The sequence below is a fragment of the Antarcticibacterium flavum genome (assembly GCF_006159205.1).
In the GTDB taxonomy this organism is placed as follows: domain Bacteria; phylum Bacteroidota; class Bacteroidia; order Flavobacteriales; family Flavobacteriaceae; genus Gillisia; species Gillisia flava.
Genome location: NZ_CP040812.1, coordinates 749,726 through 980,411, shown reverse-complemented (window position 1 = coordinate 980,411; position 230,686 = coordinate 749,726). Strand labels below are relative to the sequence as shown.

The window sequence follows — 230,686 nt, the reverse complement described above, 5'->3', positions numbered from 1 at the left end:
GCACAGGCGCATCTCAATATGGGCGATGATTATGAATTCTACCAGGCGGCAGTCCTTGGCGGGCGTACAGGTTTAAGGGGCTACAGGTTACAAAGATTTACGGGTAAAAGTGCTTTCGCAGCAGGAGGTGATCTAAGGTATAGCTTTGACCAGTTCAAGACTTCATTTTTACCGTTTCAAATCGGAATTTTTGGCGGATATGACATAGGAAGGGTGTGGGCAAGAAATGAGGACAGCAACCGCTGGCACGACAGCTACGGCGGCGGATTCTGGGTAAACAGTGCCGAAGCCATAAGCGGAACTTTCAGCCTCTTCAAAAGCGATGAAGGCTACCGCTTTGCTTTTGGCTTTGGGCTGAGTTTCTAGAAATAATTAATTTATTATAAAAAAGCTCTTTATTCTGAAAAGAATAGGGAGCTTTTTTTTGTGCTGAAGGATTTAGCCACGAATGCACGAATGTTTTTCTTGGGGCTGTACTGAAGGAATGCGGAAAAAAATCCAAGTACCAAATCATTGTTGTCCGGGTAAAGAGTCTAGATCGCTCTGCTTCTAGAATCTAGAGCCTAGACTAAAATCGTAATGACTGAAAAAGAGCCACTTAAACTCTACTGCAATTCTTGAATATCTTCTAAACTTTTTTAGATTCAAAACCACCCCCATGTTGAGGTTGATATGACCTCAGACTATACATAGCAAGGCTAAACGGAAATTCAGATTATTTTAATCGGACAACAATGGCACCAAATTCCAAATTATAAACAAGCTCAAAAAAGAAAAACTCGAAACACCAGACGGAGAACAGTAAGCAGAAAACCTTCACCTTGATGTCATTCTAAGACTCGAGATAAAAAAGATTTATCTAGCGTGAGGTGATGACGTATGAATATCATCAATGCATATAATATTCTTCTTTGCAGAATTTCTCCCGGCCTACGAAAGCTTATCGTAAAATTTGAAATGAGAGGGGCGTTAAGAATTTTAGGCTGTTTGAGCGAAACGACTTATTCTCGCAAGATTTTATATTCCCGCGAGTTCCTAAAATTTAGCCACCGAATGATAAATTTAGATAAGCTTTCGTAAGCCTAGACTTTTTTGTTTCTTTTTTGGGCGATGCAAAAAAGAAAAGGCGGTCCTATGAAATGGGAATAAACTACCCTGAATAATATTAGAAATACAGAATACGTCAATGGTAACTTGTTTCAGGATCTAATGGGCTTGGGTAATGCTCATCTCTCGAACCGGTGATTCGTCCCTCGAACCACGACTCAAGACTTCCATCTATTCTCTTTTCACTCGTCCTGATTCTTGTTTCTTTTTTAGCCACGAATGCACTAATGTTATTTTAGGTTTTTTCTTTCACCCCAAATTTTCAATTTCTCTGATAAAAATCGATCTCCTAATTTTTTTAACCACAGAGGAACACGGAGTCCAACACGGAGTTAAAGGAGTTCCTCTCTAAAAATTCCAAGCACCAAATTCCAAATTCCAAAAATTTACAACGAACTGGCTCAAATGGTAAAAAGAAAATATTCGTGCTTAGTGGCTAAAAAATCAAAATCCAAACCGCAAATTCTCAAAATTTAGGTCCTTGATTAGTAAATAATTGAAGAATCAATGAATCAGATAAATGTTGTAATTTTAGTAAGTTCAACTCCGTGAAACTCCTTTTTCAACTCATTTTAAACTCCGTGGTTAGACAAAAAATTAGTCTCGAAAAAAGAGAATCAGGCTCGTATTTATAATACCAACCAACAAACCCCATATTTTAAGAGGAAAACCCACTAAAGACTAAAGACTAACGACTAACGACTTATTTCCAACACCAAACACCAATCGCCGTAGGCTCTAACGACTAAAGACTAAAGACTAACGACTTTTTTCCAACACCCAGCACCAAACACCAAACACCAAACAACAAACCCCAAATAAGTTTACTCCTCAGCCTCCGGTTTATTAATAGACAACTTATTAGTAAAATCGATAGTTCGTATTGGGAATGGGATGTTGATATCATTTTGATCAAAGGCTTTCTTAAGCGCAATGATAGCCTTATTTTTCGCTACCAGGATATCTTTGCGTTTGGTAACATCTGCCCAAAACCGGACTACGAAATTAATAGAACTATCTGCAAACTCATTATACATGAATTCAACCTCTTCATTCCCTCTTTGTGGAAAAAGTTCCTCCATAGTTTTAATGGTAAGGCTTTGTACAAATTCCAGATCTGAATTATAGGCTACACCGCAATCTAGCATAACTCTGGAGCGCACGGTTCGGGAGTAATTTTTGAAAGGTTCGTCGATGATCTTTCCGTTAGGGATCACCACATAATTATTATCTGCTTCCTGTATGACGATACTTCTAAGGTTAATTTCGCGAACTATCCCCGCATATCCGTTAGTCTCAATCCAGTCCCCAATTTGAAGCTCCGGAAGAAAACTTAAGATGACTCCTGAAAAAGTATTGTTTAAGGTTCCCTGTAATGCAAGACCAATGGCAAGACCTACCACCCCGGCCCCTGCCAGGATTGAGGTAAGTACGGTGCTAAGGTTGAGTAGCCCAAGAGCAACAACAAATCCTATAATAATTATAATTACCTTCAGAACTTTGACGGTGATCTCTCTTATGGAATCCTGTCTAACCCGCAGCCTAAGAAGCCTGTCAAAGATCTTTCCAGCGTATTTGGCAATTACTGTAAATATAAAGAAAACCAGAACAGCCAGGAGAAAATTAGGCAGGCCAAGGATCATTGAATCCAGCCATGCTGCCAATTTATCCCAAATGCCGTTTATAGATTCATTAAAATTGAAGTCTTTCAAAAATTTTCTGTTAGTTTAAGTTTAGCTCTTTGCAGGTTTGTGGTTTTCGCTGGTCTTCATTTTCCACGCGTCAAGCATCCAGCTGGTTTTTTCAAGTTCTCTAATGTAAGCACCAATAAGATCAATGGTACCTTCATCTCCACCTTTTTCGGCAACTTCCACCACTTTTCTCATTTGGTTGAGAATTGTTCCGTGGTCCTCCAGGAGAGTTTTGATCATTTTGGAATCTGTAAGGTCACTTGAGGATTCCTTTAGATTAGAAGCTTTTAAATAATCTGTAAGGTTGCTGGTTGGCTGGAACCTAAGTGTTAGGATCCTTTCCGCGATCTCATCAACTTTTATTTTAGCATCGTCGTACAACTCTTCAAACTTTTCGTGAAGGTCAAAGAAATTTTTTCCTATTACGTTCCAGTGAAAGTTTCGAAGTTTTTGATAATATAAATGGTAGTCGGCCAGTAGTATATTTAATTCCTTTACTGTGTTGCCGGTTTTTTTTTCGTCAAGTCCTAAATAACTCATATAGTTTTTATTTATAGATTTTTAAATTTCAATACAAAAATAATATAGTTGGCTGCTAATACCAACTTCTGCTGCTGTTTTAGTACAATTTTAACGGCTTGATTTAATCTGTAGGTCTTCGGCTTTTGAGGTCCAGCTTGTCCATCATTTCTTTAGAAACCTGTCCGCTGGAAATTCCGTATCCATCAACCAGCACCCCTTTTTTATTATTTTCTGTAGTAATTGCATAAAGTATGGCATTATCATCGGGGTTTGAAGCCCCTTCAAATCTTAATACCTTATCTACTTTAAATTCGTGTATTTGATAAGTTTCTTTTTCGCTTTTGATCTCGATCTTGTCATCCAGAAGGTTGAAGTCATATTCATAACCCTCCTCCAGTTTCAGCTTATTTATGGCCTGCGATAATGTTCCGTAATCTTTCATTTCTCGTGTTTATTGTTCAATTGATTAAGGTACTTTCAAAAGCACTGATTTCCAAGATCTGCAGCGGGTTTAGTATAAGTTTAACGCGGGTTTACTCCTCCTCATTCCGGTTGGATCTTCCAAAGAAACCAAAGGGGATTGCGAGGAAGATAAACAGGTACCACCCGGTCACAATTCCAATGATTGTGATGGCTGCAGCGACTATGTAGAACCAGTAGGGTTTTAGGAAGTTCATAGGATTCAGATTACAATTTTTTAAAGGGTTTGAGATACTTTAGGTATGGCTGTAGTTTCTCATACCTGGATTTTATCCGGTGAAGATCTTTTAAGCTGTTTTCATATTTAAGAGTAGTTCCATATCCAGGTCTCTGGATTGCCTCTTCTTTATTCTTATCAAAAATATTCTTCATAAAGGCTACAAGTTTTTCCTTCTGAAGTTGGGGAGGAATGGTGTTTCCTCTATATGCCGGCTCCTGAAGGATCTTTCTGTAAAGCTCCTCGTTTTGGTCCACCTCTTTCACCCTTTCCACGACCTCCTCAAAATTTTTGAAATCATGACAATTGATTAAAGAGTCGGGATTGAAATCTTTTGTCACTTCAGGATTACCCCAATAAATAGGGATAGTGCCGGTAATATAAGCGTGTAGTAATTTTTCTGTTGTATAACCGGGGGAGGAGGTGTTTTCAAAAGCGATTGTAAACTTGCAACGAGACTGGAAATCCAGTTTGGTGTACATCCAGTCTTCAGCAAACCGTTCCCCCACTTCCATAGAGATGTTGTTTAAATGCCTTCCGGGGGAGGAAACTGCTTTATACTGATTGAGTAAGTGGAAAAATCTGTCCCGGGCAGGATCGGCCTGGGAATTGGCATAAATAAAATTACAGAAGTAGTCTTTTTTAGCTGAAGCTGCTGTTTTCTTCCCGTCAGTTTTCAGCAACTGTAAAAATTGGTCTTCTAGAAAGGCAAAATTCGGATATCTGAAATATCTTTCCCCAAAATCCATGTGATCAAAACCAATCGCGTAATCGCACAGGTTGAAATCGGGTCTCAGGTTTTCGCCTGTGTAGTAGATGCGCACACAATCATAGTTGAGGTAATCATTTCCGTAGCAGGAATAGATCAAAAAATCCGGATCATCAGGAGATAGAACCAGATTGTACATGGAGGATAGCAGGCTGGAGAAATAATTTTCTTCAGGATCAAAGCTATCGTAAAAATCAGAAAACCAAAGTTTTATTGTCTTCATTTATTAATGAGATTTTTTAATGGCCTTTTCAGATCCTTCAGAAAAATAAAAGGAACAGGAGCCTGTCTCTTAAAATATTCCAAGCGAACCCGCCTGTACAATTCAAATTTGATACTTTTGTTCCGAAGTATAAAGACAAAGTAAAAAATATTTTAAGAAGTGCAGGTTATCCAGAGATATCCTCCTCGATAGATCAAACATTATAAAATGAGTAGAAAAGTTTTAATTACAGGTGGGGCTGGTTTTATTGGTTCCCATGTGGTGCGGTTATTTGTAAATAAATATCCGGAGTACGAGATATTTAATCTTGATTCCCTCACCTATGCCGGGAATTTGGAGAATCTCAGGGATATTGAGGAGGCTGCAAACTATAGCTTTCTTAAAGCCGATATCAATGATGCTGCCGGAATGAACTCTCTGTTCGAAAAACACCATTTTGACAGTGTGATCCACCTGGCTGCCGAATCTCATGTGGACAGGTCCATTAAAGATGCGCTGGCTTTTGTGCGCACCAATATCATAGGAACTGTAAATCTTCTTAATGCTGCCCTGGCTATCTGGAAAGAAGATTACAGCAATAAAATGTTCTATCACATAAGTACAGATGAAGTATATGGAACCCTTGGAGAAACAGGTTTGTTTACAGAGGCCACTGCCTATGATCCAAACTCACCTTATTCTGCTTCCAAAGCGGGATCAGATCATTTTGTGAGGGCTTATGGCGAAACTTACGGACTTCCTTATATAATTTCCAATTGCTCCAATAATTATGGTCCTAATCAGTTTCCGGAGAAACTCATTCCCTTATTCATAAATAACATCATTGAAGAGAAACCCCTGCCGGTTTACGGGGACGGGAAATATACCCGGGATTGGCTTTACGTTATTGATCACGCAACGGCGATAGATCTGGCCATTCATAAAGGAAAAAATAAAGAGACCTATAATATTGGAGGCTTCAATGAATGGCAGAATATTGATCTGGTTGAAACCCTTTGCAAATTGATGGATCAAAAGCTGGAGCGGGAAGAAGGAAGTTCAGCAAAACTCATCACCTTCATTCAGGACCGTCCCGGCCATGATAAAAGATATGCTATTGATGCTTCAAAGATCAATAAGGAGTTAGGCTGGGAACCCTCTGTAACTTTTGAAGAAGGGCTGGAGAAGACCATAGACTGGTATCTAAATAATGGAACCTGGTTGAAGAATGTTACCAGTGGAGCGTACCGGGAATATTATGAGGAGCAGTATCAAAAATAGATCACGCGGATTTTAGCGGATTGGCACGGATAATCAAGATTCCACGGATTTTAGCGGATTACACGGATTACATAGAAAGAAACTCTGCGGATTAAGAGAAGTTCATGAAGACTCTTAGAAAGCGATAGTGCTAAAAGAGTGAAAAAGACTTGATGGTGGCCTCGACCTTGATTATTAATTAAATAATTAGCTAACTTTACAAGCGAACAATAACTATGGAATTTCTTAAAATCCGTAAAATTTCCTTATTCATTAGACTTTTCAATAAATGTCCTTAAGAAGAAGAGCTAAAAAAGGATTTGTATGGACCTTTGCCCAGCAGTTTGGAAATCAGGTGATAGGTTTTACGATTTCCCTAATTCTCGCCAGGATCTTGTTACCCGAGGAATTTGGATTGATTGGAATGATCGCGATTTTTGTTGCTATTGGAAATACGCTTTTAAACGCAGGCCTTACCCAATCTTTAATTAGAAGTGAAGAACTGGAGGAGGCAGATTATTCTACTGTTTTTTATTTTAATTTAGTTTCAGCTACTGCAGTTTATATTCTTGTTTATGTGCTCGCGCCTCTTATTGCCTCCTTTTATGAGCAGCCAATTCTTACAGATATTGTAAGGTTATATTGCCTTTCCTTTATTTTTTCGGCCTTTGCCGCGGTACAGTTGGCAAGACTTACGAAAAGGATGGATTTTAAAACCCAAACGCTGGTTGCCTTGCCTGCCACTATCACAGGTGGTGCTGTGGGTATAATTATGGCTTATTCCGGTTATGGAGTGTGGAGTCTGGTGTGGAGCAGCCTTATCACTTCTTTTCTTAGCTCGGTTCAATTGTGGTTTTATTCTAAATGGAAACCCGGTTTTATTTTCAGCAGAGAGAAATTTAAAGTGCATTTTAATTTTGGGTATAAGCTAACCCTGTCCGGATTACTCAATAGGATCTTTGATAACATTTTTATAATCGTGATAGGAAAATATTTTTCAGCAGCACAAGTAGGTTTTTATACAAGGGCAGAAACTACCAAACAGCTGCCGCTTTCCAATATTTTTAATTCTCTTGACAGGATCACTTATCCCATGTTTGCTGAGATACAGAATGATGATGTAAGACTTAAGAGAGTTTATAAGCAGCTATTACAAATGGTCCTGTTTGTTGTAGCCCCGCTGCTAATTTTTTTAGCTGTACTTGGAGAGCCTGCATTCCGGTTCCTGTTTACAGAAAAATGGTTGCCTGCAGTACCTTATTTTCAGATCCTTTGTGTTACCGGCATCCTCTATCCCCTTCACGCATATAACTTAAGTATCCTTAATGTCAAAGGCAGGAGTGATCTTTTCTTAAAGCTTGAGGTCCTGAAAAAAGTGGTAATTGTTTTGACAATATTAGTAACCATCCCATTCGGTATTCTTGCCCTTTTATACGGCCAGGTTTTTATTTCCCTGGTGTCATTTTTTATCAATTCTCATTATACCTCCAGGTTTATAAAATATCCTGCATGGCATCAATTAAAAGATGTTCTTCCTGTAATACTTCTGGCACTGGCTGCAGGAGCTGTAATATATGCTGTGGATAGAATTGGAATAAATGATCAACCTGATATACTTAGGATAATTATTGGAGGGTTAAGTGGAATAATCGTTTATTTGGGAATAGCTTATCTTTTGAAACTCCGAAGTCTTTTTGAACTGTCTAATTTAATATTTAAAAAATGATCCCCGTTACCAGGACTTTTTTGCCTCCTATTGAAGAATATCATAAATATCTCTATCGTATTTGGAGCAGTAATCAAATTGCAAATGGGGGAGAGTTGTGGAAAGAGTTGAAGGAGAGGATCCAGGAATATCTAAGATCGAACGATCTTATTTTAACCGCTAACGGAACCCTGCCACTCCAAATTGCATTAAAAAATTTGGCAGCCAACGGGGAAGTGATTACCACTCCTTTTAGTTATGTGGCATCCACTGCTGCCATTGTATGGGAAAATTGCATTCCTGTTTTTGTTGATATACATCCTGAATATCTTACTATTGATGAAACTAAAATAGAAGCTGCAATTACAAAGCGAACAACAGCAATTTTAGCCACTCACGTCTTTGGTAATTCGTGTAATGTGGAAGCCATTGAAACTATCGCTCAAAAATATGGGTTAAAGGTGATCTATGATGCAGCGCATTGTTTTGGAGTGAATTATAATGGGCAGTCGATTTTTACTTGGGGAGATGTAAGTACCTGTAGTTTTCACGCTACAAAAATCTTCCATACGGGTGAAGGAGGAGCTATGTTCTGTAGAGATGCGAAATTATATCAAAAATTATTTCAAAGTCATAATTTTGGCCATGAAGGTCCGCTGAATTTTCAGGGGGTGGGGATTAATGCAAAAATGAATGAATTACAGGCAGGAATGGGACTGGCTGTTTTGCCTTATGTAGAGGAGAATATAAAGAAACGGAAGAAAGTCATTGAGCAGTATGAGGGACAATTGAATTTCTCAAAGCTGAAAAGATTACGATTAAGAGAAGGAACAGAATGGAATTATAGTTATTATCCGGTAATTTTTGAAAATGAAGAAACCCTTATAAAGGTGCAGCAGACTCTAAATAAGAAGGAAATTTTTCCAAGGAGGTACTTTTACCCTTCTTTAAATACTCTGAAATACGTGAGCTATGAAGAAATGCCGGTATCAGAACGTATTGCGGAAACCATAATGTGTTTGCCATTGGCTCATAATATGGATAGAACAGAAACTGATTTAATAATTGAAGAAGTAAATAGGATATTGAACTAACAGATTTTAGATCATTCACTTTATAATATCTAACCCAAATTGAATATTTTCAGTTTTAGACCTACTACTTTTCAGCGTAATTCCTTCATTGCTGCACTGTTATTCCTGGCTATACTTTATAGCTTTTCAGGAATTTTTTTTGGCCTGGATTTTACCGATAGCTTTTATCACCTTAATCAGGCGATTCAGCCCGCAAATGGAATTTATTTATATCCGTTCTTGCTAAGTTCTGTGATTTTGAAAGAAATTATTGAGCTTGCCGGTCCGGAGATAATATATCTACGAGTTGTAAATTGGATTTTGTTGTTTGGCACTATGCTACTTCCGTTTGCCTTTTTAAAAGTGAAGCAGGAGAGGTGGATGATCTTTTTTTATTTCGCACTTGCTTTAATTCTCTATACGCCCTTTAATGCCAATATTCTGGGTTATGATACTCTAAGTATCTTTATAAATACATTGCTTTTTTCCCTTACAGCCTTGTATTTAAGAACCGGCAGAATGTATTTGATACCCGTTCTTTCTTTTATTTGTGCAGCTGCAGTCCTCATAAGGTTACCAAACATCCTGGGGATTCCGCTTGTTTTCTTGTTTCTATTAGTAATTGAGAGATTAAAACTGGGGAAATTGAATGTAAAAGTGCTTGTTTTCCCCGGGCTTTTTCTCGGTTTGTCTATGCTGGTAATGACCGCCGGCTATTCCATTTATTATAAAACCTGGGAACAGTTTATACAGGCAACCTCAAATTCAAATTCTCATGACCTCCTTCTTTTGTTCTCGAACTATTTTAGAGATGGTCTCAAATTAATCGGATTCGTGTTTCTAATAGTGTTCGGATTTTTTGTCTACAGGAAATTACCCTCTCACCGCGTCGTTTTATTAAAAGATGCAGGTCTATTTCTCTTCCTGGTTGTTTGCTTACTGTTTTTTGTAGGCTATTCGAAATTCTCCGTGAACTATGCTTTGTTCCTGGTTGCACTTGCAATTTCTTTTGTATTAATTCAGGTGTGGGAAGGAAGGGGCGAAAGAATATCTGCCCGTAAATTGATTTTGATTTTATTTCTGTTCTTCTTGTTTATCAATCCATTGGGCTCCAACACCGGTTTGTTGAAGGCGTACTCCTTACTTCTGCTATTTCCTTTTGTTTTAAGTATTTCCGCAGTAAAGGAAAAAAAGTACTGGCTTATTTTAGCTGCAGTTTTAATCCCTTTTTCAGTTGTGACCAAAGTCTTTGGAGTATATGAAGATAAAAATCTAATGGACCTGGAGGAAGAAGTAAAATTGGAGAAACTTTCTCCAATACATACGAATAGTGAACGGGCAAATTTTCTTAAAGAAACAGATGCTGCAGTGCAAAATTTAACCGCTCAGGGAATAGAAGTTTTCTTCTATGGAGATAAAGCCCATATCTTTCATTATCTGTATCCCAAAACATATCTTGATCTCAGTTCATTTTTCCAGCCGGTTGATGATCTTGTATTTTTCGATGAAATTGAAAAAGTCCTGCAGGGAAAGGAGTCGGTCGCTGTTTTTGTTGTAAATTCCTATCCTGAAAATTCACCGTCTCCTTTGAGTTTATTTGAACTGGCGATGATAAAAAATGGATTTGAAAAAGTAGAGGACGAATCCATAAGGTATTATTTTAGAATAGCAAAGAGTGAAAATTAATTCAAGAATTCTGCGTAATCCGCTAAAATCCGCGTAATCCAAAAAACCATGAAAGGAATTATTCTTGCCGGTGGCTCCGGCACCAGGCTTTATCCAATAACACAGGGCATTTCCAAACAACTTTTGGCTGTGTACGATAAACCAATGATCTATTATCCCTTATCTGTACTCATGTTGGCGGGAATAAGAGAGGTTCTAATAATTTCCACCCCGGAAGATCTTCCTAATTTTGAAAAATTGCTGGGAGATGGAAAGCAGCTGGGAATGCGGTTTTTCTATAAAGAGCAACCATCCCCTGAAGGCCTGGCACAGGCTTTCATTATAGGCGAAGATTTTATAGGAGATGAAGATGTATGTTTGATCCTGGGTGATAATATTTTTTATGGTCAGGGATTTGGTCAATTATTGCAAAAGGCGGTTAGTAAAACCTTAGAAGAAAGTAAGGCTACCATTTTTGGTTATTATGTGAAGGAACCTACCCGTTATGGAGTTGTGGATTTTGATGATAACGGAAAGGTCTTAAGCATTGAAGAAAAACCGGTTACACCTAAAAGTAATTTTGCGGTCACCGGCTTGTATTTTTATCCTAATTCTGTAGTACAAATTGCAAAACAAATAAAACCCAGTGAAAGGGGGGAATTGGAAATTACCTCTGTAAACCAGGAATATTTACAGCGCGGAATTCTTAATGTGGAGCTACTGGGCAGGGGGTATGCCTGGCTGGATACCGGTACACACGACTCGATGCTGGAAGCATCCAATTTTATACAGACAATTGAAAAAAGGCAGGGGCTTAAGATTGCCTGCCTGGAGGAGATCGCCTATCGAAAAGGCTATATAGCAAAGGAGGAGTTGCGGAAGTTAGCCGATTTTTACAGCAAGAATGAATATGGTGATTACATAATTCGCTTAGCAAAATAGCTTCTCTTTTTAAAAAAATTTCATTTTAACCTATATTTGTGAAATAGAATAATATTTAACTTTTCCGATTAATCTTCCATGCTTTTTAATTCCCTGGATTTCGCAGTTTTTTTACCTATAGTATTTTTTCTCTATTGGTTTGTTTTTAATAAAAGTTTAAAGTGGCAGAACCTTCTGGTAGCTGGGGCTAGCTATTTGTTTTATGGCTGGTGGGATTGGCGATTTCTTTCCCTTATTCTGTTTAGTACATTAGTTGATTACTTTGTTGGAGTACAGTTGGGTAAAACTGAAAAGCATTCAACAAGAAAATTTTTATTATGGCTCAGTATTTTGGTTAATCTAGGCTTTTTGGCCTTTTTTAAATACTATAATTTCTTTCTGGATAATTTTAAATCGGCTTTTAGTATTGCAGGGTATGAATTGAACGCCAATTCTTTAAATATTATTCTTCCTGTTGGAATTAGTTTTTACACTTTTCAAACATTAAGCTATACAATAGATGTTTATAAGAATCGAATGGAACCAGCTAAAGATTTTATTTCTTTTGCAGCATTTGTAAGTTTTTTTCCTCAGTTAGTGGCCGGTCCAATTGAAAGAGCGACTAATTTATTACCTCAATTTTACAAGAATAGAAAATTTGAATATAGTCAAGGGGTAGATGGTGTGCGCCAGATATTATGGGGATTGTTTAAAAAGGTTGTAATTGCCGACAACTGTGCCATTTATGCTAATTATATTTTTGAAAATTCAGATACGATGTCTGGAAGTACCCTGGTACTTGGGGCATTGTTTTTCACTTTCCAAATATACGGTGATTTTTCCGGTTATTCTGATATTGCTATAGGTACTGCACGATTGTTTGGTTTTAAATTAATGCAAAACTTTGCTTTTCCGTATTTCTCAAGAGATATAGCAGAGTTTTGGAGACGCTGGCATATTTCGTTATCAACCTGGTTTCGAGACTATTTATATATACCTTTAGGTGGTAGTAGGGGAGGTTTAAGTATGAAGGTTAGAAACACTTTTATCATATTTATTGTAAGTGGTTTTTGGCATGGGGCAAACTGGACCTTTATTATTTGGGGTGCTCTTAATGCTATTTATTTTTTACCATTATTATTATCCAATCGGAATAGGCAAAATATCGATGTTGTTGCAGCAAATTCTTATCTTCCTTCTTTTAAAGAAATACGGCAAATAGGTCTAACTTTTAGTTTAACCGTTATCGCATGGGTTTTTTTTAGGGCAGAAAATGTGGGACACGCACTTAGATATTTGGGAGGCATGATTGATTCTTCAGTTTTTTCCTTACCGCAAATAATGTCTAAACGTATTTTCATCCTCATTCCGTTTTTCTTTTTAATTGAATGGTTTGGTAGAAAAGGAGAATATGGATTACAGCTTATAGGAATTCAATGGCCAAAACCCCTGAAAGCTGGATTATACTACACAGTTTTTGTAGTAATATTTCTATTTGCAGAAAAATCAGCCGAGTTCATATATTTTCAATTTTAAAAATGAAAAAATTTATTACTAATTCCGCGATGTTTTTAGTTTGTGCAGTAATAACAATTATAATTGTGTTTTGGCAGGCTGATGGAAAGACAGATCCTTTTTATTTGCGTTTTACCACACATAAACAAAGTTCTTTAATTCTGGGAACATCAAGGGCAGCACAGGGAATATTACCTGACGATATGAACAAAAAATTGAATAGAAATGATATTTACAATTATTCATTTACCTTAGCGCACAGTCCTTATGGTCCAACTTATTTAAAAGGTATTAAGGATAAATTAGATACAGAAACTAGGAATGGAATATTTGTTATTACTGTTGATCCTTGGAGTATTGCCAGCAGAACAAATACACAAAATGATTCCTTAAATTTAAGAGAAGATGATTTTAGTTTAGGTAATGTAACCTTCAAAAATTATCATCCTAATTTTGAATATTTAATTAAAAGTTATGATGCGCCTTTTCTCAATATATTACGAGCAGATTCTAATGAAATGATTTTACATAAAAATGGATGGCTTGAAGTAAATGTCGACATGGATTCAACAAATGTGGCTACAAGGTCATTTGAAAAAATGAGGAGCTATAAAAATGATTACCTCCCACATTATTATGTTTCCGAATATCGATATAATTATTTGAGTAAAACAATTTCATACCTTAAAAAACACGGTGATGTATATCTGGTGCGATTACCTGTTAGCCCTGAAATGTTCGAAATTGAAAATATCCTGCTTTCCGATTTTGATAACCAGATCAAAAATTTATCCAGAAAACATAGAATTCCCTTTTATAATATGACTAAAATGAATGAGGAGTTCCAATATACTGATGGTAACCACCTTTATAAAGAATCAGGAGGTGAGGTTTCAATACTTATTGCAGAGTTTATATTAAAATCTAAACATTAATATATTTATTACTGGAGATTTGAAAATCTATAAACTAGGATATAAGGATATTTACGAAATATTGTATTTTCTTTTTATGAATGTTTTGAATTATTTGTAAATGAATTATAGAATTGAATAATCGTTTGTTTACCAGTGCGACACGTTTTGGCGTTAAAGGTACTTAGCTTTATGATATAAAAGTAAAGCTATGAGAATTTTAGAATTTATGGATAAGTTTTCTGATGAACAAAGTTGCAAAGAGTATTTCAGGTATGTTAGGATGAAAGAAGGGGTGATCTGCAAAAAGTGTGGTTGTAAGAACCATTACTGGTTAAAGGCCAAATGGCAATTCCAGTGCTCAAGATGTTGTTTCAGAACAACCTTAAGAAGTGGAACAGTTATGGAGAATTCCCGTCTTCCATTTCGCACTTGGTTCCTTGTGATGCTTTTTATGACCAGTACCAAAGAAGGAATGTCCGCAAGTGAGCTACAGCGCCAGTTAGGCCACAAAAGGTATATGACCATCTGGTCGATAATGCACCGATTACGTGGTGTGATGGGCAAGCGAGATGATTTATATCAGCTTACCGACATGGTTGAGTTTGATGAGGGATATTTTGAAAAACAGGTGCCTGAACAAACCAGGGAGAAGCTAAAACGGGGTCGGGGCAGCCAACGTCAAATTAATGTTGCCGTGATGGCAGAGTCCACACCTCTTGAAAATATTGAATCAGGTAAATTATCAAGCCATTGCAAGTTCTTTAAAATGAAAGTCCTGGAAAGCCACAAGGCTTCGGAAGTGGAATCTTTAATAAAAGGTTCATTGGATCCAAATACTGTTGTGCTGTCCGATAAAAGTACGAGCTATTTTAAATTTGAGGATTATGTGGAGGCGCACATAACCACAAAATCAAACAAGAAAACCACGGTTGAAATCCTGAAATGGGTACATATAGCCATTAGCAATGCAAAAAGGAACTTCTTAGGCATCCATCATAGAATTAATGGGGAATATATGCAAAGCTATCTGGATGAATTCGTCTATAAGCTTAACAGAAGGCACTTCAAATCAATTTTTGAGAGACTGGTGGTAGCAAGTGTTTATCCTTACTGGCAAACAACCGAGTAATCGTTTTATAGAATCTTATATGGAAATTAAAAAAAGCGGAATTCATAAGGAATAATTAAATTTTATAATAAGAAATTAGGAAATTCAATGGAAAGCCAAACCAGATAATTTACTATATTCTTTTTTTACATTTTCTTTAAGACTCTTAAAGAAGTCACTTCTTTAAGAAGTACTATCTTTGCCGACTGTATTTGTAAATTATTTCTGAATGGTTCAAGAACAATTTTTTAAATTAAGTTCTTCAAAAATATTAGTTACCGGAGGAGCCGGGTTTATTGGCTCTAATCTTTGTGAAAAGCTCCTTGATCTCGGAGCGATTGTAGTTTGTCTGGACAATTTTTCCACCGGGCACAAACATAATCTCAATGCAATTATTGAAGATCCTAATTTCTCCTTAATAGAGGGGGATATAAGGGATATAGATGTTTGCCGAAGGGCAAGTGAGGGTGTAGATTATATTCTTCACGAGGCAGCGCTGGGATCGGTTCCGCGATCATTGAAAGATCCTGTAACCACCAACGAAGTGAATGTATCAGGATTTTTAAATATGCTTGTGGCTGCACGCGATGCGGGGGTTAAAAGGTTTGTATATGCCGCCAGTTCTTCCACTTATGGAGATTCCAAAGGATTGCCAAAAGTAGAAGATGTTATTGGAAAACCATTATCTCCTTATGCTATTACAAAATATGTAAATGAGTTGTACGCAGATATTTTCAAGGATGCCTATGATCTGGATACAATCGGTCTGCGATATTTTAATGTTTTTGGACGCAAGCAGGATCCCAATGGCGCTTATGCAGCAGTAATACCCAAATTTGTGATCCAGCTTATGAATCATGAATCTCCAGTCATAAATGGGGATGGAACTTATTCCCGGGATTTTACTTATATAGATAATGTGATCCAGATGAATCTTCTGGCGCTTACAACTGAAAATAAGGAAGCTGTAAATCAGGTTTATAATACCGCAGTTGGGGACAGGACCAACTTATTGGAGCTTACCACTCTGTTAAAGAAAAATTTGTCGAAATATGATCCTGAAATAGCTAATGTGGAGATAAAACATGGTCCTAACAGGCCGGGCGATATTCCTCATTCTCTTGCATCAGTTGATAAGGCAAAGGAGTTGTTAAGGTATGATCCTCAATATAAGATAGAAGATGGATTAAAAAAGGCGGTTGATTGGTATTGGGAAAATTTGAAGTGACGAAGTGAAGAAGTGATGTAGTGAAATGTAATCATTGCATTTCCAATACCTTTAATTATAGATGGAAGGGGATTGCAACATCACAGCGTTACTTGGTCACAACGTCACCATATTAGAAATAAACTAAAAAAATGAAAAACATTAAAATAGCAGTCATAGGCTTAGGTTACGTAGGCCTCCCATTAGCAAGACTCTTTGCTACGAAATATCCTGTCGTTGGATTTGATATTAATCAATCCCGGGTTAAAGAATTAATGACGGGACATGATTCTACATTGGAGGTAGAAGATGATATTCTAAAGTCAGCTTTAGTTGAAAAGGAAACCCTGCAAAATGAGAATGGCCTTTTTTGTTCTGCAGAATTGGAAGATATAAAAGATTGTAATTACTATATTATTACTGTACCTACACCAGTTGACAAAAACAATCGTCCAGATCTTACTCCGCTTTATAAATCCAGCGAAAGTGTTGGGAAAGTTTTAAAGAAAGATGATATAGTGATATACGAATCTACTGTATATCCCGGAGTTACTGAAGATGAATGTGTGCCCGTACTGGAAAGGGTAAGCGGACTTAAATTCAACGAAGACTTTTTTGTAGGTTATTCCCCTGAACGGATCAACCCGGGTGATAAAGAGCATACAGTAGAAAAGATTCTTAAGGTTACTGCCGGTTCAACACCTGAGATTGGAAAAAAGGTAGATGCTTTATATGCGGAAGTTATAACCGCAGGTACCCATTTGGCACCTACAATTAAAGTAGCTGAAGCAGCAAAAGTGATAGAGAATTCTCAGCGTGACATAAACATTGCTTTTGTAAACGAACTTGCAAAGATTTTCAACATGATGGGAATAGATACCCAGGATGTTTTGGAAGCCGCAGGCACAAAATGGAATTTCCTTCCCTTCAAACCTGGACTTGTAGGAGGCCATTGTATTGGAGTTGATCCTTATTATTTAGCGCAAAAAGCTCAGGAACTGGGATATCATCCTGAAATCATCCTCGCCGGGAGAAGAATGAATGACTCTATGGGGCAATATGTAGCTTCCGAAGTTGTTAAGCTAATGTTGAAGAATGACCAGAAGGTAAAAGGGGCTAATATTTTGGTAATGGGAATCACTTTCAAGGAAAACTGCCCGGATGTACGAAATACCAAAGTAGTAGATGTGATCAAGAACCTTGAAGAATACGGGACAAAAGTTACGATATATGATCCTCTTGCTAATCCAGTGGAGGTACGCCATGAATATGGCTTAACTACTACTAAATCACTCCCTTCAGATCAATTTGATGCCGTGGTACTAGCTGTAGCCCATAAAGAATTCCTTGAAATGGATTTCAATTTACTTAAAAATGGCAATACGGTAGTGTATGATGTCAAGGGCGTTTTAGGAGATAGATGCGATAAAAAACTATAATTATTTAGTTGAGATTAAAGATTGTTGAAAATCCGTGGAATCCGCTAAAATCCGCGAAATCAAAATAAAACATGAAAATAAAAAACATTTGTTGCATAGGTGCTGGTTACGTTGGAGGACCCACCATGGCTGTTATAGCTCAAAAATGTCCTGATATTGATATTACAGTAGTTGATATTAATGAAAATCGAATTGCTGCATGGAATGATGAGGATGTGGAGAATATTCCAATATATGAGCCGGGGCTTTCTGATATTGTTAAGGAGGCCAGGGGAAGAAATTTATTTTTTTCTACAGATGTTGATGCTGCTATAGATAAGGCCGATATGATCTTTATTTCTGTAAATACTCCCACGAAGACTTATGGAATAGGAAAAGGAATGGCGGCAGATCTTAAGTATATCGAGCTCTGTGCCCGTCAGATCGCCAGGGTGGCGAAAGATGATAAGATCGTGATAGAAAAATCTACTTTACCTGTGAGAACTGCTGCAGCTTTAAAAAATATATTGGACAATACCGGGAACGGAGTTAAATATCAAATACTGTCCAATCCGGAATTTCTGGCGGAAGGTACCGCAGTGCAGGATCTTTTAAATCCTGACAGGGTGCTTATTGGAGGTGATATAGATACAGAAAAAGGACAGGAAGCAGTGAATGCTCTGGTGGATATTTATGCTACCTGGATCCCACAGGAGAATATTTTGACAACGAATGTTTGGTCTTCAGAATTATCCAAATTAACCGCTAATGCCTTCCTTGCTCAACGGGTTTCCAGCATTAATGCAATGTCAGAACTTTGTGAGGTGACCGGAGCAGATGTTGGGGAAGTTTCAAGAGCTGTGGGAAAAGATTCAAGGATTGGACCTAAATTTTTACAAGCCTCAGTAGGCTTTGGTGGTTCTTGTTTTCAAAAAGATATTTTGAACCTGGTTTACATTTCTAAAACCTTTGGTTTAAATGAAGTGGCAGACTACTGGGAGCAGGTGATTATTATGAACGATCATCAAAAAAGGAGGTTTGCAGAGAAAATAGTTAAAACATTATATAATACTGTTGCCGGAAAGAAAATTGCCATTCTGGGATGGGCATTTAAAAAGGATACCAACGACACCCGGGAATCTGCAGCTATTTATGTTACAGATTATCTATTGAATGAGCAGGCAGATATTGTGGTATATGATCCTAAAGTAAATAAAGAGCAAGTTTTTGCAGATCTTGAGTACTTAGGAACCCATAGCAGTGAGGAAATTCGAGAAAGAGTCCAAGTTTTAACCTCGGCAATGGATGCTACCAGGGAGGCCCATGCTGTAGCTGTGTTGACAGAATGGGATGAATTTCAAGAATTGAACTGGCAAAAGATATATGATAGTATGCTTAAGCCGGCTTTCTTGTTTGATGGGAGAAGATTACTTGAAGGAAAGTCAAAAAGAAAAATTGGTTTCGAATATTACAGTATTGGCAGTTAATATGAAAATTTTAGTTACAGGAGCAGCAGGTTTCATTGGCTTTCATTTATCAAGGTTTTTAGCTGAAGAAGGACATGAAGTCATTGGTCTGGATAATATCAACAACTATTACAGCCAACAACTCAAATTTGATCGTTTGAAAGAGTTGGGAATAAATGCCAATGCAGCTGAGAAATATAATGAAATTTGTAAAAGCGGAAAATATACCACTTTAAGCTTCATTAGGCTAAATTTGGAAGATAGAGTAAACCTGCCTAAAGTCTTTGAAAATTTTCAGTTTGACAAAGTAATAAATTTGGCAGCACAGGCAGGGGTCCGTTATAGTATTGAGAACCCACAGGCATATATCGATAGTAATTTAGTTGGCTTTGCCAACCTTTTGGAATGTTGTAGACACTCTAAGATCAAACATCTCATTTATGCGAGTAGTTCCAGTGTGTATGGCCAAAATAAAAAGGTTCCTTTTTCTGAAGATGATAATGTAGATCATCCCATTAGTTTATACGCTGCCACAAAAAAGAGCAATGAGTTGATGGCTTATACATATAGTCATTTATATAATATTAAAACCACAGGTTTAAGATTCTTTACAGTTTACGGACCTTGGGGAAGACCTGATATGGCGATGTTTTTATTTACTGATGCGATTTTAAATAAGCGACCCATTAAAGTTTTTAATGAAGGAAATCTCGAAAGAGATTTTACCTACATTGATGATATAGTAAACGGTGTGAATCAAATTGTTCTGGGGCCTGAGCTATTGACAGACCATGATATATACAATATTGGAAATAGTGAACCAGTCAAATTACTGGATTTTATAAAGGAAATAGAAAATCACTTAGGAACTACTGCCATTAAACAAATGCTACCAATGCAACAAGGAGATGTAAATAGAACCTGGGCAGATGTTAGTGGATTAAAGATGGATTATAATTACTCCCCTTCCACTTCCATTACTGAGGGTATTAAAAAGTTTATTGACTGGTATAAGGCATATTATGTCCTGCTTAACTAAAAGAAAATAAAAAATGAATATTCTTGACTTAATTGGAAGGAAGGAAGAACTTTTTTTCACAGATATTAAAAAAAATGAAACAGAGTTAACAGATACTATTGCAAAATCTTCTTTTCTCGTACTGGGTGGCGCAGGATCTATTGGTCAGGCAGTAACCAAAGAGATTTTTAAAAGAAATCCAAAAAAACTGCACGTGGTCGATATTAGTGAAAATAATATGGTAGAATTGGTCAGGGATATACGAAGTTCTTTTGGCTATATAGATGGAGATTTTAAAACTTTTGCTCTGGATATAGGTTCTGTAGAATATGATGCTTTTATAAAAGCTGATGGTAAGTATAATTATGTTTTGAACCTTTCGGCTTTAAAGCACGTGCGCAGTGAAAAGGATCCTTTTACCTTAATGCGCATGATCGATGTCAATATCTTTAATACAGATAAAACTATTAAACAAAGTATACAGAACAGGTCCAAGAAATATTTCTGCGTTTCTACAGATAAAGCTGCTAATCCCGTTAATATGATGGGAGCTTCAAAGAGAATTATGGAAATGTTTTTGATGAGAAGAAGTCAGGATATAAGAATCTCTACTGCTCGTTTTGCTAATGTTGCTTTTTCCGATGGTTCTTTATTGCATGGTTTTAACCAACGAATTCAGAAAAAACAGCCTATCGTGGCTCCTAATGATGTGAAAAGATATTTTGTAACCCCACAGGAGAGTGGGGAACTGTGTCTTATGTCCACCATCTTCGGTGAAAACAGGGATATTTTCTTTCCTAAACTAAGTGAAAAGCTTCATTTGATTTCATTTGCTGATGTTGCCGTAAAATACCTGCAGCAACTAGGATACGAACCTTATCTCTGCGAAACTGAAGAGGAAGCCCGGAAACTTGTAAAAACATTGCCGAACCAAAAAAAATGGCCTTGTCTTTTTACTGGCAGCGATACTACGGGCGAAAAAGATTTTGAAGAATTCTATACAGAACGGGAGGAACTGGATATAGAGCGTTTTCACAATTTAGGAGTTATAAAAAATAAACTAAAAATTGAGGAGGAGAAACTACAACTCTTTGAAAGAGAGATCGTGGAAATGAGAACTTCTCTTGCCTGGAATAAAGACATGATTGTAGATCTTTTCTTTAAAATGATCCCCGATTTCGGACATAAAGAAACCGGTAAATATTTAGATTCCAAAATGTAATGAGTTATATCAAAGAAACTATATCATTTGTTCAGGAAACTTTTAAATCAAAGGACTTTATTCCTCTGCACGAACCAAATTTCTCGGGAAAGGAAAAGGAGTATGTGCTTGATACAATTAACAGCACCTTTGTTTCCTCTGTAGGAGCGTATGTTAACCGTTTCGAAAAAATGATCCAGTCACGCACCCAAACTTCCAGGGGTATAGCGGTTGTTAATGGTACAGCAGGATTACAAGTCGCGCTGCAACTTGTTGGGGTTAAGAGAGAAGATGAAGTTATAACCCAGGCGCTGACTTTTATCGCAACGGCAAATGCTATTGCTTACAATGGTGCATTTCCTGTTTTTCTTGATGTTGATCGTGACACTATGGGCCTGTCTCCTGGAGCCGTAAAGGCCTTTTTAGAGGAATATGGGGAGATAAGGGAGGGTTTTTGTTATAATAAAAATACCGGAAGAAAAATATCAGCTTGCCTTCCAATGCATACCTTTGGATTTCCTGTAAGAATAGAAGAATTAATTAATATCTGTGATGCCTGGCATATACCGGTTGTGGAAGATGCCGCTGAATCCCTGGGAAGTGAATATAAAGGGAAAGCAACTGGAGGTTTTGGTAAACTCGGCGTTTTCTCCTTTAATGGTAATAAAATCATTACAAGTGGGGGTGGGGGAGCTATTGTGACAAATGATGAGACCTTAGGGTCAAGAGGGAAACATCTTACTACGACAGCTAAGCAGACGCACACCTATGAATATATTCATGATGAAATAGGATACAATTACAGGATGCCTAACTTAAATGCTGCTTTGGCTTGTGCTCAACTGGAAAATCTGGATATTCTGCTAGAAAAGAAAAGAACGCTTGCTAAGAGTTATAGGAAATTCTTTAATGAAAAAAGTGTACAGTTTCGGGACGAACTTCCTGATACCCGTGCTAATTACTGGTTAATGTGTGTAGAACTGGATAATAAAAAAGAAAGAGATTTATTTTTGGCTAAAACCAATGAAGCGAAGGTTATGACTAGACCAATTTGGCAGTTAATGTTTCGGCTCTCAATGTATAAATCCTGTTACCGCGACAATCAGGTAAATGCTCAATACCTGGAAGAACGAATTGTAAATATACCTAGTTCGGTAAAAAGTAATATTTAAATGGCTAAATTAAGAATAGGTTACTTTGCTGATGGACCCTGGTCTCATTTAGCTTTTGAAAAGATTATTAACGATCCCAATTTAGAAGTCGTCTTTATTGTCCCGCGATCAGATACAATGGATAAAACCTTAAACAATTATGCTGAGAAATACTCCATCGATTATTTTCTCTGTGCAAATGTTAATTCAGAAAGTTCAATTAAAAAAATCAAATCCTATGATTGTGATTTATTGGTTTCAATGAGCTTTAATCAAATTTTTAGACAAGAAATAATAGATTTGACTCCAGGCAAAATTATTAATTGCCATGCGGGTAAGCTCCCTTTCTTTAGAGGAAGGAATGTATTAAATTGGGCACTGATAAATGATGAAAAAGAATTTGGGATAACTGTTCATTATGTGGATGCCGGTATAGATACTGGGGATATTATTTTACAACGAACTTTTCCAATAAGCGACACAGATAATTATAATTCCCTGCTTCAAATTGCCTATAAAGAATGCGCAAATATTCTTTACGATTCCCTTCAAATGTTTGTTGAGAATAAAGTAAAAAGGATTCCGCAGAAAAATATTCATTCAGTGGGTATGTATTGTGGAAGAAGAGGCAAGGGAGATGAAATAGTGGATTGGAACGATACTTCGAGAAATGTTTTCAATTTTATAAGGTCTATCTCAGATCCTGGCCCACAAGCCCAATGCTTCTATGAAGGAGAAATGATTAAAATAAACAAAGCAATGTATATCGAAGAAGCTCCGTATTATTTGGGTAAACCCGGCCAAATTCTTTCTAAAACTAAGGATGGGTTTTTAGTTAAAACAAAGGACTCATTTATTGAAATAATGGAAATTAATTCTAAGCTTAAGGTGGGAAATGTACTGAAATCCAAGCAAGTTTGACATTTTTTAAATCCAAGGCGGGAGAATAAAATTTTTTCAACTTTGACATTCCCAAAGATTAAAATATTAAGGTTAGACTATAACAAATTATGATGACGTCTGGAAATTTTAAACCATCAACATGACTGACAAAACCAAATTAGAAAAAATAAAAATAACCCCATCTGCTAGTCTACAGGAAGCCCTGAAACAAATGGATAGGGAAGATGGAAAATTATTAATTGTTATTGAAGAAAATACTTTTAAATCTTTAATTAGCATAGGGGATATTCAGCGTGCAATCTTAAAGGGTAAATCTTTAGACACCTCTATTTCAGAGATTCTGCGGCCTGAAATCAAAGTCGCACGTCCAGAAGATGATTATGCTAAGATTATAAAATTGATGAAAGAATATCGGATGGAATTTATCCCTGTGATAACTGCGAAAAATAAAATTTCTGAAATTTATTTTTGGGAAGATGTAGTGGATGGGAAAGAACATATTCCTAATAAAAAGTTGAGTTTTCCTGTAGTAATTATGGCTGGAGGTAAAGGCACCAGGTTACGTCCCATAACGAATATTATTCCAAAGCCTCTTATTCCTATAGGCGAAAAGCCAATCGTTGAATGGATTATAGACTCTTTCCATAAAGTCGGGGTTCAAAATTTTTATTTAACGGTCAACTATAAGCAAGAGATGATAAGAAGTTACTTTGATAATTTGTTCGGAATTAATTATAAGGTGCAATATTTTGAAGAAAATAAGCCTTTAGGCACAGCCGGTAGTCTGCACCTTTTAAAGGAAGAATTAAAAGAAACTTTTTTTGTAACTAATTGCGATATTTTGATTAAGGATGATTACACAGAAATGTTGAACTATCATCAAAAAAACGGAAACGAACTTACCGCAGTTAGTGCAGTTAAGCATTTCGCAATACCCTATGGCACAATGGAATTTGGAGAGAACGGGATTCTTCATCAACTTAAAGAAAAGCCAGAATTCAATTTTTTTATTAATGCAGGAATGTATATTCTGGAACCCCATCTCTTAAATGAAATTCCGGAAAATGAATTTTTTCACATTACCACATTGATGGAGAAAATTATGGCCAGAAATGGAAAGGTAGGTGTTTTTCCCGTTAGCGAGGGATCCTGGATGGATATTGGGCAATGGGATGAATATAATAAAACTGCTAAACGATTAGGTTATACCGGTATAAATTAAAACTTTTCAGAATATGTTATTTTGTTGCTATTGGAGGAAAAATTATAATTCACACTACTGAATTTAGCCTTGAGCATTTATAAAATAATTTTGTACCTAAAAATACATAATAAATTCACTTGCTGATTAAAAATAATCTTTACCCGAAATACACTAGGAGCATAAAAAATATTGTTCAAAAATTTTCGTCTTGTGGATACATACATTTTTGATATAAAAGGTTTTAAGTATTTATGGAAAAGGATTTAAACACAAGGGTAAAGAAGGGAATTTCGTGGAATATTAGTAACAAAATTGTTTCTCAGTTAATTTTTGTTTGGTTTGGAATTTATTTAGCAAGACTTCTGGGACCAGAAGTTTACGGTTTAGTTGGAATGGTTACAATTTTTTCTGGTCTTGCCAGTATCTTAGTAGATTTTGGTTTTTCTTCCTCAATTATTTATTTTCAGGATTTAAATAAAAAGGATCTCTCTTCCGTGTTTTGGCTTAATTTAGCCTTATCAATACTAATTTATTTAATTTTTTATTTTTGTGCGCCTTTTTTAGCAGATTTTTATAATGAACCTAAGGTCACATTTCTTACTCGCCTATTATCTCTCAATTTCATTATATATGCTTTTTCAGCGCTACAAAATGCTTTATTTACCAAAAAAATTGATTTTAAAAAGGTAATAATTTCATCCTGGATTGCGGTAATTATAAGTTATTTAGTTGCATTTTTAATGGCATATAATAATTATGGGGTTTATAGCCTTGTAGCGCAAATCATAATTCATTCCTTTATAAACACAGGCCTATTGTGGGTGTTTAGTAACTGGCGACCAAGTTTCTATTTTAGTTTTAAAAGTATCAATCCCATATTTAAATATGGGATTAATATAGCAGGTACTAATTTACTTTCATACTTAACAAGAAATACTGATAATCTATTAATTGGTAAATTCTTGGGGGACGCTTCTCTTGGAATTTATACTCGCAGCTATAGTCTAATGATGTTGCCAATAACTAATATATCACAGGTTTTTACCAAAGTACTGTTCCCGGCCTTTTCAGAAATGCAAACAGATCTAGAAGGATTAAGAAAGTACTATCTTAAAACTGTAAAGCTTATAGCATTAGTAGTTTTTCCACTAATGTTTGGTTTGTCTTCTATCGCTGAAGAATTTGTGCTTCTCTTATTAGGAGATGCTTGGTTCCAAGCTGTTCCTGTAATTAGATTATTAGCTATTTTAGGAGCCTTTCAGGCAATTCTGGCTTTAAATGGAACAATCTATAATTCGACTGGAAATGCCAATAAAGGTTTTAAGGTGACTTTAATTCTAAACGTAATTTTAATTGTTGGGTGGTCTATTGGCTTATTCTTGTATGACTTAATGGGTTTAGTATACAGTTATGTAATAATAGGCACATTAGGTACATTGCCAATCCTTTATAATGCATTGAAACAGATTCAATTATCTCTTGTAGAAATATATCACACGATAAAATATCCTGTTTTTGGTGGAATATTAATACTTTTAATTAATAATTCAATCGATTATTTCTTTGACTTTAAGCTTACCGTACGACTTTTTTTTAAAATACCTTTGAGTATTTTTACTTATATTCTCATCTTATATCTGTACCAAAAAAGCCTTTTAATACTATTATTGAGTCAAATAAAAAATAGGTTATGAAAAAACTAATTAAAACCATTTTAAAATATAATAGAAAACCTGTTAAGAAAGAAGACCCTTTATACATTATAGGAAATAATAAGCATCATAATTCACTTGTGGATACTTTGATTCCTCAACTAGTCGAAATTGGTGATAATTTCATTTCTGCTCCAGGGTCTATTATTTTAGCACATGATGCAAGTTTATTCTCCCACTCAGGAAAATATCGATGCCAAAAAACGGTAATTGGGAATAATGTATTTGTAGGAGCTAATGCTGTAATCTTGCCGGGTGTAAATATTGGAGATGGAGCAATAATTGGCGCAGGAGCTGTTGTTTCGAAAGATGTTGCCTCAATGGTTGTGGTTGCGGGCAATCCTGCTAAATTCATTTGTACCGTCAATGAATATTTGAAAAAGTGTGAATTGAAAGGAATTCTCTACGAACCCCCTAAGGCTTTTTTTAAAGTTAATAAAGGAGAGAAAATCTCTAAAATAGATATTTCTGAATTTCAAAAAAAAATATTGAATAACTTTTTTAAAACCGATGAGAAGTAAAGAAATATGAAAATAGCTATTTTAGGCATTGCGCAATTTAATTTTTTAAATAACCTATATGGTTATGTCGGAAAAAATAGGAACGATTTGCAATTTAACGCCATAGTAGAAAAAAAACAAGGTGGCTTATTTTCCGAAAAAAACGAAATTATTCACGAAGTTATTGTAAAAGGGGAAAAAAGTTTGAAAAATTACTCCTTCATACTTCATCAGTTTTTATGGAAATGTCTAATCGTTAATTTTCTTACTTTTGGAATGAGGAATGTTCTTAATTTATTTCAGTTATTTGCAATAAAGAAAAATATTGTCTCTCAGATCCAAGATGAATATGATGTTTTTCATTTTCATTTTATAACCTGGCAGCATGTTTTGCCAGCTTATTTTCTTCCAGGGAATAAAAAAATTATTTTCTCTTTCTGGGGTTCAGATCTTTTAAGGCGGTCGAATTATTTAAACACTTTTATTGTAAAGGAACTTTTAAGAAAAGCCCATTCAATTACTGTTCAATCAATAGACCTGCGAGAAATCTTATTGGCAAAATATGGACGGGAATTTATAGATAAAGTAGTTGTTGTAAAATTTATTTCTGATAAGCAAATTTATGACAGAATGAATATACGACTGGCGTCTTCGATATCTACCACAAAAAAAATTGCACCAACAAATGAAAAAATGAATGTTGTGATTGGACACAATTCAAAGGAGGAAAATAATCATATTAAGATTGTGGAACAATTAATCTCACTACCTCAAAAAATTCTTAATAACTCACGATTTATATTTCCTTTTTCCTATGGCAGAAATAATATTCAAGAGCAGGAAGCTTATAAAAATTCAATTATTGAATTATTAAAGCCTTTTAAAATTGATTTTACTTTTATTGAGAAATATCTGGAATGGGAGGAGGTAGTGGATCTCCGGCTCAATACAGATATATTTATTCATCTACCAATTACAGATGCTCTAAGTGGGACTTTAACTGAGGCATTATATGGTGGAGCCAAAGTTATTACAGGAAGTTGGTTACCTTATGGTCCCTTTAGAAGAAGTGGTTTAAAATACCATGAAGTAGAATCATTTAATGATCTTCCTCAAAAATTTCTAGAAGTATTTTCAAGTGAAGAGGAAATTAGTGTTCATAATAGGAAGAGTATAAATCTTGATTTTTTAGATGATTCCAATTTTAGTAAATGGCTTAAACTATATTAATGTTAAATTCACCGACAATTTCGATAATTACTCCAACATATAACAGAGCCCATCTGTTGCCTCGAATGCTCGATAGTATTATAAACCAAAATTATGCGAATTGGGAGCTTGTCATTGCCGACGATGGATCAAAAGATAATACTGAGGAAGTTGTCCTTAATTATAAAGATTCCCGAATAAGGTATTTTAAATCTGATAACCGGGGAGCAACAGTACAACGTAATTTTGGTGTTTCTAAAGCAACGGGTGATTATATAATTTTTTTAGATAGTGATGATTGGGTAGAAAAAGATTGGCTTGAAAAATTAACTTCTAATTTAATTCCTGAAAATAATAATGTTATAGTGACCTGTGGGTGGAGAAAAGTGAATCAAAATTTTAATGAAATTGAAAAAGGTTACCCTGAGAATTTGGGGCCAATGTTTAATAATTTAAAGTTGAATTTTTTATCAGGTACTTTATTATATCCTAAAAAATATTTTATAGAAATTGGGGGTTATGATGAAGAATTACCTTCTGGTCATCATACTGAAATATTAATAAGACTACTCTACTTAATAAAAAAATATAAAACTCAAATTAAGATCATTGAACATCCTTTAGTTAATATATATATTCACAGTGGATTAAGAATTAGACACAATTTCGATGGAATTTACCAGGGAAGTAAGCTAATTTTAAATAAACATTTGGGATTATTTGAAAAACACCCGGACAAACATTTTGACTATTTATCTATAATTGCCGTTTGTGCTTATAGAACTGGCCGAACAGAAGAAAGCAGAAAATATTCCAAAAAGGCAATTACAATAAAACCATTTTATTATTTATCCTATGTGAGATATTTAATTGCGAATACACCTTTACTTGGAAACAAAGTTTGGGGAAAAAAAAGATGAATTTGAAGGTTCTATATATAATTGATACATTAAATGTAGCAGGTGCTGAACAAAGTTTAGCCGAAATTACTACTCATTTTAAACATACTGAGGCGATCTTTGTGCATATTTATCCTGGCGAAACGCTTAAACCCTATTTATTAAGTAAGGGTGTAAAAGTTTATTCTTTAAATATTGGTGAAAAATATGGTTTTAAAGATGCTATGAAACAATTGAAAACTATCTATGACCATGAAGCCCCGGATCTCATTCATTCTACTTTATATAGGTCTGATATGATTGCTCGAAAAATGAAAAAGTTTTTTCCACATATCCCATTGGTAGGAAGCTTCGTTAATAATTCCTATACTGCGATAAGATATAAGAATAAAAGTTTCTTCATGAAGCTAAAACTGTGGTTGGCTTTTAAACAAGATTATTATTCAGCAAGAAAGGTGGATTTTTTTATTTCAAATTCAGAAACTATAAAAGAAGAGGAAGGAAATGCTTTACATATCCCTCCTTCTAAGATAACCGTAATTTATCGTGGCAGGGATGCTCAAAGATTTGAAAAAATAACTGCTAATGATTCTATTAATTTGAAGGAGGAGTTAGGTCTTGCTGGAAAAAAAATCTTATTGAATGTAAGTAGGTTAATTGAGAGAAAAGGACAATTAGACATAATAAAAGTTATGCCGGAAATTCTTCGAAAATTTCCAAATGCTATTTTATTAATTGCGGGGGAGGGAAGTTTCCGGGCTACTATTGAAAAGGAAATTTTACATCTTAATTTGAACGAAAAAGTTATTCTCTTAGGAAAGTGTACCTATATACCTGAATTGTTAAGTATTGCCGATGTTTTTATTTATCCCTCTTATGCTGAGGGTTTGCCTGGAGCGTTAATTGAAGCTATGATGTCTGGTTGTATTATCGCAAATTCAGATATAGGTGAGAATATAGAATGTGTAGGTATGAATACTTCTTTAACCTTTCCTGTGGGAAATTTAGAAAAATTAAAACTAGTTATTTTAAATGCTTTAAATCACCCAGATAATTTTAGAAAACTTCGGGTGCAAGCTAAGAAAACCGCGATTGAAAAATTCTCTATTGAGAACATCGCATCAAAATACGAATCGACTTATATGGAATTTTTAAAAAAGTAAAAAACGACCATACATACACCACTCAAATTTTTAACAATATTCAGGTTTTATCAGGATCTGTTGATATCTAGCAATGAAAATCCTACACCTTATACAAAAAGTTCAAAATCGTGGCGCAGAGACGTTTGCCTGTCAATTAGCAACGCATCAAAAAGCCTATGGACATGAGATTTTGGTGGTCTCTATATATCAAGGAGATGCAGATTTGCCATGGAAAGAGAATATAATTTCGCTTAACGCATCAGAAAAAAAAAGATTTTTAGATTTTTCCGCCTGGAAAAGACTTGCAAAAATAGTTTCCTCTTTTCAACCTCATATTATCCAAGCAAATTCGGGGGACACCTTAAAATATGTTGTATTATCAAAAATTACTTTTCGATGGAAGGGGTTAATTATATTTAGAAATGCTAGTGAGGTTGGAAGGTACTTGAGATCTCCGCTTCAAAAAAAACTTAATGAAGTCTTTTACAAAAAGGTCGCTTTTGTAATTTCTGTGTCCAGGGTATCGGAAAAAGATATTCTAAAAAATTTTCCTTTTTTAAAGGGGAAAACGGCTGTTTTGCCGGTGGGCTTGGAAAATAATTATATAATAAATAAAAAAGATCTGTTACCTGGTAACAAAAAGCATATTCTACACATAGGAGGATTTACATTCGAAAAGAATCATTTTACTCTTTTAAAAATTTTTAAAGAAATAAGAAATAAAAACCCGGAGGTACATCTTCATTTAGTGGGGGATGGACCTTTGAAAAAGGAAATTCTGAAAAAAATTCACGAACAGGAATTAGAAAAATATATAACATTATATGGATTTGTTAATGATCCTCTTTCGTTTATTGAAGCTGCGGATATTCTTGTCTTACCAAGTTTAATCGAAGGCTTGCCCGGAGTTCTTCTTGAGGCGATGTTGTGCAATACTCCTGTAGTAGCTTTTAATGTGGGAGGAGTTTCAGAGATTGTAAACGACACAACTGGAAGTCTAGTTGAAAAGAATAATGAAGTTGAATTTATCAATGCCGTATTGGAGATTCTTGGACAGGAGAAATCAAAAAATGATAGGATAAAAAAAGCGAGAGAAATGGTGACTAAAGAATATATGAATGAAAAAATAGCCTCTTCATTCCTGACCGCCTACGAGGAGCTTTTGTGAACAATTTTCAAATAAATCTTTCTCTTTTGTTAAATTGTTTCCATGCTGTTCTTGAATTTTTTAATTTTCCAGAAAGTGATCGAAGAAGTTAATAACTTCTGTCCCCCCACCTAATTAAATCTATTTAATGCTCTTATAAGGAGCTTAAGGAGGGACCTATGAAAATAATACACGTTATTCAACGCCCACAATTGCGTGGTGCAGAAATCTTTGCTTGTCAGCTTTCAAATCATCTTTTAGAAAAAGGTCATGAGGTGTGGATGGTGGCTTTATATCCAGGAGACGCGAGCCTTCCGTTTAAAGGTTCAATCATAGAGTTGAACCGGCCAATTAAAAAAAGGTTTTATGACATTAAGGGTTGGAAAAGATTTAGTACACTCTTAAAAAAAATTCAACCAGATCTTATTCAAGCTAATGCAGGGGACACTCTTAAGTTTACAGCAAGTGCAAAGTTTATTTTCAACTTTGAACCACCTATAATATTTAGAAATGCAAATAAATCCGGCCTATTCATAAACTCTTTCTTTAAAAGAAAATTAAATCAATTTTATTTATCTAAGGTGTCAAAAGTTATCTCTGTCTCTAAGGAGTGCGAGGAAGATTTCATTGTAACTTATAATTATCCCCCTGAAAAAATAACAACAGTGGAAATAGGTATTGAAAAAAACATAATGGGCTCTCTTTCTAATGAGATCAAGACCCTGTTTGTTAAAAAACAAATTCTTTTACACATTGGTAGTTTTGTTCCTGAAAAAAACCACCTGGGTCTATTGCGTATTTTTTCGGAGGTAAATAAGAAATTACCCCAAACTCATCTTTTATTAATAGGTAAGGGAATACTGGAAGATAAAATTCGACAGGAAATTAAAAATTTTGACCTAGGAGAAAGAGTTACCTTATTAGGATATAGAACTGATGTGTTGGATATTATAGTTAATTCCAAGGCATTTTTGCTGCCCAGCATCATAGAAGGACTGCCAGGGGTACTATTGGAATCAATGTATTGTAAAACTCCGGTAATTGCTTATGACGTAGGGGGAATTCCGGGAATTGTGAATTCTTCTACCGGAAGCCTTATCCCAGTGGGGGATGAAATGTCTTTTGCAAAAGCCGTAATTAGGGCAGTTGAGTATCCTGATAAAGTACAAATCCAAGTGGCTTATAAAATTGTTAGGAAAAAGTTTATGAATATAAAAATTTCAAAGCGCTTTGTAAGAGCTTACAAAGAAGTATATACATAGAGAGGCTAATAATACTTAAAATCCTCAAAAAATGTTGTCTCCTTTGGCATTTAGGGTAACTTTGTGGATTAAAAAGCCCGCATGAAGCAAATCAGAATTCTGCATATAATTAAATCTCTTGGACGGGGTGGAGCAGAGATGCTACTCCCTGAAACCCTGAAGCTTCATGATCAGGAAAAATTTGAGTTTCATTATATCTATTTTCTTCCCTGGAAAGACCAGATGGTAAAAGCCATTCTAGATGCGGGCGGTATGGTGAAATGTCTGGAAGCAAAAGATAATATTCGCTTGATTGCGCAATACAAAAAAATCATAAACTATTGTAAATTAAATCATATAGACCTTATTCATTGCCATTTACCCTGGGCTGGATTTGTTGGTAGATTGGTTCATAAAAAAACCGGGGTTCCTGTGATCTATACTGAACATAATATGCAGGAGCGGTACCACTTTGCTACTAAATCTTTAAATAAATTCAGTTTCAATTCCCAGAACCTGGCTCTTGGGGTTTCTGAAGATGTAACTATTTCGATTAGAAAAAATATTGAACCGAATGTTCGGGTTAAGACCCTTTTGAATGGTGTAAATACAAAGGCTTTTAAAAGATCTAATAATTCAGAAATTAGAAAAAACTTTAACATCCCAGAGAATGGAATCGTTATAGGGAATGTCGCAGTTTTCAGATTTCAAAAACGCCTCATTGAGTGGTTGAGAGTTATAAAGAAGTTGCGAGAAACTAATTCCAATATATATGGCATTATAGTTGGCGCAGGTCCTTTGGAAGAGGAGGTTAAAAAGGAGTGGCAGGATCTGCATCTTCAGGAGATTGTGTTTTTTCCGGGGTTGAAAACAGATGTCAAGCCTTATTTTGACGCTATGGATATATTTATGATGAGCTCTTCTTTTGAAGGGTTACCAATAGCGCTGCTTGAGGCAATGAGTATGGAATGTGCAGTTGTGTCTACTGACGCTGGAGGAATAAAAGAAGTAATTAGGGAAGGAAAAGACGGCCTGACCTGCCCGGTTGATGAGTGGCAGGAACTGTCATCAAAAGTTCAGATCCTATTAGATGATCCAGATAAGCTTGAAGAATATAAAAAAGCGGCGAGAAAACGTGTCCAGGAGGCTTTTAGTATGAAAAGAATGGTGATGGAACTGGAAGAATGTTATATTGAGGTATTGAATAAAAGCAAAACAAGGAACTAACGAATAAGCGGTTCCGAATTAACGGATTAAACAAACACTATTTAACCATTGAATCCATGCAAATTAGAGAAGCCAAGCAAAATGATATACCTCAAATTCTGGAGGTTTTAAAAGCTAGTTTGGGCGAAACATCTTCTAAAAAGACGGAAGAAATTTGGCGTTATAAGCATATTGAAAATCCATTTGGGGAGTCCCTTGTTCTGGTTGCTGTGGAAGCGGGGATCATCATTGGAGTGCGCGCTTTTATGAGGTGGAAATGGCAAAAAGGTGATGAAATTTTCTCGACCTTCAGGGCAGTGGATACTGCAACACATCCGGATTATCAGGGAAAAGGTATTTTTAAAAAATTGACTTTGAAGGCCCTTGAGATAGGAAAAGAGCGGGGTGATCATTTTGTTTTTAACACTCCTAATGCTCAAAGCAAACCGGGATATCTCAAAATGGGTTGGGAAGAGGTGGAGAAGCTTAAAATAACAATTAGACCTCTGAATTTTTTTGGAGCCAACCAGGGTTACAGGTTTCAAAATAAAGAGGAGGTGGAGAGTTGTGTAAAACTATTAGCTCAACAGAATAAACAGAACTCCCAAAAAAAAACCTTATTTACACCTAAAAACATTGAATATCTTAATTGGCGGTATTTTATTAACCCAATTCAAAAATATAGTATAATTGCAAATGAAGATTTTTTTATTGCTGGCTATTCAAAGGATAGAGGCCGGATTAAAGAGTTTCGGATTGTGGAAGCAATGTATGATGATATAGGGGAAAAAAATATTAAAAAGGCCATTTTAGAACTTTCGGACCAATCGGGGGCTCATTTTTTAAGTATCTCGCCCAATGCAGATATTTCTTTCAAAATAGGAGTTACGCGGAATTTCGGTCCGGTTTTGACGTTCAAAGCAATTAACTATACGGAGGATAATCTGCCTAATATAAAGCTATGGAATTATAGCTTGGGCGATATGGAACTGTTTTAATCATGATTGGGGCCCTGGTTCTCATACTGCTGCTTTTTTTAATCAATCAAATCCTCTTTAACGGGTTTGAAAAAAAGCATAAGTTCTTTTCTAAAAAATTAATGAATTGGTTATTTTTTTACCATTTAGTATTTTTTGGTGTTTATTATACCTATGCACTTTATAATGCATCAGATTCAAAAATGTATTATGAAAGACCACAACTTTTAGATAGTTGGGGAGAATATTTTGGTACAAGTACAACTTTTATAGATTTTATTTCATGGCCGTTTATCAATTTTTTTGGTTTCAGTTATGAAATGATGATGGTTTTATTTTCCTGGTTTGGCTATTTAGGATTTTTATATGCCTATCTTTTTTTTAGAGAGAATATCTCTGTTAAGGTTAAAGTATTTAAATTAGACTTTCTAGTTCTTATTCTATTTTTACCTAATATGCATTTTTGGACTGCCTCTCTAGGCAAAGGGGCCCCTATTTTTATGGGTTTGATGATGTTTGCGTATGCTATTAAAGATCCCAAAAATCGATGGGGAGCATTGATCCTAAGCTCTTTTATAACATATTATATTCGACCTCATGTTTTTTTATTTGTGGCGGCAGGTGCGGTACTTGGTTATATGACAGGCCGGGAAAAGATTGCCCTTTGGAAAAAAATGGTAATTTATATAGGAATGGTTGGCAGTCTACTGTTGGTACAGGATACCATTCTGGGTATGGCCGGTTTAAACGAAAGTGAAAATCTGGTTGAAGGATTCGAACAGTTCTCAGAAGATAGAGGTGGAGAGTTAGCGAAATCAGGTTCAGGAGTAGATATGGCCAATTATCCGATGGTAATTAAATTGTTCACATTCTGGTTCCGTCCACTTTTTTTTGACGCTCCAGGTTTATTGGGTTTAATTGTTTCTTTTGAGAACCTAATATATTTACTGTTATTTTTTAAAATTATTAAAAAAGATTTTATTAGTTTTTTAAGGAAATCCCCAGTTAGTGTGAAAATGAGTATAACCGTTTTCTTGCTTGCCTCTATTGCCATGTCCTTTGTTATGTCAAATTTGGGAATTATAATGAGACAGAAGTCGATGGTAATGTACTTTTTGTTTTTTGTTATTTTTTATTATATGGCTCAAAAACGATATGACAGGATTTTGAAAATAAAAAAAATAAGGAGTTTAAGGTTGAAACATTTCGAAAAGCACAATGTTTAAATTTTCTTGTGATAAATTATCCAGGAAAAAAAGTAAATTATAAAACATGAATAATGGGGTTCTAGTTATATCTTTAGATTTTGAACTTTTGTGGGGAATATTCGATAAGGTTTCTTACGAGGAAAAAATTGACTATTTTACTGAAACTCGAAAAGTTATTCCGAAGATACTTCATCTTTTTCAGCAATTTAATATTCACTGTACCTGGGCTACTGTGGGAATGCTTTTCAATGAAAATTGGGATGAATGGAGTGAGAACATTCCAGAAGTAGTACCAAACTATCAAAATATGAACTTCTCTGCCTATAATTATGGAAAAAAGATTCGTTCAAAAGTGACAGAACCTCTTTGTTTCGCTCCTGATTTAATTAAAATGATTGCACAAGCACCCGGTCAGGAAATAGGAACTCATACCTATTCCCACTATTATTGTCTGGAACCCGGGCAGGATCTACCTGCTTTTAAAGCCGACCTTCAAACGTCCATAAAACTTGCTAAAAAATTTGATATTGAGTTAGAATCACTTGTTTTTCCCCGAAATCAAATCAACCTAGATTATCTTGAGATATGTTCCCTTGATGGAATTAATAATGTGCGTTCCAATCCAACGGTTTGGTATTGGGAGAACACCCAAACAGATAGTCTGGCACAGAAAATTTTTAGGACAGGGGACGCCTACCTGGGGAAGAAAGACAAGACTTATCAGCCGTCGGAAGTAAGTTTACTAGATAAACAACTAACTTCACAAAAGGCAAGTAGATTATTAAGGCCGTTTTCTGATAAAAGAGTTCTCAATTATTTAAAAATGAAAAGAATCTTGGGGGAAATAACACATGCCGCCGAAAAAAATGAGATTTATCATCTATGGTGGCATCCTCACAATTTTGGGGTTAACCCGGTAAACAATCTTAAAGATCTTGAGATTATTCTAGGACATTTTGACAATTGTCGAAGGACAAAAGGAATGCAATCTTTAAATATGGCCGAAGTTGGATCTAAAGCTTTAAAAAAAATTGGATAATTTAATTTCTATAATAATTCCTACCTATAACAGGGCCTATTGCTTGCCAGCTGCAATAGATAGTGTGTCGGAGCAAAAGGGTGTCCGTTGGGAATTAATTATCATTGATGACGGCTCCACCGATGCCACCCGTTCAATACTTGATTCTTATAAGGATGTAGCTCAAATTAGACACTATTATCAAGAACATAGAGGTGTATCTGCCGCACGAAACCATGGTGTATTTAGAGCTAAGGGAGATTATTTAATTTTTCTGGATTCTGATGACAGCTTCCAACCGGGACTACTAAAATGTTTAAGGGAGGAAGAATATTGGAAATTTGACCTCATCTGTTGGGAGGTTTTAAAAAAGGTAGATGGTAAATCTTCCCACTGGAAACCTGTTGGTCTGGAAAAAATATATAATAATATTACTGCCAGTTTTTTAGCCGGAAGTGCTTGTTATAAAAAGAAAATTTTTGAAGAGGCAGGAGGATTTGATCCTTCAATAAACTTTGGAGAAAATTATGAATTGGGAATACGCATTTCGCAACTAAAAGATCTTAAGGTCCATATTATTTCTCGTCTATTCCTTATTTATAATATAAATACCAAATTACGTGAGAGTAACTCCGTCCAAAATAAATTGCTATCTATAGAGAATTTATTGGTAAAACATAAGGAATTGTATCTCTTTGATCCGCTTTCACATGCAAGGTTGGTTTATCAAATTGGTTTACTAAAACAACAAAGTGGTAAAAGTAGTGAGGCCATGAGATTATATATTCAGGCTTACAAAATAAAACCTGATTATCTGAAACCTTTATTACGATATGTACTGCTAAAAGGAAAAAAGGTGCTTGCTTTCTAGAAAAATAATTTCAACTATTAAGTCTTTTTTTAAGTATCACGCGGAAAAGTTTTCTGAAACTCAGTTGGAAAAGGTAGTGCAAAAATAACATCTTTCTATGGTTTCGTCTAGCAGTCCTAAAGAATAAATTTAATTTTCTGTTTTTTTGTTTTTTATAATAGGCTGAGAGATGACTATATGTATTAATTTTGGTGTATAATTTATTCTCTTTTTTTCTTCCAGTCCAGGCCCCACCCCTATGCCTTCGATAAATACTGGGTTGGATTTCCGCCTGGAACTTAGCATCTCCATAATGCCCAAGCAGAGAAAGAAAAAAACTATCCACATTGATAACTCTCATTATTTCCGCAGGCACCTCAGACATTATATTTCGAAAAAAAATCGTGGATAATAAAGGATGAAAAATTAAAAGTTTTAATTTTTCTGAGGGAACATCGTGAAGAACCTGATCAAGTCCATTAGCATTATTTGCTGAAAACTCATCTGTTTCTTTAAAGGCATGAAAGGCAAGCACGAAGTTTGGATCCTTCTCCAGAAACCCCACCTGCTGCTCCAGCTTCAAAGGATCTGTCCATTTATCATCTCCTTCACAAAACGCTATATACTTACCCCTGGCGGAGAAAAAATTATAAAACGCATTGAAATTGGAAGTTGGTTCACCCATAACCTTAATTTGGTTCTCCCGGTGATGGAGGAAAAGTCTTATCCTTTCAGGATGCTTTTTTGCATACTCTAAACAAATATCTCGGGTTCCATCAATTGAGCCATCATCTCCCACAAGTATTTCAAAATCAAAAGTGGTCTCCTGCATTAAAATGCTGTCCAGACACTCTTTTATAAAATCCTTCTGCTGGTAGGTTTGTACCAGAACACTTACCACCGGTTCTTCTGGAGGAGAATACGAGATTTCCTCCACCTCTTTTTTCTGATATCTCTCTTTAAACTCCCGGAAGTCCATCTATATTTCTAGTTGAGATAGTTGTTACTTATATCATCAAAACTCACTTCTCTTTTTTTAAAAGTGGGGGAGGAATATACCTCCCCTTCTCCTGTAGAGCTTTTAATGGAAACTCCCATACCTATTATATTTTTGGCTCCTATTTCCAGGTTTTGTAGTATAACCGCATTAAGCCCTATAAAAGTATATTTTCCAACAATTACATTACCGCCTATAGTGGGCCCGCTTAAGAGTACGTGATCACTTACCTGTGTATGATGACCTAGTCTGGCTCCAAATAAGATGCAGTTTGCTCCTATTGTAACGAAAGGCTGGATTACAGAGCCTTCCCCTATAAAGCAGTTGTCACCTGTTTTCATATTCGGCCAGGTAGATGCCCTGGAGGAGATATAAGTGGCTAATTTGATCCCTTTTTCCTTTGCAGCGGTGTAGATTCGCTCCCGCACCACATTATTTCCTACTGCTATGAACAGGTAATAATCCTCCTGAAGCAGCAAATCCTCAATTTTTTCAAAGATTCTGGTACCTGAATTTTGATCTTTATTTTTTTGAAAATATTCATTTTCTATACAATAACCTTCAACTTCATATTCGCTGTCATTCTCGAAGACATAGGCAGCATATTCTGCGAGCCTGCCTACACCGTATATGAAAAGCCTTTTTTTATCCATAGATTCTAAGTTTCAAACAAATATAATTTATTTGTCCCAGCTGTTGTAGTATGTTGCTTCAAATAGGTTTTACATTTTTCAGAAAAACTCCTAATAATGCTTTTTAGGCCAAATTTTTATTTTCTCCTGGTGCAGCTGGAAAGAAATCCTGGCGGTTTCTCCTACATTTTCCTCCAAAGGAAAATATAAATTCGTGCCTGCAGGATAGTTTTTATACCTCTAAACGAGTATTATATCCTTATAACGAATAACTTCTATAGCAGAAAATTTTTCGAAAAAACCTTCTTAAATTTAATATAACAACCTAAACAATAGATGATTATGAAGAAGGTCTTATTTTTTCCGCTTATAGCGATGCTTCTTATTGGCTGCTCTGTAGATAATGAGGAGCTGGATTTTGAACCACAACAAATTCTCGAAAAGAATGCTGTATTTGAAGTTGAGGGATGTGAAACACAAAGCCTTGACTTTAATGATTCAGGGGAAATTTACATCACCAATGATGACACTAACCTGTATATCACTATTTCCGCTCAGCCAGGGAACAGTCTCTCTAAAGCCAGGTTACAGCTTGGAAACACCCTGCAGGATTTTCCTTTGGTAGGGCAGGGCAATCTCCCTCCGGGTCAAATGGAGCATCAGGAAGACTTTTCTCCGGGAGTAGATTCCCATACTTTTATTTTCCCCTTGAGTAGTTATGAGGAGTGCTTCTATATTGCCGCAAATGCGATTTTTTCAAATGGTACCAACAGTTCTTCCTTATGGGCAGGGGACCTGCAGGGGCCTAAAGGAAATTGGTCCTATTTTGAATATTGTGTGCAAAGCTGTGACCCGGCCTGCGAAGGAGTGAGCGCCGGCAGTAATAATTCCACTACAATTACTGAATCCCAGGCGGCAGCCATTCCCAGCTGGGATGAGGTACGTAAAATGTATGTGAGCCTTCTTGACCCGGGAGTTCCTACAAACGGGACCTTTGATCCCTCTATCTGGAATATGATCTACGACTGGCAGGAAAGACGAACAGGAGAGTTTACCCTGAAGTATACTATCACTGTAGGGGATTGTACAGATTCCGTTTTCCTGACTGTTAACGTGGTCCCGGATCCGGAATAAATTTTAATTATCAAACAGCACCAAAAGTCTCTTTTGGTGCTGTTTTATTTTTGTTTCCTACATCAACTCAATTTGTAGGAATGGACCTACCCTTAATTACAGCCGATTATTACCTGTTCTTTAAGACTTTCCAACATTTTGGTTAAAATTTTAGTAAAGTAAATCCTACTAAAATTTTAGCATTTCTTCCAAATAAATTCACAATATCCTAAAAATCGTGCATTTCATCGAGTATCCATAGCCTATATCGAAAGGCTCTTTTTTGCCCTTATCTAAGTATTATTTTTACTCTGTAAACCAATAAAACCATGATTATGAAGAAGTTTTTACTACTGCCAATTTTTGGCTTATTTTTTATTTCGTGTTCCGTAGATCCTATAGAAACTGAGATTCAGCAAAGTCAGCTGCTGGAAATGAATGCGGTTTCAGATGGGGAAGAACCAGGATGCGCAGGTGCTGATGGCACCATGACTATTACTTACTCTGAAGCCGCAGCAATTGAAAGCTGGGATGAAGTAAGAAAATTGTATTTAAGCCTTTTGGAAGAAGGAGTTTATAGAGGTGGGGAATTTGATCCTACTATCTGGGACCTTATCAATAAATTTAATGACCCGGAAGAAGGTGGATTAGGGGATTATACTACCTGGTATACCATCGACAATGGGGAATGCATGGATACCGTCATGCTTACAGTAACTGTAGTGGCCGATCAAAGTGCACCTACCTGTGATAATTTCACTGCAGGAGAGGATAATTCTATGATTATTACTCAATCTGAGGCTGAAGCCATTGAGAGCTGGGATGAAGTTAGAAAACTTTATTTGAGCCTGCTTGAAGAGGGAGTAATTAGAAATGGAGACTTTGATCCATCTATCTGGGACCTTATCAATAAATATAATGATGAGGAAGTAGGTGGTCCCGGGGATTATACAACCGAGTATACTGTAACCAACGGAGAGTGCACAGACTCTGTGATGCTTACAATAACCGTGGTGGCCGATGAGCAATCTGAACCGGTTTGTGACGGGGTAGATGCCGGTGCAGATAATTCCAGGACTATAACTTATTCTGAAGCTGCAGCTATAGAGAGCTGGGATGAGGTAAGAAAGCTTTACTTAAGCCTTCTTGAACCGGGAATTGCAAGAAACGGAAATTTCGATCCTTCTATCTGGGACCTTATCAACCGTTTCAATGATGCAGAAAATGGTGGCCCGGGAGATTATCCGACTACCTATATCTTAACAAATGGGGAATGTACAGATACTGTTACTTTGACCATTACCGTAGTACCAGACGAGGAATAGAATTATTAACCATTCTATAATTATCTAAACTGCCCAATTTGGGCAGTTTTTTTATACATAAATTTCAGATCGAATTTTTTAACCACAGAGTTAAGGGGAGTTTAGCACGGAGTTATACGCGGAGTCAGAAATAAATAAATTCCCAGGTACCAAACCCCAACCAACAAACATCAACGGAGCACCCCCCTTTTCCCACCCCCTTTAGGGAGGGGCAAAGCGGGAAAAGAGATATTAGTTCAGAGCTTAAAAGTGGTCGGCAATTTTAATTAGAAGATTTATTCTGTTATCCGTTTTGTTCATTTTACAAGTGAAAAAAATCTCAGTCACGCAGTGCCCACCCCGCCCTTCGGGCACCCCTCCGAAGGAGGGGAATTCTTTTCCGCGCAATCCTTTTAACTCCGTGCAACTCCCATTTTTAACTCCTTTTAAACTCTGTTTGTGCCGTGAAGTTAAAGACGGCTGAAGTTCTTTAACATGCTGTAATAAAGATGATACAACTCTTAGTCATAAGAACGAAGTATCGGCAACGCTGTTCAGGCGGGGTTGCCAAACCACCCTGTGCTGCAAAAGCCGTAAGGCCGCTGTGGTGAACGTTCAGGGAAAAGGTGGAACAAATCCATCAGGTAGGGATATAAGAGATGAATGCAAATGAATCGCTGATGAAGTAACGAAATTGGTAGTTGTGTGGCAAAATCGCATTTTACAGAGGATGCAGAGACAAGCATAGCGGAAACCTGGTTTACTGGCTGTGTGCCCACCGTTATACAGGCGACATGACTTATATCCGGGCTTTATTACGGAACTCGGGATCTCCGTTTCAGGGAAACTGCGAAGAGCAGGGAAACGGAAGTCGGACCGAACCATAGTAGTGATGATGTCCTGTGAAAGCAGGAAGGAGCGAAGGGTTCGGGTTATTCAGATGAATGTTCACTACTACAACCTATAAAAAGGGATGATTAACAAATGAACGTACACGTAAAGAAAACAGTACCAATTGAGTTTTCACAGGTGGTAAAAGCTTACCGCAAGGTGAAAAAAGGAGGCAAAGCCGTTGGGATAGACAACCAGAGCTGGGTTGAGTTTGATAAGCAGACTGAGCGCAATCTCTACGTTATCTGGAACCGTCTTGCCTCTGGCAGTTACCACCCTCAGGCTGTCCGGGAGGTAGAAATACCAAAGAAGGATGGCAAGGTGCGCAAATTAGGAATTCCAACCCTGCGGGACAGAATAGCCCAACAGGTGTTAAAGGAGTATATGGAAAAGAGGGTAGATCATCTTTTTCATAACAACTCATATGGTTACAGGCCACTAAAGAGTGCACACGATGCCGTAGAACAAGTCAGGCAGAACTGTTTTAAGCAAGACTGGGTGATAGATATGGACATCAGTAAGTTCTTTGATGAGATGGATCACGAGTTGGTGCTAAAAGCGATCCAACATGTTATGGACGAAAAATGGGTGAAATTGTATGTAGAGAGATGGCTAAGGATGCCCATCCAGAAGAAGGATGGCACCTTACAGCAAAAAGAAGGAAAAGGCACGCCTCAAGGAGGTGTGATAAGCCCTTTGCTTGCCAACCTATACCTACACTTCTCCCTTGATATGTGGCTCGGTAAACATTTTCCTCAAGTAAGCTTTGTTAGGTATGCAGATGACATTATCATCCATTGCAACAACAAGGAAGAAGCGGAAATGGTACTGGAGGCAGTCAAACAAAGACTGACTGAAGTAAAGCTACAGGTCAATGAGTCCAAAACACGTATCGCTTACTGTAAAGATTACAAGCGGAAGGAAAAACACGAGACGGTCAAATTTGAGTTTTTAGGCTTTAGCTATCAGCCAAGGGCGAGAATAGGAAAGTTTGATGGCTCAAAATATACAGCCTTCACAGCTGAAATCAGTCAATCCAATCAGAAGAGGATCAGGGACGCTATTAGAGAAAATAAGTTATGGAATAACACAACGTTAGAAATAACGGACATCGCTAAGAGTCTTAATATGAAACTTAGAGGCTGGATAAATTATTACAGTAAATACAGCCAAAGAACCCTAAGACGCACATTGTTTAAGGTAGATATGCGCGTGATCAAGTGGTTGAAAAACAAATACAAGATCAACAGTCGAAAGTCTATCTTTAAACTCAAACAGATAAAACAGGCAAATCCCAGCCTGTTCTATCATTGGAAAAATGGTTAGTGTTAATTTATAAAGAATAACACGAGCCGTATGACAGGAGACTGTCACGTACGGTTCTGTGAGAGGCTTGGGGGTGAAACTCCCCTTTGCCTACTCGGCGTTTAAACTGCGATTACCCTCGAAAAAAAGATTAATCTCGCAAGAACACCAAACACCAACCCCTAAACACCAAACAACAAGCTCCAAACAACAATATCAAAGCTTAAACTCAAGCAGCAAACCGAAAACAGTAAACGGTAAACGGTAAACGGTAAACCCAAAACGGTAAACCGATAACGGTAAACGGAAAACGGCAAACCTTTAAACTCCACACTTATGTAGAAAATCCCCAATTTCTTACTGTTTTGGTATTCACTATAAACTTCTTTAGTTTAATTCCAAATGCACAAAAATTGAGTAATCTCCTTGCTTACAGGGTTTTGAGGACGTGTGCAGGTTTCTTTCGAAAAGTTGCAAAAAACGGCCCCCCATTTGCAATGTGCAAGACAGAACAAAAACTATGGAGACACCAATAAATTTTGCTGAGATCATTCAGGCTATTTTTATAGTGCCATTCTTATATGTAATTACCATATACATCTTTAAAAAGCTCAAGGAGCGACACTCGTTTTTTGATATTAAATTGATGAAGGGCCTTTTCTTTTATCATCTTGCATTTGGAGGGGCTTATTATATTTATGCCCTTTTCAACAGATCCGATTCGCGGCGCTATTTTTCAGTTCCTCAAAAAGAAGGAAAACAATGGTTGGATTTCCTGGGAACGGAAACCACTTTTATAGATTTCATTTCCTATCCGTTTATCAATGGGCTGGGATTTAGCTATGAAATGATGATGCTGTTGTTTACATGGATAGGTTTCCTGGGGTTTGTTTATGCCTATATCTTTTTTAAAGAAAATATCCCGTTAAAAGTAAAAGTTTTCAAGAAACTGGACCTTCTCACTTTGATCCTGTTCCTTCCCAATATGCATTTTTGGACAGCCTCCCTTGGCAAAGGGGCTTTGATCTTTCTTGGGCTGATGCTTTTTGCCTATACAATTAAAAAGCCTCAGGAAAGAATTATTGGACTACTTTTAGGATCTTTGTTGGTTTTTGCTATTAGGCCACATATTTTCCTGTTGCTGGCTTTTGGCGCTGTGATTGGATTTCTAACAGGGTCTGGTTCCATATCGATAAAAACAAGGCTTTCAGTCTGCCTGGTAATACTTGCAGGGTTATTCCTCGTGCAGGATAAGATCCTTGCGGTAGTGGATCTTAACGGTTCTGAGAATCTTATAGCCGATTTTAAGGAATTTACTTCTACAAGAGCAGATTCTCTTGACAATGCAGCTTCAGGAGTGCAAATGGCAAACTATAGTCTGCCGGAAAAGGTCTTTACCTTCTGGTTCCGCCCCCTGTTTTTTGATGCTCCGGGAATTCTGGGTGTGATCGTTTCCATTGAGAATCTCATCTATCTCTTATTATTCCTAAAACTTTTCAGAAGAAATTTCGTGAGTTTTATCAAAAGAGCTCCTGTTAATGTGAAGATGAGCCTGGTGGTATTTATAACAACCTCATTTGCTATGACTTTCGTAATGTCAAATTTAGGGATCATTATTCGGCAAAAATCAATGATAATGTATTTCCTGTTCTTCGTGATCTATCATTTCCTTGCCATAGAAAAACCTGCTGTAAATTCAATGAAGCTGGAAACTGTGAAGCCTTTTAATGGAAAACTACGTTCCGCTGCATAGCGGAAGGTAGAATAATAAAGACATTTCTGGGCCAACAAAAAATAAAGTTTAATTTTGCAGGGATCACCTTAAAATCTATATGCAGAAACTAATTAGGATCACCACCATCCCCCTTTCCCTGGAAAAATTACTGGAAGGTCAGCTAACTTACATGAGCGAATTCTATGAGGTTACCGCGGTTGCTGCAGAGAAGGAGCGATTGGAAAAATATGGCAGGGAAAACGGGGTAAAAACATTCTGGGTAGAAATGACCAGGGCCATCACTCCTGCAAAGGATATGAAGGCGGTCTGGAAGCTTTACAAATTCTTTAAAAAGGAGAAACCTCTAATCGTACATACTCATACTCCCAAGGCCGGGATCACAGGGATGCTGGCAGCGAAAATGGCAGGAGTGCCCATAAGGCTACATACTGTTGCAGGACTTCCGCTTTTAGAAACTACAGGAACAAAAAGAAAGATCCTCGATGCGGTGGAAAAACTCACCTATAAGCTCGCTACCCGCATCTATCCAAATTCAGCTGGCCTAAAGGAAATTATTCTTGCTGAAGGTTATACCCGCGAAGAGAAGCTCAAAATTTTAGGAAGAGGAAGTTCCAACGGAATTGACACTGCATATTTTAATCCTGAAAGTTATCCATCGGGGCAGAATGTTGATTTCAAAACTAAAACAGGTATACCTCAGGAGGATCTTGTTTTTATATTTATAGGGAGACTCGTTTCAGAAAAAGGAATAAATGAGCTGGTGGCAGCTTTTAAAAAACTGCAATTGGCACATTCCAATATTAGTCTGTTACTGGTTGGCCCCCTGGAAGAGGACCTGGATCCCCTGAAACCGGCAACCCTGGAGGAGATCGAGAAAAATCCAAAGATATTTACCACAGGCTATCAACAGGATGTTCGTCCTTATCTTGCAATTTCAAATGTGCTTGCTTTTCCAAGTTACCGGGAAGGTTTTCCAAATGTGGTCATGCAGGCAGGGGCGATGGGGTTACCCGCAATAGTGAGTGACATTAATGGTTGTAATGAAATTATTAAACAGGACAAAAATGGGATCATCATACCTGTTAAAGATCAGGAAGCACTTTATTACGCGATGAAATCCCTGATAAATGATGAAATTCGGCGTAAAAGCCTCTCTGCAGGGGCAAGGGATGAGATCTGTTCAAAATATGATCGAAAGGAGTTCTGGAAAATATTGAAAGAGGAATACGAATTACTGGAAGTGAGCGTGAAAAAGACATAGAAGATTAAGAAAACTTAAGACAGAGTTTTGTAATTTCGCGGCTTGTTTGAATGCAGGGGAATTATCGCTTCCAAAAGCAAAGATGGATGTATAGAAAGTTTTTTAAACCTTTAATTGATTTTTTAATTGCCTTACTAGGTTTAGTAATTCTAAGCCCCTTATTAATACTTGTTAGCCTGTTACTGTCCCTGGCAAATAAAGGAAATCCTTTCTTTTTTCAGAAACGGCCCGGGAAGGATGAAAGAATATTCCAGATAGTGAAATTCCGCACCATGACCAACGAGAAGGATAAAAACGGAAATTTATTGCCGGATGAGGACCGTCTCACAGGCATAGGGAAAATGGTGAGAAAAACTTCTATTGATGAGATCCCACAGTTGATCAATGTGTTAAAGGGGGATATGAGCCTGATAGGACCCAGGCCTTTATTACCTCAATACCTACATCTTTATAACGAAAGGCAGAAGAAAAGGCACGATGTGAGGCCCGGCATCACAGGATGGGCGCAGGTGAATGGTCGTAATGCCATAAGCTGGAAACAAAAACTTGAATATGATGCCTGGTATGTAGAGAATGTTTCAGCAGGATTGGATTTAAAAATCCTCATCAAAACAATAAAAAAGGTAATTTTATCTGAGGATATCAATACAGCAAATATGGCAACCACAGAACCTTTTAACGGCAATAACTAAAGATTATGAATCTATATGGAGCCAGTGGTCACGCGAAAGTGATCATCGATATAATAAGGTCGCTTTCCCTGGAGGTAGATCATATAATTGATGATGATCCACAGGTGAAAAATTTTAATAACCTGGAGGTAACCCATAAGCTTACTGAAAATATTTCCAATGGAGAAACAATAATTTCTATTGGGAATAATGAAATAAGGAAAAAAATATCAGAGAAATTTGCCGGAGCCATTCATCCCGCCATCGCCCATCCATCTGCCGTAATATCACCTTCAGCAAAACTAATGCAGGGCACTGTGGTGATGGCAAATGCCGCGGTCAATGCAGCGGCTGTGATTGGAGAGCATTGTATTATTAATACGGGTGCCACGGTGGAACACGATTGTAAATTGGGTAATTTTGTACATATCTCTCCCAACGCTGCCCTTGCAGGGGACGTAGAAGTGGGAGAGGGGTCTCATATAGGAATTGGAGCAGTGGTGATCCAGGGGATAAAAATTGGAAAATGGGTGACAGTGGGGGCAGGAGCAGTAGTGATAAATGATATCCCCGATGGGGTTGTGGCAGTAGGAAACCCTGCTCAGGTTATTAAAGAAAAAACTAAATAGATATGCAAAAGAGCAAGATTTGGCTCTCATCTCCACATATGGGAGGGACTGAAATGAAATATATCCAGGATGCTTTTGACAAAAACTGGATCGCCCCCCTGGGACCAAATGTGGCCGGATTTGAAGAGGATATAAAAAATTACCTTTTTCCAAGCTCCTCCCCTGAAGGAGGAGGCCGGGAGGGGGTTGCCGCACTAAGTTCAGGGACTGCCGCGCTTCACCTTGCTCTAATACTGGCGGGTGTAAAAGCCGGTGATGAGGTGATATGCCAGAGCATGACCTTTGCAGCATCTGCAAATCCTATTGTGTATTTAGGGGCTACTCCTGTATTTATAGACAGCGAGGAAGAAACCCTGAATCTATGTCCGCTCCAACTTGAAAAGGCAATTAAGGAAAGACAGGCAAAAGGAAAAAATGTGAAAGCCATCATTGCTGTACATTTATACGGAATGCCATATAAGGTGGAGGAGATACACAGGGTGGCAGCCAAATATAACATCCCGGTAATAGAGGATAGTGCCGAAGCTTTGGGAAGTTCCTACAAGGGCCGGAAATGTGGAACTTTTGGAGAATACGGGATCCTGTCCTTTAATGGGAATAAGATCATTACCACTTCTGGCGGAGGTGCGCTTGTCACAAGGAATGAAGAAAAGAAACAGAAGGCAATTTTTCTTGCTACTCAGGCAAGGGATGAAGCCCCGCATTATCAGCACAGCGAGATTGGTTACAACTACAGGTTGAGTAATATTTCCGCAGGTATTGGCCGGGGGCAAATGGAAGTTCTGGATAAACACGTATCTTTCCGCAGGGATATGAATGCGTTTTACAGGGACCTATTTGCTGATGTTCCCGGTGTAAAAGTAATGCAGGAACCTAATAATGATTATTTTAGCAATCACTGGTTAAGTGTGCTGCTTATTGATAAGGAGAAGACTGGCGGGATAAGGCGGGAGGATTTGAGACTTGCTTTTGAAGAAGAAAATATTGAGAGCAGGCCGCTTTGGAAACCTATGCATATGCAGCCGGTTTTTGCCAATGCTCCGTATTTCGGGAATGGTGTTTGTGAAAAAGCATTTGCTGAAGGACTTTGTCTCCCCTCCGGATCCAATTTGACCGATGAGGACAGGGAAAGAATAGCCGCAGTTATTAATAAATGTTTTAAAAAGCAGCTGACGTAATAAAATTTTTATGGCGAACAGATTTAAGAATGCCTTAAAATTCAGTTTAAACAGGGAAGATAGTTCTTTGGACCTCAGGAATATCAAATACCTCCCACGATGGGCGGTACTTCTTATTGATATTTCCCTGGTGCTCATTTCTTCTATTCTCACTGTTTTGATTATCGTAGATCTTACCCCAAATTATTACACAATACTGGATTTTCCCGCCAAGATCCTTATAGGGGTATTGGTACACGTTTTTTACTTTTTTATCTTTAAAACATATGCTGGAATCATTAGGTATTCCTCCAATATAGATGCTTTAAAACTTCTATTGGCCACCACCTGTGCTTTTCTTACTCTTATTCTTATTAATTATGTCACCTTCTTCATCATTGGAGAAAAGATTTACCTTATTGGGGGATTATTAATTAATCTGTGGATCGCATTTTCTTTGTTATTCATGTTCAGGCTGGGTGTAAAGCAGGTATATGAATTCTTCAAGCTAGCCCATAAGAATGAGGTATTGGTACGGGCTGTAATTCTGGGGGCAGATGCCAACGCGATCTCCATTGCCGGAGCTTTGGACATTGAGCATCCAAAGCGTTTTAAAATAGTAGGATTTCTAACCAAGAAAAAGCACCATAAAAGCATTAGGATCCTTGATAAACCTGTGATCAATTATAAGGATACCCTGCATAAGCAGGTAAAGGCACTTAATGCTTCAGCCATTATTCTTTCTGAAAATGATTTCACTTCTGAAGAGAAATTTGCAATTGTAGAAAACTGTCTGGAAAATGATATAAAGGTGTATAACGCTCCCATAGTTTCTTATTATGAGGATGAAGAAAAGCCTATTGCGCAGCAGGTAAAGACACTTCAAATTGAAGACCTTCTGGAAAGAGAACCCATTAAGCTGGACAAAGAGAATAAGGCGGCACAATTAACTGGTAAAACTATTTTAGTAACCGGGGCTGCCGGATCCATTGGTAGTGAGATCGTGAGACAGGTTGCCTATTATAATCCCAAGAAATTACTTCTCCTGGACCAGGCAGAAACCCCGTTACACAATTTACAACTCGAGGTGGAGTCAAAATTTCCGGGGTTGAATTATAAAGCTATTATTTGTGATGTGGGAAACCAGCGACGATTGGAACTCATGTTCCAGAACCAGAATGTGGACGTGGTGTACCATGCAGCAGCATATAAGCATGTTCCTTTAATGGAAGGAAATCCACACGAGGCGGTATTTGTAAATATAAATGGTACAAAGAATCTTGCAGACCTTGCTGTAAAATACAATGTGGGCCATTTCGTTATGGTTTCTACAGATAAAGCTGTGAACCCAAGTAATGTAATGGGAGCCTCGAAAAGAGCTGCAGAGCTTTATGTGCAGTCCCTGTTCCATCAGCAAAGTTTGATCAAAGATAATCCTACTAAATTCATAACGACCCGCTTTGGAAATGTTTTAGGTTCCAATGGCTCTGTAGTCCCCTTATTCAGAAAACAGATTGAAAAGGGTGGACCTATTACCATTACCCACCCAGATATTATTCGTTATTTTATGACCATCCCGGAGGCTTGTCAGCTTGTACTGGAAGCAGGTACTATGGGAAAAGGAGGGGAGATTTTTGTTTTTGATATGGGAGAGCCGGTAAAGATCATGGACCTTGCAATTAAGATGATCAAGTTGGCAGGTTATATTCCCAACAAGCACATTAAAATTAAGATCACCGGTTTAAGACCCGGTGAAAAATTATATGAAGAACTGCTAACCAAGGAAAGCAAAACCCTACCCACCCATCATAAAAAAATTATGATTGGAGTAGATAAGATGAGGGATTATGAGGAGGTGAATCAAAAGATCACCACTATCATAAAATCGGCCAATAAATTGAAAAATGACATAGTAGTGGCCGAACTAAAAAATCTCATCCCTGAATTTATAAGTAATAATTCGACCTATGAAAAGCTGGACAAAATAAGTGAGAATGCAGAGTAACACTTTCTTAGAAATTACAGGAATAGCCAAAAAGGATTCTTTTAAAGCCTTAATCAAATCCCCCTACCGAATGACATTTAAATATTTCATTATAGTTTTCAGCATATTTTTACTAACGAGTTGTTCTACCAGGAAGGAAATTGTGTACTTCCAGGGTGCAGAGCAATTGGATGGCACGCAAAATCTTATGGAATTTGAACCTGTCTTTGAAGTAAATGATATTATTTATGTAAGAGTGACATCTATGAATGAGGTCGTTGCAGCTCCGTTCCAAATGCAAACCGGCGGCCAGGCCGGGGGAGGTGGTGGCGGTGGAATGCAACGTAATCCTTCTTTAATGGGATATATGGTAGATGTAAATGGAAACATACAATTCCCGGTATTGGGAGAAATAGAAGTTGCAGGAAAAAGCAGGAGCGAACTGGAAGCATATCTAACTAAAGAGATTAGGAGATATGTAACAGATGCCGTAGTAGCAGTGAGGTTATTAAATTTTAGAGTAATAGTACTCGGGGAATCGGGGGCTACTACCGTCGTTCCTGTAGAGAATGAAAGGATTAGTATACCGGAGTTAATTGCATCTGTAGGAGATATTACTTATAACGGAATAAGGGATAAGATCATGATTATAAGAGAAGTCGACGGAGTTAGATCTGTGGGATATGTGGATATGACAAGTGCTGATGTTTTTAATAACCCTTATTATTATTTAAAACAAAACGATATTGTTTACGTTGAACCAACCCTTAGACAGGTGAAATCTGCCGGTTGGATTACGAATTGGCAGGGATTGGTATCTATTGCAACTACCGCATTAAGTTTAATAATATTATTTACCAGATAAGCCTGATGGAAGAATTAAACGATTTTAATGAGGAGAAGGAATCAAATTTTGACCTGAAGGCAGAGATCTTCAAGTACCTCGCTTACTGGCATTGGATCCTGCTTGGTTTCTTAGTGGGAGGACTGCTGGCTTATCTATATAACAGGTATACAATCCCAAAATATTACACTCAGTCTACCATACAAATCATGAAAGACGGGGAGAATAATGTAATGAGTGCATTACCCTCAGGGGCGGGGCTTCCTTTCTCTCTTTGCAAAATGACGGATTGGAAAATCATATAGAAAAATTGCGATCAAAAAGTCTTCTCGAGAGCGTAGTTGATGAACTTGACCACAATATTTCTTATTTCATAGAGGGAAATGTGATCACTGTTGAAGCTTATGAAAGTAGCCCTGTCAGAATTCAATTTATTACCTCAGATTCCCTGGTTAATAAAGCTTCAGCCAACCTGAAAATAACTCCGCTTTCAGATACCGAATTCCGACTTGAAGAAGAGTCTAAAGCTTACAGCCGTACTCACAAGATAGGGGAGGTGATTAATTTCGAAGGCTCCCAATTCACAATTTTACCAAAAGCAGGTGGGCAGGAAGGTAGTTTTAAAACCACCAATACCGTAAACATTCGCTTAATGCCGGTACGAGATGTGGCAAATGATTATTTAAACAGGCTTGTTATCCAGAAGAAAGGTCAGGCACAGGATATGCTTGCAATTTCTATGGTGCATCCAACAATAGAAAGAACCGAAGATTTTCTCAATAAGTTGATGGAACGCTTCAATGAGGAGGAGGTTAATAATAAAAGAGAGGTTGCTGAAAATACTACCAGATTTATCCAGGAAAGACTGGAAATGATCACTACGGAACTTGATTCTGTTGAAGGTGGTATTGCTGATTTCAAGCGGGAGAACCGTATGATGGATGTTAGTAGCACAGCCGGAATGTACCAGTCGCAATATACTACTGCAGAACAGGAAATTTTTAACCTGGAGACCCAGTTGGCGCTTATTGGTTCAATAGAAGAACTTTTACGTACCCAGGAAAATTACCAATTATTACCAGAAGCCGGAGTTACTGAGGGTGGCATCTCAGGTCTAACAACTTCCTATAACTCACTGGTTCTGGAACGTAACCTTTACCTTCGTAGCTCAACTGAAGAAAATCCGGTGGTACAGGCGATCAGTGATCAATTAGATTCGCTAAAGGCCAATTTATTTGAAAGCATCCAAAGCACCCGCAGATCTCTAAATGTACAGTTAGGAGAGTTAAACCAGCGTGAAAATAGGGCCCAGGGACAGTTCAGCAATTTTCCGGGACTTGAAAAAGGAATGCGCAGCATTGAAAGGCAGCAGCAAATTAAAGAGCAGTTATATTTATTCCTTTTACAAAGGCGGGAAGAGGCTGCTATTAGCTTTGCAGCCACGGCTTCTGTGGCTCGTATTGTAGATCCTGCATATACCCACCCTTCACCGGTGGACCCCAAGCCCTGGCTAATACTTGTGGGTGGTTTTATAATAGGTCTAATTTTACCTATTGTGATCCTTTTTGTGAAATTTATGCTCGATTCCAAGGTTCACCATAAAGGGGATCTTGCGCCGCTCATAAAAACTATTCCTTTTTTAGGTGAAGTTCCCAGGGTAGCTGGTGAAAATGAGGAGGTGATCCAGGTAAATGATCGTTCCCCTCTTGCAGAATCCTTTAGGATTTTGCGGACTAACCTGGCATATCTTATGAAGGCCAAAAAGGAAAATCGCGGAGAGGTAATATTTGTGACTTCCACGATAAAAGGTGAAGGAAAAACCTTTATCTCTTATAATCTTGCACGTACTCTTGCAACCACAAAGAAGAAGGTCATCATTATTGGGGCAGATATTAGAAATCCAAAGCTTCACAGATATCTCGACTTACCTATGGAAACAAAAGGCCTCTCAGATTATCTATACGACTATGATTTAAATCCGTTAGATATTGTCACCCCCTCTGAAGACAGGAATATAGAAGTAGATTTGATACTTTCAGGAACTATCCCGCCCAACCCGGCTGAATTATTAATGAATGACAGGATGGAGGCTCTTTTAAAGGAATTATCACAGTCTTACGACTATGTAATTGTGGATACCGCACCTACTATGATCGTTACTGATACGCTGCTTATTAGTCCGCTGGCAGATACTACCTTGTATGTTACCCGTGCCGGGTTTACAGATAAGAAGCTTCTGGATTTTCCGAAAGATCTTAAACAGCAAGGGAAACTTAAGGGACTTGCAATTATCCTTAACGATGTGGATTATTCCAAATTCTCTTACGGGGCCAAATATGGTTATTCTTACGGTTATGGTTATGGATATGGTGTGGATAAAGAATCCAAGTGGAAGAGGCTATTTAAAAAAGGAAGCTAGAAGGAGAATTTCTCTTTAGTTTTCTCAAAGACCGGCCGTAACTGTGTGGCCTGCTTTTTAGTGATTTTAATTGCTTCAAGTTTTTCGAGGTGCTGCAGCCTGTGGGTATCACTTCCTATAAAATCTATCATTCCAGCTTCCAGCAGCTTAAATGCGGTGTGCTGCATGTTGCTGCCATAATGTGTAGATAATGAAAGGGCATTTAATTGAAAAAGGCAACCCCTGTTTTTTAGCTCCTCATATTTTTTAAGATCCCTGGCGTGATAAAAAGCATATCGTTCAGGATGGGCAAGCACGGGTCGGTATCCGTGGGTTTGTATCTTGAAAAGGATCTCTTTTAAATTAATGGGGGCCTGAAAGTAGGACATCTCAACAAGAAGGTATTTATCTTTTAAAACCAGCAGTTCCTCCTTCTCTATAAGCTCCATAAAACTTTGGTCCATCATATACTCTGCCGCAGCCTTGATTTCAACCTTATCCAATTCCGGTTCTTTTGCTACTGCATTTTTGAGTTTTTCCAGTGCAGAATTGATCGTTGAAGGAGTATTGGGATAGTAATCGTTCATTATGTGAGGGGTGCAAATAAACCTGGTGTACCCCAGCATTTTCATCTTCCTTAGTAGCTCCAGAGAATCAGCAAGAGAACCGGCGCCGTCGTCAATTCCCGGTAATAAATGATTATGAATGTCTGTTAGTCCTTCAAGCAGGTCCTTTAAGAATAGCTTTTTCTGAAATATGCTTAGCATAAGCTTTTTTGTATAATAAATTTACATAATTTTAAATCGTCAAAACAGTGCTCCTCTTTTTTCCAATTATAAAAAACCGGAAAATTAAAAACAAGGCATTGGTGAACAGTATCATATGAAAGTAAACCTACTCCCTCTAATCTTCTTTTTTATTGCCATTTCCACATTTGCCCAGGTTCGTTTTGAAGGTAACTTCACAGGTAAAGGTATTGCTTTTTCAGGAGAAGAATCACCCTTCTGGATGCATAGCAATCAAAGGGGCAGGATGAATGAACTATCCAATGTTTCTTCCTTGCTGGGAGGGATAGCATCTTACAATATTACAGAGAATGCCCGGTTTAGCCTGGGTGCCGGGGTTTTGTACCAGGATGGATATATCGATGATTTACAACTTGACGAAGCCTATCTGGGATTTCAGAACACCTGGCTTGCAGTTCACGTGGGAAGAAAACAGCGTGCCGACCTCTACCGCGGCTTAAGTGCCACGAATGAGAACATCATCTGGTCCCTAAATGCGAGGCCTATGCCTGGAATTAGCTTAAGGACCACAAGGCCTGTTATGTTCTGGCCAGAAGCAGGGCTGGGTTTCCAGGCAAGCCTGGAGGAATTTATTACAGATGATGATAGGCATGTGCAGGACACGAGAGTTCATCATAAAAGTTTCCACCTGGTATTGGATAAACCAAAATTCCAGGTTTCTGTAGGTCTTGAACATTTCGCGCAATGGGCAGGTACCTCTCCTACTTTTGGAAAACTTCCGGGCAGTTTTGATGATTATTTGAGAGTTTTTAGCGGCAAGGAAGGAAGTGATGATGTGGAGGGGCAGGAAGTTAATGCCCTGGGTAACCATCTGGGCAGCTATGTGGCCGGAGTTAAGACCTCAATTCAAAATTATAACGTAGAGTTTATCTATAACCACATATTTGAAGATGGAAGTGGCAGAAGGCTTGGTAATACTCCAGATGGCCGATACGGCATCTTTATTACAGATAAGGAACCGGGCAAGTGGGTTGATGCATTTATGTATGAATTCTTCTACACCAAACATCAAAGCCGCACAAGCTCCGGAACAGATGGGGCCGACAACTATTTTAATAATAATCTTTACCGTTCCGGCTGGACTTATGAAAACCGAATTTTAGGTGTTCCTTTCATATTCCTCGATGAAGAAAGGTTTAGGGTCATCAATAATATTGTCGCCGCTCATCACGTAGGAATTTCCGGGAAAGGGTTCAATATGCCTTACAGGCTGCTCACCAGTTATCGTAAGAATTACGGAGCCAAAGGTGGCGGACAATTACGTAGCGATATACTTTCCACGTATTTGGATCTTAATGTATATCAAAGTATACTCAATGTATATCTTCTATTGGGTGCCGACTTTAGCACCATAGCTTCTCCTAATTTTGCTGCAGGGGTGCAGGTGAGTAGAGTTTTATTTTAATAAAAACGGGTATTATAACGCTAAGGGCATATTCCAATGTATCCTGATTGGGAATCCGAGAAATTCCGCCCCTTCAGGGCTTGGATAGGATTGCTTCAAACTTTATCATCCCGCTTCACGGGATGCTGACAGATTTCGCCCCTTCAGGGCTTCGATTTTAGAAACAACTATATTTTAGCCCTGAAGGGGCGGCCATCTATCAGCGATGGGTGTAGCCCATCGTATTTAAAACCAGCCAGTAAATAATAAGCCCTGAAGGGGCGTAATATCGAATATTATGGGACAGTCACTTGTAAAAAATTATGTCCACCTTATTTTTAGTACTAAAAATAGAAACCCCTTGATACACCCGCCGGTGGAAGGAGAACTTTATAATTACCTGGGTGGAATATGTAATCAACTCGAATGCCAGGCAGTTCAGGTTGGAGGCTATTTGGACCACGTACATATACTTTGTATGCTATCAAAGAAAATAACTTTGATGAAATTAATTGAGGAACTCAAATCGCATTCGTCCAAATGGATCAAAACCAAAGGAGTAGGATATCAAAACTTTTATTGGCAAAGTGGATACGGAGCTTTCTCTGTAAGCCCTTCGGAGATAGATAAAATTATAACATACATCACTAACCAGCACGAACATCACCGGAAGAAAACATTTCAGGAGGAATATCGTGATTTTTTGAAAAGATATAATGTTGATTATGATGAGAGATATGTTTGGGATTAGTAATTCAAAATAGAACACGGAATATTCCGCCCCTTCAGGGCTTGGATATTGATGTTTTATTATTCTTCATCCCGCTGCACGGAATTCTGACAGATTTCGCCCTTTCAGGGCTTCGATTTTAGAAACAACTATATTTTAGCCCTGAAGGGGCGGTAATCGATCAGCGATGGGTGCAGCCCATCGAAAAGGAGAGAAGGCATTTAGGTCGAGCCCTGAAGGGGTGGCAATCTATCAGCGATGGGTGCAGAAAAGGAGAGAATCCAACCAGTTCGAGCCCTGAAGGGGCGTTAATCTAGCAGCGATGGGTGTAGCCCATCGTCAAAGAGGAAAATCGAAGTCCGAGCCCTGAAGGGGCGGTAATCTAGCAGCGGTGGATGCAACCCTTTAAATTCTTTGGTGATAGATAATGTCAGATATGTTTGGGATCAAAAATTCAAAAAGGAATTCTAAAAATTTCGCCCCTACAGCGCTGGATATGATCGCTTTGTAATTTTTTCATCCCGCTGTACGGGATTCTGACAGATATTGCCCTTTCAGGGCTTCGATTTTAGAAGCAACTATATTTTAGCCCTGAAGGGGCGTTAATCTATCAGCGATGGGTGTAGCCCATCGTCAAAGAGGGGAATCGAAGTCTGAGCCCTGAAAGGGCGGTAATCTAGCAGCGGTGGATGCAACCCTTTAAATTCTTTGGAGATAGATAATGTCAGATATGTTTGAAATCAAAAATTCAAAAAGGAACTTTAAAAATCACGCCCCTTCAGGGCTTTGATATTGATGTTTTATTATTCTTCATCCCGCTTCACGGAATGCTGACAGATTTCGCCCTTTCAGGGCTTCGATTGTGGAAATGAATATATATTATAGTCCTGAAAAGGCGCAAAATACGAGTAGAGTTCAGCCAGGAAAATATATATAAGTACCTCTGAAAGGGCGGTAATCTAGCAGTGGAGGATGCAACCCCTTAAATTCTCTGGTGATAGATAATGTCAGATATGTTTGAAATCAAAAATTCAAAAAGGAATTCTAAAAATTTGCGTCCCTACAGGACTGGATAGGATTGCTTTAAACTTTATCATCCCGCTTTATGGGATGCTGACAGATATTGCCCTTTCAGGGCTTCGATTTTGGAAACAACTATATTTTAGCCCTGAAGGGGCGTTAATCTAGCAGCGATGGGTGTAGCCCATCGTCAAAGAGGGAAATCGCAGTCCGAGCCCTGAAGGGGCGGTAATCTAGCATTGGTGGATGCAACCCTCTATACTTTTTGGAGATAGATAATGTCAGATATGTTTGGGATCAAAAATTCAAAAAGGAACTCTAAAAATTCCGCCCCTTCAGGGCTTCGATTTTAGAAACAACTATATTTTAGCCCTGAAGGGGCGTTAATCTATCAGCGATGGGTGTAGCCCATCGTCAAAGTGGAAAATCGCAGTCCGAGCCCTGAAGGGGCGGCCATCGCTCAGTGATGGGCGAAGCCCATAGGGAAAGAACGGATTTTATGATTTTAGCCCTGAAGGGGCGGCAATCTATCAGCGATGGGTGCAGCCCATCAGAAAGGAGAGAAGCCAATTAGTTCGAGCCCTGAAGGGGCGGCCATCTATCAGCGATGGGTGTAGCCCATCGTCAAAGAGGAAAATCGAAGTCCGAGCCCTGAAGGGGCGTAATATGCACGCAAGGGCTAGTGACCGTATATAAAACCTACGCTTTAAAAGAAATTTGTGTATTTTGACCATCATTATGCATTACCCCAAACAACCCACTTATGGCGCAGCCCGAAAAGACTATTGAACGGGAAAAGATACTTCAGGAATTCCTGGATATAACTCTTAAGGAAGAACATCAAACCAATCCTGTACCTGTTCTGCTCCTGGACCGGCGGGCCAATATCCTCTCCTTTACACCTTCAGCTGACGAATTAATTAAAGAGTCCTGGAATGGGCTACTTTCAGAAGCAAAGAACATCTTTGAAATTATTCCCACCCATATGCTGGAACTCTTCAACAAAAATTTAAAGAGAGCGTTTCTGTCCTTTCAAATAGGAGAAATGACTGCGGAAACCAACACGGGGAAGTCACTGATCATAAGAATTTCACCCTTTTTAAGTGAAAATGGATCTAATAGCATCGTTCAAATTTTTCTTGAAGAAGCCGATAAAGACAGAATCCCGGAAGTTGCCCAGGCAGGAAAGGTCCTGGACAGTGCCTCAATTGGAATTGTAGTGACTTCAAAGGATGGAAAAGTGCTTGAACACAATGAGGCTGCCTGTGAAATGTTTGGTCTTGAAACCAAAGAATTTGCTGCTGTTGATTATAAAGAATTATTTGTAACTACCTGCGGTAAACTGGATTCCCTGCTTAAAAATAAAAATAAGTTGGGCGGGATATCGGGGGAACTTTCGGCAATCAAAAAGGACGGGAGCTATTTTCCGGTTAAGATCCATACTTCAGAAGAAATCAATCAAAAGGGGGAAGTTATAAAACGTACTATTCTTCAGGATATAAGCGAAGAAAAAGAACAGGAACAGGCACTTGACAGGACCCTTCAAACCCTGCGATCCCTATACGAGAATCACCCCGATGCTGTTTATTCCCTGGACCTGGAAGGAAATTTTATGCACCTTAATAAAAGCGCTTCCCGTTTAATTGAAGCTACTGTGGAGGAGATGAAGGGACGAAGTTTTATCCCGCTTATTCCAAAAGAAAACCGTATTCAACTTTCAGAAAACTTTCAACAGGCATCCCGGGGCCGGGAAGTGAATTATAATACCGCTTTTATTAGCCGGAAAGGAAAAAAGCGGCTTCTCAATGTTTCAAATTTTCCTATTATAACCAATGACAGGATCACCGGTGTATATGGAATAGCACGGGATATTACCGAATCCGAAGCCCAAAAGCAGGAAGTTTATCAAAGCCGGAAAAGGCTTAAAAATATAATGGATCGCTCTCTTGATATGATTTGTACCATAGATGGTGATGGAAAATTTGTAGAGGTAAGTACTGCCAGCAGGCGAATCCTGGGTTATGAACCCGGTGAATTAACAGGTACTCCCTTCCTACATTATGTTCTTCCTGAAGATAAAAAAATTACTGAAGATACAGGGGAGGCGATAGCAAACGGTACTGAGATCACAAGCTTTTCTAACCGGTATATAAAGAAGGATGGGGGATAGTACCGCTTATTTGGAGTGCAAAATGGGATGATAAGGAAGAATTGATGTATTGCGTGGCCCGGGACGCATCTGCCCTTAAAGATGCTGAATTAAAGATCCTGAAGGAGCGCTCTATGCTCAAGGCGATCATCGATAACATCCCCGATCCTATCTTCGTGGTAGACCGTGACCACCGGGCTATTCTCACCAACAAAAACTTCTATTCAGATTATTTAGGAAAAGAAAATGAAGCCGAAACACTGGGCTTACAACCTGTAGATTATTTTTCACAGGAAGAGGGCATGGAGGTCATGGAGGATAATACCCGCGTGATGAATTCTGGGGTTTCTATCATTAATAGAAAGGAAACTGTTTATGATCACCAGGGGAACAAGAATGTTATTTTATTAACCAAGGTGCCGCTTATCATTGAGAAGGAGGAGGTATCGGGATTAGTGGGAATAGCAAGGAATATAACAGCGGCGCATAACCTGGAACAGGAGCAGGACTTTATTTACCGGCTTATTGACACCCTTGGAAAGGCTTCTACTTTTAAATTGGCTTTGGAAAAAACAATTAAATTGCTCTCTGAGTTTTTTGGTTTTGAAGCAGCCGAAGCCTGGAAAGTGGGGTATGACCAGAATAATTTAATTCGTATTGCAGAATATAATAGGGATGTAAATATTTGGAGTGGCAATGCGGTTTCTAACTTTAAAAAAGGAGCCGGACTCCCTGGGATGACCTGGGAAAAAGGAAAGATACAGGTTTGGGAAAAATTGACCGGGGATGAGCGCTTTATAAGAAAAGAGCCTGTGGTTGTTCATCAAATGGATTATGGCATTGGACTTCCTATAATTTATAAGGGGGAAGTCCTGGCTGTACTTACATTTTTAGCAAAGAAACAACCAGATAACCGCAACAGGCTGGTGGATTTACTTACGCGAGTGGCAATTCAAATTTCAACAGATGTACGACGTAAGTTGACCGAGAACCGCCTGAACAATATGTACAAATACTCTCCCAATTTAATTGTCGTTGTGGGGATGGATGGTTATCTAAAAAAAGTTAATCCTGCTTTCGTGAAAATGTTTGGGTATACAGAAGAGGAATTGTTAAACACCCCTATCAGCCAATTTCTTCATCCCCAGGACCAGGCCTCAACTTTTCAAAGGCTTAATGAAGTAGCAGAAGGCAGAAGCCCCAGGAATTTTCAAAACAGGTGCAAAGCAAAGAATGGAGATTGGAAATGGATCTCCTGGACTCCGGCCGAACTTCTGGAAGAAGAGGGGATCGTACATGTATTTGGGATAGATATTACTTCTTTAAAATCTTCTAACCTTGAACTTCATAAATACAGGAATGTAATTGAAAGCTCAAAAGATGCGATTGGCCTTTTTACACTGGAAACCGGGGAGGTTTATCTTAATAGCTCTTTTCAGGAGATCCTGGGATATGAAACAGGAAATCTCAAAGGGCAGGAGGCCATTGAGAATATGTATCATGGCGATATAATTTCCCGGGAGATCTTTCCCACCTTACTTGCCGGGAGGTATTGGGAAGGAGATTTGCAAATTAAGAATAGCGAAGGTGAAAATCTGGATTATTACTTCAGCGGTGGTCCGGTCTTTAATTCAAATAACGAAGTCATAGCACTCTTTGGAATACATACCGATATTTCTGAAAGAAAGAAATATGAGGCAACTCTTAAGAATTACGGGGAAAGAATAAACAGGATCCTGGAGAGTATAACCGATGGTTTCTTTTCTCTGGACTCTTCAGGCTTTGTAACACATTGGAACAAGGCTGCCGAAAAATTTTCAGGCATTGCCCGCCATCAAATAGAAAATCAGAATCTTTGGCAAGTGGTACCCGAGGCGAGGGAGCTTTTATTTTTCGATAAACACCAGGAGGCTTTGAAAACAATGGAGAAAACCTCTTATGAAGAATTTCATGCACCTTCAAAGAAGTGGTACGAAGTAAACATATATCCCGGGGTAGAAGGAGCTTCGGTTTACTTCAAGGATATTACACCCAGAAAATTAATAGAAAATAAAATAAAGATCGCCAAAGAACGCTATGACCTCGTTGCAAAAGCTACCCGCGAATCTGTTTATGACTGGGATGTTATTAAAAATGAACTGGAATGGAATGGGGCCTATTATGAGGTATACGGTTACAAAAGATTATTGAGAAAAGATAATTTATCTCAATGGCTGGAAAACATTCATATTGAGGACCGGCAGAGCATTGAAGCAACCCTGGACCTTGCTTTGGAGTCTGGTGATACCAAGTGGGAAAGTGAATACCGCCTGGTAAAATCCAATAGGAAAATTGCGTATGTACTGGAGCGTGGTTATATTATTCGTGATGAAAGCGGTAAAGCTATTAGAATGATTGGTTCCCTGCAGGATATTACAGAACTCAAACAAAATGAAAGGGCTCTCGAGGAGCTCAATCACCAACTACAAAGAAATGCAAAAGATCTTGCCGATTCCAATGCAGAGCTGGAGCAATTTGCTTACATCGCCTCGCACGATCTCCAGGAGCCTTTAAGGATGGTGACAAGTTTTCTCTCCCAGCTACAAAAGAAATATGATGACCAACTGGATGATCGTGCAAGGCAGTATATTCATTTTGCTACAGATGGGGCTGTGAGAATGAGACAGATCCTTTTGGATCTCCTGGATTATTCCAGGGCGGGCAGGTTGGAATATAGCCGGGAAGAAGTAGATCTCAATGATATGCTTACCAATATTGAAAATCTTTATGCAAGTAGTATAAAGGAAACAGGTGCCACCATTCTTTATGGTAAACTACCCGTAATTTGTGCTGCTGTTACCCCTCTTCAAAGAGTGCTTTCCAACTTAATAAGCAACGGTATAAAATATTCACACCGGGATATTCCACCTATCATTAAAGTGACTGTAAAGGAAGAATCGACCTGCTGGCAATTCTCCATTAGTGATAATGGAATAGGAATAGATGAAAGATATTTTGAAAAGGTATTCATTCTTTTTCAACGTTTACATTCCCGTGAGGACTATTCGGGTACTGGGATAGGCCTTGCTATATGTAAAAAAATCGTAGAAAATCATGGTGGTGAAATATGGCTGGAATCTAAAGAAGGAAAAGGAAGTACATTTCATTTCACCATCAACAAACAATTTTAGTATATTTACATGCCCCAACCCCAAGAGATTATGAATTTTATTGAGATCCTGCTTGTTGAAGATAACGAAGGAGACATATTATTAACCACAGAGGCTTTAAATGATAGCGAAATTGCTACCAATATTTCTGTAGTAAAAGACGGTCTTGAAGCTTTAAATTACCTCCAGAAGAAAGATAAATATTCCAATGCCAGGTCTCCCCAACTGGTACTTCTAGACATTAATTTGCCAAAGGTTAATGGGTTTGAGGTGTTGCGGGAAATAAAATCAAGTGAAGATCTTAAACACATTCCTGTTGTGATCCTTAGCACATCATCTTCAGAAGAAGATATACATAAATGCTATAGCAATTACGCTACCTGCTTTATCACAAAACCTTTAAGTGCCGATTCTTTTTCAGAAGTCATATCCAGTGTCCAAAATTTCTTTAACTCTGTTGTGCAACTCCCAAAAACAGTTTAACCCCTACATCAATGACTTTATACAAGGAGCCCCTCAACATTCTTGTGGTAGAAGACCATCTTGGAGATTATATCCTCATTGAGGATTACTTAACTGAAGAGCATCCCAATCTTGAATTGACAAGAGCCGCATCTTTCTATGAAGCCAGGGAGAAATTATCCCCCCTTCAAAATTTGATGCTATTTTACTGGATCTTTCCCTACCCGATTCTACCAGTGCGGAATCGCTTGTAAAAGATGTGGTGAGCCTCGCATGGAAGACCCCGGTAATTGTTTTAACAGGTTATGCCAATAAGGGTTTTGGGGTCAAGACCTTATCACTGGGAATATCAGATTATTTGCTGAAGGATGAACTCAACGCAGTCCAATTATCCAAAAGCATTTACTATAGTATTGAGAGAAAAAAAATAGAATTTCAGTTAAGTGAATCTGAAAAAAAATACAAATCTCTTTTTGAATTAAGTCCGCTTCCTAAGTGGGTTGTAGAACGCAAGGACCTCAGATTCCTTAGTGTAAACGCGGCGGCGGTTAAGATGTATGGATTTTCCCGGGAGGAGTTTTTAAATATGAAGATAAGGGACCTCTGGACCAATAAAGAAGAGCCGGGGATTGAAGATCTTTTAAGCAGGAAGAAGGATGATCACTTTAACTTAAAGGTATCTCACACCATTAAAACCGGAGAACAGATCATCGTTGATGTTCAAAGTAATCCTATTATATTTGATGGGATTGAGGCGCGGGTAAGCCTTTTGAATAATATCACCGCTCAACTCACTGCAGAGAAAGCCCTGATGCATAGTGAACAAAGGTTTAAGGCCCTGGTTCAGGACGGGTCAGACCTGGTGATGATCCTGGATTTCAAGGGTAATTTTAAATACATAAGCCCATCTGCCAAAGCAGTTACCGGGGTTTCTGCAGAAAAACTTTTGAAAAATAACTTTTTCTACCTCATTCATCAGGAAGATGCAAATATGGTGAAGGATTGCGTGCAGCGGCTGGAGCATACAAAAAGGATACAAATACCCTCTTACAGGATAAAGTCCGGGGGAAATAAATATCGTTGGATCGAGACCGTTATTACAAACCTGTCGCAGGATCCCGCAGTAAATGGGATAGTAGCAAACTCCAGGGATATAACAGATTTTGTACTGCAGGAAAAACAGTTAAGGGAAAGTCTTACCCGTTATGATATAGTGGCAAAGGCAACCAGCGATACTATTACAGATTATGATGTTAAGAATGACCTGATGCATTATAATGAGGGGATAGAAAATATGTTTGGCTATAAGCGGGATGAGGTAGATCCCCGTGGTTCCTGGTGGGAGGAAAAGGTGCATCCAGAGGATAGAAAAAGAGTAAATATTAAGGTTGCAGATGTTTATGCAAACAGGACTTCTCAATTACAGATTGAATATCGATTTCGATGTGCAGATGGCAGCTATAAGTATATTCTGGACCGTAGCTATATGGTAAGGGATACTGAAGGTAATCCATCAAGAATGATTGGTTCTATGCAGGATATCACAGAATTGAAAAGATATATCGAGACGATTGAAAACAATAACAAACGCCTTAAAGAAATAGCCTGGACACAATCCCATGTAGTTAGGGCGCCCCTTGCCAGGATTATGGGACTTATCGATCTCCTGCAAAACCATGAGGATATTGAGGATATTGGGCTTTTACTAAATAGTATAATGTCCTCTGCCCGGGAACTGGACGGCATCATAAGGAAAATTAACAGTAAGACCGAAAATGCCAGTCTAAAAGGGATGGAATGTTAAAGATCATACTTATTGATGATGACGATATAGTCCTTATGATCCAGCGCAAACTCCTTCAAAGATGTGGGATTAACAATGAGATCCTCTCTTTTAAAAAAGGCAGGGAAGCCCTGGATTTTTTATTGGGAGAGATTGCAAATCAAAACTTTCTCATCCTGCTGGATATCAATATGCCCGTTATGAACGGCTGGCAATTTCTTTACAGGCTTGCCGAGCTGGAAATCCCGCATGATATAAAAGTGGTAATGGTAACATCTTCTGTAGATAGTTATGACCGTGAAGCTGTAGTGAAATATGATAAGGTGATTGGATTTATTGAGAAACCCATCACGGCAGAAAATTGTGAGAACTTGAAGAAATATCCCTCGCTGAAACGATTCTTTTAAACATCTCTTTCTTTTGGATTGCCTTCCTCTATTTTTTCATCTGCCCATTCTTTTTCCTCTCCATCTGCTTCCTCAGGTTCCTCCTGCAGTACCTCTGCTCGCGGCTCATAGTTGAGCTTAATAAAAATAGGAAAATGGTCTGATCCTATACTTTTAAGCCTGGCAAGTTCAATGAGGGTAAAGTCACTGGTATGAAATACATGGTCCAACGGCCATCGCAGGAAGCGGTTCCCTGCGTGAAAGGTGTTGAAAAATCCCCGGCCTATCCTGGGATCCAGCAATCCGCTTAATTTTTGAAAAAGTTTTGTAGTCCTGGACCAGGCGACATCATTGAGATCCCCAAAAACCAAAACCGATTCCTTATCCTTTTTTACATCTTTACCTACAAGTAGTAATTCAGCATCGCGGTTGGTGGATGTTGGATCCTCGGTGGGGCTGGGAGGCATTGGGTGTAAACAATGTATTTTTATCCTGGACCGGTTATTTAAACGCACATAACCGTGAATAGAGGGTATCTCGTCAGAAATGAGGTATTTCACTTCAATGTCCTCCAGCTTAAGCCGGGAATATAAGTGCATCCCATATAGATTATCCAAAGGGACTTTTACCCCGTATGGGTATTGCTGTTCGATGACCTCGAGCTCCTCCTCCCATTTTTTATCTGTCTCGAGCGTCAATAAAAGATCTGGTTCTTTTTCTTTAACAAGTGCAATAAGACGTTCGTGGTCCCTGTTGGTCATTAGGACATTGCTTACCAGCACAGAGACTATGGATGAAGGGTCACTCCCTTTAAAAGAGATCACCTGCTTTTTGGCTAAATATGTATAGGGATAGATCTTGGCTGCCTGATACAGGAAACTTAACAGAAGTAAGCCTGTTATAATGTAATGATATGTCTCTTCAAACGAATAGAAAAAAATGGAGAGAGTGATCATTAACATGATCAAAAAACTTATTTGTATTCGCGGGAAGTCAAATCCCCTTACCCACCATTGGTCAAATCTTGTTAAGGAAGCAATAGTGGGCACAAGCATGATAATACCAAAAAGAGTAAGTAATATTTCAGCTATGCTCATTTAGATCTTTAAGTTAAGCTTAAAATTTATAGGATAATCCCACGCCCTGCGATGTAATATTCATCCCGCCGTGGTTAAATCCCATTGCAGGATAAAGTTGCAAATTTTTATTCTTTTTTTTATGAATTTCGGGGATTAATATTCCGCTGGCGGCTCCAACTGCAAATCCAATGATATTATCTGTAAGGAAGTGTTTACCAGATCTTATTCTAAGATAACCCACGGTGGCAGGAATGGCAGCAGCTACCCCCCAAACGTAAGGTCTTAAAGGAGAATTTGGATTAAAGTCGTGAAAGACTTTGGCGGCAAAGAATGTTGCCGATGCTGTTGCTGCGGTATGCCCGGCAAAAAAAGATCGTTGCTCATCATTTCCAATCCTGTCCTCAATTGGTAAATTGGTATCATACACCAAAGGCCTGCTTTTCTGGACCAGCCCGGCAGTGATCGTGAACAGGGCGCCTGTAGTAGCCATGGATTCCACAAACAGCACAGAGAGTTGTCCTGCGTGTGATCTTTCATTTTCACTTAGCATAAGGAGCAGGGGAAGGCCAATGGAGCCGAACATTGGGATATAGCTATCCTGGTTTGCTTTTTCTGAAGAATTTCCGGCTGCCCAGCGATCTATTTTCCAGATATCATCTTTTGAAAGGTTATTAAGCTCAGCTTCAGTTAAGGCGTCTTTATTCTGAATGAGGAGAAATCCTATAACATTTAATCCAACTCCGGTTGTGATCCATATTCCATCCTTCAGAAGATCTGTTTCATATGGAGATTCTTTTTTTTGACTGTAGGCGTTTAAATTTATAAGTAGGATTAAGAATAATAGGAGTAAGGACTTCAGCTTCATAGAGGATAAATTTTTATTTTCAAATCTCTAAACTTATGTTCAAAATCCTTAGCTGTTTAAGAAAAGTATAACAGCAAACCCTGCTTATAAAGCTATCAAGACAGGCAGATTTAATATCCACCGGGGGATTCTGGGAATTAACAAAAGATTAGTTGGTGTTGACGGCCTCCATTTTTTTGAGTACAGTAAAAATGCCGTAACTTTATGTTTAAGAATAGACAGCCGGCTTAAGTGAGGTGAAGCCACATTTAAGCTAAAAGCAGAATGACTTATGAAAGAAAAAGAAAAGAGAGGCAGGTCTGGATTTGTCTTTAAAAAATACGAGGATCCCAATACATCCCCTTTTGAAAAGTTATTTGAGATCTTTAAGGAATTGATCACCCACACTTCCGGGGATTTTGATGAAGCCATAGACTGGCTAAGGCAATTGGATGTGGAATATAAACTCACAGATGAAGATTATACGATTGATGATTTCATTGAAGACCTTAAGAAAAAAGGATATATAAGGGAAGAAACAAAACCAGGTGGCCCGGGAATGGTGATCACTGCCAAAACCGAAAGAGCTATAAGACAGCAGGCACTAAACCAGATCTTTGGTAAACTAAAAAAAGGTGCGGGAGGAAATCACACTACGAAATACCAGGGTGCAGGAGATGAGCATACAGGAGAATTTAAATCCTTTAACTATGGCGATCCATTAGAAAAGATCTCAATGACAGAGAGCCTTAGGAATGCCCAGATCAACCATGGCACCGGGGATTTTAAAATGACAGAGGATGACCTGGTGGTGGAGGAAACCCATCACAAGTCTCAAATGAGTACGGTGTTGATGATTGACATAAGCCATAGTATGATCCTGTATGGAGAAGACAGGATCACGCCGGCTAAAAAAGTGGCAATGGCTCTTGCCGAATTAATTACTACCAGATATCCTAAAGACACCCTGGATATCCTGGTGTTTGGAAACGATGCCTGGAAGATCTCGATAGGGGACCTCCCTTACCTGCAGGTGGGCCCTTACCATACCAATACGGTTGCGGGCCTACAGCTTGCAATGGACCTCCTGCGGCGTAAGCGAAATACAAATAAACAAATCTTTATGATCACAGATGGGAAACCCAGCTGTATAAGAGAACGAGATGGCACCTATTACAAGAACAGCGTGGGGCTTGATCCATATATTATTGATAAGTGCTATAATATGGCTCAACAAGCCCGGAAACTACATATACCTATAACTACCTTTATGATCGCGCAGGATCCTTACCTTGAAAGGTTTGTTAGGGAATTCACGCAGGCTAATCATGGGAAGGCATTTTTTACGGGATTAAAAGGCCTGGGAGAAATGATCTTTGAGGATTATGAAGCCAATAGAAAAAAAAGAATACGAGGCTGAAGCAGAAAATTTCTGATTCAAATGTTTAAGAAAACGGGGAAAACTCCTAATGAAAATTGATTGCAAATGAAAATTAAAGATATTACAACTTTTGGCGCCCTAAAAAATGCGGGATACCAAAGCAAAGGCATAAAAGAGGAATTAAGATTAAATCTTATCCAGAAAATAAAGGGTGGAAAACCTGCCTTTGAGGGAATTCATGGATATGAAAATACCGTGATCCCGGAGCTTGAAAGAGCGATCCTCTCCCGGCATAACATCAATCTCCTGGGTTTAAGGGGGCAGGCAAAAACAAGACTTGCACGGTTAATGGTAAATCTACTGGATGAGTATATTCCAATAGTGGCAGGGTCTGAGATCAACGACGATCCCTTTAACCCGATTTCCCGCTATGCCAGGGAGGAGCTAAAAGAGAAGCGTGATGAAACACCAATAGAGTGGGTGCACAGGGAGGAAAGATTCTTTGAAAAACTGGCCACCCCAGATGTTACGGTGGCCGATCTTATTGGAGATGTTGACCCAATTAAGGCTGCCAATTTAAAACTTAGCTATGCCGATGACCGGGTGATTCATTTCGGGATGATACCTCGCGCCAACAGGTCCATTTTTGTGATCAATGAGTTGCCAGATCTGCAGGCGCGTATCCAGGTAGCCCTTTTCAACATTTTACAGGAAGGGGATATACAAATTCGTGGATTCAAACTCAGGCTGCCGCTAGATATGCAGTTCGTTTTCACCGCCAACCCTGAAGATTATACCAACAGGGGCAGTATAGTAACTCCTTTAAAGGATAGGATTGGTTCTCAAATTATCACCCATTATCCGCAAAATATAGAGACTGCGCGCACAATAACAGAGCAGGAATCCAGGCTGGATGAAAATCAGCGTGAGATGATCCATGTGCCGGACCTTGCCAGGGACCTTTTGGAACAAATAAGCTTTGAGGCCAGGGATAACGAATTCATCGATGCCCGTAGTGGGGTCAGTGCCCGTTTAAGTATTACCGCCTATGAAAACCTGCTAAGTACTGCAGAGCGCAGGGCTATTAAGACAGGTGAGGAGAAGACCTTGCTAAGGTTTAGCGATTTTATGGGGGTCATCCCTGCGATCACCGGGAAGGTGGAACTGGTTTATGAAGGAGAGCAGGAGGGAAGCGCAGCGGTAGCCCAGCAGCTAATAGCCGATGCTGTAAAGACACTGTTCCCGAAATATTTCCCAAAGATAGAAAAACTCGAAAAACCATCGGTGGAAAGTCCGTACAATGACCTCGTGGAATGGTTCTTTGCTGAAAGCGGATTTGAATTACCAGATGATGTTAAGGATAAGGAGTATAAGCAGAAGCTGGATTCTGTCCCACCGTTGAATAAGCTTATTGAAAAGTATCAAAAGGACATTCCCAAAGAAGATCAATATTTTCTGAAAGAATTTCTCTTGTGGGGACTTGTGGAATATAAGAAATTGAATAAGTACCGCTACACCACCGGTATCCAGTTCAAAGATCTTTACGGAAGCTACATCAGCGGATTATAAAAGGAAGAACCGGGAAAAAAGAAACAAGAAACAAGAGACAAGAAACAAGAGACAAGAAACAAGAAACAAGAAACAAGAAACAAGAGTCAAGAATCAAGAGAAGAGAGAAGAGAAAAAGCTGCTAGAGGCTGGAGTTTATTTGTCTTATACCAGAAAATTTTACCTACAAGCGGAGGCTGGATTCTAGAGTCTAGAGTCTAGAGCCTTGACGGGTGGGCACTCATAAGTAAATCGTCTTAGGAAGAAACCTCACAGGTTTTCAAAACCTGTGAGGTTTGATTGTGATTTTTTGTTAACCAGGTGATTAGATCAATTTAAGCAGGAGAATCAGCATCGTGATTCATTTTGTAAAGTCAGAATTAATCGGGTAGAAAGATCCTTTTAATAGAGGGTTTCCGAGCGAGAGAGACCTGCCAGGTTTAGTTCCTTAGAAAGACAAAAATTGTTGTTTAATCCCACTCCTGAAAGAAAAAACCTGGTAGGTCTAAACAAGGAAAAGCGAGCCCGTTTGGTCATCGCGAGGAGTCCTGCCAGGTTGAATAATCAAACGAGCATGAATTATCTTAATCATTCCGGCTTCTGTTGACGAGAAACCCTGAAGGTCCATGGAGGGATTTTCTTTTTTATTCATTGGTGTCCGATTAAAGTATTTAAAATTTTCCTTAGGCCTAATCTATATAGTCTGAATACATATCCACCTCAACCTGGGGGTGGTTTTGGATCTGAAATAGTTCCGGGAAATTCAAATTTTTTAAAAAATGGCAAACGACTATTTTCCATACCCTTAGGTTTTGGTCTGGATTCTAGGTTCCAGCAGCGAAAGCGATCTGGAATCTTTTACCGGACAATAGTGTTTAATTGAGTTTTCTATCTTCTACGTTTTTTCTTTTCCGAAATTATCCCTGGAGTTTTTTATCATATTCAGAAAATAATCTTCAGGAAATAAGTATTCTGTAAATTTCCTGAAATACTTTTAAAAACATTTGTTTTACAGCCTTTTATGGCTACATTTATCACCTGTATTAAAACAAATAATGCAAGAATTACAATTAAAATATAAGGCACTCACTTCTACTGTTACGTTTGTAACGGTTGCCATTATCATGATTGTAACAACAGGTATTACCCCTTTGGGGTAATATAGATATAACTTCCGGTCCACACATTCCTGTATTTTTTATTTACTGTTTAATACATATTCCTCATGAAAATATTAAAATTTGGAGGTTCTTCCCTGGCCTCTCCCCGGCGCATTAAGGATGTCGCCAATATAGTACTTGAACATCATCAAAGTGATCCTGTCATAGCAGTTTTTTCAGCATTTGGAGGGGTTACAAATGACTTGCTTAAAATGGCAGAGTTGGCAGCCGCTGAAGATGGATCTTATAAAGAACTTCTTGCTACCAATGAAAAAAGACATTTAGACGCAGTGAGGGAACTACTTCCTGTACAGTCCCAAAGCGGGATTTTAAGCAAAGTGAAAACCGAGCTAAATCACCTGGAAACCTTATATGAAGGTGTTTTTCTCCTCAATGAGCTCTCCAACAAAACCAAACATGTGGTGGCGGGTTTTGGGGAAATCCTCTCCTCTCTTATCATACACGGGTATTTTAATAGCCTGAAAGCGAATCCTCAATACCTGGATTCCCGGGATTTTATTACCTGTAGGAATAACAACGAAAAAGTGCAGGTTAATTATAAACTTACCTATGATAAAATAAAAGAGCATTTTCAAAGCACCGGTGGGGCACTTTTTATAGCACCCGGGTTCATTGCAAAGAATGAGCAGGGAGTTCCCAGCACCCTGGGAAGGGGAGGATCAGATTTCACTGCCGCCATCTTTGCTGCAGCTTTAGACGTGGAGGAAGTGTATATTTATACAGATGTTGATGGTATGTATACCGCAAATCCCTCCATAGTTCCACAAGCATATCCTATTAAAAGTATCTCTTATGAAGAGGCTATGGAACTTTCTCATTTTGGGGCAAAGGTTCTTTATCCCCCAACTCTACAGCCCCTGGTGGAAAAAAATATTAAGATATATATTAAAAACACTTTTAATCCCGCCGGGGAAGGCACAACAATTTCAAAATCCAGCAGGGAGAACTTCAGGTGGGTAACGGGGATCACCCATATAGATGCTGTGAAACTACTTAATATAGAGGGTAGCGGGATGGTAGGTATCCCCGGATTTTCAAAGCGCTTTTTTGAGGTCCTGTTCCAGGAGAATATAAATGTAGTACTCATCACCCAGGCATCATCAGAGCACAGTATATGCGTTGCGGTTAAGGATGATGAGGCACAGCTGGCAAAGGAGGCTCTGGATGAAGCCTTTGAAGTAGAGATCTCCTTTAAAAAAATAAAGCCTGTAGAGATAGAAGAGAATGTGGCTATAGTAGCTTTGGTGGGAGACGCGATGAAAAGCCACCACGGGCTTAGCGGTAAGATGTTTAGTGCTTTGGGTAATAATAATATTAACATAAGGGCTATTGCACAGGGATCCTCCGAAAGAAATATATCGGCCGTGATATCAAAAAAGGATGTTCCCAAAGCGCTTAATACCCTTCACGAGCAATTCTTTGAAGTTCCATCTAAAGAACTCAATTTGTATATCACCGGGGTAGGAAATGTGGGAAGTAAACTTTTAGGCCAACTGGAAAAACAGAGGGAGTACCTTTTAGAGAAACTAAGGCTGAAGGTGAGAGTAATGGGCCTTTCAAATTCCAGGCAAATGGTTTTTAATGAGGAGGGAATAGATCTAAAGAAGTGGCAGGCCGAATTGGAAAATGGGGAGAAGGCAGATAAGGAAAAGTTTCTTGAAAAAGTGAATGGCTTTAATTTGCGCAATAGCATATTTGTAGATAACACTGCCAGTACCGAGATCTCTTCCTGGTATAAGGAATACCTTAGGAATTCGGTTTCTGTGGTTACCTGTAATAAGATCGCCTGTTCTGATGATTTCAGGAATTACCTGGAGCTGCAGGACCTGGCCAGGGAATACGGTGCCTCCTTTTTATATGAGACCAATGTGGGAGCAGGGCTTCCCATAATTGATACGCTGAAGAACCTGGTGGCATCTGGTGACAATATCATCAAGATCCAGGCAGTCCTCTCCGGCAGCCTCAACTTTGTTTTCAATACTTACAATGCGACAGAACCATTTTATAAGGTGGTGGAAATGGCGATGAAGGAAGGTTATACAGAACCCGATCCACGAATAGATCTAAGTGGGGTGGACGTTGCCAGGAAGATCCTTATCCTGGCCAGGGAGAGTGGATACAGGATGGAGCTGGAGGATATTGAAAAAGAGAATTTTCTTTCAGAAGAAAGTCTACGAGCCTCCTCCAATGAAGAATTCTTCGAGATCCTTAAGGCTGAAGAAGATCGGTTTAAAGAAATATACAGAAATGCTTCAGAAAAAGGAAAGAGATTAAAGTATGTCGCGCAGCTTGAAGACGGAAAGGCAAAAGTAGGATTACAGGAAGTTGGGCCGGCTCATCCATTTTATGACCTTAGCGGGAGCGACAACATTGTGCTTTTCTTTACCGGCAGGTATCCTGAACAGCCATTAATAGTAAAAGGAGCGGGCGCCGGGGCAGAGGTCACTGCCTCGGGGATCTTTGCAGATATAATACGAATAGGTAAAAAATAAAGAAAAAAAGAATCAGGACCTCTGCTGGAATCTGGTCAAGACGAGACCTTGATAGAATTTTTTTTATTAGCGTGAGGTGATGACGTTTGAGAATCATCAATGCGAGTCAATATTTTTGTTTCAAGGTTTTTTCCGGCCTACGAAAACTTCTCGTAAAATTTGAAATGAGAGGGGCGTTAAGAATTTTAGGCTGTTTGAGCGATACGTAATCATCTCGTCAGACTTTATATTCCCGCGAGTTCCTAAAATTTAGCCACCGAACGAAAAATTTAGAGAAGCTTTCGTAAGCCTAGACTTTTTTTGGTTCTTTTTTTGGGCGATGCAAAAAAAGAACAAGCGGTCCTATGAAATGGAAATATACTAGTCACTTTTTTCCAAATAGCGAGAAAAAAAATGCGCTCTAAAAGAATACGTCAATGGTAGATTACAAATAATGAAGCCTTGCATAAGTAGTGAAACCTGAATTTTTTATCGAATAAATGAAATTATGAAAGAAATAAAGATCTTTTCCCCGGCAACTGTTGCGAACCTCTCCTGTGGCTTTGATGTTCTTGGCTGTTGCCTGGATACGGTGGGAGATGAAATGACCATTAAGAAAAATGAACTCTGCGAATTAAGAATTACCAAAATAACCTGGCAGGATCTGCCTATGGAAACCAATAAGAACGTAGCCGGGGTAGCGGCAAAAGTTATGCTGGATCATTTGGGAGAGAAACAGGGGTTCGATATTGAAATAGATAAAAAGATAAGAGTAGGCAGTGGAATTGGCAGTAGCGCCGCAAGTGCTGCAGGAGCTGTATTCGCCATAAATAAATTACTGGGTGAACCTTATACCGCGAAGCAGCTTATAAAGTTTGCAATGGCAGGGGAGCAACTGGCAAGCGGGAATGCGCATGCAGATAATGTTGCACCGGCACTGCTGGGGGGCTTTAGCCTGGTAAAAAGTTACGATCCGTTGGAAGTTATAAGTTTACCCTCACCCGGGGAACTCAGAATGGTAATTTTACATCCTCTCATTGAAATAAAAACACAGGACTCCCGTGCTATCCTGCGGCAGTCAATAAGTCTTAAAAGTGCAGTGAGCCAGTGGGGAAATCTCGGGGCCCTGGTAAGTGCCCTTTACACGAATGATTATGATCTCCTGGGTAGAAGCCTTGTTGATGGGGTTATTGAGCCCATAAGATCCATTCTTATTCCTTATTTTGACGAGATAAAAAAGGTAGCTGTGGAAAACGGCGCACTGGGTTATGGCATTTCCGGCTCCGGGCCTTCTGTCTTTGCTTTATGCCGGGGAGATGAAAATGCCTCGAGGGTGAAAAATGCTATTGGAGAGTTTTATCATTCTACAGGAATAGAATTTGACCTTCACCTTTCGGCTATTAATACAGAAGGTGTAAAAGTGCTATGATTTTTAACAAAAAAGCAATGTGTAAATGAGATATTTTAGTCTGAATGATCATTCAATAACTGCAAGTTTTGAAGAGGCGGTGGTACAGGGCATAGCACGTGACAGAGGTTTGTTCTTTCCGAAGAAAATTCCGCGATTACCTGCATCTTTTTTTGAGGAGATATCTATTTTTTCCTCTACAGAAATAGCTAAAGAGGTAATTTCACCTTTCATAGGAGAGGAAATTCCTGAAGAAGCTCTAATCGATATTATTGAAAAGACACTGGACTTTGATTTTCCGGTAAATGAGCTGGAACCTAATGTAAGTGTGCTTGAATTATTTCATGGGCCCACACTTGCATTTAAGGATGTAGGTGCAAAATTCATGGCCGGTTGCCTGGAATATTTCATTAAAAAAGGGACCGGGGGAGAGGTTACAGTTCTGGTGGCCACATCTGGAGACACTGGAGGTGCTGTTGCGAATGGATTTTTGGGAGTGGAAGGCATTAAGGTGGTGATCCTTTATCCATCTGGCAAAGTGAGTGAGCTGCAGGAGCGGCAGCTTACTACGCTGGGCAGGAATATCACTGCCCTGGAGGTAGACGGGGCTTTTGATGAATGCCAGGATATGGTTAAAACCGCTTTTCTGGACAGGGAGGTTACAGAAAAGGTACAGTTAACTTCTGCCAACTCTATCAATATAGCCCGCTGGTTACCTCAAATGTTCTACTATTTTCTGGCCTGGAAAGACCTGAAGGAAAAGAATAAAAAATTGGTATTCTCAATACCCAGTGGGAATTTCGGTAATATTTGTGCCGGTTTAATGGCTGCTGAAATGGGCCTCCCCATAGACCATTTTGTCGCATCCACCAATGCCAATGATGTGGTGCCGGCATTCCTTTCATCGGGTAAGTTTTCAGACCAGCCTAGTGTTGCTACTATCTCCAATGCGATGGATGTTGGGAATCCCAGTAACTTTGTCAGGATCCTGGAGATGTTCGAAAATAACATGGAATCCCTCAAAAAAAAACTATCAGCCTTCAGTTTTGATGATGACCTTACAAAAGATGCAATGAAGGCGGTTTATCACAATTCCAATTATATTATGGATCCACATGGTGCGGTAGGATATTTGGGTCTAAGATCTTTTTTGAAAAAGAACAAGGATTTTTACGGCGTTTTCCTGGAAACGGCTCATCCCGTAAAATTTGCCGACACCGTTAAGGAAGCTACAGGCCGGGAAATTGAGATCCCTTCGGCAATTGCAGATATTATGAACAGCGAAAAGAAGGCAGAAAAAATAAGCACTTATGAAGATCTAAAATCCTTCTTGCTGAGGTGATAAAATAAACAAGTCCTGTTTTGTACAGGACTTGTTTTAGAATGTGTTAAATAATTGAATTCTTAGTTCAACTGGTATTTAGCCGATTGGCCTTCTTTAGGTAAATTATTTTCTATGAATTCCCTTATATCATCATTGGCATTCTTCAGATCCTCTGCTCTTAGGTACATCATATGCCCGCTCCTGTAACCTTTAAAGCTTATACGGTCTTGCATTTTTCCGCTTTGATCCAGTTGCCACATAGTGTATTTGGCGTTGAAATAGGTGGTAGCACCATCAAAATATCCTGCCTGTATAAGTACATCCAGATTTGGATTTTGGGCCATCGCCTGTCTTAAATTCTCTCCGGTATTATCGCCGCTCCTGTCCCAGGGATGAACGGGCCCAAACATATAGTAACGTAAATCTGTTTTAAAATTAAGCTCCTCCTGCAGGTAATAGTTTATAGCAGGAGTAAAGGAATGTAACCAGGAGGTTAATTCTGAATTATAATCTGGTGAATCCCCTGCTTCCTTCGCATCGATTCCAAGATATCTGGAGTCCAGGCGGCCTACGGTATATCCTCCGTCCTCTCTTAAAAGCTCTTTCCAGAAATACCTGAAGGGTACAGCGAGATTATTTTGCAGTAAAACTTTTTCAGAAATTCCTGAGTATTGAGCCATTTGAGAAGCGACTTCCTGTTTTGTCGCGGCGTCTGTGAATCCGCCTTTTACAAGGGCCGGTAAGACTGTATTAATGGCGTATTCTTCTACTTCTGGAAGCAATTCGTCAAGGTCCTTATTTTGGTGGGTTGCAGGGAGCTTATTGTGATACCAGGCGGCGGCGGCAAAATATGGCAGCCTGTTGGCTACCTCTACCGGGCCGCCTCTTTCAATTCCAATCTCTGTAGGAGATACAAGGATCACACCGTTGAGGTACATCCAGTGGCTGTTTTGTAATTCCAGGGCAAGACCTGAAACCCTTGTAGTACCATAGCTTTCTCCAATAAGATACTTTGGAGATAGCCATCTGTTGTTTCTGGTAACAAAGGTATTTATCCAGCCGGCCAGATACTTTATATCTGCCTGGACGCCAAAGAAATCCTTCCTGTCCTGCTTCTTATCTCCTTCTTCAATTAATCTTGAATATCCTGTGTTTACAGGATTTACGTAAACTATATCTGCAATGTCAAGAATGGAATGAGGATTTGCTTTTACACCATAAGGCTGTACAGGAAATCCTTCATCATCTATCTTCAATACCCGGGGGCCGGTGTAAGCCAAATGCATCCAAACAGATGCAGAGCCTGGTCCGCCATTGAAAGAGATCACCAAAGGCCGGTTTTCAGTATTTTGTATACCGCTCCTTTTATAGTAAGTATAGAATAAACTGGCAACGGCTTCCCCATTCTCATTATAGACAGGCTGAGTTCCTGTTGTGGCGGTGTAGTTGATATTCTTTCCTTTTATAGAAACCGAGTGGCTGGTAACCACGGTAGTATCAACCGGCAACTTTACATTTTGAGAGATTGAGGTAAGGGAGAAAAGGCCAATAAAGGCCACTAATAAATATTTCATAGGGGTAGAATGTTATTTTTAAAGCCTAAAATTGAGGCTTTTTTTTCATTTTCCCTACTCGTCCTTAAATAAAATGTGATAGCTCAATAGAATTCCTCCTATAGCTGCAATGAGAAAAAAGATAATTGCAAGACCGGGGTACCCCAGGATCATAAATGGTGAAGGCACGCTCATAAGCATAGATGCTCCTATAATCGTTGCGGCTATGATGATACCAAGGGTTATCCTGTTGGCGACTTTTTGAAAACCATCTGTCCATCGCTTTTCATCAATGGCATCGATCTTTACGCGGAATTTATTTTCTGCCAGGTTATCTGTGATCTTGTTCAGCCTGTCCGGCAGGTTTTCTGCGAGGTTCTTTGTTTGGAGCATAATTCCGAAGAGGTTCTCCGGTTTTAATTCATCGTACATCTTTGAACGCATGACCTTATTAACATGCTGGCGTATAGCTTTGCGAAGGTCAAATTCAGGTTCCAGGACCGCCACGATCTGGTCCATATTCAGTAATATTTTGCCCAGGATATTTACCTCTACAGAAATATGGATCCCATTATTTGCAGCCACCCGATTCATCTGGATCAATAACCTGCCCGTTTGCATTTCCTTTGCCCGGGTATGCTGGCTGTCCATTACCAGGTGATTTATTGTGGTCCTGAAGTTTTTTACATCTGCCTCCTCTGTTACCTCACTCATGCTTAAAAGAACATCTGCACAGGCCTCCCCATCATTTTGACTTAAGGCGATAAGAAGGCGTAAAAGCTTTTCCTGCATATTTGGAGTAAAGCGTGCGACCATCCCAAGGTCGATAAGTGCTATTTTGTTGTCATCTGTGAGTTGCACATTGCCCGGGTGGGGATCGGCATGAACAAAACCATCTGTAATCAACTGCTTGAGGTAGGCATCTACCAGTTCATCTACAAGAGGGCTTAGATCGTTCTCAATTTTCTTTAAAGGGGAAATGGAAGTTATCTTGGTACCGGTAATAAACTCCATTGTGAGGACTTTACCGGTGCAGTAATCCATAATTGGCTGTGGCACTGTGATCCTTTTATAGCCACTTAGGTTACGGCTCAGGGTTTTCAAATTTTGCGCCTCACGATTGTAGTCCAGCTCCTGTAAAAGTATATGTCTTAACTCTTCCAGCACATCATCAAAAGCATATTTCCTGGCGACTTTGGTATGTTTTACAGCAAATTCAGCAAGTTCCTTAAGGGTATCCAAATCTTCAAGGAACTGCTTTCTTATTCCGGGTCGCTGCACTTTTACCGCTACAGGTTTACCGGAACGTAAACTTGCTTTATGAACCTGGCCTATAGATGCACTGGCCAGAGGTTCTTCTTCAAAGTGGGAAAAAGCCTTTGAGATCCTGGTTCCCAATTCTTCTTCTACAATTGCATGAACTTCCTGATAAGGGATGGGAGGTACATCATCCTGGAGGGTTGCAAGTGCTTTTAGATAAGCATCGGGTAAAAGATCTGGCCGGGTAGAGAGGAGCTGGCCCATTTTGATATAAGTTGGACCCATCTTTTTTAGGTCCTCTACCAGCTCCTCTGGAGTTTGGTCAAAATCATCCTGGCTATGGTCTTTATCTTCCCCTTCATCAAGGGCAGTTGCTGCTGTTTGATGAAAAAGATCACTATTCCAGTACTTGAGCATAAAACCCATGAATTTTCGATAGCGTTCTAAATTATCTGGTAATACAGCCATAGTCCAAGTTTTGATGGTTTATCATATTTAAAGATATCTAATAAAACTTATTACACAAACAGATTAGGAAAAGCAGCTTCCTCTTTTTACATATTTGGCAAAAATTTAATAATCTATGGAGTTAAGAGCGGATGCAGGTAGTTACTTCGGGTTATTTCATTATTTTTATGGCCATGGGTTGTAAGTGCAACTTCTTTCTTAACAAAATTTGATCTATTGAAGAAAATTCCAGATTTTAATAATATCGTCAATAAGGTGGATATCAATCAACAAAAGCCGCTTTTCTCCCGCTTAAATAAAGATATTCCTGCCAGTATAGTTGTTTTTCTTGTTGCCTTACCCTTATGCCTGGGAATCGCACTTGCCAGTGGGGCGCCTCTGCTTTCGGGTTTGATCTCAGGGATTGTTGGTGGTATTGTAATAGGTAGTATAAGCCATTCCTCTGTAAGTGTGAGTGGTCCTGCGGCCAGTTTAACTGCAGTGGTACTGGCTTCTATCGCCTCGCTGGGAAGTTTTGATGTATTTCTTCTGGCAGTTGTCCTGGGAGGGATCTTTCAATTTACCCTTGGAATTTTAAAAGCCGGCCTTATTGCAGATTATATGCCTTCTAATATTATAAAAGGACTACTTGCTGCTATTGGTATTATACTAATCATTGCCCAGATTCCCTACGCAATGGGAATCGCCGCAGATACGGCCGATTATTTTGATCCCAACAAGAATTTTTTCTCCCAGGTAGATGAGGCTATTGCCAGTTTTTATGCATCTCTAACAGGGGGTGCTTTGTTGATCACCGGGATCTCCCTGGCCATAATGATATTTTGGGATAAAACCCCGCTTAAAAACTTTAAGCTTTTGCCACCTGCACTTGTTGTGGTTTTATTAGGTGTTGCCCTTAATGTAATCTTTCAATATGCTGTTCCCTCTTTATATTTAGAGGAGGCTCATCTTGTGAATATACCTAATATTGATAGCGTAAGCGAGCTTGTTACTTTTCCCGATTTTTCTGCGATTACCAATCCTGAAGTTTGGGGAGTTGCGATCACTATTACCCTTATCGCCTCCATTGCCAGTTTACTCGCAATAGAAGCTGCAGATGAGTTGGACCCTCATAAGAGAAATACCCCGCCAAACCGGGAGCTGGTTGCCCAGGGTATAGGAAATACCATCACAGGTTTGATTGGTGGAATACCAATTACATCTGTTATCGTAAGAAGCTCGGTGAATATAGCTGCCGGGGCAGAGACGAAACTTTCAGCCATACTGCACGGTATATTTTTACTTTTAAGTGTTTTGTTCCTAAGCAGCATTTTAAACCTCATACCACTTTCCAGCCTCGCGGCCATTCTACTTGTAATTGGATATAAACTCGCATCATGGGATGTGGTATCCACTATGTTCCGAAAGGGCTGGAACCAATTTATTCCATTTGTAGTGACGATCGTAGCTATTATTTTGACAGATCTTCTAATAGGAATATTTATTGGTACCCTGGTGAGTATATTTTTCCTTTTGCGCAGTAATTATCATAATGCCTTTTTTGTTGAGAATACCAAGATATTTAAAGGAGAAACTATACGGCTTGAACTATCTAATGAGGTCTCATTCTTCAATAAAGCATCTATAAAAAACACTCTATGGAATGTACCAGATAAATCTACCGTAATTATTGATGCCACCTTCGCAAGCTATATAGACCAGGATGTTCTCGAGATCTTTGAGGATTTTAGAGATACCTATGCGAGAGAGCACGATATTAACCTAAGCATCATAGGATTAAAAGAGAAATATGACCTGGGTAAAGACCTTGAATTCGTGCAGGAAGAATTAAAGGATTCCAAAAAGAGATCTACTCCCCAGGATATTTTCGACTATCTAAAAGATGGAAACCAAAGATATGTTGATGGAAAATTAGTGTCCCGCAGACTTCGGAATAAGGAGTTAATGGATTTCATAAATGCTCCTCCACTTGCCGCGGTGGTTAACTGTATAGACATGAGGGAACCACTTAATGTGTTGATGAATACAGGAATTGGAGACCTTATACCTATAAGGACCGCAGGTAACCTGGCAAATGACCATGGCATAAAAAGCCTGGAGGTAGCCTGCCAAAAGCAGGGAGCCAAATTTATACTCTTTATGGGTAATTCTGCCAACAAGATCTACGCACAGGCACTAAGAGATTTTAAAGAAGGACATGACTCATATCTTTGTCCATTGATTGCTGAAGCTGTAGAAGCTAACCATATTACCAGGGATCTTATAAATGAAAGCAACCTGTATGAGCATGCAGATGTGATTACACGCTGGAGCCTGGTAAGGTCAAGGGAACTTGTCATTGAGCAAAGCCAATTTCTTCGGGAGTCAATAGAAGAGGGCAGTATAGGTATGGCGTCGGGATTTTTTAACCGCCAAAATGGTAAAATAGATTTTTCTGAAATGCATCAAACTTCAGAAGTTATAAATTCCAATGGCTGATTTATAAAGGAATCCTTACCGTCTTACATAGAAAGTAACTTGTTAAGTTGATTAATATTGGTAGGATTACCAAAAAGGTATAGCAGGTCTCCCTGTTCGATAATAGTATTATTATCGATATGAGTAATATAATTGGCTCCCCGTTTTATAGTTAGAAGTGTAACCCCGTAATTTTTTCCCAGGCCGGCTTCCTCTATAGATTTTCCAACTATACTGTTATTGCCTTGTTGAACGCTTAGAGTAACTATTTCTTTATTTGGAATATGAAGATGCTGGTATGCCGGGGTATGAGGGCCATCCTTGATCTTGGTTAGCATCTCGTAATCTGATGATCGTATTTGATTAATAAAACTCTGGATCTCATCGTGTGGAATTAGGTATTTCCTTAACACCCGGCTAAAGATCTCAATGGAAGTTTCAAATTCTTCAGGGATCACCTCATCTGCTCCCAACCGTATGTTATCTTCAATTTCGCGTACATACCTTGTCCTTACGATCAAAGTTGCGGTTTGTGTAAGGCTTCTCACCACATTGATGATCTTCTTTGTAGCATCGGGATCAGAAATGGCGATAACAATTACCCTTGCTTCCTGCACATGCAAATGTTTTAAGATCACAGGATTTGTAGCATCTCCATACACAATAGGTTCCCCGTTTTGTTTGGCCTGCTGGAAGGCATCGGGATCCAGATCTGTTATAACATAGGGGATCTGTGCAAATTTTGCTGCTTTAGAGATATTTTTTCCGTTAATACCATATCCAATGATAACAAGATGGTCCTTCTTATCTTCGATGGCAGCTTCTTCAGTCTTACTGTATCTTTTTACATTATCAAGACGCCTCCTTACCCTGGCCGGAATGGGGAGTTTTATGAGGTAGTAGGTAAATCTTTCAGCATAATTCATTACAAATGGTGTAAGCCCCATGGTAAGAATTGATATTGCCAGGAAGTATTGGTAGATATTTTCAGGTAATAAATCGTTTTGCACCCCTACAGTAGAGAGAAGCAGTGAAAATTCTCCCACCTGGAATAATGAAAAGACCGTAAGGAACATTGTTCTGGCCGGGTACCTTAGAGAAAGAACGGTGATTGCCAATACCAACATCTTAAGTAATATCACCCCAATAACAAGGAGCAGGATGATAAGAATGTTGCTAAAAAAGAAATTAATATTTAAAAGAGAACCTACAGAAATGAAAAAGAAACTAATAAAGATCTCCCTGAAAGGAAGGACGTTTGCCGTGGCCTGGTGGCTGTAATCTGATTCAGATATGATAAGGCCGGCAAAAAAAGCTCCCAGGGCCAGGGAAAGTCCAACAGAGGAGGTTAACCAGGCAACCCCGAAACAGAAAACAATTGTTGTCAAAATGAACAATTCCCTGTTCTTGGTTTTGATGACCATTTTAAAAATATACGGCACTACATATAATGCCAATATATATATTACAAAACCAACTCCTATTATCTTAACGAGCAATATCCCCAGGGTTTCAAGGATGTTATCAGACTTTCCTGCAAGCAATGGTGTAAGTAACATCATAGGTACCACCACGATATCCTGAAAAATAAGAATAGCTACTGAAACTCTTCCATGGGGTGAAGAAACTTCTCCCTTTTCCTGGAAAAGTTTTAGAACGATTGCCGTACTGCTTAATGAAAAAAGGAAGCCCAGGAATACAGCGGTATTTAATGGTATTCCCATAAAGGTAGAGAGTAAGGCCGTTAAAAGAATGGTGCCGCCTACCTGCATGCCCCCTCCTAATAGAATGGTTTTTTTAATGGAAGCAAGGCCTTTGAGGGAGAGTTCAATTCCAATTATAAACAGTAAAAAAATAATTCCTATTTCACTAAGAAGCTCAACTTCATGTTGTGAACTTATAAGGTTAAAAACGTAAGGACCGGCAATTATCCCCGCTATAAGAAATCCCAATAAAGACGGTACTTTTATCTTTTGGAAAAGGAGGATTATTATGATGGAAAGCCCCAGGACTACCACTATATCCTTAAGAATAGGTATCTCCATTTATATTATCTATTTAGATTAAAAAAACCAAGTTACAATTTGAAACGTGGAAGTTCCAACATAATTAAAATTTAGCCTGAAAACAATTTACAATAAAAATGGCAGCTCCCGTAGCTGCCATTTTCTTTTCAATTTTTCTAATGTTAATCCAGTAACCAGGCTTTTCTCAATTGAACTCTTGGATCATCCTGTGGCAGTTCCATTTCCTTCAATTCAGTTACCGAATCTGTTGGCTGGATTACCTTACCGGTTAAGGTAGTTTCTTCGCCATCTCGCTCTACCACCATGCTTATGTCCTCACTTTCCTGCCATGCCTGTGATTGCATAACCAGGTCATAGACATTTTGTATGCTATATTCTGTGCCATTTACCGAGCGAATAATATCTCCATTTTGAACCCCAAGTTCCTTAAGGAAAGAGTTTAAGGCAATATTTTTTCTGAAGAAAAGATCCCCGGTGTCCGGGTCACCATCGATATAAGGAACCTGTCCTTTGATGAAATAAGAGGTGTTGATGCTGCTTTCAGCCTTTTCTATTCCTACTTTTTCAAGAAACTGTTCATATGGTATCGGGGTGGATCCTGAAATATAGGTGTCAAAAAATTCCTGAATTTCAGGATATGTCATCTCTACAATGGCAGGGATAAGTTCATCATCCTCAAAAGGCCTGTCTTTTCCATAGCGCTCACTTAGATCCTTCATAAGGTCAAGGATGCCTTCCTCGCCATTGCTAAGCTCTCTCAACCTAATATCCAGGGCCATTCCTATGAGGGCTCCCTTAAGATAAACATTGTAATAGTCATTTTTATAAGGTTCTTCAAGGATGTTCCTGCTCATTGTTGTAAAAGGAACGGTGTCATCAAAATTCTGGGACGTTTCGATCTTATCGGCCATTCTGGAATAGAATTCGGTATTGTCTATAAGTCCCTGGTTGACCTGGAAGAGGTGTGCAAAATATTCGGTTACTCCTTCGTACATCCAGAGATGCTGTGACATTTTTGGATCATTATAGTCGAAATAATGAATCTCGTTGCTATGAACATTTAAGGGAGTAAGAATGTGGAAGAACTCATGGGAGACCACATCTGTCATTGTTTTATTCAAGGCCTGCAGGGGCATGGTTTCCGGCAGGACCACCACTGTAGAGGTATGATGTTCAAGAGCTCCATAACCCCTGGCGTCGATATTGTCAGAATCTGCTAAATATAGCAGGATTGCGTAGTTGGAGGTATTATCAATATCTCCTAAAAACCTTTTTTGAGCCGTTATCATTTGCTCTATCCCCGGTTTGATGCTTTGAGCAGTGTAAACCTTGCCGGGAGAGTATACGTGCAGTAGTACATTTATACCCTCTGTTCTTATGTGGGTAGTATCTGCCGCGGCATACATAATAGGATTATCTATTATTTCAAAGTAGCGCCTGGCATTAAATGTATCTGTGAAACTTCCTGAAGGGGTTGGTTCTTGCATTGTGCGGGAAAGCTGCATGGCAGTGCCGGGGAAAAGACCCTGTGGGCGCTCAATGATCAATTTATATGGTTGCTCTTTTAGTTCATCAAAGTATCCCACAAATCCATGCAGGTTTAGCATGAAATTTTGGTTCTTCATAATATTGGTCCCGGAAGGGGAGAAGATCCCCTGTTCTCCTTCAATATCATATGAATCATTAACCCAATAAGTAATTTTATCAAGATCCCTGGCATTATCAATAAGCCAGGAGTTATCATCTGTTTTCGCCAAAAGCAGTTCCTTTCCTAAATAATCGTATGCTTTCAAATCTTCAATCAATGTCCCATAATTATCAATTGAATAGGTCCCCGGCACCGTGGTGGGAATATAAAATGTAGTTTGGTTGGTTGTGAACTTACCCGGGTCGACGGTAACCATAACCCTGTCATCCTTTACATTTACCAGGTCAATTTTTACTTCCACCTGTTGGGGGGTGCTTGGTTCCAGTTCCTGTGTGGTTTTACAACTGTAGGTAACTGTTATTACCGCCAGGAAATACATCAATTTTTTCATGTTCATCATTTGGTTTCTCTATAGATTCAATACAGGCTGGAAAGTTACAGTTTTCCCGGGGAATTTAAAATGTCGCTCTTCTGTTAACACTTCGTTAATAAATAAGTAATATAATTTTTATAAAAAAGCAGTTTCTTAGCGCCACCTAAAAACCCTTTCGAATGAAACGAAAACTACTCTTTAAAATCTTTTTCCCTCTTTTTCTGTTTTTTACAAATCTTGTGCTGTCTCAAGCAGTTTTCATTAATGAATTTCATTATGATAATGAGAGTACAGATGAAGGTGAGGCAATAGAAATTGCAGGCCCCGCCGGTACAGATCTTTCTTTGTACAGCATAGTATTGTACAATGGAGGAAACAACAGCGCCTACGGTACTTTTCCTTTAAGCGGATTGATACCAGATCAACAAAATGGATTTGGTACGTATGTTTTAACTTTCCCTACAAACGGACTCCAAAACGGCGCTCCAGATGGTTTTGCACTTGTCAAGGGAGAGGAAGTTATTCAATTTTTAAGCTATGAAGGTGTAATGACTGCAGAATATGGGCCTGCAACCGGAATGACAAGTGTAGATGTTGGAGTAGCTGAAGACGGGAACACACCCGTTGGTTATTCTCTTCAATTAGCCGGTGAAGGCCAGGATTATACTCAATTTACATGGCAGCCGGAGGCACAAAATACTTTTGGGAGCCTTAATAACAATCAGAGTTTTGGTGGCGATCCTGTTGAACCCCAACCTGAACCTGAACCAGAGCCCGAACCAGAATTACCACCGGCGCCTGCAGTGGATATAATTTTCATCAATGAAATACATTATGATAATGCCGGTGCAGACCAGCAAGAAGGCGTTGAAATCGCCGGAACTGCAGGAACCGATCTAAGTGGTTATCAAATACTTTTATATAACGGTTCAGCTACACAACTTAAGTTATATAATCCATCTACCACTTTGGAAGGAGTTATTCCCGCGCAGCAAAATGGGTTTGGAACAGTTTTCTTTCCAATTACAGGAATTCAAAATGGGGATCCAGATGGGATAGCTCTTGTTGATCCAGATGGTAATTTGTTGCAATTTTTAAGCTACGGTGGGACATTTGTTCCGGTAGATGGTCCTGCAGCAGGAATTGAAAGTACAGATATAGGGGTGAAGCAAACTTCTTCTACTCCTATTGGATATTCTCTTCAGCTTACGGGAGAGGGTAGTTCATATGCTGATTTTACCTGGGCACCTGAAGCTCAGAAAACTTATAGCGCAGTTAATACCGGGCAAACCTTCCTTTCACCTGAGCCGGTTTTATTCATCAATGAATTTCATTATGACACTGCAGGTACAGATTCTGGTGAAGCCATAGAAGTGGCCGGTACTGCAGGCCTGGATCTTTCAGATTATAGTATTATTCTTTATAATGGAAGTAATGGTGCTTCTTATGCAACCATTCCTCTTGAAGGGATTCTGGAAAATCAGCAATCGGGATATGGTACTAAACAATTTACCCATGCAGGTATTCAAAATGGAGCTCCAGATGGTTTTGCCCTTGTAAAAGGAGAAGAAGTTATTCAGTTCTTAAGTTATGAAGGGGTTTTTACAGCCACCAATGGTCCTGCAAACGGATTGGAAAGTACAGATGTAGGAGTTTCAGAAAATTCTGCTCCTGTCGGAACTTCCCTTCAGCTTGGCGGAAACGGATTCAAATATGAAGATTTTACCTGGCAGGAGTCTCTTTCCAATACATTTGGGAATGTAAATACAAACCAGTCCTTTGGGGGTGCAGTGGTAGAACCGGAGCCGGAAGTTCCAGGGGAACCCGGCACTATTGCTTATGCACGTGCTGCAGAGCTGGGTACAAAATTAACGATCACCGGTACTTTAACCGTTGCTTCTGAATTTGGAAATACTGCCTTTATACAAGATGAAACCGGTGGGATTGCAATTTTTGGAAACCTTGTTACTGAAGCCGGTTTATATAAAATAGGAGATAGCTTAAGGATTACTGGAAGCAGGGCGGTTTTCAATGACCTTGTACAGATCTCAGACCTTGAAAGCGTGGAATACCTTGGAGAGGCTAATGAACCAATTGAGCCAAAAAGCATTAGCCTTTCTCAATTGGAAGCACACAGAGGACAATTGGTGAAAATTACCGATATGGTATTTCCCGGCCCTGGTCAGCTTTTCTTCGGAAATTCAAATTATCTTGTTTCCGATGCTAGCGGAGAAGGTGAACTAAGGATTACATCAACTGTTGATGGCCTTGTTGGAAAATTACAGCCAGTAACCTGCGCAGAGGTTGTTGGAGTAGTGGGTCGCTTTAGAACCACTAACCAATTACAACCAAGAAATGAAGAGGATCTTCCTTGTGCAGAACCTTATGACCCCACTTTTCCGGGTTCAGAGATCTCTAAAGAATTCACTTTTGATGCGGTGACCTGGAATATAGAATGGTTTGGTGATGAAGCAAATTCCCCGGCTGCCAGGAATGAAAATTCAGATGAGATCCAGAAGGAAGCGGTAAAAGCAATTTTATTAGAACTCGATGCCGATGTGATCGCTGTTCAGGAAATTTCAGATGAGGTTCTTTTTGAGCAAATGGTAGGTGAAATGGAAGGTTACGACTTTATTCTTTCAGACGCCACTTCTTATCCCGATAGCCCGGGTGGTCAAAAAGTTGGGTTTATTTATAAATCAGAAACTGTTTCTGTACAAGCTTCCCGTCCTATGATGACTTCTGTTCATCCCTTTTATGAGGGTGATGGTTCTTTATTCCAGGATTATCCGGAAAGTGCCGATAGATTTTTTGCCAGCGGGAGATTACCCTTTTTAATGGAGGCAGAGGTAACTATTGATGGTCATAAGGAAGAAATGAAATTCATAGCCTTACACGCAAGAGCAAATGGGAGCACAGGAGCCCAGGGTAGATATGATATGAGAAAATATGATGTAGAGGTTTTAAAAGATTCTCTGGACAGGTATTTTTCAAATGACAGGGTGATGATCCTTGGAGATTATAATGATGATGTGGATTTCACTGTAGCCAATGTAAGTACCACGGTTTCCACCTATGACAGTTATTTGGATGATACAGCAAATTATTCGGTTTTAACCTCAATTTTGAGTGAAGAAGGGTATAGGTCATATGCCATTGGAGATTATGATGATATGATCGACCATATTATGGTAACCGATGAACTTTTTGATAATTATATTGAAGGTTCCGCCCGGGTGCATTATGAATTTTATACAAGTGATTTTGTTTATACAGCCTCAGACCATTTTCCTGTTTCTGTGCGATTAAAACATAAGGGCTTGACCTTAACTGCTGTGGAGGTAAATGATGCGACCTGTAATGGAAGTGAGACAGGTACAGCTACGGTGTTTGTAACCGGTGGTATTGCACCCTATACTTACAGCTGGAGCAACGGGCAGGAAACACAAACCGCAACCTCGCTGCCAGCAGGAAATTACAATGTGATTGTTAAGGATTATCTTGGAGATGAAATTACTGCTGAGGTCACTGTAAATGAGGCTGAAGCCCTTTCACTCTTGATGGAAGATCAAAAGGTTTATCTGGGATATGAAACTTCTTGTACCACTCTTCAGCCCAAAGAAACAGTAGGAGGGACGGCACCTTTCACATATTTATGGAGTACAGGGGAAATTTCAGAAAGCATTTCAGTATGTCCTTCAGAAACTACTTCTTATAGCCTTGAGGTTACAGATGCAAATGGATGTAGTATTACTGCTGAAGTTACGGTGGAGGTTGAAGATATCTCCTGCGGAAATAATTCCCGGGCCTCAAAAGTTACCGTTTGTTTCAATGGTAAACCCCTATGTGTAGCTCCCAATGCAGTACCTGCTTTACTGAAGAATGGAGCTTCCCTGGGAAGTTGTGAAAATGAAAACAATCTTGTTATTGAAGAAACCCTGGTCTCTCCAAATCCTACAAGAGGTGAAACAGTTGTAAGAATTAAAAGCTCAAAGAAAACAAATGCCATCCTGAAGGTAATTAATTTGAGCGGACGAACTTTACAGGAGCAGGAAGTACTCATTGAAAAGGGAATTTCAGGATTTAACGTAAATTTGGGAAAGGTTATTCCGGGGCTCTACATTATTAAAATTGAAGGTCGCGACTTTGAAGGAAAGACCGCTAAGGTTATTAAGAATTAATTGACCTAAAAGGTCATAAATAAAAAATGGCTGCCACCCGGCAGCCATTTTTATTTCTATACCTTAGGAATATTAAACCCGAACGTGTCCTTCACCAAGAACATAGTATTTATTGGTCACCAATTGTTTTAATCCAAGTGGCCCGCGGTGATGTAGTTTATCTGTGCTTATTGCAAGTTCTGCACCCACACCCATTTGTCCGCCATCTGTGAATCTCGTTGAAGCGTTGTGATATACGGCGGCACTATCAACCTGTTCCATAAAGTTCATAGCCTCCTCTTTATTGGTAGAGATAATAGAGGCAGAATGCCCTCCGGAATATTTGTTGATCTTTTCAATGGCTTCTTCCATATTCCCTACACTTCCAAGAACAATTTTCATTGCGAGGAATTCTTCGTACCAGGTGTTTTCTTCAGGGATTTTTTCTTCTTTTGTAAGAACCTTGCTTACCTCTTCATCCACCAGGATTTGGACCTGATTCTTCTTCATAAGCTCCTGTAATTCCTTTAGCCTCTCCTCATAATTGGGAAGTGATCTATCAATTAAAACTTTATCCAGTGCATTACATCCCGAGATCTTATCTGTTTTAGCATTCAGGATCACTTTTTTGGCTGTATCAAAATCGGCATTTTTGGAAACATACAGGAAATTGTTTCCACGGCCGCTCACAAGAACTGCTCCCGTAGCATGTTGTTTTACAAAGGCGATGAGCCTTTCACCTCCACGGGGAACAATAAGGTCCAGTTTTTCTGGTGGATTCTTCAGGAATTCCTGGGTTTCCTCCCTGTTAAGCTGGAGAAGCTCTATCCAGTTGGATTCCAGGCCATTTTCTTTAAGTGCCTCATGCCAGCATTCTACCAGGACTTTATTGCTATGGTTGGCTTCCTTACCTCCTTTCAGGTAGATCTTATTATTGGCCTTAAAAGCCAGTACGGCTGCTTCAATCGTAACATCTGGCCTGGATTCGTAAATGATCATAATAGTTCCAAAAGGTGCAGTTTTATTGGTAATGTCCAGTCCGCTTTCCAGCACCCGGTGAGAGATCTCCTGTCCAACAGGATCTTCCTGCTCCATTACTTCCTTCACACTTTGGATCATTCCATCCACTTTTTTATCATTTACGATTAGGCGATCATACATCGCACCCCCTGTTTCCCCAAATGCCTCAAGGTCATCTTCATTGGCTTTTATTATTTCCTCTCTTCTTCTATCCAGGATTTGAATCATGGATCTAAGGACATTATTCTTTGTATTTGTATCTATCAGCTTCATAATTTCAATTTCTAAGTTCTTATTTTATTTTCACTAACGACTAGACCTAAGCCGTAAATTTCGTTCCTACAGGTTTTCCTGCCACTATATCCAGGATCACATTTGGCCTCTTACCATTTGCGATATATGTGGTTATATTCTTGGCAGCTGTACCTTTGGCGATCTTTATTTTGGATTCCATTCCTCCGCGTCCTTCACCTTCGCCCTTGCCGCTTTCCTGGACGTACTTTTCGACATTCTCATCAATTTGGACCTTAGAGAGTTTTTCTGAGTCCTCATCATCTGGATGACCAGTATACAAGCCCTCGGTATCGCTTAATATGATAAGGGCATCTGCATTGATTAACTCAGCTACAAGGCTGGCCAGTTCATCATTATCACTAAACATGGACATGGTTACAGAAACTGCATCATCCTCATTTGCTATAGGTATAATTCCTTCTGCCAGTAAGGACTCATAACAATTTATCATATTCTCACGGTGCAGCCCCGGGCTAAAATCCCTTTTGGTTGCAAGCACCTGTGCACAGCGCATCCCATAATCATGGAAAATACTGTAATAATGTCTCATCATTCTTGGTTGTCCAACAGATGAGTATACCTGCCTTCTTTTAGAGGGATCTGTGATCCCTATTTCCCCCAGGATCTCTTTCCCTGCAATGGCAGAACCAGATGAAACCAGGACTACCATTATGTCCTGCTCATATAATGTCGCGATTTGCTCAACCAGGTGTTTAAGTACCGGCCCCAGAATTCTGTTGTCTTTATTGGTCATTACATTCGTACCAACTTTTACTACGATTCTTTTCACTTCCATATTATTCATTTTCGAATACTTCTTTTTTTATCAAGCTTATTGTTTACCTAATTCTACTGCCCTGTCAAAGGCTGCATAAGCAGCATCCTTGATCAATTCCTTTACATTATTATCCTCCATGGAATCCAGTGCAGCCCTTGTTGTACCCCCTTTTGAAGCAACTCTCTCCATCCATGTTTCAGGTGAAAGATCACTCTGGTTAAATAACTCCACAGCTCCCTCAAATGTTTGTGATACAAGAACCTTGGAATCGTTTTTTGAAAAGCCCATTTTTAAGGCGGCTTCCAGCATCGATTGCATAAAGTAAAATACATAGGCGGGCCCGCTCCCCGAGATTCCTGTTGAGGCATCTATATAATTCTCATTCTCTACCTTAATGGATTCTCCTGTGGTATCAAGCAGGTTCCTTATCATCAATAATTCCACCCGGGAAACCTCTTTGGCTTCAGTATAAGAAGTAACCCCTTTTCCTACCTGCGCAGGAAGGTTTGGCATTGCTCTTACAACTTTTTTGACGCCCAGGCCTGCCTGGATTTTTTCTATTGTTACACCTGCCATAATAGAGACAAAAATCTGGTCGTTATTCACCAGAGGTTTGATCTCTTCAAATAATTCATCAACATGGTAAGGTTTTACAGCCAGAAAAACCACATCTGCCTCTGGCAAACACTCCTCTATATTGTCATAAACGTCAAAATGTTCAATTTTGCTAAGCGATACAACAAGCTCGGGAGATTTGTCATAGATCATCAACTTGTGGCGGTTCAATAATGAAGATTTTGCCATCCCTTCTGAATAGGTTAATCCCATATTTCCGGCTCCAATAACTAGTAATCTCATTCCTTATTTTTTGATTATTAAATTTCCAGATCTAATTATAGATCAATTTATTTTCACCCTATAGGCGCAAAGACCATGCAATCCAGGGGGTAATCTTTAAAATTTTAAGAAAGAAGCCCTTTTATGAGAGAGAAAGAAATATAGGAGAAAATTTATTCGAAGTGTGGGAAGGAAAATCCCTTTAGAAATAGGCACTTGCGAACTCTAAGTCTTTGTGAGAAGCAAAAATTAAGCCTGTTGAGAGTAGAAAAATAAATAAAAGAAAAATAAAATATACATTTTCTCAATGCGCCTGTATGTCGCACTTCCTGCAATTATGTCACTTAATTATTATTTTTCTTTAAGAGCGGGGTGCTGAATCTAATGATCTTCATCTTTAGATCCTGTACTTTTTCCAGGTGTCTTTCAATTTTATCAGTGAGATTTTGATGTTGGGTGTAGTAAAAGGTTTCGCAACTTATATCCTCACACTCCATCATACCATTAAGATCGTTCTTATGATTGCGTAACTGCTCGTGCAACTCCATCTTTTCAGTCTTTAGCTCCTCCACTTCCGTAAAGAAATCCTGAAGCTTCTCATAGAGGTTGGGAAGATTACCTTCAAAGATATCTGAGGATAAAAATTTTTGAAGGAAACGTATTTCTTCAGTATTGATCTGGAATAGGTCTTCCCATCTGGATGTATCATCCTGGAGTTCCTCAATGTTCTTCTCATTTGCAGAGCGGCGATGGTGTAGTGTTGATGCCATATCAATATTTTTTAAGGATGTATACTAATATACAACAAGATTTTATTCCCTGTAATTGAGGAAGCAATTATATCATCCTACCTCTGCCACCAGAAAAACCCTTCATTTTCGCAAACGATCAGGCTTTTCAAAAGAAAATATTAATTAGTCTACGGACAAATTCTTAAAATTTTAGCAAAAACTAGGGTTTTCACCTATAACTCTTTGATTATTAAAACTTTAATTTTAAGAAAATTAACCATCTAAATATATTTTTAATTATGAAAAACTTAAAACTTTACACATGTTTTCTGGTCGTCTTTGCCTTGTTCTTTACATCTTGTAGTACAGAGGAGCAGGGGTTGATTGCTCCAGAGAATGAAAAAGCAACCCTTTCGTTCGGGGCACTTTTAAAAGATCTAAATGTTAATCGTAGTGAATTAAAACAGGTTGTGGGAGATATTCCTGCCTGTTCAGATGACGACGTGGTTTATGTGGAGATCATTCTTTCCAGTGGGGGAGTGGACGTGGTAGGAACAGAAGGGGACCCTTTCAGGATCGATCTGGTTGCAGGACAGTTATTCACTGAAGAGGTGGCAGAGCTGGAACTTGAGCCGGGCGATTATACCCTGGAGTATTTTTCTGTTCACTCAATGGACGGCACCGTGATTTGGGTAGCTCCAATTGCAGGTAGTGAAATGTCTCCATGGGTAGATTACCCGTTGCCGCTGGATATTTCCCTGGGAGCCGGGGTAAAGAAATATGTTGATGTAAGTGTACTTTGTTATGAAGACAGGCTGGTAAATGCCTATGGATATCTATTCTTCCAGCTTGATGCTACACAGGCTATACAATTCTGTATCTTCGGAAATTATTGTGATGAAACCGGAAGACATTATCCTGCCGAGTATAGTGTCAACGTTTGGAATTACAGCGATGGGCAAATGGGTTTTGTTCTCTACAGTGGAGTTACCAATACGGTAGAGCTAAACGATCTTGGGGAATATGCCTCAAGCCCGGTATGTTTTTACTTACCCGATACTTCTGGAGATGATGAATACTATTTCCAGATTACTCTTTTAAATTCTGATGCTTATGGAGATGTAACAGAAACGGTTATAAGGGAAGGCGTGATCACAGACCAGGACGTGAGAGACCTGCATATTGGTGAAGATGATTCAAATTATTATCACCTAAGATATGGCTGTGGATCCATGGACTCACCAGATTTGTTTGGAGAACCAACCACCGGCACTCCTCCAGTAATTGACAGGGATACTCAGATTTATATTTATTTTGACTCTTCAGGATCTATGAATTCTACTTTAAGCCCATTACAAACTATGCGTAATACTATTTTAAAAGAGGCTTTGATCGCTTTGTATGACAATGACGACGATTTATATGATGATAGAGTTCAGGTAGTTTCCCGGGCATCAGAAAGGACCTTCCAATTCCTCAATATCGAAGGTGCAGCGCCTACAGGCAATGTGATCTCCCTGGTTTTCCAGGATGAGGCGCATGCTGTTTATCATGGTCTGGGTGCCGGCTGGGATGAGAATTCCACCAGGACAAGTGGTTTTGATGCCGATATAACTGAATTTAGAAGCAGGCTTGCCAATTTCCCCGGGAATAGCTACAGCGGGGTGATCTTCCAGGTGGAGAATTCGATCCAGGCAGGACTTAATTACAAGAACCTTATTGAGTATGTACAAAATGGAACCGGTAATTACGCCGGCGCATTCGGACTTTCAGATCGCAGTGAAGTAGGTTTCAAGTATAATGTTGATGATGGCAACACCCCACAATATTATCTGGATTTGATCATTGAGGCATTACAGGATCTTGGATACCAGTTATAAATTAATATTTAAATAGAGAAATTTATATAAAAAGGAAGTCATTTTATGGCTTCCTTTCCTTTTTTACGAAAATTTGGAATAGAAAAAAATATATAAATGTTGGCTGCAAACGTTTGAAATAAGGAAAAAAATATTTTTATGTGGATGTTAATTGTGTGTGAAAATCACATACATTTGGCATACAAATCAAACAATAATTATTTTTCAAATGAAAAAATCAATTTTGACTTTTGCAGCTATCGCATTAGTTTTTGGCTTTACTTCTTGTAAAGAAACTACAGTAGAAACTACTGAGGATACTCAAACTGAAGTTATGGAATCTCCTGTAATGGAAGAGGAAGTAATTGAAGAAGCTCCTGTGGAAGAAGTAGATACTACTTCTGCTGAAGAGGCTACAATAGTAGAATAAAAATATAGATGGTTCTCCCAGGGGAGATCAAATCGTTTTAAGGGGCTTCGGCCCCTTTTTTTATCCCCCCGGCCCCCAAAGGGGGAGTAGAAACTGCTGGTCAATTTATTGGGTAAAACTCCGTGAAACTCTATTTCAAACTCCTTTAAAAACTCAGTGGTTAAATATGGTTATCCTCGAAAAAAGAAGGATTAAGCTATTTTCAAATTCCAGGCACCAAATCATTGTTGCCCGGTAATAGAGTCTAGACCGCTTCCGCTGCTAGAATATAGAACCTGGACTAAAATTTATGTCTTTGTAAATCAGGTATTTACCTAATTTTAAAACGCCTGGATCTTTTTAAATTATTTTAGATTTAAAGCCACCCCCGGTGGAAGTTGATAAGACCCCGGACTATATGTAGCAGGACTTAACGTAAATTCACATTATTATAATCGGACACCAATGTCACCAAATTCCCAATTCCAAATAGAAAACGGTAAACGGTAAACGGTAAACAGAAAACCCTCTAACGTCTAACGACTACCATCTAGAACGGATACCCAATCGCTAAATTAAACACCAGGTTCTCCTTTCTCCAGTTACTGCTGCCAAAATCAATATTGTCGAATACCCAACGATCACCTTCAGGTCGGTGAGGGATCCTTAAAGGAAATGCGAGGTCTGTACGCAGGATGAGGAAATTAAAATCAAACCTTAATCCAAAACCTGTTCCTACTGCCAGTTGTTTTAAAAAATCCCCGGTGAACTCAGCTCCCGGCTTATTGGGATCTTCATTCATTAGCCATATATTTCCCGCATCTACAAACAGGGCACCTTCTACGACACTAAAGAGGTGCTGCCGTAATTCAGTATTAAGCTCCAGTTTTATGTCACCAGATTGATCTGGTAAAAAACTCGAAGCCTCTGCCTGTGGATCGTAAGTACCGGGTCCAATGGATCGTGCTCTAAACGCCCTTATACTGTTTACACCTCCCATAAAGAATTGTTTGATAAATGGAAGTTCCCTGGAATTCCCATAAGGAAATCCCAAACCTATATCTATCCTGCTGGCAAGATCAAGACTCCTGTTTAATCTCCAGTAATGCCTGAAGTCGTTCTCAATTTTTGCATACTGGCTAAACGGCACATCAAAAATAGTTACAGGATCCCCGCTATCAATGTCTGCCCCTGTTACCAGGCCGGTGATATTTCCTGCCAGGTCTGCATGCCCCTGGTAGTAGAAAGTATGCTTCCGTGCAGTTTGCATTGTATTGGTGTATGTAAAAGTATAGGTAGGCCCAAAAATGAGCTGTCTTTCGATGATCCTTGCCAGGTTTGGATTTATCTCCATTTGTTCCCTGTAAAGATCAGATATATTAAAAGGGCTTACATAATTTATATCCATAACATTAAGCCTGTGTTCCTTCCTTACATTTTCCTTCCAGAGGTATCCAAAAGATGCTTTAAAAGAGTTAAGGCCATATAGTTGTGTCCTTGCCTGGTACTCATATCCCAGGGTGGCACGGGTGCGGGGCACAAAGGCACTGTTGGATATTATATTAAAAGGTGTAACAAGTTTGGGCCAGGTGAGATTTGCTTCCCCACCAATCCTGAAGATATTAAAGCCCTGGTTCTGCCCGGATATCTGGGCTTCATACCCTGCAAAGGCTGATATTGTCAAAAGCTCTGCCCCCGGAATGTATTCCTGTTGCTCCAGCTTAAATTTACCTCAGACCCGGCGTAATTGGCAGAATTTGTTTTCCCCAGCAGCTCCAGCCTTATCGATTTCTTTTGCATTGGAGTGAGGTAATAATATACATCCAACGCATTCTCAACAGAATCTGATACCTTGAACTGGTTATCTACAAACCTAAAGATGCCCAAATTTACCAGCCTGTTTATAGTTTTGTTATGATCAACCCGGTTGTATAACTCACCCTCCTCAAATCTAAGTGAACGGTGAAATAATTTTGGTTTGAACTTATTATCAGGATCAAAGATGGTGAGGTCCTCAAAATTTTCTCCTGTACGGGAGGTCACAGGAATAGTATCTCCAGTAAGAGAATGATCGGGATAAATAAAGATCTTATTGATGGTGTATTGTTCCTTTGCCTGTGCCGGGGTTATATCTTTTAAAACCAGGTCCAGAGAAACTTCTTTATCGCCGGCTGTGCTGTCAACTCTGGCAAGTAAATAATCCGGGTTAAAGAAGTAATAGCCATTCTCTTTAAGGGTAGCATCTATTCTTACACGTTCATTTCTTATCACATCAAGGTCATATGGTTCTCCAACCTTAAGCAGGGAATTCTCCCGGGTTTCTTTTATATCCTTTGTTATGGGAATAGAGTCTGTAGGAAAGGATAATTCTTTTATGAGGTATTGGCTTCCCAGCCTAACGGTATATTCAGCGGTGACCTTTTTATTATTTTCTGTAGAGTCTGGAATGGAACGCGCATTAAAATAGCCACGGTTCTCAGCATATCCCTGGATAAGATCGGCGTTGTAATCAAGATCTACTTCACTAAATAGAACGGGCCGTTGCCCAAGGTTATCCCTAATCCAGCGGCCAATTCCAGTCGCGTCTTCCCCGCCTCCAATATTATAGAACCATAGTCCTGGTCTTAAACCTAAAAAACTGGTGTTAGGATTCGGCCTTAATAACCCTTCCATATTTGCTTCAAGTGTCTTGCGGTCCCCCCGTGAGATTTCCTCTCCTTCTACTTCTACCTCCCCGCCAACATACAACCTCTCATTATCATCCAGGTATTTGACATTGCCACATCCATACAGCAAAATTAACATTGAAAGATATAAAACGTTGCTTGTTCTCATAGTTAAAAATTTCTATTCCTCATCTGGATCTTTCCCAAAGATTTCCATGAAATGGTTATAATCCATTGTTATTATAAAGGCAAGGCCTGTTTCAATTATTTGTCCCTGCAGGGCTACCTGGTACTGGTTCTTTCTATAAGCCCGCAACCTGTAACGGCCATCCTTGGAAAGCTGGTAATCCACAGCAACGTCTCCTGCAATATTATTGGCCTGCTGGTTTGACTGCTGCGGGCCTTCCAGCCCAAAACTGCTTCCAATGGTCACTGTTAACCTTTCATCCAGCAGTGACTTGGAAACCCCTACATTAAGGTCTGTCCTTTGTTCTCGTTGTCCCGTGGTATAATCTTCAGTAGATTCAAGGTCAAAATCGAGTTTTACCCCTCCAATAAGGTCCCCGGCCAGGTCGTTGAGTTGTTGTGAGAGTATCTTGCTCACACTCTGGCGGGCAAGACTCTCTGCACTGGTGCCGCCGGCTTCACTGGCAAAAGGATTCTCTCCAATAAACCTGTTGAGCAGCAGTAATGCAAATACCTGCTTGTTCAATTCTGAAGGTTGCTGTCTTAATTGAGCCAGTTTAGCCCTGGAGTTATTAATAATATCGCTGGAGACATTAAAATTCCTGTCCGGGAGGACAATATCAAAGCTTAGTTCAGGTTCCAGGAGCTCCCCGGTCATAATTAAATGGGTTTGAAAAGGGAGATCCTGCTTATAAGTGTTTCTTGCCCCCTGGGAAAGATTTGCAAGTTGATTTCCTAAAAGGTCAATTGGAGCAGTCTCTGTCTCATAAATTGCGGTTATGTTTATGTTGGCACTGGTAGGTTCGCCTGTCCATTGTATATAACTCCCCGGTTGTATCTCAAATCGCCTTCTTATAAAATTGAATGACATTTCATAAGCACCCTCTGTAAACTCATATCTTCCTGTAAGGTTTGTTCTTCCTGAAGGGTCTATGCCGGCAGTTAATTGCGCCTCTCCCTGCAGGTTCAGGAAATCACCATTGCCTTCATCGATTACAAGTGTAAGTTCTGCCTCCTCATCCACATCAATATTGACTGAAACATCCATTCCTTCCAGGGGAGAGGTATTCAGGGTTTCTTCCATTTCCCTCATCTCTGCAAGGCGTTGGCTGGTTTCATCAACAAATTCAACTACTCCCTCCCTGTCTGCTATAGAAGGGTCCTCCTGTGGTAACACCACACTTAATGCTGTTCCATCTTTTATTTTGATATCTCCTCTTACAACCGGGTTGTCAATATTCCCACCAATAGTAAGCCGGGTATCAAGCACCAGGTCTCCATAGTAGAATTCATTATCTTCTTTAGTAGAGCTTATTGCCCGAAAGTTTGTGGCATTTACTGTGAGATCGAATCCATATGAAGTATAATCTGTAGTTTGCAGGGAACCATTAAGGACCAGTTCGTTGTTGTCTTCATCCTCTATGGTAAACTGGTTGAAACTAATACCTTCAGAAGTAAAGGAAATTCGATCATTTATATTCTGAAAATAACTATCCAGCGTTGTCACTGTGAAGCCCACATCATTAAAATCCAGGTCCCGAGTACCGTAGGTTCGTCCACGGTTCCTTCCAGTCTCAGGTTACCCGATACATATCCTTCTCCATCTGAAATATTTCCGAAGGAAAAGCCCTGGACGCTTTCTATGTGCAACTGTGTTATGTCGATATTAAAATCCAGGCCACCTTCTGTAGTATCATAAAGGCCATTAATATTCATATTATTGTTTTGCCCTGTAAGAGTAACACTGGCTTGCAAGGTATTGGCGGTCTGGTTGTCTACCTCGATTTGAAGATTCCCCACCGTATCCCGTTTAAAGCTAAAATTCTCTACTGTAAGTTCAGATGTGAATTGAGGTGAAGTTGCAAGATCATTAAAAACTACATCTCCATTTATGGTTCCGCCGGCCAGTAAGGTATCCTTTGAGATCATTGCACTAATGGTCTCTATTTGAAAACTATCAAAAACAATATCCATTGGTGCGGCAGGGTCCTGGGTGCGGGAATTGATGCGTATGGCTTGATTATTATGACTAAGCTCAAAATTATTGGCCATCACTCCATTAGGACCAAAGGTAATGCTGTTGTCTTCCGGGATTTTCCAGTTGTCATAATTAAGCAGTAAATCCTCAATTTCCAGGGAAACCCGGCTGCTGCCTTCCCTGGTCTCCAGGTCTCCAGCTATCCTGTAATGAGGGTCCCCGGCTGAATCATCTATACGCAGCGTGTAGGTGATGGTATTATCCTGTATTTCCCCGCTCAACTCGGTATGGAATAACTGTAACTGCGGGCTTTCCACATCATCTATGATAATTTCATAAGCCAGCGCATTATCCCTGGTTTCCACAGTGATATCTCCATTAACGATCCTGTAATCCATATAACGCATTCGAGGTATGTCGCCATTAATAGTGAGACTGTCGGCAGTGCTGTTGTACCTACCCGAAATGGTTAAGGGTTGGGTGAGTTCAAGGTCGGGCATTAATTGGGTAAGGATTGGATCATCATTCACCCTTAAATTAAAAGAGAATTGCTGTGCCTGTGCTGTATCTGCAACTGCAGCAGTTGTATCTGGTGGATAAGTTGGATCATAATAGTAGGCAATGGTCTTTGAGATTGCAGGGCCTATTTTTGTGAGCTGATAATCTCCTTCCATTTTAGCCCTTAAAAATTGAGATTCAAGTACCAGGCTGTCAATAGTAGCGCTTGCGGTAGACCTTAAGGAGATGGTATCCAGTGGAAACCGCTGGCTTCCATTTTCCACGATAAGATCTGCTAAATATATTTCCCCATTAAGATGATCTGGATCTGCAGTTTCAAGATCTGCAACAATATTACCTTCAAACCTTAAAGGATAGGCATACAGGTTTAGTGAATCCAGGGCCACATTGTGTATGTTTCCCTCGAGCTGAAGGGAAGGATATTCTCCCTGGAAATTACCGCTGGCCACAATTCCAAAATCAAGATTTGGATCTTCCATTTGCGCCTCGGCCTTGAGATCACCGTTGGCCATCGAACCTTCAAACTTAAGGTCCCTGTAGATGTAACTGTTATACTCTGCCCTTTCGATATTTCCAGAGGCAGTTGCGCTGGCGGTTGCAGGATCAAAACCTGTTCCTTCTGCCTGAATATTCAAAGTTAATTCCCCAATGGAATCATTCATTATAAGCCTGCCAAGATCAAACTCATTTAAGGCAATATTTGCGTCATATTTTTCAGCATTTTCCTGCCTCATGTCTATGTTTGCATCGATTTGGGCGTTCCCGGAGCTGCTTTGAATATCAAGATTAGTATTAAAATTTTGCGCAGTACCTCTAAAATTTCCGGTAATGCTGAAGGTCTCGGGGAGTTGAATACTATCTGGTATTGTTCCCGGGGGTACAAATTGGTTAATATCTGCCGCAGTGGTCCTGAAGGTGTTTATGTTGAGGTTGTAAGATGCATTTTCAGCATCTGGTAAACCGGTGATGTCGCCGGTAATGGCTATTTGTGTATTGCCAATCCCTGAAGCTTCAAAATTATCTATAGTAAGGTCCCCAACCCTGCCAGAAATCGCTCCATCCAACCGTAATATGGCGTTAGGATTACTGCGAAAGGGATTTGTATCTTTAAGATCGGGCGCAAAAAGAAGAATATCCTGGAAGCCTATCCTGCTGTTATCCAGCCGCGCATCTACCAACGCGTTTCCAAGATCCTCTTCCAGGCTCTCAAGACTGGGATATTCCAGAACAATTTTATCCCGGAGCAGCGTGTGAGGAGTCTCGAGATAAAGATCCCTTAGATATGCTGAAGTTCCCGTATAGGCAAAATTTGTTTCAAATTGTTTGATATAAAGACCACTATGATCCTGAAGCTGAAAGGAATTTATCCTTCCCGAAATTGAATCCTGGCGGTAATAGAAATCCTCTGCATCCATATTAACCCCCGTTAGGTCGAGGTCCATAAAATTTATTCCCTCCTCCTGCACCGGGGCGTTTTCATCCTTAAATTTAAATGCAAGTTCCTGCAGCTGCATATTATCCAGTTTTACTTTCCAGTCACCTGAAGCAGCTGTAGCGGTAGTATCTTGTGTAGTTGTGGTTTCGCTAGATTCTTCTGTAGTACCTGCCATAAGAAGGCTACCTTTTAGTCCTGTGACCTCAAGGTTGGAAAGGGAGGCAAATTCTTCCTGCATTTGTAATTCCTCAATTTCTGCCTGGAGTTCCTGCAGGGTAAAGGCGGTATTGATCCTGGCTTCTTCACTGTTGAAAGTGATATCTATATTTCCCAGGGAAATACTACCCAATCCCAGTTGGAGAGGGGGGGACTCTTTTGTAGTTTCCTCGATACCTGCCGCCGTGGGGGCAGTATCTGTTTCCCCCTGGTCCATTCGCAAAACAAGCCCATCTACATTAATGCTGGGAATCTCATAGATCATATTGTCAGGATCAAAAGTCCCTATTCGTGTATCAAGGTGATGTAGATTTACATCTATCTCACTTTTTGAAATGGCATCATTAAAGGTAAAGCGAATACGGTCGAGATCAATGGTGCCTATTGAGATATCCATTGTCGCAGTTGTATCCTGCGGCTGGTCTGTAGCAAAAGCCTCGGCTATATAATCAAAATTAAAGACAGAATCCCGATTTCTTGAAATATTGGCAACTGCACCTTCCAGCTCTATGGAGCCAATATCAACCGTGCTGCTTATAAGCTTATAGAAGTTTATATTAACCGCCAAACGTTCTCCTGCCGCAAGAGTATCCCCGGCCTGGTCCTCAAAATAGAAACCCTCCAGGATGATCTTTTTAGGAAAACCAATTTCCAGCCTGTCTATGCGCACTGGGGTTTCGATTTTCTCCTCAAGGAAGGTTACGGCCTCTTCTTTAATGAAATTTTGGACAGCAGGAATTTGAATAAGGAGTAGTACAAGCAAAATTATTGTAATAATGCTTCCTATGATCCATAATAAGACTTTAAGAAATTTACGTAAAAATTTTTTCAACGTTCCCCGTGTTTATCCTCAAATATAGCCACTTACAGGGGTTTGCAGTGTTAAAATAAAGCGAAACCTGCTTTATCCACAATTGTTCTAAATTCATTATCCTGGCTTTAATGGAATAAAGAAATTGAATGTTGTGGGCGAATGTGATAGGTTGTTAGAATAGTAGGCGGGGGTACTCCTTAACTTATTAAATAACTGAAATTCTGCTCCTTTGGTAATAAAAAGACTTGTAGAAGCAGCGGTTTTGGATGAGCAAAAACTAAGTTCATATATCATATAAAATTATTGATGGGGGAAATAGAAAAAAGGCTGCCAAATTTCTTTAACAGCCTTTTTGTAGTTGTTTAATTTTATTTTTTATCGTTGCGGTTGATCCTGTGGTACAGGGAATCCTCTGTCGCGCATAAGGGCATCTATTTTTGCATCTCTGCCTCTAAACTGCCGGTAAGCTTCAGCGGGATCCATAGCATTACGGGGTGCAAAAAGATATTTCACCAGTTTTGCAGCAACATTTTGATCGTAAAAACCTCCGGGAGATTCAGCAAAGGCTTCAGCAGCATCAGAGGTGAGAACATCTGCCCACAGGTATCCATAATACCCGGTAGCATAACCTTCACCCGAAAATACATGGCCAAAGTGAGGTGAGCGATGTCTCATCACAATTTCCTCAGGCATATTCAATTCCTTTAAAGTTTCCTTTTCAAAGGTACGCGGATCGATATTTTCAGGATCTGTTGTATGGTATTTCATATCCATTAATGCAGATGCCAAAAACTCGGTGGTGGCAAAGCCCTGGTTAAATGTGGATGCATTTTTGATCTTTGCAACAAGATCGGCCGGAATTGGCTCCCCTGTCTCATGGTGAAGAAGGAATTTGTTTATCACTCTGTCTGTAGACAACCATCTTTCAAGCAGCTGTGACTGGAATTCAGTATAGTCCCTTACTCCACTATTCAAAGTAGGATATTTTACATTGGAAGCAAAGAAGTGCAGGGCGTGTCCAAATTCATGGAAAAAGGTAGTGGCATCATCCCAGGAGATCAAAGCAGGTTCTCCGGGTGCCGGTTTCACAAAATTGGAGTTGTTTGAGGCCAGTACAGTTTCTTTACCGTCAAAAGTAGTGTGGCTTCTGTAAGTAGTCGCCCAGGCACCAGAACGTTTCCCAGTCCTTGAATATGGGTCAAGATACCAAAGACCAACGTGTTCACCATTCAACCTGTCTGTAACTTCCCATACCTTTACGTCCTCATGAAAAACAGGTACGCTTCCATCTGGCACAGGGGTAAAATCATAGTTAAAGATCTCACCGGCTGTGAAGAACAAAGCTTCAGTTAAATTATCCAGTTGCAGGTATTGTTTTACCTCGTCGCTATCGAGATCATATTTGTCCTTTCTAACTTTTTCAGCATAGAAGCGGTAATCCCATGGCTTGATCTTAATGTTTGCACCTTCAGCATCGGCGAGGGCCTGCATATCTTCAACTTCTTCCTCTACCCGTGCAAGTGCTGCCGGCCAAACGGCCTCCATTAATTCCATGGCATTTTCAGGATTCCTGGCCATCCTGTTTTGCAGGCGCCATTCAGCATAATTATCATAGCCCATCAAGCCTACACGTTCATCTCTTAATTTCAATATTTGCTTAATGATCTCATTGTTGTCAAATTCGTCACGGTTATCACCTCTTGAATAATAATTATTCCAAACCTTCTCTCTTAGATCCCTTTCGGTTGAATATGTAAGGAACGGGTCCATAGATGAGCGGGTATTGGTAATTGCATATTTGCCCTCCTGGCCGCGATCTGTAGCTGCTTTTGCACTTGCCTTCACAAAAGATTCAGGCAGGCCTCCCAGCTGGTCTTTCGTTAAATAAACAACATAGTTCTCCTCATCTGCAAGGACGTTGTTGGAAAATTTGGTATATAGCTGTGAGAGTTCCTTATTGATGGCGGCATACCGCTCTTTGGCTTTATCATCCAGATTGGCACCATCAAGGGCAAAATTTTCATATGTAAGCTGCACGACCCGTTGTTTATCTTCACTAAAAGGTTCCTTTTGTGACTTATCGTACACTGCTTTAATACGCTCAAATAACTTGGTATTCTGTGAGATCTTAGAGGAATATTCAGAGATCTTTGGGGCAAGTTCTCCCTGTATTTCCCGAAACTCCGGCGAGGAAATATTACTACTCCAAATACCATAATATGTAAAAACACGATTAAGTGGTTTACCTGCCCGTTCCAAAGCTTCTATGGTGTTTTCGAAGGTAGGAGGTTCTGGATTATTTGCAATTGCCTCGATCTCCTCAAGATGTAAAGCCATACCTTTTTCCATGGCCGGCTTAAGATCTTTTAAATCCATTTCATCAAAAACAGGAACGCCGCCATATGGTCCCTGATATTCCTGTAACAATACATTATCATTCAGCGATTGGTCTTTCATTTGTTTGGTGGTTTGCAGGGTTTGTTGGGCCCGGAGTTCATGGTAAGGGGAGGCGGATATCACCAGCCCTGTTAGGATACCGAGCGATGTGGTTTTAATAAGTTTCAAATTGGTTCTCATATAATTAATGTTTATACTTTTTTAATATTTCATTGCTGAAAGGCCTAAAGATACAACAACTGCCTCATAACTTTTATTCAGGTAACGTGGCAAAACTAATGCCATATCTGTTAAATTACACTTAAAGGCTATCCGGGAACTTGGCCTAAATTTATTATTTTTACATTTTAGTAAAGTTTATATATCAAGGCTTCTATAGCTTCTTACCGCTTTTTTTATAATGACAAAGAATCATTTTCCTATAACTACTGAAAATACTGAAAATAAAATTGCTGCAAGCAGGTTAATTGCCGTTGGGGCAAGCGCGGGAGGACTTGAGGCTTTAAAGGTCTTTTTCAGGAACCTGGCAGAGGATGACAATAATTCCTATGTCGTGATCCAGCATCTTTCTCCAGATTATAAGAGTATGATGGGGGAGCTCCTGGCAAAATCTACAAATCTCAAGATCGAAGAGATAAAGGATAACATGGAAATACTCCCCGGGCGTATTTATTTAATACCTCCCGTAAGTAACCTGGTTATTCAGAATGGGATGTTGCACCTGCTGGATAAACCCAAGGACCAAAAGCTTAATTTACCAATAGACATGTTTCTCACCTCTCTGGCCGAATATAAAAAGGAACAGGCTATTGCCGTTATCCTTAGCGGCACAGGGAGTGATGGGACTCGTGGGATACGGGCCATAAAGGAAAATGACGGGATGGTAATGGTACAGGATCCCGACCAGGCAAAGTTCGATGGAATGCCAAAAAGCGCCATCCAAACCGGCCTGGTGGATTATGTTCTTGATGTTGAGGATATGGGCGAGGAGCTTATAAATTTCATAAGTGCTCCCGTTGTTCTTCATTTTAAGGAAGGGAATATTGAATATGATGAAAATACCCTCTCCAAGATCCTGCACCTTATTAATGAAAAAACAGGACTTGATTTTAGGGAATATAAGCATTCTACCCTTGCAAGAAGAGTTGCACGCCGTGTTAATGTGTGCAAATGCAATTCCCTGGCTGAATATTACCATACACTTAAGGACAACGAGGAAGAAGTTAATATACTTTACAGGGAATTCCTTATAGGGGTAACTAAATTCTTTCGTGACTCTGAAGTTTGGACAATCCTTAGGGATACTGTTATACCGGAATTAGTAACAGAAAAAGATGAGACAGAGGTCCTGAAAATATGGGACGTTGGCTGCAGCACGGGAGAAGAGGCTTATTCTCTTGCAATGTTCCTTAATGAGGAAATTGAAAAACAGGAAAAACATATTGAAGTAAAGATCTTTGCTACAGATATTTCTCAAAAACACCTGGATATAGGCAGCCAGGGAGTATATTCTGAAAGCATAGTGGCAGATGTTGCACCACACCTGTTACAAAAATACTTTATAAGCAAGCAGGAAGGCTACCAGGTAGTGGAAAAGATTAGAAGAATGGTGATCTTTTCTAAGCATAATATTATAAAGAACCCTCCTTTTAGTAATATGGATATGGTTTTTTGTCGTAACCTTTTGATCTATTTCCAGCCAACAATTCAAAAGAAAGCTTTGAATGTATTGCATTATGGGCTTAAGGAAGATGGGGTACTGGTACTGGGGACCAGTGAAAGCGTCCAAACCCACAGGGAATATTTCCAGGACATAAGCAGGAAATGGAAGATCTATCGCAATGTAAATCCCCGAAGAAGATTAAATACAGAAACTCTTCACTCTTCTCCCAACCGTTTGCTTGAGAATGTACCGGCCCGTAAAAGAAGGGATTTGCCGGCGCCACAGGTCAATAAAAAACAAAAATTCATTTCAGAATTAAGTGATACCGTTCTTGAGCAATTTGGTGCAGCGAGTATCTATATAGATTCAGATTATAATATCCTGCAGGCAGTAGGAGAATTCAGGAAATACGCGAGTTTACCCGTAAATGGTTTCTCAACCAACCTTCTTGATATGCTGGGGTTGATATTAAGCACGTGATACAAGCCGTGGTGAAAACAGCCGAGAAGGATAATAAACCGTCATTTTATAAAGACGCTGTCTTTGAAATGAACGGGGAAGAAAGAGGTCTTGATATCCTGGTAAAACCATTTCGCCAGCACAACCTGGATAATGAAGTCACTTTTGTAGTCACTTTTATTGAAAAGGAGCCAAAGATACAGGATGCTGTTGAGGTTGAAAAAGTTACCTTAACAAGCCGCACAAAAATCTACATACAGGAACTGGAGGAGGAATTGAAAAAAACCAAGGAAGAGTTACAAACCTCCCTGGAAGAAATTGAGACCAGTAATGAAGAGTTGCAGGCAGCCAATGAAGAATTGCTGGCCAGTAATGAAGAACTGCAAAGCACTAATGAGGAGCTACAAAGTGTTAACGAGGAGATCAATACGGTAAATGCAGAGAATGTCCAGAAGATGGATGATCTTGCCGCCTTAAATGCAGATATGAATAACCTGCTGGAAAGTATTGATATTGGAACCATCTTCCTTGACAGTAGCCTTAGGATAAGGAAGTTTACACCGGCAATTAAGAAGCATTTTAGCCTCATAAATTCAGATATTGGAAGGCCTATTGACAATTTTACAACCAACTTTGGAACCAACAGGGGAAGAAAAGGTTTGGTAGACAGGTGTAAAAAAGTCATAGAAACAGGAAAAAAGCTGGAAAGGCATATTATCTCGAAAGAAGGCCGGCATTATCTGCAACGAATTTCACCTTTTATTAATTCCCAGCAGGATATCGAAGGTATTGTGATCACTTTTGTAGATGTGGAAACCCTGCATAAAGCACAGGAAAAACTTATAGCCAGTGAAAAGAGGTTCAAGACCTTCTATGAAAAAGATCCCGTAATGCATTTTACGGTAGATCCAAATACTTCAATTATAAAAGAGGTAAATGAAAAGGCTGTAGAGAAGCTTGAATATTCTTCGAAGGATGAACTTATAGGAAGACCAATTTTTGAATTGTATGAAGATGAAGCCCAGTTAAAAGCAGTTCGGCTTAATAAGATCTTCCTTGAGAATGGGGAATTAAATAATGTGGAGCAGGAAATGCTTACAAAAACCGGAAAAAAGGTGCCGGTTATCCTCAACTCGACTGTGGAACTGGATGAGGAGGACCAGGTTGTAAATAACCGCTACACCTGCGTGGATATATCTGAACTTAAGGAGGCACAGGAACGGTTGAAGAAAAAGAAAGTTGCCCTGGAACGAGCTAATAAGGACCTGGAACAATTTGTTTCCATTTGCTCTCACGACTTGCAGGAACCTCTTTCAACCATAAAGTTTGGTAGTGATATCCTTGGGAAGATCTACGGTAAAAAGCTGGATGAAAAGGCACGGGAGTATATAACATATATTGATAAGGCTTCAGACAGGCTTTCAAACCAGATCAAAGCTTTACTGGACCATTCCAGAATTGGACAAAATTCTGAAAGAAGCCTGGTTAATACAAAGGAGATGGTAGAGGTCGTCAAATATGACCTGGGGAAAAGGGTAAAGGATACCAATGCCAAAATACATGTGGGTAACCTGCCCAAGATAATGGCTTACGAGGTAGAACTAAGATTACTGTTCCAAAACCTTATAAGTAATGCATTAAAATATAAGTCTGATGAAAGGGACCCTGAGATAAGAATATCTGCGTACCCAGAAGATAAATATTGGGTTTTCTCAATTATGGATAATGGAATAGGTATTACTGAAGAAGACCAAAAGAATATCTTCACAATATTTAACCGGGCCCGTACAAAAAATAAGTATGAGGGTACAGGGGTAGGACTGGCGCATGCTGAAAAGATCGTCATACTCCATGAAGGAAGTATTTGGGTAGATTCGCAACCCGGTGTAGGAAGTACCTTTTATTTCAAACTTAAAACAGAAGAATGAGTTCCACCCCGGGATTTTATCCTGATAATGTTAACTTAACCAATTGTGATAAAGAGCCTATCCATATCATAGGAAAGGCACAAGCCCACGGAGTTATCCTGGCTTGTAATAAAGATACTTTGGAAATCACCCAGTGCAGTAAAAATGCGGGAAGGATTCTTGGTATTGAAACCGGAGATCTTTTAGGGAAGCCCCTGTCAATACTTTTGCCTGCAAATGAACTCGATCGTCTTTATGCGGGGCAGGAAGAAAAGATCTTAATGCCGGAGCTGCCATTTAATGATCAAACTTTCCTTGTAATTGCTCATATTTCCAATGAAAGTATTGTCCTTGACATCGAACCTGCGGGAGACAACCTTAGCCCGGTGCAATTCCAGGAACAGTTAAGTAAGATCCTGAATGAACTTAACGCTGCCCAAACCATTGATCAAATAAATAGTCGGGCTGTTGACCTTATAAAATACCTCTATGGTTATGACAGGGTGATGCTCTACCGTTTTGATGAAGAATGGAATGGAGAAGTAGTGGCAGAGGTAAAAGAAGAACACCTGGAAAGCTGGCTTGGTTTACACTATCCTGCTACAGATATTCCAAAGCCATCCCGTGAACTTTTTCTTAAACAGGGGGTACGTATTATCCAGGATGTCAATTATACTCCTTCTCCCCTGGAACCGCAATTGTCACCAATTAATGAAGAACCGCTGGACCTATCCCGGTCTGAACTTAGAGGTGTTTCACCCATTCATATTGAATATCTTAAAAATATGAAAGTGGGCGCCTCCCTAACTGCGGCGATAGTGCTTAATGGAAAGTTATGGGGGTTGATCGCCTGCCATCACTATGAATCCAGATTTATAAATTATCACCAAAGACAATCTGTAAAGCTCCTTACTCAGGTATATACGAACAGGCTTGCCATGATCTCTTCTGAAACTTACAAGAAAAGATCCCTTGAGGCCAGGGAAATTAGGGAAGCTATCATATATAGCCTGAAAACAGGGAATATTGCAGAGGCACTTAACACAGGCACTCCTGGGCTCATAGGAGTCCTGGAATCTACCGGTGCAGCATTTTACTATAATGGCCAATTGAGTTTAACAGGAACAACTCCCTCTCCTGAAGAGACAGAGGAGCTTATCAAGTCATTTATTTCAAAACAGGAAAATGTGTACCAAACAAGGAATTTGGTATCACAATATGCACCGGCAGAAAATTTTAAGGAAAAAGCATCTGGTGTTTTATCTGTTGAAATTGGGGAGGAGCAGGGAAATTATTTGCTTTGGTTTAGAAAGGAGTCTGCGCAAACTGTAGATTGGGGAGGAAAACCTCAAAAATCCCAAAAGATAGAGGAGGGGGTCTCTGTACTCCATCCCAGGAAATCCTTTGAAAAATGGACCCAAAAAGTTTCGGGAATAGCTTTACCATGGAAGGATTATGAAATAGACGCAGCTATAGCTTTTAGAGACAGTCTTACCCACGTGATCCTGGAGCAGCAACAGGAAGAGATCAAAAAGCTTAATGAAAGACTTCAGGTTGTAAATAAAGAACTTGAAGCTTTTAGTTACAGCGTTTCCCACGACCTAAGAGCACCTTTAAGAGGAATACGGGGATTTGCCAATATACTTAAGGAAGACTATGCAGGTAACCTTGATGAAGAAGGTAACAGGGCAATAGAGATCATCATTGAATCTGCAACTGAGATGAATTCTTTGATAGATGATCTCTTATTGTATGCTAAGCTTGGAGAGGAACCTGTACCCCAAACTCCTGTAGATATCAATAAAATACTTACTTCACTGCTTTCCTCTTTTAATTTAAAAGACGATTATCCTAATACTACTGTACATATTGAGGAAAACTTACCCGAAGTTTATGGGAATAAGCGTTTAATTACCCAGCTTTTTTCAAATCTTCTTAACAATGCTCTTAAATACTCAGGTAAAAAAGAAAGACCTTTGGTAGAAATTGGAACACAAAAAGGACCTACGGGTGACACAGTATTTTTTATAAAAGATAATGGAATAGGTTTTGATCTCAAGTTCCGGGAAAAGATATTTAAGGTCTTTACCCGCCTCTCAGGCAAAGAATATCCCGGTACAGGTATAGGTTTGGCAATTGCCCGCAAGGTGGTGCTAAAGCATGGTGGTTCCCTGTGGGTGGAGAGTTCTCCCGGGGAAGGTGCAAATTTCTTTTTCACCCTGAGTAATAAAAACTAAAAGAAAGTATCGAAGTATGATCACACTACCTTTGCGAATATTACTGGTTGAAGATGTGGAGACAGATGTGCTGCTCACCATAAGGCACCTTAATAAAATTATTGAATCACCTCACATTAAGGTAGTAAGTAATCTGGATGATTGCAGAAAGGAGCTCATTAATTTTGTGCCAGATGTTGTGATCTCAGATTATAATCTTCCCACATGTAACGGCCTTGAGGTACTCGAGATCACACAGGCAACAGATAACTCTGTGCCATTCATATTTTTAACAGGTGCCATTGAAGATGAGGAAATGGCAGCCAATACAATTCTTGCAGGGGCTTCAGGGTTTGTACTTAAAAAAGATATGAATAACCTGGATGAAAAATTACGTCCAATCCTTAAAAAGATCGTATTTAATATGGATTCCCGGGAGGAGCTTAGGGAGCGGATAAGACGGAATAAAATTGCTGTGAACCAGATCCATAATTACCTGGATAATATAAAAATGGATAATGAGGAACAAAAGCAAAACATCAATAAGATAAGGCAAAATATTGAGGGATTAAACTTTGATGACGATGCTAAATAAACTACGGGAAGCGACAGAGGTTTTACACAAGGAAATAGAAAAGGATAACCTTGCAGGGTTGATCATTTCAAATAAAATAACCCTGGAGGAATATAAGTTGCTATTGCTTCAAAATTATATTGCTTATGCTGTTACAGAGCAGGAAATAGCCTTACGTCTTCCTTCTTATGATGCTGTTAAATTCCCTCAACTGGAGAAAGATCTTATCCTCCTAAATGTAATAATACCACCCCTTGATGGCTTTAAGGAAAAATTTACTGTAAAAAATGAAGCTGAGGCTTATGGAGCAGCTTATGTTGTGGAAGGTAGTGCCTTAGGCGGAATGTTAATTGCAAAGGAGTTGCCAAATTGCCCATCTCTGGCCGCAATTGAAAAACATTCATTTTTTAATGGTAACAGGCAAAATATAAACGGTTGGAAGGAATTTTGTAAAAATATTAAGAACAGAAAATTTTCTTCTGCTGAAGAAGAAATGGCTGTTCAAAAGGCCAGGGAAACCTTCCTGTTCTTTTCTGAAATATTTAATCAGGTGAAATTAGACTTACAGGTTTAAAGGCTGTTCTTAAGGAAAATTTCACTTTTCACCTCTTTCTTTCCCTGGTCCCTTAACAAAATTTTAATTTTGGGGGTAATCCCCCATATAATAGGTCACCAGGATCCTCTAATTTTATATTAATCTAATAAGAATTCGCAACCCTACCCGATTCTTACACTTCCCCCTACTGAGTTCTAATTAAAAATATAGTCAGGACTATTAAGAATAACCGGTAGCTATTGGTTACAATATATCCTTTTTAATAATAAAATAGTTTCGTTTTGAAATCGAGTACTGTTTCACGGGGTTAATTATTTGGAGTTTTAATTAATGTTAGTTTTAGTTCGCAGAAAAATCGCCTCAGGGCGATTTTTCATTTTAGACCGATTTTTCCCTTAATTTGGTTGCTTTACTTTCGTTATAATTGCTTGCTTTTCAATTTTTATTTAGGTTTACATACTACAACATCAATCCTCGTCTCCATGAAATTTACTTCAGTTCTTTTTACGTTTCTGGTTTTTATTTATACTTCAAACCACAGCATTTTTGCCCAACAAGGTAGGATCCCTGCGAGGGCAGATTCTGGAATGGTGGTCACAAGCCATTACCTGGCCTCCCAGGTGGGAAATGATATTCTGGCACAGGGAGGAAATGCTATAGACGCCACGGTTGCGACTGCCTTTGCTTTGGCAGTCACCCTACCATCTGCAGGTAATATTGGAGGTGGGGGTTTTATAGTATATAAGAGAAGTGACGGTGAGCAAACAGCTTTCAATTTCAGGGAAAAGGCACCCCTGGCAGCCCATTCCAAAATGTTCTTGAATGAACAGGGTAAAATCAAAGATAATTCGAATCATGAAGGACTTCTTTCTGTTGGAGTACCGGGTACAGTAGCTGGTCTTTATAAAGCTCATCAAAAAATGGGATCATTGCCCTGGGAGGGACTTCTAAACCCTGCAATTGAACTGGCAGAAGGAGGTTTTCCCTCCACATATTATATGACGTGGTTCCTGGAGTGGGTAAAGAATAATAAAGAGGAGTACGCGTCTACGGCCAGGGCTTTTTTAAAGAAAGGAGAGGAAATATATAATCCCGGGGAAACCTGGAGACAACCAGAACTCGCAGAGACCTTAAAAAGAATTAGAGACGGGGGTGCAGATGGGTTTTATAAAGGGGAAACCGCCCGTCTCATCGAAGAATATATGAAGGCGAATGGTGGGTTAATAACTCGGGAAGATCTCGAAAAATATGAGGCAGAAGAGGTGAAGCCTATAACAGGTACCTACAGGGATTATGAGATTATCTCAATGCCGCCTCCAAGCTCAGGCGGGGTTGCGCTTATAGAAATGCTCAATATCCTTGAAGGTTTTGATCTAAGGGGTATGGGCCATAACTCTGCCAAATATTTGCATACCCTCACCGAGGCAATGCGACGTGCATATGCAGACAGGGCACTGCACCTGGGAGATCCAAATTTTAATGAAAATATGCCAATTGATAAACTTATATCCAAGGATTACGCAACCGGTTTAAGGAATTCTATTAAGAAATCGAGCGCATCTGTGAGTGATTCCTCCCAATTTTCAGCAGCACATTTTTTACCCGAAAGCCCTCAAACTACTCATATCTCTGTAGTGGATAGGGATGGCAATGCGGTTTCAATGACTTATACCCTGGAGGCAAGTTACGGCTCGCGTATTGTGGTTGAGGGAGCAGGGTTCCTGCTTAATAATGAGATGGGAGATTTTAATCCAATCCCCGGGTATACAGATTCCCGGGGTTTAATTGGAACAGAAGCTAACCTGGTGGCTCCGGAAAAAAGGATGTTATCAAGTATGACCCCCACTATAGTTGCCAGAAACGGAAAGCCCGTAATGGTGATAGGTTCACCCGGAGGACGTACAATAATAAATACTGTATTACAGGTAATTCTTAATGTAGTGGATCACGAACTGGATATTGCAAAAGCGATAGAATCTCCGCGTATTCACCACCAGTGGCTGCCAGACAGGACATCCTTTGAACGTTGGGGTTTTTCACCAGATACTGTAAAGCTCTATGAAGAGATGGGGCATAGCATACGCTGGATCAATAACCAGGGACAGGCCATGGGAATTTTTCTTGAGGAGGAAAGCGGGATCTATTTTGGAGCTGCTGATTCCCGCAGCTATGACGGCAGGGCTATCGGGTTTTAGTTAGCTAATAAATCTGTTTTTTTAAACCAGCAAATCGATCTCGACATAGGTGGAGGTGGATCTAAAAAAAAATAGAAAATTGATCTTTTGCAGGACAATGAATATTGGTATTTGCCAGAAACTTATATTAATGCAGTTCTGGTTCGATCAGCGAAAGCAATCCAGACAAATTTATTGGAAGACAGAGATTTTGAATCATTGGTGTCCAATTAATATTAAGTGAAAATTCGTTTAGCTTTGCTATATATTGTCTGTGGTCATGTCAACCTCAACCTAGGGGTGGTTTTGAATCTAAAATAGTTTAAGAAAATTTATGCTTTTTAAAATTGGGTGAAACGCTTTTTACCATAGATATAGATTTTAGTCTAGGTTCTATATTCTAGCAGCATAAGCGGTCTAGACTCTTGAACCAGACAACAATGATTTGAAATACATAATTTACTAAACATAGATTCTTATGAGATTTCTTACGGTAATTATTTTTTTGTTTTTCACCTTACAAACTTATGCGCAGGAAGATGGAGTGGAAAATTATGATTTGCTCATTAAAAACGCCACGGTCATTGATGGGACGGGAGCAGGTGCATATAACGGCTATCTTGGAATTAAAGATGGAGAGATCATTTCTATAGGTGATAAAATACCTCATCATTATAAAACGAAGCAGGAAATTGATGCCACAGGATTCACAGTCACTCCCGGTTTTATAGATTCCCATTCTCATGGAGACCCTTTAGAAACGCCTGAATTTAAAAATTTCCTTGCCATGGGGGTAACCACTATAACCCTGGGACAGGATGGCCACAGCCCCGCAGAGGCAGATCTTTCTTCCTGGATGCAAAAGGTAAATGATAAGAAGCCGGCTGTAAATATCGCGATGTTTGTAGGTCATAATACCCTTCGCACTCTGGCAGGGGTTAATTTTGACAGCATCCCATCCAATGAAGGTTTAAATACGATGCAACGGCTTCTCAAAAACGGCTTTTCTGCCGGTGCCTTTGGAATGTCCACCGGCCTGGAGTATACTCCCGGGAATTTTTCCCGGCAGGAAGAATTGAATGCATTGGCTAAGACAGTAGGAGAGGAGCAGGGTATTATTATGAGCCATATGCGTAATGAGGATGATAAGGAATTAGAAAATGCTCTTGAGGAGCTTCTCATACAAGGCAGGTATGCCCCGGTTCACGTGTCGCATATAAAAGTGGTATACGGCAAAGGCAGGAACCGGGCACTGGAGATTATCAAAATACTTGATAGCGCGAGGAATGCCGGCATCAAAGTAACGGGAGACCTTTATCCATACACCGCCAGCCATACTGGAATTGCTATTTTATTTCCTGCCTGGGCAAAAAAGCCAAATAATTATCCAGAGATAGTATCTGGCAGGAGAGTGGAGTTAGAAGATTTTCTACGGAAAAAAGTCGCCCAACGGAATGGGCCTGAAGCTATATTACTGGGGTCAGGAAGTTTTAAAGGAAAGACTCTTGCCGATGTTTCCCAACAACTGAAGAAACCCTTTGAGCAGGTCCTAATAGATGAGATTGGTCCTTATGGGGCAGGTGCTGCACATTTTATAATGGAAGAGGAACTTCAAACAACTTTTTTGCTGGATGACCAAATCTGTATATCATCAGATGGTAGCCCCACCATGTATCATCCCCGGGGGTATGGTAGCTTTTCAAAGGTTATACAAAAATATGTCCTGCAGGAGAAGATCCTTGACCTGGAAGAAGCTGTATATAAAATGACAGGTTTACCGGCACAAATCCTTCAGCTAAAAGACAGGAGCTTATTAAAAAAAGGATATAAGGCAGACGTTCTAATATTTAAACCTGAAGAAATTAAGGCACATGCCACTTACGAAAAACCACATCAACTCGCTGAGGGCATGAAATTTATTATTGTAAACGGGAGGTTGGTTATGGAAAATGGGAATTTTACAAAAATTCGAAACGGAAAAGTCCTTTCGAGATGAGACCTTTGGGTTTTCTTGTCTAATTTCTTCCCGGGCTACTCTATTTCAAGATTATGAAATAGAATCTCAAAGGTTGTTCCCTGTTTTGGTGCACTTTTTACTGCTATCTGGGCATCATGTTCTTTTAGAATATTTTTAACCGAGGTAAGACCAATTCCTGTCCCTGTACTTTTGTTGGTATAAAATGCATCAAAAAGGCGATCTATTTGGTCCTGCTCCAATCCATGACCGTTATCTTTTATGCTAAGAAGGAAATCTGTTTTATGTTTTTCTATTTTCAGCTCAATGACTCCCTCCTGGGGTGTGGTTGCTTCACTGGCATTTACTATAATATTAAGCAGTGCAATTTTCAGTTTTTCTTTATCGGCCAATATATAATAAGGCCCGTCATCATAGTTTTTAATAACATTGATCCCTGTAAGGTAGATCCTGTCTGCAGCTTGTTCGAGAGAATGCTCAACACAAAGGGCAAGATCTGTTTTTTCCAACTTTAAGGCAGTATAATTTGAAGCGTTTAAAAGATTTGATACAAGATCGTTAAGAACGTTTGTGCTTCTTGAAAGAATATCAAGATAATTATTCATTTCCTCCTGCTGGGATCTTTCCAGCTTATGTTTTATAACATCTGTTGCCATTCTAATACTCGCCAGGGGGTTTCGCAGTTCATGGGCAAAGGTTCGCGCCACTTCCCCCTGTATAGAAAGTTTTTCAGCATTAATAAGAGCCAGTTGGGTGTTTTTTTGTTCTGTGATATTTCTTACCAGCAGCACATATTCTTCGACCCAATCAGCCTCTTTTCTGCTAAAGATCTTACCACGGGCATTAAACCATTCCCAATTACTACCCGAGGTTTTCACTCTAAACTCTGCATCGTGAATTTCATCATCGCCAGATTTTAATATTTTTTTGTGGAAGTCTACCAGTTTTTCCCTGTCCCGGGGATGAAGATATGCTAATACATCTGGCAGGGACATTCCTTCAATCCTTTCCTTTGTCATCCCCACATTAGGCAACATATCCTGGTTTATATATCTCACAATATATTTATCAAGATTTATTATGAATATAGTATCTGGTGAGGTTTGTACCAGCTGTTTATTGAATTTGACGGCTTCCTCCATTCTTTGGGTTTGCCGTTTTCTTTGGGTAACGTCTTCAATTGAGGTGATTAGCAACTCCCCCTGCTTTCTCGCAGTGATCCTAAACCAGTTGTTATACCCATCCTTACCGTAATATATTTCCTTATCCATCACCACTCCCGTGGACATGACTTCCTTAAAATGATCAAAAATTCCCAGTTTTACGCCGTGCGTGGTAGTTTCCAGGTACGTTTTCCCGGGAAGATGACGATCATCTTTTAAATATAATTCCTGGAGGACCTTATTAACCCTAAGAAACTCAAAATCTGCAATTTTACCATCCTGGTCATAAATTGGTTTATAAACAGCAATAGCCAGGTTAGTTGTATCAAAAACAGCCTCCAATAGCCTGGCATTTTGTTCAAGTTCTAACTGGCGTTGTTGGGCCTTTTCCTCAAGCTCTTTCTTAGTATTGATTAAATTTTCTTCTGCAAGCTTACGCTCTGTCACATTTTTAAAAAGTACTGCAATTTGGCGGCTCTTTTCCCCACCGATACGAAATGCATAGCAATCATACCACACATCATCAAGTTCTTTTGCCTGCTCCTGGAACCGCCGGGATTTACCTGTTAAAGCTATTTCCCCATAAACCTCAAACCAATGGCTGTCATGCTGCGGTATTAATTCACGAATTGTTTTACCCTCCACATTCTTGAGGTTCACATGATATTCAAAGGCTGAATTTGTTTCCAGGAATAGATAATCTACTGGTTCTCCCTTCTTATTAAAGATAAGTTCAATTATGCAGTAGGCTTCATCTATGGAGTCGACTAAATACTGATAATGATAAGAGGGCGCGTTTAATTGCTCCACCTCTTTACAAATAGTGGATGCTGTTTTTTGAGAATTCAAGTCAGGGTGCACATATTTTATTCGTGATAAAAGTGCTTTTGTCTCATTATTTGGGCTCCAGAGATATTGCCTGTCCCTGAAACAAAACTTCATCCAGGAATCTTCCCTGGATTTTATCCTTACCACAATCTCCTTTTCCGTATTAGGTTCCTTATATAAGATTTCAAGATGATCCAAATATTTTTGTTTATCTGCAGGGTGAATTAGCTCACTTAAAAAAAGATTGGGAGGTGTTAGTACTTTCTCTGCCTTTACCCCAAGGAGTTCCTCTACGATTTCACTCACATAGGATATACGATTATTTTCCAGGTCAATGACGAGGAGCACTTCTTCGACGCCCTTGCCTTTATTAACCTGTTGCTCTACCTGTTTTTGATGTAATTTTTGTTTCAATGGGACTGGTAATTAGGAAAATTAGCGAAATATAGGGTGGGGGAATTTCTCAATTAATTTAGCTAAAAAAATTTAAAAAAGTTAATTTATAATTAAAAATTGTTAATAAATCTTAAACTTTCATCTGGTTGAATCCTAAAGCAGGAAATTTTTAACGTTTTTCATCTCCCCGGGTAAAAGCTTCTCCAGGGTTTCTTCCCCTATTCGAACCCTTACCAGCCGTAGGGTAGGAAAACCTACAGCAGCAGTCATTTTTCTCACCTGCCTGTATTTTCCCTCGACAAGAGTGATACTAATCCACGAAGTAGGACCATGCCTTTCATCTCTAATTTTTTTACCTCTTTCAGGGAAGGAAGGGGGATAGGGTAAAACTCCAACCTTACATGGCAAAGTTGTATAGTTCCTACCGTTTATGCTTATTTCAATGCCGCTTTGAAGTTTCTTTACTGCCTTGGCTGTTATAAGGCCATCCACCTGCACGTAATACTCCTTTTCAACTTTTTTACTTCTTACCTGTTCACTTATTATTCCGTTAGTTGTGAGAAGTAAAAGGCCTTCAGAAGTTTCATCAAGCCTACCTATGGCCATTGTTCCAGGGGGGAAATCGTGAAGTTCGCCTAAAAGTTTCTTGTTTCTCCTGGTGTTTTGATTATTGGTAAACTGGCTTAAATAACCATAAGGTTTAAAGATCTTAAAGTGTTGATAGGCCATAAAAGCTTGAGCATTAATAAAATTTGGAACTCCCTGGAAGAACCCAAAAATTAAAGGGTTTGAGCGGTAAAAATAAGGTTAATCCTATAAATTGAATTATCTTTGATAGAGCATTTAATTCAATAATTAAAAGTTTTTATTCATAAACCAAAATTGTTTAAACTATGAACACAATTAGTAAAATACTCTTTTTATTAGCTGCCACTGTATTAATAAGCTGTGGTGAAAAAAAGGAAGAAGAAGAAGAGAAGGTAACCATTGGTAACCAAAATAGAACAGAATCTTCTACTACATCCTCCACCAGATCCCAGGAAGCAACTACTACAGAGGGAGATGTAGCAGAGGTCACCCTTGGCGGGAACGACCAAATGCAGTTCGATAAAAAGGAAATACGTGTTAAAGCAGGACAAACCGTACGGCTTACCTTTAGGCACACCGGCCAAATGGCAAAAAATGTTATGGGGCACAACTTCGTGCTGCTAACCCAGGGTACTAATATTAATGAATTTGGACAGGCTGCTGTAAAGTTCCCAGACAATGATTATATCCCTGAAGACAAAAGCAATGTAATTGCACATACCAAAATGCTTGGAGGGGGAGAAACTACCACTATCGAATTTGAGGCGCCTGAAGCAGGTACCTATGATTATATTTGTAGCTTCCCGGGGCATTATGCAATTATGCAGGGTAAATTCATCGTGGAATAATAGAATTAGATCTACTACCAATGCCTGTTCCAATCGCGGAACAGGCATTTTTTATTTCAGTTGGATTAGAGATTATTTTTGGCAACAAAAATGAATGAAAAAAAATCACTGCTGCTGCTCCAAAATTGAATTAATCATAATATAAACCCCGATTATTCAGGATTTCATAAGAGGTGAAATTTTTTAATTCACCTGTCTCAATTTTTCCTGAAAGTATGCCTTTGACGTTTTTAAAAATCTTAGTTTTAAGGCTTATTGAGAGCTTGACCTATGGAAGTTAAAAGACATTTTGTAATAGATTTTGACAGCACTTTCACAAAAGTGGAAGCACTGGATGTGCTAGGGGAGATCTCCCTTCAAAACGATGTTGAGAAAAAGAGAAAGTTAAAGGAGATCGAAGACCTTACAGATCTGGGAATGAAAGGGGAGATCTCCTTTAGGGAATCATTGGAGAAACGGCTTGCACTTCTGGAAGCCAGAAAGCATCATCTCGAACCTCTTATAGAAAGTCTAAAAGAAAAAGTATCTATTTCATTTGTTCGCAACCGTGAATTCTTTAGGGAGCACAGTGAAAATATTTATATTGTATCCAATGGGTTCAGGGAATTTATTGTTCCAATTGTAGAGGAATACGGTGTGAGGGGAGAGAATGTTTTTGCCAATAGCTTTGAATTCAATGAAGAAGGTAAGATTACAGGTTTTGATGCTTCAAACGTACTTTCCTCAAATAACGGTAAGGTTGAAAAACTTAAAGAACTCAAACTCCAGGGGGACGTATATGTGATAGGGGATGGATATACAGATTATGAGATCAAAGCCTCTGGCCTTGCAAATAAATTTTATGCTTTTACTGAAAATGTGGAGAGGGAAAAAGTACTTGCCAAGGCAGACCATATTACTCCCAGTCTCGATGAATTTTTATTCCTACACAAAATGAACAAAGCTATATCATACCCAAAGAACAGGATCAATGTGTTACTTCTTGAAAATGTGCACCCCGATGCTGTAAAGAAAATGAAGGAGGAAGGTTACCAGGTAAATATACATACCGGTGCCATGGATGAGGACGAACTTGCCGAGCAAATCAAGGATGTCTCTGTATTGGGGATAAGATCCAAAACACAGCTCACTAAAAAGGTACTTGATAATGCCAATCGTCTCATTGCAGTGGGGGCATTTTGTATAGGAACCAATCAAATTGATTTGCAGGAATGCCTGGAAAAAGGGGTGGCAGTTTTTAATGCGCCTTATAGCAATACCCGCTCTGTAGTAGAAATGGCTATAGGAGAAATTATTTTGCTTATGCGCAATATCCCAGATAAAATGGCCTTAATGCACCAGGGAAAGTGGGATAAATCTGCCAGTAACAGTTTCGAGACCAGGGGTAAAAAATTGGGGATAGTAGGATATGGAAATATAGGGGCGCAACTTTCTGTAGTGGCAGAGTCTATTGGTTTTGATGTCTATTATTATGATGTAGAGGAAAAGTTGCCTTTGGGGAATGTAACTAAATGTAATTCCCTAAAAGAGCTGCTTAATAAGGTAGATATTATAAGCCTTCACGTTGATGGAAGGCGCGAGAATAAAGATCTCATCAATGAGGAAAAATTCAGCCAGATGAAAGATGGGGTTATATTTTTAAACCTTAGCCGTGGCCATGTGGTAGATATACCTGCGCTTAAACGAAATATCGAATCAGGGAAGGTAATTGGAGCCGGGATTGATGTTTTTCCACAAGAACCTAAAACAAATAATGAAGAGTTCACCTCAGAACTTATAGGATTGCCAAATGTGATCCTTACCCCTCATATAGGGGGGAGTACCCAGGAGGCACAGGAGAATATTGGCAATTTTGTACCGGGCAAGATTATGGAGTATATTAATACCGGAAGCACTACCAACAGTGTGAATTTTCCAAACCTGCAGCTTCCGGTTTTAAAGGATGCACACAGGCTTATCCATATTCACCGTAACACACCCGGGGTGCTGGCTGAAATTAACCGAATCCTTGCCAATCACGATATCAATATTGTTGGACAATATCTTAAAACCAATGAAACCATAGGTTATGTGATAACAGATATTGATAAGGAATATGATAAAGCTGTGATAAGTGACCTTAAAAAATTAAAAGGGACTATAAGGTTTAGAGTACTTTATTAGGAAATGGAAACATCTGGAGCAGTATACTTATGGCTGCAGGATATGAACAGGTGAAATTTCTCTATATAAAAATATAGGCCAACACCTTTTCAGTTTGTGGTTTTGGGTCTGGATTATTTTAAAAGGCTTCATTTCCATAACAGAAATTAAGGCATTTTTCAGGCAAAACTTATATGATTAGGGCCTAAACTTAGGATCTATGTTCTTGCTTTCAGCAGCGAAAACGATCTACAATCTGTATCGGATAATAAGAATATTAGTTTAGAATTCAACACTTTTGCTGTACGCTTTCCATAACCTTTAACGCAGCGTCATCTGTTAAATATTCAAAGGAAATACTTCCTTCATTTTGATTGATTCGTATATTTCTTAAACCACTTATTTCCGACAGTTTTTGAACAATACACCTTAAACCGTCTTCCAAATTAAATTCCTGTAAAATTACTTTAGCTCTCATAATTTCCAATTTTTTGCATTAAACCATTTTTCTATCTCTCTATGCGTTTGAAGAGAACACTACAAATTTGAGAAGAATAAGCGGAAAAAATTATGAGCAATATCAGGATTTGAACAAATACAACAATTATTATGTGCTACAGCCGGTTTTTATTGGGAATTTAGTTGGTATATTATGAGTGTTGTAATGATCTTCTTAATTCTCCTGCTCACTTGTAGTCAGCTGGATTGTAACCACCTCATTTAATGCTGGAAGCTGCACTTTCCATTTATAGAGGTCCTTGATCTTGACCCTCAGGGCATCCCTGGCGGTTTCTTCCCCGTGAATAAGAAATACCTGTTCTGGAATATTCTTCAATTGAGATATCCACTCCAGCAATTCGCCCTGGTCGGCGTGTGCAGAGAGGTTTTGGATATGGAGAATCTTTGCCTTAACTGCACAAAATTTTCCAAAGATCTTTATTTCGTGGGCACCTTCGAGGAGTTGCCGTCCTCTGGTACCTTCTGCCTGGAACCCAGCCAGCATTATAATATTTTTATCATCTTCTATGAGATACCTTAAATAAGTTAAGATCCTCCCACCGGTAACCATCCCACTTCCTGCAATGACCACTTTGGACCTGGGGTCATCAATAGTATTCCATGTATCTTTATAGGAGGTAATTATCCTGAAGTGTTTTTGCATCTCAATGAATTCCTGTAGTGACAGTTTATGCCATGAGGAGAAATTCTGAAAGACTGCCAGTACATTATTCCCCATAGGACTGTCAACAAAAACAGGAATGGGCGGAATTTTTCCTGCTTTGTAAAGTTTCCATAGCCTTACCATGAGTGTTTGCATTCTTTCTACGGCAAAGCTGGGGATAATTAAATTTCCTTTTTTCTCGAGTATTTCCTGTATGGTTTTTATAAGAATAGAATCTGTCTCCTCAGGAGGGTGTAGCCTATTACCATATGTGCTTTCCAAAAATAAGTAGTCTGCCCACTCAGGTTTTTTGGGAGGTTCCAGGAGGGTGTCATTCTCTCTTCCAACATCGCCGGAGAATAAGAATATCTTTCCAAAAATTTCCAGTTCTATAAAGGAAGATCCTATAATATGGCCATTCGTCTGGAACCTGTATTTTATAGATTCATTGAAGATATGCCATTGACCTGGCTCAACTGGCTGGAAATTTTTTATTGTAGCCTCAGCATCCCTTACGGTATATAGGGGCAGGGAAGGATGATGTGTTCCTGTATCATCTTCATTTGCCTGTTTTGCTTCTTCCTCCTGGATTTGTGCACTATCCTGAAGGATGACTTTCGCAATGGCAAGGGTTGGGGCTGTACCAGTGATTTTTCCTTTATAACCTTCTCTGCTAAGCCTGGGCAGAAATCCTGTATGATCAAGATGGCCATGAGTGAGCACTATTAGGTCAATTTCCTTTGGCGGGAAAGGAAATGGTTTCCAGTTAAGTAATCGAAGTTCTTTTAATCCCTGGAACATTCCGCAGTCAATTAATATATTGCCTGCGCCGGTCTCAAGAAGAAATTTTGATCCTGTGACAGTTCCTGCCGCACCTAAAAAATGGATCTTAACCTGTTGTGTTTTCATGAAGTGGGGGCGATTTTCTCCTTACATAATGATTCCATCTCCTTTAATATCCGTTGTTTTCTTGCCTGGCCAATTTCCAGTTGATCAAGGTAAAGCTTGTCATCTATTAAATCACGGCATAACACCAGGTCCCGACTTAAAAGAAATTGTTTCTCCCTTGCTGTTAGCAAAGTGGAAACAGTAACAGGAAAAAGGCCAAGTTGATCGATGCGATCTTTAATACCCTTACCCGGGGGATAATCCCAGCTTAGCATTTTTAAACCAACACATGTAGCGTACGCAGCTGCATCCTTTGTGAAACGGGTATTAGTCACTACCAAGGCCTGTGAAGTAGTTACCTGCTCCAGGTCCTGCTCCTGTTGTAAAGCTGTAATATCCTGGTACCTGGAATTAATATACAATGGAACCTTTACATCACAATTGCGTCCCGGTTCGCCATGAAATTTACATTCCATTAAAAGAGTTTCCCGTTTTCCTTCTGCAACCACATCAACTTCATGTGAAACACATTTTCCTTTGAATACTTCTCCTGTTTTTACCTTATATCCGCTGTTTCTAAAAATAGCGGCTATAAATTTTTCAAAAGGAAACCCCGTGGGTCCTAATTCAAAGATTGCTTTTTTCAATTTGTACCTGGAAGCAGATAACCTGTTCTTGTTTTTTAAAAGTGAAAAAGCCAGCCGATAAACTTCTTTGGTTGTCATACCCTCATGGAGTTGCTCTTCAACCCTGGAAAGAATAGAAGGGATCAACTCCTCGTCTGTTCCTGCTTTACGTAAGGATGACGCAACCTTCTCCATTGAAAAAAGATCTCTTTCTCCAGATGCTTTTATAATATAGAAATCTTTTTTGTCCATTTTTTTAAACTTGGATTTAATACTCAAAGGCGAGCTTTATTTATGTTCCCTAAGTACCAGTACCGGCACCTGTGGGTGAAAACCAATTTCACTCACGAGGGATCTTGCAAATAGATGAGTGAAAAGACCATGTTTCCTGCTAAAGAGAGCTAGCATACTACTATTCCTGCTTTCAATAAAACTGTGGATACCTTTCGCGACTTTGACCCTGGTAAGGGTGTGGAAGGTGCAAACAAGATCCTCAAAATAATCCTCCAGTACAGCTTTATTTGTCTTCTGGTCTGTGGTTATTTCCTCATTTTCCTTGATATGCAGTACACGTATTGGAGCTTTATGATTCTTTGCGAGGTCTGCCAGGATGGCGAGTTCTTTGCGTTTATAGTAATATTTAAAATTTGTGGCAAAGACAATTTCATTAACTGGTGTATCTTTTTGAGAATCTTTATCTGGTACCACCAGTACAGGACATTCCAGTACTTTTTCCATTACGTTTACAGCGTTACTTCCATAGATTGCGTTTACAGGATTATTTTCTCCTTTGGTACCCATTATAATAAGATCAATATCATTTTTTTTCAACACCTCCTTTACAGCCCCTATGACTGTATTATACAATGAGAATGTTTTGATCTTGACTCGTGAGTTTCCGGTCCTGGATTGCAGCCCCTCAACCAGGCGCTCCAGGCCAAGTTCAGATACCTGTTTGGCCTCTTCGTAAGCTTTTTCTCCAGGCTCCGGCTCGATCACACTATCGGTTGTAAAATGAAATAACTGGTAGGCGTTAAGAAAATAAAAGGTGACCTGTGCTTCCTTATAAAGATCTATCGCATACGTTAAGGCATTCCAGGCATTCCGTGAAAAATCTGTTGGAATAAGAATATGTTTCTCCATGATCTTAATATTTTAATTGTGACAGGCGTTTTTTATTGTATTTTAATTCTTAAAGACTTCACGGGTTTGCATGATCAGGACCGGTATCTGAGAGTAATTTCCCAAATTCTTATACAGCGGATTAAAAAGTACATTCTGAAAAAAACTATGGCGTTTGTTCACAAAAGCTACCATATCACTGCCTCTGCTTTCAGTAAAACAATAAATACCTATAGCAACACTCACATGTGCCAGGCTATGAAAGGAATGCGGCACCTCCTTAAGAATTGTTTTAAGATCCTCTTTATTCTCCTGTTGGGATTTACTCAAACCATTTTCCATCACATGAAGCACCCTTATGGCCGCTCCGGTTTTATTTAATAGTTCTTTGATAAATATATACTCTTCTTCAAGTGGGGGCACCTTGAAGCCGCTGGCGAGAACAACTTCCTTGATTTTTGAAAACCTTACGTGGGAGGGGATTGCCAAAATGGGACAATTATGGATCTCTTCCATAATAGAAATTGTATTACTGCCATAGGATACATCATGAGCCGCGGTATTACCCTGCGTACCAATTATCACTACTGCTATAGGTTGTTTATTTATTTCTTCAGCAATTGCAGCAACGAGTTGTTGATTTTTAGTGACGGTAGAAAAGCTATGCTTGGGATTAGGATACCTTTGTTCAATTTCTTTAAGTAATTGATGGATCTTTTCCCGGGATTCCTGTCTTACCTTATCTCTTTCAGATTCTCCGGGTATGGGAATGAACCTGCTATTTTGCATATAGCCATTAACCTTATAGGAATTGAGAAGAATAAACCGGCATTCCTCATCTTTATAGAAATTTAAAGCATAGGAAATTGCATTATGCGAGTTCAGGGAAAAATCTGTAGGTAATAGAATGGTTTTCATAATCCTAAGTATTATATTTTCCTGAGGGGATTACAAGGAAAGGTGTTTTCAACTGAAATCCTATTTCATTAATGACAGGCCTGAACAGGAGGTTCTCAAAGAATGAATGCTTATTGCTTATCATCACCAGCATATCTACATCATTTTCCTTTTGAAAATGATAAATCCCGCTTGTCACTGTATCTTTCTCAATGCTGTTAAAATTGTGTTTGGTCCCTTCAAGATAATCTGCAAGCAGTTCTTTTGATTTTAATTGCTTTGGTCCCAGTTCAAAACCAAAACTTATATGTAAGACCAGAACCTTAGCCTGGTGCTTTGAGGCCAGGTCTAATAGGACTTCCAGATGGTGCTTTGTGTAATTCACATCAAAATCTGTTGGGAAAAGAATATTTTGGGGAGACTTGTAGGCAAAGCCTGATGGAATTGCCAGTAAAGGACATTTCACTCTTTTTATTGCGTGAACAGTGTGGGTGCCAAAGAGAATTTGCTCTGCTCCTGTTGCCCCTTGTGTACCCATAACCACCAGGTCTATATTCTTTTGCCTTACCTGTTCTTTTATCTCCTCATTCAGAAGGCTAAAGGCTGATATTCTTTCGAAGTGATGGTTTGGGTTGGAGAATTCCTTTTTGACTTTTTTTTCAACTTTTTCCAGTCCTTTTTGGGAGTTCTTTTGATAGATCTCGTCCAGGCTTAAATTGGATGGGCTATAAAGAATGTATTCAGAATCATATAAAACAGGGGTATAGGTATTCAAAAGGTAAAAGGTACATTCTTCTTTTTGAAATAATTGCACGGCATATCTTATTGCATTATATGCGTTTTCAGAAAAATCTGTTGGCAGTAGAATTTTTTTCATGAGATTGGATTTACCTGTTATTATTGATTTCAATAGGATTCCCTATGGTAGTTCTGCAATACCAGGAATGGTATCCTGGGATTAAGGCTTATTTTATTAATGGTAGACTCATATAAAATGCTTTCCAGATAGGTATAGCGGGAATTTACCATAACCAACATATCTATTTTTAAAGCATCGATCTCTTTAAGAATAGCTGTAATCCTGTCTTCCTCCTCGACCCTGTGATAGAGGGTTTGTGCGTCCCTGAGCTGCTCTTTAAAAAATGACTGATTATCTCTTTGCCTCATCGATTCCAGCGGGAATTTTGAAATATATAGCATATGAACAGAAGCGCAGTAGGATTTTGCAGTCTCTGCAACCAGTTTTAATTCCCTTCTCTTGTAGGGTATCATGAAATCTGTAGGAAAAAGCAAATTTAAAAGACCATTGAATTTAAAATTCTCAGGAATGCTAAGAACCGGGCATTGTATATATTTTACTACCTGCAATGTGTTGCTTCCAAAGGTGAGAGAGCGGTCATTGCTTCTCCCCCTGGTTCCCATAACTACAAGGTCTGCATTTTCCTGGTTTACTAAATCATTCACCTCATCTATCAATAATCCATAAGAGGCAATAGATTTAACCCTGTGTTTTGGATTGGGTGAGAACTCTTTGATCTTTTCTTCCAGGTCCTCCAATTTGTCCACAGCCGTAGAGTGGGTTTCCTTTTTTAAGTTCTCCAGGTCATCACTCTGCTTTTCCTCTTCCAACTTGTAGATCTCTTCTGCATAAGTGTGTAGAAGAAAAATTTCACATTGTTCATATTTGAATAATTCAACAGCGTACTTGATTGCATTTAATGCATTTTCTGAAAAATCTACCGGAATAACAATCTTTCTCATGATCCTTATAATTTGCTGAATAAAGTTAATTGATTTTTGCAGGTTATTTTATGATTATTATCAGTTTATTTATAACGGCTTTCGCTTTATTTAACTGTAAACCAAAATTATATGGATTGTTTTTCTAAAAAATAATTGGCCGGGCCTCTTCTTTTAATCTGATAATTGTCATAAATTTAAAAGACCAATTTCCATACATTAGAACCAGAAAATATAATCCAGAAACATGAAAAATTCTGTAAACCTTCAAACTGCCGAAACCTTCTATCAAAATTTAGGTAAATTATTTTATGCCATTGCTGCTGCAGATAAGGTTGTGAGGGCAGAGGAAGTAGCTGCCTTAAAGGAAATTGTAGAGAAGGAATGGCTTAAGATAGATGAGATCAATGATGAATTTGGAACAGACACCGCTTACCAAATTGAGATCATATTTGACTGGCTTGATGAGAATCAACCAGATGCAGAGGAGGCTTTCAACGATTTCAAAGAATACCGCAGGGATCACCAAAATTTCTTTGATCCAGATATTGATAAGTTGATATGGAAAACAGCCGATACTATTGCGGCTTCTTTTGCGGGTAAAAATAAGGCAGAGGTAATAATGCTATCAAAGCTTAAAGCACTTTTGCAATGACAAAATATCCTATTTGCCAGTGTTGTGCCGCTCCCCTTGGAAATGAAAACAGGGGGACAAATCGTAATGGGAGCTTGAATGAAGATTATTGCAGGGCCTGTTATGTAGATGGGGAATTTACAGATCACTCCCTAACCCTGCATCAACTGGAAGTGAGATTAATGGAGATGGCAGAGGTTCATAACGAGATCTCCCTGGAAGAAGCCAATGAGATCATTAGGAAATTACCAGACCTTAAAAGATGGCAAATGAGTAATATCTAAACCCCGCAAAAACAATAGCAGGAAGCCATAGTCTATACCATTTTATTACCATTGTTCTTTAAAGCTAAGCAGGGGAATACGTGTAGATGATTCCATTCTTTTTACCACATCCCTGTGCAAGACAGATTTTACTGCCAGTTTAGTTTTGCGTTCCATCATTACAATGAGGTCTGCACCCATATCTTCCAGGAACTCATTAAGGCCGTTTATAACGTCTTCGGAAAAAAGAATGTGGAATTCAAATTTATCAAAATCTGTTTTTTCAAATAACAACTCCTTAAACCATTCCATAAGATCTTCTGCATCGCCGTTCTGGTTTATAGAAACGTGAACTATGTGTATTTTGTATTTTACGGCGGTCATGAGCTTTATGAGTTCACAAAGGTGATACACATCTTCCTCCTCAAAATCTGTTGTGTACATTATTTCTTTTATGTCCCGAAATTCAAAATTACCGGGAACGGCCAGGATTGGAATAGGGGAGGTTGAGATCAAATTGGTTGTTGTACTTCCTAAAAAGAATTCTTTTACAGTACCAGATCCACAAGTTCCTAAAACGATCATTAGCACATCCATATCAATTGTATACCGCAGGATCTCCCTGGAAATATTCTCCCCTTTGATCACTGCAAGAGAGAGATTAAGTTCTTCAAAATTTTGTTGAAGGTTAAGACTGCAAAATTTCTGGAGCCTGCTGGTATGGTGGTCAAGCACCTGTCGTTTTTCTGCAGCAGTTCGTACCGGGCTTAGATCATCTGGATCAAACACGTGTAATACAATCACATCTGCATTTAGAATTTTACCAAACTGATATGCATATCTCAGGGCTGCTACAGAGTTTTCTGAAAAATCTGTAGCATATATGATCTTTTTCATGACCGTGGTTTAGGTTTCTTAAAAGTATTCCTTTATCAGGGGATAAGAAATGATAAAGATCAGGTTACCAGCCTTTATGACATTAATTTGCGGCATTTTTAAGTTCGCGCTGCTTCAGTTTTTCCAATTTTCTGAAATATCCTCTAAACAGGAAGTTATGCTTAAGGGCTTCCATATTTTCATTCAGTTTTCCTGCTGCTTGTTCTGCATTTTCAACCGTCGCCTCCAGGCTTTTTACAAAGGTCGTGTCTGTCGCTATAAAATTGAGAGTTCCCTTACCATTCACGAGCTTTTCAGAATAGGAATTAAGCCCGCCGGTAAGTGAGTCTATGGTTTTCGAAGTGTTTTCCAGATTGTTCACCATATTCACAACCCTGCCCGCTGTGACAGTATCATTAAGCAGAACTCCGGCAACCCCATGCTTAAGATCAATCTCTCCCAAAATGTTATTTAACCTTGCTATCGTTAAATTGGCGTTTTGGGTGGAGGCTTGAAGGTTTTTAAAACTTTCTTGCATGTTTGCGGCCATTTGGTCATCCTTTAGCAATTTTCCCAATACCCCTTCCCCTGCATTTATGGCATTTGTGATCTTTAAAAGGTCTGCAGTTAGCAAGGCGGCATTTTCATTGGTCGTATTCAGAGTTGTAAGCATATCAGCCGTGGCAATCTTACTTATTGATGCTATAGTGTCTCCAGCTCTTATGCTCTCCATACCATTACCTTCGCCTGGAATAATATTCACTATCATACTTCCCACTAGTCCATCAGAATTTATTGTGGCAAGGGAATTCTTTTTGATGAGGTAAAGGGATTCCTCGTTAACTACCATATCAACACAAATAGCAGTATCATTTATAATATTGATAGCTCTTACAGTTCCAATATTTACCCCTGCAAAACGTACATTATTGCCTTGCTGTAATCCATTTACATCCTTAAATACAGAGGATACTCTGGCGGTATTTCCAAAGAGGCTTTGCCTGCTGCCAATATAATATACAGCGAGGGTGAAAATAAGCAGGGAGAAAATTACAAAGATCCCAAGATTGATATTTTGTTTGGCAGATTTTTTCATGGCTTTATCTTTATTTGAAAAATGCTTTAACTTTTGTATCCTCCATTGTTGAAAGTTCTTGGAAGGTTCCTTCAGCATAGTTAATACCTTCCAGTAGCAGGATCATCCTGTTGCTTATTACTCTGGCACAATCAACGTCATGGGTAATAATTAAGGAAGAAGTTTGGTACTTTGTCTGGATCTCCATCATGAGGTGAATGATCTCCTTTGCGGTTATGGGATCAAGCCCTGTCGTTGGCTCATCATATAATATAATTTTTGGCTTAAGAATGAGTGCTCTTGCCAGGGCTATTCTTCTTTGCATCCCGCCAGAAAGTTCAGCCGGCCTGTTTTCAAGGGTATGTTCCAGGCCAACATTTTTTAAAGCCTCAATTACCAGGGCCTCCACATCCTTTTCTTTAAGGGAACGGGTATGATGCCTTAAAGGGAATTCAAGATTTTCCCTTACAGTCATGGAATCATATAATGCACTTCCCTGAAAAAGAAAACCAATATTTGCTCTTAGATGATCCATTTCAGGGCGTTCTAAGGAATTGATATCCTTACCCAGTACCTCCACGCTTCCCTTATCTGGAGCCATAAGACCTACCAAACATTTTATCATTACAGATTTCCCTGATCCAGATTTCCCCATGATCACAAGGTTTTCACCCTCATATAGCTCAAGGTTAAAGCCATTTAATATTTTTAAGTCTCCAAATCCTTTATGCAGGTCCTTTATCCTTAAAACCGGTTCCTTATCACTTTGTCTCTTATTTTTTTTCTCCTTTTCCATGATTACCCGTAAAAGATGTCTGAAATGAAAACAGCAATAAAATCAATAATAAACAGGAGCATCGATGTAAAAACTACGGCCGAGTTAGAGGCTTTACCCACTCCGGCAGTACCTTTGTTGCTGTTATATCCTTTGAAAGTCCCAACAAGGCCTATAGCAAAACCAAAAAAGAAGGTTTTAATAGTGGCAGGGAAAAGGTCACTAAATTCCAGGGCTTCAAAAACCTGATTAAAATAAAGAACGAAAGAAACATTTCCTTTCGCATTTTCAATGATAGCTGAGCCTATAAGAGCTATGAAATCTCCAAAAATTACTAATAAAGGAATCATAATAGTTGTGGCAGCTATCCTTGTGACGACAAGATATTTAAAAGGATTGGTGCCAGATACCTCCATTGCATCAATTTGCTCTGTCACTTTCATCGAACCCAGTTCGGCGCCCATCCCAGATCCTATGCGGCCGGCACAAATAAGCGCAATAATTACGGGTCCAATTTCCCGAACAATTGAAATGCTAATCATACTGGGCATCCATGCTACCGCACCGAATTCTTCCAAAGTTGGACGCGATTGCAATGTGAAAACAAGGCCCAGGATAAATCCTGTTACCCCAACTAGAAGAAGGGACCTGTTGCCAACATTATAACATTGCTTTAATAATTCACGAAATTCAAATGGAAGTGAAAAAGCTTCTTTAAAGAATCTCCCGGCGAAATAAGAAAGCTCGCCAATTTCACTGAAAAAGGATCGGGTATTGGCAAAAATGGGTGAATTAGCACGCATTTGTTTCCCTTTTAATTGATTCAAATTTAATCCAGAATACAGGGGGAAACAATGACAGCCGTCAGGTTTAGACTGATTCCCTTGGGCATTAATTAAATGTCAGTTATTTCGAAACAGACTTTAAATCAGTAAGTTATGACAATTTATTTTCATAATAAAAGGTTAAATTAAACTTCTGTGTTTTTCATTTGTTTTAAATTAGGAGGGTGATTATCTGCCTCTACAGGATAAATCGCCTCCCAAGTCAATTTACAATCCCTACAAGCGCGTACCTCCCTACATAATTATTTGTCCGGTCCGGGACGTTTACGACTGTTTTAATTATTGAAGGCCCAGTTGTTATTGGCCTTTAATAACATTTTCAGCTTTACCTCCCTAACCATTATTATAAAAGAGTCTCCAAAAAATGGCATCCCGGGATTGGGAGCCTTGTTCTAACCAAAATTTTTATGATGAAAAAATCACAATTACTCAATGCCCTTAATCTTTTCATGGTTTTGGTCATAGTGATCTTATTAACATCCTGTAGTCAGGATGCTATGGAACAGGTAGAAGACGCAAAAATAGAAAATGACGCTAGATCTTCAAATGGTATTCCAGGCAGGTATATAGTTATAGTTTCGATGGAACCGGCAGTTAAGAACCAAAAAGCAGCTGCTATTTTGGAGGAAGTTACCGGCGAGGTAAGAAAGATGCCGGGTGCGAAAATAAGTATGAAATACAGCCAGTCTTTAAGTGGTTTCGCAGCAAACCTGAGCCAGAAACAAGTGGCTTTGCTTAAAAAGGATAAAAGGGTTACTGCTGTTTATCAGGATAAATTAGTATATCTGGAGGAAACCAGTGGCCAAAATTTTCCTCCCTGGGGGTTGGATCGTCTGGACCAAAGGGATGGATTATTAGATAGGGCATATGCCTACAATGCAACGGGGGATGGTGTTTATGCCTATATAATGGATTCAGGTATAAGATATTCGCATGAGGATTTTGGGCAACGGGCCACCTTGGGAATAGATTTAGTCCAGGAGTATCCAGATGAGGAATATGATAAAAATAATGGGGAGCTGGAACCTGGGAACGATTGCCATGGTCACGGTACACATGTCGCCGGTACGGTAGGCGGTACAAAATATGGAGTTGCCAAAGATGTTAATCTTATTTCTGTACGTGTATTCAGTTGTGCTGGTATAACTTCCTGGTCCCGCCTTATCCTTGCGGTTGACTGGATAACAGAAAATGCTTTAAAACCTGCAGTGGTAAATATGAGTATAGGAGGTGAGGCAGCAGATCCTGTGGATATCGCCATAGAAAATTCTATAGCTACCGGTATTCATTATGTAATTGCAGCAGGGAACTGGAATAGTGATGCCTGTGGTTATAGCCCTGCTCGTGTTGCCACTGCTCTTACAGTTGGCGCAAGTAGAATTGATAATTACAGGGCTCATTTTTCCAATTTTGGGGATTGTGTGGATATTTATGCTCCGGGTATGGATATTATATCGGCTTCTATTACAGACGATACATCAACCAAAATTAGTAGCGGTACTTCAATGGCTGCACCGCATGTTGCCGGCCTGGCGGCACTTTATCTACAAAAGAATCCAGACACCTCCCCGGCATCACTTCATGATGCAATTATTGCGAATTCTACCGGGGGAGCAGTGATGGAAGTACCGGCAGGGAATAATAATTTGGCCTACAGCCTCTGGGCTCCGGCAGAATTTACAGCTCCGCCACCTCCAGATCTCAATCTTAGGGCTATAGGTATTAAAGGCAAGGGTAGCACAACTATTCATCTTGTTTGGGACCCTACAGAAGATTCTCATGTGACTATTTATAAAAATAATTCCTTGTTCTCTAGATGGTACAATACAGGTGAATATAGTCTTACCGTAAATGGTGGTGGAAAAGATTCTTTTAAAATATGTGAGGAGAATTATGATAATTGTTCTGAAATTGTAACGGCCAATTTTAATGATGATTCCGGTTTTGAACCCAATCAACCTCCTGCCGCCAGTTTCCCATATGTCGTGGATGGTTTAACCGTACAATTTTCCGATACCAGTACAGATCCTGACGGTACAATTAACGCCTGCACCTGGTATTTTGGAGATGGCTACTATACTACCAGGCAAAATCCCCTGCACACTTATCCTGAGCCGGAAACTTATAGGGTAGAGCTACATGCCTCTGATGATCTCAGGGCATCAGATTATCACATAGAATACATAACCCTCACATTGGATGAGACCGGGGATCCAGACCCAACCGACCCTAATGAACCAACAGATCCTGAACCTAATCCTGGGGATATTGAACTCTCTGCCAGGGGTTATAAAATGAAGGGGACCTGGCATACAGATCTTACCTGGACGCCGGCGGGAACATCAACAAAAGTGGATATCTACCAAAATGGTAATTTCCTTGCACGGGTTGACAATACAGGATCTTATACCGATGTCACGGGATATAAAGGAGGAGGTTCACTTACATATGAAGTTTGTGAGGCAGAAAGTAAAACTACCTGTTCGAATGTAGTGACCGTGATGTTTTAAAATTGAGGGGACCTTTCAACCCTTAAATTTCAAATGATGTATCTTGAAAAGTTATTAATAACAAAAAATGATTCCAAGAAGAGGTTTGGGCCCTACAGGATGATTTTTTCTCACGAGTTTCCTTTACAATTTCTGAAAGTAAACTAGTCAAAAAAATTGACTCCAGGAAAAAACCTGGTAACAGGAAGCTAACAAGACAAAAAACTTAAGCCTCTCCCGGCCCTACACCGGAGGGGTTTTTAATTAAAAGAATAAAGACCCTTGCAGGCTAGTTCTATTCTTCCTTTATAATATAAGAAAGTTCCTCAGAAAGTTCCGGGGTAGGATTGATCCCGTGCACTTCCCTCGCATGGGTTGCAGCCTGGCTTAGCACTTCCCCTTCAGTTTCACCACGTATTACTTCGTTGCAATCAAAACCGGCATCTCGACAATGTAGCGTTTTCATAATTCCTGGGTTTTTCTGGTTAAAAAGATATTACGGTGTTCTCCTATAAGGCACCTTATATTCTTGAATTTGTTTTCTATGAATATAATAACTACAGTTACAAAAAAATGTAAGGGTTTTCACCTATAATAGATACACTTGCAACTTCTAAGGAAGCTTATTACTTCTTAAGGAGAAACTTTAGCGGGATATGGGCTCGTTTTTTCCAACTGCTTTCATTGTGGCCGGCACCATCAATTTTCATTGATATCCAATCCTGCTGCGGTTGATACCCTTTAGATCTCATTATTTCATCTACTCTCAATTGGTATGGCTCGTAATCTTCATCAAGCCCCCGTGTACCGTAATCAAAATAGATTTTATGATCACCGGCCATAGGTAAGGTTGTGGTGAGTTGGTTGATAAAAACCTCCCCTATAAGGGGAACAGGCCAGTGGGTGGAAACACAGGCTGCTGCTCCGAATGTTTCCGGGTAGGAGGTGAGGGCGTAAAGGGATATAAGTCCTCCCATTGAGGACCCCATAATTGAGGTATCTTCTCTTTTGAGAGAAGTATTATAGGTGGAATCAACAAAGGGTTTTAATTCTTCTACAATAAATTTTAAATAATTATTTGAAAGCAGTTCTGTAACTCCAAAATTCTCTTTTAACAGAGCCTGCGCCTGTGGATTATTAATATGTTCTTCCGGTACCTGGGGCATATATTCAGGAAATCTCTTGCGGCCATTGTTCCATATACCTATTACAATTGCAGGAGGCACGAGCTTGTTTTGAACCAGGGAATCCATGGTTTCGTCTATTCCCCATTCCACATTTCCATACGCAGTGGATTGGTCAAATATATTTTGTCCATCATGCATATAGATCACCTTATAAGCTTCAGAAGGGTTGGTGGTATAACCCGGTGGCAGCCATATTTCCACGTTTCGGTCGTCTACGTATTTGGAAGAAAAATTGGGGTGGTATATAATAGTGTCATTAAGTAACACGGCATATTTGTCCAGCTTATTTTCAGAAATAATATTGGATGAATCCTTCTCCTTTCCCGGGTTCTTACAGCCGGTGATCAACAGCAAAACTGCCAGGAGGGAAGGCCAAAGATATTTCATTCTAATTGCTGGTCAATAAAACCAATAAGCGCTCCCAGGCAGCATCGTGAGCTTCTTTATTCGCTTCGTGGGTGGGATCCAGGTGAGCTCTTTTCATAAATGCATGCCCGGCACCTTCATAGATTTTATATTCATATTTTTTCCCGGCAGCCTGCATTTGGTTCTCTGTTCTCTCGATCGTGGCATTCACCCGGTTATCATCACCCCCATAATAGCCGTAAACAGGGGTGTTTATTTGAGCTAAAGCTTCTGCATCATCTGGAGCTGTTCCATAAAAAACGTGAGCCGAAGCCAGGTCTCTGTTATGGGTGGCATATCTAAAAGTTTGAGAACCACCCCAGCAAAACCCCAGGACTGCTATTTCCCCATTGGAAGAGGCATCCTTTTGAAGAAACTGGTATGCAGCATCAAGATCCCCGGTTACCTGTTGTGGGTCAAGATCATAGATCGCATCCCTTGCAGCATCTGGATTCTCAAAATCTGAAGTTCTTTTCTTTCCTTGTGTATTGGAGATCATATCTGGTGCGATAACCAGGTAACCCTGGGCAGCAAGTTTATCTGCAAACAATCTGGCCCAGTCATCCAGGCCCCGATTTTCATGGATTACTATAACAGCCTTTGTTTTTTCACTTTTTTCAGGATATACTACAAAGGCCTGGAACTCCCTGCTACCATTTTTTAGAACGACCCATTGATGATGTCTTGGGCTCTCTGAGAGCTGTTCGATTATAGATCTATCTGCCTGGATCGCAGTGGGGTCTTCCTTTACCGTTTCCTCAATTTCCACTTTTTCTTTGAACAGGGCACAAGAGGACAGGAGCAAACTAAGAAAGCCAAGGCTTAAAAAATTAAGTGTACTTTTCATATTAATCAATTTATTATCTATGGCGGCAGTACGTTTTGTTTTACGGCTATAGATTTAATCCAAATATCAATCTAAACTCACTGCTTTTGAGCTATATTCCTACCTAAAAGTACCAGAAGGGAAAACCACCGGACTCTCGTGACCGTTTGTTCCTACTGATGATACTCCAAAATAAAAGTTATCTATAACAATCCCGGTGAGGGTAAATTCATTAACGTCACCTACAAATCTTGAATGCTGCCATTGTGGAGCTGTGGTATCCCTCCAGTAGATCTTATATCCCGCAACATCGCCGCTTACTTTTTCCCAGCGTAACCTTGTAGAAGGTTCTACGATCCCACCAATTTCTACATTTTTTGGTGCAGGTGGGGCCCAGGCCAGGCTGGCAAGATTAATAGCATTTACTGCCGTGAGTTTTGCCGCGTAATCGAAATTTACTCCTTCGATCACATCCCCATACTCAATCCCATCTTCGGTTCTAATATCCTGGTGCTGCCTGTTGTAATTCTCATGGGCCTCCATAATACGAATCCCGGGAAATCCAAGGTCGTTAAAAGGACGGTGGTGGCCACCTCTTCCAAACCTGTCCAGCCTGTAGATCATCATGGGGTTCATCTCTGGCATATAGGTTTCAGTAGTTTTATGCACATAACGTGCAAGTTGTCTTGAAATACCATCAACTTCTCCCCCGTAAAATCTTCTCATATTTCTTTCTCTTTCTGTCTCGGTGGGAGGCACCGGCCCAGAAAAAATCCTGAAGCTCCTATTGTCAATAACACCGTCTACACCTTCTATATTTCCTATCATGTCATTATTAAGGATGCCGATGATCTCCCAGTCATTTTTCTGGGCATATTCTGCCAGTCCTTTTCCCCCGAAGAGTCCCTGCTCCTCCCCAGACAGGCCAACATATATAATACTATTTTCAAATTCATAATTGGACAGCACCCTGGCGGCTTCAATTGCTCCGGCCATACCGCTCGCATTATCATTGGCACCCGGGGCATCGGTTTCAAAATCCATCGTATCGCTTGCCCTTGAATCTATGTCACCGCTCATGATAACATAGCGATTGGGATATTTTGTTCCTTTTTGTATAGCTACTACATTCACTACCCAGGCATCATGTGGGATCCTGTTACCATCCTCGGTAGTAACAAAATCCTTTTGATAAAAAACATCCAGACAATTATTGCAATTTTGGGAAATATTATCAAATTCAGCTTTGATCCATCTTCTGGCAGCACCTATCCCGCGGGTATCAGAGATAGTATCGCTAAAGGTATTACGAGTGCCAAAACCGGCGAGTGTTCGTATATCATTTTCCAGCCTTTCTGCAGAGACTTCTTCTATAATTTCATAAATGCGCTCATCGGTTTGCTGTGCAGCAGCTGTAAAAATAAAAGCGGGAGCTGCAAGTAAGAACAACAAATGCTGAAGGGTAATCTTAATCGTCATAGTAAATTTTTTGTATGAATTGAGTTTCCTAATTTAGGGAAACTTTGGCTCAGGAAAAAAGAAAATAAAAAAGCCCCGGAATTCCGGGGCCTTATCTCTTTATTGTTGAAGCTCTTAGCTGGCTTTCATATCGTGAAGATCAGCTTTCGCTTTGTTGATCTTTTCATCTGTTTTAGACTTGCTAAGGGTAGCTTTGGATTTACTGGTAATGGCTTCTACCTTATGGTTTAGATTATCAGCAAAATCGTTGAAGCTTTTCTTAACTTCTTTCAGATAATTATCACCGGTCTCAGTGATAGATCTGCGTGTTTCAGTTCCTTTTTTAGGTGCAAACAGCAGTCCCAGCGCTGCTCCTGCAGCCGCTCCTGAAACCAATCCTATTAATAATTTTCCTGCTTTCATAATTTGGTTTTTGTTTAAGTTCTACAAAAAATTTGTAACGGTAAAATTACGCCAATAAAGAAGCCTGGCATATTTTTGCTAGTTAAGTTTGATATAATTTTATACCTGGGTTCCTAAGGATTTTAACAGTTTTTCAGGCCTTTTTTTCTATTGGTTTTTCCTTATTTCTATCGGCTTCGATAAACTTGTTTAGGAGGCTTCTTACTTGTGAAGTTTCATTTACAAAGAAGTTGGCAACAGTCTTTTTAAGCCCCACTTTTACTGTGATCGCACTATTGGGAAGCTCTTTGAAAAGCACCTCGTCTGTCCAGTCATCACCAATTGCAAAAATGAATTCAAAATTCCTTTTTAGTAGCAATTTTCCTGCAGCCTTACCTTTATTTACACCGCTGCTTTTTATTTCCAGCACCTTGTTCCCCTCCAGCACACTTAATCCATGGTTGGAGATCAATTCTTTGAGAACATTCGAAAGTTCATTTGCCCTTATTTCGCCCAGTTCTGGATCTGCTTTCCTGTAATGCCAGGCAAGAGAGTAATTCTTTTCTTCAATGAAAGTACCGGGTGTCCTGTCACAAAATGTTTCTATGACAGGCCTTACATTCTCCATCCAGTCATTATGCACGTTTTCATTAAGCTGCCATTCCTTTCCGGTTTTTCTCACCCATACCCCATGCTCTGCTATTAATTCTACAGGCACGTCCTGCCACCAGGTGCCCAGGGTTTCCTTATCCCGGCCACTTATAAGAACAACTTTTGTTTTCTTTAATTTAGTAAGGGTTGTTATTAGTTCCAATAGTTCAGGGTCGGGCCTGGCATTTTCAGGTTTATCCACGAAATTTACTAGCGTGCCATCATAATCAAGAAAAAAGATCCTGTTCCTGGTATCTTGAAATCTCTTTAGAATTTTATTTTCTACGTCTTCAGAAATTCTTTTGGCCTTAAAGGCAGGTTTGATCTCCCTGGTTCTTTCCAGTGCAGTCATGAAATCATCTGCCCATTTTTCAACGCTATAGCGTTTTAAACGTTTTTGCAAAATGGTATTTCTCCTTACCTGTTCTTCCTTTGGCATTTTAATCGCCTGCTGGATGGCATTTGCTATTTGTTCAAAATCATTGGGATTAATAATTAGAGCCTCATTCATTTCATGAAATGCCCCGGCCATTTCACTTAAGATCAAAACCCCGGTTTGATCTGTCCTGGTGGCGATATATTCCTTGGCTACCAGGTTCATTCCATCCCTAATTGGGGTTATGAGTGCAATATTACAGGAGGTATAGAGATCAATGAGATTCTCAAAAGGCATTGACCGGTAAAAATACCAGATGGGGATCCAGTTCACCGTGGCAAATTTACCGTTGATCCTTCCCACCAATTCGTCAATTTCCCTTTTAAGCAATTGATATTGAGGGACATTGGAGCGGGAGGGAACCGCCAGCATAACTAGGCGTATGTTCTCAATATATTCAGGATACTTCTCCAGGAAATATTCAAATGCACGTATCCTGTTTGCAATACCTTTTGTGTAATCCAACCTGTCTATACTTAAGATCAATTTGGAATCTGGAGATTTTTGCCGGTGGTGATTAAGCCTTCTTTGAAGTTCACTTTCTTTCCCGGCAGTAACTTCCCGGTGCTTAAGTGCAGCCTGTTCAAATTTGTCGTAATCTATTCCCATGGGGAAGGAGTCTACTTTAATGATCCTGTCTGGCAGGGAAACTTCGTTAAACTGCACCTGGTGTCGCAGGATCCTGCTCACCGAACTTAAAAAATGCCTTTCGTAATCAAAAGTGTGGAAACCTATAAGATTTGCTCCCAGCATCCCTTTAAGGATCTCTTCCCTCCAGGGTACCGTCCTGAAGACTTCATAAGATGGAAAGGGAATATGATTAAAGAAACCTATGGAAGCATTGGGTTCTTTGTCCCTTATCATTTGGGGTACCAGCAGGAGTTGATAATCGTGTACCCATATATTGTCGCCTTCCCGGTAATTTTCAATAACTACATCTGCATATTTCTGGTTTACACTTTTGTAGATCTCCCATTTATCTGCATCCCACTCTGTAAATTCCATGAAGTAATGAAAAAGCGGCCATATACTTCTGTTGCTAAAACCGTAATAAAAACCGTCGATCTCTTCAGCAGTAAAATTAACCGCAATGCAGGCTTCTTCTCTCGCTTTTTTTTCTACTTCAGGAAGGAGATTGTCGGGAATCTCTTCTTTTGTGAGGCCACTCCATCCTATCCATACACTGTCCCCATCCCGGTGAAAGGATTTTAGACCGGTTGCCAGGCCTCCAACGCTGGGGGTTACGTCTAACTTTTGATCGTCTATAGTAATTTGTAAGGGTAGTCTGTTTGAGATAATTATCGTTCTGTTCATCGTAATTTTCGGTTGCAAAATGCTTAAGATTGTTTTTTCTTAAATTACCGAAATTGTAGTTACTTTGCCTTCCTTTTAAAAGAACTTTAAGATTAATGGATAATTTAGATTACGGAATAATTGGAAACTGCAAGAGTGCTGCCCTCGTTTCCAAAACAGGCTCCATAGACTGGTGCTGTTTACCACATTTCAACTCGGCAGGCATCTTCGCAAAGCTGTTGGATGATAAAATTGGAGGAAGTTTTTCTGTAGAAGTAACGGCAGATTATACGATCACACAGGAATATTTATGGAAGACCAATATAATAAGTACAGTTTATGACAATGGCGAGAACGCCTTCCAGCTCATAGATTTTATGCCCCGCTACAGGCGTGATGATGGTACTTATTATGCCCCGCCAGATATTATTAGGTTCATAAGGTTATTAAAAGGGGCTCCGGTGCTGAGAATTAACTATGATCCCAAACTGGATTTTGCAAGGGAGAAAACATACAATGAGAATAAAGGCGATTATATTAAGAGTTATACCCAGGAGGGAAAATATGATTCACTTTATCTATACTCAAGCTTTGATCTGGACAGCATCATAAATTCTGAAGAGATCATCCTTGAAGATAATGCTTACCTGTTATTAGGTTACCACGAAAAATTGATCAAACAGAGCCTTGACCGCGCTTACCTGAAATTTCAACGTACCAAAACTTATTGGATGAACTGGAGTGAGAAAACCACTTCCTATAAAGTTTATACAGAGGAGATTTTAAGAAGTGCCCTGGTATTAAAAGCCCTTACTTACGAAAAATCTGGCGCTGTACTTGCAGCTGCCACTACCTCTGTGCCAGAGACAATAGGAGAGGAGCGCAACTGGGATTACCGTTTTTGCTGGATTAGGGACGCCTCCATGGTAATTAAGGTAATGGCAGGGTTAGGACATACGAAGTCCGCAAAGCAATTCCTGGAGTTCATTATTCATCTTATTCCACACAAGGATGAAAAGATCCAGATCATGTACGGAATCAATGGAGAGAAAGATCTCACTGAGAATATTCTTACCCATCTTGAAGGATATGCCGGGTCCAAGCCGGTGCGAGTTGGGAATGCAGCCTATATACAGAAACAAAATGATATTTATGGGATCCTCATGGAGGTTATCTATCAGCAATTTATCCAATTTGAAACTTCTCTTGAGAACAGTGAGGAATTATGGACAATTGTAAGAGGTATTGTAAAGATCGTTGAAGAACACTGGCAACAACCGGATAAAGGAATATGGGAACTGCGAACTGAGGACAGGCATTTTGTTTTCTCCAAGCTCTTATGCTGGGTAGCTATAGACAGGGCCATAAAGATTGGAGAGATCCTTAGGAAAGGGATCAATGATGAAAAATGGAAGGCCCTGCGAACAGAGATCTACGAAGATATTTACCATCATGGCTGGAATGATGAGGTAGAAGCCTATACCCAGTCCTATGGATCTAAAGACCTTGATGCCTCCACCTTATTAATGGAACAGTACGGCTTTATTGATGCCAGGGACCCCAGGTTTGTAAGTACCGTAAAGGCAACAGAAAAACAACTTTGCAGGGAAGGCTTATTATATCGCTATAAGAATCAGGATGATTTTGGAACGCCAAGTTCTTCGTTCACAATCTGTACCTTCTGGTTTATTGACAGCTTATATAAGATTGGGGAAAAACAAAAGGCTAAGGAAATGTTTGACAAGTTGTTATCCTATAGCAATCACCTGGGACTTTTTAGTGAGGATATAGATTTCGAGACAAAACGTTTACTGGGTAATTTCCCTCAAGCTTATTCCCATCTTGCTTTAATCGAAACTGCGGCAAACTTTTCTAAGAGCTCAGTTTCTGAAGAAGAGATGTGGACAGAATTTTAGTTATCAACTTTTTGATCGCCCTGTAGCGTTATACGGGTCTTTGGCAGGCTATCAGGATATTTATCCTGTAGAAATGCAACCAGCTTTTCCCTGATGAAGACCCGTAGATCCCAGGCGGTACCTGAATCTTTGGCGCTCATAAGCGCACGTATCTCAATTGTTCTCTCTTTAACATCGGTTACCTGTAGTACATTTACATTCCCATCCCAATGCGGGGTAGATTTCAATAACCTTGTAAGTTCCTCCCTTAAAGCATCAAAGGAGACGGTATAATCTGTATAAATAAATACAGTTCCCAGGATGTCTGCACTTTCCCTTGTCCAGTTTTGAAAAGTATTTTCTATGAAATAGGTGGAGGGTACAACCAGTCGTCTTTTATCCCAAATTTTCACCACAACATAAGTTAGATTGATCTCTTCAATTCTTCCCCATTCCCCATCAACAATTACAACATCATCAATACGAATGGGCTGGGTGATGGCAATCTGGATTCCCGCAAGCAATGTTCCAATGGCTTTTTGAGCAGAAAAACCAAGTATGATCCCCGCAATCCCGGCAGATGTTAGCACACTCACTCCTACAGCCCGTATACTGTCAAAGGTCATAAGGGCGATTCCTATGGCTAAAATGACAATGATAAAGATGACGATATTCTCCAGGATAGTATATTGGGTATATCTCTTGCGGGCGCTTAAATTATCCTGGGCTGTGACATCATACTTTAGAAGCATTCGGGTTTTGACAATTCTAAGTATCACTATAATGAACCAGGTAATACTCAGGATTATTCCAATACTGCTTAAACTTCCCAGGACCTCATAGGTATAATCAAACCTAAAAACTTTTGCCACAATCGCGGCTTTAGTAATTATGGAAGCCAGGAAAATTAGCATAGGGATCATGATCCTGTTTGCAAAATTAACCGGCAGGATGTTGCTGGGATCTTTGCCTATTTTTTTAAGAACGAGATAGGTTAATCCAAAGATTACAAGCAGAAGGATAAACCCACCAATAAAATACTGTAAAACATCTTGTTGTACCTCTGTCATTTAAATCACTTTTCCAATTATTTAAAGCTATAAAAAAATAAAAGGTTTTCAAGACAGAGGACTCAAAATTAACTCTTGATATCGGAAAATGGATAAATGAAATCAGGTAGGGTTTTCCCTTAATTTTATATAAAATACTAATTATCAAATAATTACAATTTGTTTAAGAGTTTATTATGATATATTAGAAATTAATTTTAAAAAATTTAATATGAGAATTACACATTACATTTCGTTGGGAGCTTTATTATGTTTTCTTTCCGCTTGTGAGAAAGAATCGGAAATTACAGAGGATTTTAGCAGCATGGAGCTGGAAGCCAAGGCTCCTGTTTTTAAGACTTTAAAAAATAATTCTTTTCCAATTTCAGGTGCGGAAATTTCTGATTTCGGGAAAATTAGTGAACACGAAGATTTAGAACTGGCAATATATTCAGCGGAATATATAACCTCCGGCGAGGATGAACATGTTGGAAATACCGTTTTTTTCGTAGATACCGGAAATAAACAATTGGGGGCAGATTTTGTACCTGGGTATTCTTTGGACGGGACTAGTGATATTTCGTATTATATCGATTCTAACAGGGCCTCGGTGGACCTTGACGTCTCTGTAACCACTGCTGCCATAGGGAGAGCAATGAATACATGGAAAGATATCACCTGTTCCGAAATTGGACTTAATGAAATACCTTACGACGGAAGGCCAACCGGACTTTATGCTCAATTTTTAGGTTTTGGTGGCAGTGGAGCCTACGTAGCAGATGTGGTGCACGCCGGTTGGCTCCCCGGAGAGTTTTTTGATTTTCTTGCTCAAGATGGGTCTCAATTTATTTTGGGCGTAACATTTACCCTCGTATTCACTTCCGGAGGAGTGCCAACAGATTTAGATAACAATGGCAAGGCAGATGCAGCCTTTCGGGAAATATATTACAATGATGCCTTTTCATGGAATGATGGTGGGACTTATGATGTTGAAACCATTGCCCTACACGAGGCCGGACATGGCCTAAGCCAGGGGCATTTCGGTAAGGCTTTTCGTACTGTAAGCAATGGAAAACTTCATTTTTCACCGCGGGCAGTGATGAACGCCGCTTACAGTGGGGTTCAAACAGACATATTAAAAACAGATAACGCCGGTCATTGCAGTAACTGGAGTTCCTGGCCCAATAATTAAGAAGACCATTATAAAAAAGAAAAACCACCTAAAGCAGGTGGTTTTTCTCATTAACGCAATTTAATTTAAAATTAAAACGAATATTTATTATCTGCAATTAACCTGTCTGCAATAGTGTTTCTCAACTCCACCACGTTCGGCTGATTTTGATACTTGGTGAATCTCTTAAGTCCCATAAGCATCATTCGCTGCTCATCCCCTTCAGCAAAAGAAACAATTCCCTCTTTTGCTTTCTGGTTAATAATATCTACTGCGTGGTAAAGATACAATTTGGACATTGCGATTTGCTCTTTCTGCTTATCCTCCCCAAAACGTTTTGCATTCTTTTCCGTACGAAGAATAGCAGATTCTGCCATATAAACTTCAATCAAAATATCTGCTGAAGCTAGTAAGAGCTGTTGATGTTGCTCCAGGTCCGGTCCAAATTTTTGTACTGCACTACCTGCTACCATTAAAAATACTTTCTTAAGATTTTTGATGATCTCTTTTTCTTCAGCAAAGAGCTCTGTATAATCGGGCTTATCGAAAGAAGGAATTCCAGTAAGTTCTTTTCCAACTGCAGTTGCAGGCCCAAGCAGGTCTACATGCCCTTTCATAGCTTTCTTTACAAGCATTCCCACGCAAAGCATCCTGTTGATCTCGTTGGTCCCTTCATAGATCCTCGTAATACGGGCATCTCTCCAGGCAGATTCCATAGGGGCATCTGCACTAAAGCCCATACCTCCAAAGATCTGGACGCCTTCATCTGTAACATTTTGAAGATCCTCAGATACTGCAACCTTTAGGATTGAACATTCAATAGCATATTCTTCAACACCTTTAAGTTCTGCTTCCTGGTGTGAAGCCCCGGCTTCCTGCCTTAAAGCAATCCTGTCTTCGATATCCTTTGCAGCCCTGTAAGATGCAGATTCCCCTGCGTAAGCTGATGTTGCCATCTCTGCTAGTTTGGATTTGATGGCGCCAAACTGGGCGATAGGTGTTTTAAACTGTACCCTGTCGTTTGCATATTTAACTGACGAATCTATAACCCGGCGTTCTGCATCCAAACAGGCTCCGGCCAGTTTTATACGGCCTACGTTAAGGGCATTCATGGCAATCTTAAAGCCTTCCCCACGTCCTGCAAGCATATTCTCTACCGGTACTTTGGTATTTTCAAAGAAAACCTGGCGGGTAGAGGAGGAGTGGATCCCCAGTTTCTTTTCTTCTTCCCCAAGGGATATTCCATTAGGATTTTCAGGATCGTATTCAACTATGAAGCCTGTAATATTCTTGTCATCCTCTATTCGGGCAAAAACTATCATCATATTGCAGAACCCCGCATTGGAGATCCACATTTTCTGGCCGGTAATGCTGTAGTATTTTTCGTCCTCGCTAAGTACGGCTTTGGTCTTACCACTATTGGCATCACTTCCCGCTCCGGGTTCTGTTAATGCGTAAGCTCCAAACCATTCTCCGGTTGCAAGTTTAGGCAGATATTTCTTTTTCTGCTCTTCATTTCCGTACAGAGTGATAGGTAAAGTCCCTATTCCTGAATGTGCTCCAAAAGCCGTAGAGAAAGATCCCGTAGCTCCGGAAATATAATCTACCACTAACATCGTGGTGACAAACCCCATTCCCAGGCCATCATACTCTTCAGGTACCGAAACTCCAAGGAATCCCATTTCGCCTGCTTTACGCATCAACTCCTCGGTTAGCTCGTAATTCTTCTGCTCAAACTCTTCCTTGCGTGGCCATATTTCCCTGTCCACGAATTCTGTTACAGATTCTTTCATCATCTTCTGCTCATCTGTAAAATCTTCCGGTGTAAAGACGTTTTCACTATCTGTTTCCTTCACCAGGAATTGCCCTCCTCTTAGGAGATCTTTTTGTTTTGTATTTGTTTGTGTGCTCATTTTAATAATTTGTTTTGTATATCATGTTATTAGTTAGGACTCAAGAAACAAGAGACAAGAATCAAGACTTATTATCGAGGTTATCTATGAATCCTGATATCATTCTTTGTAAATCCTGAATTTTCTCTTCAAATAAATTGAATTCATCCTCGGTGATGTAATTCTCTTTATAGGCTACTATTATCTGCGTTTCCCACTCAAATGCCGAACCCAGGCTATTTTCTAGGAACTGAATAAAATGCCGTTCTGTTCTTTTGCTCGTTCCTTCTGCAATGTTTGAAGGAATGGATACCGCACATCTTATTAATTGGGAGACAAGATTGTATTTCTCATAATCGGGAAAAGTCTTAACAATTTTATAAGTGATCTGAACAACAGAAATTCCCTCCTGCCAAATCTTCATCCTTTTAAAATTGTGCCTTTTCATTTTACCTTTCCCTTAAAGTCCAGAATTGATATAAGACTATAGCCTATTTAGTCTTATCTCTTGGTTCTTGTCTCTTGGTTCTAGATTCTAGCCGTCTAGACTCTAATTCAAAAACTCAAACACCCCCGCAGCACCCTGTCCTGTTCCTACGCACATAGTAACTAAACAATGCTTGTTCTGGTGGTTGCGTTTTCGCATTTCGTCAAAGATCTGTACGGTGAGCTTTGCTCCAGAGCAGCCTAGTGGGTGACCCATTGCGATGGCTCCACCATTTACGTTAACTTTGTTTGGATCAAGTCCGGTTTCCCTTATCACAGCAAGTGATTGGGATGCGAAAGCTTCGTTCAATTCTACAAGCTCAATCTTGTCCAGGTTTAAACCGGCTCTTTTTAGTGCTTTCGGAATTGCTATTACAGGGCTTATTCCCATTACTCTTGGATCCACTCCTGCAACGCCGTAGCTTACAAGTCTTGCAATGGGCTCCAGGTTTAATTCCTTTACCATTTCCTCGCTCATCACCATTACAAAGGCGGCACCGTCACTCATTTGTGAGGCGTTTCCTGCGGTTACACTTCCACCTTCAGCAAATACAGGCCTTAGTTTGGCAAGTACTTCTCTCGAGGTATCAGCCCGCGGACCTTCATCCTGGGTTACCGTATATTTTCTGGTATCTTTTTTACCTTCCTCATTGATAAAAGTTTCTTCTACTTCAATAGGTACGATCTGCTCCTTGAATTTATCTTCCTTGAGAGCTTTTAGAGCCTTTTGATGAGAGTTATAGGCAAATTCATCCTGGTCCTCACGGGAGATATTATAGCGATTCGCTACCTCTTCTGCCGTAAGGCCCATTCCCCAATAATAATCCTCATTACCTTCTTTCGCCACTTCATAATTGGGTACAGGTTTATATCCTCCCATAGGGATGTAGCTCATACTTTCAGAACCACCTGCGATAATACAATCTGCCATCCCCGTTTGGATCTTTGCAGATGCCATTGCGATGGTCTCAAGACCAGATGCACAATAACGGTTTACGGTTACCCCGGGTACATCCTCGATCTTTAGCCCCATAAGGGAGATTAATCTACCCATGTTGAGTCCCTGCTCTGCCTCGGGCATCGCATTTCCTACCATTACGTCATCTATCCTGGTCTTATCCAGTTGAGGCAGATCCTTCATTAAATGTTCAATAGTCTCTGCCGCAAGTTCATCAGGCCTCTTAAACCTGAACACTCCCCGTGGAGCCTTCCCCACTGCGGTCCTGTATGCTTTTACGATGTATGCTGTTCGATTCATTTTTTTAGTATTTAGATATTAGATTTGAGATATGAGATTTATTTTGAAAATTTCTTTATCAAAGTGTAATTCATCTTTTGAACCTCAATCAAATCTTTTATTAATGCTTGTGTTTTGTCTTCAGAGATTAAATGGAGACGGTTAGATAAGATTAGTTGTGTAAATAATTCGTTCGAAGAACCACTGGCAATACCAAGAAAATTTCTGAATTCACCATTTGTGTTGCGTCCTGCACCTTCAGCTATATTTGAAGGAATGGAAACTGCACTTCTCCTAATTTGACTTGTCAAACCAAATTTTTCTTCTTTAGGAAATTCAGCCGAAAGAATATATGTTTGTTCTGCAACATCCATTGCTTTCTGCCAAATCTTTAACTCTTGAAAATTATGCATATCACCAGTTTTTAATTATTCTTTTTCTAACCTCTCATATCTTAAATCTCACGTCTCACGTCTCACGTCTCACGTCTCACATCTCACTTCTAATTCCTAAGCGGTTTCCCCTTCTGCAACATATGCTGCAATCTTTCTAGGGTTTTTCTTTCTCCGGTTAGGGATAGGAATGCTTCTCTTTCAAGGTCTAGCAGATATTGTTCGCTTACCATTGTGGCGGCAGAGAGGTCTCCACCACTCATTACATAAGCGAGTTTATTGGCGATCTTGCGATCATGCTCACTTATATATTTTCCTGCTACCATCTGGTCTGTTCCTACCATAAAGGTTCCCAAAGCTTGTTTTCCAAGTACTTTGATATCTGTCCTGTGAATTGGTTTTGTGTAGCCATTCTCAGCCATGAGTAAAGCGTGTTGCTTGGCGATTGCCAGCTGCCTGTCTTTATTTACCACTACAATATCTTTACCTTTCTGAAGGATATTCAGGTCAAAAGCCTCGTGGGCAGATGTTGAGACTTTCGCCATTGCGATGGTGAGGAAATGTTCTCTCAGTCGGTTTAGCTCCACATCGTCTTTTTTGTAAGTGTCAGATGCTCTTACCGTCATTTCCTTGGAACCACCACCACCGGGGATTACACCAACTCCAAATTCTACTAATCCTATATAAGTTTCGGCCGCGGCCACTACTTTATCTGCGTGGAGGGAAAGCTCACAACCACCTCCAAGGGTCATTGCATGCGGTGCTGCCACGGTAGGAATGGAAGAATAACGCATGCGCATCATTGTATCCTGGAAGTATTTTATAGCCATATTAAGCTCCTCATATTCCTGTTCTACAGCCATCATAAATATCATCCCTATGTTGGCACCTACAGAGAAGTTGGCTCCATTATTGGCAACTACAAGCCCCTGGTAATCTCTTTCAGCCATATCAATGGCTTTATTAAGGCCATCAAGGACATCACCGCCAATAGTGTTCATTTTACTTCGGAATTCCACATTCAGAATTCCATCGCCCAGATCTTCCACTACAACCCCGCTGTTACTAAAGACTTTTTTGCTCTCCCGAATGTTGTCAAGAATAATAAAGGCATCCTGACCCGGAACCTTTACCTGTTTCTTCTGTGGGATATCGTAGTAATATGAATTACCATCCTTAACAGTATAGAAACTGTCACTGCCGCTTTCCAGCATTTCATTCACCCAGCCTGCAGGTTCATAACCTTCGGCCTTAATCATTTCAATACCTTTTTTCACTCCTACGGCATCCCAGATCTGGAATGGCCCGTGCTCCCAGCCAAAACCGGCTCGCATGGCATCATCAATTTTGTAAAGCTCATCTGTGATCTCCGGGATCCTATTAGAAACGTAAGCAAAAAGTGCTGCAAGATTTTTTCTGTAGAATTCTCCGGCTTTATCCTTACCATTTATAAGTACCTCAAAACGGTCTTCTACCTTATCAATGGATTTGGTTTGCTCCAGGGTAGCAAAATTTGCTTTTTTCCCCTCGCGGTATTCCATAGAATCCAAGTCCAGGGTTAAGATCTCACTGGAACCGTCCTTTTTCTTTTCTTTCTTATAAAAACCCTGTCCGGTCTTACTTCCCAGCCATTTGTTATCCATCATCGTCTGGATGAATTCGGGCAACTTGAAAAGTTCGTGCTGCTCATCGTTAGGCACGCCTTCATAAAGTCCGTTAGCTACGTGTACAAGGGTGTCCAAACCTACAACGTCTACAGTACGGAAAGTAGCCGACTTGGGCCTTCCAATCACCGGACCGGTAAGTTTATCCACTTCCTCCACCGTCATATCCATCTCCTTCACCATATGGAAGAGACTCATTATGCTGAAGATCCCAATCCTGTTTCCTATAAAGGCAGGAGTGTCTTTTGCAACTACAGAAGTTTTTCCGAGGAATTTCTCACCGTATTCATTCAGGAATTCAAGAACTTCTTCTGAAGTGTCCGGCCCCGGAATGATCTCGAACAACCGAAGGTATCGTGGCGGATTAAAGAAGTGCGTTCCGCAGAAGTGTTTTTTGAAATCTTCACTTCTTCCTTCATTCATAAGCTGAATTGGAATTCCCGAAGTATTGGAAGTAATAAGGGTCCCCTCTTTACGATGTTTCTCCAGGTTATCAAAAACCTTTTTCTTGATATCTAAACGCTCCACAACCACTTCAATGATCCAGTCTGCTTCAGATACCTTGGAAATATCATCTTCCAGGTTTCCGGTTTTGATCCTGCTGGCAAAATCCTTGTGATAAATAGGGGAGGGCTTGGACTTTAAGGCATCCTGTAAAGCCTGATTCACAAGCCTGTTGCGCACCTGTTTATCTTCCAGCGTGAGGCCTTTCTTCTTTTCCTGTTCATTGAGTTCACGGGGTACAATGTCCAACAGGAGCACCTCCACACCAATATTGGCAAAATGGCAGGCAATCCCGCTTCCCATGATCCCGGAACCAATTACGGCAACTTTGTTAATTCTTCTTTTCATTACTTTCTATAGTTTTAATTAGTCTTCATAAATGAAGAGCAATTCACAATTATTTAAACTGAAATCGATTTCGCAATTCCAGGGGCTCGGTATTCAAAAAATAAAACCTGAAAGAAATATTCCCTTCCAGGCCGGTATGTTTATATCTTATTTTATCTCTTTATTATAGATCTTCTTATTTCCAATAAGCTCCACAATCGTATTTGCAACTTTAATAAAGGTGCGCAGGTCTTCTTCAGATACGTTTTCCTTAACTGCTTCATCAAAACGTAAAACGACACCTTTAGAAAAATCTCTCATTTCTTTTCCAAATTCGGTGAGGTGTAACAATACACTCCTTCCATCTGTGGGATTCTTCTTGCGAATTATAAGACCTTTTTCCTCCATTGTTTTAAGGATACGGGAAAGGCTTGTGGCCTCCATGCCCATTTTTGGGCCCAAAGAGGTAGAGGGGGTTCCTTTTTCAGGATCTATACTTAATAGTGCAAAGCCTGTGGCCATAGTGCTTCCGGCTTTGCCGGCTTCCTCATTGTACATCTTTGAAACTGCCATCCAGGTAGCTCTTAAAACGTGATCAATGGTTTTTTCCTTCATAAAAGAATGTTGAATTCCAAAGTTAAGAAAAAATATTATGCACGCATAATAAATTGAGGGGAATTTTCATTTAAAGGAGGTATTCTTTAAAATTAAAGGAATTTCGTAATACTTGGGGTTTAATAAGCAGATGTTTAACAATATATTGGATAAAAAACTGTCAACTTTTAAAGTGAGAAGCCAGATTGGTGTAACCGAAACTGTGCCTTATAATTTTCTAAATTATCTTTACCTTTCCTGTTCAAATTAAAGTAGAGATGTTTGATTACCCATTAAAGTTTAGGCCTATCCTCAAGGAAAAGATATGGGGCGGTAAAAAACTGGTAGAAATACTTAACAAAAAATCCGGTAGTGGAGAACTGGGTGAAAGTTGGGAAATCTCCGGAGTTAAGGGGGATATATCTATAATTGAAAACGGTGTGCATAGTGGCTCAACTCTAAAAGAACTTCTTGAAGAATATAAAGAGGCACTGGTGGGAAAAAAAGTTTATAAAACCTTTGGAAATGAATTTCCCTTACTCATAAAATATATAGACGCAAAGACCGAACTCTCTGTACAGCTTCACCCTAATGATGCTTTGGCCAGAAAACGTCATGATTCATTTGGAAAGACCGAAATGTGGTATATTATGCAGGCAGATGAAGGAGCGAAGATCAATATTGGTTTCACCCACACTATTTCCAAAGACGAATATTTAGATCATCTTGAAAAAGGCCGGATCACAAATTTGCTGAATTTTGAAGAGGTGAAGAAAGGCGATACTTTTTTTATAAATACAGGCAAGGTGCATGCTATTGGAGCAGGGGTTTTATTGGCAGAGATCCAGCAAACATCAGATGTTACCTACAGGATATACGACTGGGACAGGGTAGATGCCGAAGGCAACAGCAGGGAGCTTCATACGGAGCAGGCCCTGGACGCCATTGATTTTGAAAGGAAAGATGATTTTCGGCTTTCTTATGAGAGAATTTTAAACGGATCATCTACTATTGCCACCTGCGAATATTTTACAACAAACTACCTGCCGGTAAAAGGTGAGGTAAAAAAAGATTATACAGCCCTGGATTCGTTTGTGATATATATGTGTGTGAGTGGGGATGCATTAATACGGATAGGAGATCATAAGGAAACCTTACAGCAGGGGCAATCCCTGTTAATCCCCGCACAAAATAAATTTGTGGACATAAAAGCAAAAGATGCTGAATTACTGGAGGTTTATATTTCATAAACCTCCAATTAGTTCACAGAAGTCTTTAAGTCTAATCCTTTAGAATATTCTCAATTTCCTGAAGCTCTTCGCTGGTAAATTTCAGGTTTTGGAGTCCGTTTATATTATCTTCAAGTTGGGAAACTCTGCTCACCCCTACAAGGACTGAGGTTACTCTTTCATCCTTAAGTAGCCAGGCGATTGCCATTTGTGCGAGGCTTTGGTTCCTTCTTTCAGCAATGGAATTCAATTTTTGAACTTTCTCTACCAGGGCGGGTGTAATAAGGGATTTATCCAGATACCCCCCTTCAATAGCTGCACGGGAATTATCTGGGATTCCCTTGAGATATTTGGAAGTAAGAATTCCCTGCTCCAGGGGAGAAAAAACAATACTGCCTATTCCTTCCTTTTCCAGGGTTTCAAGCAACCCATTTTCTACCCAGCGATCCAGCATATTATATCTGGGCTGGTGAATTAGGAAAGGGGTCTTTTGTTCTTTAAGGATCGCAGCAGCTTTGGCTGTATCTTCAGCAGAGTATTGGGAGATACCTACATATAAAGCTTTTCCCTGTCTTACTATCTGGTCCAGGGCACCCATTGTTTCTTCCAGCGGGGTATCAGGATCGGGACGGTGGTGGTAAAAGATATCTACATAATCCAGTCCCATTCTTTTTAAAGATTGGTTCAGACTGGCAATAAGGTATTTTCGGGATCCAAAATTGCCGTATGGCCCCGGCCACATATCCCAGCCGGCTTTAGTGGAAATAATAAGTTCATCGCGGTATCGCTTAAAATCTTCAGCAAAGATCTTTCCGAAATTTTTCTCAGCACTTCCATATGGAGGTCCGTAGTTATTTGCGAGATCAAAATGGATTATTCCGTTATCAAAAGCAGTACGCAATAACTGTCGCGAATTCTCAAAATCATCTACATCCCCAAAGTTATGCCACAAGCCAAGGGAGAGAAGTGGAAGGAGGATACCACTTTTTCCGCAACGGCGGTATTGCATTTTATCGTATCTGTCTTCAGCGGCGGTATAGGTGTTCATTTTATTTGGTTTGAAAAATAGACCTTCAAAAATACTAATAAGGTTTCTGCCTGGGGCTAAGCAATCATAAAAAAATGTATGTTATTAAAAATATTTACCCGGTGTAAATACCTTATTCAAATGCGGGTGTTATTACACTTATTTTTTTGAAGAGGTATTTCTCTATTTTACAATAGTGACTTTTTGGTCGTCGCCTTCAGTTTGGACCTCCAGCTCCTCATCATTATAGATAACATTTTGAACTGTATAAATTTTCCTGCAAGGCAATTCTTCAACTGTAAATGCCAGTTGCATTTCATCAATTTCATCTTCACCAAGTGTTACCCGCAAATTCACCGGGGAAGCACTTTGTATCCCGTTGAAGAATACTATTATGAAGGTGTCATCATCTACCTGTTGAACGGTACTAACCACCACATTGTTAAAAGTAACTTCTATTTGTTCCGGATCATAGGTTTGGTTGGAAAGTAAATTATTGCCATCACTATCAATAATTTCCAAATAAAATAGGTTTACGGGAAATAATTGTGCGGAACAATCAATTTCCTCATCTGTAGAACTACAGGATATTAAGCTTAAAGCAAACAAGAAAGTAAAAAGATAAGATCTCATAGATTTAATTTAGGTGCGAAAATGGCTCTTTTAATAGATGACCCCAACTTCTTAAAAGGTTGCGCGAAGGAAAAATCCCGAAACGAATATGGCCAGCATTGATTTTCTGCAGTACAAGAACAGGGAAAGGTTAGGGAGTAAAAGGTGAGGGTTCAATAGATCTTCTACTTTTATCTCTCTCGAATAGAAGTGATTTTAATGATCTCTGCCTGTGTGCATTCTGCTGTTAAAGGTCTTTGTTCTTCTAATTGAAAATCCACAAAAACCTCAAGTCCCGACTCCTGGAATTTTTCATCAATTTCGTGCTGAAAAACATAGGTTTTTACATTAGAATCCAGGGTTAAATATCCATTTATGGTCGCACAGGCTGGGGTGTAATATATTTTGGCAGCAAGCCCCGTGTTAGATACTTCTGTGTCTGTTTCGCAGCCTGCAGCAAACGGCAATAGGATGAGAATAAATAGCAGGTTTTTAAATTTGTTCATAGTGTTCTTTTAAATTTAATTTCGGTTGAAATAGAGTGAGATCCGGCTACTAGTTTACAGATTGGTTTTAAGTACAGTAATTTTTTCATTTCCCAAATATGTTTCCAGTTCCATTTCTTCTCCATTGTAAATAGCCTTTTCCACCGTATAAATAAATGTGCCGCAAATGCCTGATTTTTGAGAATATTCCAATTGCATAATATCGGTTTCCGTGGAACTTAAATTTATTATATAATCATTTTCGTTATTCTGCAATTGGCCATATTCATAAATGACTAAAAAAGATTTTTCAGGATGGGTGTAAACCTCTCCCATTACAACACCTCCCAGGGTTACTTCTATCTCCTCGCGATCGTATGTGCCATTGTCAAGTAGATTATTGCCGTCTTCATCTATATATTCCATATAGAATAATTGCGGAGCGATATCAATGAGGCTGCAGTCAATTTCATCATCATTAGAATTACATGATATCAAACTTATTGCGAACAGAAATGTCAAAAGGCAATTTTTCATAGATGGAACTTAAATAAAAAAGGGAGATCCTTATACCATTATGATCCTATAAATTCAAAAGGTTGCGTGAGCGAACTTGTAAGCGATAATTTTTTTCTCTCTACCCTGGTCCCTATTATAAATGAAAATGCCCGGAAATAATTCCCGGGCATTCCTAAAAAATATGAAATTTTACGAGTTATAAATATTATTATAAAGATTCTCGTATAATTTCTTGATATTTCTTCGTTTTAGTTTCATTGTTGGAGTCAGGTGCTCGCCCTCTATGCTCCACACATCTGGAGTGAGTTCAAACTTTTTGACTTTTTCCCAGTTCCCAAATTTGGCATTATAGAAATCTACCTCTTCCTGTATACGCGCGATCACTTCAGGATGCTTGCTAATTTCTGCCGGAGTAGATCCTACATCAAGGTTTTTTCGTTTTGCCCATTCCTCTACAAACTCAAAGTTTGGTTGTATAAATGCTGCAGGCATTCTTTCTCCTTCTCCTATAACCATGATCTGCTCAATGAAACGGGATTGCTTCATGGTGTTCTCAATGATCTGTGGTGCTACATATTTCCCTCCAGAGGTTTTGAACATTTCCTTCTTCCTGTCGGTGATCTTCAGGAAGCCTTCACTGTCTATCTCCCCAATATCGCCGGTATGGAAATACCCATCTTCATTGATGGCTTCTTTTGTTTTATCCGGCTCTTTATAATAGCCTTTCATAAGGTTCGGGCCTTTGGTAAGGATCTCTCCATCTTCAGCTATCTTCACTTCAACCCTGTCTATCACTTTTCCTACTGTACCAATCTTAAAACCATGGTTCCGCTGGTCATTAACAGCTATTACAGGCGAAGTTTCGGTAAGGCCATAACCTTCCATTACCGGTATGTCTGCCGCGGCAAATACCCTTGCGAGTCTTGGCTGCAAGGCAGCACTACCAGATACTATTAACTCAATATTCCCACCCAGGCCTTCTTTCCATTTTGAAAAGATCAATTTTCTGGCAAGGCTTAATCTTGTTTCATACCACCAGCCGTTTGCACCATAGGGTTCATATTCCAGTCCTAATTCCACTGCCCAGAAGAAAAGTTTTTGTTTTACCCCGCCTACGGTAGATCCTTTGGCGATTATCTTGTCATATACCTTCTCCAGTAATCGTGGAACAGCCGTGATCACATGTGGTTTTACTTCCTTAAGGTTGTCGCTTATCTTTTCTATAGACTCTGCAAAATAAACTGAGACACTGTAATACTGGTATAGATAAAGGATCATTCTTTCAAAGATATGGCATACCGGCAGGAAACTCAGTGCCGTATAAGATCCAAATTCAAATGGTACCCTGGTAGAACTCCCCAATACATTGCTCACAATATTATCATGGGTGAGCATCACTCCTTTAGGCCTTCCGGTAGTTCCAGATGTGTATATAAGAGTAGCAAGGTCATCTGGTTGTACAGCTTTCTTTAATTGCTCGACCTCATCCTGGTTACTCTTATCCTCACCCAGCTCCAGTACTTCTTTCCAGTTCTTGCAGCCTTCGATCTCATCAAAGCAGTATACCTCCTTAAGCTTGGTATTATGTTTTATTGAATTAAGTTTTTCCAGCACCTCAGTATCAGATACAAAACAGTAAGTAGCCTCACTGTGATTGATCACATATTCATAATCCTCTTCAGAAATAGTTGGATAGATAGGTACATTTTGGGCTCCCAGTTGTAACACCCCAATATCCAGGATATTCCACTCTGTCCTGTTTGAAGAGGAGATCACCGCTATTTTCTCATTAGGAAGTACCCCCAGTCTTAACAGGCCCCTGCTCATCGCATTGGCCTTATCTATATATTGCCGGGTAGATAGGGTTTCCCAGGTACCATTATATTTTGTTCCCAGCGCTTTTTCCAGGGGGTGATTTTCAAGTTGGTAATACGGAAAATCAAAAAGTCTTTTTATTTCGATCATGAGGTTGTTAAATAAGATATTCCTTGCAAAATAGCAATTTAACGGGGTATTTCAAATCTAATTTTTAAAAAAAGATATGGTATTTTACTAAAGTATTATTTGTGCTGTGAATATTAGAATAGTTTATAACCCACAATAAGGAAATAGTTTTCTAATTCTGCAATACGGGCAACTTCTTCACAAACTAAAAAGATCCTCTCTTTTGTATCATCTTATTTCCCTGGAAAATATTAGAGGACAACAGGCAGATTCAGCAGAACAATTTTTCAAAATTTCTTAAAATAGTCGGCTTTTAGTTAAAGCTAATTTAAAAATTGCTTCGTAGATGGCTTTAAAAAAATCTTTGCTTAATTTATAAGAAACTAAAAATCAAATTGTTATGAAGTATTATTTTAAACTCGTTTTTTATTTCTCTTTTATTTTTTTAATTGGTTGCGGTGGGAGCAACGTGCGTACTACTAAAACTACAAATAAGGATCTAAGCAATTATAACAGCTTTGCTTATTTACCTAATACTTCCCCAGAGGTTGAAGGAAGAAATTATAATGATGAACAGGTGAATACCGCAATTATAGAAACTATTAATTCTAATATGAGAGAAGCGGGTTATACTGTAAATCGTGACAATCCAGATCTACTGGTGCTGGTAAGTACGGCGGTAGATACCCAAACCCGGTCCAGGACGCAGCCGGTTTATGCGGGTTATCCTTATACATCTGGTGTTACCACAGTAAGTCCTTTTTATAGTCCTTATTATTACCGGGGGTTTGCTAGTTATAACAGGGTGGTTGGATATGATACAGATACCTACCAGTATCAGGAAGGAACACTGGTGATAAATTTTGTTGACAGAGAGACCCGCGAAACAGTATGGAAGGGGATAGCCTCAGATAATATTTACACACAAGGCAATACGGCCGCTATTCAGGAAATGGTAGATGATATTTTTGAGCAATACCCTCTTAATGAATAAACGATATTTATTTTTCCTCCCTTTTTATAGTCCTCTTGATATCTCAGGAGGATTTTTTTATATATGGCTCATTTTGAGCGGTTTAAATTTTTAGCAGATTCTTAGTGTTAATTCTTTTTCTGAATTAGAATCTTTCCATAAATTTGGAAAAAATCCAATAATTAGGATTTATTCCGAATTTTATGAACAAATCGATCATACATCTGGACCTTGATACTTTTTTTGTTTCGGCAGAGCGGCGCCTGGATTCCCGCCTGCAGGATAAGCCTCTTATAGTGGGCGGAATTGGAGACCGGGGGGTGGTCTCTGCCTGCAGTTATGAGACCCGAAAGTTTGGTGTACACTCCGGCATGTCTATGAAAGTCGCCCGGCAGCTATGTCCGCATGCCACGGTGATAAAAGGGGATTCCTCGGTCTACACCAAATTCTCCCACGAGGTGACAGAAATTATCAAGAGCAGGGTGCCGGCTTTTGAAAAAGCCAGTATAGATGAGTTTTATGCAGATCTCACGGGGATGGATAAATTCTTTGGAATAAAACAGTTTGCCCATGAGCTGCGGCAAACTATTATAAAGGAGACCAGGCTGCCCATTTCCTTTGGATTATCACAAAATAAGATCGTTTCCAAAATAGCGACGGGCGAGGCAAAGCCCAATAATGAGCTTTATATCAATAACGGGGAGGAGAAATCTTTCCTGGCGCCGCTCTCTGCCAATAAGATCCCGATGATAGGCAACAAGACCTTTCAAAAATTGCTGAGCCTTGGGATCCGAAAAATTGAGACCCTGCAGCAAATGCCGGTGGAGATGCTGGAAACCGTGCTGGGAAAGAACGGCAGGATCATCTGGAAAAGAGCCAACGGGATTGATGATACTCCCATTATCCCGTTTCACGAGCGCAAATCCATATCGGCCGAGCGTACTTTTAACCGGGATACCACCAATATGCAGCAATTGCAGGCAACCCTGGTGGGAATGGCAGAGAACCTGGCTTACCAGCTGCGGCGGGGAGATAAGCTCACCTCGGTGGTAAGCGTGAAAATTCGGTATTCAGATTTTCATACCTGTTCCAAGCAGGCCAAGATCCCTTACACCAGTGCAGATCATGTTCTTATCTCCCGGGTAGAGGAACTTTTTAAACAACTCTACACCCGCCGACTGCTTATAAGGCTCATAGGGATAAAATATTCCGGTCTTGTAGGCGGACATTATCAGATCAATCTTTTTGATGATTCTGAAAAAATGCTGGGGCTTTATAATTCCCTGGACAGGATAAGGAACCGGTTTGGAGAACACAGCGTGGTGCGGGCGTCCACCTACGGCGGCACCAGTGTAGGCCGCGGCACAAACCCCTTTAACGGCGAGCCGCCGGTGGTGCTGGCGCATAGACACCAGTAAAAAAAGAGTCTGGAGTCTAGAGTCTAGAGTCAAAAATGAGAGTCTGGAATCTAGAATCTAGAGTCTAGACACTTTAGAAGAAATATACAGGGTATCGATTAACAGTCTGGAATCCTAACTCTAGTCAGGTTAAAGAAGAATTTGGCAGGCTACGATATAAAAGTGTACAGGTTAAAGAAAAAATATACTCGCTACGATAAAAAAGTCCAGGTTCTAGACTCCAGCCTCTAGACTCTATAGGAGAAATATACTGGTTAAAGAAAAAACAAACTCGCTACGATAAACCAGTCCAGATTCCAGACTCTAGCCTCTAGACTCTCGAAGACAAAATCTACAACAAAACGAAACACAAAAACATGTTCCTCAACTGCCACACATACTACTCCTTACGCTACGGGACCTTCTCTGTGGAGGCGCTGTGCGGGTTGGCGCAAAAGTTTGAAGTGAAGGCACTGGCGCTTACAGATATCAATAATACTTCTGCCTGTATGAACCTGTTGAAGATGGCTCCTGAATATGGGATAAAGCCGCTGGTGGGCATAGATTTTCGCAATGGGGCGCAGCAGCAGTATGTAGGACTGGCGCGAAATAATGATGGTTTCAGGAAACTGAATGAGCATTTATCTGCCTACCTGCACCAGCAAAAAAACTTCAAAAATACCGCCCCGCCATTGGAGGACTGCTATTTTATTTATCCGCTGGAGCAGATGGAGCTTCAGAAGAGGACCACCTTCAGCGAGAATGAATTTATAGGCGTTTCCGTAGAGAGCCTAAGGAAGCTGAAATTTTCAAAATATCTCAGGTTTACCAATAAGCTCGTGCTGCTGCAAACAGTCAGCTTCCGCAATAAAAATGATTATAATGCGCACCGGCTGTTAAGGGCTATTGATAATAATATCCTGCTTAGTCAGCTTCCGAAAACCGAGCAGGGAGATTACTCGCAGCAAATGATAGCTCCGGAAGCAATTGCAACCGCTTTTGAAGATTATCCTTTTGTCCTGGAAAATACTGAAGCTATTATCCAGAATTGTAAAGTGGAATTCCCTTTTGGGAAAGATTCTGTTAACCGCAATCTGCAGATTTTTGGAAATGATCAACAGGCAGATGAGCAGCAACTGCGCCGGCTTACCTATGAAAGGATCCCGCGGCGGTATCCTGAAGCAGGACAAAATGTGCTGCACAGGATTGAGAAGGAGCTGGACGCTATTATTAGCCTGGGGTTCGTGTCTTATTTTCTTATTAACCTGGATATCGTGGAGTATGCCCGGTCAAGGAATTTTCCTTACATAGGACGGGGAGTGGTGCCAACTCTGTTGTGGCTTATATTCTTGGCATCACCAATGTAGACCCCATAGAACTCGACCTTTACTTTGAGCGGTTTATCAACGCCTTTCGTAATTCTCCGCCCGATTTTGATATCGATTTCTCCTGGAAGGACCGTAACGATGTCACCCAATATATTTTTGATAAATATGAGAATACCGCCCTTATGGGAACTTATGTGACCTTTAAACGCAGGGCGGTAGCGCGGGAACTGGGAAAGGTCTTCGGATTGCCGAAAGAACAGATCGACCGACTCTCAGCCGGGTATTTCAGCTATAATGATCTGGATGAAATGGAGAAGCTGGTGATACGCTACAGCTCGAAAATTGAAGGATTTCCCAATTACCTTAGCGTACATTCCGGCGGAATTATGATCCTCAATGATTCTGTTAATAACTACGCCGGTACTTTCCTGCCGCCTAAAGGGTTCAGGACGGTGCAAATAGATATGCATATTGCCGAGGATGTGGGCATTCACAAATTTGATATCCTGGCCCAGCGGGGGCTTTCCAAGATCACAGATTCCATTGAGATCATTAAACAAAATCAGCCCAATGCTTATATCGAAGATATTGAGAATATCAAGGTCTTTAAAGAGGACCCGGAGATCAATTATTTATTGAAAACCGGAGATTGTATGGGGGTTTTCTATATTGAATCCCCTGCAATGCGTGGCCTGTTCATAAAGCTGCAAACAGATAATTACCTTAACCTGGTCGCTGCCAGCTCTATTATTCGTCCCGGAATTTCGAGTGGCGGGATGAAGGAGGAGTACATCAAAAGGCATCGGGATCCCGAAAGACGAAAACAGGCGCACCCGGTGATGTATGAAATTATGGAAGATACTTATGGGGTAATGGTCTACCAGGAAGATGTGATGAAGATAGCCCACAAGTTTGCCCATCTGGATTTTGATGATGCAGATGTGCTTCGCCGGGGAATGAGCGGGAAAAAGAACCTGCAAAAGGATATGGAACGAATTGAACAAAAGTTTCACGAAAACTGCAGGAAGATAGGCCACCCGGAGCAGCTGGTGAAGGAGGTGTGGGACCAGATCGCCTCCTTTGCGGGCTATGCTTTTCCCAAGGGACACTCTGCTTCCTATGCGGTAGAAAGTTACCAGAGCCTGTATTTAAAACGCTATTTCCCGCTGGAATTCATGGTGGCTGCCCTCAACAACGGCGGCGGATTTTATGATGTGGAGACCTATATCCAGGAAATACGCAAATGTGGCGGGACCGTACATGCGCCGCATCTCAATAAAAGCGATCACCCTAATGTGATCTACGGTAAGGATATTTACCTGGGCTTTGGTTATATAAAGGAACTGGAGACAAAAGTGGTGCAGCGCATCCTTGAGAACCGGCAGTTCTATGGAGAATTTACCTCGCTGGATGATTTTATTGACAGGGTCCCCATCTCTATAGAGCAAATAAGTATTCTGCTGAAGATAAATGCCTTTAGGTTCACCGGCGAGGATAAGCATCACTTGCTCTGGAAAGCCCATTTTAAGCTGAATAAGACCAAAGCGATCGCCAACCAGGCGCTTTTATTCAAACCGCAACACCGGGATTTTGAACTGCCGCAATTTTCCTATTCCTTTTTGGTAGAGGCCTATGACCAGATGGAACTGCTGGGCTTCCCCCTTTGCAGCCATTTTGAATTGCTGAAGAATCCCTTGCAACCTTCTGTAAAGGCAAAGGATTTAAAGCGATATATAGGAAAGGAAGTGCGTATCTACGGGAATCTCATAACATCCAAAACCACACCTACGGTAAAAAGGGAATATATGTACTTTAGTACTTTTTACGATATGGACGGGGATATTTTTGATACCGTACATTTCCCGCAGGTGGCGCAAAAATATCCTATGAGGACCAAAGGAATTTATTTATGCAGCGGCAGGGTGGTAGATGAACTTGGGTATATTTCCATTACGGTGCAGTGGGTAGCGAGGCAGGAAACAGCGGGAGACCCGAGGTTGGAAAAAGCATATTGAGAATCAAGAAACAAGAGCCAAGAAACAAGAAACAAGAAACAAGAGCCAAGAAACAAGAAACAAGAGAAGAGAAAAGAGAAAAATTCCAAGCACTAAATTCCAAGCACCAAATTCCAAATTCCAAAAAAAAAATCACCGTAAACGGAAAACGGAAAACGGAAAACAGAGCTCAATCCCAAATAAAAACAAAAAAATCCCCACCAAAAAGTTACTTCTGCCAGGGAAAATTTAATTTTGTCTAACGTCTAACGTCTAACGTCTAACGTCTAACGTCTAACGTCTAACGTCTAACGTCTAACGTCTAACGTCTAACGTCTAACGTCTAACGTCTAACGTCTAACGTCTAACGTCTAACGTCTAACGTCTAACGTCTAACGTCTAACGTCTAACGTCTAACGTCTAACGTCTAACGTCTAACGTCTAAGGTCTAAGGTCTAAGGTCTAACGTCTAACGTCTAACTCCTAACTCGTTAGTCCTGTGGAGGAGTGATCATAATATGTGCACGATGAGTGCCGGGATCCATTAACCAGGGCATCCCGGGGTAGTGAGGTTTATCAGGCAGTCCTGTTGACTCTGTGGTGGCATAAGGGATGTAGATCACATAGCGGAATCTTCCATCCTTGAGCTCTCCGGTGTCGCGATCGTAATTGTCTTCTGTTCCGCTAAAAATGTAAGTCATACTTGGAGCATCCGGTAATTCAAGTTTACCTTCCTCTGCTTCCCGCTGCCTGATCTCCCTTTTTTCCATTTCTCCTTTTCCCTCAGCACTTAAAGCTCTTCCTCTTGCCATAAATGGTTCCAGCTTTTTGGAATAGCAGGAGACACTTATTCCTTCCCTGGTAGGGTCATCTGCCAGGCACACCATATTCCCTGTGCCTTCCCTTAGGACCACCATCTTCCCGTCACGATCATACCCATACACCTTAGCGGTTTCCCGCTGCTCTTCAGGTAAAGGTAATACGGCGGTTTTTATCTGGATTTCAGAGGATAGAATCCCTTTGTTTTGATCTTGTGCCCAGGCAGAAAAGCTAAGAATAACGGCTGCAAACAAGAATAGATGTTTCATGATTATTAAAATTGGTTGGTTTCCATAAAGATAGCAAAATAGATGCATAACTTATTGCAGGAACTATATTTTCCCTTGAGAACTATGAACTTTAATGCATAAAAAAAATCCGAAGAAGATCTTCGGATTTGTTACTGTGAAAATGCAGATTTTTAATACTGACTTTCACTTTCCTTTGCTTTCCTGCCCTGGAAGTTTGTATTCCCAGATGGCCGGCCGTTGTTATTAATATTGCCAAGCTGAGTGATAGCAATAATTCGCTGCCCGTAATTCCCAAGACGGGTAAGGTCATTCATTGCTTCTCTTTTTGAATTATAGATCCTGGCATCCTGGATCTTTCCGATTTTTGCCGATCTTGACTCCCCTGTAAAGCCGGCAAAATACCAGCCCTCCCTTTGTAATCTGATTAAGTATTTCATGGTTTTCTATTTATCAGGAAATTCCTCTGGTTGCAGGAGGGCCTTCCGGTGTTACTAAATCAATGGCGGGGGAACCATTTTTTATAAGGGAATTGTAGGGGTTTTCCCGTATACAGGGGTACGAACACTAAACTATTTCAGAAATACTTATTAAACAATTTTTTTATTTATGTTAACTTTTGTTTAACACCTTGTAAAAGAGAGATGTAGGAGCTTATTATTGATGATCATAAATTTCAAAAGATAGGGGGGAGGTCCTGTTCGCCGTCATTGCCATAAACCAGCTCAAGATAGTCCTCCTTGGAAAGGGCGCCAAAATAGTCCTCAATAATAACAGGTTCCAGCAGACTTGCTATTTCCGGTTTATCATAGCGGGCGCCAATAAATAGTTTCTCCAGGGTCTCAACCGGCTCTTTTCCGAAGAAATCTCCATAAATCTTAAAAGAGGTGATCTTTCCTTTTTCCACGAAGATCCTAAGATCGATCTCCCCAATTGGAAACCTTTTTACACGCTGGATATTAAATTTTGGAGAATTGCCAAAATTCCAGTCCCAGGTGCCGTATTTTTCTTCCTTAAGCCGGTGTACACCTTTCCATTCTTCTTCAGTTAACCTGTAGGTTTCAAAATCTTCCCTTTGTTCATAGAGCCCTTTAAGTATAAGTGAGCGAAATTCTTCAATATCCAGTTTCTTCTCAAGGAATTCACTAATGTTGGCCACCCTGCTTCTTACAGATTTATGTCCTTTAGACTGGATCTTACTCATTTTGACATTCAGTGCATTGGCAACTTCTCCCAATTCACTGTCCAGTAATAAGGTGCCGTGACTAAACATTCTTTTTCCTGTGGAAAATTGAGCGTTCCCCGAGATCTTCCTGTCATTTACCACAATATCATTCCTCCCTTTTAGCTCTGCAGGGACCTTCATATCATTGAGAATACTGATAACCGGCTGGGTGAACTTTTTGAAATTGTTAAGGCTCTTTACATCGTGATCTGTAATAAAGCTGAAGTTGAGGTTCCCAAAATCGTGATACACAGCACCCCCGCCCGACATTCTTCTTACCACGTGCAAGCCTTTCTCCTCCACATAATCCAGGTTGATCTCCTCCAGGGTATTTTGGTTGCGGCCAATAATGATGGACGGTTCATTGATATAGAATAACAAAAAGTCTGTTCCTGAATCAAAATTGCGCAGGGCGTATTCTTCAAGTGCGAGGTTCACACGTGGATCATTGATCCCTTCATTATCTATAAAGATCATAGTAAAGCTGTTATTTAATTTGGCACCTAATACAGGCTAGCCTAAAGATAAGATTTCCTATTTTATTCCCAATCCAGAAGGCGCTTTTCTCCCTCTATATTTTTAATATCGGTTATGTCCTGGGACATTTCTATAACCCCTCGATAGGCCTTGTTCTCATCGCGTACTGCGAAGTAACGTATGTATATCAACCTGCCTTTAAAATTTATCCAGAAGGAAGCTTCATTTTTATTACCTAAACGAAACTCTTCCAGTATCTTTAAGACCGTTCCCACGCTTTTTGGAGGATGACAAAATTTGACTTCCCGGCCGATGATCCCTGCGCTTCTGGGAAATACCCTTTCCTCCCCACGGTTATAAAAGATCACTTTATCATTCTCATCTACATAAGTAATATCCAGCGGCATAGTGCGAAGTAAAAGGTTCACCTGGTCTATGGTCATATAGCCTTCCTCATAATGGCTGGTATTCTCTGTGGAAAAGGATAATTCCCTTTTGGTATGATCCTGCGATGGATGAATATATTCCGGTTCCTTTGGAAAGGCTTTGGGTTCCTCTTTTAACATCCAGCCAATTTCTTCTTCTCCTTTTCGCACATTTATCCAATCCTTTTCGTTCAGGATTTCCAGTGCATTAGGGAAAAGGACAGTCTCTTCTGTAAGCAGTAATCTTGATATGCTGCTAATTAAATAAGAAAGATCCTCCTCGATTTTTACATATTCCCTTTCCTCGATCTTTTTACGAAGGATGCGGAATTGTTCCCGGATGGTGTCATGAAAAGACCACATATTTTTGGAGGGTCCGTTCCAGCCATGTTTTTCAAGGACAGGGAATAGCTGATTTTCTTTTCGCTCAAAACGCCGCTCTATACTCTGAAGCTCATTAAAGATGTTATAGAATTTCTGGTATTCCTTTTCAGGATCTGTAGCATTCATCTCGTTGAATAGCTGAAGGATCACCTCCTTTTCTTTATTATATATAGAGACAGGATGTCCCGGTGCCAGGTCGGTAGTAACAGGTGCTGAATTCATAGCGGGGTTTTAAATTAAGGCTACAAAGTAAGTAGGTAGAAATACGGGAAATTATGACTCTGGTCACATTTTAGTTCTTACGAATTTCCTTATTTCGCAGCGTTTTTTATTGGAAAGAGAAGACTTTTATGACAACTAAAGCTGGAAAAATGGAGCTTATGGCTCCTGCGGGTAATTTTGAAAGCCTGCAGGCGGCCCTTGATAACGGGGCAGATTCAGTTTATTTTGGGGTGGAACAGCTTAATATGCGCGCCCGGGCATCCATCAATTTTACTATGGACGACCTGCCGGAGATCGTTAAGAGGTGCGAAGCAAAGAATGTGCGAACATATCTAACTTTAAATACCATCATCTACGATCACGATCTATCTTTAATTAAGACCCTTCTTAATAAAGCGAAGGAGGCAGGAATTACAGCAGTGATAGCATCAGACCAGGCAGTGATCGCATCGGCTCGCGGAATTGGAATGGATGTACATATTTCTACTCAGTTGAATATCACCAATATCGAAACTGTAAAATTCTACAGCCTCTTTGCTGAAACTATGGTCCTCTCAAGAGAGCTGAGTCTTCGGCAGGTAAAGAAGATCACAGAACAGATAAAAAAAGAGAACATCACCGGCCCCTCCGGAAAGCTGGTCGAAATCGAGATATTTGGCCATGGTGCTTTATGTATGGCGGTTTCCGGTAAATGTTATCTTAGTTTGCATTCGCACAATTCTTCAGCCAACAGGGGAGCTTGTAAACAAAATTGCCGAAAGAAATATACGGTGATCGATCAGGAATCAGGTTTTGAGATCGAGATCGATAATGAATATATGATGTCCCCTAAGGACCTTTGCACCATCAACTTCCTGGATGAGGTAAAGGAAGCCGGGATACAGGTGTTAAAGATAGAAGGCCGCGGCCGTGCGCCCGAATATGTTGCCACGGTGACAAAAGCTTATCGTGAAGCTATAGATGCTCTTGAGGACGGTACTTTTTCAGAAGAAAAAGTTGATAAATGGATGGAGCAGCTAAGCACCGTCTACAACCGTGGATTCTGGAGTGGTTATTATCTGGGGCAAAAATTGGGAGAATGGAGCAAAACTTCAGGTTCGCAGGCCACTCAAAAAAAGGTGTACGTGGGCAAAGGAGTTCATTACTTTCCGAAGGCTAAAATAGCCGAATTCAAGATCGAAGCCTATGATATTAAAATAGGGGATAGGATCCTGGTGACCGGTCCCAGTACAGGAGCGCAGGAAGTGGTACTTCAGGAAATGCTCGTTAATGATAAAGAGATAGAAAGGGCAGCTAAGGGAGACAGCTGTACTATTAAGCTGCCATTCAGGGTTAGGATGAGTGATAAACTATACAAAATAGTGGAGGCCTAATGGTGGTGGTGACCCTGCAAAGGGAAAAATGTATTGGATGTAATTACTGCGTGGAACTTGCCCCGGAGCAGTTCCAAATGTCCAAAAAAGATGGGAAAAGCGTTTTGCTGAAGGCCATAAACAAAAAAGGATTCCACACCCTGAAATCCCCAGATCATTCTATTGCCGAAAATGCTGAAGCTGCCGCAAAGGCCTGTCCTGTGAATATTATTTCGGTGAGGGAGATTTAGAATAAAGCGTCTGTTACAGGTAAGAACCAAGAGACAAGAGACAAGAGACAAGAACCAGGACATATAAAGAATCTGGATGCTAGCCGTAGGTATGGCCGATTAAAAAACCGGTAACTGTTGAAATATTCCATCTTTTATTATATCGGTCGTACCTACGGCACTAAATACAGTGTGTGCGTTGATTCCCCGGAATAAATTCCGGGGTTACATTATCGGTCGTGCCGCTGGCACTATCAAGTGGGTGTTAAAAATCTCTTTCCTTGAGATCGTATTAAAATCCCGTTAGTCATGATCCATTTCGTAGCCCGGGGTTTGAACCCCGGGTATAATGAATACACACAGATAATAATGCCGTAGGTATGGCCGATTTAAAACCGGTAGCTGATGATATATTCTCCTTAAAAATATATCGGTTGTACCTACGGCACTAAATACTTTATGTGTGTTGATTCCCCGGAATAAATTCCGGGGCTACCTTATCGGTCATGCCGCTGGCACTTTGGGTTGAATGCAAAAGATTCCTTTTTGGAATTCGTAATAAAATGCCGTTAGGCCTGATCCATTTTGTAGCCCGGGGTTTCAACCCCGGGTATAATAAATACGACTGGATAAAAATGCCGTAGGTATGGCCGATTTGAAACCGGTAGCTGATGATATATTCTCCTTAAAAATATATCGGTCGTACCTACGGCACTAAATACAGTGTGTGCGTTGATTCCCCGGAATAAATTCCGGGGCTACCTTATCGGTCGTGCCGCTGGCACAATCAAGTGGGTGTTAAAAATCTCTTTCCTTGAGATCGTACTAAAATGCCGTTAGGCATGATCCATTTTGTAGCCCGGGGTTTCAACCCCGGATATAATAAATACGACTGGATAAAAATGCCGTAGGTATGGCCGATTTGAAACCGGTAGCTGATGATATATTCTCCTTAAAAATATATCGGTCGTACCTACGGCACTAAATACCGGGGGCGTTGATTCCCCGGAATAAATTCCGGGGCTACCTTATCGGTCGTGCCGCTGGTACTATCAAGTGGGTGTTAAAAATCTCTTTCCTTGAGATCGTACTCAAATGCCGTTAGGCATGATCCATTTCGTAGCCCGGGGTTTTAACCCCGGGTATAATAAATACGACTGGATAAAAATGCCGTAGGTATGGCCGATTTGAAACCGGTAGCTGATGATATATTCTCCTTAAAAATATATCGGTCGTACCTACGGCACTAAATACCGGGGGCGTTGATTCCCCGGAATAAATTCCGGGGCTACCTTATCGGTCGTGCCGCTGGCACTTTTAAAAAAGTGAAAAGGATTTTTTTTAGAAAAATACTAAAATGCCGTTAGGCATGATCCATTTTGTAGCCCGGGGTTTCAACCCCGGGTATAATAAATACGACTGGATAAAAATGCCGTAGGTATGACCGATATAATACCGGATTGAGAAGCACGGCAGATATTTGGTCTAATATGGAAGGATTATCCTCCATCTTCATATTTTAGCTCACCTCTCTTGCTGTAAGCTCAACCTCGTATGGAAATGCAAAACTTTCCACATCCTTTCCCTCCAGCCAATGCTTCCTGTCCTCTTTCCTGAGCACAACCGGCATCCGTTTTTTGTTGTTATGGATCTTACTCATTAGCTCATTGGCTTCAGTAGTAAGGATCGAATAAGAATTCACCAGCTCATTGGTTCCGGGATCTTTCCAGGAGGAGTAGATCCCCGCAAACGCAAATATTTCCTGCTCTTTTGGCAACAACAGGTACTTTTGTTTGTTTTTTCCAGCAGGATCCAGCCACTGCCATTCGTAGTATCCATCTGCAATTACCAGGCACCTGTTGTTCACAGAATTCCTGAAAGCAGGTTTTTCATCAACAGTTTCAATCTTGGCATTTAGAGTCATTTTCCTGATCTTATCATCCTTAGCCCAAAAAGGGATCAATCCCCAGTTGTACATTTGTATCTCACCCCGGTTTTCATCTGTAATTACCGGGGTTTTGGAGAAGGTAAACGCATTGATCTCTTCCATGGGAGTATATGCATCGGGCTCAATGAAGCGGCCTTCAAATGCCTTTTCAATCTCGCTTAATTTTGAATTGAGCTTTGTACGGTAACACATTTTTCTCTTTTATTTTTTTTAGCAGAAGGTCTTCTCCATAATAAATGTAGGAAAATTAAAACAAGTGCTTCTCACTGTTGCTCAAGAAAAAAAACCGGAATTTGGTGGAATTTTACTATTTTAGGATTTTGTTAACAGGAACAAGCGATAAGGCGCAGCATTTTCGCCGATTTTCCTTCGTTATAGCCGAAAATACCGGGAAGAAATCAAACCTTACTAAACCAGGTTATTCTTCGCTTTTTTGGTGAATTCAATTAAATATCAATTTAAACTAAAATATGAAAAGAAGAAGTTTTGTTCAATTAGCAGGTTTGGGAGCCGGTGCGATGATGATGCCGTCCCTTCTCCTGGGTAACAATATTCCGGTGGAGGCATTGATGGATCCGGGTATGGATGTCGCGGTCAAGAAAAGACTGGCCGATGTCGCATTGAATACCGCCAGATCTTTAGGAGCGTCTTATGCCGATGCAAGGATAGGAAGATATCTTAACCAGTTTATTTCTACCCGGGAAGATAAGGTGCAAAATGTAGTAAACACAGAATCCTTCGGAATCGGAATTCGTGTGATCGCCAACGGCACCTGGGGGTTTGCATCTACCAATGATGTAACAGAGGAAGGGATTAAAAAAGCAACAGACCAGGCAGTGGCTATTGCAAAAGCCAATGCGATGATCCAAAAAGAGCCGGTGGTGCTTGCGCCCGTGGAGGCTTACGGTGATGTTTCCTGGAAGACGTCAATCAAAAAGGATTTTAAGGAAGTTCCGGTTTCAGAAAAAGTGGAATTGCTGCTGAAGGCTAATGCCGCTGCGATGGATAACGGAGCCAACTTTGTGAATTCCAACCTGTTCATGGTGAATGAACAAAAATATTTCGCTTCTACTGAAGGTTCTTATATAGACCAGGATATTCACCGTATCTGGCCCACTTTCGGGGTAACCGCCATAGACAGGCAGGCCAATAAATTCAAGTCCAGGGATGCGATGAGCGCCCCTATGGGAATGGGATATGAATATCTCGACGGGCTGGATTCTGAAAAACTGGAAGGCCCTTCAGGATTAAGATTATACAGAAACAGCTATGACATTGTTGAAGACGCGACCCTTGCAGCCAAACAGGCTAAGGAAATGCTTTCCGCAAAATCTGTTGAACCGGGGAAATACGACCTTGTTCTTGAACCAAACCATTTAGGGTTGACCATTCACGAATCTGTTGGCCACCCGCTGGAACTGGATCGTGTACTTGGTTATGAAGCCAATTATGCCGGTACAAGTTTCGCCACCCTTGATAAATGGAAATCTGGCGACTTCCAATATGGAAGCGATATTGTAAACCTTGTTGCCGATAAAACTCAGCCGCACTCCCTTGGAGCAGTGGGGTATGATGATGAAGGTGTGAAGACCAAGCAATGGGATCTTGTTCGCAATGGAATTCTTACAAATTACCAGGCGATAAGAGACCAGGTGCAAATGATAGACCAGAATGAATCTCACGGTTGCTGTTACGCCCAGAGCTGGAATGATGTACAATTCCAGCGGATGCCTAATGTTTCCCTGGAACCGGGAAAAGAAAAGTACTCCATCAATGATATGATAAAGGATGTGGAGAAAGGAATCTATATTGCTGGCAGGGGATCTTATTCCATTGACCAGCAGCGATACAACTTCCAGTTTGGAGGTACAGTATTCTATGAGATCAAAAACGGCGAGATCGTGGGAATGCTGGATGATGTAGCTTACCAGTCCAATACCCAGGAATTCTGGAATTCCTGCTCAAAGATATGCGATGAAAGCGATTATCGCATGTTCGGATCTTTCTTTGATGGGAAAGGCCAGCCTTCACAGGTAAGCGCAGTTTCGCACGGTAGTTCCACCACCAGGTTTGATGGTGTAAATGTCATCAATACAGGTCGTTCGGTTTAATAACAGGTTCACTAAAAGAAAAAACAACAATGGCAATATATACAAAAGAAGAAGCACGCAGGATCATGGAAAAAGCCCTGAGCTTTTCCACGGCCGACTCGTGTGAAATAAGCCTTGGAGGTAGCAATAGTGGGAACATTCGCTATGCCCGTAATACCGTTTCTACATCGGGTTACCGCTCCAATCAGAATTTAAGTGTGACCTCCAGTTTTGGCAAGAAATCGGGTTCTGCTACAATAGATGAATTTGATGACGCTTCCCTGGAGAAGGTGGTGAGAAGAGCCGAGGAGCTGGCAAAGCTATCTCCTGAGAACCCTGAATTTATGGAACCTCTTGGTCCGCAGGAATATGATGAGCCGCGTACTTTTATAGAAGCTACGGCCAACATCACTCCGGAACAACGGGCAAAGGTAGCGGCAGCCAGTATTAACCCGGCTTCAGAAAAAGATGTTACTGCAGCAGGCTTTCTTAATGACAGTGCGGGTTTTCGCGCAATTATGAATTCTAAAGGACTTTTTGCCTACAACAAAGGCACGAATGTGGATTTCACAGTAACAATGAGGACCAATGACGGCACTGGCTCCGGATGGGTAACCAGGGATTATAATGACATTTCCAAGTTCAATGCAGAGGAAGCTGCAACAGTAGCAATAGATAAGGCTGTGATGTCCAGGGAAGCAAGAGCCATCGAACCGGGAAGATATACTGTTATCCTCGAACCGGCAGCATCTGTAGACCTTTTGCGTAATATGAGAGGATCTTTCAATGCCCGGACTGCAGATGAAGGCAGGAGCTTTATGTCCAAAGATGGAGGGACCAAGCTGGGTCAAAAAATTGTGGATGAGCGAGTGAACATCTGGAGCGATCCCCTGCACGCTGAAGTTCCCACTTCCACCTGGAACGGTGAAGGAATGCCATTGAAAAGAACCAAATGGATAGAGAATGGCGTGGTTAAAAACCTGGCTTATTCCCGCTACTGGGCAGAGCAAAAAGGAGTGGATCCTGTTCCTTTCCCTCCAAACCTTATTATGGAAGGCGGCAGCGCATCTCTTCAGGACCTTATTAAAAGTACCAAAAGAGGGATTCTTGTAACACGCCTGTGGTACATCCGCGGGGTAGATCCGCAGACTTTGCTTTATACAGGCCTTACCCGTGACGGTACTTTTTATATCGAGAACGGCGAAATAAGATACCCTGTGAAGAACTTCAGGTTCAATGAAAGCCCTATCATCATGCTGAACAACCTTGAAGAACTCGGCCAGCAGGTAAGAATTGACGGAAATTTAATTCCATATATGAAAGTGAGGGACTTCACCTTCACCAGCCTTTCTGATGCTGTATAGATCTTTCTGAATTATAAGAAACTGGTTGTGATACTTATATTGCAGCCAGTTTTTTTATTATTGCTTAAAAAATTGCAGCAAATCCAGTTTATCCAAAATTTAAACGATTTGCAGTTTAAATGGTCTAATATTAGTAGCTAGTTTAAATTCCAAGCACCAAGCACCAAATTCCAAAAATTCAAGCATCAGCTATAAAAAAAGAATCAAGAGCCAAGAAACAAGAACCAAGAGAAGAGAAAAAAACGGAATCTAGAGTCTAGAAACTTAGACAAAAAAATAAAAGAACTATAACGCCGGGTGCCACACAATTTGGCAAAGCAGTTTAAAAAACATTCGTGCATTAGTGGCTATTCATAGAGGCAAGAAACAAGAGTCAAGAAACAAGAGAAGAGAGAAGAGAAAAAAGAATCTGGAGTCTGGAGTCTAGAGACTAGACCAAAAATATACAGGAATTATAATGCTAGCTAACACGTATTTTGATTAAGCAGTTTAAAAAAACATTCGTGCATTAGTGGCTATTCATAGAGACAAGGAACAAGAAACAAGAAACAAGAGTCAAGAAACAAGAGAAGAAAAAAACTCCGTGCGACTCCTTTTTAACCTCCTGAAACTCCGTGGTTAAATCACGATTAAACTCGAAAAAGGAGAGTAGAACTTAAGATTCCAAAAACAGAAAACGGAAAACGAAAAAAACACCAAACAAAAATCTCAATACTCAATACTCAATACTAAATACTCACTACTAACACATGACCAAATTCTTCTTCACAAGACTTCAATACGAATCCGGTAATTGGGATGTGGATCAAAGGATGCCCTCCAATTTGCTGAATGCGCTTGTGGAGTATACTACCCTGCAGGTAGATACCAGGGAGAATATTGTGCCGTTGAGCAGTGATGAGATCTTTAAATGCCCTTTTTGCTATATTTCTGGACATAAGCTGGTGGAGTTTACCCCAAAAGAGAAAGAGAATTTTGAGAAATACATTCGCAATGGCGGATTTGTGTTTGCCGATGATTGTAACCACGATATCGACGGACTTTTCGCCAAATCCTTTGAAAGACAAATGGAGGAGATCTTCGGAGCTGGAGAGTTGAAAAAGATCCCGAATAACCACGAACTTTACAATGTCTTTTTTGAATTTGAGAATGGTCCGCCTACCACTTCGCAGGAGTTGAACGGCTGGGGGGATGATCTGGTGCACGATTATTTAAAGGCGATAGAAATTAATGGCAGGATAGGAGTTCTTTACAGCAATAAGGATTACGGCTGTGAGTGGGATTACGACTTCCGGAACAAAAGATTTTATAAAATAGATAATACCCGCTTTGGGGTTAATATAGTGATGTATGCACTTACATCATAAATAAGAAATTAATGGATAAAGAATTACAGGAACTGGACCGGGAGGTTAAAGTCCTTACCGGCAAACTTCAGGATCTAAAAGCTGAAATTGGAAAAGTCATCATTGGGCAGGAGGAAACCGTGGAGCAACTGCTTACCACGTTTCTGGCAGGCGGTCACGCATTGCTGGAAGGGGTGCCGGGACTGGCGAAAACCCTGATGATACGCAGCCTGGCCCGGGCAATAGAATTAAAATTCAAGCGCATTCAATTCACCCCCGATCTTATGCCTTCTGATATAATTGGGACAGAGATACTTGAGGAAGACCATACTACCGGAAAGAAATTCTTTGAATTCAACAAAGGCCCCATATTTTCAAATATTATCCTTGCAGATGAGATCAACAGGACCCCGCCAAAGACCCAGGCAGCGCTGCTGGAGGCCATGCAGGAATTCGAGGTGACCTATTCAGGGAAAACCTATAAACTTGACCGGCCCTTTTTCATTCTGGCGACACAAAATCCTATAGAACAATCGGGCACCTTCCCCTTACCCGAAGCACAGCAGGACAGGTTCCTGTTTTATATAAAAATTGGTTATCCAACTGAAATTGAGGAAACACAAATCCTAAAGCACACCACCGGAAGCAAGAACCGGGAAATTCAGCCTGTAATAACAGGAGAGGAGATCCTGAGGTTACAGCAGCTGGTGCGGGAAGTGCCAATTAGTGATGAACTGGTGTCCTTTGTAAGCCGGGTGGTGCGGGCAACAAGGCCGGACTCTACTACCAATGATTTTGTAAAGGAATGGGTGAACTGGGGTGCGGGTCCACGGGCCGGGCAGGCGATGATCCTCACGGCAAAGGCCAGGGCCCTTCAACACGCAAGGCTGGCGGTTACCCTTGAAGACCTTAAACATGTTGCTTATCCGGTGCTTAGGCACAGGGTAATCGTAAATTTTAAGGCAGAAGCTGAAGGAATTACTGCCGATGATGTTACAAAGAAACTCCTGGAAGAAATCTCAATTGCCAAAAAGGAAAGAAATTAAGTGAAGAAGGATTACAGGCAACTTCTCAAACCCGAGGTCATTGGTAGCGTGAGCGGACTCGCACTCATCGCCAGGGTAGTGGTAGATGGATATCTTAGCGGACTTAACCACAGCCGCAGGCTTGGGCCGGGAATGGAATTTAGCCAATACAGGGGATACGAACCCGGGGACGATATGCGGCTGCTGGACTGGAAGATGCTGGCCCGCTCCGGCAGGTATTATATTAAACAGAGTGAACTGGAGACCAATATTGCCGTAAAATTCATCCTTGATTCCAGCAGATCCATGCTCCACGAGGAAAATTCCCTTTCCAAAATGGATTATGTGCGGGTGCTGGTGGCATCGCTGGCATACCTTGCCCAGAATCAGGGTGACGCGGTGGGGCTATTTGCACTTAATGACAGGAATTTGCACGCGATCTATCCCCGGGTGCAGAAACAACATTTCAACAGGCTGCTACAGGAATTGATAGATATTAAGAACGAGGGAAAATGGCCGGCAGACCCCAGAGCAACAGAAAAACTTCACGACCGCAGCCATAAGGAGCTTATTTTTTTCATTACAGATATGTACGAGAATTCTACTGAGCTTACAGACCTTATAAAACGTCTAAAAACCAATAGAAATGAAGTGGTGGTGGTTCACGTTATGGGAAGGGATGAGTTGGAATTCAATTATAAAGGAACTGTCACATTTGAAGATATGGAAACAGGAAAAAGGATAAAGGTGGATGCTAAGGAAGCAAAGAAAAAATACCTGGAAAGCCTGGAGGTAATGATCAATACTACAAGAGATACTTTATTGGCCAACAATATTAGTTATGAGCTTTTCAAAATGGAAGACCCCATTGGGGAAGCCCTGCAGGTATTCTTAAAAAAACGAATGAACTTATTATAAATGATCTTTCTTAATCCTGCATATTTATGGGCTTTACTGGGATTCGCTGTTCCGGTGGCCATTCATTTATGGAGCAGGAAAGAAGGGAGGACCATTAAAATTGGGAGCACGAAGCTGCTTCGCGAAAGTGACCCAAAACAGTCCAGCAGTTTACATTTAAACGAGCTCTGGCTTTTGTTCCTGCGCATGCTGGTCCTCACCGTGCTGGTATTGATCCTGGCAGAGCCTCAGTTAAAACAAAAAGTTGACCCTGTTCCGGTCACTTACCTGGTAGAACCTTCCCTGCTTTCCTATGAGCAGGTGACCTCTGTTTTGGACACTCCTAATCCTAATGCCTCTGTAAGGCTTTTAGAACCCGGTTTTGCGGAATATGAAAAAGGTTATTTATCTGAAGATCCCCTTATTCCCAATTACTGGCAGCTGTCCAAAGAAATGGAAGAGCTGGAAACAGATAGTATTGTGGTCTTTACCAATGCCTTTGCAGCCGGGTTTAAAGGAAAACGGCCGGAATTAAACCGAAATATTAACTGGATAGTGCTCGACCCGGGAGAGCCAATGAAGGAGCCGGTATTGGCACAGCGGGTCGGGGATGAGGTGAAGCTCATTTCTGTAATTAGCGATAATCAACTTCTGAAATTTGAAAAGGAGCAGCTCCCTGTAAACAGTGATCAATTCTCTATTAATGAGCAGGGAGATAGTATTATAGTTTCTTCGGAAGGCAGGGAAGTGAGACTGGCGCTTAAACCTCAGGATTCACTGAGTGTTCTTCTGGTCCATGATGAGAATTCACAGGATGAACTCCGATATCTTCAGGCTGCCTACAATGCACTGGGAAACTATCTTGAAATTCCCATAGAGGTTGAGTCGGTAACGGAGGGGAATATTTCGATGGATCCGGAAAATTATAATACGGTGGTGTGGCTAAGTTCGGAGCCGGCAATAGAAACCTCTGCTCCCTTACTGATCTATAAACCCGATAGTCTTGTTACTACTCTAATCGAAAAAGGAAACTTCAGCAATGAATATTTCCTTACCCGGCCACTTAATTCTGAAAATATTGTGGAGGGGAATCTTGCTGAAGAACTTTTCGCTTTGCTGAACCAGGACCACCTCCCGGAATCGGGATTGGAAGAATACGACCGAAGGGTGATTTCACCTGAAGAATTCCAGCCGATGTATACTGCGGGAGTTCCTAATAAAAGAACTGAAGAAGGCACTGGAATAAACGCTTATTTATGGCTATTACTGCTGCTTTTGCTTGTAGCAGAAAGAACCCTTTCATATTACCGGAAACAATGAGAACAGGGAAAGACATCCTGATTAGATTTCAGAAAAGATGGCAGCTCATGCTTTGGCTGGAGATCTTACTGTATGCCCTGGGAGCAGCGGTTTTTATAGCTCTGGTTTTTCAAAATTTTATCTTGAGCCTCATCATTTTTATGCTGGTAGGAGCGGTGGCTATGCTGTCTCTTAGACCCTGGGAAATTAATTTGAATTATATAAGTAATTATGTGGACCGGGAAGTTAACACTTTGGAGTACAGCAGTGGTTTACTTTTAGTTTCTGCAGAAAGCCTTAGCGGACTTGCACGACTTCAGCAACAAAGAATATCGGGACAGCTGGAGGGGGAAATGAGATCGGTGAAACCTGAAAATAATCTGCTAAGGGCCGCAGTGATTGCAACAGTCCTGATAGTGCTGGGATTTGTTGGTCTACGTTTGGGACTGGCAGAGGACCTGGTTTCTAACCAACCGGAAATAGAAGAAGGGGAGATCATTGTGTTACGGCCGGCAGATTCTGTAGCAGTAGAGACTAGTGCTCCCATTCTGGAAAGCCAGAACGTAACTATTAGTTATCCGGCTTATACCGGGGTTTCAGCTTTTACCACATCAAAAATGAATATAGAGGCCGTTGAAGGTTCCCGGGTGACCTGGGAGATCGCGTTTGACGCTGCTATAGATTCAGCTCAAATGGAAAGTTCCGGCAACAGGCATTTCATGGATTTCAGAAATGGCAAATATTCAAGATCTGCTATCCTGCAGAATTCCGGTTTCTATAATTTCCGGTTCACAGATACAATCGGGGCTTCTTATGTTTCAGAACTTTATTCGATAAAAGCAACCAAAGATCGAAGTCCGGAAATTGAAATTGAGGGTTTAAAGCAGTTCACATCTTTTGATTACGATGAGGAAAAGGTCGTGAATTTCACGGCTGTTGTTTCAGATGATTTCGGGATTGCAGACGCTTTTATTATCGCCACGGTGAGTAAAGGAACAGGGGAATCGGTAAAATTCAGGGAGGAGCAGCTTCAGTTTGATTCAGAAGTTCGCCGGGGGAGCAAAAACCTTCAGCTAAACAAAAAAATAGACCTGGACCAGCTAAAAATGGAGATGGGGGATGAGCTGTATTTTTATGTGGAGGCGAGGGACCTGCAACAGCCTACACCCAACCGTTCCCGCAGCGAGACCTTCTTCGCGGTGATCAAAGATACCGTTTCCTATGGCCCCGGGGTGGAAGGAACGCTGGGAGTGGATCTTATGCCCGATTATTTCAGGAGTCAGCGACAGTTGATCATTGATACTGAAAAACTTATTGCCGATAGAAATAAACTGCCCCAAAAAGAATTCAATTCCACCAGTAACGATCTTGGTTTTGACCAGAAGGCGCTGCGATTACGGTATGGGCAGTTTATGGGTGATGAAACTGAAGGGCCCGGGGAAATGGTAATTGAGGAGGATCACGATCACGAAGATGGGGAGGAAGATCCACTGGCGGCTTTTACCCACGATCACGATGGGAACAATGAACATAATTTAGTGGAGCGGCACGATCACGAGGAGCATGATGATGGCGAAGAGGAAGATGAGAATCCAATTGACAAATTTCTTCACGACCATGGCGATCCGGAATCGGCTACCCTGTTTACAGATTCCCTGAAAAGCAAGCTGCGGCAGGCACTGGATATTATGTGGGATGCAGAGCTGCACCTGCGAATGTATGAACCGGAAAAATCCCTGCCATATCAATATAGAGCGCTGGCCCTCATCCAGGAGATAAAAAACAACGCCCGGATCTATGTGCACCGCATTGGCTTTGATCCTCCTCCTATCAAGGAGGAGGTGCGGCTTACCGGAAAAATTGAGGAGGTTACAAATTATCAAAAGACAGCCAATCCTGAGGAGCCGGAAGAAGATAGGAATCTAAAACAAGCAATCCAAAGACTGCAAGCATTAATTAGACAGGGAGCCGCAACATCCAGGGAAGATAAATATCTTTTTGAGCTGGCCGGGGAGGAACTTGCCGCGAAAGCGATTGAGGAACCTGGAAAATATCTGGAATCCCTTCAGCAGTTAAAATGGCTTACAGAAGACCGGTCGATTTCCCGGGAAATGATGCTTGAGGTGCAGCGCCAACTTTTACAGGCGGTCTCCCCACCCCGTGCCACTCCCGGTAAATTAAAGGAAAATACTACCGGACTCAATAAATTACTTCTAAAGGAACTGGAGCTGAATGATAGATAAAATCATCTTTTTGAATGAAAGCTGGTTATGGCCAATATTAATTGGCGGGATCATCCTGTTAGTGCTTTTCCTTTTGAAGGACTGGATGCAGGCAGGTAAGCGACGGTTTCTTCTAAAATCTGTACTTGCTATCCTAAGTGTTGTTTCCCTGGCTCTTATCGCCCTTAAACCTACAGTGCCTTCAGGTGAAAGTGCGGGAAAAATGCTGCTCCTCACCCCGGGTTATTCGAATGACCAGCTGGACAGCCTACGAAAGGCACATCGGAAAATGAAGGTTTTCGAATACATACCGGGACAACCAATTTCTGAAAATGTGAGAACTTCAGAAGAGATATTTATTGTAGGACACGGGGTTAAGGAATATGATCTCTGGCAACTGGAGGGGCTTCCGGTTGAATATCTTGGAGGCAATCATCCTGATGGAGTGGTGAAGTTGAGCTATGACCGGGAAAAAACTGTAGGTGACAGATTGGTAATTGACGGACTTTACAGAAATCCGCAACCCGGTAACCGATTGCTTTTAGAAGATCCGGCAGGAGAAGGACAGGATTCTATTGTTTTGAATTCCGAAAAAGAACAGGCTTTCCACCTGGGCACCCATCTTAAAGTAGCCGGAAATTATGTTTATTATTTAGCTGAAAAGGATTCTGTGGGAAATTTAATTTCTACAGATCCTGTGCCGTTGCGGGTGAATGAAAAAGAGAATTTAAAGATCCTGGTGCTGAACAGTTTTCCCACTTTCGAAACCCGTACTCTTAAGAATTTTCTCGCAGAGGCAGGCCACGAACTAGTGGTACGCAGCCAGATCACCCGGGGCCGATTCAAATACGAATACCTAAACACAGAACCTGTAGCTGTTGGTAGTTTATCTGAAGCTACTTTAGAAAATTTCGATCTGCTGCTATTAGATGCCCCATCATTGCGCAATCTTTCCGGCAACCAGAAAAGTGCATTGGAGAAGTCGGTAAGGGATAATGGTTTGGGAATTTTCATTCAGCCTGATGAAGGTTTTTTCAATCTTCGGCAAGAACTTGTTCCCTTTACCTTTAAAAGGGGGCAAAGTGAAGAAGTGAGTTTGGATGAGTGGCAGGATGTGATTTTTAACCGGTTTCCATTTAGAATAGAGAATCAATTTGGAATTCAGGCAGTTCATACTTCAAACGGGCAGGTGGTTAGCGCCTACAAACGTGTGGGGCAGGGAAGGATTGGTACGAGTGTGATTTCTAATACTTATTTCCTGTCGCTGGAGGGGAAATCAGAAACTTACAGGCAGTATTGGAGCAGGGCGATTGAGCAGATTTCAAGAAAGAGATCTCAGGCTGCCAGCTGGGAGCTGGAAACTGAGATTATTTATCCAAATGAACCTTTCAATTTTATAGTTCGATCTGAACTGGAAGATCCGGAATTAACAACTGGTACACATATAATTCCTTTGGTACAGGACCTTCATTTCCCCTGGCTCTGGAAAGGTACTACCTGGCCGCAGCAGGAAGGATGGAATTTTATAAGAATGGACACAACTTCCGTTCTGGATTACTATGTAGCCGGTGAAAAAGCCTGGAACTCTCTGACAGCAGTTCAAACAAAGGAAGCCAACCATAAGTTTTTCGGCACTACAAATAGTAAGAGAAAAACAGATTATCCATTGGAACCTGTTAATCTCCTTTGGTTTTATGCCCTATTTTTGATATGTATGGGGGGACTCTGGCTGGAACCGAAAATATGAAACATTATTCTGCCGCAATAGGTGGAGTATCTGTAGCTACTCCAGGATGTATGTGTTGTTTTAAAAGAAATATATTGTCGGGGACTTATTTGGATTTACCATTTTTCAGGCAGACATGATTTTCCCCACACCAGGCTAATTATTTTACTAAATAAGTAGCATTCAGTCTATTATCTATTTCGAAAAGCCTTAAATTTATAGGAAAAGTTAATAACACTAATTTAAATTTAGTACTATGGAAGCTTATCGGTCAAAAACAAAAGTAAGAATGCACGACGGTATTGTGGGAGCCATTTATTTGTTAAGCATAATTCTGGCATTTACAGTAAATATTCAATGGCTGTATTTGGCGGGAGCAGTTGCCGTGCTGCAAATCCTTAGCACCTTTACAGGGTTTTGCCCTGTGTACTTTATGCTGGATAAGATGATGGGGGAGAAAAAGACTAAAACTGCAGGAGCCAAGCCTCTTTAATTTATCATGGCTCATCGATAGCTCAAATGGAAAAGTTCTAAAATTAAAACTCCCGGCTTAAGACCGGGAGTTTTTATGAGTTTTATTCCAGGAGATTAATCCTGCACTTTAAACATTATTGGCAATGCATAGGAAACAGGAACAGGCTTTCCTCTTTGCTTGCCCGGTTGCATCCTGGGAAGGGTATTAATTACGCTCTCGGCTTCTTCTTCCAATTTTGGGTGTGGTGCGCGGCTTTGCACTCCTACAATATTTCCCGCGGCATCTATCTGGAATAGTACCAGCACCCTGTTTAAACCTTTAAGCCCAAGCTGGGAACCCAGGTCCCTGTTAAAGCGTTTATTTACAATCCCGGAAATTTTTTCACTCATACAGGCTTTCCGGTCGGCATTGTTAGACAGTCCCTCACATCCCGGGAATACAGGTACATCTTCAATGAATTCAAATGGAACAGGTTCGATAGGTTCCTCTGGGATAGCCTCTTTGATATCCTTAATATCTGCTATCTCATCGACGTCCGGCTCTGTAGAGGCAACAGGATCTTCCTCAACATCTGCATCATCGGGTACTTCCACGATTTCAGTTGGCGGCCCCGGTACTTTGGGAGGTGGAGGGGTGGCAAGAACAGTTACCGGTACCGGGTCATCATCCAGCTCTCCCAGGTTCATTTGTTCCTGGTATTCGTTTGTTGCAGCATAGGTTTTCCATTCGATACCTACATAAATGAGGAGTAATACCAGGATAAGGGCACATTGAAGAAAAAGCAGGCTGCGTTTGGAAAGATCGGCTTTGTAATTTTTTTTAGCTTCCATAAAGTTGGGTTTTTAATTAATAAATGGTTAAAAAAATAGAACAAATGGCCGGTTAGCTGTAGTTATTTGTAAAGTCATCAATAAATATGCCTGCTTCTGCTGATACCAATAATAATTTTAATAAATTCGGAACTGGGGAAGAAGAAACAAGAATCAAGAATCAAGAGCCAAGAAACAAGAAACAAGCAAAGAGAAAAGAGAGAAGAGAATAGAGAAAGGAGAGTCTGGAATCTAGAGTCTAGAGACTAGACAATGTAATAAGGCAGGATCACAGAATATAGCAGAAGGAAATAGAAAAACATTCGTGCATCCGTGGCCAATTAAAGGGAATCAATAGCCAGGAGCCAAGGGACAAGAAACAAGAAACAAGAGAAGAGATAAGAGAATCTAGAGACTAGACAAATGTAATAAGGCAGGATCACAGCATTTAGCAGAAGGAAATAGAAAAACATTCGTGCATTCGTGGCTAATTAAAGTGAATTAAGAAACAAGAGCCAAGAAACAAACAAAGAGAGAAGAGAAATTTCTAAATTCCAAGCACCAAATTCCAAATTCCAAAAATATAACTTAACTGAAAACGGTAAACGGAAAACAGAAAACATTTCTCAAACACCAAACACCAAACAACAAACCCCTTCCACTTTATGAAGAAAATATGGAAATTAAGCCTTCTTTTAATCCTTGTAGCCCTGCTGGTGACAGCTTATATTTATTATCCAAGGCTTAATATTATTACGGGATTTGCAGCAAAGAATGTATGCTCAGCAGTATTCGAGGCAGAGAGGGATTTGATTTCGGTGGAGGAAGGGGATAATGATTTTGCCCCGGTGAATTTGGCTCACAATGAGGTAGACCTTGAAAATAGGCTGGCAACATCTTCCGTTTTCGGTCTTAAAAAAAGAACTGCAATTTACCGGGAGGGTGCCGGCTGCACCTTGCTTCCGGAGAATTCTGATTTTTCGATCTCAGGCAATCCTGTTCCTCAAAGAAATAGTTCCGTTAATAGTGACCCCTATCCTTACGGAGACGGGGAACCCCGGGATACTATTTTTCCTAATATCGATCAGCAAAAATTACTAGATGCAGTTTCCCTGGGATTCGATGCTGAAGGTGAAGTGGCAAAGAGGACAAGGGCCGTTCTCGTGATCTATAAGAACAGGCTCATTGCTGAAGAATATTCAGATGGGTTTTCAGCAGAAACAAAAATACTTGGTTGGTCTATGACCAAGAGTGTTACCAGTACTGTTCTGGGTGTTATGGCAAGACAAGGAAGGATTTCAATAGATCAAACCAATCTTTTTCCTGAATGGGAAAAAGATGCACGTTCAAAAATAAGTTTGAATAATCTATTGCAAATGAGCAGCGCTCTCGAGTGGGAGGAGGATTACAGTAAGATCTCTGATGTTACCAGAATGCTCTTCCTGGCAGAAAATATGACCTGTGTGCAACTTGAGAAGACCCTTGTTGGAGACCCGGGAACTATCTGGAATTATTCATCTGGGACTAGCAATTTGCTATCAAAATTTATTCGGGATCAATTCAATTCACACCAGGAATACCTTGATTATTGGTATAGCGAATTGATTGATAAGGTGGGAATGAATTCTATGACCCTGGAGATGGATCCTGCGGGTTATTATGTTGGTTCCAGCTATTCCTGGGCCACAGCAAGGGATTGGGGGAAGTTTGGTTTATTATACCTGAATAATGGAAACTGGAATGGAGAGCAAATTCTGGATCCCTCCTGGGTAGAATATTCAGCCAATCCTACACAAGGATCCAATGGAGAATACGGTGCGCATTTTTGGTTGAATGCCGGCAAAAATTATCCCGATCTCCCGGAAGATCTATTTTCAGCCAATGGTTTCCAGGGGCAGCATGTGTTTATCATCCCCTCACGGGATCTGGTTATTGTTCGTTTTGGCCTTGTGGAGCATCCCGATTTCGATATTAACTCTTTTCTGAAAGAAATCTTATCAAGCATTCAATAAAGTTCTGTAGAAAGAATTTTGAAATAAATGCTTATATGATAAATGTCATTAAATATTTATAGGTTTCCAATTAGTTTTGAATGCTGTAACAGTAAAAAGCAATAACTGTACACGTTTTTATTAACCCTCCATCATCCGGAAAACCTATGATTACATCTGCTAGAAATTGGTTCTTTTTCACAGGTATATTTTTATTTTCTATTTCCTTATACGCACAGTTTAGGCTTGATGGACAGTTGGTTCAGAGGGCAGAATACAGGCACGGTTACAACTCCCTTTTTAACGAAGGCGATGAAGCCGCAAAATTTATTGGCCAGCGTGCCCGCCTGCACGCACGCTATCAAACTGAGGATTTCCATTTTTTCGTGAGTGTGCAGGATATAAGAGTGTGGGGTAACACGCCTCAAATTAAGCTTACAGATGGGTTCCTTTCTGTACACGAAGCCTGGGCAGAAACTTCCTTATGGAAAATTTCAGTGTGAAATTAGGCCGGCAGGAGTTGAATTATGATAATTTTCGCTTCCTGGGAAATCTCGACTGGGCATTCCAGGGAAGGGCGCATGACTTTGCCTTGCTCAAATATGAAGAGGGTGCTATGAAACTACATGCCGGGGGAGGTTACAACCAGGATGGGCAACGCCTTAAGGGTACTTTCTTTGCAATGCCTAATCAATATAAGATCGCCCAATTTGTTCGCTATGAGAATAAATGGGGCAACTTTAATATGTCTGCGCTATTTTGGAACAACGGTTTACAGTTTTCCCGGGTTGATGAGAATGAAAATATACTGGAAGAGGGTGTGAGGTACAGGCAAACAATTGGATTACCTACAATAAAATATCAACTGGGAAATACAACTCTTTCAGGTTTTTATTATCAGCAACTGGGAGAGGATGTTGCAGGCAGGAAAGTACAGGCTTTTGTTGCCAGTGCTCAAATTTCCCACCTTTTTTCTATAGATCCGGAAAGATCAAAAAGCTTCAGGATCACGGCTGGCTTTGAGATCTTAAGCGGCAACGACTCCAATTCAAATGAAAAGAACAGGGCTTTTACACCATCATATGGTACAAATCATGCGCACAATGGTTATATGGACCTGTTTTATGTGGGAGGCCGTCATGAGAATTCAGTGGGATTACAGGACCTGTTCATACGCACAAGGTTTGATCTGAATTCTTCTTTATTCCTTTCAGCTAATGGCCATTCCTTCAGCAGTTATGCAAATGTTTACAGGGAGGGAGTGAAACTGGACAAGCATCTGGGTTATGAAGCCGATCTGGCTCTGGGATACATTCTTAATAAATCGGTATCTCTGCAGGCCGGCTACAGCCAGGTATTTGCAACAAATACTTTGGAACATCTTCAAAATTTGCAGGATCCTGCAGCCGTACAAAATTGGGGATATTTAATGATGATCTACAGGCCTACGATGAGCAATAGGTTTATTGGATTATTATTTTAGAATGCAGTTTTGACATCTTGACCCATTATTGTCCGGTAAAGAGTCTGGACCGCTTCCGCTGCTGGAATATAGAAACTGGACTAGAATTTGCTTCACAGGTAACAGCGCCTAGCTTAATCCTAAAAAGGGTAGATCTTCCTAATCAATTTTAGATTCAAACTACCCCCATCTTGAGATTTATTTGACCTCTGGCTATATATAACAGGGCTTAAGGAAAAATCAAATATTTTAATTGGAAATCATTGGTCGCAAACAGCATGTTTAACATCCACTACAGGATTTTGAGGCCTTGGAGAATCTGATTTTTTTATATGGAATTCTGATTTGCTGTAAGTTTCACAAATCTCTCTCATTAGGTGAGGCCCTTCGAAAATCATCCCGGTAATAAGCTGAAGCAGGTCTGCCCCGGCCCTGAACTTTTCCATGGCATCCTTGGCACTTAAGATTCCACCGCATCCTATAATTGTAAACCGCGTACCCCATTCCTTTCGGGTGCGGCGTATAAGTTCGTTGGAAAGATCAAAGCAGGGCTCACCACTAAGGCCTCCCCGATATTCTTCCGGTGCCTCTTCCGGGAAACTTATCCTGCTATAGTCTTTATTCAAATTTCCTATAACCAGCCCGTTTATCGGATATTTGTTCAATACTTTCAGCAAATCATTAAATTCCTTCCATGAAGTATTTATTGGCATTTTGCAATATACTGGTCGGTTAGGCTCAAGTCTAAATAGCTTTTTCATAAGGGCATCAAGCCGTCCCGGCTCTGCGAAATTTTCGCCACCGTGAACATTGGGACAGGAAATGTTGATGGTATAAAAATCTCCCATGTCCTCTTCTATTAACCTTTTAAATGAATAGTGATAATCCTCCAGCCCGGCTTCCGGGGAAACGTTTGCAGCGTCGTTGGTTTTAGCAATACTAATTCCCCGTTTGAAACCGGTTGGATTTTTAATTTTTTTTAGTCTTTCAATGATCCTGTCCACTCCTTCATTTTTAAGCCCTTTATATACTACAAGGGAATTGGATTTGATAAGTCGTTTTAAGCGGGGTTTTGGATTGCCATCACAGGGCCTGGCAGTCACAGATCCTATTTCGTCGCCTCCAAAAGACAGGCAATCCAGCACACCTGCCAGCCTTCCATTATAATCAAAACCGGCTGCCAGGATTATAGGATACTTATAGGAGATCCCATCAACGGTTGTAGTAATATCTCGTCCCTTATATTTGTACAACCTGGCTATAAATGATCTTCCAGCCGCGTACTTTCCAAGGAATTCGCCAAGATCAACAAAGATATCGTGAACCATTTCCGGGTCAAATTTAAACAGCAGGGGCTTTAGAAGCTTTTTATAAAGAAGTTTGATCATAGCGAAGATCCTTAAATATCAGCTGGTATTCACTCTCTATTGATACTGAAAATATCAACCTGATGAATGGCTTAAAGCACTATTAAAGATACTGAAATTTAAAGCAAAAACCTATGGAATAAGGCCGTTAAACCACGAATTGGAGATACCGGAAGAGGACTGTTGAGGTTGCACTGGGAGTACCTTCTGAAGGATTGATAACTATGAAATGAAGGTGGTCTGGTAAAGGAATCCTTAACTATATGAAAATGGAAGCAGGAATTTAAATCATAGGGGGAAGTTAAGCACTAAAACCTCTTCTGAATCACATGAAAATCCAAAATATTCTGTCTATCCCCGGTTGCCTGGAGAGCTGGTGGAAAATTTCTTTATGTTAGTAATGTAATTAATTGAGAAAAGATCGCGATATTATTTATAAGCCAGGAGGCGCTCCTTTACCATCTCCAGGTTTTGCTGCTTAACCGGTTCTTTGAACTTCTTACAGTATGAGGTATGATAGGTGTGGCTGGTAAGGAAATCCATTTGTATCTCATCCCATTTTCTGGGGTTTAACTCAGGGTCAAAATATAGTAGCTCTTTATAAAGTTTATCACCAAATCTTTTAAAATTCTTAGTTCCCAGGTACTCCAAATCGGCATCGGCTACGATCTTCTCAAGATGGGTTTTTGGTTGCTGGGGGATTTGGGTTGCCTTTATCATAGCACAAACCTTCAGGATTTCATCTTTTGTCAATAAGGAATCCTGGAGGTCATCACCGGCGATTTTACATCCCAGGCTTTCGTGATCTTCCCTTCCTTTCAAAAAGCCGATATCATGGTAAAGTGCAGCTATTTTCACCAACAGGAGTTCCCTTCCCGTAACGTTCTCATGTTTTGCTATAACTTCAGCCTGCTCAAGGACATATTTTGTATGAGCAGCATCATGATAGGTGAACTGGGCCGGGACACCGGTTGCCAGAGCATTTATCACTATATCATATATTTCCTTAAATGCCTGCATTTAATGTTCCATATTATTGTGTTTGCCTACACCACCCTTAACCTCCTTAATCCTCTGGACATAGAAGAAAGCATTAGGATCAATTACCTTAATTGTCTCCTTGATCCTGTGGATCTCGATCCTGGTTACAATAGTCATAACAATATCACAATCGTGTTTAACTTTAAATGATGATGGAAGATAACCCCTTTCCCCTTTATAAACTGTTATAGCTTTACCAAAATCATTGACTATTACCGATTTTACTTCCTCACATTCCCTGGAAATTATGGTGAGTGCTGTAAATTCTTCAAATCCATCCACCACATAATCTGATGTTTTCATTGCCGTATAATAGACCAGGATGCTATACATGGCAGTCTCTATTCCAAACTCAAACGCAGCACCAATAAAGAGAAGGGAATTAAAGCTCATAATAATCTCGCTGGTGGAGAAACCAATTTTTTTGTTGGTATAATGCGCAATTATCTCGAGGCCGTCTATCACCCCGCCGCCGCGTATCACAAGTCCTATTCCCAGGCCAATGAACAGCCCTCCAAATACTGCGATCAATACTTTGTCACTGGTAACCTGGGGAAATGTAATGAATGTCATTAAAGCGGCCAGGAGCAACACGGCGAATAAAGCATTTACACTAAAGGTTTTTCCTATTTTCCTGTAACCCAGGTAAAGAAACGGCAAATTGAAAATGATGAGTGATATGCTGAAGGGAATATGAAAAACCTCTTCCATTAAAATGGAGATCCCGGTGATGCCACCGTCCAGGAAATGATTGGGGATCATAAAACCCTGAAGGGCCACAAGCGCAGAAAAAACACCAAAAACTGTATATAAGATCGAGGAGAGAGAGAAAATGGATTTCCAGTCAATTGCATTGGAATTACTCATAATAGTCTTCAATATTTTGAATTAATATAAACGCGTAATTTTAATTTAGAACTTCATAAACCAGCACCGGGTCTTTTTTATTTTTCATGGATATAGAGCCTACTTCTTTGCAGTTAAAAGACTCTTTGATCATTTCATAATTTTTCGCGGTTATGAGGATTTGATTTATGGTGGCGGCAGATTGCAACCTTGCAGCCACATTCACAATATCCCCAATAACTGTATAGTCCAGCCTTCGCAGGGTGCAGGAGCCAATATTGCCAGAGATCATTTCCCCACTGTTAATACCTATGGATAACATTGGCTTAAAATCTTCTTCCTCCCTTTCAGGCAGGTCCATTAATTTATTCTTGATGGCAAGACAGGAATCTATTGCCCTATCAAGGTGAAACGGGCCTTTATAAACTGCCATTATGCAATCTCCCATAAATTTATCTACGATCCCTTTTTGGTTAATGATCTCTTTCACCATAAGGTCAAAATAATCATTGAGAAGATTTACCACCACATCGGGGGGTCTTGTTTCACTTATTTTGGTAAACTCCACGATATCAATAAAAGCTACAGTTGCCTCTATTGTCTCATTTTCAAAAAGGGAGGTTTCCACCTCTTTTTGACCCATAAAATTTAGAACGGTCTCATCTACGTACATACGAAGTATGTCATTCTCCTTCATGGCCTTTAAAGTTTGCTTTATTTGATTCACGTGCGCGAGAGTTCTGTCAATAGTGATCTCCAGATCTTTAAAATCCACAGGTTTTGTAATGAAATCAAAAGCTCCCCTGTTCATTGCTGTCCTGATATTCTCCATATCACCATAAGCCGAGACAATGATCGACTTTAACAGTGAATTATTTTCATTGATCTTTGAAAGAAGGGTTAAGCCATCCATCTCCGGCATGTTGATATCGCTTAGCACCAGCTCAATATCCTTATGCTTTTCCAGCTGTTCAAGCGCCTCACGACCATTTAGGGCAAAAACAAATTCATACTCCTTCTGCCTTATTTTTTGGCGAAACCGCTGCTTAATAAGGATCTCCAGATCTGCTTCATCATCTACCACTAATATTTTTGCCATAGGAAAAACTGTATTTAATTGGTCATAATCTCCCTGATCTCTCTTTTTAGTGAAAGAAAATCAATGGGTTTGGTAAAAAATTCCTTGGCTCCCGAGCTCATTGCCTTATCATGATTGGCAGCATCACCATAAGCAGAGATCATACTTACCTTGATCCCGGGGAACCGGGCTTTTACATTCTGCAATAACTCTAAACCGGTCATCCCGGGCATATTGATATCAGAAAACACATATACCACATTAGGGGGGTCCACAGCTCCAAGGATCTCCAGTGCTTCCTGGCCTGAAAAAGCAAAGATCAATTCAAGGCCTTCGTTCCTTATCTCCTTTCTGAATTTTTGACGAAACAACATCTCCACATCTCTTTCGTCATCTACTATTAATATTTTCATACTCCCTGGTATTTTTACAAAATTCATAATTCTTTCCTTTCCCCTTATTTCTTATCCGGTCCGGGGCCTTCTTTGTTTAATTTAATGGTAAAGCAGGTGAACTCTTTCTCCTTGGTGGTGATATCCATAACACCTCCATGTGACTGGATAATATCCATTGATATACTTAAACCCAGCCCGGTGCCCTCTGATCCTTTTTTAGTTGTAAAGAAGGGGGTTATCAATTTTTCTTTGATCCCTTCCGGAACCCCCGGGCCGTTATCTTCAACCTCTACTATAACTTTATCTTGTAGGTGCTTTGTTCTCACAATCAATTTTGGGGTATAATCCTTAGTATCCTTTTGTTCCAGTTTTTCCCGCATGGCATCAAAGGCATTTTTGCAAAGATTGAGAATCACACGGCTAAAATTTTCAGCGTTCATTTTCACCAAACCAAGGCCGGGGTCTGTGTCCAGCTGGATGTCGACATTAATTGGATTCTTATTGGCTCGCATGCCGTGAAAAGCAAGGTTTACATATTCCCTGATCAGGGTATTTAGATCAACGTCTTCCATTTTCCCATTACCACCACGGCTATGCAGTAACATGGATTTCACAATCCCATCTGCCCGGGTGCCGTGTTGGTAAATCTTAGCTAGATTGGCCTTGACATCTTCCAGAAGAAAATTGATCTCTTCAGTAGCCTCATTGGGATCTAGCTTTTCAAGTTGTTCTTTTATTTCATCCAAAAATTCTAAACTCAATTCTGAAAAATTATTAATGAAATTAAGCGGATTCTTTATCTCGTGTGCAATACCTGCCGTAAGCTGGCCAAGGCTCGCTAATTTTTCCTGTCGCAATAGCTGCGCCTGGGTGGCTTTCAATACTTCAAGGGAATCATTCAAAGCCCTTGTACGTTCTTCCAATTGGATCTTATAGTTTTGATTTGATTGCGCCTCGTCCTCCAAAGGTTTACTCACAGTAGGTTTGGAAAAAGAGGAGGGAAAAGATAAATGCATATGGGTAACCTGCCAGCCATCATCGGTTTTGAAAAGGAAAGTAGAGACTCGAAGTAAAGGAGCATCCTTTATTTGCTGGCGAAATTTATCAATATAAACAGCAGCGATCTTACCCGGTGAGTAAGAACGTTCAACGGCTGAGGGTTCCTTTAGAAGAGATGAGAAATCCAAAATTGTTCGCAGTTTAGCCATGCGATCCCTGAATTCTTGCAGATTTGAGCAAATGGCTGCCTCATCTGGTCCATATGCGTTGAAAGACGGTGCAAAAACCCGGTTTAAATAAGCCTCATCCAATTTGCCTGCTGTTTCTCCTGTGACCAGCTTCATGGCTATGTCGTATACAGATTTCAGCTCATTTATTTTGGTAATTTTCATTCCTTCTCCCATTTGATTGATAAGATGTGCTTTTTTTACAGTTTTAAATCGCAGGAATCTTTATTTCCCTTTCTCGATCTTCAGCCTCAAAAACGAAGTTTCTTTTTTACATGTATAAAAGTTAAACCAATAACCTTTTTATATTTATTGGCAGTGAGTTAAATCAGTCTGCTAAGAAAAAATGAAGTAGGGAAAATTTTCTTTCAGGTTTAAAGTTTTCACAACAAAAAAGGACTTGTTTATTTAATTATCTAAATAATTAAATAAAAGGGGGATTTTCCTTAGGAATTACCTTTCAGTTTCAATTTATTTTTAATATAACCTGTTAATTGTTTTTAAATTTAGGAATAATATTTCATATCTTGCGAATGTTATTTCATTAAAAGTGAATAACTTAGCCCCAACTTCGAGTTTTTGCGCTATTACCAATTAATACTCTACGATTCAATTGGTCAGTGAAAGGAATAGGGATTAACCCCTGAAATTCTTATCAATTATTTTTTCACCTCCTCCCATTAACTTTTTTGACCACAAAATTTTACATTATGAAATCAATTTATTATTTCCTGGCCATTCTGGTCGTTATGGGATCGTTTACTGCATGTGAACCTGCAGATGAAATTTTAAATCCAAATGATTCAAATTTGGATGGGGCCGGTTTAATTGAAACACCCTCTTTGACAAAAGAACAGGAAGATGCCTATCCCGCCTATTTCTCCGCACTATTAGATAGCTATAAAGAGGTGAAAATTAATACTTATACCGTTAAATTATTAGAACGTAGGGTAGACGGTGTGGGTGCAGAGGCCACAACTACCTTTAATTATGAAGTCAGAGGGAATGGTGCTACTCCTCAACTGGATAGTTTTACATTTGAATTGCCATCTTGTGCAGGGGAATTGATAAGCTATTCACCGAAGCAAGCTGCCGGGGTTTCGCAGGATCAAATAAAGTGGAATCAGTCCATTTCCAAAGATGGTTCCCAAAAATTTTCTCTTACATATAAAGGTGAAATACCGCTAGGGGTTATTTCTGCCACAGCAACACGCGGGAGCATATTAGAAACCGCTTTGGTTCAGGGGCCTTGTGCCGGAGTATATAATTTATCGGGGAGTATCTATATTGATGCTAACGAATCTAAGGTCAAAGATCCAGAGGAAACTGGCATAGCTTTCATTTCAGTAGATTTGATAAATAAGGATACAGGGAATAAATTAGGTTCTGTTGACACAGGTGAAAATGGTTTGTTTTCTTTTAAGGTGCTTACAGGAAATTACACCATTGCTGTGGGTGAGGATCTTCTGGAGGATTCAAATTATACTGCTGTAGGAGAAAATTCTATAGATGTACCAAATGTTACTAAAGATCTTTCAGGATTTAATTTTGGCTACCTCCTCAATTCCACCAAGGTTACCAATGATTTAGAGAATAAAATGATTGAAGTGACTACCGAGCCTACTAAATTTTGGCAGCAGGTGATAGGTAGAAAAGGACCTAACAAGGATCTTTACTCATCAACAGATATTCGTAATTTTCTTTTGGCGGTTGAAGATTCCTATCTTGATGGGCCTTTTTTCTTCGGTGAGAATAAAGAGAAAGCAGCACTGGATATTTTATCTAAACCTATAAAAACCGATCTGGATCTCTTCCTGCAACAACTTCTAACTGCTGAATTAAATGTGGTAAGTGGTAGAGGTGCACTTTTACCGGGTACAAAGGAGCAGAATAAAAAATTCAACGATGCATTACTTATTTATGCTGAAGCTGTAGCCTGCAGGGAAACGGGAAATTGTGCTGTAGAAAGTTCGAAAGCCAATGCAGAGACTAAAGCTATTAGCTCAAGGGATACCCGCTTACTTTCAGCCTTTAATGGGTCTGGCGGTATATAATGATTATAGTTTAGTTGATTAACAACCGGTATTGTATGAGTTGGAAGTATTTTCTACCAATATTAATCCTATTATCCGGATGGTTAAAAGCGGGAGCACAGGAGCTCCCGCTTACTCACTTTACGAGCGATAGTGAAGTGAATGCCCTGCCATCTGCCCTGGTGACCCAGGTCTACCAGGACAGGCAGGGTTTTATTTGGTTTACGGTATTTACCTCCGGTCTGGCAAGATATAATGGGGCTTCCATGGAGGTATATGACCAAAGTCATGGGCTTAGGGACCTGGGTGTCTGGCAAATTACAGAGGATAAGACAGGCCATCTTTGGGTGTCCTCGGGTGCAGGCCTGGTGGTTTCAGAAAAACCTCTTTCTTCATATCAATTCGGAAAAAAAATAAAGTTCACACCTCTTTACAAAGGAACTCTTCTAAGCCGGGAAGCGATAAGCAGGAACCAGCAGCTGGCTGTGGATACTCTTGGAAGGGTATGGGTTGGCACCTCAGAAAAAGGAATTATAAGATATCATATAGACCAGGCGGGAGCTTTGAAAATAGATACAATTTCTACCAGCATTAACAATAGTGGGAATCTGGCTGTTAATTCTTTGAAAGCCTCAGGAAGCGGTGGGGTATATGCAGGTCTCGAGGGCGGCATTCTGGCTGAATTTTATGAAGGAAAACTTTCCCAAGTCTATGCGGAATATACAAACGCCGAGAATGTAAATTTCAATGCTATTTACGAAGATACTGCCGGCGGCTTGTGGGCCTACAGGCAGAACGGGGAGATTTTCTATTTCGCAAATAAAATAACCACACCCGAAATAATTCTTGGAGACCTTGCATCAAATGTTACAGGGATCACTTCTTTACAGGATGGAACTATCCTGGCCAGTAATGGCGAGTCTGGCATCACTATGATCAACAGGGAGACCCGGGAGATTATCAAATCCTATTCCCGTTCCGGTGGCCTGCTTAGCGATAATGTATTCCATACCATGGAAGATAAGGAAGGCAATGTCTGGATCGCACAATCTGGAGGTGTTTCCAAATTGCGTTATAATTTCAATGCTTTTGAGAATTTTACTGCCCGTTCCAAAGCAGGGGAAAAACCTGTACTTCCATCAGGAAAGATAAATGCTGTCCTTATCCCATCTTCCGGTCAAAACCCATGTAGATTTTGGGTGGGTACAGAAGGGGGTGCCACCTGTGTAAATAATTATGGATCCTCCAGGTTTATCACCCAGGCAGATGGGCTCACCGGGGATTGGGTGAACGGCCTTTCCCAGGATCCTAAAGGCCGTATATGGATAGCTACCACTAAAGGTCTCAATGCCCTGGTTTTCAGCAAAAGTCTACTGCCCCGGGATGCATATAACGTGCGGGAGGTCCAGATCTTTGGAAAAGAAGCTTTCATCTTCTCTATATGGGAAAGCCCTCCTTTTATAGCTTCAGAAAATATTTCAAAAGGGGAAGACAAAAAAGCCGGAAGCATCTGGTTTCCTGGTCTTAAAAGTCTGTTCGTCTACTATAAGGATTCCATCTACGAATTTGGCCCGGAGCAGGGACTTCCGGCTACCTTGCTAAAATCTGTAAGCATTGATAATAACGGCTATGTGTGGGTTGGTACTCTGGACAGGGGGTTATATCGCAGCGAAGTACCAATAAATTTAGATCGTCTGGGAAGTTATACTGCCGAAAAAAGAATATTTAGCCAGGTATGGTCTTTGGATAAAGGTGCTCCTACCAATCATATCGAAAAGCTCTTGTGGCACAACGGGGTTCTTTGGGCAGGTACCCAAATTGGTCTTTTTAAACTTGATCCTGAATCATTTAAAATCCTCCTGCACATTAACAGAAACCGTGGACTTCCTGCAAATAATGCCGTAAGCTTTGCCGTTTCACCGCGAAGCGGAAATTTGTGGGTGGGAACAAACAAAGGCCTGGCCGAGGTAGACCCTGTGGATGGGAAAGTTCTCAGCATTATTACCCGGCAGGATGGCCTGGTGGACAATGAAGTATGGCTTTATGGATCTGTAAAAGTTGATGAGGAAGGCAAGATTTATTACGGCACCTCCGGCGGGCTCTCTATTTACGACCCTGAAAAAGACCAGCCTAATACGGTTCCGCCAAAACTGGCATTGACCTCAGTGGAAATATCCTATAAAAGTGACAGCAGGAATGAAGTAACCTTTGAATATGCTGCTCTTAGTTATGCTAATGTGGCAAATGTGAAATACAGGACACGTCTTATTGGATATGAGGACTCCTGGTCCCAGCCTACAAATGTAAAGAGGTTAAGGTATACCAATCTCCCGGCCTATTTCCTTCCACGTAACTACACCCTTGAAGTAATTGCAGAGAATGAGAGCGGCATTATGGCATTGGAGCCGCTGCGCTATACCTTCTCTGTAGAACCGGTAGGTTGGTTACAATGGTGGGCTTTTGTGCTTTATGCCCTGTTCTTTGGAACTCTTACCTTTATAATAGACAGGGTTCAACGTAGAAGGCTTATCAAAAGGGAACGGGACCACGCGAGATTACGGGAGGCTGAATTACAGGCTGAAACTGCTACAGCAAGATCCAATGCAGCAGAATCCCAGGCCCACGCCTTACGTGCCGAGAATGAAAAAAAGGCCCTCGAGCTTGCTAAAGTAAGGGAGCTTGAAAAGGCATATAATGAATTGAAGACTACCCAGAAACAATTGATCCAGGCAGAAAAAATGGCCTCTCTGGGACGACTTGCAACCGGGGTAGCCCACGAGATCAAGAACCCCCTTAATTTTATCAATAATTTTGCTGAACTATCTTCAGACCTTGTGGAGGAACTCGAGGAGGCAAGGCGAAAGGGAGATGAGGAAGAGATCAAATTCCTTATGCACGACCTAAAGCAAAACACAAGAAAGATCGAGGAGCATGGAAAACGGGCAGATGCTATTGTGCGTTCTATGATGCAGCACGCACGTGGTGGGAAACCCATCTTTGAATTATTTGATCTTAATGATCTTGTGGAGAAATATACAGAATTGGCATACCAGGGAAAAAGAAACCAATATCCCGGGTTTAAAGCAAGGATCGAAAAAGACCTGGATGCCCACCTCGGAGAAATAAGGATCGTGGGTCAGGAAGTAGGGCAGGTGCTGCTTAATGTAGTAGGGAATTCCCTGGATGCCGTACTGGGGAAAAAGAAATTTACAGGGGATGATTATGAGCCCCTTGTAAGGATTACTACCCGAAAACGGGAAAAATTTGTGGAGATAGTAATAGCAGATAATGGTCCCGGGGTGCCAGAGGATATTAAAGAAAGGATCTTTGAGCCATTTTTCACCACCAAACCTACTGGCGAAGGAACCGGCCTTGGACTAAGCCTGAGTTATAATATAATTACCCACGGTCACAATGGTTCTCTAAGTCTTGTTAATAACGATGAGGAAGGAGCAACTTTTATTATTTCACTTCCTATTTTAAAAAATGAACCTCGAAAAAAGGTTCTGGCCAGATAGTCCGCTATTTTAATATGTTCCTTTTCGCAGGACCTCAAGCGGCGCTTTTCTTATTACTCCCATGCTATTGCTAAGGCCAATGGATAAAACCAATAATATAATGCCAGGCAGAAGCACGAGGAATGGAATCCAGGAAGGCAGGAAAGGGGTCTCAAAAAGGAACCAGGCGAGGAGTTGACTGCTTATAAGTGATAAGAGGATCCCTGCAATGGCACCTAATGCTCCAAGAAAAATATATTCCAGTGCAAGTATCTTAAGTATTTGCTTGCTTTTTGCACCCAGTGTCCTCAAAAGTACGCTTTCCCTTATCCTCTGGTATTTACTGGTTCGCACAGCTCCAAGGAGTACAATAATTCCAGTGAGAATACTAAAGAACGCCATAAAATTAATAAGCCAGGATATCTTTTCCAGGAGCCCTTCAACAACGGTGAGCACCTGTCGTAGATCTATAATGGTGACATTTGGAAAATTCCGGACCAATTCCTGTTGCAATCCTGCAGAGGTTTGTTCATCTGGAAGGCTGGTAGTGAGAACCCTGAATTGGGGTGCATCTTCCAGGATCCCGGCCGGGAAGACTATGGAGAAATTCATTTGCATCCTGCTCCAGTCTACCGTCCGCACACTGGCTACTACAGTATTAAGCAACACTCCCTGCACGTTAAAACTAAGTTCATCTCCTACCGCTACTTTGGCATCATCAGCAAAATTATCACTTACAGAAATTGGTACACGTTCCCCGCGCGTGGCCTCCTCTACCCATTCTCCCTGTTCCAAAGTCTCAGAAGCAATAAGAGAATCCCGATAAGTTACTCTGAATTCATGATTAAGAACCCACCGGTTAATATTGGCTGCCGTATCCTGTCGTATTTGACTTATGGACCTTCCTTTAATACTTTGTACCCTCATAGTAACAATTGGGATATCATCCATCACCTTCAATTCCTGGGATTCTATACTTTGCCTTACCCCGTCCTGTTGACCCGTTTGGACATCAAGCAGGATCATATTTGGGCTATCCTCCTGCGCTTCAATAGATGCCTGTGCCAGCAGGACATCTTTGGTGAAATACAGGGTGCTTATAAGAAAGGTGCCTACCCCAATTGCCAGCACCAGGGTAAGGGTTTGATTTTGAGGCCGAAAAAGGTTAAGAAGGCTTTGCCTGGCCGGGAATCCCCAGGAGGAAGGGAAATATTTTTTAATGGCCTTCATGAATAGTTTGGCTACTCCTGCCAGAATAGAGAAGGTAATTATTATACCCAAAACAAAAGAGAAGGAGTATCGCCAGTCTTCCAGCAGCCAATAGGAAAATAAAAGGATGAAAAGAAATATGCCCCCCAGCACAAGCAACCCTGCTTTTCCTGAATTATCTTTTCCTTCGTTTTGTACACGCAGTGCCTGTAGGGGTGAAATATATAAAGTACCCATTAAAGGATAAAGAGCAAACAGCAGGGACATAAAAATTCCTAACAGGACACCCATGGCTATTACCCTGGGCGAGAAACTCATTTCAACATCAACGGGAAGCAGGTCTCCCAATAGGAGTGGAAAGAGCTGTTGCAGGAAAAGTCCAAGTACAGTTCCTATAATTCCTCCCACAAGGCCTATTGCTCCAATCTGGATCAAATAGATCAAAAAAGTTTGTCTACGGCTGGCTCCAATACATTTGAGTACCGCAACGTCCTTTAATTTTCCTTTAATATATATACTAATTGCACTGGCAATTCCCACACATCCAAGTAGTAAGGCAATAAATGCTACCAGGTTGAGGAACTTTCCAAAATTCTCATACCTGCGTCCCATACGCTGGCTGGTTGAGGTATGGGTATCAAGATCGGCATTTTGTGCATCCAGCTTGGGACCAAGGACCCTGTCCATTCTTTCCAGGTTGGTAGCTTCATTTGCCCTGAAGTAGAAATCATAGCCCACCCTGCTTCCGGTTTGGACCAGTTGGGTGTCCTCGATAAGATGGTAGGGAATAAGAACCGGTGGTGCAACAGAACTAAATATGGCAGTGGTTCCCGGCACTGCCGAAAGACTCCCCGTAACCGGCAGGGTAATCTCTCCAATTTTTATACTATCCCCCGGTTTGATACCTAGTTGAAGCATTACCGTTGCATCTACCAGTGCCGAATTTTTATCAACAAAATTGCCGGCTGCTGCAGCGGGATTGGTCTCCAGCTGCCCATAAAGCGGAAAAGCTTTCTCTACCCCACGTACCTGCACCAGTTTGGCTGCACCGGTAGCGGGGAAAGCTGCCATGGATGTAAAACTTATTTCCCTGGCTTCTGGCCCTCCAAGAGAATCCATGATCTGCATTACCCGCTCATTAGGAGGATTGTTGCTGTCAATACGAAAATCGGCACCCATTAGGGCCTTGGATTGGAGCTGGATATTATCTTTTAGATTTTCTCCAAATGATTGGATGGAAACGACTGCTGCAATCCCCAGAACGATTGACGCCACGAAAAGTCCCAGTTTTTTTGCACTGGCTCTCCCATCCCGCCAGGCCATTTTTGTAAGCCATCCTATCCCCGCAGCTGGTGATCCTTTTTTTGTTTTCATCATTGTGCTGCAGCTATGGAATTATCAATAATTCTCCCGCCCTTGAGCCGCAGGACACGTTTTGTCATTCGTGCCAGTTCAAGATCGTGGGTCACTATAACAAGGGTGGTCCCTGCTTCTTTATTCAAATTGAATAAGAGCTCGATTACTTTTTCACCGGTTTCTGCATCAAGGTTTCCCGTGGGCTCATCGGCAAAAAGGATAGACGGGCTATTTGAAAAGGCCCTGGCTACGGCAACTCTTTGTTGTTCCCCTCCTGAGAGTTGTGAGGGATAATGATGATACCTGTCTCCCAGGCCAACTTTTTCGAGCAACTCCTTACTTTTCTTAGTGGCATCTTTAGCACCCTGCAGTTCCAGTGGTACCGCCACATTTTCCAGGGCTGTAAGAGTAGGTAATAGCTGAAAATCCTGAAAAACAAACCCAACTTCCCGGTTTCTTAATATCGCTCTTTCATCTTCTGTAAGGCTTTCCAGTTTTGTTCCACATAGTTCTACACTTCCCGCATTTGGCCTGTCCAGGCCTGCGCATAGACCAAGCAAGGTAGTCTTCCCACTCCCCGATGGCCCAACAATGGAAAAAGTTTCCCTTTCTTCAATGTCAAAATTGATATCCTGTAAAACGGTAATCTCCCGCGACCCACTTGAATAGGTTTTCCTTAAATTGTGGACGTTTAATATCTTTGACATTGAATATATTTGTTTTTATTTAGTTGAAGAGAGGCAAAATAAAGAATTGTTTTTGAATTTAAAGAGCGTGCTATGAGAATCTTACCAGTATTTTATGTTTTGTGTTGCTGTCTTTTTCTTTTTTCCTGTGGGGATACCCAAAAGAAAGAAGGGCAGGATGAACGGGAAGAAAATTCTCAAAGCACTACTAAAATTGCCGGGGAGAGGGAAGTGGTCCTTTTCTTTGGTACCAGCCTCACTGCAGGAATGGGACTCGATCCCAATGAAGCTTACCCGGCTGTAATACAGCAAAAGATCGATTCAGCAGGCTGGAACTATGAAGTGGTGAATGCAGGACTAAGTGGGGAAACCACCGCCAGCGGGAGGAATAGGATAGATTGGGTGCTAAACCAGGATGTTGAGGTTTTCTTCCTTGAACTTGGTGCAAATGATGGTCTACGGGGAATACCTCTTGAAGAGACCCGCAAAAATTTGCAGGCGATCATTGATATTGTTCGGGAGAAGAATCCGCAGGCTACAATCATTTTGGCTGGAATGCAAATACCGCCAAATATGGGAAGGGAATATACGACGGAATTCAGAGAGATCTTCCCACAGCTGGCCGAAAAGAATGATGTGAAATACCTGCCATTCCTTCTCGAAGGAGTAGCCGGGGACCCCGCCCTTAATCAACAGGACGGGATTCACCCAACGGCTGAAGGCCAGGAAATCATGGCGAGCACTGTATGGAAGATGCTTGAACCTGAATTACAGGATCAATAATATAATTTTTTACATAGCTATTCCATTTTGAAGTGGCATCCCTACTACCTTGCGGCTACACTCACCCCCTCATTATTATTGATCATTTCACGTTGAATATTTTCGGGCACCGGCTGGTAAGCGGCAAATTTGGATTTATAAGTCGCTCTCCCCTTGGTTAAAGACCTTAGCTCTGTTGAAAATCCAAATAATTCAGCTTCAGGAGCAACACATTTAAGTACCTGGTAGTTATTATTGGGTTCTATTCCAAGAATAATAGATCTTCTGGCCTGTAATTCAGTCATTACATTACCCACCACATCTTCAGGTGTTTTTACCAGGAGTTCCAGTGCAGGCTCAAGTAATTTAGGATTGGCGTTTAAAAAGGCTTCTTTGAATGCATGGGCTCCTGCAATCTTAAAGGAGATGTCATTGGAATCCACAGGGTGCATTTTCCCATCATACACCATCACCCGTACATCCCGTATATAGGAGCCGGTTAAAGGGCCTTTTTCCATTACTTCCAAAATTCCTTTCATTATAGAGGGTAGATACCGCTGGTCAATTACCCCACCTACAATGCAATTATAGAAGACAAGCTTCCCTCCCCACGGCAGGTCCATTTCCTCCTTACCTCTTATATTAAATCCCTCGGGCTCTTCTATTCCTTCCCTCCATGGTTCTATTTTCATGTGCACCTGGGCAAACTGTCCTGAGCCACCAGATTGTTTTTTATGCCTGTAATTGGCTGCAGAGGAGCGTTGGATGGTTTCACGAAAGGAGATCTTTGGTTTCTCAAAATATGCTTCTACCCCATAAATATTCTTTAGGGTCCAGTCTATTGTTGCCAGGTGAAGTTCCCCCTGGCAGGCGAGTATCAATTGTCGGGTTTCATTTGAAAAGGAAATTAGGACTGTAGGATCCTGGCTGTGGATCTTTTTTAAAGAATCTGTAAGCTTTTCCTCGTCTTTAGTATTCACAGCAAACACAGCCCGTCTTATTCTTGGCTGGGGGTATTGAATAGGTTTTATTGCAATATCAAATCCTTCCTGTGCGAGGGTATCATTGGTTTCTGTATGTTTTAGCTTTAAAGAAGCACCTATATCGCCCACTGTAAGCCGGGCTACCGGTTTTCTTTCCTTCCCATCCATGATGAAAAGCTGGTTAAATGTTTCGGTTTCCCCATTCCTGCTGTTCACCAGTTTATCATTCAATCGAACTTCCCCGCTTATAACCTTAAAGAAGGTTACCTGCCCCAGGTTTGGCTGGTGTACACTTTTAAATACGAAAAGCACAGTGGGAGATTCTTTAGTAGACGGGATTTCTTTCCCGTCAATACTTTGCTCTGGTTTAAGATCGGCAGCTGCAGGGGCTACGTTGTCAATAAAGCCCATTAACCTTCCACTTCCCATATCCTGTAGGGCAGAGATGCAAAAAACAGGGAACAGGTCGTGGTTAAGCATTCCCGCTTTGATCCCTTTTCTTAGTTCGCCCTCATTCAAAGTGCCCTCATCAAAATAATGTTCCATTAATTCCTCATCATTTTCAGCTGCTTTTTCTACCAGCTCATTGTGAAGGCATTCCGCTATTTCCATTTGTTCCACAGGGATGGGAAGTTTTTCTGGTTTCCCACCTTCAGCAGGGAATTTATACATCTTCATTTTTAAGATATCAATAATGCACTGGGCACCGTCTACCTTAAGCGGATATTGAATTTTTATTGCATTATTACCCACCAGCCCTTTAATGCTTTTAAAACTTTCCTCAAAATTGAGGTTGGGGTGATCTATCTGGTTGATGACAAAAATCGTTGGTTTATGATATTTGTCTATATAGTTCCAAATTATCTCTGTACCCACTTCCACACCGTGCTGTCCATTTAGGACAGTAACTATGGTATCTGCCACACGTATAGAGGAAATTACCTCCCCAATGAAGTCATCCAGGCCGGGAGTGTCAATAATATTGATCTTATAGTTGCGCCACTCTGTATGCAATGGAGTGGCAAAGACGGAGTTCCCTTTCTCGTGTTCGATCTCATGATGGTCTGCAACCGTATTCTTGTTTTCTACCTTCCCGCGGCGGTTAATCAATCCTGCTTCAAAAAGCATAGTTTCTGCAAGGGTGGTTTTGCCACTGTTATGTGCGCCAACAAATACCACATTCTTGATGTGTTTGTCATCGTAAATTTTCATTGGAAAGATGTTTTAAGGATGGATAAAAAGTGCAGAATATGGAAATTCCAGGAAAGGAAGTGCGTCAAATTATTTTTGTCTGGTAACATGCGCTAACTTTAAGAATTTCAACCTCTTAAAGTTAAGAAAATAGTTTTCAATATTTTCTTAATGTAGAAATGATCTTTGTCATATTTTCGATAAAAAGGTTAATCTTTTAAAACAGAAAATATCTTTTCTAAAGAATGTATGTCTTGATTAAAGAATGGGCTAATAAACCTTTTGAAGTGGATTTAATGGTGGGAGGTAGCATATTTTATGAATAAACAAAACATCAAAACTGGTATTTCACAATTTAAAATAATCATAAAGTTATCTTATAACCTGTTTTTGCAACTGCGCTTCAATCAATTTTCATTAAATTCTGACCTTTAAATTTTAAAAGGACCTGTTAATGATCAGTTTAATCCTTCAACCGCAATGGGAACATTTCTCATTCTAAATCTTTACTGCACATGAAATCCAGGAACAAAAAAATTGAAAGTTACTTTACAAAACCGGGGGTAGAAGTTGGAAATATTGGCCTTAGTAAGGAGGATATCAAAACTTCCTTTTTAGAAAAATTGTTTTATAGCCTGGGACGTATCCCGGTGGTGGCAACTCCCAATGACCTGTATACCTCTCTCGCACTGGCAGTAAGGGACAGGGTGTTTAGAAAATATGTGAAATCTCTTGAGCAGTATGCAGAGGAGGATGCCAGAGGGGTGGCCTATCTTTCTGCTGAGTATTTACCGGGACCGCATTTGGGTAACAACCTTCTAAATCTCGAGATCATGGAGGAGACAAGGGAAGCATTGGCCGAACTTAACCTGGACCTGGAAGAACTGCTGAAAGAGGAGGTGGAACCGGGACTTGGAAACGGCGGACTTGGAAGACTTGCTTCCTGCTATATGGACTCCCTTGCTACCCTTGGAATACCATCAATTGCTTATGGTATACGGTATGAATTTGGAATATTTAAACAGGAGATCAAAGAGGGCTGGCAGGTTGAGTCTACAGATAAATGGCTGCACAATGGAAATCCCTGGGAGGTTATAAGACCGGAGATCTCCTTTGAAGTGAAATTTGGTGGATATACAGAACATACCCGCGATGAGAATGATAAACTGCATATTGAATGGATCCCGGGATCTGAAGTCAAGGGAACGGCTTATGATACCCCTATCCTGGGCTATCAAAGCAACGGGATCATTCTAAGGCTTTGGAAGGCCGAAGCAACAGAATCCTTTGATTTTGCTGCCTATAACCTGGGTGATTATTACCGGGCCGTGGAAAAGAAAATGAGGTCTGAAAATATTACGAAAGTCCTATATCCAAATGATGAGAACCTCTCGGGGAAGGAGCTAAGACTTAAACAGCAATATTTCTTTGTTTGTTGCTCCCTGCAGGATATTATACGTCTTCATCTTCTACAGGGAAGAAAACTGGAAAGTCTGCATGAAAAATTTACCATCCAGCTCAATGACACCCATCCTTCTATAGCGGTGCCAGAGCTCATGCGTTTACTGGTAGATGTATATCATATGGAATGGGATGCCGCCTGGATGGTCACATGTAAAACATTTGCCTACACCAACCATACCCTCCTTCCTGAGGCCCTTGAGAGATGGCCTGTAAGCTTAATTAGGAATTTATTGCCGAGGCACCTGGAAATAATTTATGAGATCAACAGCAGGTTTATCAACGAACTTAGAGGACATAACTTCACCGGGGACCAGATCTCCAGGATGTCCCTGGTTGATGAAAGTGGGGAGCCTACTATAAGAATGGCGCATTTGGCAACCGTGGGAAGCTATATGATTAACGGGGTTTCTGCCCTTCATTCCGGGCTTCTGAAAAAACAGGTTCTTAAGGATTTTGCAGAGCTGTGGCCAAATAAATTCACAAATGTCACAAATGGAGTTACCCACAGAAGGTTCCTGGCTGTTAGTAATCCCGGTCTTTCCGCCCTGCTTTCAGAAAAAATAGGAAAGGATTGGCTTACCCACCTGGATAAGCTCAAAGGACTGGAATCTTATAGTGAAGATGAAACCTTCCGCAGAAAATGGATGGAGGTAAAACTTGAAAACAAACGCAATCTTGCCACCCAGATAAAAGAGCTCACTGGAATAGATATAAATCCTGAAATGTTGATAGATGTGCAGGTAAAAAGGATTCATGAATATAAACGACAGCACCTTAAAGTCCTGCATATTCTAAGCTTATATCTTAGGGTTAAAAAAGAAAAGGATACAAGCATCCCGCCTACAGCATTTGTGTTTGGAGGAAAGGCCGCTCCGGGTTATTTTATGGCAAAACGTATTATTAAACTTATTACCGCGGTGGGAGAGCTTATTAATAATGATCCTGAAGTGAATAAGATCCTTAAGGTTGTTTTCCTTCCCAATTTTAGCGTTAAACTGGCACAGCATGTTTATCCGGGAGCCGATCTTTCTGAACAGATATCCATGGCAGGAAAAGAAGCTTCGGGAACTGGAAATATGAAATTTGCCCTTAACGGTGCCCTTACCATAGGAACATTAGATGGGGCGAATGTAGAAATTAGGGAAGAAGTAGGGGAGGAGAACTTTTTTCTCTTTGGATTGACGACAGATGAGGTAGAGAATAAGAAAGCCCAGGGTTATCACCCTTATAAGATATATGCCGAAAATGAGAATTTAAAGAAAGTGATGGAATTCCTGCTCTCTGATGAATTGACCAGGGGTGATACTGAACTTTTCAAACCAATTTATAACAATCTCTTACACCAGGACCCGTATTTATTGATGGAAGATTATCAATCCTATATCGAGCAGATGGAGAATGTTTACCACGTGTGGCAGGATCGTGAGAAATGGGCAAAAATGTCCATTCTCAATGTGGCCAGGATGGGTAAATTCTCTTCAGACAGGTCTATACAGGACTATTGTGAAAAAATATGGAAAGTGGAAGCGATCAAGGTTTAGCAAATTTTTTTCCTTTACCCAAAAGACACCCGAATTTTTTGGTCTGGAAAAAATAGGAGCCCGAAAGATAAACGGCCTGGCACGCTAATCCTGATCCTGGACAGGAATGATCTGAATCACAATAGTAAACAAAGGAATTGTTGGATTTTCGGCTTATACCGAATAATCCTTGATCTCTTTTAAAACATCCTGCACCTCTTTTTCAGTCTTGAATAATTTGTCCTTGCATATTTTAAGAAGTACTGCGGCACGTTTGATCCTTGACTCCAGTTCATCTATGCTTATCTGGGAATTTTCCATTTCCAGTACGATATCCTGCAGTTCATCGTGAGCTGCGGTATAGCTTATTTCTTCACTCATTTGTGGTGGTGTTTATAGTTTTTTCAATCCTGCTTATGACTGTTCCTTCATACAGCCTGGTTTCCAAAATCCCTGATGTTTTTACTTCCTGTGTGCTTTTTATGATTTTTCCATCCTGCCGGGTTATACTGTAACCTCTTTTAAGGATATTTTTGGGGGAAAGCATTCTTACTTTTTCTTCAGTAAAAGTGAGTTGGGTACGGGCATCGTCCAGGGGGTTTGTTGCCCGGTTAACCAAAGTCCTGCCGGCCTGCTCCAAAATATTATTTTCCCTGGCGATAAGGACCTCTCCCTGTTTTTCAAGGTTAAAAATATGGTTTTGAAGATTGGCCCTGGCATTGGAAAGGGCGGTTATACTCAGGGAACTAAAAAGTCTCGACGTTTCCACCAATCCGGTTTTTCTTTCCCTGAACATTGTGTTTACCCCATTATTTAATTTTTGCTCATTCTCCTTTAGTGGTGCAGCAAAATCATGGAACTTCTGCAACAGGAATTCAGCTATCTTGGTGGGGGTAATAAAGCTTTGGAAACTTACCATATCGCATACGGTCTCGTTGCTGGAATGTCCAATTCCCGTGAGAACAGGGATGGGAAAAGTTGCAATTTTTTCTGCAAGCACATAACTGTCAAAGCAGCTTAATCCTATTTCGCCGCCTCCACCTCTTATGATTGCTACTGCATCAAAATCATTGCTGTGTTTTCGAATGTTCTCGAGCTGTGCCTTAATTGTGGAAATAGCGCGCTCTCCCTGCAGGATGGCAGGGAACAGCAGGAAATGGTATTTGTAGTGATAGGGATTATTAGTTATAACGTCCATAAAATCCCCGTAACCTTTACTTGTCTCCACAGAGATCACAGCAATAGTCTTAGGTAGCATTGGTAGGGTTTTTTGCCTGTTAAGTCCGTAAATATTTTGCTCCTTAAGTCTCGAGATAGTCTCGGCTTTTTCCCTTGCCAGTTCCCCCAGCGTAAATTCAGGATCAATATCTGTAATATTAAGGGCCAGGCCGTGAACAGGATTATAGGTGACAGAGCCCTTTACAACCACGGTAATATTATCCTTAAGCTCCTCTTTTAAAATAGATTTGAACTTTTTATTTATTAGCTCAAAGTTTCCGGCCCATATATTGCCACGCAGCTCTGCAATTACCTTTCCATCCTTTTTCTCAACAAGGGCAGGATAACAATGACCAGATTTTGGATAATAATTAAGCCGTACGATCTCTGCCTTGATCCAAACTACCTTATTACAATGTGAATCTATCACATTTTGAATAGAACGGGTAAGGCTGGAAAGAGTAAAGACTTTTTTTTCTAACATTGCAGGGCGGGATTTCACTCTTGCTAATGTATCAAAATTTGAAGAAAAAGATTTTTAATTTTGTACCGTAGTGCAGGTTTTTCAAAAAGTATTTTCTCCTCCCATGCTATTTTTCCAGGATAAAGTCTGCAGCCATTTTCACGTGTAATTGAGTTGTGGCAATCATAGGGATATTAATATCTTCCTTTTCAATAAGTATAGGTAATTCTGTACATCCCAATATGATTCCTTCTGCACCCTTCGCTTTTAATAACCGCATTTGTTCCAGAAAAAAGTTCTTTGCTTCCTTGCTAAAGATCCCCCGGGTTAGTTCTGCAGAAACAAAGTGATGATTGCGGTCCAGGTATTCAGGATCTGGAAGTATAATATCTATTCCATAGTTCTCCTTTAATCTTGAAGGTATAAAATCCCCGGTCATAGTGGGGCGGTTACCCAGAAGCCCCAGGGTTTTGAGGTTCAACTTCTCTGCTTCTTTCCCAATGGCATCTGCAATATGAAGAATTGGGATGTTTATTTGCGGTTGCACGAAATTATAAACCATATGCGGGGTATTGGCACATATTACGATTGCTTCTGCCCCTGCTTCACGAAGAATCTTTGCTACCTCTAAATATTTATGATTTATCTTTTCCCTGTTTTGCTCCCGCATTAATTCTATATTGATACTATACATAAGCAACTCAGGATTTCCACCTGTTCCAATTTTCTCACTTACATATTCATTGATGAGCCGGTAATAAACTATTGTCGAGTGCCAGGAGGTACCGCCTATAAGTCCGATCTTCTTCATCTTAAAAATTTTTAAAGAACCAGTATTTTTCTTCCCACCATTTTGACCAGTGTCCCCATTGTTCCGGGGTTTTCATTTTTGCCTCTGGCTGCGGTGAGTCATAAAAATGTACCTCGGCAGTACTGGCAAGTCCTTCTCCATATTCTATAAAATATTTTCCCTCTCCTTTAAAACTTTCATCAGGCACCTGGTTCCCCATTTTTCTTCCAATATTATGAGCTACAACAATGGCCTGCTGTCTTGCAAAAACTCCAATTTTGGGGAGAGTGATGCCATTTTCTGTAGTAATATTGGTATTATCTCCAATAGCGTAAACATTAGGAAATATAGTTTGCAAATTATCCTTGTCTACATCTATCCAACCTGATTCTCCGGCCAGGGAGCTATTTCTAATTACATCAGGGCTTTGGTGTTTAGGAGTATAAGCCAGCAGGTCATATTCGTAGGTTTTCCCGTTGCTAAAAGTGAGACCAGATTCAGTGGCTTCAGTAATTTGATGACCTGGATAATATTTGATCCCTTTATGCTCCAGCAGGGTTCGTAATTCTTCTGAGAGTTCCTTACCGGCAAATTCCATTGGTCCTTTTTCTGGCGTATAAACAGCCACCTCTGTAGTAGGTTTGAGATCATTCTTCCGCACATATTCCTCTATGAGCATCGCCGCCTCGTAGGGAGCAGCAGGACTTTTAAAAGGGAGTGAGGAAACAAGGATGGCTATTTTACCTGCAGTATGATTCTTAAGTTTTTTATTAAAATGAGTGGCTCCATCCAGGGTGAAGAAATTATAGCCATATTTATCCAGGTGATGGAGGGGTTGCTGGTCTACCCCAAGAGAAACTATCATATAATCTCCCTTATATTTTTTACCATTTACAGTAATGCTAATGTCGTTGGGATCTATATGTTCTATTTCTCCCTGGATAACCTCCAGGCCTGAAGAATCGAGATGTGAAGTTTTTTCATAGACCTCTTCCGGTTTTCTTTTTCCAACCATTAGCCATGGCAAGCTGGGGGAAAACACATTTTTTTCCTCTTTTTCAAACACGAGGATCTTTACAAGTTGAATGTCCTCTTCATTTCCACTGTTCTTGCTTATTTCCCTGGCAGCTGTTACCCCACCTGTTCCTGCTCCTAAGACTAAAATGGTTTTCATACGTATATCTTTTTTAATATTTCCTGTTGTTCTTCTAAATTCTCCAGCAATACCTCCTTCATTAATGAACAGGCTTCGGCCACTTTTTTAGAAGTTAAAGAAAAGTAGCTGCACTGGCTCTCCCGCCTTACTTTAAGTATTCCGTTCTCTGTCAATAATTTGAGATGTTGTGAAAGATTGGATTTTAAACATCCTGTGGCTTCAAGTAAATAAGAAAAACTTTCTTCTTTATTTTTTAAGAGGTGTATGATCTCCATTCTTAATGGATGTCCCAGAGCTTTACTCACATTAGCCTGTAGTTTAAATATTTTCTTATTCACCATGGGTTTATGTATTTAATTGTTTAGCAAAACCTAAACAATTCTTCAAAAATTTTTCACCTGATTTTTTTTTTTTTGAACTTATAATGCAAAGTAAAAGGGAATTCTCCCGAAGAATTATGACCATTATCATATTTTAGCTTATTAAAGGGCTCTGTAACTTTTGTTACTGCAGGTAGCGATTAACGGGGCTACTTTTGCATCAAATAAAAAAAGATACTGTGGAAATTTTAGATATTCTGGGTTATTTTGGTGCATTGATTATTGGAGTGGTTTTAGGACTCATAGGAGGTGGAGGTTCTATCCTCACTGTGCCGGTTTTGGTTTATTTACTTGCGATAAATCCTGTTACAGCCACTGCATATTCTTTATTTGTAGTGGGGGCCTCGTCTTTGGTAGGGGCCCTAAACAATATGAAGAAAAAGCTGGTAGATTTTCGAACCGCAATTGTTTTTTCGATTCCTGCTTTCATAGCGGTTTATGGGACCAGGAAATATCTGGTACCTGCCATCCCAGACCATATTTTTACGCTTTGGGGCTTTGAAGTCACCAAAGATATTGGGATCATGTTGTTCTTTGCTATTATTATGGTGGTAGCTTCTATTTCTATGATAAAAGATAATGGCAAGAAAGAACTCCTTGAAACCGAAGTAAAATATAATTATCCCCTTATAGTAATTGAAGGTGTTGTAGTAGGCGTGCTTACCGGGATCGTAGGTGCCGGTGGCGGATTCCTAATTATCCCTGCTCTTGTGCTTTTAGCTAAACTTCCAATGAAAAAAGCAGTTGCGACTTCACTTCTTATTATTGCGGTAAAATCCCTTATAGGGTTTATTGGAGATGTGGAGAACCTGGAAATTGACTGGATCTTTCTTTTCATTTTTACAGCTCTTTCAATTATAGGAATTTTTGTGGGAGGCTATCTCAATAAATTTATAGATGGCAAAAAACTTAAAAAAGGTTTTGGCTGGTTTGTTATGGTAATGGGGATTTACATTATCTGGAAAGAATTATATTAAGCCCGGGGGCGTATTTAATTCCTGGGTAGGTTGGTAAAGTAATCTTATAGGTGCAATTCCTGAAGATATGCTGTCGCAGGAGCAACTTGTTTAGGTAAGCAGGGTTTATAAAAATAATCGGCGTTGGTGATGAATAAAAAGAAAAAGAAGAATTTAATCGAATACGGTCTTATCCTTGTAATTTTTGCCGGGTTATATTTTACCGGTTATCATACGGAAGTATTAGGTTTTCTGCAACGGGGTATCCTGGCAACCGGGATTATGAATCCAGATTTAGATAAGGATACGAATCTCGCTGATAATAAGACTCAACCTGTGGCAGATTTTTCTATGAGCTTTATAAATTCTAAAGGTGAAAGAGTGGATATGGAAGATTTAAGGGGGAAAGTAATTTTTTTAAATATTTGGGCCACCTGGTGTCCACCCTGCGTTGCAGAGATGCCGGGGATAAATAAGCTGTATAAAGATGTAGATAAGGACAAAGTTGCTTTTATAATGCTTTCAGTAGACCAGGATTTTCAAAAGGCTATAGACTTTAATTCCCGGAAAGGATATGATTTTGAGGTGTATGCACCTGCAGGGGTCTTGCCGTCTTTATATCAATCCGCAAGTATACCCACTACCTATGTTATTGATGCCAGTGGCAAATTGGTTCTAACCCATACAGGAATGGGTGATTATTATACAAAAAAGTTTAAGGAATTTCTTAAGGAACAATATTGATAAGATCCAAATTTTGTAATTTAAAAAGCCTCACAACTTAGCTGCCGTGAGACTTTTCGTTTTAAATATTTGCCTTTAATGAAATTTATAATCTGTTCCCGGTACTGTGGAGAAAGAATACTTTCCAAGGTGTTCACAGTAAGCACGGCCTTCCAGCTTTGGAGAAACCGGGGAATTCTTCCGGAGGTACTCCTCAACCACATCGTGAATGGTGTAATCTTTAACTTCCACATCTTCCACATCCGGGATTCGACATAAATTATCCATAGGATCCCCTGGGCGTACACAGGCAGAAATTGTGTAGTATTCATCCATTTGCATTGGCTCGCCTTTTACTGTAATGGATTTTATCCGTTCCCCTTTATTGCCCTGGCTGTTAAAATCTACCTCCATGCCTGAGAATCTTACCAGCCACCCACCAAATCTTTCGGAAGGAACCTGTGCAAAGGCGTTATGCATTTCCCGCTCCAGCCAGTCCTTTATCTGCTGTCCGGTGACTTTTCCCGTTTTCACTTTCTCATTTACCGGAAGCAGGTTCCACAGGTTGGCACGGGTTATAGGCGCAGGTTTCCCATCTTCAGGCACGATAGGATTTCCAAATCTGAACCCATTGGAAATAGCGATATCGGCTCCTGTTTTCCATCTCGCGGCATCGGTTATCATATTGTCCATTGGATTTTCTACCGTAAGGTATCTGTAAATGGGGGTGGAGGTATATCCAACCACGGTTTCCAGATGTTCCTTGTAAGGTTCTTTAGCTTTGTCCACTAACTGCTGCAATTCAGGATCTGCGGGGTAAACTTCCGGATCCACGTCCATAAGTTCGTACTCATCTCCCACCAGCTTTCCATCTACAAAATGCAACGTGAGCTTCCCAACAAAAGAACCGAAAGCTCCCGGCTCGGTTACCTTGGCATATTTCCCCTGTATAAGCTCTCTTACTCTCTCGTGGGTATCGTTCCCAAGGATGTAATCCACATCTTTTGCCAGTTCCTGGTTAGCAAGATCCACCTGTTTAAATACTCCTATGTGGGTGACAAGGAAAAGCACATCTACTTCTTCCTCTTTTTTAACTTTAGTTATAAGTTCCTTCACTTCATCCTCGATCCCACTAAAGGTCATTCCTTCACTAAAAATAGGATTTTGACGCACCGGTACATCGGGGTCATTGATGCCGATAAATCCAATTTTCACACCTTCAATTTCCTTTGTCCAGAAAGGAGGGAAAAGTTCCTTCCCTTCTTCCTCATGGAACATATTCTGTGCGATCACCGGGGTGTTGTAGTTGGTCATTATATCCATCATTCTTTCTTTTCCATAGACCACTTCCCAGTTGCCCGGGATGATCACGTCATAGCCCATTTTACTTATGAGTTCGGGAAAAATACTACCTTCAGAAAGCGCCGCATAACCGCTACCCTGGATGAGGTCTCCGCCATCCACGATCAGGGTGCGGCCGGGATTCTTTTTACGCTCTTTCTCAAAGAGGGTTTTTATATAGGCCAGGCCACCTCTTTCCTTAAAAACGATCTCCTCGTTTTCCCAGAATAGTTCTGGGTGGGGATCCAGTTGTCCGTGAATATCTGCTGTTTGCAGCACGGTAATGCTAAGGGTATCTTTAGTCTCTTTTTTTTCTTCTGAATTTCCACCGGTTGCCTGGTTGCAGGAGGTAAAACTAAAGAGCCCCAGTACTGCCAGGATCCATAAGGATTTCTTTAAATTAAATTTCATAGATTTTGTTTTTTATAGTTGTAAACTGTAATAATTTTTGTCTTTCTCTAGCTGGAGTAGATGTGTATAAGCGTGATCCACCACCTGTATATATTCGTGCAGTTCACCCGGTTCAATCCCCAGCCTGCCTATAGAGATCTTACAAACAAAGATGGCCACTCCGGCAGCTTTTGCTTTGGCGGTATAGGTTTCCATCTCTTCTTTACTTGTAAGCTCATTTACATTGGGCCCGTACATTACGATCTGGAAGTCTCCAAACTTTGCCCCGTCCTCTTCCTTTAAAGCTTCAGCTGTAAGGATGATGGGTTGTAGTTGCGGGATTTGGGTGGTTGACACCACATAATTGTTCATTTCTCCCTGTAAATTGGTTTGTGCGTTGCCGGTAATTCCCCACATAATAAGCACCATAAAAATTCCTATTGATCTTTTCATAGCTTCCATTTTTAAAGTGAAATACTGGTGTAACCTTTCTTTTGTAGCTGAAGGTTATATAAGATGCCGTTTTCAACAACCCGTAATTCCGGGGAAATATCCTTGCGGTCTACTCCGAATTTATTCAATGAGAACCCACAGGCAATAAGCTCAACATTGTGCTTTTTAGCCTTGGCGATATAATCCTGCATCATATTTTTATCTGTCAATTCCTTCACTGTTTGACCACAAATGATCACTTCAAATTTTCCGAAGTTCTTTCCATCTTCGTGGGCTAAAGTTTCAGCAGTTAAAAAGATAGGCTGGAGTTGAGGGATCTTCTTTGTTAAGACCACATAGTTTTGCAGGTCATCCTGGACCTGTGCATTGGCAGGGTTGCTTATTAAAGCAAAAAGAAAAAGGATACTGGTTAAAAAATATAATTTCATAGTTTTTGGTTTTTAACGCTCAAGCCTGGTTGAGCCGATTTTGATTCTGTTTTTGTTTCTTTATTAAAATCATTAAGGATAAAAAATAGAAGCCCGCCAATTATGGCGATATTCTTAAATAATGGGCCAAGGGTATTTATTTGTCCTACCTGTACTGTAAGAGTAATAGGTATAACTACAGCGAGAAGCACAATGGCCGCCCACCGGGTTTTAAAGCCTATAAGAAAGGCAATGCCCGCAAGCAGCATTACAATTCCTGAAAGGATTACCAGTAGTTCAGGATTACCAAAAAAATAGGCTATACCCTTAAAACTGGCCTGGTCTATTCGGTTTACCGTTTGCTCTACATTCATCAAATGATTTGAACTGGCTATTAAGAAAATGCTACTTAGCAAAATTCGCAATACCTGAATGGAGCGACGGCTTACATATATATGAGTCGTCATGAATAATAGGTTGAGGTTCAGAAGGCGAAAGCCTCTGAAGCGTGAGAAAAAAGATTAAAACTTTGCTGGAAAGTTATTAAGCTTTTGGAGGAGGGTAGGACCTGTCCATTGTAGAATCGGGCAGGGAAGGGGAGTGGTAGGCATATGCCCTGGTTTCTTCGGTTACTATACTGTATTCCCAGTTAAAGATCTCGAATTTGAAGGACGCATTACAAAATGTGTCCATTGAAATATTCAGTTGGTTTGAATCTATGTGAAACGTTTCGGGACTGGTATTTCCATCTATTTTAGCATTCTTCTTTTTGCAAAATGGGTTTACATAGACTACTTCATCAGCATCCAGGAGGATTACCAGGAATTTGGAATCCATCACCAGGAATTTTCCGAAGAAAATAAAGGCAAAAACGACAGCTATGTAAGAGTTCCAATTCATAAGAGGGTCAAATATAGAAATTTGCTGTTGAACGCTTTGTGACTTTTGTTACATAAAGGAAATTAGATGGAATGAGAATTCTGTAAGTAACTTTTGTTACTGAAGTTAAGAGGATAAATGGAGAGCTTTGCACCAAATTCTTAATCATCAATGAGGTTTATAATAATTATTGTCTTTGTTCTTTTTTCATATAACCTTTATCCGCAGGACCATAGCCCTGCGACTGTGCGTCAGGAGAACGGCTTGATAGCCATTTTTCAGGAAAGCAGCATCCACGGCCATATCCGCAATTTTTTTATGGCTACCATAAATCGGGAGGACCTTACCAGCTATTACACCAATGCCACAGGTGGGGCAATAGGATTCACCACCGGAAATTTTAAAGGATTTGAAGCAGGGGTAAAGGGCATTTTCACTTTTAAGACCTTTGGAAGTGATCTTGGCCTGGAAGATCCAATTACCGGTGCGAATGCCAAATGGGAGTATGAACTCTATGATGTATTGAATCAGGGAAACTTTAAGGACCTGGACAGGCTGGAGGAACTTTATATACGCTACAGGTTTGGAAAATCATATATCTCCTATGGTAAGCTGGAAAGCGGCTATACCCCATTGCTTAACCACAGTGACGGGAGAATGAAACCTTTTGCCCACAGAGGGTTTTGGGGATATTTTAATCTGAACATGCAACACAATGTTAACCTGGGGTGGCTGGATGGGGTATCTCCCCGTTCAACAACAGAGTGGTTTGACCTGGAGGAGGGGTTAGGCCTTTTCTTCAACGGATTTCAACCAAACGGGGAGAGGGCAAATTATCATGGATTTTATCCTGTGAATGGAATAGGAATCTTTAATTATAATTATCAAATTAAAAATTTCAATCTGGCTATTTATGATATTTTCATCGATAAACTACATAATACGATATGGACAGAAGCAAATTATGTGTATAATGGTTTTAACCTGGGACTGCAATACGTTTATCAAACCCCAATGAATTTTTCTGAAGGAATGGCGTATGAAAACCGTTATATACAGCCAGATGAGAATGGACTGGTTTTAAGTTCTCAACTTGGTTGGGGAAATAATAGATTTAATTTTGCCTTCGCCTATACCCATGCTTTTGATACCGGCCGTTTTCTTTTCCCCAAGGAATTAGGAAGGGATAGGTTTTTCACTTCCATTCCACGATCCAGGCTGGAAGGTTTAGGAGCTGCCAATGTTTATACTTTGAAAGGAGAATTTCTGCTTCCACGTCCCGCTTTACATTTTGGGGTAGAACTGCAGCAAGTCAAGGGAACAACTCCCGGAGATTTCCAGTTTAATAAATATAATATGGATGAGTCTTTCCAGGTCAATACGCATTTGACTTATGCGTTCAACGGCTTTCTGAATGGGCTTAATTTTGATCTTCTCTGGGTTTACAGGGAAAATCAAAATACACGGGATGCGGAAAGTATTTTTAACAAGAGTAATTTTAACCAGCTGAATTTTGTCACGAATTTTAATTTTTAATTCATTTCTGGATTTTTTGAGTGCAAGAAATCTTTTGATTCACACTGCTTTCCCTGTTAATCTCTGATAAAAATGGAAACTGAAAATATCAAATTAGGACTAAAGGAAAACTGGAAACAGTTCACCTTACTGGTGATAATTAATGCCTTTGTTGGGGGCATTGTTGGACTGGAGCGCAGTATACTGCCTGAGATAGCTGAAAAGGAATTTGGAATGGCTGCCACTTCCGCAATTCTTTCCTTTATAGTGGTTTTTGGTATTGTAAAGGCCATCTCCAATTATTATGCAGGAGCCCTTGCCAACAAGTTTGGCAGGAAAAATTTATTGATACTGGGTTGGATCTTTGCTATTCCAATTCCTTTCATCCTTATGTATGCACCCAATTGGAACTGGATCATAGGAGCCAACGTACTGCTGGGAATTAATCAGGGTCTCGCCTGGTCCAGTACTGTGGTTATGAAGATCGACCTGGTTGGTGAAAAACAGAGGGGTTTTGCAATGGGACTCAATGAATTCGCAGGTTACCTGGCAGTAGCAATTGTGGCCTTCTTAACAGGCTGGATAGCCGGGGAGTTCGGGCTGAGACCATATCCATTTTACCTTGGCATTTTGCTAATGATCCTGGGTCTTGGAATGAGCATATTTTTAATAAGGGATACCCGCGGTCACTCATTAAAGGAAGAAGACCAAAACACCGTTGGCCTTCTTAAAAATATTTTTTGGGACACTACCTGGAAACACAGGAATCTTGGTTCGGTCACCCAGGCAGGGCTTATCAATAATCTTAACGATGGGATGGCCTGGGGGCTTTTTCCAATCCTGCTTGGGGCTAAAGGTTTTAGCCTGGAACAAATAGGAATTGTAGTTGCAGTCTATCCAGCTGTTTGGGGAATGGGGCAACTCGTCACAGGAAAAATGGCCGATAAGTTCTCGAAAAAAGATATGCTTTTCTACGGGATGCTCTTACAGGCCCTGGTGCTTTTGACATTGGTTTGGGCAGAAAACTTCTGGCATTTTAATGTACTTATGGCACTACTGGGCTGGGGTACTGCAATGGTTTACCCCACCTTCCTGGCGACAATTGCAGATAATACCCACCCCCGGAACAGGGCAAAAAGTATTGGGATCTTCAGGTTGTGGAGGGATATGGGTTATGCAGTAGGTGCCATTCTCACCGGGATAATCTCAGATTTAATAAGCATTGAAGCAGCAATATTATTGGTGGGACTACTCACTTTTATCTCTTCCTGGATCATCTTTTTCAGGATGAAAAGCACCCATGTTGCTCCCGGCCTTTTTTCAATAAAAAGGCATAGCTAAGGATAATTTTAGCAAGAAGTGTTACTTTTATTGAAGCTTAATTAATCAATGGTTGAAACAAGGGATGATTGTAACAATTGTTACTGAATATGGCCATTCTGTAGGTTATTTTTGTATCAACAATTAAAAAAGGGAGCATTTATATAATTTTATTATTAAACAAACTAAACAGAAAGATATATGACTATAAAACAATTTAAAGACGACCCATTAGCGCATTTTTCATATGCCATCGTAAGTGAAGGCGAGATGGCCCTGGTTGATCCCAGCCGTAATCCTATGCAATATTATAAATATGCCGAGGAGCAAAATGCAAAGATCGTTGCTGTTTTTGAAACACATCCCCACGCCGATTTTGTGAGCGGACATTTACAAATACATCAGGAAACTGGTGCCACTATTTACGTGAGCGAAAAAGTTGGGGTAAGTTATCCTCATGAATCCTTTGATGAAGGACAGGAAGTAAAGATTGGAAAGATAAAAATTCGTCCACTTCATACTCCCGGTCATTCTCCAGATAGTTTGACATTTGTTGCAGAAGAAGACGGGAAAACCGCCTTATTCACAGGGGATACCTTATTCATTGGTAACGTGGGCCGGCCAGATCTTCGTGAAAAAGCCGGGAATATGACAGCAAAACGGGTGGAACTTGCCAAAGCAATGTATCAAACAATGCAAACCAAATTCAATGATTTCCCCGATGATGCTCTTGTATATCCCGCGCACGGTGCCGGTTCTCTTTGCGGGAAGAATATGAGTGATTCCCCTTCCAGTACCCTTGGCGATGAGCGCATGGGTAACTGGGCCTTTAAAGAACAAACTGAAGAGGAATTTGTAGAGGAGATCCTGAAGGACCAACCCTTTATCCCTTCATACTTTGGATTTAACGTGGATATTAACCGAAGTGGAGCAGGGAACGTTCAACAGGAAAAATATCGGGTTCCCCTTCAAATTGGAGTAGATGATGTTGAAGAAGGTATTACCGTGGTAGATGTGAGAGATGGTGATGCTTATAAAAAAGGCCATCTTCCAAATAGTATAAATATAATGTCCCGTACAGAGGGTGATAAATATGAAACCTGGCTGGGAGCTATAGTGGAGCCTGAAGAACCATTTTATCTTGCTGTAGATTCTGTAGAAAATATAGATGAACTGCTGGAAAGAACAGCCAAGATTGGGTATGAGAAACAAATGAAAGGCGTGATCACTTTAAGTGAAAAAGTATCCAGGAAATCTGATGATTTCGATCTTGGTGACTTTAAGAGTAATAAGGATAATTATACCATTGTTGATATTAGGAATGAAAGCGAGCTGGCTGAAGGTAAGATCTTTGACAGCGCAATTGGTATCCCGCTGAATGAATTAAGGGACCGTGCTGGAGAATTACCAAAAGATAAGCCTTTTGTAGTGCACTGTGCAGGAGGATATCGCTCTGCTGCCGGAAGCAGCATTCTTGAGAACAAATTTAAGGATCAAAAGGTTTTTGACCTAAGCGAGGCAATACAGGATTTTAAATAAATATAAATTAATACAGATATTGAAAAGAGGTTGCCGGTAATGGCAGCCTCTTTTTATATGTGGTTTTTAATTCTTGGTAGTTGCTTTAATGACCTTTTCTGCATTATTTGGATCTCCTGCTTTTTAGACTTCCACTAAATCTCCTTTTAATGCTTATTTCTCCCTGTCCATTTCTTCCCTGGTTTTTTGTCAATAGAACTAAAGACGGGCAGGGAAGACACCATGCCTGCAAGGCGTGCAGCAGGAACAACAAAAGAACTATTTCAGTTAGAGCAAGGGTCGACACACTGGTTTTCAGCAACCGCAATAAGTCTAATTTCCCTTTTTTCCATTCATCTTCATCATTCGGTTTAAACCAAAAAGCCCTCCCGCCAGTCCTCCTAATGCTACTCCAACTCCAAATCCTGTAATTGCTGCTACCCAGTCTGAACTGGCTGAAAATTGTCCAAAATCTGCTACAGGAATAGTACCGTATGCTATTAGATAGGAAATTACTCCCAGGACCATACCTGATATAGCAGCCCATAATAGAGCCTGATTAAGGATTACAGGATGATAAATTAGCTGTCCTTTTGGATTCTCATCGGTGTATCCCACTATAAGATCTTCTTCTCTCTTATCTGTTTTTTTCATTGTTGTAGATTTTGCACAGTATCATTGATCGTTTCCTGGGGGATCGTATCATTATTGGTTTCTGCTGGAACCTGCTCTTCTTCCAGTGGGAAAGGTGCGAGGTGCCTGTCTATTTCCATTTGTACATTTCTTGAAATCTGGCTATTGTCTCCAATTATCCAACCAAAATTGAGAATTGTTTCCTGCGGACTGGCAGGAAAAGGTTTTACCATTTTTAGATAATCTTTAACTGCCTGTGGAAGTTCTTCCGATTCTACCAGTAGAATTGGGCCATGTTTACCCATATGCCCCAGTACCGCAGCCGGAATAGTAGCCAAGACGTTATCGGCATTTGAAAATATGTAATTATGACCTGCCTGTGCCAGGCCCCAGCCAAAACTTCTTGGCTTCCAGCCCCAGGCCCAGCCAAAGTTCCTTCCAAAATCTTTGTATCCCGCGTTGATTGTATTAGAAGAAAAAACATCATCCCCAGCTACCCGTCTTACCAGACCGTATTCTCCCAGTTCTTTGGCAACTTTATCGGAGATCACATCAGAACCACCGGTGAGGTACATATAAGAGCCATGCCGTCCATATCTTCTTTTAAGCATTTCCCTGGTGGCCTGAGGAATACTATCTGTATAAACCCAGGCAAACCCCCTACCCATGTGGGCATTCCAGCCCATGGCACCCATTCCGTGTTTTATCCCGTCCGGATGGTCTACAGCAGAGATTACCACTTCATCGGGATGGTCTGCCTTCATAGCAGCCTGCCAGCGATCTAAAAGTTCAGCCAGTTTTACCGGATCGGTTTCGTAAAAGGTTCTTACATTGTATTTCAGTTCTTTTTTGATTCTCTCTATTTCGTTCTCAGGAATATTAATAGCATATACCTGCTTTCTTTGATCCTGCATCACCCCATCTGGTTTTAGACGTTTCATTTCCTGAAAAGTCCTGTCAGAGATCTTTCCGTCCTTTCCAAGGAATAGCAGGGGAGCATTTACTGGCATGTGGGTTATCCTGTGCATAGCGGTAAAAGCAATTGCCTCATCCATTGGGGTTAACATAATGGCGCCTACGGCATTATCCTCCCTTGTGGCGGCATAAACCGCCTGGGTGACCAGGAGGGAAACAGTTTCAGGGTCACCTCCGGGCAATCGGGTGGTATAGGCTGTATAATTAGCCTCCTCCTGTAAGGGGACATCAGATTTCTGGGGAGGCCCTTCAGACTTTCCGCAGGAAGACATAAGAATAAGACCCAGTATTGCCGGAATAAGTTTGCTCTTAACGATTTCCATGTTTTATTTCTTTTCTTATCATAATCCAGTTAAACGGCCAGGCCACTATAAACCCTGAAAAAGACGCTATCCATAAAGTTCCAAACCAGAGTATATCATCTTCTGCAGGCATCATGGGCAGGTGAGTCATCATAAACCACCAGGTAAAGGTCATCATTCCAAGACTTACCATGGTCATACTTATAAAGGTCATCCTAAAAGATTGTTTGATCAATTTGCCGTCCTTCATTTCCATCATTGTTTCCTTCATGGGGTAATGAACCATAAGAGCGGCCACTATAATGGCTCCAAAATACATGATCATCATCATTACCGGCATCCCGGCACCAAGCCAGAAGACACTGTCGTTAAGAGTTTCAGAAAAAAAGATGGGGAACCCAAAATAAGCCAGTAGATATCCAATTGCGATCATAAGCGGAGCGCCATAACCAAAGCCCATCATGGTAGCTGCAGCGCTTTGTATGTTCTGCGGCCTAAGCCAGCGCATCATTCCATCTTCTTTATAGAACGGTCTCCTGTAAGCGTTAAAGTACAATATCACTCCCAGGATTGGCAGCACCATGGCACCCATTGTCCAGGCAATTTTCACCGGAATAGATACCATGGGCAGGGTATATGAAGAGTGAACCATTATGAAAATCCCGCCTGCAATACCCAGAAAAATAAATATAATTACTACAGCTTCCAGGGGTCCAAGAGCTACCGCACCAAGAGTGGGATATTCAGATTTTTCAACTGAAAAATCCATCCTGCTTTGAGCTTTATAGCTCATGCTCGAACTCACAACCCAAAAATGGCGGAAAGGACCTTCAGACGGAGTGACGAACCAATCTGCCCGCTGAGACCAGATGTAGGCATCTGTAACAGCCGGGAGTCCCCCTTTTTCATCTGTGTATAAAACTGTTGCCGCATTACTTCTGGCTAAGGGCAAAGCTGCCAGAGCATCTATGGCTTCAGAAGGAGTAGCCATTAGGAACTGGAAGTATCCGGTCTTCCTGTCTCCACTTCTTCCCCAACCAAATTCTGTTTCATTATCACGATACCGTGCAATTTTGACTGCCAGGGCCGCAGGATTTCTTGCAGTTATTCTTTCAAAGTCCCTAATGGATCCCAGGTTTGCCGTTGAAAGAAGTTCCTCAGGGCCAATTACAAACACCTTTCTGCTTTCCAGGAGGGCTTGATTTCCTTCAATTTCATCAGCAAAAACAACAGGTGAACCATGATATTTAGCGTAGAAGATCGCCGGTAGTGCCCATTCCAGTGCTTCGGGTTTTCCGGATGGCAGAAGAATCACATGTTTGGAATCTGGGTTTGTGGTAATACTGCTTTTCACAAACTGCTTCCAGTTTTCAAGCGTAGGTGCAAAGTCAGCCGTTTGAGCTTCGAAATATGGAATGGCTTCTTTCATCTTTTCATGTACCTCTGCAGCTGTGCCAGAGAGATGGGTAGTATTCTTCATATGAGATATAAGTCGTCCCTTCTCCGGGTCATGATGAGGTTTAACCAATCCTGCAGTTTCTACACCTTCCATGGCAGTTAGGATGAGGCCAAAACCTATAACAATAAAGATGAATAAAGCTAAAACAGGATAGGACCAGCGTATCATAGTATGTGTTTAGTGTAGTACATGAGTTAGTATCCAAATAAATCCAAAAAGGCCAACGCTTGCGTGCAGAATGGCCACCCACTTCGGAACGTTTTTGTGTCTTATATCACGGGAGAATAAATAGATTCCCACAATGGCTGCTATAGAAAAAATAACAAAGCTGTCCCAGTGTTTATGGTGTTCATTGGTGGTAAGGGCGTAAATGAGAATTAAAAGAATTCCCAAAACGGCACAGGTACCATGTGCAAAAACAATGGCTTTTGGAGGATGTTTTCCCTGCAGGACATAAGTTAACAGATAAGCTCCTAAAAAAACGGCCAGGGCAATAAGAATAATTGCTGCAATTACCATAATTTTTTATTTCTCGGGATTAATTTGTCTTTTGTCAAGGGGTGAAAAAGCCGGCCCTTCTATAACCTCACCGGTTGGTCTAAACCGGCTGCCATGGCAGGGGCAATCCCACGTCTTTTCCTCATTATTCCAGTTAACGATACAATCCATATGAGTACATACCGCCGATGCTGCACAGAGCTTTCCGTCTTCATCCCGGTGCACCGCCCATTTCTCATCTTTCATCTCTATGATCTTTCCTTCTCCTTTTTTAACTTCAGAAAACATTCCAGCCTCTGCTTTTCCGGGAATATCCTTGAGGTATTCCTTTAGCACATTAAGATTTTCTTTGATAAACGGTTTGGCAGATTTCAGGGGCGTAAATCGTTTGGCATCATAGGTCTTTGCCCATTTATTTT

182 protein-coding genes and 2 pseudogenes (2 of these 184 cut by a window edge) are annotated in these 230,686 nt (G+C 40.2%); 100 read left to right on the top strand and 84 right to left on the bottom strand.

The genetic code is table 11. The features are described from left to right. Positions 1–366 carry the final stretch of a metallophosphoesterase gene (locus FHG64_RS04125; RefSeq protein WP_139065232.1) on the top strand. It extends 3,363 nt beyond the left edge of the window, so only the last 366 of its 3,729 coding nucleotides appear in the window; its start codon lies beyond the left edge, outside the window; its stop codon occupies positions 364–366. Positions 367–1,931: 1,565 nt separating this feature from the next. Here the strand turns inward: FHG64_RS04125 and FHG64_RS04120 are convergent. From FHG64_RS04120 to FHG64_RS04105, 5 genes are all read right to left on the bottom strand, one after another. Continuing rightward, positions 1,932–2,819 (bottom strand): mechanosensitive ion channel family protein, encoded by an 888-nt coding sequence (locus FHG64_RS04120; RefSeq protein WP_246054282.1) that lies wholly within the window; start codon positions 2,817–2,819, stop codon positions 1,932–1,934. 21 nt (positions 2,820–2,840) lie between these two features. After that, positions 2,841–3,338 (bottom strand): Dps family protein, encoded by a 498-nt coding sequence (locus FHG64_RS04115; protein WP_139065231.1) that lies wholly within the window; start codon positions 3,336–3,338, stop codon positions 2,841–2,843. Positions 3,339–3,441: 103 nt separating this feature from the next. Continuing rightward, complete coding sequence (locus FHG64_RS04110; RefSeq protein WP_139065230.1) at positions 3,442–3,762, bottom strand: phosphoribosylpyrophosphate synthetase; 321 nt, start codon at positions 3,760–3,762, stop codon at positions 3,442–3,444. A 91-nt stretch (positions 3,763–3,853) separates the two neighbouring features. Then, a complete protein-coding gene (locus FHG64_RS19125) occupies positions 3,854–3,997 on the bottom strand; it encodes a hypothetical protein (RefSeq protein WP_168191315.1) in 144 nt (47 codons plus the stop codon). 10 nt (positions 3,998–4,007) lie between these two features. After that, positions 4,008–5,009, bottom strand: coding sequence for a glycosyltransferase family 10 domain-containing protein (locus tag FHG64_RS04105; protein WP_139065229.1), 1,002 nt, complete (start codon positions 5,007–5,009; stop codon positions 4,008–4,010). 207 nt (positions 5,010–5,216) lie between these two features. Between FHG64_RS04105 and rfbB the strand changes: the two genes are divergently transcribed. From rfbB to FHG64_RS03965, 28 genes and pseudogenes are all read left to right on the top strand, one after another. Beyond that, positions 5,217–6,269, top strand: a complete 1,053-nt coding sequence (gene rfbB, locus FHG64_RS04100; RefSeq protein WP_139065228.1) for a dTDP-glucose 4,6-dehydratase — start codon at positions 5,217–5,219, stop codon at positions 6,267–6,269. A gap of 268 nt (positions 6,270–6,537) precedes the next feature. Then, positions 6,538–7,974 (top strand): lipopolysaccharide biosynthesis protein, encoded by a 1,437-nt coding sequence (locus FHG64_RS04095; protein WP_139065227.1) that lies wholly within the window; start codon positions 6,538–6,540, stop codon positions 7,972–7,974. Continuing rightward, positions 7,971–9,047: a DegT/DnrJ/EryC1/StrS family aminotransferase gene (locus FHG64_RS04090; protein ID WP_139065226.1), complete on the top strand. Its 1,077-nt coding sequence runs from the start codon at positions 7,971–7,973 to the stop codon at positions 9,045–9,047. The genes FHG64_RS04095 and FHG64_RS04090 overlap by 4 nt, the downstream gene beginning before the upstream one ends. A gap of 237 nt (positions 9,048–9,284) precedes the next feature. Next, positions 9,285–10,712: an LTA synthase family protein gene (locus FHG64_RS04085; RefSeq protein ID WP_139065225.1), complete on the top strand. Its 1,428-nt coding sequence runs from the start codon at positions 9,285–9,287 to the stop codon at positions 10,710–10,712. A 48-nt stretch (positions 10,713–10,760) separates the two neighbouring features. Then, the gene (gene rfbA / locus FHG64_RS04080; protein ID WP_139065224.1) at positions 10,761–11,633 is read left to right on the top strand and encodes a glucose-1-phosphate thymidylyltransferase RfbA; all 873 of its coding nucleotides are present in this window, start codon (positions 10,761–10,763) and stop codon (positions 11,631–11,633) included. Positions 11,634–11,711: 78 nt separating this feature from the next. Beyond that, positions 11,712–13,148 (top strand): MBOAT family O-acyltransferase, encoded by a 1,437-nt coding sequence (locus tag FHG64_RS04075; RefSeq protein WP_139065223.1) that lies wholly within the window; start codon positions 11,712–11,714, stop codon positions 13,146–13,148. A 2-nt stretch (positions 13,149–13,150) separates the two neighbouring features. Further along, positions 13,151–14,062, top strand: coding sequence for a hypothetical protein (locus tag FHG64_RS04070; RefSeq protein ID WP_139065222.1), 912 nt, complete (start codon positions 13,151–13,153; stop codon positions 14,060–14,062). Between the two features lie 190 nt (positions 14,063–14,252). Beyond that, positions 14,253–15,173 carry an IS1595 family transposase gene (locus FHG64_RS04065; RefSeq protein ID WP_139065221.1) on the top strand — a complete coding sequence of 307 codons (921 nt, stop codon included), beginning with the start codon at positions 14,253–14,255 and terminating at the stop codon, positions 15,171–15,173. 208 nt (positions 15,174–15,381) lie between these two features. After that, positions 15,382–16,380 (top strand): SDR family oxidoreductase, encoded by a 999-nt coding sequence (locus FHG64_RS04060; protein WP_139065220.1) that lies wholly within the window; start codon positions 15,382–15,384, stop codon positions 16,378–16,380. A gap of 131 nt (positions 16,381–16,511) precedes the next feature. Then, on the top strand, positions 16,512–17,798 hold the full coding sequence (locus FHG64_RS04055; RefSeq protein WP_139065219.1) for a nucleotide sugar dehydrogenase: 1,287 nt from the start codon (positions 16,512–16,514) through the stop codon (positions 17,796–17,798). Between the two features lie 71 nt (positions 17,799–17,869). Beyond that, positions 17,870–19,264, top strand: a complete 1,395-nt coding sequence (locus FHG64_RS04050; protein ID WP_139065218.1) for a nucleotide sugar dehydrogenase — start codon at positions 17,870–17,872, stop codon at positions 19,262–19,264. A 1-nt stretch (position 19,265) separates the two neighbouring features. After that, positions 19,266–20,282, top strand: coding sequence for an NAD-dependent epimerase (locus FHG64_RS04045; protein WP_139067885.1), 1,017 nt, complete (start codon positions 19,266–19,268; stop codon positions 20,280–20,282). A 13-nt stretch (positions 20,283–20,295) separates the two neighbouring features. Next, positions 20,296–21,483 carry a UDP-N-acetylglucosamine 4,6-dehydratase gene (locus tag FHG64_RS04040; protein ID WP_139065217.1) on the top strand — a complete coding sequence of 396 codons (1,188 nt, stop codon included), beginning with the start codon at positions 20,296–20,298 and terminating at the stop codon, positions 21,481–21,483. Further along, the gene (locus tag FHG64_RS04035; RefSeq protein ID WP_139065216.1) at positions 21,483–22,634 is read left to right on the top strand and encodes a LegC family aminotransferase; all 1,152 of its coding nucleotides are present in this window, start codon (positions 21,483–21,485) and stop codon (positions 22,632–22,634) included. The genes FHG64_RS04040 and FHG64_RS04035 overlap by 1 nt, the downstream gene beginning before the upstream one ends. Then, positions 22,635–23,534, top strand: coding sequence for a methionyl-tRNA formyltransferase (locus FHG64_RS04030; RefSeq protein WP_139065215.1), 900 nt, complete (start codon positions 22,635–22,637; stop codon positions 23,532–23,534). Positions 23,535–23,655: 121 nt separating this feature from the next. Beyond that, complete coding sequence (locus tag FHG64_RS04025; RefSeq protein ID WP_139065214.1) at positions 23,656–24,738, top strand: nucleotidyltransferase family protein; 1,083 nt, start codon at positions 23,656–23,658, stop codon at positions 24,736–24,738. Between the two features lie 233 nt (positions 24,739–24,971). Continuing rightward, positions 24,972–26,414 carry a lipopolysaccharide biosynthesis protein gene (locus FHG64_RS04020; protein ID WP_139065213.1) on the top strand — a complete coding sequence of 481 codons (1,443 nt, stop codon included), beginning with the start codon at positions 24,972–24,974 and terminating at the stop codon, positions 26,412–26,414. Between the two features lie 227 nt (positions 26,415–26,641). Next, positions 26,642–26,788 (top strand): annotated as a pseudogene (locus FHG64_RS19960) (DapH/DapD/GlmU-related protein); the annotation flags it as partial. A gap of 171 nt (positions 26,789–26,959) precedes the next feature. Beyond that, positions 26,960–28,162 carry a glycosyltransferase family 4 protein gene (locus tag FHG64_RS04010; RefSeq protein ID WP_139065211.1) on the top strand — a complete coding sequence of 401 codons (1,203 nt, stop codon included), beginning with the start codon at positions 26,960–26,962 and terminating at the stop codon, positions 28,160–28,162. Beyond that, entirely contained in the window at positions 28,162–29,061 is a 900-nt protein-coding gene (locus FHG64_RS04005; RefSeq protein WP_139065210.1) for a glycosyltransferase family 2 protein, read from the top strand. The genes FHG64_RS04010 and FHG64_RS04005 overlap by 1 nt, the downstream gene beginning before the upstream one ends. A 2-nt stretch (positions 29,062–29,063) precedes the next feature. Beyond that, positions 29,064–30,203 (top strand): glycosyltransferase, encoded by a 1,140-nt coding sequence (locus tag FHG64_RS04000; RefSeq protein ID WP_168191314.1) that lies wholly within the window; start codon positions 29,064–29,066, stop codon positions 30,201–30,203. Positions 30,204–30,276: 73 nt separating this feature from the next. After that, positions 30,277–31,353 carry a glycosyltransferase gene (locus tag FHG64_RS03995; protein WP_139065208.1) on the top strand — a complete coding sequence of 359 codons (1,077 nt, stop codon included), beginning with the start codon at positions 30,277–30,279 and terminating at the stop codon, positions 31,351–31,353. Between the two features lie 158 nt (positions 31,354–31,511). Then, positions 31,512–32,594, top strand: coding sequence for a glycosyltransferase family 4 protein (locus FHG64_RS03990; protein ID WP_139065207.1), 1,083 nt, complete (start codon positions 31,512–31,514; stop codon positions 32,592–32,594). 81 nt (positions 32,595–32,675) lie between these two features. Then, a complete protein-coding gene (locus FHG64_RS03985; protein WP_139065206.1) occupies positions 32,676–33,800 on the top strand; it encodes a glycosyltransferase in 1,125 nt (374 codons plus the stop codon). A 56-nt stretch (positions 33,801–33,856) separates the two neighbouring features. Next, positions 33,857–34,777 (top strand): GNAT family N-acetyltransferase, encoded by a 921-nt coding sequence (locus FHG64_RS03980; protein WP_139065205.1) that lies wholly within the window; start codon positions 33,857–33,859, stop codon positions 34,775–34,777. A gap of 101 nt (positions 34,778–34,878) precedes the next feature. Beyond that, positions 34,879–35,982, top strand: a complete 1,104-nt coding sequence (locus FHG64_RS03975; RefSeq protein ID WP_246054280.1) for a hypothetical protein — start codon at positions 34,879–34,881, stop codon at positions 35,980–35,982. Between the two features lie 46 nt (positions 35,983–36,028). Next, on the top strand, positions 36,029–37,003 hold the full coding sequence (locus tag FHG64_RS03970) for a polysaccharide deacetylase family protein (RefSeq protein ID WP_139065203.1): 975 nt from the start codon (positions 36,029–36,031) through the stop codon (positions 37,001–37,003). Continuing rightward, the gene (locus tag FHG64_RS03965; protein ID WP_139065202.1) at positions 36,996–37,853 is read left to right on the top strand and encodes a glycosyltransferase family 2 protein; all 858 of its coding nucleotides are present in this window, start codon (positions 36,996–36,998) and stop codon (positions 37,851–37,853) included. Before FHG64_RS03970 ends, FHG64_RS03965 begins: the two co-directional genes overlap by 8 nt. 10 nt (positions 37,854–37,863) lie before the next feature. Here the strand turns inward: FHG64_RS03965 and FHG64_RS03960 are convergent, their stop codons facing one another. Beyond that, positions 37,864–38,811 (bottom strand): glycosyltransferase family 2 protein, encoded by a 948-nt coding sequence (locus FHG64_RS03960; protein WP_139065201.1) that lies wholly within the window; start codon positions 38,809–38,811, stop codon positions 37,864–37,866. A gap of 8 nt (positions 38,812–38,819) precedes the next feature. Beyond that, entirely contained in the window at positions 38,820–39,482 is a 663-nt protein-coding gene (locus FHG64_RS03955) for an acetyltransferase (RefSeq protein ID WP_139065200.1), read from the bottom strand. Between the two features lie 321 nt (positions 39,483–39,803). On the opposite strand from FHG64_RS03955, the gene FHG64_RS03950 reads away from it, so the two are divergent. The 12 genes from FHG64_RS03950 to FHG64_RS03900 all read left to right on the top strand — a co-directional run bounded on the left by FHG64_RS03950 (position 39,804) and on the right by FHG64_RS03900 (position 54,774). Next, entirely contained in the window at positions 39,804–40,595 is a 792-nt protein-coding gene (locus FHG64_RS03950) for a hypothetical protein (RefSeq protein ID WP_139065199.1), read from the top strand. Between the two features lie 314 nt (positions 40,596–40,909). Beyond that, a complete protein-coding gene (locus tag FHG64_RS03945; protein WP_139065198.1) occupies positions 40,910–41,899 on the top strand; it encodes a hypothetical protein in 990 nt (329 codons plus the stop codon). Positions 41,900–42,862: 963 nt separating this feature from the next. Next, complete coding sequence (gene ltrA, locus FHG64_RS03940; RefSeq protein WP_139065197.1) at positions 42,863–44,095, top strand: group II intron reverse transcriptase/maturase; 1,233 nt, start codon at positions 42,863–42,865, stop codon at positions 44,093–44,095. Positions 44,096–44,594: 499 nt separating this feature from the next. Continuing rightward, positions 44,595–45,827 carry a hypothetical protein gene (locus tag FHG64_RS03935; protein ID WP_246054279.1) on the top strand — a complete coding sequence of 411 codons (1,233 nt, stop codon included), beginning with the start codon at positions 44,595–44,597 and terminating at the stop codon, positions 45,825–45,827. 79 nt (positions 45,828–45,906) lie between these two features. Then, positions 45,907–47,070, top strand: coding sequence for a glycosyltransferase family 4 protein (locus tag FHG64_RS03930; protein ID WP_139065196.1), 1,164 nt, complete (start codon positions 45,907–45,909; stop codon positions 47,068–47,070). An 86-nt stretch (positions 47,071–47,156) separates the two neighbouring features. Beyond that, on the top strand, positions 47,157–47,762 hold the full coding sequence (locus FHG64_RS03925; protein WP_139065195.1) for a sugar transferase: 606 nt from the start codon (positions 47,157–47,159) through the stop codon (positions 47,760–47,762). A 5-nt stretch (positions 47,763–47,767) separates the two neighbouring features. Beyond that, positions 47,768–48,370, top strand: a complete 603-nt coding sequence (locus FHG64_RS03920) for an acetyltransferase (RefSeq protein WP_139065194.1) — start codon at positions 47,768–47,770, stop codon at positions 48,368–48,370. A gap of 2 nt (positions 48,371–48,372) precedes the next feature. Continuing rightward, the gene (locus FHG64_RS03915) at positions 48,373–49,548 is read left to right on the top strand and encodes a DegT/DnrJ/EryC1/StrS family aminotransferase (RefSeq protein WP_139065193.1); all 1,176 of its coding nucleotides are present in this window, start codon (positions 48,373–48,375) and stop codon (positions 49,546–49,548) included. A 10-nt stretch (positions 49,549–49,558) separates the two neighbouring features. Beyond that, on the top strand, positions 49,559–51,532 hold the full coding sequence (locus FHG64_RS03910; protein WP_139065192.1) for a polysaccharide biosynthesis protein: 1,974 nt from the start codon (positions 49,559–49,561) through the stop codon (positions 51,530–51,532). 70 nt (positions 51,533–51,602) lie between these two features. Beyond that, positions 51,603–52,376 carry a polysaccharide biosynthesis/export family protein gene (locus FHG64_RS03905; RefSeq protein ID WP_139067884.1) on the top strand — a complete coding sequence of 258 codons (774 nt, stop codon included), beginning with the start codon at positions 51,603–51,605 and terminating at the stop codon, positions 52,374–52,376. Between the two features lie 5 nt (positions 52,377–52,381). Then, a complete protein-coding gene (locus FHG64_RS19525; protein WP_246054278.1) occupies positions 52,382–52,660 on the top strand; it encodes a hypothetical protein in 279 nt (92 codons plus the stop codon). Then, entirely contained in the window at positions 52,645–54,774 is a 2,130-nt protein-coding gene (locus FHG64_RS03900; RefSeq protein ID WP_246054276.1) for a GumC family protein, read from the top strand. The genes FHG64_RS19525 and FHG64_RS03900 overlap by 16 nt, the downstream gene beginning before the upstream one ends. Here the strand turns inward: FHG64_RS03900 and FHG64_RS03895 are convergent. Then, complete coding sequence (locus FHG64_RS03895) at positions 54,771–55,520, bottom strand: tyrosine-protein phosphatase (RefSeq protein WP_139065191.1); 750 nt, start codon at positions 55,518–55,520, stop codon at positions 54,771–54,773. The two genes, FHG64_RS03900 and FHG64_RS03895, sit on opposite strands and share 4 nt — an antisense overlap. A gap of 115 nt (positions 55,521–55,635) precedes the next feature. Here FHG64_RS03895 and FHG64_RS03890 point away from each other — a divergent pair, with 115 nt between their 5' ends. The 8 genes from FHG64_RS03890 to FHG64_RS03855 all read left to right on the top strand — a co-directional run bounded on the left by FHG64_RS03890 (position 55,636) and on the right by FHG64_RS03855 (position 66,643). After that, positions 55,636–56,964, top strand: coding sequence for a capsule assembly Wzi family protein (locus FHG64_RS03890; RefSeq protein WP_139065190.1), 1,329 nt, complete (start codon positions 55,636–55,638; stop codon positions 56,962–56,964). 277 nt (positions 56,965–57,241) lie between these two features. Then, on the top strand, positions 57,242–57,694 hold the full coding sequence (tnpA, locus tag FHG64_RS03885) for an IS200/IS605 family transposase (RefSeq protein ID WP_139065189.1): 453 nt from the start codon (positions 57,242–57,244) through the stop codon (positions 57,692–57,694). A gap of 1,762 nt (positions 57,695–59,456) precedes the next feature. Then, complete coding sequence (locus tag FHG64_RS03880; protein ID WP_139065188.1) at positions 59,457–60,863, top strand: PAS domain S-box protein; 1,407 nt, start codon at positions 59,457–59,459, stop codon at positions 60,861–60,863. A gap of 44 nt (positions 60,864–60,907) precedes the next feature. Then, positions 60,908–64,012, top strand: coding sequence for a PAS domain S-box protein (locus tag FHG64_RS03875; RefSeq protein WP_139065187.1), 3,105 nt, complete (start codon positions 60,908–60,910; stop codon positions 64,010–64,012). 9 nt (positions 64,013–64,021) lie between these two features. After that, on the top strand, positions 64,022–64,474 hold the full coding sequence (locus tag FHG64_RS03870; protein ID WP_246054274.1) for a response regulator: 453 nt from the start codon (positions 64,022–64,024) through the stop codon (positions 64,472–64,474). A gap of 11 nt (positions 64,475–64,485) precedes the next feature. Continuing rightward, positions 64,486–64,707 carry a hypothetical protein gene (locus tag FHG64_RS03865; RefSeq protein WP_139065186.1) on the top strand — a complete coding sequence of 74 codons (222 nt, stop codon included), beginning with the start codon at positions 64,486–64,488 and terminating at the stop codon, positions 64,705–64,707. Between the two features lie 8 nt (positions 64,708–64,715). Further along, positions 64,716–66,257, top strand: a complete 1,542-nt coding sequence (locus FHG64_RS03860) for a PAS domain S-box protein (RefSeq protein ID WP_168191313.1) — start codon at positions 64,716–64,718, stop codon at positions 66,255–66,257. Next, complete coding sequence (locus FHG64_RS03855) at positions 66,251–66,643, top strand: response regulator (protein ID WP_139065184.1); 393 nt, start codon at positions 66,251–66,253, stop codon at positions 66,641–66,643. The genes FHG64_RS03860 and FHG64_RS03855 overlap by 7 nt, the downstream gene beginning before the upstream one ends. Here FHG64_RS03855 and FHG64_RS03850 read toward each other — a convergent pair. Beyond that, a complete protein-coding gene (locus FHG64_RS03850) occupies positions 66,640–67,719 on the bottom strand; it encodes an endonuclease/exonuclease/phosphatase family protein (RefSeq protein ID WP_139065183.1) in 1,080 nt (359 codons plus the stop codon). The genes FHG64_RS03855 and FHG64_RS03850 overlap by 4 nt on opposite strands. Before the next feature lie 19 nt (positions 67,720–67,738). After that, positions 67,739–68,566: a phosphatase PAP2 family protein gene (locus FHG64_RS03845; protein ID WP_139065182.1), complete on the bottom strand. Its 828-nt coding sequence runs from the start codon at positions 68,564–68,566 to the stop codon at positions 67,739–67,741. Positions 68,567–68,837: 271 nt separating this feature from the next. On the opposite strand from FHG64_RS03845, the gene FHG64_RS03840 reads away from it, so the two are divergent. The 5 genes from FHG64_RS03840 (at position 68,838) to thrC (ending at position 77,876) form a co-directional block, all read left to right on the top strand. After that, on the top strand, positions 68,838–69,965 hold the full coding sequence (locus FHG64_RS03840; RefSeq protein ID WP_139065181.1) for a vWA domain-containing protein: 1,128 nt from the start codon (positions 68,838–68,840) through the stop codon (positions 69,963–69,965). Positions 69,966–70,031: 66 nt separating this feature from the next. Continuing rightward, the gene (locus FHG64_RS03835; protein ID WP_139065180.1) at positions 70,032–71,495 is read left to right on the top strand and encodes a magnesium chelatase; all 1,464 of its coding nucleotides are present in this window, start codon (positions 70,032–70,034) and stop codon (positions 71,493–71,495) included. A 1,204-nt stretch (positions 71,496–72,699) separates the two neighbouring features. Next, the gene (gene thrA, locus FHG64_RS03830; RefSeq protein WP_139065179.1) at positions 72,700–75,147 is read left to right on the top strand and encodes a bifunctional aspartate kinase/homoserine dehydrogenase I; all 2,448 of its coding nucleotides are present in this window, start codon (positions 72,700–72,702) and stop codon (positions 75,145–75,147) included. Positions 75,148–75,634: 487 nt separating this feature from the next. After that, on the top strand, positions 75,635–76,555 hold the full coding sequence (locus FHG64_RS03825; RefSeq protein ID WP_139065178.1) for a homoserine kinase: 921 nt from the start codon (positions 75,635–75,637) through the stop codon (positions 76,553–76,555). Positions 76,556–76,580: 25 nt separating this feature from the next. Next, positions 76,581–77,876, top strand: coding sequence for a threonine synthase (thrC, locus tag FHG64_RS03820; RefSeq protein WP_139065177.1), 1,296 nt, complete (start codon positions 76,581–76,583; stop codon positions 77,874–77,876). A gap of 62 nt (positions 77,877–77,938) precedes the next feature. Here thrC and FHG64_RS03815 read toward each other — a convergent pair whose 3' ends face one another. Beyond that, positions 77,939–79,432 carry a S10 family peptidase gene (locus FHG64_RS03815; RefSeq protein WP_139065176.1) on the bottom strand — a complete coding sequence of 498 codons (1,494 nt, stop codon included), beginning with the start codon at positions 79,430–79,432 and terminating at the stop codon, positions 77,939–77,941. 54 nt (positions 79,433–79,486) lie between these two features. After that, positions 79,487–81,139, bottom strand: coding sequence for an ABC1 kinase family protein (locus tag FHG64_RS03810; RefSeq protein WP_139065175.1), 1,653 nt, complete (start codon positions 81,137–81,139; stop codon positions 79,487–79,489). Between the two features lie 216 nt (positions 81,140–81,355). On the opposite strand from FHG64_RS03810, the gene FHG64_RS03805 reads away from it, so the two are divergent. Beyond that, positions 81,356–83,617, top strand: coding sequence for a bifunctional SulP family inorganic anion transporter/carbonic anhydrase (locus FHG64_RS03805; protein ID WP_139065174.1), 2,262 nt, complete (start codon positions 81,356–81,358; stop codon positions 83,615–83,617). 23 nt (positions 83,618–83,640) lie between these two features. Here FHG64_RS03805 and FHG64_RS03800 read toward each other — a convergent pair whose 3' ends face one another. Together FHG64_RS03800 and FHG64_RS03795 are read right to left on the bottom strand one after the other, a co-directional pair. Continuing rightward, positions 83,641–85,641, bottom strand: a complete 2,001-nt coding sequence (locus FHG64_RS03800) for a cation:proton antiporter domain-containing protein (protein WP_139065173.1) — start codon at positions 85,639–85,641, stop codon at positions 83,641–83,643. A gap of 143 nt (positions 85,642–85,784) precedes the next feature. Continuing rightward, on the bottom strand, positions 85,785–87,662 hold the full coding sequence (locus tag FHG64_RS03795) for a M61 family metallopeptidase (protein WP_139065172.1): 1,878 nt from the start codon (positions 87,660–87,662) through the stop codon (positions 85,785–85,787). 161 nt (positions 87,663–87,823) lie between these two features. Between FHG64_RS03795 and FHG64_RS03790 the strand changes: the two genes are divergently transcribed. After that, a complete protein-coding gene (locus tag FHG64_RS03790; protein WP_139065171.1) occupies positions 87,824–91,825 on the top strand; it encodes an endonuclease/exonuclease/phosphatase family protein in 4,002 nt (1,333 codons plus the stop codon). A gap of 72 nt (positions 91,826–91,897) precedes the next feature. Here the strand turns inward: FHG64_RS03790 and FHG64_RS03785 are convergent, their stop codons facing one another. The 4 genes from FHG64_RS03785 to FHG64_RS03770 all read right to left on the bottom strand — a co-directional run bounded on the left by FHG64_RS03785 (position 91,898) and on the right by FHG64_RS03770 (position 95,503). Next, positions 91,898–93,097, bottom strand: a complete 1,200-nt coding sequence (locus tag FHG64_RS03785) for a glutamate-5-semialdehyde dehydrogenase (RefSeq protein WP_139065170.1) — start codon at positions 93,095–93,097, stop codon at positions 91,898–91,900. Positions 93,098–93,143: 46 nt separating this feature from the next. Then, positions 93,144–93,914, bottom strand: a complete 771-nt coding sequence (gene proB / locus FHG64_RS03780; protein ID WP_139065169.1) for a glutamate 5-kinase — start codon at positions 93,912–93,914, stop codon at positions 93,144–93,146. 36 nt (positions 93,915–93,950) lie between these two features. After that, a complete protein-coding gene (gene proC, locus FHG64_RS03775) occupies positions 93,951–94,754 on the bottom strand; it encodes a pyrroline-5-carboxylate reductase (RefSeq protein WP_139065168.1) in 804 nt (267 codons plus the stop codon). Between the two features lie 323 nt (positions 94,755–95,077). Beyond that, on the bottom strand, positions 95,078–95,503 hold the full coding sequence (locus FHG64_RS03770) for a hypothetical protein (protein ID WP_139065167.1): 426 nt from the start codon (positions 95,501–95,503) through the stop codon (positions 95,078–95,080). A gap of 260 nt (positions 95,504–95,763) precedes the next feature. Here FHG64_RS03770 and FHG64_RS03765 point away from each other — a divergent pair, with 260 nt between their 5' ends. Further along, complete coding sequence (locus tag FHG64_RS03765; RefSeq protein ID WP_139065166.1) at positions 95,764–97,344, top strand: hypothetical protein; 1,581 nt, start codon at positions 95,764–95,766, stop codon at positions 97,342–97,344. Between the two features lie 223 nt (positions 97,345–97,567). Beyond that, positions 97,568–97,753 (top strand): hypothetical protein, encoded by a 186-nt coding sequence (locus FHG64_RS03760; RefSeq protein ID WP_246054272.1) that lies wholly within the window; start codon positions 97,568–97,570, stop codon positions 97,751–97,753. 529 nt (positions 97,754–98,282) lie between these two features. On the opposite strand, the gene tamL is transcribed toward FHG64_RS03760, so the two are convergent. The 5 genes from tamL to FHG64_RS03740 all read right to left on the bottom strand — a co-directional run bounded on the left by tamL (position 98,283) and on the right by FHG64_RS03740 (position 108,123). Continuing rightward, positions 98,283–99,416 carry a translocation and assembly module lipoprotein TamL gene (tamL, locus tag FHG64_RS19865; protein ID WP_317133588.1) on the bottom strand — a complete coding sequence of 378 codons (1,134 nt, stop codon included), beginning with the start codon at positions 99,414–99,416 and terminating at the stop codon, positions 98,283–98,285. Further along, positions 99,413–100,567 carry a BamA/TamA family outer membrane protein gene (locus FHG64_RS19860; RefSeq protein ID WP_317133587.1) on the bottom strand — a complete coding sequence of 385 codons (1,155 nt, stop codon included), beginning with the start codon at positions 100,565–100,567 and terminating at the stop codon, positions 99,413–99,415. Before FHG64_RS19860 ends, tamL begins: the two co-directional genes overlap by 4 nt. 12 nt (positions 100,568–100,579) lie before the next feature. After that, positions 100,580–102,091 (bottom strand): translocation/assembly module TamB domain-containing protein, encoded by a 1,512-nt coding sequence (locus FHG64_RS03750; protein ID WP_168191312.1) that lies wholly within the window; start codon positions 102,089–102,091, stop codon positions 100,580–100,582. After that, a complete protein-coding gene (locus FHG64_RS03745; RefSeq protein ID WP_139065163.1) occupies positions 102,088–105,564 on the bottom strand; it encodes a DUF748 domain-containing protein in 3,477 nt (1,158 codons plus the stop codon). The genes FHG64_RS03750 and FHG64_RS03745 overlap by 4 nt, the downstream gene beginning before the upstream one ends. Before the next feature lie 357 nt (positions 105,565–105,921). Next, complete coding sequence (locus tag FHG64_RS03740) at positions 105,922–108,123, bottom strand: M3 family metallopeptidase (RefSeq protein WP_139065162.1); 2,202 nt, start codon at positions 108,121–108,123, stop codon at positions 105,922–105,924. A 220-nt stretch (positions 108,124–108,343) separates the two neighbouring features. Between FHG64_RS03740 and FHG64_RS19520 the strand changes: the two genes are divergently transcribed. The 7 genes from FHG64_RS19520 to FHG64_RS03710 all read left to right on the top strand — a co-directional run bounded on the left by FHG64_RS19520 (position 108,344) and on the right by FHG64_RS03710 (position 119,488). Then, complete coding sequence (locus FHG64_RS19520; RefSeq protein ID WP_246054271.1) at positions 108,344–110,086, top strand: CheR family methyltransferase; 1,743 nt, start codon at positions 108,344–108,346, stop codon at positions 110,084–110,086. 11 nt (positions 110,087–110,097) lie between these two features. Then, the gene (locus FHG64_RS19515) at positions 110,098–111,993 is read left to right on the top strand and encodes an ATP-binding protein (RefSeq protein ID WP_246054270.1); all 1,896 of its coding nucleotides are present in this window, start codon (positions 110,098–110,100) and stop codon (positions 111,991–111,993) included. Further along, positions 111,990–114,209 (top strand): ATP-binding protein, encoded by a 2,220-nt coding sequence (locus FHG64_RS03730; RefSeq protein WP_139065161.1) that lies wholly within the window; start codon positions 111,990–111,992, stop codon positions 114,207–114,209. The genes FHG64_RS19515 and FHG64_RS03730 overlap by 4 nt, the downstream gene beginning before the upstream one ends. A gap of 16 nt (positions 114,210–114,225) precedes the next feature. Continuing rightward, positions 114,226–114,783: a response regulator gene (locus FHG64_RS03725; protein ID WP_139065160.1), complete on the top strand. Its 558-nt coding sequence runs from the start codon at positions 114,226–114,228 to the stop codon at positions 114,781–114,783. Beyond that, positions 114,773–115,336, top strand: coding sequence for a biliverdin-producing heme oxygenase (locus FHG64_RS03720; RefSeq protein ID WP_139065159.1), 564 nt, complete (start codon positions 114,773–114,775; stop codon positions 115,334–115,336). Before FHG64_RS03725 ends, FHG64_RS03720 begins: the two co-directional genes overlap by 11 nt. Positions 115,337–115,800: 464 nt before the next feature. Beyond that, positions 115,801–117,513, top strand: coding sequence for a gamma-glutamyltransferase (ggt, locus tag FHG64_RS03715; protein WP_139065158.1), 1,713 nt, complete (start codon positions 115,801–115,803; stop codon positions 117,511–117,513). A gap of 457 nt (positions 117,514–117,970) precedes the next feature. Beyond that, the gene (locus FHG64_RS03710) at positions 117,971–119,488 is read left to right on the top strand and encodes an N-acyl-D-amino-acid deacylase family protein (protein ID WP_139065157.1); all 1,518 of its coding nucleotides are present in this window, start codon (positions 117,971–117,973) and stop codon (positions 119,486–119,488) included. A gap of 35 nt (positions 119,489–119,523) precedes the next feature. Here FHG64_RS03710 and FHG64_RS03705 read toward each other — a convergent pair whose 3' ends face one another. Both FHG64_RS03705 and FHG64_RS03700 read right to left on the bottom strand, forming a co-directional pair. Then, positions 119,524–121,872, bottom strand: a complete 2,349-nt coding sequence (locus FHG64_RS03705) for an ATP-binding protein (protein ID WP_139065156.1) — start codon at positions 121,870–121,872, stop codon at positions 119,524–119,526. A 135-nt stretch (positions 121,873–122,007) separates the two neighbouring features. Further along, on the bottom strand, positions 122,008–122,583 hold the full coding sequence (locus tag FHG64_RS03700; protein WP_139065155.1) for a pseudouridine synthase: 576 nt from the start codon (positions 122,581–122,583) through the stop codon (positions 122,008–122,010). 164 nt (positions 122,584–122,747) lie between these two features. Between FHG64_RS03700 and azu the strand changes: the two genes are divergently transcribed. Further along, positions 122,748–123,290 (top strand): azurin, encoded by a 543-nt coding sequence (gene azu, locus FHG64_RS03695; RefSeq protein WP_139065154.1) that lies wholly within the window; start codon positions 122,748–122,750, stop codon positions 123,288–123,290. 270 nt (positions 123,291–123,560) lie between these two features. After that, the gene (gene serA, locus FHG64_RS03690) at positions 123,561–125,453 is read left to right on the top strand and encodes a phosphoglycerate dehydrogenase (protein WP_139065153.1); all 1,893 of its coding nucleotides are present in this window, start codon (positions 123,561–123,563) and stop codon (positions 125,451–125,453) included. Positions 125,454–125,721: 268 nt separating this feature from the next. Here serA and FHG64_RS03685 read toward each other — a convergent pair whose 3' ends face one another. The 7 genes from FHG64_RS03685 to FHG64_RS03655 all read right to left on the bottom strand — a co-directional run bounded on the left by FHG64_RS03685 (position 125,722) and on the right by FHG64_RS03655 (position 131,888). Next, entirely contained in the window at positions 125,722–125,910 is a 189-nt protein-coding gene (locus FHG64_RS03685; RefSeq protein WP_139065152.1) for a hypothetical protein, read from the bottom strand. Between the two features lie 195 nt (positions 125,911–126,105). Then, positions 126,106–127,503: an MBL fold metallo-hydrolase RNA specificity domain-containing protein gene (locus FHG64_RS03680; RefSeq protein ID WP_139065151.1), complete on the bottom strand. Its 1,398-nt coding sequence runs from the start codon at positions 127,501–127,503 to the stop codon at positions 126,106–126,108. Beyond that, positions 127,500–128,360, bottom strand: a complete 861-nt coding sequence (locus FHG64_RS03675; protein ID WP_139065150.1) for a restriction endonuclease — start codon at positions 128,358–128,360, stop codon at positions 127,500–127,502. The genes FHG64_RS03680 and FHG64_RS03675 overlap by 4 nt, the downstream gene beginning before the upstream one ends. A gap of 36 nt (positions 128,361–128,396) precedes the next feature. Beyond that, the gene (locus FHG64_RS03670) at positions 128,397–129,251 is read right to left on the bottom strand and encodes a universal stress protein (RefSeq protein WP_139065149.1); all 855 of its coding nucleotides are present in this window, start codon (positions 129,249–129,251) and stop codon (positions 128,397–128,399) included. A 42-nt stretch (positions 129,252–129,293) separates the two neighbouring features. Continuing rightward, positions 129,294–130,148 (bottom strand): universal stress protein, encoded by an 855-nt coding sequence (locus FHG64_RS03665; RefSeq protein ID WP_139065147.1) that lies wholly within the window; start codon positions 130,146–130,148, stop codon positions 129,294–129,296. Positions 130,149–130,152: 4 nt separating this feature from the next. Further along, positions 130,153–131,004 (bottom strand): universal stress protein, encoded by an 852-nt coding sequence (locus FHG64_RS03660; RefSeq protein ID WP_139065145.1) that lies wholly within the window; start codon positions 131,002–131,004, stop codon positions 130,153–130,155. A 29-nt stretch (positions 131,005–131,033) separates the two neighbouring features. Further along, the gene (locus FHG64_RS03655) at positions 131,034–131,888 is read right to left on the bottom strand and encodes a universal stress protein (RefSeq protein ID WP_139065143.1); all 855 of its coding nucleotides are present in this window, start codon (positions 131,886–131,888) and stop codon (positions 131,034–131,036) included. A 226-nt stretch (positions 131,889–132,114) separates the two neighbouring features. On the opposite strand from FHG64_RS03655, the gene FHG64_RS03650 reads away from it, so the two are divergent. Together FHG64_RS03650 and FHG64_RS03645 are read left to right on the top strand one after the other, a co-directional pair. Further along, positions 132,115–132,522, top strand: coding sequence for a hypothetical protein (locus FHG64_RS03650; RefSeq protein ID WP_139065142.1), 408 nt, complete (start codon positions 132,115–132,117; stop codon positions 132,520–132,522). Then, complete coding sequence (locus tag FHG64_RS03645) at positions 132,519–132,785, top strand: zinc ribbon domain-containing protein (RefSeq protein WP_139065141.1); 267 nt, start codon at positions 132,519–132,521, stop codon at positions 132,783–132,785. The genes FHG64_RS03650 and FHG64_RS03645 overlap by 4 nt, the downstream gene beginning before the upstream one ends. Positions 132,786–132,830: 45 nt before the next feature. Here FHG64_RS03645 and FHG64_RS03640 read toward each other — a convergent pair whose 3' ends face one another. The 4 genes from FHG64_RS03640 to FHG64_RS03625 all read right to left on the bottom strand — a co-directional run bounded on the left by FHG64_RS03640 (position 132,831) and on the right by FHG64_RS03625 (position 136,293). Further along, positions 132,831–133,661, bottom strand: coding sequence for a universal stress protein (locus FHG64_RS03640; RefSeq protein WP_139065139.1), 831 nt, complete (start codon positions 133,659–133,661; stop codon positions 132,831–132,833). 82 nt (positions 133,662–133,743) lie between these two features. After that, the gene (locus FHG64_RS03635; protein ID WP_139065137.1) at positions 133,744–134,736 is read right to left on the bottom strand and encodes an MlaD family protein; all 993 of its coding nucleotides are present in this window, start codon (positions 134,734–134,736) and stop codon (positions 133,744–133,746) included. Between the two features lie 10 nt (positions 134,737–134,746). Further along, the gene (locus tag FHG64_RS03630; RefSeq protein WP_139065136.1) at positions 134,747–135,511 is read right to left on the bottom strand and encodes an ABC transporter ATP-binding protein; all 765 of its coding nucleotides are present in this window, start codon (positions 135,509–135,511) and stop codon (positions 134,747–134,749) included. Positions 135,512–135,513: 2 nt separating this feature from the next. Then, a complete protein-coding gene (locus FHG64_RS03625; protein WP_139065135.1) occupies positions 135,514–136,293 on the bottom strand; it encodes an MlaE family ABC transporter permease in 780 nt (259 codons plus the stop codon). A 449-nt stretch (positions 136,294–136,742) separates the two neighbouring features. On the opposite strand from FHG64_RS03625, the gene FHG64_RS03620 reads away from it, so the two are divergent. Continuing rightward, positions 136,743–138,845, top strand: coding sequence for a S8 family serine peptidase (locus FHG64_RS03620; protein ID WP_139065134.1), 2,103 nt, complete (start codon positions 136,743–136,745; stop codon positions 138,843–138,845). Between the two features lie 274 nt (positions 138,846–139,119). Here FHG64_RS03620 and FHG64_RS03615 read toward each other — a convergent pair whose 3' ends face one another. From FHG64_RS03615 to FHG64_RS03590, 6 genes are all read right to left on the bottom strand, one after another. After that, on the bottom strand, positions 139,120–139,290 hold the full coding sequence (locus FHG64_RS03615; RefSeq protein WP_139065133.1) for a DUF1059 domain-containing protein: 171 nt from the start codon (positions 139,288–139,290) through the stop codon (positions 139,120–139,122). 160 nt (positions 139,291–139,450) lie between these two features. Next, a complete protein-coding gene (locus tag FHG64_RS03610) occupies positions 139,451–140,398 on the bottom strand; it encodes an alpha/beta hydrolase (RefSeq protein WP_139065132.1) in 948 nt (315 codons plus the stop codon). Position 140,399: 1 nt separating this feature from the next. Continuing rightward, a complete protein-coding gene (locus FHG64_RS03605; protein ID WP_139065131.1) occupies positions 140,400–141,263 on the bottom strand; it encodes a dienelactone hydrolase family protein in 864 nt (287 codons plus the stop codon). A 99-nt stretch (positions 141,264–141,362) separates the two neighbouring features. Next, positions 141,363–142,721 carry a M28 family metallopeptidase gene (locus FHG64_RS03600; RefSeq protein WP_139065130.1) on the bottom strand — a complete coding sequence of 453 codons (1,359 nt, stop codon included), beginning with the start codon at positions 142,719–142,721 and terminating at the stop codon, positions 141,363–141,365. 114 nt (positions 142,722–142,835) lie between these two features. Beyond that, positions 142,836–143,123, bottom strand: a complete 288-nt coding sequence (locus FHG64_RS03595) for a YtxH domain-containing protein (RefSeq protein WP_139065128.1) — start codon at positions 143,121–143,123, stop codon at positions 142,836–142,838. Positions 143,124–143,256: 133 nt separating this feature from the next. Beyond that, positions 143,257–145,503 carry a bifunctional alpha,alpha-trehalose-phosphate synthase (UDP-forming)/trehalose-phosphatase gene (locus FHG64_RS03590; RefSeq protein ID WP_139065127.1) on the bottom strand — a complete coding sequence of 749 codons (2,247 nt, stop codon included), beginning with the start codon at positions 145,501–145,503 and terminating at the stop codon, positions 143,257–143,259. 95 nt (positions 145,504–145,598) lie between these two features. Here FHG64_RS03590 and FHG64_RS03585 point away from each other — a divergent pair, with 95 nt between their 5' ends. After that, entirely contained in the window at positions 145,599–147,398 is a 1,800-nt protein-coding gene (locus FHG64_RS03585) for a glycoside hydrolase family 15 protein (protein ID WP_139065126.1), read from the top strand. Here the strand turns inward: FHG64_RS03585 and FHG64_RS03580 are convergent. After that, entirely contained in the window at positions 147,395–148,447 is a 1,053-nt protein-coding gene (locus FHG64_RS03580; RefSeq protein WP_139065124.1) for a mechanosensitive ion channel family protein, read from the bottom strand. The genes FHG64_RS03585 and FHG64_RS03580 overlap by 4 nt on opposite strands. Before the next feature lie 211 nt (positions 148,448–148,658). Between FHG64_RS03580 and FHG64_RS03575 the strand changes: the two genes are divergently transcribed. Continuing rightward, on the top strand, positions 148,659–149,618 hold the full coding sequence (locus FHG64_RS03575; RefSeq protein ID WP_139065123.1) for a hypothetical protein: 960 nt from the start codon (positions 148,659–148,661) through the stop codon (positions 149,616–149,618). Positions 149,619–149,689: 71 nt separating this feature from the next. Here FHG64_RS03575 and FHG64_RS03570 read toward each other — a convergent pair whose 3' ends face one another. The 6 genes from FHG64_RS03570 to FHG64_RS03545 form a co-directional block, all read right to left on the bottom strand. After that, positions 149,690–151,510, bottom strand: coding sequence for an acyl-CoA dehydrogenase family protein (locus FHG64_RS03570; RefSeq protein ID WP_139065122.1), 1,821 nt, complete (start codon positions 151,508–151,510; stop codon positions 149,690–149,692). Between the two features lie 61 nt (positions 151,511–151,571). Continuing rightward, on the bottom strand, positions 151,572–151,913 hold the full coding sequence (locus FHG64_RS03565; RefSeq protein WP_246054267.1) for a four helix bundle protein: 342 nt from the start codon (positions 151,911–151,913) through the stop codon (positions 151,572–151,574). A gap of 126 nt (positions 151,914–152,039) precedes the next feature. Next, entirely contained in the window at positions 152,040–153,233 is a 1,194-nt protein-coding gene (locus FHG64_RS03560) for an acetyl-CoA C-acyltransferase (RefSeq protein WP_139065119.1), read from the bottom strand. Positions 153,234–153,271: 38 nt separating this feature from the next. Beyond that, positions 153,272–153,625 (bottom strand): four helix bundle protein, encoded by a 354-nt coding sequence (locus FHG64_RS03555; protein ID WP_139065118.1) that lies wholly within the window; start codon positions 153,623–153,625, stop codon positions 153,272–153,274. Positions 153,626–153,714: 89 nt separating this feature from the next. Continuing rightward, positions 153,715–156,120: a 3-hydroxyacyl-CoA dehydrogenase/enoyl-CoA hydratase family protein gene (locus tag FHG64_RS03550; protein WP_139065117.1), complete on the bottom strand. Its 2,406-nt coding sequence runs from the start codon at positions 156,118–156,120 to the stop codon at positions 153,715–153,717. A gap of 147 nt (positions 156,121–156,267) precedes the next feature. After that, positions 156,268–156,714, bottom strand: coding sequence for a MarR family winged helix-turn-helix transcriptional regulator (locus tag FHG64_RS03545; protein ID WP_139065116.1), 447 nt, complete (start codon positions 156,712–156,714; stop codon positions 156,268–156,270). A gap of 257 nt (positions 156,715–156,971) precedes the next feature. Here FHG64_RS03545 and FHG64_RS03540 point away from each other — a divergent pair, with 257 nt between their 5' ends. Continuing rightward, on the top strand, positions 156,972–157,943 hold the full coding sequence (locus FHG64_RS03540) for a type I phosphomannose isomerase catalytic subunit (RefSeq protein ID WP_139065115.1): 972 nt from the start codon (positions 156,972–156,974) through the stop codon (positions 157,941–157,943). 31 nt (positions 157,944–157,974) lie between these two features. Here the strand turns inward: FHG64_RS03540 and mgrA are convergent, their stop codons facing one another. The 5 genes from mgrA to FHG64_RS03515 all read right to left on the bottom strand — a co-directional run bounded on the left by mgrA (position 157,975) and on the right by FHG64_RS03515 (position 162,530). Further along, a complete protein-coding gene (gene mgrA / locus FHG64_RS03535) occupies positions 157,975–158,970 on the bottom strand; it encodes an L-glyceraldehyde 3-phosphate reductase (protein WP_139065114.1) in 996 nt (331 codons plus the stop codon). Positions 158,971–159,132: 162 nt separating this feature from the next. Then, positions 159,133–159,582 carry a hypothetical protein gene (locus FHG64_RS03530; protein ID WP_139065113.1) on the bottom strand — a complete coding sequence of 150 codons (450 nt, stop codon included), beginning with the start codon at positions 159,580–159,582 and terminating at the stop codon, positions 159,133–159,135. Between the two features lie 170 nt (positions 159,583–159,752). Then, positions 159,753–160,067, bottom strand: coding sequence for a hypothetical protein (locus FHG64_RS03525; RefSeq protein WP_139065112.1), 315 nt, complete (start codon positions 160,065–160,067; stop codon positions 159,753–159,755). Between the two features lie 54 nt (positions 160,068–160,121). Beyond that, positions 160,122–160,583, bottom strand: a complete 462-nt coding sequence (locus FHG64_RS03520) for a hypothetical protein (protein ID WP_139065110.1) — start codon at positions 160,581–160,583, stop codon at positions 160,122–160,124. A 171-nt stretch (positions 160,584–160,754) separates the two neighbouring features. Beyond that, entirely contained in the window at positions 160,755–162,530 is a 1,776-nt protein-coding gene (locus FHG64_RS03515; protein ID WP_139065109.1) for an AMP-dependent synthetase/ligase, read from the bottom strand. A gap of 379 nt (positions 162,531–162,909) precedes the next feature. On the opposite strand from FHG64_RS03515, the gene FHG64_RS03510 reads away from it, so the two are divergent. From FHG64_RS03510 to FHG64_RS03495, 4 genes and pseudogenes are all read left to right on the top strand, one after another. Next, the gene (locus FHG64_RS03510) at positions 162,910–163,503 is read left to right on the top strand and encodes a DUF4136 domain-containing protein (RefSeq protein WP_139065108.1); all 594 of its coding nucleotides are present in this window, start codon (positions 162,910–162,912) and stop codon (positions 163,501–163,503) included. A gap of 182 nt (positions 163,504–163,685) precedes the next feature. Then, positions 163,686–164,900 (top strand): DNA polymerase IV, encoded by a 1,215-nt coding sequence (gene dinB, locus FHG64_RS03505; protein WP_139065107.1) that lies wholly within the window; start codon positions 163,686–163,688, stop codon positions 164,898–164,900. Positions 164,901–165,256: 356 nt separating this feature from the next. After that, a pseudogene (locus FHG64_RS03500) lies at positions 165,257–168,222 on the top strand (DNA polymerase III subunit alpha). Next, complete coding sequence (locus tag FHG64_RS03495) at positions 168,219–168,464, top strand: hypothetical protein (protein ID WP_139065106.1); 246 nt, start codon at positions 168,219–168,221, stop codon at positions 168,462–168,464. Before FHG64_RS03500 ends, FHG64_RS03495 begins: the two are co-directional and overlap by 4 nt. A gap of 228 nt (positions 168,465–168,692) precedes the next feature. Here the strand turns inward: FHG64_RS03495 and FHG64_RS03490 are convergent, their stop codons facing one another. From FHG64_RS03490 to FHG64_RS03475, 4 genes are all read right to left on the bottom strand, one after another. Next, positions 168,693–169,289 (bottom strand): hypothetical protein, encoded by a 597-nt coding sequence (locus FHG64_RS03490; protein WP_139065105.1) that lies wholly within the window; start codon positions 169,287–169,289, stop codon positions 168,693–168,695. Between the two features lie 152 nt (positions 169,290–169,441). After that, positions 169,442–169,708, bottom strand: a complete 267-nt coding sequence (locus tag FHG64_RS03485) for a hypothetical protein (RefSeq protein WP_139065104.1) — start codon at positions 169,706–169,708, stop codon at positions 169,442–169,444. A 236-nt stretch (positions 169,709–169,944) separates the two neighbouring features. Then, positions 169,945–170,970: a lipoate--protein ligase gene (locus FHG64_RS03480; RefSeq protein WP_139065103.1), complete on the bottom strand. Its 1,026-nt coding sequence runs from the start codon at positions 170,968–170,970 to the stop codon at positions 169,945–169,947. A 62-nt stretch (positions 170,971–171,032) separates the two neighbouring features. Continuing rightward, positions 171,033–172,001 (bottom strand): DUF438 domain-containing protein, encoded by a 969-nt coding sequence (locus tag FHG64_RS03475; RefSeq protein WP_139065102.1) that lies wholly within the window; start codon positions 171,999–172,001, stop codon positions 171,033–171,035. A 128-nt stretch (positions 172,002–172,129) separates the two neighbouring features. Between FHG64_RS03475 and FHG64_RS03470 the strand changes: the two genes are divergently transcribed. Together FHG64_RS03470 and FHG64_RS03465 are read left to right on the top strand one after the other, a co-directional pair. Continuing rightward, entirely contained in the window at positions 172,130–173,374 is a 1,245-nt protein-coding gene (locus FHG64_RS03470; protein WP_139065101.1) for a peptidase U32 family protein, read from the top strand. Continuing rightward, positions 173,374–173,604 carry a ferredoxin gene (locus FHG64_RS03465; protein WP_139065100.1) on the top strand — a complete coding sequence of 77 codons (231 nt, stop codon included), beginning with the start codon at positions 173,374–173,376 and terminating at the stop codon, positions 173,602–173,604. The genes FHG64_RS03470 and FHG64_RS03465 overlap by 1 nt, the downstream gene beginning before the upstream one ends. Before the next feature lie 1,498 nt (positions 173,605–175,102). Here the strand turns inward: FHG64_RS03465 and FHG64_RS03460 are convergent. Further along, a complete protein-coding gene (locus tag FHG64_RS03460) occupies positions 175,103–175,723 on the bottom strand; it encodes an SOS response-associated peptidase (RefSeq protein ID WP_139065099.1) in 621 nt (206 codons plus the stop codon). A 278-nt stretch (positions 175,724–176,001) separates the two neighbouring features. Between FHG64_RS03460 and FHG64_RS03455 the strand changes: the two genes are divergently transcribed. From FHG64_RS03455 to FHG64_RS03415, 9 genes are all read left to right on the top strand, one after another. After that, positions 176,002–177,642: a TldD/PmbA family protein gene (locus tag FHG64_RS03455; protein ID WP_139065098.1), complete on the top strand. Its 1,641-nt coding sequence runs from the start codon at positions 176,002–176,004 to the stop codon at positions 177,640–177,642. Positions 177,643–177,671: 29 nt separating this feature from the next. Beyond that, the gene (locus tag FHG64_RS03450) at positions 177,672–178,985 is read left to right on the top strand and encodes a TldD/PmbA family protein (RefSeq protein WP_139065097.1); all 1,314 of its coding nucleotides are present in this window, start codon (positions 177,672–177,674) and stop codon (positions 178,983–178,985) included. 749 nt (positions 178,986–179,734) lie between these two features. Beyond that, entirely contained in the window at positions 179,735–180,352 is a 618-nt protein-coding gene (locus tag FHG64_RS03445) for a DUF4159 domain-containing protein (protein ID WP_139065096.1), read from the top strand. A gap of 11 nt (positions 180,353–180,363) precedes the next feature. Then, a complete protein-coding gene (locus tag FHG64_RS03440; protein WP_139065095.1) occupies positions 180,364–181,377 on the top strand; it encodes an AAA family ATPase in 1,014 nt (337 codons plus the stop codon). Beyond that, on the top strand, positions 181,378–182,274 hold the full coding sequence (locus tag FHG64_RS03435) for a DUF58 domain-containing protein (protein WP_139065094.1): 897 nt from the start codon (positions 181,378–181,380) through the stop codon (positions 182,272–182,274). Further along, positions 182,275–183,573, top strand: a complete 1,299-nt coding sequence (locus FHG64_RS03430; protein ID WP_139065093.1) for a BatA domain-containing protein — start codon at positions 182,275–182,277, stop codon at positions 183,571–183,573. After that, complete coding sequence (locus tag FHG64_RS03425) at positions 183,570–185,795, top strand: NfeD family protein (RefSeq protein WP_139065092.1); 2,226 nt, start codon at positions 183,570–183,572, stop codon at positions 185,793–185,795. Before FHG64_RS03430 ends, FHG64_RS03425 begins: the two co-directional genes overlap by 4 nt. Further along, positions 185,785–187,521 carry a hypothetical protein gene (locus FHG64_RS03420; RefSeq protein WP_139065091.1) on the top strand — a complete coding sequence of 579 codons (1,737 nt, stop codon included), beginning with the start codon at positions 185,785–185,787 and terminating at the stop codon, positions 187,519–187,521. Before FHG64_RS03425 ends, FHG64_RS03420 begins: the two co-directional genes overlap by 11 nt. Before the next feature lie 235 nt (positions 187,522–187,756). Beyond that, a complete protein-coding gene (locus FHG64_RS03415) occupies positions 187,757–187,993 on the top strand; it encodes a YgaP family membrane protein (RefSeq protein WP_139065090.1) in 237 nt (78 codons plus the stop codon). A gap of 95 nt (positions 187,994–188,088) precedes the next feature. Here FHG64_RS03415 and FHG64_RS03410 read toward each other — a convergent pair whose 3' ends face one another. Then, complete coding sequence (locus tag FHG64_RS03410; protein WP_139065089.1) at positions 188,089–188,805, bottom strand: energy transducer TonB; 717 nt, start codon at positions 188,803–188,805, stop codon at positions 188,089–188,091. 644 nt (positions 188,806–189,449) lie between these two features. Between FHG64_RS03410 and FHG64_RS03405 the strand changes: the two genes are divergently transcribed. The 3 genes from FHG64_RS03405 (at position 189,450) to FHG64_RS03400 (ending at position 192,258) form a co-directional block, all read left to right on the top strand. Beyond that, entirely contained in the window at positions 189,450–190,796 is a 1,347-nt protein-coding gene (locus FHG64_RS03405) for a serine hydrolase domain-containing protein (protein WP_139065088.1), read from the top strand. A gap of 146 nt (positions 190,797–190,942) precedes the next feature. Beyond that, the gene (locus FHG64_RS19395; protein ID WP_218937553.1) at positions 190,943–191,278 is read left to right on the top strand and encodes a hypothetical protein; all 336 of its coding nucleotides are present in this window, start codon (positions 190,943–190,945) and stop codon (positions 191,276–191,278) included. After that, a complete protein-coding gene (locus FHG64_RS03400; protein ID WP_218937552.1) occupies positions 191,260–192,258 on the top strand; it encodes an alginate export family protein in 999 nt (332 codons plus the stop codon). The genes FHG64_RS19395 and FHG64_RS03400 overlap by 19 nt, the downstream gene beginning before the upstream one ends. A gap of 239 nt (positions 192,259–192,497) precedes the next feature. Here the strand turns inward: FHG64_RS03400 and FHG64_RS03395 are convergent, their stop codons facing one another. From FHG64_RS03395 to FHG64_RS03370, 6 genes are all read right to left on the bottom strand, one after another. Beyond that, positions 192,498–193,625 carry a quinone-dependent dihydroorotate dehydrogenase gene (locus FHG64_RS03395; RefSeq protein ID WP_139065087.1) on the bottom strand — a complete coding sequence of 376 codons (1,128 nt, stop codon included), beginning with the start codon at positions 193,623–193,625 and terminating at the stop codon, positions 192,498–192,500. Between the two features lie 408 nt (positions 193,626–194,033). Continuing rightward, positions 194,034–194,624, bottom strand: coding sequence for an HD domain-containing protein (locus FHG64_RS03390; protein WP_139065086.1), 591 nt, complete (start codon positions 194,622–194,624; stop codon positions 194,034–194,036). Continuing rightward, positions 194,625–195,512, bottom strand: coding sequence for a YitT family protein (locus FHG64_RS03385; RefSeq protein WP_139065085.1), 888 nt, complete (start codon positions 195,510–195,512; stop codon positions 194,625–194,627). A gap of 40 nt (positions 195,513–195,552) precedes the next feature. After that, a complete protein-coding gene (locus tag FHG64_RS03380) occupies positions 195,553–196,590 on the bottom strand; it encodes an adenylate/guanylate cyclase domain-containing protein (RefSeq protein ID WP_139065084.1) in 1,038 nt (345 codons plus the stop codon). Positions 196,591–196,604: 14 nt separating this feature from the next. Beyond that, a complete protein-coding gene (locus tag FHG64_RS03375) occupies positions 196,605–196,982 on the bottom strand; it encodes a response regulator (protein ID WP_139065083.1) in 378 nt (125 codons plus the stop codon). A 44-nt stretch (positions 196,983–197,026) separates the two neighbouring features. Then, entirely contained in the window at positions 197,027–198,355 is a 1,329-nt protein-coding gene (locus FHG64_RS03370) for a sensor histidine kinase (protein WP_168191311.1), read from the bottom strand. Positions 198,356–198,900: 545 nt separating this feature from the next. Here FHG64_RS03370 and FHG64_RS03365 point away from each other — a divergent pair. Then, entirely contained in the window at positions 198,901–200,244 is a 1,344-nt protein-coding gene (locus FHG64_RS03365; RefSeq protein ID WP_139065081.1) for a hypothetical protein, read from the top strand. Between the two features lie 35 nt (positions 200,245–200,279). Continuing rightward, positions 200,280–203,741: a sensor histidine kinase gene (locus FHG64_RS03360; RefSeq protein ID WP_139065080.1), complete on the top strand. Its 3,462-nt coding sequence runs from the start codon at positions 200,280–200,282 to the stop codon at positions 203,739–203,741. Between the two features lie 9 nt (positions 203,742–203,750). On the opposite strand, the gene FHG64_RS03355 is transcribed toward FHG64_RS03360, so the two are convergent. Both FHG64_RS03355 and FHG64_RS03350 read right to left on the bottom strand, forming a co-directional pair. Continuing rightward, entirely contained in the window at positions 203,751–206,306 is a 2,556-nt protein-coding gene (locus FHG64_RS03355) for an ABC transporter permease (protein WP_246054265.1), read from the bottom strand. Then, on the bottom strand, positions 206,303–206,992 hold the full coding sequence (locus tag FHG64_RS03350; RefSeq protein WP_139065079.1) for an ABC transporter ATP-binding protein: 690 nt from the start codon (positions 206,990–206,992) through the stop codon (positions 206,303–206,305). Before FHG64_RS03350 ends, FHG64_RS03355 begins: the two co-directional genes overlap by 4 nt. Positions 206,993–207,064: 72 nt before the next feature. Between FHG64_RS03350 and FHG64_RS03345 the strand changes: the two genes are divergently transcribed. Further along, the gene (locus FHG64_RS03345) at positions 207,065–207,754 is read left to right on the top strand and encodes an arylesterase (protein ID WP_139065078.1); all 690 of its coding nucleotides are present in this window, start codon (positions 207,065–207,067) and stop codon (positions 207,752–207,754) included. Positions 207,755–207,798: 44 nt separating this feature from the next. On the opposite strand, the gene FHG64_RS03340 is transcribed toward FHG64_RS03345, so the two are convergent. Next, the gene (locus FHG64_RS03340; RefSeq protein WP_139065077.1) at positions 207,799–209,928 is read right to left on the bottom strand and encodes an elongation factor G; all 2,130 of its coding nucleotides are present in this window, start codon (positions 209,926–209,928) and stop codon (positions 207,799–207,801) included. Positions 209,929–210,422: 494 nt separating this feature from the next. Here FHG64_RS03340 and FHG64_RS03335 point away from each other — a divergent pair, with 494 nt between their 5' ends. Continuing rightward, positions 210,423–212,912 carry a glycogen/starch/alpha-glucan phosphorylase gene (locus tag FHG64_RS03335; protein WP_139065076.1) on the top strand — a complete coding sequence of 830 codons (2,490 nt, stop codon included), beginning with the start codon at positions 210,423–210,425 and terminating at the stop codon, positions 212,910–212,912. A gap of 153 nt (positions 212,913–213,065) precedes the next feature. On the opposite strand, the gene xseB is transcribed toward FHG64_RS03335, so the two are convergent. The 5 genes from xseB to FHG64_RS03310 all read right to left on the bottom strand — a co-directional run bounded on the left by xseB (position 213,066) and on the right by FHG64_RS03310 (position 216,859). Then, positions 213,066–213,272 carry an exodeoxyribonuclease VII small subunit gene (xseB, locus tag FHG64_RS03330; protein ID WP_139065075.1) on the bottom strand — a complete coding sequence of 69 codons (207 nt, stop codon included), beginning with the start codon at positions 213,270–213,272 and terminating at the stop codon, positions 213,066–213,068. Continuing rightward, positions 213,265–214,593: an exodeoxyribonuclease VII large subunit gene (gene xseA / locus FHG64_RS03325; protein WP_139065074.1), complete on the bottom strand. Its 1,329-nt coding sequence runs from the start codon at positions 214,591–214,593 to the stop codon at positions 213,265–213,267. The genes xseB and xseA overlap by 8 nt, the downstream gene beginning before the upstream one ends. 106 nt (positions 214,594–214,699) lie before the next feature. Further along, positions 214,700–215,383: an aspartate/glutamate racemase family protein gene (locus FHG64_RS03320; protein ID WP_139065073.1), complete on the bottom strand. Its 684-nt coding sequence runs from the start codon at positions 215,381–215,383 to the stop codon at positions 214,700–214,702. Position 215,384: 1 nt separating this feature from the next. Beyond that, the gene (locus FHG64_RS03315) at positions 215,385–216,536 is read right to left on the bottom strand and encodes an NAD(P)/FAD-dependent oxidoreductase (RefSeq protein WP_139065072.1); all 1,152 of its coding nucleotides are present in this window, start codon (positions 216,534–216,536) and stop codon (positions 215,385–215,387) included. Then, positions 216,533–216,859, bottom strand: a complete 327-nt coding sequence (locus FHG64_RS03310) for an ArsR/SmtB family transcription factor (RefSeq protein ID WP_139065071.1) — start codon at positions 216,857–216,859, stop codon at positions 216,533–216,535. The genes FHG64_RS03315 and FHG64_RS03310 overlap by 4 nt, the downstream gene beginning before the upstream one ends. A 218-nt stretch (positions 216,860–217,077) precedes the next feature. Between FHG64_RS03310 and FHG64_RS03305 the strand changes: the two genes are divergently transcribed. Together FHG64_RS03305 and FHG64_RS03300 are read left to right on the top strand one after the other, a co-directional pair. Next, a complete protein-coding gene (locus FHG64_RS03305; RefSeq protein WP_139065070.1) occupies positions 217,078–217,875 on the top strand; it encodes a sulfite exporter TauE/SafE family protein in 798 nt (265 codons plus the stop codon). A 129-nt stretch (positions 217,876–218,004) separates the two neighbouring features. Then, entirely contained in the window at positions 218,005–218,598 is a 594-nt protein-coding gene (locus tag FHG64_RS03300; RefSeq protein ID WP_139065069.1) for a TlpA family protein disulfide reductase, read from the top strand. Between the two features lie 75 nt (positions 218,599–218,673). Here FHG64_RS03300 and FHG64_RS03295 read toward each other — a convergent pair whose 3' ends face one another. The 5 genes from FHG64_RS03295 to FHG64_RS03275 all read right to left on the bottom strand — a co-directional run bounded on the left by FHG64_RS03295 (position 218,674) and on the right by FHG64_RS03275 (position 222,068). Beyond that, positions 218,674–220,329: a bifunctional metallophosphatase/5'-nucleotidase gene (locus FHG64_RS03295; RefSeq protein WP_139065068.1), complete on the bottom strand. Its 1,656-nt coding sequence runs from the start codon at positions 220,327–220,329 to the stop codon at positions 218,674–218,676. Between the two features lie 12 nt (positions 220,330–220,341). Continuing rightward, complete coding sequence (locus tag FHG64_RS03290) at positions 220,342–220,761, bottom strand: sulfur reduction protein DsrE (protein WP_139065067.1); 420 nt, start codon at positions 220,759–220,761, stop codon at positions 220,342–220,344. Between the two features lie 11 nt (positions 220,762–220,772). Then, positions 220,773–221,189 (bottom strand): DsrE family protein, encoded by a 417-nt coding sequence (locus FHG64_RS03285; protein WP_139065066.1) that lies wholly within the window; start codon positions 221,187–221,189, stop codon positions 220,773–220,775. Further along, complete coding sequence (locus FHG64_RS03280) at positions 221,186–221,635, bottom strand: DoxX family protein (protein WP_139065065.1); 450 nt, start codon at positions 221,633–221,635, stop codon at positions 221,186–221,188. The genes FHG64_RS03285 and FHG64_RS03280 overlap by 4 nt, the downstream gene beginning before the upstream one ends. Positions 221,636–221,711: 76 nt before the next feature. Beyond that, positions 221,712–222,068 (bottom strand): hypothetical protein, encoded by a 357-nt coding sequence (locus tag FHG64_RS03275; RefSeq protein ID WP_139065064.1) that lies wholly within the window; start codon positions 222,066–222,068, stop codon positions 221,712–221,714. A 150-nt stretch (positions 222,069–222,218) separates the two neighbouring features. On the opposite strand from FHG64_RS03275, the gene FHG64_RS03270 reads away from it, so the two are divergent. From FHG64_RS03270 to FHG64_RS03260, 3 genes are all read left to right on the top strand, one after another. Continuing rightward, positions 222,219–223,583 carry a hypothetical protein gene (locus FHG64_RS03270; protein WP_139065063.1) on the top strand — a complete coding sequence of 455 codons (1,365 nt, stop codon included), beginning with the start codon at positions 222,219–222,221 and terminating at the stop codon, positions 223,581–223,583. A gap of 72 nt (positions 223,584–223,655) precedes the next feature. Further along, positions 223,656–224,903 (top strand): MFS transporter, encoded by a 1,248-nt coding sequence (locus FHG64_RS03265; RefSeq protein WP_139065062.1) that lies wholly within the window; start codon positions 223,656–223,658, stop codon positions 224,901–224,903. A 180-nt stretch (positions 224,904–225,083) separates the two neighbouring features. Continuing rightward, a complete protein-coding gene (locus tag FHG64_RS03260) occupies positions 225,084–226,421 on the top strand; it encodes an MBL fold metallo-hydrolase (protein ID WP_139065061.1) in 1,338 nt (445 codons plus the stop codon). Between the two features lie 312 nt (positions 226,422–226,733). On the opposite strand, the gene FHG64_RS03255 is transcribed toward FHG64_RS03260, so the two are convergent. The 5 genes in view from FHG64_RS03255 to FHG64_RS03235 are tightly spaced (at most 9 nt apart) and all read right to left on the bottom strand, a layout consistent with a single transcriptional unit that may run on beyond the window. Continuing rightward, entirely contained in the window at positions 226,734–227,054 is a 321-nt protein-coding gene (locus FHG64_RS03255; protein WP_139065060.1) for a hypothetical protein, read from the bottom strand. Next, positions 227,051–228,331, bottom strand: a complete 1,281-nt coding sequence (locus FHG64_RS03250) for a hypothetical protein (protein WP_139065059.1) — start codon at positions 228,329–228,331, stop codon at positions 227,051–227,053. Before FHG64_RS03250 ends, FHG64_RS03255 begins: the two co-directional genes overlap by 4 nt. After that, positions 228,318–229,937 (bottom strand): DUF4396 domain-containing protein, encoded by a 1,620-nt coding sequence (locus tag FHG64_RS03245; RefSeq protein WP_139065058.1) that lies wholly within the window; start codon positions 229,935–229,937, stop codon positions 228,318–228,320. The genes FHG64_RS03250 and FHG64_RS03245 overlap by 14 nt, the downstream gene beginning before the upstream one ends. Positions 229,938–229,946: 9 nt before the next feature. Next, the gene (locus tag FHG64_RS03240) at positions 229,947–230,288 is read right to left on the bottom strand and encodes a hypothetical protein (RefSeq protein ID WP_139065057.1); all 342 of its coding nucleotides are present in this window, start codon (positions 230,286–230,288) and stop codon (positions 229,947–229,949) included. A 6-nt stretch (positions 230,289–230,294) separates the two neighbouring features. After that, positions 230,295–230,686: the final stretch of an FAD-dependent oxidoreductase gene (locus FHG64_RS03235; protein WP_139065056.1), read on the bottom strand. 1,114 nt of this gene lie beyond the right edge of the window; the window shows 392 of its 1,506 coding nt (coding positions 1,115–1,506); its start codon lies beyond the right edge, outside the window; its stop codon occupies positions 230,295–230,297.

Excerpts from the sequence above, each read along its gene's own strand:
- FHG64_RS04115 (WP_139065231.1), bottom strand. The coding sequence starts at position 3,338 with ATGAGTTATTTAGGACTTGACGAAAAAAAAACCGGCAACACAGTAAAG.
- FHG64_RS04110 (WP_139065230.1), bottom strand. The coding sequence starts at position 3,762 with ATGAAAGATTACGGAACATTATCGCAGGCCATAAATAAGCTGAAACTG.
- FHG64_RS19125 (WP_168191315.1), bottom strand. The coding sequence starts at position 3,997 with ATGAACTTCCTAAAACCCTACTGGTTCTACATAGTCGCTGCAGCCATC.
- FHG64_RS04105 (WP_139065229.1), bottom strand. The coding sequence starts at position 5,009 with ATGAAGACAATAAAACTTTGGTTTTCTGATTTTTACGATAGCTTTGAT.
- rfbB (WP_139065228.1), top strand. The coding sequence starts at position 5,217 with ATGAGTAGAAAAGTTTTAATTACAGGTGGGGCTGGTTTTATTGGTTCC.
- FHG64_RS04095 (WP_139065227.1), top strand. The coding sequence starts at position 6,538 with ATGTCCTTAAGAAGAAGAGCTAAAAAAGGATTTGTATGGACCTTTGCC.
- FHG64_RS04090 (WP_139065226.1), top strand. The coding sequence starts at position 7,971 with ATGATCCCCGTTACCAGGACTTTTTTGCCTCCTATTGAAGAATATCAT.
- rfbA (WP_139065224.1), top strand. The coding sequence starts at position 10,761 with ATGAAAGGAATTATTCTTGCCGGTGGCTCCGGCACCAGGCTTTATCCA.
- FHG64_RS04075 (WP_139065223.1), top strand. The coding sequence starts at position 11,712 with ATGCTTTTTAATTCCCTGGATTTCGCAGTTTTTTTACCTATAGTATTT.
- FHG64_RS04070 (WP_139065222.1), top strand. The coding sequence starts at position 13,151 with ATGAAAAAATTTATTACTAATTCCGCGATGTTTTTAGTTTGTGCAGTA.
- FHG64_RS04065 (WP_139065221.1), top strand. The coding sequence starts at position 14,253 with ATGAGAATTTTAGAATTTATGGATAAGTTTTCTGATGAACAAAGTTGC.
- FHG64_RS04060 (WP_139065220.1), top strand. The coding sequence starts at position 15,382 with ATGGTTCAAGAACAATTTTTTAAATTAAGTTCTTCAAAAATATTAGTT.
- FHG64_RS04055 (WP_139065219.1), top strand. The coding sequence starts at position 16,512 with ATGAAAAACATTAAAATAGCAGTCATAGGCTTAGGTTACGTAGGCCTC.
- FHG64_RS04050 (WP_139065218.1), top strand. The coding sequence starts at position 17,870 with ATGAAAATAAAAAACATTTGTTGCATAGGTGCTGGTTACGTTGGAGGA.
- FHG64_RS04045 (WP_139067885.1), top strand. The coding sequence starts at position 19,266 with ATGAAAATTTTAGTTACAGGAGCAGCAGGTTTCATTGGCTTTCATTTA.
- FHG64_RS04040 (WP_139065217.1), top strand. The coding sequence starts at position 20,296 with ATGAATATTCTTGACTTAATTGGAAGGAAGGAAGAACTTTTTTTCACA.
- FHG64_RS04035 (WP_139065216.1), top strand. The coding sequence starts at position 21,483 with ATGAGTTATATCAAAGAAACTATATCATTTGTTCAGGAAACTTTTAAA.
- FHG64_RS04030 (WP_139065215.1), top strand. The coding sequence starts at position 22,635 with ATGGCTAAATTAAGAATAGGTTACTTTGCTGATGGACCCTGGTCTCAT.
- FHG64_RS04025 (WP_139065214.1), top strand. The coding sequence starts at position 23,656 with ATGACTGACAAAACCAAATTAGAAAAAATAAAAATAACCCCATCTGCT.
- FHG64_RS04020 (WP_139065213.1), top strand. The coding sequence starts at position 24,972 with ATGGAAAAGGATTTAAACACAAGGGTAAAGAAGGGAATTTCGTGGAAT.
- FHG64_RS04010 (WP_139065211.1), top strand. The coding sequence starts at position 26,960 with ATGAAAATAGCTATTTTAGGCATTGCGCAATTTAATTTTTTAAATAAC.
- FHG64_RS04005 (WP_139065210.1), top strand. The coding sequence starts at position 28,162 with ATGTTAAATTCACCGACAATTTCGATAATTACTCCAACATATAACAGA.
- FHG64_RS03995 (WP_139065208.1), top strand. The coding sequence starts at position 30,277 with ATGAAAATCCTACACCTTATACAAAAAGTTCAAAATCGTGGCGCAGAG.
- FHG64_RS03990 (WP_139065207.1), top strand. The coding sequence starts at position 31,512 with ATGAAAATAATACACGTTATTCAACGCCCACAATTGCGTGGTGCAGAA.
- FHG64_RS03985 (WP_139065206.1), top strand. The coding sequence starts at position 32,676 with ATGAAGCAAATCAGAATTCTGCATATAATTAAATCTCTTGGACGGGGT.
- FHG64_RS03980 (WP_139065205.1), top strand. The coding sequence starts at position 33,857 with ATGCAAATTAGAGAAGCCAAGCAAAATGATATACCTCAAATTCTGGAG.
- FHG64_RS03975 (WP_246054280.1), top strand. The coding sequence starts at position 34,879 with ATGAATTGGTTATTTTTTTACCATTTAGTATTTTTTGGTGTTTATTAT.
- FHG64_RS03970 (WP_139065203.1), top strand. The coding sequence starts at position 36,029 with ATGAATAATGGGGTTCTAGTTATATCTTTAGATTTTGAACTTTTGTGG.
- FHG64_RS03960 (WP_139065201.1), bottom strand. The coding sequence starts at position 38,811 with ATGGACTTCCGGGAGTTTAAAGAGAGATATCAGAAAAAAGAGGTGGAG.
- FHG64_RS03955 (WP_139065200.1), bottom strand. The coding sequence starts at position 39,482 with ATGGATAAAAAAAGGCTTTTCATATACGGTGTAGGCAGGCTCGCAGAA.
- FHG64_RS03950 (WP_139065199.1), top strand. The coding sequence starts at position 39,804 with ATGAAGAAGGTCTTATTTTTTCCGCTTATAGCGATGCTTCTTATTGGC.
- FHG64_RS03945 (WP_139065198.1), top strand. The coding sequence starts at position 40,910 with ATGAAGAAGTTTTTACTACTGCCAATTTTTGGCTTATTTTTTATTTCG.
- ltrA (WP_139065197.1), top strand. The coding sequence starts at position 42,863 with ATGAACGTACACGTAAAGAAAACAGTACCAATTGAGTTTTCACAGGTG.
- FHG64_RS03935 (WP_246054279.1), top strand. The coding sequence starts at position 44,595 with ATGGAGACACCAATAAATTTTGCTGAGATCATTCAGGCTATTTTTATA.
- FHG64_RS03930 (WP_139065196.1), top strand. The coding sequence starts at position 45,907 with ATGCAGAAACTAATTAGGATCACCACCATCCCCCTTTCCCTGGAAAAA.
- FHG64_RS03925 (WP_139065195.1), top strand. The coding sequence starts at position 47,157 with ATGTATAGAAAGTTTTTTAAACCTTTAATTGATTTTTTAATTGCCTTA.
- FHG64_RS03920 (WP_139065194.1), top strand. The coding sequence starts at position 47,768 with ATGAATCTATATGGAGCCAGTGGTCACGCGAAAGTGATCATCGATATA.
- FHG64_RS03915 (WP_139065193.1), top strand. The coding sequence starts at position 48,373 with ATGCAAAAGAGCAAGATTTGGCTCTCATCTCCACATATGGGAGGGACT.
- FHG64_RS03910 (WP_139065192.1), top strand. The coding sequence starts at position 49,559 with ATGGCGAACAGATTTAAGAATGCCTTAAAATTCAGTTTAAACAGGGAA.
- FHG64_RS03905 (WP_139067884.1), top strand. The coding sequence starts at position 51,603 with ATGACATTTAAATATTTCATTATAGTTTTCAGCATATTTTTACTAACG.
- FHG64_RS19525 (WP_246054278.1), top strand. The coding sequence starts at position 52,382 with ATGGAAGAATTAAACGATTTTAATGAGGAGAAGGAATCAAATTTTGAC.
- FHG64_RS03895 (WP_139065191.1), bottom strand. The coding sequence starts at position 55,520 with ATGCTAAGCATATTTCAGAAAAAGCTATTCTTAAAGGACCTGCTTGAA.
- FHG64_RS03890 (WP_139065190.1), top strand. The coding sequence starts at position 55,636 with ATGAAAGTAAACCTACTCCCTCTAATCTTCTTTTTTATTGCCATTTCC.
- tnpA (WP_139065189.1), top strand. The coding sequence starts at position 57,242 with ATGGGACAGTCACTTGTAAAAAATTATGTCCACCTTATTTTTAGTACT.
- FHG64_RS03880 (WP_139065188.1), top strand. The coding sequence starts at position 59,457 with ATGGCGCAGCCCGAAAAGACTATTGAACGGGAAAAGATACTTCAGGAA.
- FHG64_RS03875 (WP_139065187.1), top strand. The coding sequence starts at position 60,908 with ATGTATTGCGTGGCCCGGGACGCATCTGCCCTTAAAGATGCTGAATTA.
- FHG64_RS03870 (WP_246054274.1), top strand. The coding sequence starts at position 64,022 with ATGCCCCAACCCCAAGAGATTATGAATTTTATTGAGATCCTGCTTGTT.
- FHG64_RS03865 (WP_139065186.1), top strand. The coding sequence starts at position 64,486 with ATGACTTTATACAAGGAGCCCCTCAACATTCTTGTGGTAGAAGACCAT.
- FHG64_RS03855 (WP_139065184.1), top strand. The coding sequence starts at position 66,251 with ATGTTAAAGATCATACTTATTGATGATGACGATATAGTCCTTATGATC.
- FHG64_RS03850 (WP_139065183.1), bottom strand. The coding sequence starts at position 67,719 with ATGAGCATAGCTGAAATATTACTTACTCTTTTTGGTATTATCATGCTT.
- FHG64_RS03845 (WP_139065182.1), bottom strand. The coding sequence starts at position 68,566 with ATGAAGCTGAAGTCCTTACTCCTATTATTCTTAATCCTACTTATAAAT.
- FHG64_RS03840 (WP_139065181.1), top strand. The coding sequence starts at position 68,838 with ATGAAAGAAAAAGAAAAGAGAGGCAGGTCTGGATTTGTCTTTAAAAAA.
- FHG64_RS03835 (WP_139065180.1), top strand. The coding sequence starts at position 70,032 with ATGAAAATTAAAGATATTACAACTTTTGGCGCCCTAAAAAATGCGGGA.
- thrA (WP_139065179.1), top strand. The coding sequence starts at position 72,700 with ATGAAAATATTAAAATTTGGAGGTTCTTCCCTGGCCTCTCCCCGGCGC.
- FHG64_RS03825 (WP_139065178.1), top strand. The coding sequence starts at position 75,635 with ATGAAAGAAATAAAGATCTTTTCCCCGGCAACTGTTGCGAACCTCTCC.
- thrC (WP_139065177.1), top strand. The coding sequence starts at position 76,581 with ATGAGATATTTTAGTCTGAATGATCATTCAATAACTGCAAGTTTTGAA.
- FHG64_RS03815 (WP_139065176.1), bottom strand. The coding sequence starts at position 79,432 with ATGAAATATTTATTAGTGGCCTTTATTGGCCTTTTCTCCCTTACCTCA.
- FHG64_RS03810 (WP_139065175.1), bottom strand. The coding sequence starts at position 81,139 with ATGGCTGTATTACCAGATAATTTAGAACGCTATCGAAAATTCATGGGT.
- FHG64_RS03800 (WP_139065173.1), bottom strand. The coding sequence starts at position 85,641 with ATGGAGATACCTATTCTTAAGGATATAGTGGTAGTCCTGGGGCTTTCC.
- FHG64_RS03795 (WP_139065172.1), bottom strand. The coding sequence starts at position 87,662 with ATGAAAAAATTGATGTATTTCCTGGCGGTAATAACAGTTACCTACAGT.
- FHG64_RS03790 (WP_139065171.1), top strand. The coding sequence starts at position 87,824 with ATGAAACGAAAACTACTCTTTAAAATCTTTTTCCCTCTTTTTCTGTTT.
- FHG64_RS03785 (WP_139065170.1), bottom strand. The coding sequence starts at position 93,097 with ATGAAGCTGATAGATACAAATACAAAGAATAATGTCCTTAGATCCATG.
- proB (WP_139065169.1), bottom strand. The coding sequence starts at position 93,914 with ATGGAAGTGAAAAGAATCGTAGTAAAAGTTGGTACGAATGTAATGACC.
- proC (WP_139065168.1), bottom strand. The coding sequence starts at position 94,754 with ATGAGATTACTAGTTATTGGAGCCGGAAATATGGGATTAACCTATTCA.
- FHG64_RS03770 (WP_139065167.1), bottom strand. The coding sequence starts at position 95,503 with ATGGCATCAACACTACACCATCGCCGCTCTGCAAATGAGAAGAACATT.
- FHG64_RS03765 (WP_139065166.1), top strand. The coding sequence starts at position 95,764 with ATGAAAAACTTAAAACTTTACACATGTTTTCTGGTCGTCTTTGCCTTG.
- FHG64_RS19860 (WP_317133587.1), bottom strand. The coding sequence starts at position 100,567 with ATGAGAACAAGCAACGTTTTATATCTTTCAATGTTAATTTTGCTGTAT.
- FHG64_RS03740 (WP_139065162.1), bottom strand. The coding sequence starts at position 108,123 with ATGAGAACCAATTTGAAACTTATTAAAACCACATCGCTCGGTATCCTA.
- FHG64_RS19520 (WP_246054271.1), top strand. The coding sequence starts at position 108,344 with ATGACAAAGAATCATTTTCCTATAACTACTGAAAATACTGAAAATAAA.
- FHG64_RS03730 (WP_139065161.1), top strand. The coding sequence starts at position 111,990 with ATGAGTTCCACCCCGGGATTTTATCCTGATAATGTTAACTTAACCAAT.
- FHG64_RS03725 (WP_139065160.1), top strand. The coding sequence starts at position 114,226 with ATGATCACACTACCTTTGCGAATATTACTGGTTGAAGATGTGGAGACA.
- FHG64_RS03720 (WP_139065159.1), top strand. The coding sequence starts at position 114,773 with ATGCTAAATAAACTACGGGAAGCGACAGAGGTTTTACACAAGGAAATA.
- ggt (WP_139065158.1), top strand. The coding sequence starts at position 115,801 with ATGAAATTTACTTCAGTTCTTTTTACGTTTCTGGTTTTTATTTATACT.
- FHG64_RS03710 (WP_139065157.1), top strand. The coding sequence starts at position 117,971 with ATGAGATTTCTTACGGTAATTATTTTTTTGTTTTTCACCTTACAAACT.
- FHG64_RS03700 (WP_139065155.1), bottom strand. The coding sequence starts at position 122,583 with ATGGCCTATCAACACTTTAAGATCTTTAAACCTTATGGTTATTTAAGC.
- azu (WP_139065154.1), top strand. The coding sequence starts at position 122,748 with ATGAACACAATTAGTAAAATACTCTTTTTATTAGCTGCCACTGTATTA.
- serA (WP_139065153.1), top strand. The coding sequence starts at position 123,561 with ATGGAAGTTAAAAGACATTTTGTAATAGATTTTGACAGCACTTTCACA.
- FHG64_RS03685 (WP_139065152.1), bottom strand. The coding sequence starts at position 125,910 with ATGAGAGCTAAAGTAATTTTACAGGAATTTAATTTGGAAGACGGTTTA.
- FHG64_RS03680 (WP_139065151.1), bottom strand. The coding sequence starts at position 127,503 with ATGAAAACACAACAGGTTAAGATCCATTTTTTAGGTGCGGCAGGAACT.
- FHG64_RS03675 (WP_139065150.1), bottom strand. The coding sequence starts at position 128,360 with ATGGACAAAAAAGATTTCTATATTATAAAAGCATCTGGAGAAAGAGAT.
- FHG64_RS03670 (WP_139065149.1), bottom strand. The coding sequence starts at position 129,251 with ATGGAGAAACATATTCTTATTCCAACAGATTTTTCACGGAATGCCTGG.
- FHG64_RS03665 (WP_139065147.1), bottom strand. The coding sequence starts at position 130,148 with ATGAAAACCATTCTATTACCTACAGATTTTTCCCTGAACTCGCATAAT.
- FHG64_RS03660 (WP_139065145.1), bottom strand. The coding sequence starts at position 131,004 with ATGAAAAAAATTCTACTGCCAACAGATTTTTCTGAAAACGCATATAAT.
- FHG64_RS03655 (WP_139065143.1), bottom strand. The coding sequence starts at position 131,888 with ATGAGAAAGATTGTTATTCCGGTAGATTTTTCAGAAAATGCATTAAAT.
- FHG64_RS03650 (WP_139065142.1), top strand. The coding sequence starts at position 132,115 with ATGAAAAATTCTGTAAACCTTCAAACTGCCGAAACCTTCTATCAAAAT.
- FHG64_RS03645 (WP_139065141.1), top strand. The coding sequence starts at position 132,519 with ATGACAAAATATCCTATTTGCCAGTGTTGTGCCGCTCCCCTTGGAAAT.
- FHG64_RS03640 (WP_139065139.1), bottom strand. The coding sequence starts at position 133,661 with ATGAAAAAGATCATATATGCTACAGATTTTTCAGAAAACTCTGTAGCA.
- FHG64_RS03635 (WP_139065137.1), bottom strand. The coding sequence starts at position 134,736 with ATGAAAAAATCTGCCAAACAAAATATCAATCTTGGGATCTTTGTAATT.
- FHG64_RS03630 (WP_139065136.1), bottom strand. The coding sequence starts at position 135,511 with ATGGAAAAGGAGAAAAAAAATAAGAGACAAAGTGATAAGGAACCGGTT.
- FHG64_RS03625 (WP_139065135.1), bottom strand. The coding sequence starts at position 136,293 with ATGCGTGCTAATTCACCCATTTTTGCCAATACCCGATCCTTTTTCAGT.
- FHG64_RS03620 (WP_139065134.1), top strand. The coding sequence starts at position 136,743 with ATGATGAAAAAATCACAATTACTCAATGCCCTTAATCTTTTCATGGTT.
- FHG64_RS03615 (WP_139065133.1), bottom strand. The coding sequence starts at position 139,290 with ATGAAAACGCTACATTGTCGAGATGCCGGTTTTGATTGCAACGAAGTA.
- FHG64_RS03610 (WP_139065132.1), bottom strand. The coding sequence starts at position 140,398 with ATGAAATATCTTTGGCCTTCCCTCCTGGCAGTTTTGCTGTTGATCACC.
- FHG64_RS03605 (WP_139065131.1), bottom strand. The coding sequence starts at position 141,263 with ATGAAAAGTACACTTAATTTTTTAAGCCTTGGCTTTCTTAGTTTGCTC.
- FHG64_RS03600 (WP_139065130.1), bottom strand. The coding sequence starts at position 142,721 with ATGACGATTAAGATTACCCTTCAGCATTTGTTGTTCTTACTTGCAGCT.
- FHG64_RS03595 (WP_139065128.1), bottom strand. The coding sequence starts at position 143,123 with ATGAAAGCAGGAAAATTATTAATAGGATTGGTTTCAGGAGCGGCTGCA.
- FHG64_RS03590 (WP_139065127.1), bottom strand. The coding sequence starts at position 145,503 with ATGAACAGAACGATAATTATCTCAAACAGACTACCCTTACAAATTACT.
- FHG64_RS03585 (WP_139065126.1), top strand. The coding sequence starts at position 145,599 with ATGGATAATTTAGATTACGGAATAATTGGAAACTGCAAGAGTGCTGCC.
- FHG64_RS03580 (WP_139065124.1), bottom strand. The coding sequence starts at position 148,447 with ATGACAGAGGTACAACAAGATGTTTTACAGTATTTTATTGGTGGGTTT.
- FHG64_RS03575 (WP_139065123.1), top strand. The coding sequence starts at position 148,659 with ATGAGAATTACACATTACATTTCGTTGGGAGCTTTATTATGTTTTCTT.
- FHG64_RS03570 (WP_139065122.1), bottom strand. The coding sequence starts at position 151,510 with ATGAGCACACAAACAAATACAAAACAAAAAGATCTCCTAAGAGGAGGG.
- FHG64_RS03565 (WP_246054267.1), bottom strand. The coding sequence starts at position 151,913 with ATGAAGATTTGGCAGGAGGGAATTTCTGTTGTTCAGATCACTTATAAA.
- FHG64_RS03560 (WP_139065119.1), bottom strand. The coding sequence starts at position 153,233 with ATGAATCGAACAGCATACATCGTAAAAGCATACAGGACCGCAGTGGGG.
- FHG64_RS03555 (WP_139065118.1), bottom strand. The coding sequence starts at position 153,625 with ATGCATAATTTTCAAGAGTTAAAGATTTGGCAGAAAGCAATGGATGTT.
- FHG64_RS03550 (WP_139065117.1), bottom strand. The coding sequence starts at position 156,120 with ATGAAAAGAAGAATTAACAAAGTTGCCGTAATTGGTTCCGGGATCATG.
- FHG64_RS03545 (WP_139065116.1), bottom strand. The coding sequence starts at position 156,714 with ATGAAGGAAAAAACCATTGATCACGTTTTAAGAGCTACCTGGATGGCA.
- FHG64_RS03540 (WP_139065115.1), top strand. The coding sequence starts at position 156,972 with ATGTTTGATTACCCATTAAAGTTTAGGCCTATCCTCAAGGAAAAGATA.
- mgrA (WP_139065114.1), bottom strand. The coding sequence starts at position 158,970 with ATGAACACCTATACCGCCGCTGAAGACAGATACGATAAAATGCAATAC.
- FHG64_RS03530 (WP_139065113.1), bottom strand. The coding sequence starts at position 159,582 with ATGAGATCTTATCTTTTTACTTTCTTGTTTGCTTTAAGCTTAATATCC.
- FHG64_RS03525 (WP_139065112.1), bottom strand. The coding sequence starts at position 160,067 with ATGAACAAATTTAAAAACCTGCTATTTATTCTCATCCTATTGCCGTTT.
- FHG64_RS03520 (WP_139065110.1), bottom strand. The coding sequence starts at position 160,583 with ATGAAAAATTGCCTTTTGACATTTCTGTTCGCAATAAGTTTGATATCA.
- FHG64_RS03515 (WP_139065109.1), bottom strand. The coding sequence starts at position 162,530 with ATGATCGAAATAAAAAGACTTTTTGATTTTCCGTATTACCAACTTGAA.
- FHG64_RS03510 (WP_139065108.1), top strand. The coding sequence starts at position 162,910 with ATGAAGTATTATTTTAAACTCGTTTTTTATTTCTCTTTTATTTTTTTA.
- dinB (WP_139065107.1), top strand. The coding sequence starts at position 163,686 with ATGAACAAATCGATCATACATCTGGACCTTGATACTTTTTTTGTTTCG.
- FHG64_RS03490 (WP_139065105.1), bottom strand. The coding sequence starts at position 169,289 with ATGAAACATCTATTCTTGTTTGCAGCCGTTATTCTTAGCTTTTCTGCC.
- FHG64_RS03485 (WP_139065104.1), bottom strand. The coding sequence starts at position 169,708 with ATGAAATACTTAATCAGATTACAAAGGGAGGGCTGGTATTTTGCCGGC.
- FHG64_RS03480 (WP_139065103.1), bottom strand. The coding sequence starts at position 170,970 with ATGATCTTTATAGATAATGAAGGGATCAATGATCCACGTGTGAACCTC.
- FHG64_RS03475 (WP_139065102.1), bottom strand. The coding sequence starts at position 172,001 with ATGAATTCAGCACCTGTTACTACCGACCTGGCACCGGGACATCCTGTC.
- FHG64_RS03470 (WP_139065101.1), top strand. The coding sequence starts at position 172,130 with ATGACAACTAAAGCTGGAAAAATGGAGCTTATGGCTCCTGCGGGTAAT.
- FHG64_RS03465 (WP_139065100.1), top strand. The coding sequence starts at position 173,374 with ATGGTGGTGGTGACCCTGCAAAGGGAAAAATGTATTGGATGTAATTAC.
- FHG64_RS03460 (WP_139065099.1), bottom strand. The coding sequence starts at position 175,723 with ATGTGTTACCGTACAAAGCTCAATTCAAAATTAAGCGAGATTGAAAAG.
- FHG64_RS03455 (WP_139065098.1), top strand. The coding sequence starts at position 176,002 with ATGAAAAGAAGAAGTTTTGTTCAATTAGCAGGTTTGGGAGCCGGTGCG.
- FHG64_RS03450 (WP_139065097.1), top strand. The coding sequence starts at position 177,672 with ATGGCAATATATACAAAAGAAGAAGCACGCAGGATCATGGAAAAAGCC.
- FHG64_RS03445 (WP_139065096.1), top strand. The coding sequence starts at position 179,735 with ATGACCAAATTCTTCTTCACAAGACTTCAATACGAATCCGGTAATTGG.
- FHG64_RS03440 (WP_139065095.1), top strand. The coding sequence starts at position 180,364 with ATGGATAAAGAATTACAGGAACTGGACCGGGAGGTTAAAGTCCTTACC.
- FHG64_RS03430 (WP_139065093.1), top strand. The coding sequence starts at position 182,275 with ATGATCTTTCTTAATCCTGCATATTTATGGGCTTTACTGGGATTCGCT.
- FHG64_RS03425 (WP_139065092.1), top strand. The coding sequence starts at position 183,570 with ATGAGAACAGGGAAAGACATCCTGATTAGATTTCAGAAAAGATGGCAG.
- FHG64_RS03420 (WP_139065091.1), top strand. The coding sequence starts at position 185,785 with ATGATAGATAAAATCATCTTTTTGAATGAAAGCTGGTTATGGCCAATA.
- FHG64_RS03415 (WP_139065090.1), top strand. The coding sequence starts at position 187,757 with ATGGAAGCTTATCGGTCAAAAACAAAAGTAAGAATGCACGACGGTATT.
- FHG64_RS03410 (WP_139065089.1), bottom strand. The coding sequence starts at position 188,805 with ATGGAAGCTAAAAAAAATTACAAAGCCGATCTTTCCAAACGCAGCCTG.
- FHG64_RS03405 (WP_139065088.1), top strand. The coding sequence starts at position 189,450 with ATGAAGAAAATATGGAAATTAAGCCTTCTTTTAATCCTTGTAGCCCTG.
- FHG64_RS19395 (WP_218937553.1), top strand. The coding sequence starts at position 190,943 with ATGATTACATCTGCTAGAAATTGGTTCTTTTTCACAGGTATATTTTTA.
- FHG64_RS03400 (WP_218937552.1), top strand. The coding sequence starts at position 191,260 with ATGGAAAATTTCAGTGTGAAATTAGGCCGGCAGGAGTTGAATTATGAT.
- FHG64_RS03395 (WP_139065087.1), bottom strand. The coding sequence starts at position 193,625 with ATGATCAAACTTCTTTATAAAAAGCTTCTAAAGCCCCTGCTGTTTAAA.
- FHG64_RS03390 (WP_139065086.1), bottom strand. The coding sequence starts at position 194,624 with ATGCAGGCATTTAAGGAAATATATGATATAGTGATAAATGCTCTGGCA.
- FHG64_RS03385 (WP_139065085.1), bottom strand. The coding sequence starts at position 195,512 with ATGAGTAATTCCAATGCAATTGACTGGAAATCCATTTTCTCTCTCTCC.
- FHG64_RS03380 (WP_139065084.1), bottom strand. The coding sequence starts at position 196,590 with ATGGCAAAAATATTAGTGGTAGATGATGAAGCAGATCTGGAGATCCTT.
- FHG64_RS03375 (WP_139065083.1), bottom strand. The coding sequence starts at position 196,982 with ATGAAAATATTAATAGTAGATGACGAAAGAGATGTGGAGATGTTGTTT.
- FHG64_RS03370 (WP_168191311.1), bottom strand. The coding sequence starts at position 198,355 with ATGAAAATTACCAAAATAAATGAGCTGAAATCTGTATACGACATAGCC.
- FHG64_RS03365 (WP_139065081.1), top strand. The coding sequence starts at position 198,901 with ATGAAATCAATTTATTATTTCCTGGCCATTCTGGTCGTTATGGGATCG.
- FHG64_RS03360 (WP_139065080.1), top strand. The coding sequence starts at position 200,280 with ATGAGTTGGAAGTATTTTCTACCAATATTAATCCTATTATCCGGATGG.
- FHG64_RS03355 (WP_246054265.1), bottom strand. The coding sequence starts at position 206,306 with ATGATGAAAACAAAAAAAGGATCACCAGCTGCGGGGATAGGATGGCTT.
- FHG64_RS03350 (WP_139065079.1), bottom strand. The coding sequence starts at position 206,992 with ATGTCAAAGATATTAAACGTCCACAATTTAAGGAAAACCTATTCAAGT.
- FHG64_RS03345 (WP_139065078.1), top strand. The coding sequence starts at position 207,065 with ATGAGAATCTTACCAGTATTTTATGTTTTGTGTTGCTGTCTTTTTCTT.
- FHG64_RS03340 (WP_139065077.1), bottom strand. The coding sequence starts at position 209,928 with ATGAAAATTTACGATGACAAACACATCAAGAATGTGGTATTTGTTGGC.
- FHG64_RS03335 (WP_139065076.1), top strand. The coding sequence starts at position 210,423 with ATGAAATCCAGGAACAAAAAAATTGAAAGTTACTTTACAAAACCGGGG.
- xseB (WP_139065075.1), bottom strand. The coding sequence starts at position 213,272 with ATGAGTGAAGAAATAAGCTATACCGCAGCTCACGATGAACTGCAGGAT.
- xseA (WP_139065074.1), bottom strand. The coding sequence starts at position 214,593 with ATGTTAGAAAAAAAAGTCTTTACTCTTTCCAGCCTTACCCGTTCTATT.
- FHG64_RS03320 (WP_139065073.1), bottom strand. The coding sequence starts at position 215,383 with ATGAAGAAGATCGGACTTATAGGCGGTACCTCCTGGCACTCGACAATA.
- FHG64_RS03315 (WP_139065072.1), bottom strand. The coding sequence starts at position 216,536 with ATGAAAACCATTTTAGTCTTAGGAGCAGGAACAGGTGGGGTAACAGCT.
- FHG64_RS03310 (WP_139065071.1), bottom strand. The coding sequence starts at position 216,859 with ATGGTGAATAAGAAAATATTTAAACTACAGGCTAATGTGAGTAAAGCT.
- FHG64_RS03300 (WP_139065069.1), top strand. The coding sequence starts at position 218,005 with ATGAATAAAAAGAAAAAGAAGAATTTAATCGAATACGGTCTTATCCTT.
- FHG64_RS03295 (WP_139065068.1), bottom strand. The coding sequence starts at position 220,329 with ATGAAATTTAATTTAAAGAAATCCTTATGGATCCTGGCAGTACTGGGG.
- FHG64_RS03290 (WP_139065067.1), bottom strand. The coding sequence starts at position 220,761 with ATGAAAAGATCAATAGGAATTTTTATGGTGCTTATTATGTGGGGAATT.
- FHG64_RS03285 (WP_139065066.1), bottom strand. The coding sequence starts at position 221,189 with ATGAAATTATATTTTTTAACCAGTATCCTTTTTCTTTTTGCTTTAATA.
- FHG64_RS03280 (WP_139065065.1), bottom strand. The coding sequence starts at position 221,635 with ATGACGACTCATATATATGTAAGCCGTCGCTCCATTCAGGTATTGCGA.
- FHG64_RS03275 (WP_139065064.1), bottom strand. The coding sequence starts at position 222,068 with ATGAATTGGAACTCTTACATAGCTGTCGTTTTTGCCTTTATTTTCTTC.
- FHG64_RS03270 (WP_139065063.1), top strand. The coding sequence starts at position 222,219 with ATGAGGTTTATAATAATTATTGTCTTTGTTCTTTTTTCATATAACCTT.
- FHG64_RS03265 (WP_139065062.1), top strand. The coding sequence starts at position 223,656 with ATGGAAACTGAAAATATCAAATTAGGACTAAAGGAAAACTGGAAACAG.
- FHG64_RS03260 (WP_139065061.1), top strand. The coding sequence starts at position 225,084 with ATGACTATAAAACAATTTAAAGACGACCCATTAGCGCATTTTTCATAT.
- FHG64_RS03255 (WP_139065060.1), bottom strand. The coding sequence starts at position 227,054 with ATGAAAAAAACAGATAAGAGAGAAGAAGATCTTATAGTGGGATACACC.
- FHG64_RS03250 (WP_139065059.1), bottom strand. The coding sequence starts at position 228,331 with ATGGAAATCGTTAAGAGCAAACTTATTCCGGCAATACTGGGTCTTATT.
- FHG64_RS03245 (WP_139065058.1), bottom strand. The coding sequence starts at position 229,937 with ATGATACGCTGGTCCTATCCTGTTTTAGCTTTATTCATCTTTATTGTT.
- FHG64_RS03240 (WP_139065057.1), bottom strand. The coding sequence starts at position 230,288 with ATGGTAATTGCAGCAATTATTCTTATTGCCCTGGCCGTTTTTTTAGGA.